This window comes from Brachybacterium saurashtrense (assembly GCF_003355475.1).
Classification (GTDB): domain Bacteria; phylum Actinomycetota; class Actinomycetes; order Actinomycetales; family Dermabacteraceae; genus Brachybacterium; species Brachybacterium saurashtrense.
On sequence record NZ_CP031356.1, the window covers coordinates 2031785 to 2258308 of the forward strand.

The following is a 226524-nucleotide window of genomic DNA, read 5'->3' on the forward strand; positions in this document are numbered from 1 at the left end:
ACTTCGGCTCCCCGGAGGACCCGGGCCCGATGTGGCAGCTGGTCGAGGCGATCGGCGGGCTCGCCGAGGCCTGCGAGACCCTCGAGGTGCCCGTCACCGGCGGCAACGTCTCCCTGTACAACTCCACCGGCGAGCCGGGCCGGATCGACTCCGCGATCCACCCCACCCCCGTGGTGGGCGTGCTGGGCGTGTTCGAGGACGTCTCGCGCCGCGTCCCCTCCGGCTGGCAGGACGAGGGCCAGGCGGTGCTGCTGCTGGGCGCGACCGCCGAGGAGCTCTCCGGCTCCGCCTGGGCCGACGTGATCCACCAGCACCTCGGCGGGCTGCCCCCGCGCGTGGACCTCGAGAAGGAGCGCGCCCTCGCGACCGTGCTGATCGCCTCCTCGCAGCAGGGCCTCGCGAGCGCCGCCCACGACCTCTCCGAGGGCGGCCTCGCCCAGGCGCTGGTGGAGTCGACCACGCGCTTCGGGGTCGGTGCGCACGTGGACCTCGCCGCGCTGCGCGAGCGCGACGGCGTGGACCTCGCCTCCGCGCTGTTCTCCGAGTCGCAGGCGCGTGCGCTGGTCGCCGTGCCCGCCGCGCAGGAGGAGGCGCTGACCGCCCTCGCCGCCGAGCACGGCGTGCCCGTGCTGCGCCTGGGCACCACCGGCGGGGAGGCGCTCACGCTCGCGGGCGTGGGCGAGTTCGCCGTCTCCGAGCTGCGGGAGCTGCGGGAGGGCACCCTGCCGCGGTACTTCGGCTGAGCCGGTGCGGCAGCAGCCGCGCTGACACGACGACGGGGGCGTGCGGGCCGATGGCCTGGACGCCCCCGTTCGTCGTCTCCGGCGGCGCCCGGAGCCCCGGTCACCTCGCCGAGGTCTCCGGGACGGCGCGGTTCAGCCGATCACGCCCTGGAAGCGGGTCAGCAGCGCGGCCAGACGCTCATGGTTCACCGGGTCGCCCGGCTTGAACCAGCGGCCCCAGCCTGCGGAGATCTCCGTGTCCGCCATCCAGGCGATCTCGGTCGCATACGCCGAGCTGCTGGAGACGTCCGCGAACTCGTAGGCCCGCTGCGGAGACCACCGCGGGCTGCCGGCGCCGCGGTAGAGGAAGCGGGAGAGCTCATCGCGCCGCACCGCCCGTGAGGGACGGAACGTGCCGTCGCTGTAGGGCTCGAGGATGCCCTGCGCGTGCGCCCAGGTCACCTCGCGGTACTGGGCATGGCGCGGCGTGATGTCCGTGAACGGGGAGCGGGTGGGCGGCGTGAAGCGCGGCGAGCCCAGGAGCCGGTACAGGAAGGTGATCGCCTGGTTGCGCGTGGTGTCGTCCTTGACCCGGAACTCCCTGCCCGGCCAGCCGGGGATGATCCCCTGCTCGTGCAGGTCGTGGATCTCCAGGAAGTACCGGTGGGTGAGGGGGACGTCCACGAAGTACGGCGTGACGAAGCGGTTGCGGTAGTTCTCCCGCACCGCCATCCCGGCCTCGAAGCGCTGGGTGTAGCGGTCGTCGGCGTGCACCACGTCCTCCAGCGGCCGGCCCCAGTGAGGCCGCCAGCTGCGGCGGATCGAGTCCGTGGTGGTCGCCGCCCGGGCCGGGAGCCCCGGGCCGGAGACGATGAGACCGTCGGAGAGGCGGGTGATGGTGTGATCGCCCTCCTTCTGCGCGGACATCAGCACGCTGCCCAGCGTGGAGGCACCGCCGTGATCCACGAAGGCGCGCAGGTGGTACCGCCATCCGGAGTCGATCCGGGTCTGGATCCCCCAGCGCAGGTCGTCCATCGCGCTGTAGAGCGCATCCCCGGGGCAGGAGGTCCAGTTCACGTCGCGGTGGCCGAAGAACCTCGGCAGCGTCACGCGGGTGCCGCGATCCCAGCGGGTGCCGTTCACACCGACCGTCCAGGAGGAGGTCTCGTGGACGTCGGCGAGGAAGGTGGACAGCAGCTTCCAGGCCGCCACCTGCATCACGGCCTCCCGCGCCTCGGCGCTGGCCTGCAGCGAGGAGTGGTCGCCCATCACGGAGATGCCGAAGCTGCCGGTGTTGAAGCCCAGCGCGTGGGCTCCGTTGATGTTGCGGGTGAGACCGCCGTGCCGCCCCTCGTAGATCTGCCCGTAGCGGTCCACGAGGACGTTGTAGCCGATGTCCGCCCAGCCCAGCACCCGCACGTGGTAGTCGAAGATGCCGCGGATCTGCTGCGCGGCCTGGGACGGCGAGTAGTTGTTCGTCCCCGCGGTGTGGTGGAGCACCACGGACTGCAGGGCGGTCGCGGAGGACGTGGAGCGCACGGCGCCCTCGTCCGCGCCCCACTGCGCGCGGGTGATGAGGGTCGGCGCGCCGGGGATCCCGAGGTCACGCGGCACCAGCGCCGTCGGCGGCACCGGTCCCAGGGCCGGCACCGCCGTGCCCCGGGTGCCCGTGCCGCCCACGCCGCCGCCGTCCGAGGGTCCGGTGGTGCCGCCGCCGTCCGACGGGCCCGTGGCACCGCCGCCGTCGGAGGGCCCAGGGTCCGAGCTCTGCTCCCCGCCCTCCTGCGGCTCGGGGGCCGCGGACTCCTCGGCGACCCGCTCCGGGTTCTCCTGCGACGCCGTCGGGTCCGCTGGGTCCGCCGGCGTGCCGTCCGCGCCACGGCCCTCGCCAGCGCGCTCGCGCGCGACCTCGTCGGCCGGGATCCCACCCTCGTCCAGCGCCATCGGCGCCTGCTTCGGATCGGCGGGGAAGTCGATGAGGTGGGCGTACAGCCCCTCGGTGACGTCCGCGCCGTCGAGCTCGCCGATCACCTCCACCTCGGTGACGTCCGCGAAGAACACCGGCTCGGTGCCGCTGCTGCGCACCCCGGTGTCGAGGTCGACGGCGACCTCGAGCTCGTGCCACGGGCTCCAGGCGCCGTCCACCTGGAGGCCGCGCACGGAGACCGCCGGCTCGACATCGCCCTCGTCCCAGGTGATGCCCACGAGCGCCGCGGGATGCCCCACCACGCGACGCACCGGGTGCCCGTCGCGCTCCACGAGCTCGGCGTCGCGCAGGGCGACGGCGGTGGTGCGCGGCTCGGCGGCGCGCCGACCGGTGCCGCCCTCCGCCGGGGGCCGGTCCTCCTCGGCGCCGCGGGAGTCCTTCTCGCCGTCGGCACGGGCGACGCCCGTGGCCAGCAGCGCGGAGCCGGCGAGGGCCGAGCCGGCGATCAGCGAGCGGCGGCGCACGGCGGCGCGGGCCGGCCCATCGGTCCCGCCTGCCGCGGCGCGGGGCGAGGCCGCGGAGGCGGGAGGGACGAGGGCGGTGCGGCGAGCAGGGGGCGTCGGCGAGGAGGAAGGACGCTGAGACATGGGGGTCACTCCGGGGGAAGACGATCAGGCCGCCGGACATGCGCGCGAAGTGCGGCTCGTGCACAGCCACCCCGCTGCACGACGACCGCACACACCGTACTCCACCGAACGGTCACGATTCTCCCCCGGTGCGGTCATGAGCACACCGCAGCACATAGCGGCGCGCCGCGATGGCGAGGGCTCCGCCCGGCACCGTCACTCCCACGGCGCACGCCGCACCGCACCCCGCGCCCCGGCGCGTCGCCGGCGCGTCGCCGGCGCCACGACCGTCCCTCGACGGGGCCGACCGATCGGTCGGGAGAGGCGGGCCCGTACGGGACGACGAGGGCGGTCCGTCGGGATCTCTCCCGTCGGCCCGCCCTCGTCGTCAGGCAGGATCAGACGCTGCTCAGGCGTCGTCCTCGGCGGCCGTCGCGGCCTCCTCGCGCTGCGGCGCGGTGCTCTCCTCGGAGGTGGTCTCCTCGGCGGCGGCGTCCTCGGCCGGGGCGGCGTTCTTCGCGGCGCCCTCGGCCTCCTTCACCACGGCCTGCTTCGGGGAGTACTCCTCGGTGACCAGCTCGATGACGGCCATCGGGGCGTTGTCGCCCTTGCGGGGGCCGATCTTCGTGATGCGGGTGTAGCCGCCCGGACGCTCCGAGAAGCTCGGGGCGATCTCCTCGAACAGCGCGTGGACGACGCTGCGGTCGCGGATGGTCTCCATCACGCGACGGCGGGAGGCGAGGTCGCCCTTCTTCGCCTGGGTGATGAGACGCTCCGCGTGGGGGCGCAGGCGCTTGGCCTTGGTCTCGGTGGTGGTGATCGCCTTGTGGCGGAACAGCTCGGTCGCGAGGTTCGCGAGGATCATCCGCTCATGCGCGGGGGATCCGCCGAGGCGCGCGCCCTTGGTGGGTGCAGGCATGGTCGTTCTCCTTGGTGAAAATCTGGATCAGTACTGGTCGCCGAAGTCGTCGGAGTAGGAGTCCAGGGCCGACGGGTCGAAGCCGGCCGGGGAGTCCTTCAGCGACAGTCCGAGCTCGGCGAGCTTCGCCTTGACCTCGTCGATGGACTTCTGGCCGAAGTTGCGGATGTCGAGCAGATCGGCCTCGGAACGGGCGGTCAGCTCGCCGACGGTGTGGACACCCTCGCGCATCAGGCAGTTGTACGACCGCACCGTGAGGTTGAGGTCGTTGATCGGCAGCGCCAGATCGGCGGCCAGCGCCTGATCCGTGGGCGAGGGGCCGATCTCGATGCCCTCGGCCTCCTGGTTCAGCTCGTGGGCCAGACCGAACAGCTCCACCAGGGTCTTGCCCGCGGAGGCCATGGCGTCACGCGGGGTGATGGCCGGCTTGGTCTCGACGTCCACGATCAGACGGTCGAAGTCGGTGCGCTGCTCGACACGGGTCGCCTCGACCTTGTAGGTCACCTTCAGCACCGGCGAGTAGATGGAATCGACCGGGACCCGGCCGATCTCGCCGTCCACGCCCTTGTTCTGCGCGGCGGAGACGTAGCCGCGACCGCGCTCGACGATCAGCTCGATCTCCAGGCGGCCCTTCTCGTTGAGGGTCGCGATGTGCAGGTCCGGGTTGTGGATCTCCACGCCGGCCGGCGGGGTGATGTCCGCGGCGGTGACGCGGCCCGCCTCCTCGCGGCGCAGGTACATCACGACGGGCTCGTCGTTCTCCGAGGAGACCACGAGGTTCTTGATGTTGAGGATGACCTCGGTGATGTCCTCCTTGACGCCGGGGACGGTGCTGAACTCGTGCAGCACGCCGTCGATGCGGATCGAGGTGACCGCGGCGCCGGGGATGGAGGACAGCAGCGTACGCCGCAGGGAGTTGCCGAGGGTGTAGCCGAAGCCCGGCTCGAGCGGCTCGATGACGAACCGGGAGCGGTTCTCCGCCACGACCTCTTCGGTCAGCGTGGGGCGCTGTGCAATGAGCACTGTGGATCCTTTCCGCGAGCGTCCGCCATATGACGCTCAGAAGGGGGCGATGGGCCTGATGGGTGACGGGTGTCCGGGGTGCGGGCGCGGGACGGCCGCGCGGCGCACGGGACGGCCGGGGCGGAGCGTGGAGGCTCCGCCCCGGCCGACGGGCTCAGACGCGGCGGCGCTTCGCCGGGCGGGTGCCGTTGTGCGCCTGCGGGGTGACGTCCTGGATGGACCCCACCTCGAGGCCGGTCGCGGTGAGCGAGCGGATAGCGGTCTCGCGGCCCGAACCGGGGCCCTTGACGAACACGTCGACCTTCTTCAGGCCGTGCTCCTGCGCCTGGCGCGCGGCGGCCTCGGCGGCCATCTGCGCGGCGTACGGGGTCGACTTGCGCGAGCCCTTGAAGCCGACCTGGCCGGCGGAGGCCCAGGAGATGACGGCACCGGTCGGGTCCGTGATGGACACGATCGTGTTGTTGAACGTGCTCTTGATGTGGGCCTGGCCGTTGACGATGTTCTTCTTGTCCTTGCGGCGCGGCTTGCGCGCGGCGGCCTGACGGGTCTTGGTTGCCATGCGGCAGAACTCCTCTGGTGGTGTGGGGTGCGCCGGATCCCTCGGCGGCGCGACGTGACTGCGGGCTCCCCCGGCGCAGGGCCGGGCGGCCGATCAGCGCTGAGCGCGGATCAGCGAGCCTTCTTCTTGCCGGCGACCGTGCGCTTGGGGCCCTTGCGGGTGCGCGCGTTGGTCTTGGTGCGCTGACCGCGCACGGGCAGGCCGCGGCGGTGGCGCAGCCCCTGGTAGCTGCCGATCTCCACCTTGCGGCGGATGTCGGCGGCGACCTCACGGCGAAGGTCACCCTCGACCATGTAGTTCGCCTCGATGTGATCGCGGAGCTTGACGAGGTCCTCGTCGCTCACCTCGCGCACTCGCTGGTCGCCGGCGACCCCGGTCGCGGCCAGGGTCTCGAGGGCGCGGGTGCGTCCCATGCCGAAGATGTACGTCAGGGCGACTTCGAGGCGCTTCTCGCGCGGAAGGTCCACTCCCACCAGACGTGCCATGTGCAGATTCTCCTACTGTCTCGGAGGCCTGATCCGATCCCTCGCCCTCGGGTCCGTGCCCGGGACGCCGCAGCCTCCGTACTGCGGGTGGCCGGCTCGCGCCGGTGGGGTCGTCTCTTTCCTTGTGGTGCCCGCGGGGCGGGCGGTGCCCCGTGGGGCGTGCCGCGCTGGGCGGCGGTCACGGCTGGCGCCGGGACGGGCGGATCGCTCCGCTCAGCCCTGGCGCTGCTTGTGACGGGGGTTCGAGCAGATGACCATGACGCGCGAGTGGCGACGGATCACCTTGCAGTTGTCACAGATCGGCTTGACGCTCGGCTTGACCTTCATTGCGTTCCTTCTCCCGGGACGATCACTTGTAGCGGTACACGATGCGGCCCCGGTCGAGGTCGTAGGGGCTCAGCTCGACGACCACGCGGTCCTCGGGAAGGATGCGGATGTAGTGCTGGCGCATCTTCCCGGAGATGTGCGCGAGCACCATGTGCCCGTTGTCGAGCTCGACGCGGAAGCGCGCGTTCGCGAGCGCCTCCGTGACCGTGCCCTCGACCTCGATCACGCCGTCCTTCTTCGCCATGCCTCCCCAATCTCCCGCCTCCGGCGATGCCGGGGCCGAGTTCCGCGTTCCTGACTTCTCAGGCCGTGCTCACCGGCCGTCGGGTGACGGCGCGATGGTCGACGTGGGTGCCGCTCGGCGAGTCGACGGTTTCGCTGCTCGAGCCGGCGGAGCCGGCTCGGGCGTCGGCGCTACGGGACTGCACGACCTGCGAGGAGGTCGACGCACACGGTGCACACCCGATGGACCAGCCTACACGCGAGGTCTGGTTCAGGCGAGGTTCCGGGACGATGACGCCGCTCACGTCACAGCGCCGGTCCGCGCCGCCTCAGCCCGCGTCGTCGGCGAGCGGGTCCGGGGCGGCCCGCACCCCGCGCCGCGCCAGCTCGTCGGCGCCGCCGTCCCCTGCGGTGAGCACGAGGATCCCCTGCTCGGTGACGGCCACCGAGTGCTCCGCGTGCGCGGCCCGTCCGCCGCAGGTGGCGCGCACGGTCCAGTCGTCGTCCAGCAGCTCCCAGTTGCCCTGGCCCTGGATCAGCATCGGCTCGATCGCCAGGCACAGGCCCGGGCGCACCTTGGGGCCGCGGGCCCGGGTGCGGTAGTTCATGACGTCCGGCGCCTGGTGCATCGCGGAGCCGATGCCGTGGCCGCCGAAGCCCTCGAGGTGGGAGAGGGACTCCCCCGCCTCCGCGGTGACGAAGTCCTCGATCGCCGCGCCCACCGCGCCCACGCGCGTGGCGGTGGCCAGCGCCGTGATGCCCGCCCACAGCGCGCCCTCGGTGACCCGCACGAGGTTCTCGTCCGCCACCGAGCGGGGCTCGCCCACGATGTGGGTGCGGGCGGCGTCCGAGTGCCAGCCGTCGATGATCAGGCCGCCGTCGATCGAGACGATGTCCCCCTCCTCGAGCGGCCGCTGATCGGGGATGCCGTGCACCACCACGTCGTTGACGCTGATGCACAGGGTGGCCGGGTACCCCTGGTAGCCCAGGAAGTTCGGCACCGCGCCCTCGTCGCGGATCATGTCGTGGGCGAGGGTGTCGAGCGCGTCGGTGGTGATGCCGGGGCGGATGGCTCCGGCGAGCATCTCGTGGACCCGGTGGAGCAGCGCGCCGCTGCGCCGCATCACCAGGATCTGCTCCGGGGTCTTGAGCTCCACGCGCTCGGGCAGGATGCTCATCGCCCGGCGAGGGCCTCTCGCAGGGCGACGGTGACCTCGTCGATCGAGGCCATGCCGTCGACGCGGCGCACCAGGCCGCGCTTCTCGTAGACGTCGATCAGCGGGGCGGTCTGCTCCGCGTACACCTCGAGGCGACGGCGGATGGTCTCCTCCGTGTCGTCGCTGCGGCCCTGCTCGACGCCGCGCGCCACGAGGCGGCCGACGACCTCCTCGGTCTCCACCACCAGCAGCAGCACCATGTCCAGGGGCGTGCCCAGCGAGGACAGCATGCCGTCCAGCGCCTCGACCTGGTCGAGGGTGCGGGGGTAGCCGTCCAGCAGGAAGCCGCCCTGGGCGTCGGGCTCGGCCAGACGGGAGGCCACCATGTCGTTGGTGACGGAGTCCGGCACGTACTCGCCCTTGTCCATGTAGGACTTCGCGAGCACGCCGAGCTCGGTCTCGCCCGAGACGTTCGCGCGGAAGATGTCGCCGGTGGAGATCGCCGGGATCCCCAGCTGCTCGGCGATCCGCACGGCCTGGGTGCCCTTGCCGGCGCCGGGCGGGCCCACGATGAGCAGGCGGCGGGCCGTGACGGCGGAGGTGTCGGTGGTGGAGGTGGTCACCGGAGGATCCCTTCGTAGTGGTGCTGCTGGAGCTTCGCATCGATCTGCTTCACCGTGTCGAGGCCGACGCCGATGATGATCAGGAGGGACACGCCGCCGAGCGGGAAGTCCTGCGAGGTTCCGAGGTAGACGAGTGCGACCAGCGGGATCAGGCAGATCACCGCGAGGTACACGGCGCCGGCGGACTGGATCCGGTTGATCACGTAGCGGAGGTAGTGCTCGGTGGGGCGGCCGGCGCGCACGTTCGGGATGAAGCCGCCGTACTTCTTCATGTTGTCCGCGATCTCCTCCGCGTTGAAGGTGATCGAGGTGTAGAAGAAGGCGAAGAAGACGATCAGGCCCACGTAGACCACCGCGTAGATCCAGGAGAACGTGGCACCCATGACCAGGTGGGCGTTGACCCACTGCACCCAGGCCGCGGTGGGGTCCCCGAAGGACGTGGCCATCTGCGGCAGCGCGAGGATCGAGGCCGCGAAGATCACCGGGATCACGCCGGCCTGGTTGACCTTCACCGGGATGTAGGTCGAGGTGCCGCCGTACATGCGCCGGCCCACCATCCGCTTGGCGTACTGGACCGGGATGCGGCGCTGGGCCTGCTCCACGAACACCATGCCCGCCATGATCACGAGCGCGACCACGAGGACCAGGGTGAAGGTGACCCATCCCTGCAGCGAGAGGACCTGCCCGAAGGAGGCCGGGAACGAGGCGGCGATGGAGCTGAAGATCATCAGCGACATGCCGTTGCCGATGCCGCGCTCGGTGATCATCTCGCCCATGAACATGATCAGCACGGTGCCCACGGTCATGGTGAGCACCATCGTGAGCAGGGTGGGGATCGACTGGTCGGGCACGAGCTCCAGGTTGCAGCCCACGAAGAAGTTGCCCGAGCGCACCAGCGTGATGATGGTGGTGGACTGCAGCACGCCCAGCCCGATCGTGAGATAGCGGGTGTACTGGGTGAGCTTGGCGGTGCCGGAGGCGCCCTCCTTGTGGAGCGCCTCGAACCGCGGGATCACCACGCGCAGCAGCTGCACGATGATCGAGGCGGTGATGTACGGCATCACGCCCAGCGCGAAGACGGACATCTGCAGCAGGGCGCCGCCCGAGAACATGTTGACCATGCCCAGGACGTTCGACCCGCCGGCCGAGGCCGCCTGGTCCGCGCACATCATCACGTTGGTGGCGTCGAACCCCGGGGTGGGGACGAAGACGCCGAGTCGATAGACGGCGATCAGACCGAGCGTGAAGAAGATCTTCGCCCTCAGCTCGGGGGTGCGCAGTGCGCGCACGAACGAGTTCACGTGTTTCCCTCCTGGAGGCCCGGGGACGTGGCCGACGGTGTCACGGCCCGTCCCGGTGCTGCGCGCTCGGCAGCCATCGGACCGGCCCCGATACGACGACGGGGCGCCGCAGGGCAGAGTATTCTGCCCCACGGCGCCCCGTCAAAAGAGACTCACGCGGTGGTGACGGACCCGCCGGCCGCCGCGATCTTCTGCTCCGCCGAGGCGGAGAACTTCTGAGCGGTGATGTCGAGCTTGACGCTCACCTCGCCGGAACCGAGCACCTTGACGGGCTGGTTCTTGCGGACCGCGCCCTTGGCGACGAGGTCCTCGACCGTGACGGTGCCGCCCTCGGGGAACAGCTCCTGCAGGGTCGAGAGGTTCACGACCTGGTACTCGACGCGGAACGGGTTGGTGAAGCCGCGAAGCTTCGGCAGCCGCATGTGCAGCGGCATCTGCCCGCCCTCGAAGCCGATCGGCACCTGGTAACGGGCTTTCGTGCCCTTGGTGCCGCGACCGGCGGTCTTGCCCTTGGAGGCCTCACCACGGCCCACGCGGGTGCGCGCGGTCTTGGCACCGGGCGCGGGGCGCAGGTCGTGGAGCTTCAGGGGGTTCTGGTTGTCGGTCATGGATCACTCCACCTCTTCGAACGCCACCAGATGGGTGACGGTGCGGATCATGCCGCGGATCTCGGGGCGGTCTTCCTTCACCACGGTGTCACCGATGCGCTTGAGGCCGAGGCCGCGCAGGGTGGCTCGCTGGCTCTTGGTGCCGCCGATCTCGGAACGGGTCTGGGTCACCTTGATCTGCATCACGCACCCACCTTCTCCGCACGCGCCGCGGCGCGGCCCTCGGCCTGGGCCCGCAGGAGCGCCGCCGGGGCGACGTCCTCGACCGCGAGACCGCGACGTGCGGCCACGGCCTCCGGCTCCTCGAGCTGCTTGAGGGCATCGACGGTGGCCCGCACGATGTTGATCTGGTTGGTCGAGCCGAGCGACTTGGAGAGCACGTCGTGCACTCCGGCGCACTCGAGCACGGCGCGGACCGGACCGCCGGCGATCACGCCGGTGCCGGGAGCGGCGGGGCGCAGCAGGACGACGCCCGCCGCATCCTCACCCTGGACCGGGTGCACGACGGTGCCCTGGACGCGCGGGACGCGGAAGAAGTTCTTCTTCGCCTCCTCGACGCCCTTGGAGATCGCCGCGGGCACCTCCTTGGCCTTGCCGTAGCCGACGCCGACGGTGCCGTCGCCGTCACCCACCACCACGAGGGCGGTGAAGGAGAACCGACGGCCGCCCTTGACGACCTTCGACACGCGGTTGATGCTCACGACGCGCTCGAGGAACGCCGACTTCTCGGCGTCCTGCCCGCGGCCGCGACCGCCCTGGCGACCACCGCGGTCGCCGCCCTGGCGGCCGCGATCGTTGCTGTTGTTGGAGTTGTCGTCCCGCCGGCCGGAGGCCGCGGGACCGTTGTTCCGCTGCTGTGCAGCCATATTCAGATCCTCTTCTCGTCCTGTGTCCGGGCGGCGATCACAGCGCCAGGCCGGCCTCGCGGGCACCGTCCGCGACGGCGGCCACGCGACCGTGGTACTTGTTGCCGCCGCGGTCGAACACGACGGAGTCGATCCCGGCGGCCTTGGCACGCTCGGCGACCAGGGCGCCGACGGTGCGGGCCTTGTCCGACTTGGTGCTCTCGGCGGCTCGCAGGTCGGCCTCCATCGTCGAGGCCGACGCGAGGGTCTTGCCCAGGGCGTCGTCGACGACCTGCACGAAGACGTGACGCGCCGAGCGGGTGACGACCAGGCGGGGGCGCTGGGCGGTGCCGACGACGCGACGACGCACGCGCAGGTGGCGACGGCCGCGCGCACGCAGCTTGCTGCCGCGGTTGCCCTTGGTGTGCTTGAGTGCGTACCCCATGATCACTTACCAGCCTTTCCGGCCTTGCGCACCACGTTCTCGTCCGCGTAGCGCACGCCCTTGCCCTTGTAGGGCTCCGGCGGGCGGATCCCACGGATCTTCGCGGCGACCTGGCCCACCCGCTGCTTGTCGATACCGTTGACCGAGAACTTGCTCGGGCTCTCGACGGCGAAGGTGATGCCCTCGGGCGCCTTCACGGTGACGGGGTGGGAGAAGCCGAGCGCGAACTCGAGGTCGGTGCCCTTCGCGGTCACACGGTAGCCCGTGCCCACGATCTCCAGCTTCTTCTCGTAGCCCTCGGTGACGCCGAGGACGATGTTGTTGACGAGCGTGCGGGTGAGGCCGTGCAGCGCACGGTTCTCCTGCTCGTCGTCCGGGCGGCGGACGACGATGGTGCCGTCGTCCTGGCGCTCGATGGTCAGGGGCGCGGGCACCTCGTGCGAGAGCTGGCCCTTGGGCCCGGTCACCGAGATGGTGCGCCCGGTGATGGTGACGTCAGTGACGGCCGCCGGCACGGGGACCGGTCGGAATCCGATGCGGGACATAAGTGTTCTCCTCTCCCGCTCACCAGATGTAGGCGAGGACTTCCCCACCCACACCCTTCTTGGCAGCCTGCTTGTCGGTCAGGAGGCCGGAGGACGTGGACAGGATCGCCACGCCCAGGCCGCCGAGCACCTTGGGCAGGTTGGTGGACTTCGCGTACACGCGCAGGCCCGGCTTCGAGATGCGACGGATGCCGGAGATGGCGCGCTCGCGGCTGTCGGAGTACTTGAGCTCGAGGACGAGCTTGCTGCCCACCTCGGCCTCCTCCTCGCGCCAGCCGAGGATGTAGCCCTCTGCCTTCAGGATGTCCGCGATGCGGGCCTTCAACTTCGAGTACGGCATGGACGCGGTCTCGTGGTACGCCCCGGAGGCGTTCCGGATCCGCGTGAGCATGTCCGCGATCGGGTCGGTCATGGTCATGTCTGTTGCTTCTTCCTCACCTGGTTTCCCACGGTCGCGATGAGTGCGACCCGGGACCTGTGGCGGTAGTCCTTACCAGCTGCTCTTGGTGACGCCGGGGAGCTCTCCGCGATGAGCCATCTCGCGGAGGCAGACGCGGCAGAGACCGAACTTGCGGTACACCGAATGGGGGCGACCGCAGCGCTGGCACCGGGTGTAGGCGCGCACCGCGAACTTGGGCTTGCGCTCCGACTTCTTGATCAGGGCTGTCTTGGCCATATCAGTTCTCCTTGAAGGGGAAGCCGAGCAGCTTGAGCAGCGCGCGTCCCTCGTCGTCGGTCTTCGCGGTGGTGACGACCGTGATGTCCATACCGCGGACGCGGTCGATCTTGTCCTGGTCGATCTCGTGGAACATGACCTGCTCCGTGAGACCGAAGGTGTAGTTGCCGTTGCCGTCGAAGTGCTTCGGGGACAGGCCCCGGAAGTCACGGATGCGCGGCAGGGCGGTGGACAGCAGACGATCCAGGAACTCCCACATGCGAGCGTTGCGCAGCGTGACGTGCGCGCCGATCGGCATGCCCTCGCGCAGCTTGAACTGCGCGATGGACTTGCGGGCCTTGGTGACCTGCGGCTTCTGACCGGTGATCGCGGTGAGATCCTTGATGGCCCCGTCGATGACCTTGGAGTCGCGCGCGGCGTCGCCGACGCCCATGTTCACGACGATCTTGGTCAGCCCCGGGACCAGCATGACGTTCTCGTAGCCGAACTGCTCGGTCAGCTGCGCCTTGATGGTCTCGTTGTACTTGCTCTTCAGGCGCGGGGTGGGCGCCTGGGTGGCGGTCTCGCTCATCTCAGATGTCCTTCCCGGAGCGCTTCGCGAAGCGGACGCGCACCTGCTTGGTGCGGCCGTTCTCGAGCTCGACGGTCTCGACGCGGTAGCCGACCTTGGTCGGCTTGTTGTCCTCCGGGTCGACCAGGGCCACGTTCGAGACGTGGATCGGGGCCTCGCGCTGCTCGATGCCGCCCGCGCCGCCGGCCTGGTTGGGCCGGAGGTGGTGGGTGCGGCGGTTGATCCCCTCGACCAGCACACGCTGGGTGTCGGGGAACACCTGCAGGACGCGGCCCTGCTTGCCCTTGTCGCCGGCCTCGAGGCCGCGCGCGGCGGCCTTGTCGCTGTCGCTGGTGCGACCGGTGATCACCTGGACGAGGTCGCCCTTCTTGATGTTCATCTTTGCCATGTCACACCACCTCCGGTGCCAGCGAGACGATCTTCATGAAGCGCTTGTCACGCAGCTCGCGGCCCACGGGGCCGAAGATGCGGGTGCCGCGCGGCTCGCCGTCGGTCTTGAGGATGACCGCTGCGTTCTCGTCGAAGCGGATGTAGGAGCCGTCCACGCGACGGACCTCCTTGGACGTGCGGACGACGACCGCCTTGACGACGTCGCCCTTCTTGACGTTGCCACCGGGGATGGCGTCCTTGACGGTCGCCACGATGGTGTCGCCGATGCTGGCGTAACGGCGACCGGAGCCACCGAGAACACGGATGCAGAGAATCTCCTTGGCACCCGTGTTGTCGGCGACCTTGAGTCGCGACTCCTGCTGAATCACTCGTTCTCCTATCGTCTCACCGGTTCTCTTCCCACCCGCGGGAGCGGGCAGGCCGAGCCTGGCGGAACGGAATGTGGACCATGCCCAGCATCGCCCCAGGTCAGAGAGTCGACCTCGGGCGCTGCCGGCGACCGGCGCCGGGCACCAAAAAACCCTCAGCCGGACTCAGGCACTGGCGTGGTGAACGCGGGGCGTTCGCCTCTGGTGCGAGGTCTCCGACGAGGAGGGATCGGGCGGTGCCGGATCCTGCCGCGGACCTCCACGCCCCGCGACCCCGAGGGGCACGACGCACAGCTGTCCGGCAACCGTTCAAGACTACGCTCCCGCTCCCCGCCTGTCACCCCTGCGGGACGAGCCGCGCAGTGTGTGCTTGCTCTCCCGCCCGGGGTGCGGAGTAGGTTCTGCTCATGATCGACATCGATGTGGCACGACGGCTGCGCGACGCGGGGCTCGCGTGGGAGCCGGCCGACGGCGACCGCTTCGCGCTCGAGGTCGAGGCGCTGCGGGAGGAGACCTTCATGCTCGCCTCGATGGTGATCGAGCGCGGCGTGGGGCGCACGGGCGTGGAGCTGTTCCGCTTCAACGGCACCACCGAGTGGGCGCTGGACGCCGTGGAGCGCGAGGAGGCGATCTGGGTCCCGCGGGAGGACCAGCTGCGCGAGGCCCTCGGCGCGGCGTTCCGCGCGCTGCGGCGGGAGGAGGACGGCACCTTCGTGGTCACCGTGCTCCCCGCGGGCGGTGCGGAGCGCGAGGTGCGGGCGCCGCACGCCGAGGACGCCCTGGCCGGGGCACTGCTGCTCCACCTCACCGGGTGACGCGCGCTCGGCTGCGCGACGCGCGACGCACCGTGTGCGGCAGGACGCGCCGCGCGACGCGAGAAGGGCCGGCCCTCCCCTGCGGGAGGACCGGCCCTTCTCAGGCGCCGGGGGCGGTCACGCGGACCGCCCGCGGATCACTTGGCGCGCTCGAGGATCTCCACCAGACGCCACCGCTTGGTCGCGGAGGTCGGGCGGGTCTCCATGACGAGCACACGGTCGCCGATGCCGGCGGTGTTCTCCTCGTCATGCGCCTTGAACTTGCTGGTCTTGGTCGTGACCTTGCCGTACCGCGCGTGCTTCACGCGCTCCTCGACCTCGACGACGATGGTCTTGTCCATCTTGTCGGAGACGACGAAGCCGCGAAGGGTCTTGCGGTAGGGACGCTCGTGGGACGACGCGTGCGCGCCCTCCTTGTCGAGCTCCTCGACGGCCGGGGTCTCGGCCTGGGTGTTATCAGTCATCTCTGTTCCTCGCTCCGTGGTCACTCGGCCGCGCCGGGCGCCTGACGGATGCCCAGCTCGCGCTCGCGCAGGATCGTGTAGATCCGTGCGATGTCCTTCTTGACGGACCGCAGACGGCCGGAGCTCTCGAGCTGACCCGTGGCGGACTGGAAACGGAGCTTGAACAGCTCGTCCTTCGCCTTCGCCAGCTCCTCGGCCAGCTTCACGTCGTCCAGCTTGTCGAGTTCATCGGCGGTGAGCTTGGTCGCTGCCATCAGATGTCACCACTCTCTCGGCTCAGGATGCGGCACTTCATGGGGAGCTTGTGCATCGCCAGGCGCAGCGCCTCGCGAGCCACCTCCTCCTCGACACCGGCGACCTCGAACATGACGCGTCCCGGCTTGATGTTGGCGATCCACCACTCGACCGAACCCTTGCCGGAGCCCATGCGGACCTCGGCAGGCTTCTTGGTGAGCGGACGATCGGGGTAGATGTTGATGAACACCTTGCCGCCACGCTTCATGTAGCGGGTCATGGCGATACGAGCCGCCTCGATCTGACGGTTGGTGACGTACGCCGGCGCGAGCGCCTGGATGCCGTACTCACCGAATGCCAGGTCGGTGCCGCCCTTGGCCATGCCGCTGCGGGTCGGGTGGTGCTGCTTGCGGTGCTTGGTCCTGCGGGGGATCAGCATGTCGCTCAGGCCTCCGTTCCGGACTGCTGTGCGGGAGCGGCGGCCTGCTCGGCGGGAGCCGCGGCCGGAGCAGCGGACTGCTCGGCGTTGTCCCCACGACGCGCGGAGGCGTTGCGCTCGTTACGACGGCCGCGCGGGCGCTCGGCACGCGGGCCGCGTCCGCCGGAGCGGGGACCCTGCGAGGCGGCCTGCTGGGCCGCGAGCTCCTTGGCGGTGACGTCGCCCTTGTAGATCCACACCTTCACGCCGATGCGGCCGAAGGCGGTGCGGGCCTCGTAGAAGCCGTAGTCGATGTTCGCGCGGAGGGTGTGCAGCGGCACGCGCCCCTCGCGGTAGAACTCGTTGCGGCTCATCTCGGCGCCGCCGAGACGGCCGGAGACGGCCACTCGGATGCCCTTCGCGCCGGCGCGCTGCGCGGACTGCATGCCCTTGCGCATCGCACGACGGAAGGAGACACGGGCGGCGAGCTGCTCGGCGATGCCCTGCGCGACCAGCTGCGCATCGGCCTCGGGGTTCTTCACCTCGAGGATGTTCAGCTGGATCTGCTTGCCGGTGAGCTTCTCCAGCTCACCGCGCAGACGCTCGGCCTCCGCGCCGCGACGCCCGATGACGATGCCCGGGCGGGCGGTGTGGAGATCGACGCGGACTCGATCACGGGTGCGCTCGATCTCGACCTTGGAGATGCCGGCCCGCTCCATGCCCTTGGACATGAGGTTGCGGATCGCGACGTCTTCCTTCACGTAGTCGCGATACCGCTGACCCTCCTTGGAGGAGTCGGCGAACCACCGGCTGCTGTGCTCCGTGGTGATCCCGAGGCGGAACCCGTTGGGATTGATCTTCTGACCCATACGTTCGGCTCCTTACTTGTTCACGGGAGCGACCACCACGGTGACGTGGCTGGTGCGCTTCTTGATCTGGAAGGCTCGACCCTGTGCACGCGGCTGGAACCGCTTCATGGTCGGGCCCTCGTCGACGAATGCGGCGGAGACGACGAGCTCGCGCTCATCGAAGCGCTCCCCCGCCTGGTCTGCCTTGACCCGCGCGTTGGCGATCGCGGACTCGACGAGCTTGAGGACGGGCTCGCTGGCGGCCTGCGGGGCGAACCGCAGGGTGTCCAGGGCCTCGGCCGTGCTCTTGCCACGAATCAGGTCCACAACGCGGCGAGCCTTCATGGGCGACATGCGGAGGTACCGCACCTGCGCCTTGGCTTCCATTGCTTCCTGCTTTCTCTCGAGTTCGAGAAGTGCAGTCGCTGCTGACGTCATGTCAGCGACGACGGCCCTTCTTGTCGTCCTTCTCGTGGCCCTTGAAAGTCCGCGTGGGAGCGAACTCGCCGAGCTTGTGGCCGACCATCGACTCGGTGACGAACACCGAGACGTGCTTGCGACCGTCGTGCACTGCGAAGGTGTGGCCGAGGAAGTCCGGGGTGATGACCGAACGACGCGACCAGGTCTTGATGAGGTTCTTGGTGCCCTTCTCGTTCTGGGCGTCCACCTTCTTCTGAAGGTGGTCGTCCACGAAGGGGCCCTTGGCGATACTGCGAGGCATGGTCTGTGCTTCTCCCTATCAGCGCTTCTTGCCGGTCCGACGGCGGCGCACGATGAGCTTGTCGCTCTCCTTGCCCGGCCGGCGGGTACGGCCCTCGGGCTGACCCCAGGGCGACACCGGATGACGACCACCGGAGGTGCGGCCCTCGCCGCCGCCGTGCGGGTGATCGATGGGGTTCATGACCACGCCGCGCACGTGGGGGCGCTTGCCCTTCCAGCGCATGCGACCGGCCTTGCCCCAGTTGATGTTGGACTGCTCGGCGTTGCCGACCTCGCCGATGGTGGCGCGGCAGCGGGCGTCGACGTTCCGGATCTCGCCGGAGGGCATGCGCAGCTGCGCGTACGGGCCCTCCTTCGCGACCAGCTGCACGGAGGCGCCGGCCGAGCGGGCGATCTTGGCACCGCCGCCGGGGCGCAGCTCGATCGCGTGGATCACGGTGCCCAGCGGGATGTTCTTCAGCGGCATGTTGTTGCCGGGCTTGATGTCGGAGCCGGGACCGTTCTCGATCCAGTCGCCCTGACGCAGCTTGGCCGGCGCGAGGATGTAGCGCTTCTCGCCGTCCAGGTAGTGCAGCAGCGCGATGCGCGCCGTGCGGTTGGGGTCGTACTCGATGTGCGCGACCTTGGCCTTGACGCCGTCCTTGTCGTGACGACGGAAGTCGATCACGCGGTAGGCCCGCTTGTGGCCGCCGCCCCGGTGACGGGAGGTGATGCGACCGTTGCTGTTGCGGCCGCCGGTCTTGGACAGCGGGCGCACCAGGGACTTCTCCGGCGTGGACCGGGTGACCTCGACGAAGTCGGCGCCACTCGAGCCGCGACGACCGGGGGTGGTCGGCTTGCTCTTACGAATTGCCATGTGGGTTTCCCTCAGACTCTCTGCTCCTCGGAGATCGGACGCCTCAGGCGACCGACCCTCCGAAGATGTCGATGGCTCCGTCGGTCAGGGTCACGATGGCGCGCTTGGTGTCCTTGCGCTTGCCCATCCCGAAGCGCGTGCGACGCGACTTGCCCTGACGGTTGATCGTGTTGACCGAGGAGACCGTGACGTCGAAGATCTTCTCGACGGCGATCTTGATCTCGGTCTTGTTGGCGTCGGCAGCCACCAGGAAGGTGTACTTGCCCTCGTCCATCAGCCCGTAGCTCTTCTCGGAGACGACCGGGGCCAGCAGGACGTCGCGGGGATCCTTGTTCAGCGCGCTCACTTGGCGGCCTCCTCATCCGACGAGGCGGACTCCTTGACCGCGTTCACGAAGCCGGCGGCCTTGGCGGCCTCCTCGCTCGCGAACCAGACCTCGGCCTTGGTGCGGCCGTACCACGGGGAGTCCGGGGTGTGGAACTTCATCGAGTCCTGGTTGCCCTTGATGGTGAAGCCCGCCGGCGCGGAGCCGTCGGCCGCGGGGGTCGCGGAACCCTCACCGAAGGGACCCTCGGCGGCGGCCGGGGCGGCCGCGGCGGCCGGGGCCGTAGCAGCAGCCTTCGCCGCGGCGAAGGTCGAGGTGGGCAGGGCCAGGGTCGCCTGGGCCACGAAGTCCTCGAGCGCACCGGCGGTGAAGACCACGTCGTCGGAGAGCATGACGTCGTAGGTGTTCACCTGGTCCGCGTACAGGACGTGGGTGGTCGGCAGGTTGCGCGTGCTCAGCGCGCCCAGGTCGTCGTCGCGGCGCACGATCACCAGGAGGTGACGACGGTCCGAGATGTTCGACAGGGTCTGGCGCGCGGCCTTCGTCGAGACGGCCTCGCCCGCAAGGAGCGAGGAGACGACGTGGACGCGGCCGTTGCGGGCCCGATCCGAGAGGGCACCGCGCAGGGCGGCGGCCTTCATCTTCTTCGGGGTGCGCTGGCTGTACTCGCGCGGGACGGGGCCGTGGACGGTGCCGCCGCCGGTGAACTGCGGGGCGCGCAGCGAGCCCTGACGGGCACGGCCGGTGCCCTTCTGCTTCCAGGGCTTCTTGCCGCCGCCGCGCACCTCGGCGCGGGTCTTGGCCTTGTGGGTGCCCTGACGGGACGCCGCCTGCTGGGCGACGACCACCTGGTGGATCAGGGCCACGTTGGTCTGCACGTCGAAGATCGACGCGGGCAGCTCGACGGAGCCGGACTTCTTGCCGGCCGGGTCGAGCACGTCGACGGTCAGATTCGCTGCCATCGGGCTCAGGCCTCCTTCGCGGGGCTCTTGACAGCCGAGCGGACGAGCACGAGACCGCCCTTGGCGCCGGGGACGGCACCCTTGACGAGCACGAGGCCCTTCTCGACGTCGACCGCGTGAACGGTCAGGTTCTGGACACTGGTGCGGTCGCCGCCCATGCGGCCAGCCATGCGCTGACCCTTGAACACGCGACCGGGGGTGGAGGCGCCGCCGATGGAGCCGGGCTTGCGGTGGTTGCGGTGCTGGCCGTGAGTGGCGCTGACACCGGCGAACCCGTGGCGCTTCATGACGCCCGCGGTGCCCTTGCCCTTGGAGGTGCCGACGACGTCGACCTTCTGGCCGGCGGTGAAGATCGAGGCGTCGATCTCCTGGCCGAGGGTGTAGTCGGCGGCGTCGACGGTGCGCAGCTCGACGAGGTGGCGACGCGGGGTCACGCCGGCCTTCTCGAAGTGGCCGCGCAGCGGCTGGGACACCTTGCGCGGATCGATCTGCCCGAAGGCGATCTGCACGGCGTCGTAGCCGTCGGTCTCGACGGAGCGGATCTGGGTGACGACGTTCGCACCGGTCTGCACGACGGTCACGGGGACGAGCTTGCCGTTCTCGTCCCAGACCTGGGTCATGCCGAGCTTGGTGCCGAGCACGCCGGACACGGGAGCGGCCTTCTGGCCGGTCAGTTCGTTGCTCATCTCCACCACCCTCAGAGCTTGATCTCGATGTTGACGTCCGCGGGCAGGTCGAGACGCATGAGCGAGTCCACGGCCTTGGGCGTGGGATCGACGATGTCGATCAGTCGCTTGTGCGTGCGCATCTCGAAGTGCTCACGGGAGTCCTTGTACTTGTGGGGAGAACGGATCACGCAGAACACGTTCTTCTCGGTCGGCAGCGGCACCGGGCCCACCACGGTCGCGCCCGCGCTGGTGACCGTCTCGACGATCTTGCGCGCCGAGCTGTCGATCACCTCGTGGTCGTACGACTTGAGCCGGATGCGGATCTTCTGTCCCGCCATGGCGTCCTGTCTCTCTTCTCGTCTGGCATGGAGGCAGCCGCCTCCCGGTACCCGAGGACGGGCGTGTCGGCCTCCGCGGGGCGCATGAGCCCAGCAGGGAGCCGCCGTGAGTCGGCTGCATCTGCGACTGATCCCTGTGACGATGCGCGCTCCGCGCCATGGGGCGCGGTTCGCATCCTCGGGACGGGCCTCATCCGGTGATCATTCGCCGAGGAGATCCTCGGAGAACGGAACCGGGCATGTCGGCCCGCGCAGACAACTCGAACAGTCTGCCAGAGGGCCGAGCGCTCCCACAAGGTGCACCCAGGTGCACCCGGTCACAGATCACGCCCCCGCCCGTCGGGCGGGCCGGCGGGCGGGGGCGTGAGCGAAGGAGCACGAGGCCGACGACGCGCGCCGCCGGGACGGAAGTGCGGGAGCGCGAGCACCGGCGCCGGATCGCGGGGACGGCACCGTCGGTGCGGGACCGTGGGCGCAGAGGCCCCGGCCGCGGGCCCCGGCCGTCACTTGCTGGTGCTGGGCCCCACCCCGCCCTGCAGCTGGCGCTGGAAGACGACGTAGACGATCAGCACCGGGATCACCGTGATCACCACGGAGGCGAACATGCCGCCCCAGTCCACCTGATACCCCTGCTGCGCCTGGAGGTTGACCAGGCCCTGCGCGAGCACGTAGTTGCTGCGCTCGGTGTTCAGCACCAGCGGCAGCAGGTACTGGTTCCACATGCCCAGGAAGTTGAAGATCGCCACGGAGGCCAAGCCCGGCTTCGCCATGGGCAGCATCACCTGGAAGAAGGTGCGGAAGTCCCCCGCGCCGTCGATCGACGCTGCCTCGCCGATCTCGTCCGGCAGGCTGGTGAAGAACGAGTGCAGGAAGAACACCGTGAACGGCAGCGCGAAGGCGACGTAGGCCATGATCACGCCCACCAGTCCAATCCGACCGCCGATCAGCCCCATGTTGTTCAGCACGAAGAACAGCGGGACCACGGCGAGGAAGATCGGGAAGGTGAGACCGGCGACCATCCCGTAGTAGATGATCCGGTTGCCCGGGAAGCGGAAGCGTGCGAGCACGTAGGCGCACATCGCCCCTAGCAGCATCACCACCACCAGTCCGGCGCCCACCACGATCAGCGTGTTGAGGAAGTAGTCGCCGATGCGCGCCTCCTGCCAGGCGCGGGCATAGTTCGACCACTGCAGGTGCTCGGGCAGGCCGAAGGGGTCGGTGAGGATCTCACGGGAGGTCTTCAGCGAGGTGTAGACGGTCCACAGCAGCGGGAGGATCACCAGCAGCGCCCACAGCGACAGCACCACGTGGTGCAGCGCCGAGAAGCCGCGTCCCTCCGCCGGGGTACGGCGACGGGGCGCGCGGCGGCGGGCGGGGTCCGAGGCGGGGTCGGCGGCGGGGTCGGTGGCGGGGGTGGTGCCGCCGGCGAGAGTGGTCTCGGCGCTCATCGCGTCTCCTTCTTCCCGCGGCCGAGACCGATGACCAGCACGGCCACCAGCATCGTCACCACGGCCATGATCACGCCCATGCCGCTGGCCTCGCCGTAGTTCCCCTCGGTGAAGGCCGTCTGGTACAGGTGCAGGGACACCACCTTGGTGCTGTTGGCGGTGCCGCCGTTGGGTGTCATCACCGAGACGAAGGTGAACGCATCCAGGGCGAAGATGCCCATGTACACCAGCGCGGTGGAGATGTTGTCCCGCACCATGGGGGCCGCGATCTGCACCGCGGAGCGCAGGCGCCCGGCGCCGTCCAGGCGGGCCGCCTCCAGCACCTCCTGCGGGATGGACTTGATGCCCGCCACGAACAGCACCATGTAGAAGCCCACGAAGGTCCAGATGATCGCGAACGCCACGGCCGCCAGGGCGAACCGCTGATCGCCCAGCCAGGCGGTGGAGACGTGGTGCACCTCTTCGACGCCCACCAGGGACAGCACGCCGTTGACCGGCACCAGCAGCAGGTTCAGCACACCGTTCAGCAGGCCGCCGTTGGGGTGGTAGATGAAGTTGAACAGGATGCCCGTGATGACCGCCGGGACGGCATAGGGGAAGAAGCTGATCACGCGATAGAAGCCGGCGCCGCGCACGCCGCGCACGCCGCCGTGGGTGCTGCCGCCAATGGTGACCATGACCGCCAGCGCGTAGGCGAGCACGATGGTGACCGTGGGCAGCACCAGCAGCAGCACCAGGTTGTTGCGCAGCGACTTCCAGAACACCGCGTCGTCCAGGATGCGCTGGTAGTTCTCCAGGCCGATGAACGACATGGTGGGACTGATCCCGCTCCAGTCGGTCAGCGAGTAGTAGAACGACTGGGCGAACGGGGAGACGACGAACATCAGGTACACCGCGAGCGGTATGCCCAGGAAGACGAGGAAGAAGAGCATCCGCCCCGGGGTGGGCACGCGCCGACGGCGGCGCACCACCTCGGGGGTGGGCGCCGCCGCGTGCGCTCCGACGTCGACGCCGGAAGCGGTCATGAACCAGCCTCGAACTTGGTGATCGAGTCGTCCTCGCGGACCCGGTCGATCATCGCCTGCTCCTGCTCGCGCAGCGTGGCGGCGTCGATGTCGCCCTTGAGGAAGCTGGTCCAGTTGGTGATGGAGTCTGCGCCCAGGCCGTACCAGTCGGAGAAGTTGTAGGTGAAGGTGTTCTCCCCGGCCGCGGAGATCATCGCGTTGACGGAGGCGAGGGCGGTCGAGCCGAAGCCGTCCTCCGGCACGGTGTCCTTGACGACGCTGGGCGCCTTGGTGAGCTCGGCGAAGTTCTGCGCCTGCTCCTTGGAGAGCATGACCCGCAGGAACTCGGCGCCGCCGGTGGGGTTCTGGCCGCCGGAGGGCACGAAGTACTGCTCCGCGGCGGTGCCGTGGAACGCCTCGTGCGGCATCGCCGCATCGGGGAACGACGGCACCGGGGCGCCGGTCATCTCGTAGCCCTCCGGCGTCACCGAGGCCTGCTCGTTCTCGATCCAGGAGCCCGAGGGGTAGAAGACCGAGGTGCCGGTGACCCAGTTGGTCTGGGCGTCGGTGTGCTTGATGCCCTCGCCGCCCGGCTCGAAGTAGCCGGCCTCGACCGCCTCGGCGATCGCGTCGTAGACGGTGACGATCGCCTCCTGCTCGAAGGCGCCCTCCTCGAGGTTGTCGATCGTGGTGAGCACCTCGGGGCCGCCCAGCTTGGCCGCCATCGACAGCGCCATCTCCTGGTAGTAGTTCGAGGCGTTCTGGCCGCCGAAGGAGAAGAGGTACCGGTCCTCGCCCTTGACCTCCTCGCCCAGCGCCATGAGGTCCTCCCAGGTCTCCGGGACCGTCCAACCCTTCTCCTCGAACTCGCTGGCGGAATACCACAGGGCGAAGACCGTGTAGACGTAGTTCATGCCCAGGAACGTGCCATCGAACATGCCGGGAGAGGTGACGCCGGGCAGCAGGTTCTCCTCGACGGTCCCCTCGGCGTCGAGCATGGGGGCGGCGAGCAGGTCACCGAGGTCCGCGAGCTGCGGGACCAGGCCGTCGATCGCGAGCTTCTGCGCCCCGGAGTTGTCGAAGACGTCCGGCGGGGTGCCGCCGGCGAACTGGGGCTGCAGGTCCTGCTGGATGTTCACCGTGGCCTGGACGTCCACAGTGGAGTCCGGGTACAGCTCCTGGTATTTCTCGCCCGTGGCCTCGGCGTACTCGGTGCCGTAGCCGCCGTCGAAGATCACTGCGGTGACGGGCTGCGTGCCGTCGACGCCCAGCGGGTTCTCGTCGGAGACCTCGCCCTCTCCCGTCACCGAGCCGCCGCCCTCGGAGTCCCCTCCCCCACCGCCCGCACAGGCGGCCAGCAGGGACGCACCAGCTCCCGCGCCGGCGACCGCGAGGAAGGTGCGACGCGAGGCGCCGAGCCGCTCGAGCGGGGTCATGTCCTCGGAGGGAGTGTTCATGGTGTCCTCTTTCGTCATTGAAAGGCCGGGCAGCGCCGTCCGCGCGTGCGCCGCCGACACGTGGTGCGGCCCACAGTAACTGATCGAGTTTGGCCCAATCGGCCCGTGGCCGCTCAGAAATGGTCACGGTTTCATATACAGCCGTCGGTCCCGGCCAGAGTACGGCGGGCGCTCCGGTCGCGCCCAGCGGATTCGCGGATCGCTGGACTACCGTTGTGGTCATGACCCAGCCACCGCAGTCGCCTCGCTCCGCGTCACCGCTGACAGCGCGCCTCTACGACCTCGAGTACCCGCGCTCGCTCGGCGTGTACAGCACCTACCAGGAGGTGCAGTCCGTCGTGGACACGCTGGCGGACGAGCAGTTCCCGGTGCAGTCCACGCTGATCGTGGGCACGGACCTGAAGCTGATGGAGCGCGTGACCGGTCGCAAGACCTGGCCCGGCGTGATCCTGCAGGGTGCGCGCTCGGGCCTCGTGATGGGCCTGTTCATGGGCCTGCTGCTGTGGCTGCTGAACCCGGGCAACCTGATGATCGTCCTGCCCGCGCTCGTGCTCGGAATCGTGTTCTTCACCGTCTCCGCGGTGGTGGGCTACGCCATGACCGGCGGGCGGCGCGACTTCACCTCGATGACCGCCACCATCCCGATGCAGTACGAGCTGCTGGTCGAGCACAAGCATGCCGCTCAGGCCCGACAGATCCTGGCCGCCTCCGGCGCCGCGCCCGCCTCGCTGCGCAGCCCGGCGCCCATGCCCTCCCCGCAGACGGCCCCCACTCCGGTGCACCCCGGGACGGGCGCTCCCGACCACGGCGCCGACGCCGCCGGCGCGCCGGGCGCTGCGCCCGCGCCCCCGCAGCGTGCGCACCGGCCCAGCTTCGGTCGGCCCGCTGCCGCGCCGGAGGCCGGCTCCTCCCCCGCCGAGCCGTCGGCCGCGCGCCCCCGCACCTACGGGCCGCCCGCCCCGCACGACGCCGACTCCCCGTACGGCGCCCCCGGGGAGCAGGCGAACGGACGCCCTGCCTCCGACCCCGCTCCCGAGCCGCCGTCGCAGCAGACGCCCCCGCGCCGCACCGAGGACTGACCGCTCGCGCCGCTCGGCGCACCCTCCAGCCGACCGCGCCGGGCCCCGCGCCCCGGGCACTCGGCACCCGCACGCCGGCATCCGGCACCCGGCACCCGGCACCCGGCACCCGGCACCCGAGCGGAGGGGACACCCGACGACCGGCGCCCGCCGGCGTGCGCGGCACTCCCGTGGACACCGCCCCCGCGCGCCCGACATCCCGCGCGCACCTGCCGTCCTGGCACCTCCCCGCAGCCCGTCACCCCGCGCGAGCGCGGACGGCGAGAAGCCCCGCACCGGAGATCCGGTGCGGGGCTTCCCGTACGTGCTCAGCGCGTGCCGAGCGGCTGCCTCACGGCTGCGGGGTCTCCCCCGCGGCGATCACTTGGTGATCTTGGTGACGCGGCCGGAGCCCACGGTGCGGCCGCCCTCACGGATGGCGAAGCCGAGGCCCTCCTCCATGGCGATCGGCTGGATGAGCTCGACCGACATCTCGGTGTTGTCGCCGGGCATGACCATCTCGGTGCCCTCGGGCAGCGTGATGACGCCGGTGACGTCGGTGGTCCGGAAGTAGAACTGCGGACGGTAGTTCGAGTAGAACGGGTTGTGACGGCCGCCCTCGTCCTTGGACAGGATGTAGACCTGCGCCTCGAACTCGGTGTGCGGGGTGATGGAGCCCGGCTTCACGACGACCTGGCCGCGCTCGACGTCCTCACGCTTGGTGCCACGCAGCAGCAGGCCGCAGTTCTCGCCGGCCCACGCCTCGTCCATCTGCTTGTGGAACATCTCGATGCCGGTGACCGTGGTCTTCTGCGGCTCGCGGATGCCCACGATCTCCACCTCGGAGTTGATGCCGAGCTTGCCGCGGTCCACCTTGCCGGTGACGACGGTGCCACGACCCTGGATCGTGAAGACGTCCTCGATCGGCATGAGGAAGGGCTGGTCGAGATCGCGGACCGGGTCCGGGATGGACTCGTCCACGGCCTCCATGAGGTCCTCGACGGACTTGACCCACTTGGGGTCGCCCTCGAGCGCCTTGAGCGCGGACACCTGGATGACCGGCGCGTCCTCGTCGAAGCCCTGAGCGCCCAGCATCTCGCGGACCTCCATCTCGACGAGCTCGAGGATCTCCTCGTCCTCGACCATGTCGGACTTGTTGAGCGCGGCGAGCAGGTAGGGGACGCCGACCTGCTTCGCGAGCAGCACGTGCTCACGGGTCTGCGCCATCGGGCCGTCGGTGGCGGCGACCACGAGGATCGCGCCGTCCATCTGCGCGGCACCGGTGATCATGTTCTTCACGTAGTCGGCGTGGCCGGGGGCGTCCACGTGCGCGTAGTGACGCTTGTCGGTCTCGTACTCGATGTGCGAGACGTTGATCGTGATGCCGCGCTGCTTCTCCTCGGGCGCGTTGTCGATCTGGTCGAAGTCGCGCTTGATGTTGACCTCGGGGAAGCGGTCGTACAGGACCTTCGAGATCGCCGCGCTCAGCGTGGTCTTGCCGTGGTCGACGTGACCGATGGTGCCGATGTTGACGTGCGGCTTGGTCCGCTCGAACTTGGCCTTCGCCATGATGGTGTCCTCCTAGGACTTCTTCTCGTGGTACTTCTGGATCGGGATCGGGCCCCGCCCCGTGGGGCGGAGGTCCGACGGGAGCGGCGGGGGGAGCAGGAGAAGGAGCCTACCTGCTTCCCCCGTCTCCTCACTCGCCCCGGGTCTTCGCGACGATCTCGTCAGCGATGCTGGACGGGACCTCCGCGTAGCTGTCGAACTGCATCGTGTACATCGCACGACCCTGGGTCCTGGACCGCAGGTCGCCGACGTACCCGAACATCTCCGACAGCGGGACGAGAGCACGGACGATCTTGACCCCGCTCGCGTCCTCCATCGACTGGACCTGACCTCGCCGGGAGTTCAGGTCGCCGATGACATCTCCCATGTACTCCTCCGGAGTACGGACCTCGACGTCCATGAGCGGCTCGAGGAGCACCGGCTGCGCCTTGCGCAGGGCCTCCTTCGCCGCCATGGAGCCGGCGATCTTGAAGGCCATCTCCGAGGAGTCGACGTCGTGGTAGGCGCCGTCGAGCAGGGAGGCCTTCACGTTCACGACCGGGTAGCCGGCCATGATGCCGCCCTCGAGGGCGTCCTGGATGCCCGCGTCCACGCTCGGGATGTACTCGCGCGGGATGCGGCCGCCGGTGACCTTGTTCTCGAACTCGTAGAACACGCCCTCCTCGGCATCGGTCAGCGGGCCGAAGGTGATCTGCACCTTCGCGAACTGGCCGGAGCCGCCGGTCTGCTTCTTGTGGGTGAAGTCGTACTTCTCCACGACCCGCTTGATGGTCTCGCGGTAGGCGACCTGCGGCTTGCCGATGTTCGCCTCGACGTTGAACTCGCGGCGCATGCGGTCCACGAGGACGTCGAGGTGCAGCTCGCCCATGCCGCGGATGACCGTCTGGCCGGTCTCCTCGTCGAGCTCCACCTGGAAGGTGGGATCCTCCTTGGCGAGCTTCTGGATGGCGACGCCGAGCTTCTCCTGGTCGCTCTTGGTCTTCGGCTCGATGGCCACGGAGATCACGGGCTCCGGGAAGCTCATCGACTCCAGCTGGATCGGGTTCGCCGAATCCGTGAGGGTGTCACCGGTGGTGGTGTCCTTCAGGCCGATGAACGCGTAGATGTGGCCGGCGAAGGCCTCCTCGACCGGGTTCTCCTTGTTGGAGTGCATCTGGAAGAGCTTGCCGACGCGCTCCTTCTTGCCGGTGGTGGCGTTGAGGATCTGCTCACCCTGCTTCACCTGGCCGGAGTACACGCGCACGTAGGTGAGCGAGCCGAAGAACGGGTGCGCGGCGACCTTGAACGCGAGGCCCGAGAAGGGCGCGTCCCAGTCCGCGGCGCGGGTGAGCTCGACGGACTCGTCGCCCGGCTTGTGACCGATCATGTCGGGCACGTCCAGCGGCGAGGGCAGGTAGTCGATGACCCCGTTGAGCATGGGCTGGACGCCCTTGTTCTTGAAGGCGGTGCCGCAGAAGACGGGGTACGCCTCGGAGTTGATGGTCAGGTGGCGGATGCCGGCCTTGAGCTCGTCGACGGTGAGGTCGCCCTCCTCGAGGTACTTGTCCATGAGCTCCTCGGAGCTCTCGGCGACGTCCTCGACGAGCTTGGCGCGGTACTCGTCGACCGTGTCCTGGAGGGCCTCCGGGATCGGGATCTCGCGCTGCCACTGGCCGAGCGAGGGGTCACCCTTCTTGGAGTTGATCGCCTTCATGTCCTCCTCGAGGACCTCGGGCCAGTCGTACGCCTTCATCTCGACCAGGTCGACGACACCGGTGAAGTCGTTCTCCGCACCGATCGGAATCTGCATGACCAGGGGCTTCGCACCGAGGCGCTCGACGATGGTCTTCACGGTGAAGAAGAAGTCGGCACCCAGCTTGTCCATCTTGTTGACGAAGCAGATGCGGGGGACATCGTACTTGTCGGCCTGGCGCCACACGGTCTCGGACTGGGGCTCCACGCCCTCCTTGCCGTCGAACACGGCGACCGCACCGTCGAGCACGCGCAGCGAACGCTCCACCTCGACGGTGAAGTCCACGTGGCCGGGCGTGTCGATGATGTTGATCTGGTTGTCGTGCCAGTAGCAGGTGGTCGCGGCGGAGGTGATGGTGATCCCGCGCTCCTTCTCCTGCTCCATCCAGTCCATGGTGCCGGCGCCGTCGTGGGTCTCGCCCATCTTGTAGTTCACGCCGGTGTAGAAGAGGATGCGCTCGGTGGTGGTGGTCTTGCCGGCATCGATGTGAGCCATGATGCCGATGTTGCGGACCTTGTTCAGGTCACTGAGCACTTCGAGTGCCACGGGCTTGTGCCTTTCTGGAGAGCGGAAGCTGGTGGAGCTGTCGGAGGGTGCAGGCGGGGCCCGCCGCGGACGGCGGACCCCGCCGCGCACTCACCAGCGGTAGTGAGCGAAGGCCCGGTTGGACTCGGCCATCTTGTGGGTGTCCTCGCGGCGCTTCACAGCGGCGCCGAGACCGTTGGACGCATCCAGGATCTCGTTCATCAGACGCTCGGTCATGGTGTTCTCGCGACGCGCGCGGGAGTAGCTGACCAGCCAGCGCAGCGCGAGGGTGGTCGCACGGCCGGGCTTGACCTCGATCGGCACCTGGTAGGTGGCGCCGCCGACACGGCGGGAGCGCACCTCGAGCGACGGACGGATGTTGTCCAGCGCCTTCTTCAGGGTGACGACGGGATCCTGGCCGTTCTTCTCCTGGCATCCCTGGAGCGCACCGTAGACGATGCTCTCGGCGACGGTCTTCTTGCCGTCGAGCAGGATCTTGTTGATGAGCTGCGTGACGATCGGCGAGCCGAAGACCGGGTCGACGACCAGCTGGCGCTTGGGAGCGGGGCCCTTACGAGGCATTACTTCTTCTCCTTCTTCGCACCGTAGCGGGAGCGCGCCTGCTGGCGGCCCTTGACGGACTGGGTGTCCAGAGCGCCGCGCACGATCTTGTAGCGCACGCCGGGCAGGTCCTTCACACGACCGCCGCGGACGAGCACGATCGAGTGCTCCTGGAGGTTGTGGCCCTCGCCGGGGATGTAGGCGGTGACCTCGACGCCGGTCGACAGCTTCACACGCGCGATCTTGCGCAGCGCGGAGTTCGGCTTCTTCGGGGTCTGGGTGTACACGCGGGTGCAGACACCGCGGCGCTGGGGCGAACCCTTGAGCGCGGGCGTCTTCGAGGAGGTCGAACGAGCGACCCTCCCCTTGCGCACCAACTGCTGAATAGTGGGCACAGCTTCTCTTCCTGTTCGGCCGCCGGCGCTGTTCACGCCGGAGGATCGACATCTTCGACCGCTCGCGCGGTCGGCGACCCGATGCACCGTTCCCACGGCCCGGGAACAGCGGTGCGTCGACCCGCCCACCAGGTGATGGCACCTGGCGGGCGTCCGGGAGGACCGTGATCGGTGCCCGCGGCGGGGAGGCCGGGCCTGGCCTCCGCTCCGTATTCGGGCACGCCGCGAGGATCCGCTCCTCGCGGGGGACACCCCCCGCCGCCCCGAGGGGCCGCGGGTCAGTCCCGGGTCACGACCAGAGGGCACTCCGGACGCACCTGCAGTCTACTGAGACGCGCGGGAAACGGTCAAAGCCTCCCCCGGGTTCCGACGCAGATCACATGACGGCGCGTGACCGTCGACTTGCGACCGCCCGCTCGGCAGGGTACGGACGCGACGAGCGCGCCGCGGAGTCCGCGGCGCGCTCGTCGTGAGGTGCTGCGGCGCGGGCGACGGGGTCGCCGCCGCACCGGGGCTCCGCAGGGCGGAGCCGGGGCTCAGCGGATGCCGAGCTTGGAGGTGCAGGACGGCCACGCGCCCCAGCCCTGGCCCGCCTGGACCTTCTTGGCGATCTCGATCTGGGCCGAGCGGCTGGCCTGGTGCGCATTGTTCGCGTACTTGCCGCCGCCGAAGGCCTGCCAGGTGGAGTGGGTGAACTGCAGGCCGCCGTAGAAGCCGTTGCCGGTGTTGATCGACCAGTTGCCGCCGGACTCGCACTGCGCGAGACGGTCCCACACGCTGCCGGAGGGCGCCGCCGGCGCCTCGGCGCCGGTGCTGCCGGAGTCCGAGGAGCTCGAGTCGGCGGAGCTCGAGTCCGAGGAGCTGCTCTCCGAGGTGCGCTCGGAGCTGCGGGTGGAGGCGGTGGAGGAGGTGCGGGACTCCTGCACCGGCTTCTCCTTGGTGCCCTCGGCGACCACCTTGGTGGTGGGCTCGGCGACGACCTCCTCGGAGACCACCTCGGACTCGGCCACCTCGCCGTCCACCAGGGTCTCGGCGTAGACGATCTCCTTGGAGCCGGCCTTGCCCTCGGTGGTGGTCTTGGTGGTGCCCTCGTAGAGGGAGTCGTCCTCGACGGTCTTCGTCTCGAAGTCGATGGACTCCGTCTCGGTGCGCTCGCGCTCGCGCACGCGCTGCACGGTGTAGGTGGCGCCGTCCTCGAGCAGGGTGTCGCGGGGGACGTCCGCGGTGTCGGTGTCCTCGATGTTCTGCAGGACCTTCTCCATGGCGTCGCCCACCGTGAGGGCGGTGACCTCGAAGGTGGCCTCGCCGTACTGGCCCGCGAAGGTGACGGTCTTGCGGGTGACCACCTCGACCTCGCCCTCGGCCTCGTCCAGGCTCGTCTCGGGCTCGGGGGTGATCGCCGCGCCCTCGGCCGCGAAGTCTACGTCCTCGAGCGCGTCGGCGACGGTGTCGCCCGTGGTGAGGAGCTCCTCCTCGACGCCGTCCACGGTCACGGTGACCGGGGTGCGCTGGACGACCTGGATGTCCATGCCATCGGTGACCGGCTCGTCGAGGCCCGGCAGCACCAGGTCGGTGTCCTTGACCTCGATGCCCTGGTCGGCCAGGAGGTCCGCGACCGTGGGCTGGGAGAAGACGCGCACGGACGACTCGTCGCCGTACACGGTGATCTGGGCCTCGTTCGACATCGCGAAGGCGGTGCCGCCGCCGCCGATGGCGACCACGCACACGGTCGCCGCGCCGATGATCCACGGGGTCTTCTTCACTGTTCCACCTGTTCCTGCCGCGGGCATGCGGCGCGTCGTGTCGTTCCCTGAGCGTCGGACCCCGCACCGAGCGGGATCTGCAGCTCCGACACGTGCGCTCCGCCCCGGCGGGGCGAGCAGGAAGTGATCACGCGGGAACTGCCGGTGACCATGGTTTCGCGGACCGCCCGCGCGCGATAGGGCAACGCCCAGACTTTGAGCAAGCGCCGAGCAGGGCTTTACCGTCTCGTGAACTTCGCGGTAGGCCAGGTCACGCCCCTCCACTCCCCCGCCACATCATGCGCGATCCACGCCACTCCGCCACCCGCCCGTCGGGCGTCCGTGCCGCACGTCCTCACACCGTCCCGCCGGCGACCTCCGGTGCGCCGCGCGAGGCGCCCTCGACTCCTGCCGCGCGCACGCGACCCTCCAGGGGCGGCAGATGACGACGGGGCCCGATGCGACGGAGGCAGCGGCACCGCATCGCGATCCCCCGGCGAATCCGTCTCCGGACGCGTGAACGCCGCGGGGCGGCCCCACAGACGTGGGACCGCCCCGCGGCGTTCACGGTGACAGGGCGCTCAGCGCCCGCTCACCGGTGCTCCGCTCACCGGAAGTCGGTGCGGAAGGGATCGGCGTAGTCGATGTCGTCGAGGTTGACGGCGCCGGTCTGGCCGAAGCCGGAGAAGTCCAGCTCGTCGTAGCCGGGCACCTGGTACATCTGCGCCTTCGCCTCGTCGGTGGGCTCCACCGCGATGTGGCGGAAGCGCGCCAGGCCGGTGCCGGCCGGGATGAGCTTGCCGATGATGACGTTCTCCTTGAGCCCCATGAGCTGATCGCTCTTGCGGTTCAGGGCGGCCTCGGTGAGCACGCGGGTGGTCTCCTGGAAGGAGGCCGCCGAGAGCCACGACTCGGTCGCCAGCGACGCCTTGGTGATGCCCATCAGCTCCGGACGGCCCGAGGCCGGCTGGCCGCCCTCGGAGAGCACCCGGCGGTTCTCCCGCTCGAAGGTGACGCGCTCGGCGAAGTCGCCGGGCAGCAGGCCGGTATCACCGGACTCGATGACCGTGATCCGGCGCAGCATCTGCCGCACGATGACCTCGATGTGCTTGGCGTGGATGTCCACGCCCTGGCTGATGTACACCTTCTGCACCTCGTCCACCAGGTGCTGCTGCACCGCGCGGGGGCCGAGGATGCGCAGCACCTGCTTCGGATCCACCGAGCCCTGCGTGAGCTGCTGGCCGACCTCGATGTGGTCGCCGTCGCCGATCAGCAGGGTGACGCGCTTGGAGACGGTGTACGAGACCGGGTCCGAGCCGTCGTCCGGGGTGACGGTGATCTTGCGCTGCTTGTCGTTCTCCTCGATCTCGGCACGGCCGGAGAACTCGGAGATCGGCGCGAAGCCGGCCGGGGTGCGGGCCTCGAACAGCTCCTGCACACGGGGCAGACCGTGCGTGATGTCGCCGTCGGCGCTGGCCACACCACCGGAGTGGAAGGTACGCATGGTCAGCTGGGTGCCGGGCTCGCCGATCGACTGGGCAGCGACGATGCCCACGGCCTCGCCGATGTCCACCAGCTGGCCGGTGGCCAGGGACTTGCCGTAGCACTGGGCGCAGGTGCCCACCGCCGAGTCGCAGGTGAGCACGGAGCGGATCTTGACCTGGCGCACGCCGGCCGCGACCAGCTGCTCGATGACCACGTCGCCGAGCTCGGTGCCGGCCGGCGCCGCCTCGGAGCCGTCGGCGCCGATCGCCGCGGTCGCGAGCACACGGCCGTAGACCGTGGACTCCGCGTGCTCGTGCGTGCGCAGCGCGCCCGCCTCCTCGACCGCGATCGGCAGCTGCAGGCCCTTGGTGGTGCCGCAGTCGTCCTCGCGGACGATGACGTCCTGCGAGACGTCCACCAGACGACGGGTCAGGTAGCCCGACTGGGCGGTCTTCAGCGCCGTGTCCGCCAGGCCCTTGCGGGAGCCGTGCGAGGCGATGAAGTACTCCAGGACCGAGAGCCCCTCCTTGTAGTTGGAGAGGATCGGGCGCGCGATGATCTCGCCCTTCGGGTTGGTCACCAGGCCCCGCATGCCCGCGATCTGGCGGATCTGCATCCAGTTGCCTCGGGCGCCGGAGTCCACCATGCGGTAGATCGTGTTGGTGGGCTCGAAGTTCTCCCGCATCGCCTGGTCGACCTCGTTGGTCGCCTCGGTCCAGATGTCGATGAGCTCCGCGTTGCGCTCGGACTCGGAGATGAGTCCCAGATCGCGGTTCTCCTGGACCTGCGCGGCCTTGCCCTCGAAGCGCTCGATGATCTCGGCCTTGCCGGGGGGCGTGACGACGTCGGACAGCGCGAAGGACGCACCGGAACGGGTCGACCACGAGAAGCCGTACGCCTTCAGGGCGTCCAGCGACGCGGCCACCTGGCCCTTGTCGTAGCGCTCCGCGAGGGCGTTGACGATGCCGCCCAGGCGCTTCTTGCCCACTTGGCCCTGCACGAACGGGAAGTCCACCGGCAGCGTCTCGTTGAAGTAGACCGTGCCGAGGGTGGTGGTGAGGATGATCGGGTCACCCTCGGTCCAGCCCTCCGGCGCCTCCCAGTCGCTGGGCGGCGCGATGTCCGTGAAGCGCAGCGAGACCGGCGCGTTCAGGTGCAGCTCCCCACGGTCGAAGGCCATGACCGCCTCGGCCACGGAGGCGAAGGAGCGGCCGCTGCCCGCGGTCTCCTCGCGCACGGTGGTGAGGTGGTACAGGCCGATGATCATGTCCTGTGCGGGCATGGTCACCGGACGGCCGTCCGACGGCTTGAGGATGTTGTTGCTGGACAGCATCAGGATGCGGGCCTCGGCCTGCGCCTCCGCGCTCAGCGGCAGGTGCACTGCCATCTGGTCGCCGTCGAAGTCCGCGTTGAACGCCGCGCACACCAGCGGGTGCAGGTGGATGGCCTTGCCCTCCACCAGCTGCGGCTCGAACGCCTGGATGCCCAGACGGTGCAGGGTGGGCGCACGGTTCAGCAGCACCGGGTGCTCGGTGATGACCTCCTCGAGCACGTCCCACACCTCGGGGCGGGCGCGCTCCACCATGCGCTTGGCGGCCTTGACGTTCTGGGCATGGCTGAGCTCCACCAGGCGCTTCATGACGAAGGGCTTGAACAGCTCCAGCGCCATGCCCTTGGGCAGGCCGCACTGGTGCAGGCTCAGCTGCGGGCCGTTGACGATCACGGAGCGGGCGGAGTAATCCACACGCTTGCCCAGCAGGTTCTGACGGAAGCGGCCCTGCTTGCCCTTGAGCATGTCGGAGAGCGACTTCAGCGGGCGGTTGCCCGGGCCGGTGACGGGACGGCCGCGACGGCCGTTGTCGAACAGCGAGTCCACCGACTCCTGCAGCATGCGCTTCTCGTTGTTCACGATGATCTCGGGCGCGCCGAGATCCAGCAGCCGCTTGAGGCGGTTGTTGCGGTTGATCACGCGGCGGTACAGGTCGTTGAGATCGGAGGTCGCGAAGCGGCCGCCGTCCAGCTGCACCATCGGGCGCAGATCCGGCGGGATCACCGGGACCGCGTCCAGCACCATGCCGACGGGGGAGTTGGTGGTGCTCAGGAACGCGGAGACCACCTTGAGGCGCTTCAGCGCCCGGGCCTTCTTCTGCCCCTTGCCGGTGGCGATGACCTCGCGCAGCGAGGCCGCCTCGGCCTCGAGGTCGAAGTCCGCCAGACGACGCTGGAGCGCCTCGGCGCCCATGCCGCCCTCGAAGTAGGTGCCGTAGCGCAGCTTCATCGCGCGGTAGAGCTGCTCATCGCCCTCGAGGTCCGCGACCTTGAGGGTCTTGAAGCGCTCCCAGATGCGGGTGATGCGCTCGATCTCGGCGTCGTACTTCTTGCGGATCTGCGCCTGCTCGCGCTCGCCGGAGTCGCGGACCTTGCGCTTCGCATCGGCCTTCGCACCCTCCTCCTCGAGCTGGGCGAGGTCCTTCTCCGCGGAGAGGGCGCGGTCGTTGATCGCGGCGTCGCGCTCGTTCTCCAGCTCCTTGACCTCGAGGTCGAAGCGGGCCTGGAGATCGGGCATGTCGTCGTGACGCGCCTGCTCGTCCACGTAGGTGACCATGTAGGCGGCGAAGTAGATGATCTTCTCGAGATCCTTCGGCGCCAGGTCCAGCAGGTACCCGAGGCGGCTGGGCACGCCCTTGAAGTACCAGATGTGGGTGACGGGGGCGGCGAGCTCCACGTGCCCCATGCGCTCACGGCGCACGGAGGACTTGGTGACCTCCACGCCGCAACGCTCGCAGATGATGCCCTTGAAGCGCACGCGCTTGTACTTGCCGCAGTAGCACTCCCAGTCCCGGGTGGGGCCGAAGATGCGCTCGCAGAACAGGCCGTCCATCTCGGGCTTCAGGGTGCGGTAGTTGATGGTCTCCGGCTTCTTGACCTCGCCGTGGGACCAGCCGCGGATGTCATCGGCGGTGGCCAGGCCGATGCGCAGCTCGTCGAAGGTGTTGACGTCGATCACAGGTGTCCTTCTCTCGATCGGAAGTCGTGGTGTCTGAGGGAACGGGGGTCGAGGGCGGGGACGGGAGGGGGCTCCTGCACGGGGCAGGGACCGGACCTCCCGCTCCCCCGTCCGTCAGACCTCTTCGATGGAGCCGACGCCCTCGTGGGGCCGGCGGGACAGGTCGATGCCGAGCTCCTCCGCGGCACGGAAGACCTCCTCGTCGCTCTCCTGGACCTCCTGCGCGGTGCCGTCGCTGGACAGCACCTCGACGTTCAGGCACAGGGACTGCATCTCCTTGAGCAGCACGCGGAAGGATTCCGGGATGCCGGGCTCGGGGATGTTCTCGCCCTTGACGATCGCCTCGTACACCTTGACGCGGCCGGCGATGTCATCGGACTTGATGGTCAGCAGCTCCTGCAGGGCGTAGGCGGCGCCGTAGGCCTCCAGGGCCCACACCTCCATCTCGCCGAAGCGCTGGCCGCCGAACTGGGCCTTACCGCCCAGCGGCTGCTGCGTGATCATCGAGTAGGGGCCGGTGGAGCGGGCGTGCAGCTTGTCGTCCACCAGGTGGTGGAGCTTCAGCATGTACATGTAGCCCACGGAGATCGGATCCGGGATCGGCTCGCCGGAGCGGCCGTCGAACAGGCGCGCCTTGCCGTCCTGCTTAATCATCCGCTCGCCGTCCCGGTTGGGGCGGTGGTTGGCGATCAGGCCGGTGACCTCGTCCGCGGTGAGACCGTCGAACACGGGCACCGCCACCGGGGTGCCGGGCTCGCCGTGCAGCGCCGAGGCCGGGAGGTCCGCGGCGGTCGGGTCCGACGGGTCCAGGTCCCAGCCGGCCTTGGCGACCCAGCCCAGGTGGGTCTCCATGACCTGGCCGATGTTCATACGGCCGGGCACGCCCATCGGGTTGAGGATGATGTCGATCGGGGTGCCGTCCTCCAGGAACGGCATGTCCTCGACCGGCAGGATCTTCGCGATGACGCCCTTGTTGCCGTGACGGCCGGCGAGCTTGTCGCCGTCGGTGATCTTGCGCTTCTGCGCCACGTACACGCGCACCATCTCATTGACGCCGGTGGGCAGGATGTCCCCGTCCTCGTCGTCGTTGAAGACCTGCACGCCGATCACGGTGCCGGACTCGCCGTGGGGGACGCGCAGCGAGGTGTCGCGCACCTCGCGGGCCTTCTCGCCGAAGATCGCGCGCAGCAGGCGCTCCTCCGGGGTCAGCTCGGTCTCGCCCTTCGGGGTGACCTTGCCCACCAGGATGTCGCCCGGCTCCACCTCGGCGCCGATGCGGATGATGCCGCGCTCGTCGAGATCGGCCAGCACGTCGTCGCCGACGTTCGGGATGTCCCGGGTGATCTCCTCCTTGCCGAGCTTGGTGTCGCGCGCATCGACCTCGTGCTCCTCGATGTGGATCGAGGTGAGGACGTCGTCCTGGACCATCCGCGAGGACAGGATGATGCCGTCCTCGTAGTTGTGGCCCTCCCAGGACATGAACGCGACCAGCAGGTTCTTGCCGATGGCGAGCTCACCCTGATCGGTGGAGGGGCCGTCGGCGAGGATCGAGCCGGCCTCGACGCGGTCGCCCTCGTCGAACAGCACGCGCTGGTTGTAGGAGTTGCCGGCGTTGGAGCGCTGGAACTTCCCGATCGGGTAGGTCTGGCGGGTGCCGTCGTCGGCCATCACCATGATGAGATCCGCGGAGAGCTCCTCGATCACACCGCCCTTGGACGCGACGACCACGTCGCCGGCGTCCACCGCGGCGCGACGCTCCATGCCGGTGCCGACCAGCGGCATCTCGGCACGCAGCAGCGGCACGGCCTGGCGCTGCATGTTCGAGCCCATCAGCGCACGGTTGGCGTCGTCGTGCTCGAGGAAGGGGATCATCGCGGTGGCGACGGAGACCATCTGCCGGGCGGAGACGTCCATGTAGTCGACGTCCGCGATCGGGACCAGGTCCGGCTCGCCGCCGGTCAGACGCACCAGCACCTCCTCGTCGAGGAAGCGCCCCTCCTCGTCGATCTTGGCGTTGGCCTGGGCGATGACGTGACGGTCCTCGTCGTCCGCGGTGAGGTAGACGACCTCATCCGTGACCTGACCGTCGACGACCTTCCGGTACGGCGTCTCGACGAAGCCGAAGGGGTTGATGCGCGCGAACGTGGCCAGCGAGCCGATCAGGCCGATGTTCGGGCCCTCCGGGGTCTCGATCGGGCACATGCGGCCGTAGTGCGACGGGTGGACGTCGCGGACCTCCATGCCGGCGCGGTCGCGGGAGAGGCCGCCCGGGCCCAGCGCCGAGAGGCGACGCTTGTGCGTCAGGCCCGACAGCGGGTTGTTCTGGTCCATGAACTGCGAGAGCTGGGAGGTTCCGAAGAACTCCTTGATCGCCGCGGTGACCGGACGGATGTTGATCAGGGTCAGCGGCGTGATCGCCTCGACGTCCTGGGTGGTCATGCGCTCGCGGACCACGCGCTCCATGCGGGACAGGCCCGTGCGCACCTGGTTCTGGATCAGCTCGCCCACGGCGCGGATGCGACGGTTGCCGAAGTGGTCGATGTCATCGGTCTCGACGCGCACCTCGCGGCCGTCCGCGCTGGTGTACTCGCCGACGGCGTCGTGCAGCGCGACGATGTACTTGATGGTGGAGACGATGTCCTGCAGGCGCAGGGTCGACTCCGAGAGGCTGCCCTCCAGGCCCAGCTTCTTGCCGATCTTGTAGCGCCCCACCTTCGCCAGGTCGTAGCGCTTGGCGTTGAAGTAGAGGTTGTTGAGCATCGCCTCGCCCGCATCGCGCGTGGGCGGCTCGCCCGGACGCTGCTTGCGGTAGATGTCGATGAGCGCCTCGTCCTGCGAGGTGATGCGGTCCTTCTCGAGGGTGGAGCGCATCGACTCGAACTCGCCGAACTCCTCGAGGATGTCGCTGTGGGACATGCCGAGGGCCTGCAGCAGGGTGGTGACGGACTGCTTGCGCTTGCGATCGATGCGCACGCCCACCTGGTCGCGCTTGTCGACCTCGAACTCCAGCCAGGCACCGCGCGAAGGGATCACCTTCGCGGAGAAGATGTGCTTGTCGCTGGTCTTGTCGATGGACTCCTCGAAGTACACGCCCGGGGAGCGGACCAGCTGGGAGACGACGACACGCTCGGTGCCGTTGATGATGAAGGTGCCCTTGTCGGTCATGAGCGGGAACTCGCCCATGAAGACCGTCTGGGTCTTGATCTCACCGGTCTCGTTGTTCATGAACTCCGCGATGACGTACAGCGGAGCGGCGTAGGTGAGGTCCTTCTCCTTGCACTCGTCGACCGTGTACTTCGGGTCGTCGAAGGTGTGGTCGCGGAACGACAGCGACATGTTGCCGGCGAAGTCCTCGATCGGGGAGATCTCCTCGAGGATGTCCGCGAGACCCGAGGTCTGCGGGACGTCCTCGCGACCGGCGGCGGCGGCCTCGGCGGCGCGCTCCTGCCAGCGCTCGTTGCCGAGCAGCCAGTCGAACGAGGTGGTCTGCAGACTCAGCAGGTCCGGGACCTCGATGGGGTCGCCGAGCTTCGCGAAGGTGACGCGAGGCGAAGCGGTGCGAAGTGCGATGTCAGTGGTGCGATCGGTGCTCGAGGCAGCCAAGGGGGGTCCTTCCACAGGCCGATGACGGAATCCCAGGCGCGGTGGACGACCCATCAGGACGATGGAGCAGGCAACGTGAGGTACAGAACGGCCGATCCGACGGGAGGCACACAGCGCAAGGGATGACCATACACGAGATCGCGGATGGACACAAGGGTCGCGAACGCGCCCGGTCCATCCGCGTCGGCCGCTATATGCCTGGCGCGGGTGTTCTCCCGGTGCCTCCTGCCCGTCTGGCTCGACCGGCCCGGCGGTGACATCACACCGGGCGCTCTCGGCAGGAACAGCTCCGTACGGGGAAAAGAATGGAGGGAAATCGCAGCGGAGTCAAGCAGGCGGGGCCCGCAGCGCCGTGTCGCTGCTCGACGGTGGAGGTCAGGGCATGCAGAACGGTGCTGGTCAGGGCATGCAGAAGGGCCGCCCCGCAGATGCGGGACGGCCCTTCAGGAGCAGTGCGACTGCCGTCGGATCAGGCGTGCGCTGGGCGCACGCCACGGATCACTTGACGGAGACGGTCGCGCCGGCCTCCTCGAGCTTCGCCTTGGCGGCCTCGGCGTCGTCCTTCTTGACGCCCTCGAGGACCGGCTTGGGGGCCTCGTCGACGAGCGCCTTGGCCTCCTTCAGGCCGAGCGAGGTCAGAGCGCGCACCTCCTTGATGACGCCGATCTTGGCGGAACCGGCGGACTCGAGGATGACGTCGAACTCGTCCTTCTCCTCCTCGGCCGGGGCGTCGCCACCGGCAGCGGCGCCACCGGCGGCGGCGACGGCCACGGGGGCGGCGGCGGTGACGTCGAAGACGTCCTCGAACTGCTTCACGAACTCGGAGAGCTCGATGAGGGACATCTCCTTGAAAGCCTCGATGAGCTCGTCGTTGCTGAGCTTCGCCATGGTGGCGTTCCTTCCTGTTGGCGGGACCTGCGTCCCTGCGGTGTCATACGGCGCGTACGCGCCAGGTCATGCGGTCCGGTCGCTCCACGGGAAGCGGCCGGGGGACAGCGCTGAGGCTGTGGTGGCGGCGGCCGTGAGCCCGAGGGCTCAGGCAGCCTCCTGCTTGGCCCGCAGCGCGTCCACGGTGCGCGCCGTCTTCGACAGCGGTGCAGCGAACACTGCGGCGGCCTTGGACATCGACGCCTTCATGGCGCCGGCGGCCTTGGCCAGCATGACCTCGCGGGACTCGAGGTCCGCGAGGCTCTGGACGTCCTCCTTCGAGAGCAGCGCGCCCTCGAAGTAGCCGGACTTGACCACGAGGTTCTCGTGGGTCTTGGCGAAGTCACGCAGAGCCTTCGCAGGCTCCACCGGCTCGCCCTTGATGAAGGCGATGGCGGTCGGCCCGCTGAGCGTGCCGTCGAACACGTCGATGCCGGCCTCGCGGGCGGCGATCTCCGTGAGCGTGTTCTTCACCACGGCGTAGGTCGTCTCGGAACCCAGCGCGCGACGGAGCTCCTTGAGCTCCCCCACGCTGAGCCCGCGATACTCGGTGACGACGGCGGCGTCGGAGGCGCGGAACAGCTCCGCGATCTCGGCGACGGCGTCCGCCTTCTCGGGGTTCGCCATGGCCCTCCTTCCAGAGGTCTCTCGCCACCGGGTGAAGGAGCCCTGGTACGGAAAAAGGCCTCGACACGCAGGTGTCGAGGCCAGCACGCACGATCCGGCTCCCCGGGAGCTGCTGCCCCGCGGAGGGCGCGACCGTGCGGGTCGCGTTCGTTCACCTGCGCAGGCCGTCCCCGTGGGGACTGCTTCGGCCGCACTCCGGGTGGAGGGCGACGACCGGCGGTCTTCGGTAGCTCCACAGTAGTGCAGACCGGGGCCTGCGCGCCACGGTGGGAGCGGCGGTCTCCGTCACAGTTCGGTGCCGCCGCTCCGCGCCGCACCCCACGCCGCGACGAGCTCGGCGACGTCCGCGAAGCGCTCCTCCCGGTCCGTCCGGGTCGCCCGCTCGACCACGGCCGCCGTGGCGTCGCCACCGCAGAAGCGCGCGAGGTCCTCGCAGAGCCCGGTCCCGAAGTGACGCAGCAGCCTGCCCAGGGAGAACACCGTCGTGGGGGCGTCCAGCGGGGCCCCGAGAGCACACTCCTCGGGGGCCATGAAGCGGCTCGAGCCGAACATCCGGCCCATGTCGTTGAGGGACGGGCCCCGACGGTAGGTGTCGAGATCGATCAGGGTGAGCCGGCCGGTCGTGAGATCCACCATGAGGCAGCCGTCGTAGAGGTCGCAGGCCACCCATCCCTCTGATTCCAGGGCGCGGTGCGCGTCGAGCAGCTGGTCGAAGACGGCGAGACGGAGCCGCGGGGACGAGGCGGCGAAGCGACGGTAGGCGGAATCCGGGTCTTCGCGATGCTCCGCAGGGACCCCGACGAGCTCGCCCGGGGCGCTGTCGTAGACCAAGACCGGCCCCTGAGGGGTCTCGATGACGTTGCGCAGCCGTGCGAGTGCGGGATGGACGACGGAACGGGCGATCGCCGTCGCGGAGCGCAGCAGCTCGACACGCGCCGCTCGGTCCAGGTATGGCAGCGAGGCCCCGGGCGGCGGCCCCTCCTCCCCCGCGCTCTTGGCGAAGAGGTCGCCGGTCGGCGTCGACACCAGCCAGGAGACGTTGCCGGAGTCCTGCGTTCGGTGGTCGAAGCGGGCGAGCACCTCCCCCGAGGCGTGCACGAGCTCCTCCGGGGTCAGGTCGCTGGCCGAGAGCGAGAGCAGTGCGGTCACCCGCCCACGGTACGGGCAGGCCCTCGGCATAGGGGTCCGCTTCCCCGCTCAGCGGCCACCCCGTGGCCCCGCCCCGGAACGGTTCCTCGACGAGAAGTACCAGTTCCGCAGAGTTCGTGGACGATACGTACCACGAAAGCGGTACGTATCGTCCACGAACTCCCGGGCACCCGCGACTCACAGGCAGTGGGAGCCGCATCGACCTGCACAGCACGGCGCCCCGCCCACCGCAACGGTGGACGGGGCGCCGAATGCTCGTGCGTCGCTCAGGCTCTACATCCTGCCCGAGCTCCGGCCGCTCGTGCCTCGCAGCACGTCGCTCAGGCCTCGTCAGTCCTGCCCGAGCTCCTGCCGCTCGTGCCTCGCAGCACGTCGCTCAGGCTCTACATCCTGCCCGAGCTCCTGCCGCTCGTGCCTCGCAGCACGTCGCTCAGGCCTCGTCAGTGTCCTCGAGGAGGTTGCGGGTGCGGTTCACGTCGACCGGGATGCCGGGGCCCATGGTGGTGGACACGGTGATCCGGGTGATGTAGCGACCCTTCGCCGCGGACGGCTTGAGACGCAGGATCTCGTCCAGCGCCGCGACGTAGTTCTCGACGAGCTGCTGGTCGGTGAAGGAGACCTTGCCGACGATGTAGTGCAGGTTCGCCGCACGGTCGGTGCGGAACTCGATCTTGCCGCCCTTGATGTCACCCACGGCCTTGGTGACGTCCATGGTCACGGTGCCGGTCTTGGGGTTCGGCATGAGGCCGCGGGGGCCGAGCACGCGGCCCAGCTTGCCGACCTTGCCCATCAGGTTCGGGGTGGCCACGGCTGCGTCGAAGTCGGTCCAGCCGCCGGCGACCTTCTCGATGAGGTCGTCGTCGCCGACCTCGTCGGCGCCCGCCGCGAGAGCGGCCTCGGCCTGCGCACCGGTCGCGAAGACGATGACGCGGGCGGTCTTGCCGGTGCCGTTGGGCAGGTTGACGGTGCCGCGCACCATCTGGTCCGCCTTGCGGGGATCCACGCCCAGGCGCATCGAGACCTCGACCGAGGCGTCGAACTTCGCCGGGGAGGACTTCTGCGCGAGGCGCAGCGCGTCCAGCGGGGAGTAGGTGCGGCCCTCTTCGATCAGAGCGGCGCCGTTCTTGTAAGCCTTGCTACGGAATGCCATCTGGATCAGCCCTCCACCGTGATGCCCATGGAACGAGCGGTGCCCTCGACGATCTTCGCCGCGGCCTCCATGTCGTTCGCGTTCAGATCAGGCATCTTGGTCTCCGCGATCTCGCGGACCTGCGCCTGGGTGATCGTGCCGACCTTGTCCGTGTGCGGGGTCGGCGAGCCCTTCTGGAGGCCGGCGGCCTTCTTGATGAGCTCAGCGGCCGGCGGGGTCTTCGTGATGAAGGTGAACGAGCGATCCTCGTAGACCGTGATCTCGACCGGGATGATGTTGCCACGCTGATCGGCGGTGCGATCGTTGTAGGCCTTCACGAACTCCATCATGTTCACGCCGGCAGCGCCGAGCGCGGGACCCACGGGCGGCGCAGGCGTGGCCTGGCCGGCCTGGATCTGGAGCTTGATGACGCTCGCGATCTTCTTCTTGGGAGCCATTGCTCTTCCTTACTGTGGTGTGGTCCGGGCGGAGCTCATCATGCGCTCCTCCCACGGAAGGACCCGTGCCCGCGCGGCGGGCACCGGTCCGATGCGACGCTACCTGCACGTCGCGCGCGGCGTCGACCGGTATCAGGGGTGATCTCGGTCGTATCGGCGCGGCACGGCGGCCGCGCCGGCCGCTCAGATCTTGGCGACCTGGTCGAACGCCAGCTCGACCGGGGTCTCGCGCCCGAAGATGGACACCAGGACCTGCAGCTTGCGGGTCTCCGAGTGGATCTCGGAGATGGTGGCCGGCATGGTCTCGAAGGGGCCGTCCATGACGGTGACGGACTCGCCCACCTGGAAATCGGGGACCTTCTGCGCGGCGGCGGCCTTGGCCGCTCCCCCACCGCTGGAGGAGCGCTTCTTCTCCGGCAGGCCCACCGACGGCGCCAGCAGCGAGTAGATCTCGTCGAAGCTCAGCGGGGTGGGGTCGGTCGCATTGCCCACGAACCCGGTCACGCCGGGGGTGTCGCGCACCACGCGCCAGGACTCGGTGGTGAGGTCCATGCGCACCAGCACGTAGCCGGGCACGCGCACGCGGCGCACCATCTTCTTCTGGCCGTTCTTGACCTCGGTCGCGTCCTCCATCGGGACCTGGACCTCGAAGATGTACTCCTCCATGTCCTGGGTCTCGGTGCGCGTGGCCAGCTGGGTCTTCACGCGGTTCTCGTGACCGGAGTAGGAGTGGATCACGTACCACTCGCCGAGCGCGGAGCGCAGGTGGCGCTTGAGCTGCACCAGCGGGTCCTCGCCCTCGGGCTCCTCGGCGGCGGCCTCGTCCGAGTCCTGCGCGTCGCCGGTCTCCTCGTCGTCGTCGGCGGCGGAGTCCTCCGCGGTCGCGGCGTCCTCGTCGGTCGCGGCGTCCTCACCGGCCTGCTCGGCGGCGGGCTCGTCGTCGGCGATGTCCGCACCGGCGGCGATGTCCGCGGCGGCATCGGCCTGCGGGGCGCTGTCGGAGGGCACCTCGGAGGAGGAGAAGGAGAGGGAGTCGTCGAGGTCCTCGTAGGACTCCTCGGGGGTGGAGCTCTGATCGCTCATCGGCGGGAACCTGCCTTCCTGGCGGCGTGGAACTGGTCGGTCACGGTGCGGTGCGCAATGCGGGCCGGGCGAGGGCTCACACGTCGGGGACCGTGAAGGCGATCCTGGACAGCCAGCTGAACGCGGCGTCGAGACCGAAGATCAGCAGGATCATGAACGCGACGAACAGCAGAACGGTGAGCGAGTACAGGAAGAGCTCCCGACGCGTCGGGACGACCACCTTCCTCAGCTCCGCGATGACCTGCCGGATGAACAGGCCGATCGCCAGGAACGGGTTCTGCGACCCGGAGCCCGGGACGTCAGCGCCGCGGGGCGTCGACGGGGCGTTCTGGCTGGAGTTCACTCTGGGCTGTCCGATCTCGTCGAGGTCATCCGCATCCAGCCGGGACCCCGGCCGGACCGGCAGGGCAGACAGGACTCGAACCTGCAACCTGCGGTTTTGGAGACCGCTGCGCTACCAATTGCGCCACTGCCCTTCACGGAGGAGACGCCCCCGTGCGGCCCTGCGCCGTGCCCCCGGAAGGGCGCCACGTCTCGGGCCAGCGACCAGCATACAAGTCCCGCCGGGCTGGTGCGAATCCGCCCGCGGCAGATCACACCGGGAGAGACGCAGGCCACTCCGGCGGCGGGCGCTCCGGGCATGCCGCGGGGCGCGAAGCGGCGGGCGGTCCTGGCAACGCGGGGCGAGCTCTGCCACGATAGGCGGGTGACCACCGACGATGCACGCACCTCCGTGACCAGCCCGCAAACCCCCGCGCACGCCCGCATCTCGCAGCGGGTAGGGGCGATCCAGCCCTCGGCCACCCTCGCGGTCGACTCCACCGCCAAGGCGCTCAAGGCCGCCGGCCGGCCGGTGATCGGCTTCGGCGCCGGGGAGCCCGACTTCCCCACGCCGCAGCACATCGTCGACGCCGCGGTGGAGGCGGCGCAGGATCCCCGCAACCACCGCTACTCCGCCACCGGCGGGCTCCCCGAGCTGAAGCAGGCCCTGGCCGAGTCCTTCACCGCCAGCACCGGCCTGGAGGTCGAGCCCGCGCAGGTGCTCGTCACCAACGGCGGCAAGCAGGCCGTGTTCCAGGCGTTCGCGACGCTGCTGGACCCGGGCGACGAGGTGATCCTGCCGGCGCCGTACTGGACCACCTACCCGGAGGCGATCCGTCAGGCGGGCGCCACCGAGGTGCCGGTGCTCGCCGGTGTGGATCAGGGCTATGTGCCCACGGTCGCCCAGCTCGAGGCGGCCCGCACCGAGAACACCCGCGCCCTGCTGCTGTGCTCCCCCTCGAACCCCACCGGCGTGGTGCTCACCCCCGAGCAGGTCGAGGAGATCGGGCGCTGGGCGCTGGAGCACGGCATCTGGGTGGTGACCGACGAGATCTACCAGGCGCTCACCTATGACGGCATGCCCTTCACCTCAGTGCTGAAGGCGGTGCCGGAGCTCGCCGAGACCACGGTGCTGCTCGGCGGCGTGGCGAAGTCCTTCGCGATGACGGGGTGGCGCGTGGGCTGGATGGTGGGCCCGGCCGACGTCATCAAGGCGGCCACCAATCTCCAGTCCCACCTCACCTCGCACGTGAACAACATCGCCCAGCAAGCGGCGCTGGCGGCTCTCACCGGGTCCACCGCGCCGGTCGAGGAGATGCGCGAGGCCTTCGACCGGCGCCGACGCCTCATCGTGGAGAAGCTCTCCGAGGTGCCCGGCTTCACGGTGCCCACCCCCACCGGCGCGTTCTACGCCTTCCCGGACGTCTCCGGCGTGCTGGGCCGCACGATCCGCGGCCGCGAGATCACCTCCTCCACGGAGCTGGCCACCGTGATCCTCGAGGAGGCGGAGGTCGCCGCCGTGCCCGGCGAGGCCTTCGGGGCGCCGGGCCACCTGCGCTTCTCCTACGCCCTGAACGACGACGACATCGTCGAGGGCATCGGCCGGGTGGCCGCGCTGCTGTCCGAGTGACCGCCGCCGATGAGTGACCGCCGCCCATGAGCGGGCAGGATGGGCGGCGCCGCGATCTCGCGGCGCTGCCCAAGGCGCACCTCCACCTGCACTTCACGGGCTCGATGCGCCCCTCCACGCTGGTGGAGCTGGCCGACGAGCGCGGGATCCGCCTGCCCCGCTCCCTCACCGACGACGTGGCCCTGCAGGTGGAGCCCACCCGGCGCGGCTGGTTTCGGTTCCAGCGGCAGTACGACGCTGCCCGCGCGGTGGTGGACTCCGAGGCGGCGATGCGGCGGATCCTCCACGAGGCCGCGGAGGACGACGCCGCCGAGGGCTCGGGCCGCCTCGAGCTGCAGGTGGACCCCACCAGCTACGCCCCCTTCGCGGGCGGCCTCACCCCGGCGATCGAGATCGTGCTCGACCAGGCCGCGATCTCGGAGCGGGAGACGGGCGTGAGCATCGGGATCGTCCTCGCCGCCTCCCGCACCCGCCACCCGCTCGACGCCCGCACCCTCGCCCGGCTCGCGGCCCGCCACGCCGGGCCCGTGGTCGGGTTCGGGCTCTCCAACGACGAACGACGCGGCACCACCGCCGAGTTCGGGCCCGCGTTCCGGATCGCCCGGGAGGCGGGGCTGCTGTCGGTGCCGCACGGCGGGGAGCTTCTGGGCCCCGCGCACGTGCAGGACGTGCTCGCGCATCTCCATCCGCACCGGTTGGGTCACGGGGTGCGCGCCGCGGAGGATCCCCACCTGCTGGAGCGGGTGGTGGCGGCTGGCGTGGGCCTGGAGGTGTGCCCCGCCTCGAACGCCTCCCTCGGCGTGGTGAGGGATCCCGGCGAGGTGCCGCTGCGGCGCCTGCTGGACGCGGGCGCGCAGATCGCGCTGGGGGCCGACGATCCGCTGCTGTTCGGCTCGCGCCTGCTGGACCAGTACGCCACCGCGCGGGCGATGGGGCTGGACGACGAGGAGCTCGCAGGACTGGCCGCGAGCTCGATCCGGATCTCCGCGGCGCCACCCGCGGTGGCGCGGAGGCTGCTGGCCGGGGTGCGTGACTGGCTGGGGACTCCCCCGTCGGCCGACGGGGCGGACGACGCCTCCGCTCCCGCCGGGCGGGCCGGAGGGCGCTGAGCGCCGGGGCTCAGCGGTCCTGGCCGGCGCCCTCCGAGGGAAGCGCGAGGAAGAACTCCGGCGCGTCGAAGCCCTGCTCGGCGAAGGCGGCCGCGATCGCCGCGGCGACGTCTTGGGCGGCCTGGGCCTCGACCAGGGCGATGGTGGAGCCGCCGAAGCCGCCGCCGGTCATCCGGGCGCCGTGCGCCCCGGCCGCGCGCGCCGCCTCCACGGCCACGTCGAGCTGCGGCACCGTGACCTGGTAGTCCACGCGCAGGGAGTCGTGGGAGGCGTTCAGCAGGGCGCCCAGCTCCGTGACGTGCTCGCGCACGGTGCCGGCCGCCAGCAGCGCGTCCACCTCGCGCACCCGCTGGATCTCGGTGATCACGTGGTGGGCGCGGCGGCGCACCACCTCGTCCTCGATGCCGGCCAGCAGCGTCTCCAGCCCGGCGGGATCCGCCTCGCGCAGGGTGGACAGGCCCAGGGCCTGCGCGGCGCGCTCGCTGTCGGCGCGGCGGGCGGTGTACTCGCCGTCCACGTGGGAGTGCTCGGCGCGGGTGTTCGTGATCAGCAGCGCCAGCCCCTGGGAGGCGAGGTCCCAGGGCACCGGGCGGGTGGTCATGTCGCGGCAGTCCAGCAGCAGCGCATGCCCCTCGCGGGCGAGCACCGCGGCGGACTGGTCGAGCCCGCCGGTGGAGGCGCCGGCGAACTCGGTCTCCGCGGTGATCGCGGCGCGCACCCGGTCCAGCGGCTCGGTGCCGAGCGTGAGCAGCGCCTCGATCGCCTCGGCGACCGCGCACTCCAGCGCGGCGGAGCTCGAGAGCCCCGCGCCCAGCGGAACCTGCCCGTCGATCATGATGTCCATGCCGCGCGTGGCCGCTCCCGAGATCCGCGAGCGCAGCGCCCACAGCACCCCGGCGACGTAGGCGGGCCAGCCGGTGACGACGCCGGGCGCGAGCTCGCGTGCGTCGATGTCGAGCACGGTCTCGTTCTGCGCGGAGCGCACGCGGAGCCGGTCGGTGGGGGTGCGGGCGGCCGCGGCGAAGCAGCGGTGCGAGATCGCCATGGGCAGGCACAGGCCGTCCTGGTAGTCCACGTGCTCGCCGATGATGTTCACCCGGCCGGGCGCGGACCAGACGCCGTCGGGCTCGTACCCGAAGGACTCCTCGAACCTGGCCGCGGCGCGCTCGGCGGCCTCGGCGCGGTCCGGCGCCGAGGAGAGCGCCGCACCGGCGCTGCCGGGATCGTCGGCAGAGGAGCGTGCGGGAGTGGCGACGTCGGCGCGGGTCATGGCGTTCCTTCCAGAGCTGTCAGAGGCCGGTGCGCGTGGGAGTGCGCTTCCCGCCCGGTACGACCGACCGAGAGTCTAACCATCACGCCGACAAAAGCACATCAGTCGACCTCAGGGGCGGACGGCCAGGCACGCGACGGACGGCATCGTCACGGGGTCCGCGGCGGGCTCGAGCTGCTCCCCGCGGCGGCGCAGCACGTCGATCCTGTCCCCTTCCTGCGCAGCGACCAGCACCAGATCCCCCACCTGCGTGAAGTGGCGTGGATGGGCGCCCACCTCCACCTCCGCGACCAGTTGCGGGCGCATCCCGTCCAGGGAGAGCACGGAGAGGGTGTCCGGGCCGCGGTTGGCCACCAGCAGCGCGGACTCGTCCGCGGTGAGCTCGAGGTGGGAGACGGCGTTGGCCCCGGGACGTGCGCTGGCCGGGATCATCGAGCGCACGCCCCAGCGGCGCGAGGGGCCGCGCAGCGCGGAGGGCAGGGAGCGCGGCGGCGTGGACGCGGAGCGGACGGCGGTCGCGACCATCCCCGAGAGCTCGCAGGAGAGATGGAGCTGCTCGGACTCGTGATCGGCGGCGAGGTGGCGCGGCCCGCTGCCGCGCCCCACGGGGATCTCCCCGGCGAGGTCGATGGTCCCGTCGAGCTGCTGGCCGTACAGCAGCACCCGGTCCAGGCCCAGGTCCGGCACGGCCAGCAGCGCCGTGCCGGGCAGGCGCACCACCTGGTGGGGGTGGGCGCGCACCTCCGCGCCGTGCCCGCCGCGGTCCTCGTGCTCGCCGTGGTCGTCCACGTCGATGGTCTCGCGCGGCACGCCCTCGGCATCCAGGCGCACGGTCTCCACGGTGCCGGCGCCGTACTGGGCGACCAGCAGCGTGGAGGGGTCCGTGCCGCGGGCGAGGTGGCAGGCGCCGCCGCCGCGGAGGGCGAGATCGCCGAGGATCTCCATCCCGTCGCCGTCGGGCGCGACGCGCAGGGCCACCACCCGGCTGGGGTCCGTCTCGAGCACCGCGTGCAGCACCGTGCCGTCCTCGCTCCAGAGCAGGAAGGAGGGATCGGGGAGGTCCACCGTCGCCCGCGGCCGGAGGGCGGGGACGCTCCCCGGCCCGTCGTCGCTCAGCGCCAGCAGCGTGATCCCGGGGCCGCGCCCCGAGCCGCTGCGGGAGTACCCGCCGGCGGCGAGCAGTGCGGTGGTGGTCATGGGGACTCCTCCCGGTCGCGGGGCTGTCCCGAGCGCTCCTCGAGATCCGAGGGCGGTTCGAGGTCCTCGAGAACCGAGGGGTCGTCGAACATGGTCGAGGACAGCGCTGTCATCTCACCGGTCATCGTAGACGGCTCGATCACCGGGGCGCCGTGACGGCGCCGGATCCGCCGCGATCCGAGCGTGACGCGGCGGCGTCGCAGGGTGGTGAACGGCGAGGAGATCGCCGGGGTGTAGGCGATCCCGCTGCGGCGGAAGTAGGGCATGATCCGCGAGGCGAGCAGCTGCCCCAGCACCACCGCGGAGGCGATCGCGACGGCGATCTCCGCGGCGCCGAGCAGCTCTCCCACGCCCACGGAGAGGTCGTCCCCGAGGCCCAGCAGGCCCCGGTAGATGCGGCTGCCGGGCACCAGCGGGATCACCCCGGCCATCACGAAGGCGAGGGCCGGGGCGCGCAGACGGTCCGCGAGCGCGGTGGCGACGATGCCGGTGGCGAAGGCGGCCACGCCCACCGCGACCGTGCGGTCCAGCAGGGCGGAGATCAGGTGCGCGATGATCCCGGAGCCGGCCGCGACCACGGCGGCGGTGAGCAGCAGCCGTGCCGGCACCTGGGTGCCCACCCCGTAGCCGAGCCCCATCCCGAGGCCGGAGATCACCACCACCAGCACGGTGGCGAGGTTCAGCGGGATGGAGGCGCTGACGGAGATGTCCGCGCCGATCACGTCCGCCAGCAGCAGGCCGCCCCGCACCCCGGCCACCAGGCCCACGGTGAGCATCAGCGCCTCGAGGATGCGCCCGGCGGCGGTGACGTACCAGCCGGTGACGGCGTCCTGCACGGCGCTGATCGAGGACAGCCCCGCCAGCTGGACGATGATGCAGGAGATCACCACGATCGAGGGGCTCACGGTGGAGTCGATGAGCGCCACCGCGACCGCGCCGCCCACCGCGACGAAGCCGCCCAGCACCTGGCTGTAGAACGGCGGGATGTTCCAGCGGGCCAGCAGCTCGCCGATGGCGATGAGGAGCCCGGCGGCGAGGGTCGCGGCGATCACCACCAGGCTGCCCGCGCCGAAGAACAGCGCCGCGGCCCCGCCCATCACGGCGAAGCCGGAGACCACCAGCGGGATCCGGTACTGGGGCTGACGCTGCGGGATCGCGGAGGCGAGCCGGCGCGCCTCGTCCAGCGAGAGGTCGCCGGCGAGATAGCCGTGGGAGATGTCCTCGAAGGCGGCGAGCCGTGCGAAGTCCTGCACCCTGGCGCTCGCCGAGCGCACACGGGTGAACGGGGTCGCGGACTCGTCCGCGAGATAGGAGATCGTCACCTCGTTGAACGTGACCTGCACGGAGACGTTGCGCAGACCGGAGGAGCTGGTGACCCGCAGCACCGTGGCCGTCACCTCGGAGGCGGCGGCGCCGTTGGTGAGCAGGCCCTCGCCGATCCTCATGGCGAGGTCGAACACGGCATGGAGCCGGGCGGAATCGGTGGGCACGGACCGATCGTGCCACACGGTGCGGGCCGCGGAACACTCGGGTCCCGCGGGTGTTCCCGCGGGGCCGAGTCAGAGGTTCGGGGAGGAGGCCAGCACCACGAGCGGGAGCGCCAGCAGCACCAGCACCGTCACGTCGAGGCCGCGGGAGCGCACCGCCATCGCCCCCACCGCACGCGCCGGGAGCACGGCGCGCAGCAGCGCGAGGAGTCCCAGCAGCGCGCCCAGCAGCCGCCCGGCCAGCGGCGCGGAGCCCAGCACCCCCACCGTCACGATCGCCGCGAGCGCGGCCAGGGCGCACAGCAGCACCGCCTGGCGGCGCACGGCCGACGCCGGTCCGGTGCCCGCGGGCGGGGGCGGGGACGCGGGGCGAGAGGTCTGCGGCACAGTCCCATCGTACGGTCCGTCCCGGGCCGACTGCCCGGCTACCCTGGCGGTGGCCGGCAGCGCCGTCGGCCTACCCCGATCTGGAGGACATCCCGATGACCACCCCCGGTTCGACGACCGGTTCCACGCGACGCGAGCACGATCTGCTCGGCGACCGCGACGTCCCTGCGGAGGCCTACTACGGCGTCCAGACCCTGCGTGCACAGGAGAACTTCCACATCACGGGAGTCCCGCTGCACCACTTCCCCCGCATGATCGAGGCGCTCGCCCAGGTCAAGCGCGCCGCGGCGCGGGCGAACCATCGCCTGGGCGCGCTGGACGCGGAGCGCTTCGCCGCGATCGACCAGGCCTGCGAGGAGATCCTCGGCGGTGCCCTGCACGAGCACTTCGTGGTGGACATGATCCAGGGCGGTGCCGGCACCAGCACCAACATGAACGCCAACGAGGTGATCGCCAACCGTGCGCTGGAGATCATGGGGCACGAGCGCGGGCAGTACGACCACCTGCACCCCAACAACCACGTGAACCTCGGCCAGTCCACCAACGACGTGTACCCCACCGCGGTGCGGCTGACGATCATGCTCTCCTTCCCGGCGCTGGCCGAGGCGATGGACCATCTCATCACCACGCTGCGGGCCAAGGGCGAGGAGTTCTCCTCGGTGCTGAAGATGGGCCGCACCCAGATGCAGGACGCGGTGCCGATGACGGTGGGCCAGGAGTTCCACGGCTGGGCCACCACCATCGAGGAGGACGTGCAGCGTCTCACCCGCACCGCGGAGCTGTTCCAGGAGATCAACCTGGGCGCCACCGCGATCGGCACCGGCATCACCTCGGACCCGCGCTACGCGAGCATGGCGACGGCCGATCTCGCCGAGCTCACCGGGATCCCCTTCGTGGTCTCCGCCGACCTCGTCGAGGCCACCAGCGACACCGGCGCCTTCGTCACCTTCTCCGGGATCCTCAAGCGCATCGCGGTGAAGATCTCGAAGATCTGCAACGACCTGCGCCTGCTCTCCTCGGGCCCGCGCGCCGGGTTCCACGAGATCAACCTCCCCGCCGTGCAGCCCGGCAGCTCGATCATGCCCGGCAAGGTGAACCCGGTGATCCCGGAGGTGGTGAACCAGGTGGCCTACGAGGTGATCGGCAACGACCTCTCGGTGACCTTCGCGGCGGAGGGCGGGCAGCTGCAGCTGAACGCCTTCGAGCCTGTGATCGCGTTCAACATCCTCGAGTCCACGCGGATCATGACCCGGGCGATGAACACCCTCGCCGATCGCTGCGTCGCGGGGATCACGCTGAACGAGGACGTGCTCGAGGACTACCTGCGCCGCTCCATCGGGATCGTCACGGCGCTGGTCCCGGTGATCGGCTACTCCGCCTCCACCGAGGTGGCCGAGGAGGCGCTGCGCTCCGGGCGACCGGTCGCGGAGCTGGTGCTGGAGCGGGGGTTGCTCGACGAGGACCGCCTGGCGGCGCTCCTCTCCCCCGCCTCGATGACCGCGCCGCATCGCGCGACCCTCACCGGCACCATCCCGGCGCTCGACGAGTCCGAGGGCGTCCAGCCCGACTCCGGCGAGGTGGCGGTGCCGCTCACCGAACGCACCGACGCCTGAGCACACCGCCGTCTGAGCACACCGCCTGAGCGCCGACGCGACGGAGACCGGGCCGGTCACCCCGCAGGAGGGGTGACCGGCCCGGTCTCATCGGCCCGTTCCGGTGGGCGCAGGCTCGTCGGCCGGAGCTCCGCATCGCCGCGGGCTCAGCGGCGCAGCGGGCTCACTCGTCGGCCTCCTCCATCTTCCCGCGCATCACGAGCTTGGGATCCGGGGTGCCCACCACCTCGTGGTTCTTGTCCTCGTACTCGAACTGGGAGAGGAAGTAGCGCATCGCGTTGAGGCGGGCGCGCTTCTTGTCGTTGGAGCGGATGATCGTCCACGGCGCGTACTTCTTATCCGTGCGGCGGAACATCTCCTCCTTGGCCTGGGTGTACGCCTCCCAGCGATCCAGGGACTCGAGGTCCATCGGGGAGAGCTTCCAGCGCCGCACCGGGTCCAGCTGCCGGATCGCGAAGCGGGTGCGCTGCTCCTTCTGGGAGACGGAGAACCAGAACTTGGTGACGTGGATGCCGGAGTCCACCAGCATCCGCTCGAAGTGCGGCACCTGGTTCATGAAGGTCTCGTACTGCTCCGGGGTGGCGAAGCCCATCACCCGCTCCACCCCGGCGCGGTTGTACCAGGAGCGGTCGAACAGCACCATCTCGCCCTCGGTGGGCAGGTGCTGCACGTAGCGCTGGAAGTACCACTGGCCGCGCTCGCGGTCGCTGGGCTTGTTCAGGGCCACCACGCGGGCGGTGCGCGGGTTCAGGTGCTCGGTGAAGCGCTTGATGGTGCCGCCCTTGCCGGCCGCGTCCCGCCCCTCGAAGATGATGATGGACTTCTGGTCGTTGTCCTCGAGCCAGTACTGGTACTTCAGCAGCTCCACCTGGAGCTTGTACTTCTCGAGCTCGTACTCGTCCCGGTCCATGCGGGTCTCGTACGGGTAGCCCTCCTGCCAGGTGTACACCGGATTGCCCTGGGGGTCGATGAGGTCCGGGTCAGGGGTGTGACCGTCCTGGACCGAGTACCCCTCCTCGCGCAGGTGCTCGATGTACTCGCGCAGGCTCTGGTTGTCGGGGATCTTCACGGCCGCTCCTTCACACGCTGGGGAATGGGCCCCACTCTAGAGGTCCCGCATGACTTCTCGATGAACAGCCGGCCACCGACACGGTCGGACCGGCGCTCCCCTCCCTCGCGGGACGGGGCACCGGCCCGACGGGCGGTGAGGCTCCGGCCTGACGGACGGCCGCGGCTCCGGCCCGACGGGCGGTGGCGGCGCCGCGGCAGCGGCGCCGGCGCCGGCTCAGTGCGAGAAGTGGCGCGTCCCGGTGAGGTACAGGCTCACACCCGCCTCCTGGCAGGCGGCGATCACCTCGTCGTCGCGGATGGAGCCGCCGGGCTGCACGACCGCGCGCACCCCCGCCTCCAGCAGGATCTGCACGCCGTCGGCGAAGGGGAAGAACGCGTCGGAGGCGGCGACCGCGCCGCGGGCCCGCTCGGGCGCCTGCTCCCCCTCGGCGTGCTCGCCGAGGGTGTTGGCGCGCGCCACGGCGAGGCGGCACGAGTCCAGGCGGTTGACCTGGCCCATCCCGATGCCCACGGCCGCGCCGCCGGCCGCGAGCAGGATCGCGTTGGACTTCACCGCCCGCACCGAGCGCCAGGCGAAGGCGAGGTCGGCGAGGGTGGCCTCGTCGGCGGCGTCGCCGGCGGCGAGGGTCCAGCTCGCGGGGTCGTCGCCCTCGGCGTCCAGGGCGTCGGCGTCCTGGAGCAGCATGCCGCCCCAGATCTCCCGCATCTCCACCGGGTGGTGGTACTCGCCGTGCAGGCGCAGGATGCGCAGGTTCTTCTTGGTGCGCAGCAGCTCGAGCGCCTCGTCCTCGTAGTCCGGCGCCAGGATCACCTCGGTGAAGATCGGCTTGACCTGCTGCGCCATCGCGAGGGTGACGGGACGGTTCGCGGCGATCACGCCGCCGTAGGCGGAGAGCGGATCGGTGCCGTGGGCGCGCCGGTGCGCGCCGGCGATGTCCTCGCCCTCGGCGGCCACGGCGATCCCGCAGGGGTTGTTGTGCTTGACCACGGCGACCGCCGGCAGCGGGTGGTCGAAGGCGGCGCGCACGGCGGCGTCGGCGTCGACGTAGTTGTTGTAGCTCATCTCCTTGCCGCCGAGCTGCTCGGCGCCGGCGAGGCCGGGACGCTCCTCGTCGGTGACGGCCAGGCGGGCCCGCTGGTGGGGGTTCTCGCCGTAGCGGAGGGTCGCGGTGATGCCCAGCTCGGCGGCGTCCGCCTCGGAGAGGTCGAGGATCGAGATCTCCTCGTCGTCCTCGCCGAGCACGGGCTCCTCGACCGCCTCCTCGTCGCCGGAGAGCTGCGCGAGCATCCAGTCGCTGATCGCGTCGTCGTACTCGGCCGTGCGGGTGAAGGCCACGGCGGAGAGCTCCTGGCGCTCGGCGAGGGTGAAGCCGCCGGCGCGGGCGGCCTCGGCGGCGGTGGCGTAGTCCTGGGGATCCACCACCACGGCGAGGGAGGCGAAGTTCTTCGCGGCGGCGCGCACCATGGTGGGGCCGCCCACGTCGATCTTCTCGATGATCTCGTCGAAGGTGCCCCCGGCGGCGACCGTGTCGCTGAAGGGGTAGAGGTTCACCACCACCAGGTCGAAGGGGGCGATGTCATGGGTGCCGAGCTGCTCGCGGTGGGACTCCAGGCGCTGATCGGCGAGGATGCCGCCGTGGATGCGGGGGTGGAGGGTCTTGACCCGGCCGTCCAGCATCTCGGGGAAGCCGGTGACCTCGGCGACGTCGGTGACCGGGATGCCGGCCTCGCGGATGGTGGCGCCGGTGGAGCCGGTGGAGACGATCTCCACGCCGGTCTCGGCGAGGGCGGCGGCAAGCTCCACGATGCCCGTCTTGTCGAAGACGGAGACGAGGGCTCGGCGGAGGGGGCGGCGTTCTGCGGTGGTCACGTGGCGTGCTCCTGTTCGGATCGGCTGATGCGGCACCCAGGCGGTCGATGCGCGCTCTCGTCACTCCCCGGTGGTCGCCCACCTTCGCCAGTCGTGTGCCCTCACTCTATCGGGGCGGGGCGGGCCGAGGGAGGCTCAGCCGGCGGAGGTGAGACGGCGCACCACGTCCACCAGCAGCGGCTGCTCGACGGCCTTGATCCGCTCGTGGAGGGCGGCCTCGGTGTCGTCCTCGTGCACCTCCACGGCGGCCTGGGCGAGGATCCGCCCGGTGTCCACGCCGGCGTCCACCTCGATCACGCTGCAGCCGGTGATCCTCACCCCGTGGGCGAGGGCGTCGCGCACCCCGTGCGCGCCGGGGAAGGAGGGCAGCAGTGCGGGGTGGGTGTTCACGATCCGCCCCCCGAACGCCTCCAGCAGCGGCGGCCCCACCAGCTTCATGAAGCCGGCCAGCACCACCAGGTCGGGCCCGTGGGCGGCGACGGCGTCGGCGAGCGCCTGGTCCCAGGCGGCGCGGTCCGGATGATCGCCCAGGCGCACGATCTGCGCGGGGATGCCGGCGGTGCGGGCGTGCTCGAGTCCGGCGGCGTCGCGATCGGCGATCACGGCGACCACCCGGAAGGGGCAGTCCTCGGCGCGGGCGGCCTCCAGCAGGGCGGCGAGGTTCGAGCCGGTGCCGGAGATGAGGACGACGACGGGGAGGCGGGTCACCGCACCAGCGTAGTCGTCGCGCGGCGGGGCCGCGTGCGGCGTCCGGCGGTGCGGCGGTGCGCCGGCGGGACGGCGGGACGTCGACGGTGCGGCGGCGCCGCGCGCGCTCTGCCGGTGCGCGGCGGCCTCCGCGGCGAGCGGGCACAATGGAGGGTGTGAACCGCACTTCCTCCTCCGACCCGGGCCCGCGCACCGCTCGGCAACGCCGGCTGACGGGCGCCCTGACCCTGACGATGCTCGCCTCGTGCCTGCTGATGCTCTCGCCTCTGCCGTACTCCCTGTTCTCGGGGCTCACCGGGGCGGTGGCGCTGGTGCTGCTGGTGCCGCTGATCGTGCGGGCCGCGCGGGAGCGCCGCTACTCGCTCGCGGTGGTGGGGGCGCTGCTCGGGGTGCCGGCCACGCTGATGCTGATCGGGGCGGCGGTGCTCAGCGCCGTGTTCTACGGGCCGATGGTGGAGCAGCAGGAGTGCCAGGCCACGGCGCTCACCGAGCAGGCGCGCACCCGTTGCGCCGCCGAGGCGGAGGACTCGATGGTCCAGTGGGTCGGGGACCTGTTCGGGGGCTGATCCCGCTCAGCGCGAGGCGTCCTCGTCGGTGAGGGTCCAGGCATCGGCCTCCGGGGCGTCGTCCGTCGGTGCCTCGGTCTCGGTCGCGTCGGTCTCGGCGGTGTCGGTCGCAGGCGCGCCGGGCGCCGCGTCCCCGCCCGAGGCGTCCTCCGGCGCCGACGTGCCGGGCAGGTCGCGGGCCGGCCCCTCGTCGGCCGGGTCTCCGGCGGCCGGGCCCTCGGCGGCGGACGCGGCGGACGCGGCGGACGCGGCGGACGGAGCCGACACGGCCGACGGGCCGGACACAGCCGACGGAGCCGACGGGGTGGACGCTGCAGACGGGCCTGACACGACCGAGGGCGCAGACCCCGCGGACCAGTCGGTGCCGGCCGACGCGGCCGACCCTGCCGACACGGCCGACGGGCCGGACGCCGCCGACGTCGCACTCTGCTCCGTGCGCTCGCCGCGCTCGGTGCGCTCGAACGCCTCGACCCTGCTGCGGAGGCCGCCGACCGTGCGGCGGATCCACGGCACGAGGCCGGTGGCGAGCACCACGAACACCGCGCCGCAGCTCACGGCGACCACCGCGCTGAGCGGCAGCGCGAGCGTGCTCATCCGCGGGCCCAGGTGCACCAGGCGGCCGTCGCCGAGGCCTCCGGTGGAGAGGCCCGCCAGCACCAGGCACAGCACGATCACGGCCAGCGGGTAGGCGATCCAGGCGGTGAGGCGCTCCCGCCGCGGCAGTTCCGCCACGTCCCGCACCAGGCGCACCGCGCCGAGGGCGACAGGGGCCGCGGGCAGCAGCATCAGCGTCCAGGCCAGGGCCGGGAAGTCGCCGGGGGCCGGGAGCGCGCCGAGCATCGGCAGGGCGGGCAGCACCCCGGTCTCGGCACCGTCCAGGGAGATGCCGGTGGAGGTGCCCACGCCCAGGGTGCCGCCGAGGAGCACCGTGAGCGCCCACACCGCCACCAGCGGCAGCAGCGCGAGCTGGAGCAGGGTGAGCACCAGGCCGCCCACGATCCCGGGCGAGAGCTGCTCGAACAGCGCGGCCTGGGCCGGCACGGCGGCGAGCATCAGCACCACCACCACGGCCATGCCCACGCCGAACAGCCCGATGAGCGCGATCAGCACCGCGCGGGCCACCTGCCCGTAGGGGGCGGGCAGCAGCTCGAGCACGCGCACCCCGGGCACGGCCTCGGTGGGCTCACGGCGCAGGGACCATAGCAGGCCCAGCAGGCCGCCGAGCACCGCGACCATCAGCCCGGAGACCACCGCGGAGGTGACCACCGGGGCGGACTCGGCGCTGCGGCCGATGCCGGCCAGCAGGGCGAGCCCCAGCGCGTAGACCGCGGCGTAGGCGCCCAACGCCGCCCCGGAGTCGCGCAGCGCCGCCTCCCGCAGCACGCCGTCGGCGCGCACGGGCCGCAGCGCCCGGCCCACGCGCCGCATCGCCAGGGCGGAGAGGAGCACGAACACGGCCAGCAGGCCGAAGGGGGTGAGGGTGACGGCGCCGTCGATCACGCCGGTGGCGAGCATGAGACCGCCGCCGTGGCCCAGCACCAGCACGCCCAGGCCGATGAGGATCGCGTCCAGCGCGGTCGCGGTCGAGGCGGTCCCGGCGACCTGCGCGGCGAGCGCCGGCACCACCACCACGGCCAGGGCGACGCCCAGCGAGGACAGCGCCGCGAGCACTCCCCGTACCAGGGGCGTGGCGATGCGGTCGACGGGACTGCTCACGCGCGGGCTCCTCGGGTGGTCGGCGGCGGGTGCGGGGCCGGTGCGGCCCCGCGTCCCCGCGGGGTCACCGGGCCATCGTCGCACCTCCTCACGGCGCTGCCGCGCATCTGGCAGGGGGACGCGGGTCACGGCGCCGACGGCCCGGGGTGACGCATAATGGCACGGATGTCTGCCCCCCACCTGACCCCCGACGCCGCCCCTGTGCCGGCCGCGCTGCACGTCCGCACCGTGCGCCTCGAGGAGGAGGTGGACCTGCTGGGCCACGTGCCCGCCGAGGTGAGCGGCGCCTGGCTGCGGCACGGCCAGGGCATGGTGGCGCTGGGCACCGCCTGGTCGGTGCAGACCGCCGGCCCGCACCGCTTCACCGCCGCCGCCGCGGCGTTCCGGCAGGTGGCCGAGCATGCCCGGGTCGACGACGAGGTGCGGGTGCGTCCCAGCGGCCTGATCGCGCTGGGCAGCTTCTCCTACGCCGACTCCTCGCCGCGGCCCTCCACGCTGATGGTGCCGCGCGCCGTGCTGGGCGTGCACGACGGCGAGTCCTTCCTCACCGTGGTGGGGGTGGACGAGGAGCCGCAGCTGCCCGCCTCGTGGCGCGACCTGTTCCCCTCCACCCCGCGGGACCCCGCGTCCGCGCCGCTCGAGGTGGAGCCGGACCACACCCCCGACGAGTACCAGGCGCTGGTGCAGGAGGCGGTGGCCGGGATCCGCGCGGGCCGGGCCGAGAAGGTGGTGCTCTCCGAGCGCACCACGGTGCGCTCCCCCGCCCCGCTCAGCCGCGCCGTGCTGCTGGCCCGCCTGGCCCGCGCCTACCCGAGCACCTGGGTGTACCACCTCGACGACGTGATCGGCGCGAGCCCGGAGATGCTCGCCCAGACCGAGGACGGGCGCGTGTTCTCCCGCGTGCTGGCCGGCTCCCGCCCGGTGGCCGACGGCGGCGAGCTCGACGAGCAGGACCGCCGCGCCTTCCGCGCCGATGCGAAGGAGCGCAGCGAGCACGCGTTCGCGGTGGACTCCGTGGTGGAGCGCCTGGAGGGCCTGGCCGAGCACCTGGAGGTCTCCCCCGAGCCGTTCGTGCTGCGCCTGCCGGGGCTGGAGCACCTCGCCTCGGACGTCTCCGCCGCGCTGCGCGCAGGGACCACGAGCCTGGACGTCGCCGCCCGGCTCCACCCCTCCGCCGCGGTCTCGGGCACACCCCGTGCGGAGGCCGATGGGATCATCGCCCGCCTGGAACCGCACGACCGCGGCGGCTACGCCTCCCCCGTGGGGTGGATGGACGCCGACGGGGACGGGCAGTGGGCGATCGCGCTGCGGATGGCGCACCTGCGCGACGAGCGCACCGCCGTGCTGCAGGCCGGCGGTGGGCTGGTCGCGGCCTCGGACCCCGTCTCCGAGCATGCCGAGGCGCTCGCGAAGTGCCGGCCGATGCTGCGGGCGCTGCGCGGCGAGGAGACCGGCTGAGGCCCGTGCCCCAGGGCGCCGCGGCCCGGCGGGACGCGCCGCACCCGGACCTGCTCAGGAGGGACTGACCCCGAGGGCCACCTCGATCGTCTCCACCGCGCCGTCGCGCACGATCTCGAGGGTGTGGGTGGAGCCCACCTCGAGGCCCCGCACCACGCCGGTGAGCGCGGCGGCGCCGCCGACGGGGGTGTCGTCCACGCCGATGATCAGATCCCCCTCGCGCAGTCCGGAGCCGCTGGCCGGGGAGTCCGGCTCCACCCGCACCACCTCGGCGCCGTGGTAGGTGGCCCGCTGCTGCGTGGCGGAGCCGTCGGTGCTGGTCACTCCCAGGAAGGCGTGCTCGGCGGTGCCGTCCTCGAGCAGCTGCTCGGCGATCATGCGCGCGGTGTTCGCGGGGATCGCGAAGCCCAGCCCGATGCTGCCGGCGGTGCCGGACTCGTTGGGGATCCCGGCGATCGCGGTGTTGATGCCGATCACCTGCCCGGCGGCGTCCACCAGCGGGCCGCCGGAGTTGCCGGGGTTGATGGCGGCGTCGGTCTGGAGCGCGGAGGTGTAGGTGGCGTCCGAGCCGTCGGACTCCTCGCCGGTGGCGGTCACGGGCCGGTCCACTGCGGAGACGATGCCGGTGGTCACGGTGTTCTCCAGCCCCAGCGGGGTGCCGAGCGCCATCACCGGCTGGCCCACCGCCACGGTGGAGGAGTCCGCGAAGGTGGCGGCCTGGAGGCCGTCCGGCGGGGAGTCGATGCGCAGCACGGCGAGATCGGTGGTGGCGTCGGCGCCCACCACCGAGGCGGAGTAGCTGCGCCCCTCGGCCGTGGTCACCTGGATCGCCTGCCCGCCGTCGATCACGTGGTTGTTGGTGAGGATCGAGCCGTCGGCGTCGAGGACCACGCCGGTGCCCTCGCTGGTGCCGCCGGCGGTGCTCACCTGGATCGCCACCGCGCTCGACGAGACGGTCTCGGCCACGGCGGCCCAGTCCGGGGTCTCGTCGGAGGTCATCGCGGCCGGTCGGGCGTCGGCCCCCGTGGTGGAGGGGGACTGCGCGGCGACCTCGGAGTCCGGCGAGAGCAGCTGGTCGTAGGCGACCACTCCGCCGAGCGTGGCTCCGCTGGAGAGCAGCATGCCGGCCACCACCAGGGCGCTCACGCCGCCCCAGCCGGGGCCGCGGCGACGGGGCGCGGCGGGGGTGGCGTGCACGGCGGTCTCCTGCGGGGAGGAGGGGGCCGACGGCGGCTGCATGGCGGGCAACGGCGAGGTGCTCGCGGACCGGTCCGCGGCGCCGCGGGCGGGCCCGCCGTACCAGGCGCTGTCCTCGGGCGAGTGCGCTGCGCCGTACCAGGCCGGATCGCCCGAGGCGGCGGTCCCGCCGGCCGGGGCGGCGGGGGCGGCGCCGGCCGGCTGGGCCGGAGCGTCGCCGCTCGGGGCGGCGGCATCGGGCGCGGCGTCCCGGGCGGACGCGGCCCAGGGGAACGCGTCGAGCTGCTCGGTGCGCTCCTCCGCGGGGTGCGCGCCGGGGCCGGCCTCGGGCGGGCGGCTGCGGTCCGGGGTCCCCTGGGGTGCGTTCTGCTCGGTCATGGGCTCCATGTGATCACCGGAAGTCAAGAGTTGTTCGACACCTCCCTGGGCGTCTCCTGGACGACGAGGACCCGCAGGCCCTCCCCCGCCGCGGAGAGGGCCGCGGGCAGGGCGCTGGGTGGGAGCAGCTGCGCGGGCGCACCCAGGGCCGTGGCCGCGGCGGCGATGTCGGCGCCGTGCGGGGTGGTGAAGAAGCGGCGCAGCAGCGCAGGCGGGGCGGCGGCGTGCTCGAGCCCGGAGAAGATCCGGCCCCCGCCGTCGTCCACCACGATCACGTCCAGGGCGGGCCGCGGCTCCTCCGGGCCCACCAGCAGACCGGTGAGGTCGTGCAGGGCGGTGAGGTCGCCCACCAGCAGGCGCACCCGGCCGGGCGCTCCGGTGGCGGCCCGCTCCTGGGCGAGGGCGATACCGCCCGCCATCGCGGTGGTGCCGTCGATCCCGGCGAGTCCGCGATTGGCGATCACGCGCGCCCGGGTGGTGCCGGCGTGCTGCTCGAGGTCGCGGACCAGGCTCGAGGAGCCCAGCACCAGCACGTCCTGCGCGGTGGAGGCCTCCCACACGGCGAGCGCGGCGCGGCGCTGCCAGCTGTCCGGGAGGGCGGCGGCGGCCGCGGTCGCCGCCGTGCGCCAGGCGGCCAGGTGCCGCTGCCGTGCCGGGAGGTCGACGGGGCCGGTCTCCTCGCCGACGGCGGCGGGCACCACCCGCTGGGCGCGGCGGGCGACGTCCGGCCAGTCCGGCCCGGGGTCGACCACGATCACCTCGACGTCCTCGGCGCCCAGCAGGGCGCCCACCACGGAGCGGGACAGGGTGGGGCGGCCCAGCACCAGGGCGCGGGAGGGGCGCAGCGGATGGCGGTCGTCGGCCATCACCTCGCGCAGCAGGGCCGGGTGGCCGGGCACCAGGGTGGTGCCGTGGCGGGCGCCGGACATGGGCTCGGCCAGCAGCGGCAGGTGGTGGCGCTCGGCGAGCTCCGCGGCGGCGGCACCGGCGCCGTCCCCGGCCACCACCACGGTGCGGGCGTCCACGGGCACCGGCTCGGGCGTGGGCGGCGCCGGGCGGGTGCGGCGGGTGAGGACGATCCGCGCCGGGGCGGGCCCAGGCTCGGCGGGGAGCGGCCGCGGGACCAGCGGGTCGCGGAAGGAGAGGTTCAGGTGCACGGGGCCGGGATGCTCCCCGGTCGCGACGGCGAGCGCCCGGGCGGCGGTGGAGACGGCGGTGCGCAGCTCGGTCGCGCTCGCCGCCTCGGCGGCGGGGGCGGGCAGGTCCACCGCGAGGCGCACCAGGGAGCCGAACAGGCCCGCCTGCCGGGTGGTCTGGTTCGCGCCCACCTCGCGCAGCTCGGCGGGACGATCTGCGGTGAGCACCAGCAGCGGGATCCGGGAGTGGTGGGCCTCCATCACGGCGGCGTGCAGGTGCGCGGTGGCGGTGCCGGAGGTGGTCACCACCGCCGCGGGGCGGGCGGGGTCGTGCCGGCCGATGCCCAGCGCGGTGTATGCGGCAGCCCGTTCGTCGATCCGCACGTGGGCACGGATCCGGCCGTCGACCTCCCCGGCGGCGAGCGCGTACACCAGGGGCGCCGAGCGGGAGCCGGGGGCGAGCACCGCCTCGCGCAGCCCGAGACCGGCCAGGGCGCTCCACAGCGCGACGGACTGGTCCACCGCGCCGGAGCCCGTGGGCCGGGGGGCGGGGATCCAGGGCGGGACCGGGGCAGTCGTCTCAGGCACCCCGCCAGGGTAGTCCCGGGGCGCGGGCGCGACGGCGCCGGGCCCTTCGGAGGGGCGCGGCGCGGACGGGCGCCTCAGAGCTGTGCGGCGCAGGCGGCGAGGCGCTCCTCCCAGCGGGCGGTGAGCTCCGCGCCTGCGGCGTGCCGCTCCAGCAGCTCCGGGGCGGGCTCCTGCCGCGTCACGGGCAGCACCCCGTGCTCCGGGTGCAGGGGGGCCTCCACCAGGTCGCCGGTGAGCAGGTTCGCGGTGCCGAGGCCGCAGGCGTGGGTGAGCGTGGGCAGCGCGGCGGCGAGCGCGAGCCCGGCGCTGAGCCCCACGCTGCTCTCCAGCGCGGAGGAGACCACCACCGGCAGGCCCGCCTGCTCGGCGAGCTCCACGCAGCGCCGGACCCCGCCGAGCGGCTGCACCTTCATCACCAGCACGTCGGCGGCTTCGGCCCGCGCCACGCGCAGCGGGTCCTCCGCGCGGCGCACCGACTCGTCGGCGGCGATCGGCACCTCCACGCGGCGGCGCAGCACGGAGAGATCCTCCAGGGAGGCGCAGGGCTGCTCGGCGTACTCGAGCCCGCCGGCGGCGCGCTCCAGCACGGGCAGCGCCGCGAGCGCCTCCTCGAGGGACCAGGCGCCGTTGGCGTCGATCCGCAGCTGTGCGGCAGGGCCCAGGGCATCGCGCACCGCCTCGAGCCGCTCGGCGTCCTCGGCGAGGCTGGAGCCGGGATCGGCCACCTTCACCTTGGCGGTGCGGGCGCCGCCCACCCGGGCGATGCGGTGGGCGAGCACCGGCGGCAGCACCGGGATGGTCGCGTTGATCTCGATCTCGGTGCGCTGCGGGGCGGGGCGGGCGACGGTCGCGTCCTCGAGCGCCGCGGCCAGCCAAGCGGCGGACTCCGCCGCGTCGTAGTCCCAGAACGGGGAGAACTCCGCCCAGCCCTCGGGCCCGTGCAGCAGCACGCCGTCACGCTCGGTGATCCTGCGGAAGCGGGTGGTCATGGGGATGGACCAGGCGAGCGCACGGTCGATGCCGCGCTCGGCCAGTGCGGTGGGGATGCGCATGGGCTCGAGGGTAGTGAGCTGGCCGCTCGGAGGTGAAGCGGCGAGGATGGGGCGATGCTCACCTACGGGCGGCTGCGCACGGATCCGGCGCCCGCCACCCCCGGACTACCCTGGCAGGCATGACCACCGCCCCTGCCCCGCTCCCCCGTCGGGTCTCCGACACCTTCGATCCCCGCCGCTGGCGGGAGGTGCCAGCGCACGAGCACGGCGGCCCCGCGCTCGTCGACATCACGTACCACCGTGCGGTGGAGCGGATCGAATCGCCGGACGGGGAGATGACCGTGCGGGACCTGCCCACGGTGCGAATCGCCTTCGACCGGCCCGAGGTGCGCAACGCCTTCCGGCCCGGCACGGTCGACGAGCTGTACCGGGCGCTGGACCACGCGCGCCTGGACACCTCGGTGGGCGTGGTGCTGCTCACCGGCAACGGCCCCTCGCCCAAGGACGGCGGGCACTCGTTCTGCTCCGGCGGGGATCAGCGGATCCGCGGCCGCTCCGGCTACGAGTACGCCGAGGAGGAGGCGCTGGAGGAGACGGGGTCCGTGCGGGCCCGTTCCGGTGGGCGCCTGCACATCCTGGAGGTGCAGCGGCTGATGCGCACCATGGGCAAGGTGGTGATCGCGGTGGTGAACGGCTGGGCCGCCGGCGGCGGGCACTCCCTGCACGTGGTCGCCGATCTCACCGTCGCCTCGCGCCAGCACGCCCGCTTCATGCAGACCGATGCGAACGTGGGCTCCTTCGACGGCGGCTACGGCTCCGCCTATCTCGCCAAGCAGGTGGGGCAGAAGCGGGCGCGGGAGATCTTCTTCCTCGCCGAGGAGTACTCGGCCCAGGACGCCTACGACTGGGGCGCGGTGAACCGGGTGGTGGACCACGAGGGGCTCGAGGAGGAGGCGCTGGCGATGGCCGCGACCATCGCCACCAAGTCCCCGCAGGCGATCCGGATGCTGAAGTTCGCCTTCAACCTCGCCGACGACGGGCTGATGGGCCAGCAGGTCTTCGCCGGGGAGGCCACCCGCCTGGCGTACATGACCGACGAGGCCGCCGAGGGCCGCGACGCCTTCCTCGACAAGCGCGCGCCCGACTGGTCGGCCTTCCCGCACCCGCAGGGCTGAGGGATGCGCGCCACCGCCCCGGGCGCCGACGGCGCGGCACGGCCCGGGCGCGACGCCGACGGGCCCGCCGCCGACGGCTCCGCCCACGACGGCCCTCTCCCCTGGCTGGTCCCGCCGCCGTACGACGCCTCCGCGGCCTCGCTCGCCGCGCACTCGGAGGCGATCGGGCAGGTGATGGTGGGCAAGGCGCGGCTGTGGCTGGGCCCCTTCCCCGCCCCCGCGACGCTGCCCGCGGGATTCGAGGAGACCGCGCTGGTGGTCCCCACCTCCGGCTCCACGGGGAGGGCGAAGGCGGTCGCGCTGAGCCTCGCCGCGCTGCGCGCCTCCCAGGACGCGACCGCGCAGCTCTTCGCCGCCGACGGCACCGCCGCCGGCTCCCGCGGGCACGGGTTCTGGCTGCCGCTGCTGCCGCCCACGCACATCGCCGGGGTGCAGGTCCTCGCCCGCGCCCACCGCACCGGCCAGGTGCTGGGCCTGCCGGGGCCCGCGCTGCCGGATCCGCTGCCGGACCTGCGCGGCCACTTCGACGCCGCCGCCTTCGTGGAGCTCGCCGGCCCCGCCCTCGAACAGGCCGAGCGGGCGGGCCTGCCGGCGCTGACCTCCCTCGTCCCCACCCAGCTCACCCGCCTCGTCACCGGTGCGACCGGGGACGACGCCCGCGCCCGCGGCCTGCTGAAGCGCTTCGCGGCCGTGCTGGTGGGCGGCGCGGCGACGAGCCCGGACGTGCTCGCCCGCGCCCGCGGCCAGCGGATCGCGGTGCGCACCACCTACGGCTCCTCGGAGACCGCGGGCGGCTGCGTGTACGACCGCCTCCCGCTGCCGGGCGTGCGCCTGTCGGTGCTCGACCCCGACGAGGCCGGGGCGGGCCGGCTGCGGATCGCCTCCCCCACCCTCGCGCTCGGCTACCTCACTGAGGGCGGTGCCACCGACGGCGGCGTGTTCGCCGAGACGGGACCCGAGGGCACGGACCGCGACGGAGCGGACCGGGCCTTCCTCACCTCGGACCTCGCCGAGCTGGGAGAGGGCGGGGAGCTCACCGTGCTGGGCCGCGCCGACGACGTGATCATCACCGGCGGCCGCAAGGTGCTCCCCCAGGACGTGGAGCGCGCCATCGACCGCTCCCTCATGCTGCGCGGCCTGGTGCGCGGCGCGGTCGTGGTGGGAGTGCCGGATCCGGAGTGGGGGCAGCGCGTCGAGGCACTGGTGACCCTCGAGGGCGGGGCCGACCCCGCCGAGGCGACCGCGCTGGTGCGCTCCGCCCTGCGCACCTCCGAGGTGCCTGCGCACATGCTCCCCAAGCGGGTCCACGTCGTCGCGGAGCTGCCGCTGCTGGGCATCGGGAAGGTGGACCGCGCCGCCGCCCGCCGCCTCGCCGGCGCCTGAGCGGCCGCCCCGCGCCCGGCGCCGCAGGGCCGCGGGACGTCGCGACACGGCGGCGCCGCACCCGACCCGGCCTGTCACGGCTCACAGGTCCGGGAGCGTTCCGGGACCGCGGTGCGGCGTAAGCTCGTCGGGGCCGTCGACCGCCGGCCCGTGAACGCGTGAGGAGCACGATGGCCAGCCTGTCGCAGTGGGTGCAGGGCGCCCGCCCCAAGACCCTCCCGGCGGCGCTCGCCCCGGTCGCCGCCGGCACCGGCGCCGCGGTGTGGCAGCTCGAGGGGACGACCGACGGCGCGGACTGGACGGTGGTGGTCCCCCGCGCGCTGCTCGCCCTCGCGGTCTCCTTCGCGCTGCAGATCGGCGTGAACTACGCCAACGACTACTCCGACGGGATCCGCGGCACCGACGACGACCGGGTGGGCCCCTTCCGCCTCACCGGCTCCGGCGCCGCCCGGCCCGCCACGGTCAAGCGCGCCGCCGTGGGGTCCCTCGCGCTCGGCGGCCTGTGCGGGCTGGTGCTGATCGCCGTGGCCCAGATCTGGTGGACGCTCGTGGTGGGCGCCGCCGCGATCGCCGCGGCCTGGTTCTACACCGGCGGGAAGAAGCCCTACGGCTATCTGGGGCTGGGCGAGCTGTTCGTGTTCGTGTTCTTCGGCCTGGTGGCGGTCAACGGCACCGCCTACGCGATCACCGGCACCGCGAGCTGGGTGGCGGTGCTGGCCTCGGTGGCGATCGGGCTGCTCGCGGTCGCGCTGATGCTCACCAACAACCTGCGTGACATCCCCACCGACGCCCTGGCCGGCAAGCGCACCCTCGCGGTGCGGCTGGGCGAGCGCGGCACGCGCGCGCTCTACACGGCGTGCGTGCTGGCGCCCTTCGTGCTGCTGGTGCCGGTGATGATCGTGCACTGGCCCGCGGCGCTGGTGCTGCTGGCGCTGCCGCTGGCGCTCGGCCCGGTGCGGGCGGTCCGCGGCGGTGCCGCGGGGCGGGACCTGATCCCGGTGCTCGGCGCGACCGGCCGGCTCGAGCTTGTGCTCTCCCTGCTGCTGCTCAGCGGTCTTCTTCTCTGATCTCTCCGTCGCGCTCGGCGTCGTCGAGCACGGAGTCCTCGTACTCGGCGTCCTGGTCCACCTCGGGTCCGCGGCGCGCGGCGCGGCGCTCGTCGGCCGCCTTCCAGCGCAGCGCGGCGGCGTTGCGCAGCCGGTCCAGGAACAGGATCGACAGCAGCATCGCGATCAGCGCGGCGAGCACCCCGGCGAGCATGATCCCCACGCCGGCGAGGGCGAGCACCCACCACAGCAGGAGCCACAGGCCCAGGCGGATCACGGCGTAGACGAGGAAGTGGCGCATGGACCCAGCGTATTCCCCCTGCCCGGGACCTCCCTCCATGCGGACGTCCACCGGACGATCAGGCCCCGCACCTAGACTTCTGTCATGCTTCGCGGTCTGCTCGCTGTCCTCTCCATCGCCCTGACCGTCTACGCGCTGGCCGACTGCGTGCAGACGGAGGACGACAAGGTCAAGGGCCTGCCCAAATGGGCCTGGATCGTGCTGATCGTGCTGATCCCCTGGGTGGGCCCCATCACGTGGCTGTTCGTGGGCAAGGAGCGCAGCCCGGGCGGCGGCGGTCCCGGCCCGCGCCGGGGACCTGTCGCGCCCGACGAGGACCCCGACTTCCTGCGCCGGCTCGACGAGGACATCCGCCGCGAGCGCCGCGAGAAGCGGCAGCGGGACCAGGGCGACGACTCCGAGGCCTGAGACGCCTCGTTAGCCCGCAGGGAACTCGGCCCCGCGGTGAGCAGGGGCCCGCGGCATGCAGGGCCCCGCGGTGAGCAGGGCCCCGCGGCATGCAGGGCACCGGCCGCTCAGATGCCGCGGGGGCATGGTGCGCGCCGCCCGCGCGGGCCGCTCAGAGCCCCGAGTACGAGTGCAGGCCGTTGATCACCGTGTTGACGATGGTGTAGTTGAACACCACCGCGACGAATCCGGCCAGGGCCAGGCCGGCCGCGCGGGAGCCGCGGAACCCGCCGGTCGCGCGCGCGTGGAGGTACGCGGCGTAGATCACCCAGATGATGAAGGTCCACACCTCCTTGGGATCCCAGCCCCAGAAGCGGCCCCACGCCTCGCGCGCCCAGATCGCGCCGAAGATGAGCGTGAAGGTCCAGCACACGAAGGCGACCGAGTGGATGCGGAAGCTCAGCGCCTCCAGCACCGTGGAGGAGGGCAGCCGGTCCAGCACGTGCCCGGCGCGGCCCCAGTGCTCGGGATGCTCCTCGCCCGCCGCGACCCGGGCCACCAGCGCCTGCTCGTGCCGAGCCTGCAGCAGCTGCAGACCGGCCACCACGGCACCCAGGATCGACAGGGCGGTGGCGATCACGGCCACGCCGATGTGGATGTAGATCCAGTGGGAGTTCTGGAGGCTGGGGGTGAGCTCCGCGGCCGGGACGATCCAGAAGGTCTGCGCCAGCAGCAGCACCAGCAGCACCGGGCCCACCACGAAGGTGCCCAGCGCGCGCAGCTCCACGCGCCGGATGCTGAACACCAGGAACGCGAGCATCACCACGGCGGTGCTGGTGGTGGCGAACTCGTACATGTTCGCCCACGGCACCCGCTGGGTGGCCAGGGCCCGCGTGGTCACCCCGAGCACGTGCAGCACGGTCGCCGCACCCGCGAGCAGGAAGGCGAACCGCTGCGCGGACATCGCCCCGGTGCGCGATCCGTCCGGGATCGGCCCGGGGGCCGGGGCCTCCCCGGTGACCGCGCCTCCGGAGGCTCCTCCCGGGCCGGCATCGGCCCCCACGGCGGCGGCCTGCAGCGCCGGGGCATCCTTCCGGTCGAGAGCGCCCAGGCGCGCATCGCTGCGCCGCTGCGTGGTGGAGGCCAGATCGGCGCCGAAGCCGATCAGGGCGAGCACGTAGAGGACGATCGTCACCACGAGGGCGAGGTTCGAGATCTCCGCCAGCTGCTCATTGATCACTGTGCACTTCCTTCTGAGGAGTCGTCCGCGGCCCGTGCGGGTCGCCGGGGATCGAGGTCATGGGGCGTGCCGCCGGTCCCATCCTGCGCCGTCGCGAGCGAGGAGGCCAGGGCCTTGACGTCGTCCTCGAGCGCGGGGTCGTCGCTGCGGGCCAGACCCGCCACCTCGAGCTCGGCGCCGTGCGGCGTCTCCCGCACCCGCACCCACACGCGCCGGCGGGGCACGAACAGGGAGAGGATCAGCCCGGCCACGGCGGTCAGGGCGAACACCAGGATCCAGCGCTCGAAGGGATTGTGCGCGATGTCGAAGGCGGCGTAGCGGCGCAGTCCGTCGAAGCTGACGGTGGTGCCGTCGGGCAGCTCGTACTCCTGGCCCGAGTAGAGCCGGATCAGCACCGGGCTGCCGTCCTCCTCGGCGACCGGGGTGAGGGTGGTGAGATCCACCTCGTAGGCGTTCTGGGGGATGCCGGTGTCCAGGCCCAGGTCCCCCTGGTGCACGGTGAGGGCGAGCTGCGGGTCCAGGGCGTCCGGGTAGAGCGACCGGGGGCCCTGGTCGTCGATGGTGCCGGTGGGCAGGAAGTAGCCCACCACGGCCGTCTGCTCGGGGCGCGCGTCCGGTGCCTTGATCACCAGCTGCGAGGTGTAGCCGAGATCGCCCAGCGGCACCGTGATCACCGGACCCTCGGCCACCACGCTCCCCTCCGGATCGGTGACCGTCACCTCGGGGGCGTAGCCGTTGCCGAGCAGGTACATCGAGGCGCCGTCCACGTGCAGCGGCTTGTTCACCTGGACCGTCTGCGCCACCTGCTCCTCGCCGGGGGTGGTGACCTGGACGTCCGCCTCGAAGGAGCGCGGCTCGCCCACGGTGCCGGCCTCGCCGGGCTGCACGTAGGTGGCGCGGAAGTCCTCGAGGGTGAAGCGGAAGTCCGGCATGTCGCTCTCGTCGAACCAGGCCCCGGACTCGAAGGAGTCGTACTGGGTGAGCGAGTTCGAGAAGCCGTCCCCTTCGATCACCGTGATCTGGCCGCGGTAGGTGGTGAGCTGACCGCCCGCGATGCAGACCAGCACGCCCACCAGCGCGACGTGGAACAGCAGGTTGCCGCTCTCGCGCAGCAGGCCCCGCTCGGCGCTCACGGAACGGGAGCGCTTCTCCTCCCGCACCTCGGTGCGGTACCGGGAGCGGCGCAGCGCGGTGCGGGCGCTCTCGAGCAGAGCCTCAGCGTTTGCGCCCGGCACCTCCAGGCGGGTGTGGCCGGTGAAGCGGGTGAGCCGGGCGGGGGTGCGCGGCGGGCGGGCCCGCAGCTGCTTCAGGTGCACGCCCACGCGCGGGACGATGCAGCCGATCAGGGAGATGAACAGCAGCAGGTAGATCGCGGAGAACCACGGCGAGGAGAACACCTCGAAGGCGCCGAGCGCATCGAGGACCTCGCCCCAGCGGCCGTTCTCCTCGAGGAACTGCTCGGTGAGCGCCGGGTTCACGCTGCGCTGCGGGTACAGCGATCCGGGCACCGCCGCGATCGCCAGCAGCATCAGCAGGATCAGCGCCGTCTGCATGCTGGTGAGCTGGCGCCACAGGAACAGCAGCGTGCCGCGCAGGCCGAGCGAGGGCGCGACCGGACGCGCCCCGTCCACCTCCGGCTTGCTGCTCCATCGGCCGCTCTCGCCCGTCGGGCGCGCCGGCGCTCCGCCCGCGCTCCCGGGCGCCGCGCCGTCGGGCGCCGGGCCCTCGGCCCCCGAGCCCGCGTTCGTGCTCACGCCCGCGCTCGTGCCCGTGGCGTCCTGCGACGTCGGGCCGTTCGTCTCCTGCGTCATCACACCACCGGCTCGAAGGTCGAGATCATGCCCTGCAGGCGGCTCATCCAGTCCGCCCACACGCCAGTCATCAGCAGCACGCCGATCGCGATCAGCAGCGCCCCGGAGAGCAGGCCGATGGTGCGGCGGTGCGCGGCGAGCTTCCTGCTCACGCCCAGCGCGCGGTCGAACAGCAGCGCGAACAGCACGAAGGGGATGCCCAGGCCCAGCGAGTAGGCGAGGGAGAGCAGGGCGCCGCGCAGCACCGCCCCGTCGCCGCCGTCCAGGGACAGCGCGACGATCGCCGCATACGTGGGGCCGATGCACGGGGTCCAGCTGAGACCGAAGATCAGCCCCATCACCGGGGCGCCCAGCAGTCCGGCGTCCGGCCGCTTCGTGGAGACGCGGCGGGTGCCGGACAGTCCGGGGATCACCCCCATGAACACCAGGCCCATGAGGATCACGATCGCTCCGGCCACCCGGTCGATCCACAGCGCGTACTCCTGCAGCAGATAACCCAGCGCCCCCGCGAAACCGCCCAGGATCAGGAACACCACGGTGAACCCGGCCACGAACAGAGCGCTGCCGGCGAGCATGCGCCCGGTGGCGGGGCGGGTGCGGGCAGAAGCCCCGGAGGTGCCCTGCCCGGCGAGACCGGAGACGTAGCCCAGGTAGCCGGGCACCACGGGCAGCACGCACGGCGAGAGGAACGCGACCAGGCCCGCCGCGGCGGCGACCGCGAGGGCGGGCAGGATCGCCCCGGAGAGCGCCGTGGCCTGGAAGGCACTCCCGATCTCGGCGAGGGTCATTCCTCGATCACCGCATCGATCATCGCGCGCAGCACGGAGGGGTCCGCCGCGCCGGAGATGCGGGCGGCGACCCGGCCCTCGCGGTCCAGCACCAGGGTGGAGGGCACGGCGTTGGGGGCCACCTGGCCGCGCAGCGCGTACATGATCTCCGCGTCCGCATCGGGCATGGACGGGTAGGTGATGCCGTAGGTCTCCTCGAAGGCGCGGGCAGGGCCCTCGGCGTCGCGCACGTTGACACCCACGAACTGCACGCCCTGGTCCTGGTAGTCCTCGTGGATGGCCTGGAGGTCCGGGGCCTCCTTGCGGCAGGGCGGGCAGGAGGCGTACCAGACGTTCACCACCAGCACGTCCCCGCGGTGGGAGGCGGAGGTGAACTCCTCGTCGTCGTAGGTGGTGCCCACGATCTCGAGCGGCTCGGCGCGGTCCGCGGCGGCGATCTCCACGGCCACGCCGGTGCCGGAGACGTAGCCGGCCTCGCCGGAGGAGTAGCGGTCGGAGGTGTCAGTCCCGCAGGCGGCCAGCAGGAGCGCGCCCGTGAGGGAGCCGGCGGCGCCCAGCAGGCGGCGCCGGGTGGGATGCGTGGTCACGTGAGCCGGCCTCCTGTGGCGTCGACGGCCCCGTCGTAGAGGGCGGCGGCGGGCTCGGCGTAGTCCACGCCCGCCAGGTGCGGGCCCACGAAGCGCAGGCTGGTCACCGAGCACAGCCCGCACTGGCGCCGACGGGGATCGTGCCAGAGCGGCTTGCCCTCCGCGCTGCGGCGGGTGACCCAGATCGGCAGCTGGTGCAGCACCAGCACCGCCTCCCGGCCCTCGGCCTGCTCGCGGGCGTCCTGCACGGCGGAGACCACGCGGGCCACCTGCTCGCGATAGGGCTCGCCCCAGGAGGGGCGGAAGGGGTCGAGGAACCAGCGCCAGTTCCGCGGATCGGAGAGCCGGGCGTCGCCGTGGCCCATCCGCTGCCCCTCGAAGCGGTTCCCGGACTCGATCAGCCGCTGGTCGGCGGTGACCTCCAGGCCGTGCGGGGCCGCGATCGGGGCGGCGGTCTGCTGGGCGCGCAGCAGCGGGGAGGAGCGCACCAGGGCGACATCGGCGGCGGCGAGGTGATCGCCCACCAGCGCGGCCATCTGCTCGCCGCGCTCGGTGAGCCGGTACCCCGGCAGGCGCCCGTACAGGATGCGTTCGGGGTTGCGCACCTCGCCGTGGCGGACCAGGTGGACCGTGGTCGTGCTCATGGGGCGGATCCTCTTTCGCTCTCGCGCTGCGGGCTGGGGCCCGAGCCGCCTCACGGTACCAACCGAACCTCCGCGTCAGCGGGGAGCGGCCTCACCACCGTGACCAGCAGGACATCCGATCGCGATCGGGGCGTCCTCGTCGAGGGTGCGGCCCAGGATCCGGCCCAGCTCGAGCAGGTCGTCGTGCCCGATCACGTCCAGCAGGTGCGTGCGCACGGAGCGCACGTGCACGGGGGCGGCGCGCTCGAGCATCTCCCGCCCCTCCCGGGTGAGCTGGGCCTGCCGGCCGCGCCCGTCGGCCGCACAGCGCACCCGCTCCACCAGTCCGCGCTTCTCCATGCGGCTCACGGTGTGGGTGAGGCGGGAGCGGGAATGGACCACCTTGTCCGCGAGCTCGGACATGCGCAGGAACTGGTCCTCCGCCTCGGAGAGCCGCACCAGGATCTCGTACTCGCCCAGGGTGAGCGCGATCTCCGGGTCCGACTGCAGCGCCTCACTGAAGCGGTCCGCCAGCAGCGTTGTCGCGTACAGGTAGGTGCGCCAGGCCTCCTGCTCGTCGCCGCTGAGCCAGAGCCCGTCCGCGGTGGAGGGCGCCCCCGCGCCGCCTGCCTTCATGGTGTGCATCACATCGTCCTCTTTTCGGTGGGGCGGATGCTTGCCATCATCCCCCAGTTTAGTTTAGATTTCAAGCAGAACCCGGGGCGGAGACGCCGCCCGGCACCCCGATCATCTCAAGGAGATCCCCATGAACGACCTCACCCCCGGCACCTGGACCCTCGATCCCACCCACACCGCCGCCTCCTTCACCGTGCGCCACGCCGGCATCTCCAAGGTGCGCGGCCAGTTCACCGAGCTCGAGGGCGCCCTGCAGGTGGCCGAGGGCGGCCAGGACCTCGCCTTCTCCGCCACCCTGAAGACCGAGTCGGTCAGCACCTCCAACGCCGATCGCGACGGCCACCTGCGCAGCGGCGACTTCTTCGACGCGGAGACCTTCCCGGAGATCCGCTTCACCTCCACCGGGGTCGAGGGCGAGACCCTCACCGGCGAGCTCACCATCCGCGACATCACCAAGCCGGTCAGCCTGGACTTCGCCTACGAGGGCGCGGCCACCGATCCCTTCGGCACCTACCGCGCCGGCTTCACCGGTGAGACCACGATCTCCCGCAAGGAGTTCGGCCTCACCTGGAACGCCGCCCTCGAGGCCGGCGGCGTGCTGGTGGCCGACGAGGTCAAGATCTCCATCGAGGCCGAGTTCACGGCGCCCACCGCCGCCTGAACCGCCCCGCGGCCCCCGGCGCATCCCTGACGGGCCGTCCGCCGCGCGCGGGCGGCCCGTCTGTCGTGTACGGGCAGGACGCTCGCCGCGCGGGCGGGCCGATCGCGCACCGGGGCGGAGGCGGCGCCGGGTCGGAGGGGGCGCCGGGTCGGAGGGGATCGGGACGGCCGCGGCGCCGGGACGGATAGGGTGCGCTCCATGACCGCGCCCCGCATCCCCTCCCCCGCCGATCCCGACGCCCGCGTCCTGTACCTCACGCGCGCCGGCTGCCACCTGTGCGAGGAGGCGCTGCCGGTGGTGCGCGCCGAAGCGGATCGGGCCGGCACCGCGGTGGAGGTGCGGGACATCGACGAGGACCCGGCGCTGCAGGCCGACTGGGACCACGACGTCCCGGTGATCATCGTGGACGGGCGTGTGCACGCCCGCTACCGGGTGGAGGCGCCCGCCCTGCGCACCGCCCTGTCGCGCCGGCCCTGGTGGCGCCGCCTCACCGGCCGCGCCTGAGCGCGCGACGCCCGGACCTCCGGCCCCTGAACGCAGTGCGGCCCCCGCCATCGGGCGGGGGCCGCACTGCGTCAGCGAGCGCTCACTTCTTGTTGCGGCGCTGGTGACGGGTCTTGCGAAGCAGCTTGCGGTGCTTCTTCTTGGACATGCGCTTGCGTCGCTTCTTGACGACTGAACCCATAGGAAGCCTCAGTTCTGCAGGACGATGCCTGCGATGGTGCAGCGGATCAGGTATGCGCGGCCCGCGGAGACTGCACGGAGGGGCGCTGCGAGGCACTCGATGGGTGCTTCCAGCCGCCCCGTCAGCTCCATGCGGGCCCGACGCCACGGTCGACCAGCCATTCTACACGGCGCCCGCACCCTCGCCGCCGCGCGCCAGTGCGAGATCCCTCGCAGTCGCGCCCGCCCGCTCCAGCTCCTCCTCGACCTCGGCCACCACCAGCTCGTGCGCGACCTCGCGCACCCGGGCCACCAGCACCCGCCGGGCGCGCCGGCGGTGCCAGGAGCCGGTCAGCGCCGCCACCGCCCCGGCCGCGACGCCCACCAGGATCCCGGCGGCGATCCCGAGCACCACCAGCACCGTGGGCAGCGGGATCGGGATCCACAGCTCCTCGACCATCGGCATCGGCGGCGGCGGGACGCCGAGGAACACCAGCAGCATGTTCAGCGCCAGCCAGCCCAGGCCCACCACCCAGGTGAGCAGCGCCAGCCACTGCACCACGTCCAGCACCGGCCACCACCACGAGGTGGTGCCGGCGCGGAGGTCCGCCTCGGCGACGGCCTGGTCGAGCGCGTCGGGCAGCTCCTCCTCGTGGGAGCGGGCGGCGCGGCGCACCGCGGCGCGCCAGGCGTCGCCGCCCCCGTCGGAGGCGTGGTCGGCGAAGCGGCGCAGGCCGTCCGCGGCGCGGGCCCGGGAGCCGGCGTCCGCCTCGGGCAGCGAGGTGCGCTCCAGGCCCTCGCCGTCCCGCTGCTGGCCGATGCCGAGCCGTCGCAGCGGATCCGGCCGCACCCGTCGCAGCCAGCGCAGCGGCGGCCAGCCGGTGCGGCCGGCGGCGCGGAAGCGGTAGGAGGCGCCCACGGCGCGGGCCACCGGCTCCACGCGCGCGGCCGTGGAGAGATCCTCCACCAGCGCGTCGACCGTGGCGGGGGCGACCTCCTCGGGCAGGCCGCGCGGGTCGGCGGCGGCGAGCAGCTCCTCGGCCGCCCCGCGCACGTCGGCGCGGTGCCGCTCCGCGGTCGCCTCCCGGCTGCGTGCCACCGAGAGCAGCTTCTCCCGCAGCTCCTCGACCCCCTCCCCGGTGCTCGCGGAGACGCCCAGCACCGGGGCGCCCTCCAGGCCGTCGCCCCGGGCGAGCTCCTCGAGGGAGGCGAGCACGGGGCCGCGCTCCGCCTCCCGCAGCCGGTCGATCTGGTTGAGGACCAGCAGGGTCACGGCGTCGTGCCCGGCGAAGCGCTGCACGAACTCCTGGTGCAGCACCGCGTCGGCGTACTTCTGCGGATCCGTGACCCACACCAGCACGTCCACCAGGCCCGTCATCCGCTCGGCGATCTCACGGTTCGTGCGGGTGACGGAGTCGAGGTCCGGCAGGTCCAGCAGCACCAGCGCGGGCGGCGCCTGCGCCCCGCGGCGGGCGCGGCGTCCCTTCGGCGGCTGCCCGGCGGCGACGGCGAGTGCGGTGTCGGTGCCGTCGAGGTGGTGGCGCTGCTCCACCTCGAGCCAGTCCAGCAGGGCGTCGGCGCCGTCCTCCCCGAGCACCGCGGCGACGGGCGCGCCGGTGGTGGGGCGGCGCACCGCCGCGCGGGAGATCTCCGTGCCCACCAGGGCGTTGACCAGGGAGGACTTCCCGGAGCCGGTGGCGCCGAAGAGGCCCACCACGGTGTGCTCGGCGGTGAGGGCGCGGCGGTCGCCGATGCGCTCGAGCAGCGAGCGTGCGGAGTCCACCGGCGCGGCGGGGGCGCGGGGACCGAGCACGTCGACGGCCCGGTCCAGGGCCTCGATCCGCTCGGCCAGCGGCGCCGGTCGTGCCGCGGCGCGGCGCAGCAGGGGGCTCATCCGTCCTCCCGGATGTCGTGGGCGAGGCGGGACAGGGCGGCGGCGTCGGCCTCGAGCTCCGCCCCGGCGCCCGTGGGTCCCAGCGCGTCCAGCCGCTCCAGGAAGGGGGCGGAGCGCTCGGCGACCAGGGCGTCCAGCCGGTCGGTGAGGCGCTCCCGCGCCTCGGCGGCCATGCGGCGCACGGCCTCGTCGCCGAAGATCGTCTCCAGCAGCTTCTGCCCCACCACGGCGGTGGCGGCGCCCGCTCCCACCTCGAGGCCGGTGGGGACGAAGGCGGTGGAGGCGAACACCACCACCATCAGCGCCACTCCCACGGCGTTCACGCCCAGGGAGAGCAGGCGCGCCTTCGTGCGGCGGTCCGCACCCTCGGCGCGCACCAGCTCCAGCACGTCCCCCTGCCAGGCGCGGATCGCGGCGGCGACCCGCTCCTCGCTGCTGTCGGGCACGCGGGCGAGGTCCTGCCCCTCGGCGAGGTGGCGACCGGCGGGGCCGGCGCGCCAGGCGGTGTCCGCCCGCTCGGCGCCGCGGGCGATCTCGTCGAGCACCACGTGCACCAGGCTGCTGCCCAGCGCCTGCTCCGCGGCGACGGCGGGCGCGGGCCGGCCGGTGAGCATCTGGCCCAGGCGGTCGCGGGCCCGGCCCGCCACGGCCTCGAGACCGCGGATCAGCTCCCCCGTGCCCACCACGTCCTGCCAGCGGGAGAGCACCTCGCCGCGCAGCAGGGAGCCGTCGCCGAGCGCGGCGTCGATCCGCTCGCGCGCCCCGGAGAACGCGCTCTCGGCCTCCGTGCGCAGCTGCGCGCGGGCGTCGTCCTGGGCGGTGGCGTGCGCGGCGACGTCCCGGGCGGAGCCGGCCAGGCCGTCCAGCGCGCCGGCGAGGGTGCGGCGGGCGATCCGGGCGCGGGCCTCCGCGTCCGCGGCGAGCGCGGCGAGGTGCTCCTGCAGCTCGGCGATCACGGCCGGGGGGAGCATGCCCTCGGCGTCGATCGCGGTCTCGTGCACCAGGAACAGGCGCTCCACCTCGATGCCCTGCCGTTCCAGCATGCCGCGGAGGTCCTCGGCGAGCTCCTGGGCCACGCCCTCCCGGTCGGGGATCCGGTTCATCACCACGTCCACGGTCACCTCGCGCGCGGCGGCGGTGCCCAGCACCTCCCACGGCACCGCATCGGCGTAGCGGTTGGCGGTGGTGACGAACAGCCACAGATCGGCGGCGCGCAGCAGCTGCCGGGCCAGCTCCCGGTTGCCGGCGGCGACGGAGTCGATGTCCGGGGCGTCCAGCAGCGCGAGCCCCTGCGGGATCCTGCCCTGGGCGTGGAGCGCGAGCGTGGTGGCCGGGTCGAGGTCCCCGACCGCCGACGGGGACTCGACCGCCGACGGGGACTCGACCGCCGACGGGGACTCCGGCGTCGGCGGGGCGTCCACTCCCGCGCGGGGCCCGGCGTGCACGCGGGCGAGGCCCGGCAGGATCCGGGGGCCGGTGAACCAGGGCTCGTCCGCGGGGTGGTGCAGCAGCACGGGCCGGCGCGTCGTGGGCCGGAGCGCACCGGAGAGGCTCACGGGCGCGCCCACCAGGGCGTTGACGAGGGTGGACTTGCCGGCGCCGGTCGAGCCGCCCACCACCACCAGCAGCGGGGCGTCGAGCGACTCCAGGCGCGGCATCACGTGGTCGCCGAGCTGGGACAGCGCCGCGGCGGCCTCGCCGCGGGCCTGCTCCGCCCCGGGAAGGGGCAGCGGCAGCTCGAGCGCCCGCAGGTGCGCGGCGAAGTCGTCGAGCACCTGGCTGGTCGTGGTGGTCATGACTCCCCCCGCCTCCTGGCTCCGGGGCCCGGGTCGCGGGCCCTCGGATCGCCATTGTGGCAGGACATGGCTCAGTCGAGGAACGGATCCAGTCCCCACTCGGGGAACGCGGAGCGACGCGCAGCCTGCACCGCACGGTCCAGCTCGTCCTCCGGGTCGAAGCCGTCCCGCCAGTCGCGGGCGGCGACCGGCCGCCCCTCGCCGACGGTGAGGATGCCCGGCTCCGGGGAGAGGCCGTGCGCCTCGCGCTCCGCGGCGGCCGCGGCCAGGAACGACTCCGGCAGCGGCGCATCCGGGGCCAGCGGCTCCCCGGTCGCCACCGCGATCAGCTGCGCCCAGGAGCGCGGGACCACGTCGATCACGGCGTACCCGCCGCCGCCGAGGGCGAGCCAGCGGCCGTCGCACACCTCGTCGGCCAGCTCGCGCATCAGCAGCATGGCCTCGCACTGCGCCTCGAGGGTGACCGAGAGATCGGCCAGCGGGTCCAGGCGGTGGGTGTCCGCACCGTGCTGGGTGACCAGGAGGGTGGGACGCACCGCCCGCACCAGGGCGGGGATCGTGGCGCGCAGCGCCCGCACCCAGCCGTCGGCCGTGGTGCGCCGCGGCAGGGGCACGTTGATCGCGGTGCCCTCGGCGCCCGGCCCACCGCGGTCCTGCACGAAGCCGGTGCCGGGGAACAGCCGCTCCCCCGTCTCGTGGACGGAGAGGGTGATCGCGCGCGGCTCGTCCCACAGGATCCGCTCCACGCCGTCGCCGTGGTGGACGTCCACGTCGAGGTACATCACCCGCTCCTCGCCGGCGTCGAGGGCGTGGCGGATCGCGAGCGCGGCGTCGTTGTACACGCAGAAGCCGGAGGCGCTCGCGGCCTTGGCGTGGTGGAGCCCGCCGGCGAAGTGCACGGCCCGGCGCACGCGGCCGGCACGGATCGCGTCCACCGCGGCGATCGCCCCGCCGGCGATCCGGGCGGAGGCGGTGTGCATGCCGGGGAAGAGGGGCACGTCGTCCCCGCCGATGCCGAAGCGGAGCAGGTGGTCGAGGTCGTGGACGTCCAGCTCCTCCCGGGGCCGGGAGGCGCGCTGGACCGCGCCGAGGTACTCCGCGGTGTGCACGCGCTCGAGCTGCGCCGTGCTCGCCACCGGTGCCTCGAGCTGCTCCACGCCGGGCCGGGCGAGCAGCCCCGCGCCCTCGGCGAGCGCCCGGGTGAGGGAGAGCCGGATCGGTGCCATCGGGTGGAAGGGACCGAAGTCGTACTCGCACAGCGCCTCGTCCCACACGATCCCGGTGGCCCCGGGCGCGGACTCGGCGCCCGCCGGGCGGTGGACGGGTGGGGGCGGCGCGGCATCGGGCATGGCCCGAAGCGTACCCAGCCCACGCCCTCGCGTGTCGCGCCGACCGCCGCGCGCCGCCGGGGCGTGCGCCGTAGACTGCCGCGGACCATGAGCGCCGGGCGAGCACCGGGGGACGAGGAGCGGCATGAGCACACCGGGCAGACGCGCCGATCAGCGTCGGCGACCGCTCGGACGGCGCGTGCCCGAGCGCCCGCCCCAGTGGCGCGTGCTGCTGCACTCGCTCACCCGGGCCACGCCGGCGCGGATCGCGCTGGGCGTGTTCACGCTGCTGATCGGGGCGTTCACCGCGCTGCTGATGCTCCCGGCGGCCACCGCCCCCGGTGAGACCACCACCCTCACCGATGCGCTGTTCACGGCGGTCTCGGCGATCTGCGTGACCGGGCTGGTCACGGTGGAGACCGGGGTGCACTGGAGCACCTTCGGCCTGGTGGTGATCCTGGTGGCGATCAAGCTCGGCGGCCTGGGCCTGATGACGGTCGCCTCGCTGCTGAGCCTGTCGGTGATGCACCGGCTGGGGCTCGCGCAGCGGGTGATCACCGCGCAGGAGACGCGCGCGGAGCGCCTCGCCGAGGTGGGCGGCGTGCTGCGGGTCATCCTCATCACCTCCACCGTGTTCGAGCTCATGACCTTCGTGGCGCTGACGCCGTACATGGTGGTCACCGAGCACGGGATGCTCGAATCGCTGTTCCTGGGCCTGTTCTACGCGGTGAGCGCCTTCAACAACGCCGGCTTCGTGCCCGAGGCCGCCGGCACGGTGCAGTACGTGGCCGATCCGTTCTTCACCATCCCGATCGGTCTCGCGGTGCTGGTGGGCTCCCTGGGCTTCCCGGTGATCCTGGTGGTGGTCAAGAGGCTGCGCACGCCGCGGAAGTGGAGCGTGCACGCGAAGCTCACGCTGAGCACCACGGCCGGGCTGTTCCTGGTGGGCTTCCTCGGGTTCCTCGCGCTGGAGTGGGCCAACCCCGCCACCTTCGGGGACCGCACCTGGCCCACCAAGGTGCTCGGCGCCGCGTTCGCGGCCGTGATGCCCCGCTCCGGCGGCTTCTCCACGATCGACGTGGGGCAGATGACGGCCGAATCGCGACTGCTCACCGATCTGCTGATGTTCATCGGCGGCGGCTCCGGCTCCACCGCCGGCGGCATCCGGGTGACCACCTTCGCGCTGCTGATGCTCGCGATCTGGGCGGAGATCCGCGGCAACCCCGACGTGGAGGTGTTCGGGCGCCGCATCCCGCACGAGACCATCCGCCAGGCGATCGGCGTGCTGGTGATGAGCGTGTCCGTGGTGTTCCTGGCGACCTTCCTGATGCTGCGCCTCACCCCGTACACGCTGGACCAGACCCTGTTCGAGGTGCTCTCCGCCTACGGCACGGTGGGGCTCTCCACCGGCATCACCACGGCACTGCCCACGGAGGCGAAGTGGGTGCTGATCGTGTGCATGTACGTGGGGCGCCTGGGCCCGATGACCCTGGGCGCGGCGCTCGCGGTGCGCACGCGGGTGCGGATGATCCAGCTGCCCTACGAACGGCCGATCGTCGGCTGAGCGACCACCCCGGGGGCGCGCTTAGACTGTGCCCGCCCCGTTCGCGGCGCCCCGCGAGAGACCTCACCGAGGAGCAGACATGCCACGCAGCACGCGCGACGAGGGAGTGCTGATGATCGGGCTGGGCCGCTTCGGCGCCTCCATCGCCCTCACGCTCGAGAAGCTGGGCACCCAGGTGCTCGCGATCGACACCAGCGAGGAGCTGGTGCAGAAGTACTCCGGCCAGCTCACCCACGTGGTGCGCGCCGACGCCACCCAGCCCGAGGTGCTCGACCAGGTGGGGGCCTCGGACTTCTCGATCGCGGTGGTGGGCGTGGGCACCTCCATCGAGTCCAGCGTGCTGATCGCGGCGAACCTGGTGGATCTGGGCAAGCCGGTGATCTGGGCGAAGGCGATCTCCTCGGCGCACGGCCGGATCCTGCAGCGCATCGGCTGCCACCACGTGGTGTATCCGGAGGCCGATGCCGGCAAGCGGGTGGCGCACCTGGTCAACGGCCGCCTGATGGACTTCATCGAGTTCGACGACGACTTCGCGATCGTGAAGATGCGCCCGCCGAGGGAGGTGCAGGGCATGACCCTCGCCGAGTCGGACATCCGCCGCGCCCACGGGGTGACGGTGGTGGGCGTGAAGTCGCCGGGCAAGGACTTCACCTATGCGGTGCCCGAGACGATGGTGGCCGCGCACGACCTGCTCATCGTCTCGGGGCGCACCGAGCTGATCGAGAAGTTCTCGCACCGCCCCTGAGGGAGGCCGACGGGCTCACCGGGAGGCCGCCGGCCCCCGGGCGGCCCGGCGACCGGGACGGCCCGGCCCTCGGGCGGCTCAGCGGCCGGCCCTGCGGCGGCCGGGGCGGGGGCCGGCCCTCCGTCGGTCGGCGGCGGCTCAGTCCCCGCTCATGGCCCGGGAGGTCTCCGCCGCGGCGGCCATCGCGGCCGCGACCCCGGCCCGCACGCCCTCGCGCTCGAGCGCCGCGAGACCCTGCACCGTGGTGCCGCCGGGGCTGGAGACGGCGTTCTTCGCGACCGCGGGATGGGTGCCGCTCTCGCTGAGCATCGTGGCGGCGCCGCGCACGGTCTGCTGCACCAGGGTGGCGGCGAGGTCGCGCTTCAGGCCCAGGCGCACGGCCTCGTCGGTCATCGCCTCGATGAGCGTGAACACGAAGGCGGGCAGGGAGCCGGCCGCGCCGATGAAGGCGTGGACCTGCTGCTCGATGATGTCCACGACCGCGCCGGCGCGGGCGAAGAGGGCGTGGAGCAGGGCGTGCTGGGCGTCGGTGACGGCGCTGCCGCGCATCAGGCCCACGGCCCCCTCCCCCACCGCGATGGGGGTGTTGGGCATCGCGCGGGCGGCGGCGCAGTCGCCGCCGAGGGCCTCCTCGATCCGGGCCAGGGTGGTGCCGGCGGCGAGGGAGAGCACCAGCGTGCCGGCGGGCAGCTCGTCGCGCAGCTCCGCGACCAGGTCGAGGATCTGGTACGGCTTCACGCCCAGCACCACCACGTCGGCCTCCGCGACGGCCTCCGCGCGGGAGGCGGCGGCGGTGGCGCCGAGCTCGGCGGCGGCCCGCTCGCTGCTGGCGGGGGTGGAGTTGGCGATGCGCAGGTGCGCGGGGCGCACCCCGGCGGCGAGCATCGCGCGACCCACGGGGCCGCCCATGTTGCCCGCCCCGATCAGGGCGACGCGCACGGCGGCGAGGTCCGGCGCCGAGGCGGCGGTGCTGTCAGCGGTGGTGGCGGTGTCGTTCATGCCCGCCAGCCTACGCGGGGCCGACGGACCTCGCGCCGCGGTCGGCGGGCGGCGGTCAGCGAGCGGCGGAGCGGGCGGCGAGGCGGGACTCGAGCAGCACCAGCAGCTGCACGCACGCCACTCCGGCGACGGCGAGCACCAGCATCAGCGGCCAGTCCGCGCCGGGGCCCTGCAGCGCGCCGGACTCGCTCTGCCACGGCCAGAGGCTGCGCAGCGCGCCGATCATGATCCCGGCAAGGACCACCATGGTGCCGCGGTGGTGGTGGGTGAGCAGGTGGCGCATCAGCCGCACGATCACCACCAGGCCCACCACCGCCCACAGGCCGAACCAGGCGAGGTATCCCACGTCCCGGGTGTCCACCGCGTGCAGGGTGGGCTCGTACAGTCCCACGCTCAGCAGCAGGAACGAGCCGGAGACGCCCGGCAGCACCAGCGCGCACACGGCCACGGCGGCGGCGGGCGCGACGATCCACGGGCTGGGCTCCAGCGCGGTGGCGGGCAGCGAGGTCAGGGCGAGGCCGGCGAGCGTGCCGACGACGAACAGGCCGATCTCCGGGCCGCGCCAGCGCCCGCCGGAGAGCCGCACCGGCACCAGCACGGAGCCCGCGACCAGGCCCAGGAAGAGGGCGCGCATGGTGCGCGGATGGTCTTCCACCAGCGAGGCGACGGGCCCGGCGACGGTGAGCACCGCGGCGGCCATCCCGATCAGCAGCGGGATCAGCAGCAGCCAGGGCACCGCGCGCAGCCGTTCCCGCGTGCCGGCGAGCCGGTCCGGGCCGGAGAGCAGGTGGCGGCCGGCATCGGTGAGGCGGTGGCCGGCGTCGATGAGCTCGTCGTAGATCCCGGTGACCAGCGCGACCGTGCCGCCGCTCACGCCGGGGACGGTCTCGACCAGGCCGATCAGGGCACCGCGCAGCGCGTTCCCGAGCGGGTTGCGGTGACGCGGGGTCGCCGGCTCGGGCGTCGCGGGGGCGGGGGCGGGGGCGTCCGTCATGGGCACAGACTACGGAGCATCCTGCCCCGTGCCGCCGCAGGCCGCGCCGTGAGTGACCCCCGGCACGCCGCAGGCGCCGCGCGGACCCCGCTGCCTCGGGCCCTACCGCCTCGGGCCCTGCCGCCTGGGCCCCGCCGCCTCAGGCCCCGCCGCCCCAGTGCGGCGGCACGTCCTCGGTGAGGCGGGCGTCGTTGGACTCGTCGGCGCCGGGCTCCGGGGCCTCGGCCTCCACCCTGTCCGGCAGCACCGGGCGGGACGGGGCTGAGCGCTCCGGCTCCTCGGCGCCGTCCCAGTCCAGCGGCTTCCCGGTGAGGGAGGAGATGACCACCCGTCGGGCGGGACGCGCCCCTCCCACGCCGGAGGGGGAGGCGGAGGAGCCGTTCACTGCCGTTCCTGGTAGCGGCGGATCGCGCTGGAGACGGAGACGTCCAGCAGCACGGAGCGCTGCTCGAAGCCCAGGAAGCTGCGCACCTCGGTGGCGAGGTGCTCCTCGAGCCGGGCCCGGCCGTCGGAGCAGATGTACTCGACCACCGCGTCGAAGTCGTCGCTGGAGTAGAAGGACAGCGGGTGCCCGGCAGGGATCTGGGGCCGCGGCAGGCGGTGGCGGATGGTGCCCACGCCCGAGGGCGAGGCGGAGCTCTCCTCCGCCTGCACCAGGCGCAGCGCCCGGTCCACGGCGCGGCGGATCCGCTCGGCCTCGCCGTCCGGATCGATGAACAGCGCCCACGACCACACCCGCTCGGTCGCCCAGCCGGCCGCCTCGAGCCGCTCGGCCCGCAGCCGGTCGCGCTCGCGCTGGCTGGGGGTGTCCACGTAGTGGGAGCCGTCGGTGTCCACCGCGAGCAACATCCGCCCGGGCATGTCCGGGTGGCCGAGAGCCAGCTCGATCCTGTCGGCGGAGAGCCCGAAGTCGCGCTCCACCAGCAGGCCCAGGCGGTGCAGGCGATCCGCGAGGTCCTGCACCAGGGCGTCGGTCTCCAGGGCGCGGGGGGCGCGCGGCGCCGGGGCGGGCTCCTGGGCGACCGCGGGCTCGGACGGGGCCGCGGTCCCGTCGGCGCCGGCTCCTGCCTCCGCGGGCTCCTCGGCGGCCGACGGCGACGCCGCACCGTCCTCCTGCGCCGCGGACTCTGCATCCTGCGATCCCGGCTCTGCGTCCAGCGCGGCGGGCACGGCGTCCTGCGCCGCGCTGGCGGCGTGCTGCGCCGCCGGCTCGTCGGCGGAGTCGCCGGCGCGGCGGGACATCGCGGCCTCGATCGCGGCGTCGAGGTCCTCGTCGGAGAGCTCCGTCGCGGAGCCGGCCTCGGCGGACACTCCGTCGCCGCCCGCGCCGTCGGCCGCGGCGCGGGGGTCGGGCGTGTGAGCGGGCGCGGTCGCGGAACGTGCGGCGCCGGGGGCGGGCGCGGTGCCGGAGGCGGCCTCCCCCGCGGGGACGGGGACGGCGGGCCGGGGCGCGGGCTGCGGCGGGGCGATCTCCTCCTCGCTGCCGGTGAGCGCCGCGACGTGCGGGAGCACCGGCACGTCCGGGCCGCCCTGCAGCACCCACAGCATGGCGCGCAGGTCCCGGGCGCCGTCGGAGCGGAGCCGGGCGTGGTCGAGATCCTGCACCCCGATCGAGGAGACCACCGTGGTGCGGCCCCGGGCCCGGGTGATCACGGTGGCCAGGGCCTTGCGGCCGCCCGCCTCGGAGAGCGGGCCGAAGCGGTGCAGGAGGCGGCCGTGCGGGGTCATCCCGAAGCCCACCGAGACGAGGATGTCGTCCCGCACCACGGCGGTGGCCTGATCCGCCGGCAGCACCGTGAACACCTCCTTGGCGCCCGGGTCGAAGTACTCCCGCAGCGCCGGGATCACCGAGACGGTGTTCATGATGCGCTCCATGAGGCGCCGGGCGTGCTCCGCGGTGAAGGTGAGCACCGCCAGCGAGCGCTCGGGCCGGGTCCGGGCGTGCTCGATCACCAGATCGGTGACCCGGCGCAGCTCCGCCTCGGTGCTCTCCACGTACTCCATGCCCTCGGTGACCGGGCCGCGACCGTTCTCCACGGTGACCAGGCGGTCCCGCTCCGGGGCGATCGGGCTGGGCACCGCGACCACCTCGCCGGCGAGGGCGCGGCGCTGCGCGAAGCCGCGCAGCCCCTCGGTGGCGGGGTGCGGGTCGCGCAGGACCTCCACATGCGGGGCGATCCGCAGCATGTCGTCCAGCAGGCTGGGGGCGGAGTCGCCGCCGTACTCGAGCGGGTCCCCCACCACCACCGTCTGCGCGGCGCGCACGATCGAGGGCAGCGCGGCGGCGGTGGGCAGGCGCCCGCCGTCGGCCACGATCACCACGTCGAAGTGGCTGCCGCGCGGGATCACCTGCGGCACCAGGTACGGGGAGGCGAGCCAGGCGGGACGCGCCGCGAACAGGATGTCCTCGTACTTCGCGGCGAGGTCCCGGATGGAGACGGTGGAGGAGCGGGCCAGCTCCGCGATCGCGGAGCGGGAGGTGTCCGGGTAGGTCTTCATGGTCTCCACCCGGGTCTCGTCGGCCGCGGCGTGCACGCGGGCGGAGGCCCCGGCGAGATGCTCGGCGTCCAGGCGGCGGAACCGCTCGGCGACCTGGGAGAGGGAGGTGCCGTCGTACTGCGAGATGGTGGGCTCCGCGCCGGCGATCAGCTCCAGCACGCTGCCCCACCAGGCCAGCTCCAGCTCCGCGGCCACCTGGTCCTGGGGGACCCGCCGGGTGCGGAGATCCTCCACCAGTTCGCCGAGGCCGTCGAAGCCCAGGCGGCGCAGCAGCTCGGTGCGGCGCGGGAGGGTCTCGAGGTCCTCGCGGTCCCGGTGGAGGGCGTCGATGCGGCCTGCGAGCTCGCCCAGGTCCGTGCGGGCGAGGTCCGCACCGGTGGCGGTGCCGTCCAGCAGCACCGCGAGCTCGTCGAGCACCTTCTCGGCCCGTGCGGCGGCGCGGCGGATCGACTCGAGCTCCTCCGGCACGGAGGGCCTCGTCGTGCCGGACGCCCCGGAGGAGGCGGTGCCGCCGGGGCCGGCGTCCTCGCCCTCGGGCTCGGCCGTTCCGTCGGCGACGGCGGCGCGCCGCCACCGGTCGGCGACCGCGCGCGCCTCCACCAGGTCCTGGTGCAGATCCGGGGAGAGCGCGGCGGGGCGCTGCAGCGCGGCGGCCTCCTTGCGCAGGCGGCGGCGCAGCCCGAAGCCCATCGTCACGCCGCGCTCCTCGCGCCAGCGCTTGTCCGCCGTGGCGGCCACGAGATCGGCCAGCGGCGCCGCGAAGACGGCGCCCTGGAAGGTGGACAGCAGGGTGCGCACCCGGTCCAGCAGCGCGATCCGCTCCTGCAGCTGCTCCAGGGTGGCGGGCTCGGTGAGGCCCAGCTCGCCGCCGCTGCGCTCCCCGGCGCGCACCAGCTGCGGCAGCACCTCGTCGCGCAGCTCGTCCACCAGCTCGGCGGCGCGGGCGGCCTGGGTGTCGGAGCTGATCGGCGCCCCGTACCAGGCGGTGGTCTCCGGGCCGGTGGTGAGCACGCCCACCTCGGCCGCCTCGCGCAGCGCGTCGGCGAAGCGGTCGCGGTCCTCGCCGATCATCTGCGCGGCGACGTCCGCCCGCAGCCGCACCTGGGTGCGCGGCGCCGGCTGCAGGCGGGTGAGGGCGGCGAGCGCGGAGATCGCGTCGTGCGCGGAGGCGTCCCACGGCTCCTGCACGCGGTGCATCGCCTCGACGTGCCCCACCAGGATGTCGCGGCTGGCGCCGAGCTCCTCCGGGGCGGCGTGGTCCGGGCCCAGGCCGTGGGAGCCGGCACGGCGCAGACTGCGCAGCAGGGCCGCGGAGGCGTTGCGCTGCAGCGACGGATCCGGGGAGAGGTCGAACACCAGCTCCTCGAGACCGCGCGAGCCCGCGATCCGCACCAGCTGGGACAGGTTGCGCCGGCGCTGGGAGACGATCAGCACGGAGCGGCCGCGGGCGTTGAGCTCCTCGGCGAGGTCGATCACGAGGTCGAGGCTGGTGGTGCCCGGCGGGGTGGCGACGGCGAGGTCCTGACCCGCCAGCACCCGGGCCAGCACCGCCCGGTGGCCGGGATCGACGGCGGCGGCCAGCTCCTCCTCGGGCACCTCGGGCACCTCGCCCTCGGCCGCGGTGCCGCGCACCGCGGTGCACGCCTCCTCGTCGCCGGCGAGCGCGGCGACCAGCGGGGAGGCGGCCCAGTCGGTGCGGTCGGCGTGGAGGTCCTCGGCGACGGAGCCGGCGGCGTCCATCAGGTTGCCCACCACCAGGGCGTGCACCACCCGGAAGCCGGGCAGCGGCTGCCCCAGCGAGCGGAAGGCGTCCAGCACAGGGTTCGGGTCGAAGCCGTGGGAGCCGTCGGTGGTGGCCAGCAGGGCGCGGGCGTCCACCGCGACGCCGGCCTCGCGCAGGGCGCGCAGCAGCACCGGGTTCAGATCCGCGGTGGCATCGACCTCGAGGTCCACGTCCTCGCGGGCGTTGCCGCGCAGGCGCAGGGTGATCGGCCGCACCAGCACGGGGGCGTGGACGGGGGCGGAGCCGTCCTCCGGGTACCAGATCGCCTCGCCGATGCCGAGGTGGCAGGTGGTCAGGCCCACCTCCTCCGCGTGCCGCTCGGCGATCTCGCGGATGGAGCGGGCATGGGCGCGGGCGTCGGCGAGCGCGCCCACCTCCCGCACCAGGGACGACAGGCGCGTGGGGCCGCGCCCCGCCAGCAGCTGGGCGAGGCCGGAGGGGTGGGAGTGGGTGAGGTCCAGCACCACGCCGCCGGCGCGGATCTGGGTGAGGAACGACGGGGCGTGGACGCCGCCGGTGATCTGCTGGGACCAGCGGTCCAGGGCGTCGGCCACGCGGTCCTCGCGGCTGAGCGGGCGGTGCTCGCGCGGGGTGGCGGGGAGGTCGTCCTCCCCCTGCTCGGGGGCGATGCCGGCGCCCACCTCCTCGCTGTGCGGCTCCAGCACCACCTCGTAGCCGCCGCTGCGTGCGGCGGCCCCCGCGGCGGTCTCGCCCTCGGTGCTCCCCTGCGCCGCGGGCTCAGCGAACGAGGCCTGCTGCCCGGTCCCGGCCCGGTGGTCGGTCCGGGCGGCGGCCTGCTCCTCGGCGGCGCGACGCGCCGCCTCGCTCCGTGCCTGCCGGCGCTCGTCCGCCAGGGCCGACAGGGCGTCGTCGCGGGGCGGGACGTCCTCGCCCGAGGACTCCGACCGCTTCTTCCCACGCAGGAAACTCCACATGGACCCCAACGCTACCGGCGCGGGGACCCGCTCCCGCGCAGGCGTGCCGCGCCGCGGTGCTCACACCTCGTGCAGCCGCACCGAGGCCTCCTGCAGATGGGCGCGCAGATCCTCGGGGACGTCCCCGGCGATGACGAGGTCGGTGAGCACGGAGACCGGGCAGATCCCGGCCAGGGCCCGATGACCGATCTTGTCCGCCGTGGCCAGGCCCACCACGCGCCGGGAGTGCCCGATCATGATCCGGGTGACCCCCGCCTCGGCATCGGAGTTGCAGGTGAGCCCCGCCCCCAGGTCCAGGCCCACGGTGCCCACGAACATCGTGTCCAGCCACAGGTCGCGCATGGTGGCGGTGGCGAGAGGGCCGGTCAGCTCGAAGGAGTACGGCTCGGCGACGCCGCCGAGCACCACGGTGCGCACCGAGGGGCGCAGCACGGCTTCGGTGGCGATGTTCAGCGCCGCGCACACCACGGTGAGGCCCGGCATCCCGTCGCGGGCGTCGATGTCCGGGCGGGCCACGGCCCGACGGGCGGTGGCGGTGGTGGTGCGCCCGCCGTTGAAGCCGATGATCTGCCCCGGCTCCACCATCGCCGCGGCGGCGTCCGCCACGCGCTCGCGCTGCACGGAGTCCACGTCGGCCCGGCGCGGCACGGTCGCCAGCGAGTAGGCGACGTCCACCGCGACGATCCCGCCGTGGGTGCGGCGGGCCAGCTGGGCCCGCTCCATCTCCACGAAGTCGCGGCGCACGGTGGACTCGCTCACGCCCAGCTCCGCGGCCACCTCGGAGACGCTGAGCCGCTTGGTGGAGGCGAGCAGGGTGAGCACGTGGTCCCAGCGCGCGGTGCGGTCGTTGGGCGGGGACGACGGGGTCGAGTCGTGAGCTGCGGTGCGCGGTGTCACGCGGTCAGTATTGCGCGTTCTCCGCGTGCTCGGTGCGCGATCGTGCAGAGATCACCACGTGGGGCGAGGAGCGGACGTCACGTTTGAGTCACGGCCGCTGGTGTGCATAGGTCGGCACCGTCGCCCCGGACAGCGTCGACGATCAGGTCGACTCCGGTCTGGACGCGGCGCGCGATCAGATCGGCCTGGGCGGTGACGAGAAGCAGGAGGACTGAGTCCCCCTCCCGGTCGCACCGACTCCCGGTCGCACAGACCGCAGCAGCCCCCGACGACTCGGCGTCGGGGGCTGCTCGCTGTCCGGGCGCGGTCGCGCCCGGGTCGGGGCCGTCAGTCGCGGCGGCGCAGGATCGCGAAGGCCGCGCCGCCCGCGCCGAGCACCACCACGGCGAGGACGATCACGAGCGTGCCGACCCCCAGGCCGGTCTGCCCCGCGGAGGACTCCGAGTCCTCCTCCGCGGTGGCCCCGTCCGCGGTGGTCTCGGCGGGCTCGTCGGAGCTCTGCGCGGAGGGCTCGGAGCTCGCCTCGTCCTCCGACGCGGCGCTGCTGTCGTCGCCGCCGGGCTCGGCGCTCTGCGCGCCCTGCTCGACGGTGAGGGTGACGGTGCCCTCGATGGGGTGGCCGTCCCCGGAGACCACGCGCCACTGCACGGTGTGGGTGCCGGCCGGCAGCGGCTCGGGCAGGGCGGCGGTGGCGACGGCGCCGTCGATCGTGGGGGTGATCTCGGCGAGCTCCTCGCCGGACTCGTCCGTGATCCGCACCAGCGGGCTCACGTCCAGCAGCTCGCCGGAGAAGGTGAAGGTGAGCTCCTCCGGGGAGGTCTCCAGGGTGGCACCGTCCTCCGGGTCGGTGCTCAGCAGGCTGTCGTGCGCCTGCGCGGGGGCGGGCAACGCGAGGGCGAGGGCGAGCAGCAGCGCGCCGCACAGGGCGAGCAGCGCGGCGGGGCGGAGGGCGGGGCGATCGAACATGGTGGTCACCCCACGAGGTTACGCCCGCCACCTGCGCGAAGGCTGGTGGCGCCGCTCACCCTCCGTCCGGCAGCGGCACGTGGTGGCGCAGCACGGGCAGCGCGGCCCGGGCCGCCTCCACCTCGGCGAGGTCCAGATCCACCAGCAGCAGCCCGGGCTCCCGCCCCAGCTCCTCGCGGAGCGCGCCGAGCGGGCCGACGGCGGCGCTGCGGCCGATGCCGCGAGGGTCCGGGCCGGTGTACCCCGGCGGCGGCGCCTGATCGGCGGCGAGCACCACCGCGGTGGCGTCCAGGGCGCGGGCGCGCAGCAGCAGCTGCAGCTGCGCGTGCTTGCCCGGGCCGTCCTTCCAGGCCAGCGGCACCAGGATCGCCTGCGCCCCGCGCCGGGCGAGGGCGGTGAACTGCTCGGGGAAGCGCACGTCGTAGCAGGTGGCGATCCCGAATCGGGTGCCGGCGAGGTCGAAGGTGACCAGCTCGTCGCCGGGGGCGACGGTGCGGGACTCGTCGGTGCCGAAGGCGTCGAACAGATGGATCTTGCGGTACTCGAGGTGGGGGTCCCAGCCCGGGCCGCGCACCAGCACCGTGTTGTTAACCCGGCCGTCCTCGGTGGGGGCGAAGGAGCCGGCGACCACCACCAGCCCGTGCTGCTCGGCGAGCTCCTGGAGCAGGTGGGCGAACTGCTCGTGATGCGCCTCGGCGGCGCGGCGCAGCGAGGTGCCGAAGGGGGTGAGGGTCGCCTCGGGCAGCAGCACCAGGTGCGCGCCCTCCTCCGCGGCCTCGGCGACGGCGCCGCGCACCACCTCCACCATCTCCTCGTGATCGGTGGGCACCTCGATCTGGGCGAGGGCGATGCGGGGGCCGGCGGCGCGGCGCACCTGGTCCAGTGCGTCGGGGGTGTCGATGTCCGCGGCCTCCGCCCCGGTCTCGGGCACGCTCAGCAGCTCGTCGCCGGCCAGCTCGCCGTAGAGGCGGCGCAGCGGGAGGTCCGCCCAGCCGCCGTCGGGGTGCTCGATCGCGGCGAGCGCGGCGCGCAGCCGGCCCAGCGGCCAGGCGGCGCCGAGGAACTGGAGGTGGCCGTCGGCCGCTTCGAGGGCGACCACGCGCGAGGCCTCGGCGCTGCGGGCGGCGAGGCCGCGCAGCGTCTCGGGGCGCAGCAGGGGCATGTCCCCGCCCAGCACCAGCACGGTGGTCTCGTCCGGCGCCTCGGAGACCTCGGCGACGCCGCGGGCGAGCGCGGCCAGCGGCCCGGAGCGCGGCGGGTCCTCGAGCACGAAGCGGGCGCCGTGGCGCTCGGCGAGGTCCGCGCCGTCGGCCCCGCCGGGGCCCACCACGATGCGCCGGCCGACGGGCGCGGCCCGCAGCACGCGTTCCAGCACGCTCGCGCCGGCGATCGGCAGGCGGGTCTTGTCGGTGCCGCCCAGCCGCGAGGCCGCGCCCCCGGCCAGGATCACGGCGGCGACGGTGGCTGTTCTCTCCTGCGGATGCGGGGACATGGAGCGATCCTGCCACGGGGCGCTACGATGTCCCAGGCCTTCGGTCACGGACAGACACCCGTGACGGGACCGAGCGCCTCCGTAGCTCAGGGGATAGAGCACCGCTCTCCTAAAGCGGGTGTCGGCAGTTCGAATCTGCCCGGGGGCACTGATCTGACCTGCATCTCCGCACGTCATCTTGCATCTTCTTCCGACGGCGTGGGCTCCCGTGACCCCCGCGTGACACCCGCCCGGCCGTTCACCAGCTCCAGCGCCGCCGCATCTTCGCTTCCGGCCACGTGGGTGTAGCGCGATGTGACCGCGAGCGAGGAGTGCCCGGCCCAGGTCCTCACGGTGGCGAGCGGCACTCCGGCGCGCACCCATTCGGACACGGCCACGTGGCGCAGATCGTACAGCCGCAGCTCCGGTGCGATCTTCGACCAGTGCACATCACGGCGCAGGTTCCGGGAGGCGATCAGCCCTCCCCCGGGCGCGGTGAACACCCGGTCACGGGGTGGACGATTCTCGATATGCCGTTCGAGGTCTGCGCGGACGGCACCTGCCACGGGCACGAATCGTGCCTGGTGGTTCTTGACGTCCTTCTCCACATGCCCCTCGGGATGGGAGCGCAGCACGCGCAGCCGGCCCCCGGAGATGTCACCGACTCGCAGGGCGCGCATCTCTCCTGGCCGCAGTCCGGTGTACGCCATGAGCCGCACATAGAGCTGGTATCCCGGGTTCGTGATCTTCCCGGTGATCTGCTCCACTTCATCCCAGGTAGCCATCGTCGCGGCATGCAGAGGGACCTCTCCGGCCACCTGGACGCCCCGTGCGGGATTGTCGATCCGGTACCCGCGCTTGACCGCCCACCCGAAGAAGGCGGACAGCGAGATGACCGCGCGCTTCTTCGTTCCTGCCGAGACGCGCAGCCGATGGGCGTACCGCTCGATCTCCGCATGGGTCAGCTCCCCGACCGGGGATCGCTCGATGCTCACCGGCAAGGCCAGGAGGAAGCGGCGATCCGTCGCTACCGTCGAAGCCGCGACCCGCCCCTCTCTGTCGGCCAAGAACTCGGTGACCGCCGCCGCGACCGTGGTCGTCTTCCCGAGCCGTGGGTCGAAGCCGCCTGCAAGGCGCACTCGTTCAGCAGCCTCCCACGCCAGGGCATCCTTCTTCCGGTCGAAGGATTTCGTGGAAACGACCTCGCGACCGCGCTTCACCCGGGCGCGGAACCGGCCCGAGGGGAGTTTGTCGACGCTCACGCCGCCACCCCGCGCAGCCATTCCTCGACATCGCGACGGGCGTAGCGAGGGAGAGAGGGGGAAAGCCAGGTCACCCGAGGGCCTGTCCCTGCCAGCCTCCACCGGCACACCGTCGACTTGTCCACCCGCAGCAGACGAGCAACCTCAGCGCTCGTCATGTACTCGTTCATCACCGCTCCCACCATCCGCTCTGCACTCTGCTCAGGTTCTCGATGTCGTCATCGATCACGTCACCGAGCATCGCCTTCACGATCAGCGTCCGCTCCAGATGCTCCACGTCGTCCCTGTCCTGCCTCACCATGCTGTTCTCCACCTTTCAGCGATCCTCGTTGACCTCTCGTGCGACGTATTGGGCGTACTCCCGAGCTCGCGCGGCAGCAGCATCGGCGAGCTCCTTCTCGCCCTCACTCCCCCAGCCGCTCCCGACGAACTCCCAGGAAGACGACACCACCAACGTCGTGTCGTCGTCGGCCAGCAGTCGTGCTTCCAGGTTCGCCACGTCGAGCGGTTCGCCGGTCCGCTCCGATTCCGCCTTGAGTCGCGCGAACCGTCGTCTGGCCGCTCGCAACCGACCGAGGGTCACCGAGTAGGCGCGAGACTTCGTGGAGAAATGTCCCCGGAACCCGAGCATCCGCGCCCACTTCCCCAGCAGGAAGTACGGAGACTCCGGGTTGGAGGTCATCGCGCGCTTCGAAAGGTCGATGCACTCGTGTGCCATCCGCTGGTGGTGCGGGCGAGGGACACCGCTCTCGCTGGTGGATTTCGTCGCGTACTTCGCCAGGTATCCGGCCACCTGCCCGGCGTGGAGTTCGTCGCTGCACCGCACGTCGTCAAGGAGGTCCCCCGGTCGTCCAGTGCGCACGGTCCGCGCATCGAGCTGCACACCGAAGCGCAGCACGCGCGGCACGTCCGTACCATCGACCGGAGATGCCTCTACCTGCACGCCTCGCGCTGCCTGCTCCACCAGTCTTGCCAGCGTCAGGCCGTCGGCGGGGGCCGGGGAGCCGGGCCCATCGGGGCCGTCCAGCCGGATGAGCGCGTGGAAGTGCACGAGTCCGCGTGCCTGGAACTCCGCCACCTTCGCGTACTGCACCGTGGCGATCTTCCGCAGTCCCGTGCCGGTCACGCCGAGATGCCCGGCAAGCGCACGCCGGAGGGCGATCGTGGCGCGCCGCCACAGCTCCGGCGCGTGCCACTGCCACACCACAGCCGAGGCCCAGTCGTAGCACTCCCAGCAGAGGGGAGAACCCACCTGGTCGTCGCCGTCGTGATGGATCTTGTGGCAGCTGAGCACCTGACCGTGAGGGCAGGTCTCCGTATCCTGCCGAGGTCGGCACTGACCACCGTTGCGCACCCCGTGGACGTGCCCGAACGAGGGCGCCGTGAGCGTCGCGAACACCAGGGGGTTATCGGCCACGGCTTCCGGTACTTGCTTCCCACCGAGCAGGCCGGTGCGGATCAGCTCGAAGGTGTCGCGGGCATAGACGCGCGAGCAGGCTGGGCACCGATCTGCCCGCCGATTCCCGCAGGGAACGCGCACGTCGCCGCCCGAGTTCGAGGACGAGAAGTTCTCGACCGCTCCGGTGGCCGTATCCACCGTGACCGATGAACCCCGCAGCCGCACCGGGTGAGAGCACCACTGCACGCGCCGCGCGGCATCGGTCCACGCTGACCACGACCCCGCGCCGATCCGAGACTGCGCCGCCTCCTGGGCCGCATCAGTCAGTGTCGAGAGGTCGAGGTCCGGCAGGACTCCCGCTCCCGGCAACCGTGCGGAGACGTATCCGGCGACCAGCTCCTCACGCCCCGCCTCCGAGCGGACGCGGGCAGGATCAGCCACCCGCGCCCGCAGTGCCGACGCGATCACGCCGCCTCCGACCGAGACTTCCGAGGGGCCCGCTTCCGCCGAGGCCGGGGGCTCTGCTCGTCCGACGAGTTGTCCGCCGCCGTGTTGTTCCCCGATTCACCGCCGGAGTTCGCTCCCTCGGCAGATGCCGTCGGCCGGGTGATGGGGCCGATCACTGATCGCCTCAGGCTCGAGGCCTCCTTCGCGGAACGCGCGGCAGCGTCCACGGGCAGATAGCCGAACCGGACCACCTCACGGTCTCCGCTCTCCGATGAGACGACCGCATAGCCCGGGATCGCAGGCAGCGAGGTGGCGGTCGGATCGTTCGGGCCCGGGGCGGTGCCCATGATCGCCCTCTCCGCTTCGTGGGTCTTCACGCGGAAGGCGATGGCACTCGCAGCGTTCGACCCGATGGTCGTCGGGAGCGAATCTCTCGTCGGCTTCTGCGTCGTCGGGATCACCCACACACCCACCGAACGGCCCTTACGAACGAGGACGGAGATTGCCGCCTCAGTCCGCTGGCGATACCGGAGCGATTCCTTGTCGTCCCTCGGAATCAGCTCCTTGTCGAGTATCGCCTGGCACTCATCGATGACCAGCACCAGCAATGGCATATCCACCGAGGGACCGCCCGTGTCCCAGATGGATGGGCCGCCTCGCAGGTCGACCATCCGATCCAGTCGCTCACGCATCACCCCGACGACAGCTTCCAGCTCCAGGGCGATCCGTTCGCGGTCCTCGTCGTCCCGATTGAACAGCGCAGCCCGCGAGGCCAGCCATCCCCAGTCATGACCGCCCTTGCCGTCCCAGACGAGGAACTGCACAGCGGGGCACGGCACGAGGACGCTAAGCAATGCCGTCAGACCGCCCGTCTTGCCACCGCCCGGGAGTCCGCCGACCACGGTCCCGCTGCACTCCCGAATGCGATGGGTCGCCAGGCTCCCGTCGGCGCGCAACCCGTAAGGCACGGCATCCCAATCGCCGCTCCACTGCAACGGCTGCTCCAGGGGCGTCATCTCTGCCCGGGGGTCCCTGCGGACATCGCTCAAGAACGTGATCCGGTAGTGCCCACCGACGCCTGTCTGCTCGATCAAGGCGTCCTGGGCGCCATCGATGACAGCGAGGCGGTCACGCACCACGTTCTCGACCCAGAGCGGATCCGTCAGCGTGGCGAGCGGGGCATCGATCGTCCACACCCCGCGAGAGAACTCCGTCCGATACGAGGTGGCGTCGTTAGTGGCGATGAACCCGAAGTCCCGCAGCAGCCGGTTGCCGACTCTGCGCCTCTTCTGGCCACGTGCACGCTCCACCTCGGCCACCACCGGCAGCACCTTGCGCAGCCCTCGGAAGCGCCGCGACAGCACGAGCAGAATCACCAGGAGGATGGCGACGCCGAGAGCTCGATACGGTGCCGAGCTCAGAGACTCGACGTCCTTCGACAGAGCGAACGCGAACATCACGACCCAACCGAGCGTCACCCAGAAACGCCGCAGCACCCATGCCGTGGCGATGAACAGCCCACCGAGTACAGCGCCGAGAAGGACGCCCAGCCAGTCCTCGTCCTTCCTGGACGCCATCAGGCCGCGCTCTTCTTCGCCTCGTCAGCCCCGGCGATGGACTCGGCCGACCACGAGCAGGACACCGAGTTCGTCCTACGATCCACTCGGACCGACACCACGAGGCCCTCGAAGGTGACCGGACGGAACGGCTGAACCGTCGGCTGACTCATCGCACCCACGCTGACCTTCTCGGAGACCGTCGAGGCACGACCCCACTCCTCCGAGCGGTACACGCACTCGACCGCCCACAGCGGCATGCCCGTATCCGCGTGACGCGCCTGGTTGTCGCCGGGCCGGCGCTTCCCATCGACCTCGACCCACTCCATCACCGGCTCGACCACACCAGTGCCGATCATCTGCTGCTTGCTGCTGTCCACGGCGAACGTTGCCATCCGACTCAACTCCTCTTCGTAGATGCACCCACTCCAATAGGGGTGGCTCTATCCGAACGGTAGCAGCCGGAGGACCTTATTGCTAGCTCTATCACTCTGAGGACCCTTGTTTAGGGCCCTTAGAGGTACCCTTAGAGGCCAACCAGAGGAGGTGCCGTGTCATACGGATACAAGGAGCTTGCGGCGGAACTAAGGACACTGATCGCTCAGGGCACGCCCGCGCCCGGCGACACGCTGCCCCGACAGGCAGACCTCGCAGAGGAGTACGGCGTCAACGTAAAGACAGTACGTGCTGCCGTAGCGCTCCTGGAGGCCGAGGGACTCGTGACGCCCGTACGTCGGCGAGGGACAGTGGTCCGGGAGCAGCCCACGATGAAGCGACTCGGCGCAGAGCGGTACTCCAAGAGCAGATGGAAGTACGGCGACACAGTCGCATTCGCAGTCGACCGTGAGGCCAGCGACCAGCCTTGGGAGCCTTCGGACCAGACGCAGACTGTCGAGCTCATCGACGCTCCCCCGCGCGCCGCAGCAGCGCTCAACCTCAACACCGATGATCAGGTTTACGTGCGCAGCCGATTGGTCAAGCGAGAAGGACGTCCGACGCACTCACTGACTAGCTACTACCGGGAAGGCGACGTGGCCGGAACTCCGCTGGTCGATCCGACCCCCGGCCCAGCTGGGCGAGGCGGCGGATTCGCGGTACTCACACTCCAAGGCCTCGAACCACACGAGGTCACGGAGGCTTTCAACTCCCGCATGCCGACGCCTGACGAAATCTCACTGCTCGAGGTCCCTGCCGGTGAGCCAGTGATGATCATGGAGCGCACCGTCCGCACGGCGACAGGCCAACCCGTCGAGTTCGCCATCGGAGTCCACCGGGCGTCCCTGTTCTCCTGGCAGTACACATTCGAGATGCCAGACTGACGCCATGACCAACGAGCAGATCATGGCTGACGCTCAGACACTGTGGGACTACCACCAGCTCGACCACGAGCTGCGGCCCACGGACATCGCAATCGGTCTCGGCAGCCACGACATCGGCGTCGCTGAACATGCCGCCGACCTCTACCACCGAGGGCTGTTCCCGCTGATCGTCTTCACCGGCGCAAACGCTCCCACAACGGTAGACATTTTTCCACGCGGTGAGGCAACCCATTTCACCGAACGCGCCATCGAACTCGGCGTACCACTCAAGGCGATCCTGCAAGAGGCCGAGGCGAAGAATACAGGCGAGAACTTCACCCTGGTCAGAAGCCTCCTCGACCGCCAAGGTTTACGCCCGAAATCCGCCACACTTATAAGCCGCCCCTACCAGCAGCGTCGCGCATACGCAACCGTGAGAAAACTCTGGCCCGAACTCGGTGTTTCCTGCTCGTCCCGCCCTCAAAGCCTAGAATGCTACATAGAAAGCATCGGCGATTCGCACAAAGTTCTCAACATGCTCGTCGGCGACACCCAAAGAATTTGGAAGTATGCCGACGCAGGATTCGCAATAGCGCAACCCATTGATTGCGGCACCCTCCAAGCATATGAACACCTTGTCTCCCATGGGTTTACCAAAAGACTATTGCCGTAAACTCCTCGCCGCAAAGACGACTCCACGGCGTACGACTTGTAACCACCGGGATCGACAACGACCTCGAGTACTCCCACTGCCTAGCCGACGAGTCCCCTCTCGGTGGCAATCTCCGCGAGAGCTTCTCGCAATTCGCGCCGAGCAGTTTTAGTCAATCCGCGAAAATCGATGTAGCAGTGGCCGGGAGGGAGTTCATGGTTAGGGTCGGTCGAGTCATCTACGCATCTGCTCAACTCCTCCTCGACTTCTCCCACAGTCAATTCAGCGACACCAATAGAAGCCAGATTAAGCACATCCGTATAGTGCCGTCGTGCGCACTCAGCGGACACCTCGCCGTTCCGCGTGGAAGACAGCTTTCGCTGCTCATCTTCTCTCGCCACAAAGGCTTCGTCCGAAATGATCCCTTGATCATAAAATCGAGGATGGACCTGACGGTGTACCGCCTCGTCCTTATCGGTCATCAGCTCTTCCCAATGTTCTAGCATTGGAAACTTGTCGGCATCGGATGATGATTGGCGATCAGGCACCGAAAACACCCCCGATCTCTGCCTTAAGTGACCCCAGGTCCGTCCACTCCCAGTAACGCGTCGCAGAACGGTCAAACCTATTGAACCTTCGGGCGGATATCGAATCAACGTCAGTGATCGTCACAGTCGTACGCACTCCGGAGCCGCGCCAAACAAGCTGCACCCCACCGTCCTCGACCGGGAATATCGCGGGCCCTTCCGGAACGTTGTCTTCCGCCAAGACTTCACATGCAACTTCAGCGAGCTCAGGCGTAACAGTGTCACACTCACCATCTAGGTCGTCGGTCATCAACTCCAAAAGTCGATTTCCGGCACCACCAGAAGGCAGTTGCACTGCACTAATCTCATCCACTGACACCAGCTCAGAAATCCTGTTATCCTTGACCAGATACGAACCACTTAAGACTACATGTGTATCATGTCCCGGCATCGCCAATGCTTCACGAAAATCTTCGAACAGGTCTGGAAGATATCTAGCACTAACAACGCTCCCGTCCGCCATTCTTAAATGTCCAATTCGGCCGTCGGCGTCAACACCAGACAACCTCCCAGCAACTTGGCCGGTGCCCATCCGCGACCCTGGGGCCAGGGAATCAACGAAGGTGGATCTGATCGGAAACGTGTAATCATACTCTTCGCCATCGTGGCCCCAAAAGACTGGGTACTCCGAGGGGTCGAGCGAAGAGAAGAGGTGAGACACCTCCCTCTTGGCCTTCTCAGGAAAACCGTCCGGGAGTGCGCCGTTCCTCACGATCGAGATAAATGCATCGGAGACCGCGGAAGCAGCGGCCGCAGCCAACTCTCGATCAGAACGCGGTGTACCATCGATATCCAAATGCCCAACAGGCCCCTCAATCAGGGCAGCTGAGCCTAGTACTGGAATCGCACTACCAGGAGCGACATCCGAGAGGAATAGCTCGAAACGCTTGCCGAACCCCTTCGGAACCCTAACGCGATCCGGGTGATCCGCGCGCCACAGGTCCTCCGCAAGCGCAACGAAGAGACGACTTAGGCGAGACACCTCCGCAAGTGCACTGGCGGGGAAAGCGTTCCGCTCAAACCGACCACCATCAAACTTCATCTGCAACAGACTCTTTGCAGCTCCATCAGTGGGGTCATGTGTCATGCGCGCTAGCTTACCAGACAGGCCCGTCAGACCACGGAAGCATGCGACCCCCAAAGAACGCATTCCTGCAGGTCATCTAGCTATCTGGCCTTCTGGGTGCCAGCGGTCCACATCTGCTGGGCCTGGCTCCACTCTTGACGTGGCGAGGAACAGTTGCATCGGAGCGCAAGCCCAAGCTGTGTCGACCGTAACTGCGGGCAAGTGCCCGGCCAATCAGCAGAGCGTGATGGAACCTCTCGACCTTTCGGTCAGTATGTGGCCGGCAGGGGAGCTGATGCACTGGATGGCAGGTCAGATCAATTTCCGCCTCCCAGGCTGAGCTTGGGACCGAATGCAGTGCATCAGCATCGTCACGGTGGGTCTAATGGACGTAGCGCTGCCCGGATCCTGCTGAGAACCACGGGTTAGACAAGTCGCACTGCGGCAAGAACTATCGAACTGGCGTACCCTCTCGCGCGAAAAGAAATACGGCTCTGTCAAGAAAGAGTATTTTCTTCTCATTCATGATGGCACTTGGTGGGCACGTCTGCGGCCCGCTTTGCTCTGCTCGCATTTAGTCGGACATGCTCGTGAATCTCACTGCCGACCACCTAGGACTGCCTTCTGAAGACTTTCTGGAGGGAAGTCCGGCCAAATTCCATAAAGTGTGCCTAGCGACTCCTGAACATACTTGTCCATATCGAACCTAGGACGCAGGTCCATATCTGCGAGGCGCTTATTGATGTAGGACAAAAGGAACAGCAATACCGAGCCGGATGTTGACGTGTATGCCATCAGCTGTGAGTTTGGCCCTCTCTTCCCGATGTTGCCCGTGACCAAGTCCCCCCAAGTAAAGAACCCTCTATCCAAGATGCACAGCGAATCTAGTCCAGCCGTGTAATCCCCTTCGGATGAGAGCCGACTCGCCGCTGCACCAAGTGTGTCCATAGATGCACTCTCGTACGCAAAGACGTGCACCTGCGGAGGCATCGCATCCGACGTATACAGACTTTTGCTCGGGAGGTATGCCGTGCGCGGGAGGCTCTTCAGGCGGGTAGCGGCAGCCCAAGACTTTTCTAGTTCCGCAACGGTCAAATTGGACTTAACCTCAATCACTACCTCGCAGCACTCGATCGGCACTATTCGATAGCTATCTCCCTTCCACAACGGTGGAGTAATCGCATCAATGATCATCACATCGCACTGACCGGAGCGTTGGCCCGAACTAGAAATTAGTTCACCGCTCCCCGAGACTGCGGCGGACCGAAGCACATAGTCTTCCAAGAAGTTTCTCAGTAGATCCTCGCGGAGGGTGCCTTTGGAGCCTCTATGCTCCACGATTCCGCTACCCCGAAAGTCACTCTCCATCTTGTTAGCGATTTCTTCTAGAATCCGGTGTAAACCGTTGTCAGTGGCCATGAGCCCATCTTGCCATGTCTCTCATCCTGAGAGCACTGCGCTATGGATGCTGAGAGCTCCCCACGACCCATACTCGAGCAGAGCGCCTGCGCTGCTTGTGTGTCGTCGATCCAGACGTGAGGACTTTCCTTACTGACTCAAGGCGGCGGCTCCGCCGCCGCGCGGTGGCGCGGCGCCGTGCGCCCGCGTGTCCTCGCTGCGCTGCGGGCCGCGGTGCTCCGACGCCGCGTCACCGCATGGCAAAGCCGGTCCCCTCCAGCAAGAAGGAACCGGCCTCAGAAGAGCATCTCAGTCAGAGTCCAAAGAGCTCCTTGATCAGCGTTGCCTCGACCTCCGAAGATGCGACCAGGCGAAGCACCACCTGGATTCCCTCGGCTTCGATGCCCCACTGTCGCGCGGCGAACGCACGAACCTGCTCTTCCAGCTCTATGGGGTCACTAGCCGACAGGGCACCCACGGGCGTCAGCACCACGCCGAGGAACTCCCCGTCACGTTCACATGCGACGACGGCCGCTTCCCGTACTGCACGGCCGTAGAGCTGCGGAGCGGTCCGCTCGCCCCTGAAGTGTCTCCAGAGCGCAGTGTGATACCCGAACAGCTCGCGCGGCAGACGGACCACCGACGTGCCCTCAACCTCGTACTGTCCGGGCTCGAACCTCTCCACGAACTCTGCATACCGAGCGTTGTCCTCCGCCTCGATGTCTCGCTCTGTGTTGCCCATGTCGTTCTCCTTCTCTAGCGCTACTCGCTAACCGTTCTCCCTTGCAGGTGTCGGACCGGGGGGGGCACGCGCCAGCCGTGAGACAAGACGCTTCATTCGCAGGTTGGAATCGACCAGACCGCTTCTCGGCTCGTCGGACTGCCGCGAACGCTCCGCGTCCTTGCCCTCGGGGGCTTGCTGGGCACTTCGGTACGTGACCCCCTGGTGACCCCCGACGACGCAATCGGCACCGATCAACTCCCTTCGGACACCCCGTGCACCACCTGCAACGGCACGGGTGACAGCCCGCCCAGGACTCCTAAAGCGGGTGTCGCAGGTTCGAATCCTGCCGGGGGCACCATCGAACCCTCCCCGCGGGGCAGGGGCACAGCAGGGGCGTCGGTCCGCTCAGCGTCGGGCGCCGGTCTCCGCGCGATGATGCTCCCGCGCGACGCCGATCCACGCCTCCAGCCCCTCGTCCTCGGCGAGCGCTTCGGCGGCGACCTCGATCCACCCCGGCCCCATGCTCCGGCCCGCACCCATCTGCGCCTGCGCGGCACCGGGACGGGTCAGGAGCTCGTCATGCCGCTCGGCGTCGACCCTGGCCAGCAACGTGCCGTCCTTCTGGACGCTGACCAGCATCCGCTCGTCCACCATCACGGCCCGGCCGCCGAACATGGAGACCTCGCGCACCGTCCCCTCATCCGCGATCAGCGCGCGGACCTGCGCGAGGAGCTCTGCCTGCTCCGGTGTCATCGCCATCACCGCCTCACTCCCCCGCCGGCGCGTAGGAGAGACGGTCGAAGATCAGCACGCTCTCGGCGATCCTCGCGTCCCGGACGGTGAACAGCTCGGCGGCCGGGGTCGTGGTGGTCGCGGCCGTCTGCGGGTAGTAGAAGAGGGTGACCTGCTCGCCTCCTGCGAACTCGGCGATGTCGCCGATGCCGGTGAGCATCGGGGCGAAGCCGCCGAGGAACTGCGCGTAGGCCCCCTCGCCGTGCAGGTCGACGCCGGGGGCTCGGCACACGATGTCGTCGTCGACGAGGCGCATCGCCGCCTCGATGTCACCGCTCGTCCAGGCGAGATGGTAGGCCGTCACGAGGTCGAGTGTCGGGGACTGGGACATGGTTTCGTCCTTCGGTGGGGCCGCCCGGCGGCGGCGTTCTCGGTCAGTCGGGCAGCGGCCGCCAGAGGTCGGGACCCGGGTCTCCTCCGGCGCCGACGATCGCGAGGCGCGGCAGGAAGTTCGCCCATCCGTCGGCGTGGCCGCGCACCTCGGGCTCGGGCAGGTCGGAGTGGCAGAGGTCGACCCGGGTGCCGCCCTCGGTGGCGGTGAGCCGGAACTCGACGGTGGAGGCGCCTGCGGGGAGGTCCTCGCTGCCGGCGAATCCCCAGCTGACCACCACGCGGTGCGGGGGGTCGAGGTGCAGGAACTCGCCGCGGACGGGGTGGCCGGCGATGTCGACGGCGAAGCGGCCGCCGGGGGTCGGGTCGAGGTCGGCGCGGTGTCCCATCCAGGCCGTCAGGCCGTCCTCGGTGACGAGGTGCGCATAGACCGCCTCCGGCGGCGCCTCGATCTCGATGTGGTCTCGGAACTCAGCCACGGGGCGCCTGCTGCCGGGACTCGACGGCGGCCTTGAGGTCCGCGAGCGTGGCGGGCCAGAAGTCGTCCAGGTAGGAGCGCACGGCGGCGAGACCGTCGGTGTCGACCACGAAGAGGTGGCGGGTGCCGTCGCGACTGCTGGCGGCGAGGCCCGCCCGGCGGAGCACCCCGAGGTGGTGGGAGGTGGTCTGCTGGGAGAGTCCGAGCTCGTCCGCGATCTCCCCGACCGGCTGGGGCGAGGAGCGGATCACCCCCAGTATCGCCCGGCGGTTGCCGTCCGCGAGCGCGCGCAGGGCGAGATCGAGCGCGGGATCGGGAGCGGGAAAGGTCTGTGCCGCCACGGCCTGGCTCCTTCGTCGTCGTGACGGCACCGTAGCACAAACATACATTTGTACTCATGATGACTGGTGGCTCGGCGGACCCCGGGAGCGGCCCCGAGGCGCCGCCCTTGACCCCCGCCCGGAAGGAGCGAATCATCCGGGGCATGAGCACTGCCTTCGTCACCACCGCCTACGGCGGGCCCGAGCACCAGGAGCTGATCGCCCGGGAGGCGCCCGCGCCGCGCTCCGGGGAGATCGCGATCGAGGTGCGCGTGGCCGGGGTGAACCCGGCCGATGCGAAGCGGCGCGAGGGCCTGTTCGGCCGCTCCGGTGCGCTGCCGATGGTGCTGGGCCTGGAGGCGGCGGGCGTGGTCACCGCGCTCGGCGAGGGGGTGGAGGGCTTCGCGGTCGGGGACGACGTGCTGGGCCCGCCCGCCCGGGGGCTCGGCGCCTTCGCCGCGCACACCGTCCTGCGCGCGGCCGATGCCGTGCACCGCCCCGCCGAGGTCGCCTGCGAGCAGGCGGCGACGCTCCCGGTCGCGGGCACCACCGCCTGGGATCTCGCCTCCTCCGCCGCGCCGGGCGAGACCGTGCTGGTCCTCGGCGCGGGCGGGGGCGTGGGCCGGATGGCGGTGCAGGTCGCCGTCGCGGCCGGGGCGCGGGTGCTCGGCATCGCCTCGGCGCGGAAGAAGGGGCTGGTCGAGTCCGCCGGCGCCGTGCACGTGCCCTCCGGCGACGGCGCCTCGGACGCCGCCCGGGCGCTCGCGCCCGAGGGGGCCGATCTGCTGCTCGACCTCGTGGGCGGGCGGCCGCTGCGGGACCTCGCCCCGCTCGTGAAGGACCCCTCGCGGATCCTCTCCGCCGCGGACCAGCCCACTGCCGAGGAGCTCGGCGGGGCGGGCCGCCCCTCCTCCCGCGACGCGCTCGCCCGGATCACGCAGCTGGTCGCGGAGGGCGCTGTGGACCCGCACGTCACCGCCCGGTTCCCGCTGGTCTCCGCGGCGGAGGCGATGGCCGCGGTCGAATCCGGGCACAGCGGCGGGAAGATCGTGCTCATCCCCTGAGCTCCTCCGCACCCCGCCCGCCGGCGCTGACCCGGCGGTAGCGTGGAGAGGGTGACCACCACCGACGCCGCCTCCACCACCCCCACCGACTCCCACGGCTCCGACGACTCTGCGCCGTCGGCCGCTTCCACGGACCTCTTCACGGGCTTCTCGGACCCCGAGGCGCTGCTGCGCCTGCCGCGCCTCGCCGCCGTGACCGCCCTGCCCGGCGGGCGCGTGCTCGCCGCGATCCAGGAGGCGGACGAGCACGGCGCGAGGACCCCGTCGGCCCTGTGGGAGCTGGATCCCGCGGGCGCGGCGCCCGCGCGCCGGCTCACCCGCTCGGAGAAGGGCGAGTCCTCGCCGAAGCCCGGCCCGGACGGCGCGGTGCTGTTCGCCTCCGCCCGCCCCGATCCCGCGGGCGGCGGGTTCGAGGACCGGTCCGGCATCTGGCGCCTGCCCGCAAGCGGGGAGCCGGAGCTGGTCGCCGCGGCGCCCGGCGGGCTCGAGCTGCTCGCCGTCGCGGACGACGGCACGATGCTCGCGGCGACCTCGGTGCTGCCCGGCGGAACCCTCGAGGACGACGCCGAGCGCCGCCGGGCCCGCACGGACGCGAAGCGCACCACCATCTGGCACACCGGCATGCCGATCCGGCAGTGGGACCACGAGATCGGCGACCAGGAGCGCCACCTCGTGCTCGTCTCCCCGGCCGGGGAGCTCACCGATCTCACCCCGGGCGTCGGCACAGTGGCGCTGACCTCCGCCTCGGCGGACCTCTCCCCCGATGCGCGCACGGTGGCGACGTCGTGGACCCGCCGGGTCCCCGGCGGCGAGACCCGCAGCGACCTGGTGCTGCTGGACGTCGCCTCCGGCGAGCGGACCGCCCTGCTCACCGCGGACGACGAGGCCCAGTTCTCCTCCCCCTCCTTCTCGCCGGACGGGGCGCACCTGGCCCTGCTGCGCTCGACCCTGTCCACGCCGAGCGACACCAGCTACACCCGCCTGGAGATCCGCGCCCTCGACGGCGGCGCGACGGTCACCGCCGAGCTCGGCGACCTCACCCCGGGCGCTCTGGAGTGGGCGGACGCGACGACCCTGCTGGTGGCCGGGGACCTGCACTCCTCCGGCGCGGTCCTCGCCATCGACGCGACCACCGGCGCCTCCCGCACCCTCGCGGGGGACGGGGTGTTCTCCTCGCTCTCCGCCGCCGAGGACGGGACGGTCCTCGCGCTGCGCAGCGATGTGGGCACCCCGCCGCGGCCCGTGCGGATCGCGGCCGACGGGTCGGCCTCGGAGCTGCTCGCGCCGGGCGCCGTCGGCGCGCTGCCGGGCACCCTCGAGTGGGTGAGCACGGACGTGGACGGCATCGAGGTGGGCGGCTGGCTGTGCGTCCCGGCGAGCGCGAGCGCCGCCGCGCCGGCGCCGGTGATGCTGTGGATCCACGGCGGCCCGCATGGCTCCTACAACGCGTGGAGCTGGCGCTGGTGCCCGTGGCTGGCCGTGGAGCGAGGCTACGCGGTGCTGATGCCGGATCCGGCGATGTCCACCGGGTACGGGGACGCGGGGCTGAACCGCGGCTGGCCGCGCCGGCCCGACGTGGTGTTCCGCGAGTGCGAGACCCTGTTCGACCAGGTGCTGGAGCGTGCGGAGCTGGACGGCACGCGCACCGCGCTGCTGGGTGCCTCCTTCGGCGGGTTCATGACGAACTGGATCGCGGGGCGCAGCGACCGCTTCGACGCGATCGTCACCCATGCGGGGCTGTGGGCGCTGCCGCAGCAGCACCGCACCACGGACGCCGCCGCGGGGAAGATGCGCGTGCACGGCCACGAGGACGAGCACCCGGACTGGTACCGCGCCTTCTCCCCGCACCACGAGGTGGACGCGATCTCCACCCCGATGCTCCTCACGCACGGCAATCGCGACTACCGGGTGCCGATCTCCGAGGCGCTGCGGCTGTGGTGGGACCTGGTCTCCGCCTGGGACGGGGCGCCGGAGGACATGCCGCACCGCTTCCTACAGCTGACCAGCGAGAACCACTGGGTGCTCACGCCCTCGAACGCGGTGACCTGGAACCGGGCGGTGCTGGCTTTCTGCGATCAGCACGTGCGCGGCGGTGAGGCGGTGCCGGACGTGCTGCCGTGGTGACCGGGCACGGATAGGCTGGCGGCGGCCGCCCGGGCACCCCCGGGGGTCGCCAGCCCGCCGGACGGAGTCCCCATGTCCCACCCCTCTCGTCGTCGCTTCGACGCCACCTGGCTGCCCTTCGGGATGATGATCGGCTTCGTGGTGGGCATCGGGACGGGCCTGGCGGTGATCGAGAACCTCCTCGTGGGCGCGGTGATCGGCGTGCTCGTGGGGGCGGCGCTGGGAGCGGTGCTGGGGCTGCGCGGCGGCGACCGCACGGTCGACGACGAGGATGAGCTGGACGAGCGCTACCGCCGCGAGCACGGCGATCCCCGCCCGCGCGGCCCCGAGCAGTGAGACACCCCATTTCCTGCACATGGCGTCAGCTTGACCGTTTCTTGACCTTCTGACACGGTGTGACGCGGGCCGCAGGGGCCCGGAGGGGGTGCCGCGAGGCCGCGGCACGGGACCGGCCAGGAGAGGATCTGCCATGAGCACCACCATCAGGAGTCACCGCACCCGGGCCGCGCTCGCGCTGACCACCGTCGCACTGCTGGGCCTCGGCGCCTGCAGCGGCACCGACGGCGCGGACGGCGGCGGCGACGGGACCACGCCCGAGGCGAGCACCACGAGCACCGAGGCGGCCTCCGACGGCGGCGCCGACGGGAGCGGCGACGACGCCGACGCCACGGACGACACGAACGACTCCGACGACTCGGAGGGTGCGGGCGAGGACGAGGGCACGATGGGGGCGTCCGAGCGCACCCGGATCGCGCTGCGGATCGACCTGGGGGTCGACGGCGGCAGCGGGGAGGGCGCGCTCCGCCTCGGCGCGGACGAGCTCGCGGCGCTGCTCGCGGATCCGCTGGGCGGCGCCGCCGAGTGCGACGGGGAGCTGGTGCTGGAGCCGGGCGCCGAGACCGTGGGCTGCACGGGGCCGGCCGGCATGGAGAGCGCCGACTCCGCCCAGGACTGGGTGGCCTCCACGGTGCTCGTCCCCGGGCAGGAGGACCCTCGCGCCGGCGCGCAGGTCGCGGTGCTGTTCACCACCGGCACCGAGTTCCCCGACGACGCCGAGGAGCTGCGGGAGGAGTCCGTCTCGGTGACCGGCCTGGGGTTCGGCTCGATGTTCGGCGCGGAGCCGCTGGACGCGGAGCAGCTCGCCGAGTCCACCCTGCAGACCCTCACCTCCGAGCACGCCTACGTGCCGGCGGCCGGGATGGCGGGCTGGGAGGAGGTCACCTGCGAGGACGGGCTGGACTTCACGGAGTTCGAGACGGTGGACTGCACGGCGAGCACCGGGGAGGGCGAGGACTGGCCGCTGCACGTGGCGCCGGGCAGCTTCGTGGACAACGACCAGGGGCTGCTGGTCGGGATCGAGGACCCGGCCCGCGACTGACCCCGTCGGCCCGGGCGCGCTCGCCCCGGCCGGCCCCGTCGCCCGGGACCCGCGGACGAGCGGTCCCCGTCGCCGGGCCCGTACACTGGGGGTGCGCCGCGCACATCGCGCAGGCGTCGCGGCCGGGACGACCCGGCCGGCGAGCGCGCAGGAGGACGGCCTCACCGGAGGCTCCTGATGCCGATGCTCCGCCCCTACCGCCCCCACCGTCCTGACCGCCCCGCCGCCGCGGGCCCCGCCGCCCCTCGCGGCGCCGGCACAGGTCCCACCGCTCCTCGCGGCGCCGGCATGGTGCGCGCCGTCCTCACCCGCGACGCCGTGCTGCGCCTGTTGCTCGGCGCCGTCGCCGTCGGCGCGCTCGCCCTGGCCGATCCCGCACCCGCCGCCCTGCCCTCCCCCGCCCTGGGCCTCCTGCTGGCCGGGATCGTCGCGGTGATCGTGGTGGCCGCCGGCGGGGTGGTGCGGCAGGCGGAGGCCCTCGCGCACCGTCTCGGCGACCCCTACGGCACGCTCGTGCTCACGCTGTCGATCGTGGTGATCGAGGTGGTGCTGATCGCGGCGGTGATGCTCGGCCCCGGTGCCAGCACCACCATCGCCCGCGACTCGGTGACGGCGGTGTCGATGATCATCATCAACCTGGTGCTGGGCCTGTGCCTGCTGGTGGGCGGGCTGCGCCACGGCGGGCTCGTCGTGCAGCGCACGGGCACCTCCGCGTACCTCGCGATGCTGGTGGTGCTGGGGGTGATCGCGCTCGCGCTGCCGGCGGTGCTGGGCCCGACGGGTGGCTACTCCCCCGCCCGGTCGGTGGTGGTCGCCGCGGCGACGGTGCTGGTCTACGGCGTGTTCCTGTGGCGGCAGACGGGTGCGCAGGCCACGGACTTCCAGGAGGTCACCGCGCCGGGCGGCGCCGCCGGCCCCACCGCCGACCCCGCCGTCGGTGCCGCGCACGCCGGCGCTGCGCGGACGAGCGACATCGCCGTGCCCGGCCCCGAGGTCGCCGCACGGGAGGGCGAGCACGCGCCCGCCCTGCGGGGCGAGACCCTGCGCGTCCACCGCGTCGAGCTGCTGCTGCGCACCGGGCTGCTGATCGCGACGGTGCTGCCGGTGGTGCTGCTCTCGCACGACATGGCCGGTCTGCTCGACGAGGGCCTGGCCCGGCTGGGTGCCCCGGCCGCGCTGGGCGGGATGCTGATCGCGCTGATCGTGTTCACCCCGGAGTCGCTCACCGCGGTGCGGGCCGCGCTGGCCGGCGAGGGGCAGCGCGTGGTGAACCTGTGCCACGGTGCGCTCGTCTCCACCTTCGCGCTCACCGTCCCCGCCGTGCTGCTGCTGGGCTTGGCCACCGGCACCGAGGTGGTGCTCGCGGAGTCGGGGGCGAACCTGCTGCTGCTGGGCGCCACCCTGGCCCTCGCCGCGCTCTCCACGGCCGCGCCCCGAGTCACCGCGCTGCACGGTGCGGTGCATCTGCTGCTGTTCGTCGCGTACCTGCTGGTCCTGCTGCAGTGACCCGGTACGGCCCTGCCCCTCGGCCCGGCGCTCCCGGGCCCGTCGGCCGATTCCCGGCCGCCCGCACCCGGCGCGGGGTAGGGTCGCGGCGTGACCGCGACGACGCTGCCGATCCCGACCGACGCCGGGAACCTCCCGGGCCTGCTGTGGTTGCCCGAGGAGCTCGACGCCCCGGTGCCCGGGCTGGTGGTGCTGCAGGAGATCTTCGGCCTCTCCCCCTACATCCTGCGGCGCTGCGAGGACCTCGCGGCGCTGGGCTACGCGGTGCTCGCCCCGCAGCTGTACGCCCGTTTGGACCCGCCGGTCGCGGGGATCGCGGACGGCGAGGACGCCGATGCCTGGCTCGAGGAGGGCATGGCGCTGGCCGCACGGCTGCCGTGGGAGCGGGCGGAGGCCGACGCGATCGCCGCGCTGGGCGCGCTGCGGGCGCACGGCGGCGTGGACTCGGAACGGGTGGGCCTGGTGGGGTTCTGCTACGGCGGCGGCCTGGCCGTGGCCGCGACCGCCTCCGCCGCCGAGGAGCAACGCCCGCCCTCGATGCTGATCAGCTACTACGGCTCCGCACTGCCCACGATGATGGAGCGCGCCGCCCAGGTGGAGGTGCCCAGCCTGCACCACTTCGGCACCGCGGACTCCTTCCTCCCGCTCGCACAGGTGGAGGCGATTCGGGAGGCCGTCACCGCCGGCGGCACCCGCCCGCAGGTGCGCGTGGACCTCCACGACGGCGCCGGCCACGCCTTCGACAACCCGCACCCCGCGCTGCACCACGCCGCGGCCGCCGAAGCGGCCTGGCGCAGCACCGTCGACACCCTCGCCGCGCACCTGCCCACCGGGCGCTGACTGCGCGCTCGAGGTCTCGCAGGTCACGGAAACGCGCACGTGATCGAATAGTTATCTCCGGATTGTCGGACATCCGGCAACTCCCGCGCGGAGGCCCCCGTCACACGCCGTCACTCCAGGCCACGGCGTCGCGGCGCCGCCGACGGACGGGGGGCGGCACCCCCGGAGCACGGCATCAGCCGAGGTCAGAACCACCTGTTCCGGGGGTCGGACCGTTTGCCGGGCCCTTCCCGCGGGGCGAAGATAGGGAATCGGGCCGAGGTCGCAGCGCGCTCCGCGCCGGCTGCGCCCGGCCTGCACGCCCGCCCGACCCCGACGACGAAGGAGCCCCCGTGCCACCAGTCATCACCGCCGACGGCCTGTACAAGGTCTTCGGCCGACGGCCCCAGCGGGGCGTCGACGCGCTCCGGAACGGCCGCTCCCGCGCCGAGCTGCGCGAGGAAGGCCTCACCGCCGCCGTGATCGACGCCAGCTTCAGCGTGGAGCCCGGCGAGAACTTCGTGGTGATGGGACTGTCCGGCTCCGGGAAGTCCACCCTGATCCGCATGGTCAACGGCCTGCTGCCCGCGACCGCCGGCGAGCTGCGCATCGGCGACGACGTGCTCTCGGCGATGTCCCCGGCGAAGGTGCGCGAGGTGCGCCGCCGCCGCGTGTCGATGGTGTTCCAGCACTTCGCGCTGCTCCCCCACCGCACCGTGGGCGAGAACGCCGCCTACGGCCTCGAGATCAGCGGCCTGAACCGCACCGAGCGCCAGCAGCGCGCGAACGAGGCGCTGGAGATGGTGGGCCTGAAGGGCTGGGGCGGGTACAGCCCCTCCGCCCTCTCCGGCGGCATGCAGCAGCGCGTGGGCCTGGCCCGCGCCCTCGCCGCCGGCACCGACGTCATGCTGATGGACGAGGCGTTCTCCGCCCTCGACCCGCTGATCCGCCGCGACATGCAGGACCAGCTGCTGGACCTCCAGCGCAAGCTCGACAAGACGATCCTGTTCATCACCCACGACCTCAACGAGGCGATGCGCATCGGCGACCGCATCGCGATGATGCGCGACGGCCGCATCGAGCAGATCGGCACCTCGGACGAGATCCTCAACGACCCGGCCAACGATTACGTTGCCCGCTTCATCCAGGACGTGGACCGCTCCCGCGTGATGACCGCGGAGAGCATCGTGGAGCGCCCCGAGGACACCCTCGGGGAAGACCAGGGCCCGCGCACGGCCCACCGGATGCTGCGCGAGTCGCAGACCCCGTGGCTGATCGCCCTGCACCGCGACCGCACCCCGCGCGGCATCCTCTGGGAGGAGGACATCGCCGAGGCGGTGCGCACCGGCCAGGAGCAGCTGCCCTGGCCCGCGGAGCACGAGATGCCGGTGGTCGCCCACGACACCCCCATCGCCGATCTGTTCGGCCCCTCGGCCCAGCACCGCAGCCCGCTCGTGGTGGTGGACGACGAGGGCCGCTTCCTGGGCGTGATCCCCCGCGTGACGCTGCTGACCGCCGCCGGCACCGGCCACGGCGAGAACGACGCGGTGCGGACAGTCACCACCCCGAGCCCCGCCGGGAGCACCGCCCCGCCCACGGGAGACGCGCCCCCGCCCGACGCGCCCGCGACCCCGCCCGCCCACGAGACCACCGGAGGTGACCGATGAACCCGGACGACGGTCTCATCCCCCGCATCCCCGTCGGCGAATGGGCCGAGAGCGGCATCGACTGGCTGAAGGACAACGTCTCCTGGCTGTTCGACGCCTTCAGCTGGGTGATGCGCCTGCTGGTGGAGAACCTCACCGACGCGCTCCTGTGGCCGCCGGCGCTGGTGCTGATCCCGCTGTTCGCCCTGCTCGCCTGGGTGGTGCGCTCCTGGAAGCTCGCCATCGGCACGCTGGTGATGATGCTCGCCGTGGTGGCGATGGATCAGTGGGAGCCGATGCTGCAGACCATGGCGCTGGTGATCGTGGCGACCGCCTGCGCGGTCGTGGTCGCGGTGCCGCTGGGCATCCTCGCCGCGATGAGCTCCACGGTGAGCGCGATCGTCAAGCCCGTCATGGACTTCATGCAGACGATGCCCGCCTTCGTGTACCTCATCCCGGCGGTGACGTTCTTCTCCATCGGCCTGGTGCCGGGCATCTTCTCCACCATCGTCTTCGCGCTGCCGCCCGGCGTGCGCATGACCGAGCTGGGCATCCGCCAGGTGGACCACGAGACGGTCGAGGCCGGCGAGTCCTTCGGCGCGAGCCGCTGGCAGATCCTGCGCGGCATCCAGCTGCCCCTGGCGGTCCCCACCATCATGGCCGGGGTCAACCAGGTGATCATGCTCGCGCTGTCGATGGCCGTGATCGCCGGCATGACCGGCGTGGACGGCTCCGGAAAGCTCGTGGTCCAGGCGATCTCCACCCTGGACCTGCCCCTCGGCGTCGAAGCCGGTCTCGGCGTCGTCGCCCTGGCGGTCTTCCTCGACCGCCTCACCGCAGCCCTCGGCAACCCCGGGGACTACAGGACCTCGCTGATCGCCCTGGTGAAGCGCCGCCGGGCCGCGGCGAGGTCCTGACACCTCAGGCGGCGCCGGCGCTCATCCGCCGGCCCCGCCCGGGCCCACGCACTGCACGGAACCGACCCCTCGAAAGGTTGACTGCCATGACCAAGCGAACCCCGCTCTGGACCCCGAACTCCTTCTCCCGCCGTGCCGCCCTGATGGGCGGCGGCGCCGGCCTGCTGGGCCTCGGCCTGGCCGCCTGCGGCAGCGACGACAGCGGCTCCGGTGGCGGCTCCGGCGACGGCTCCGGCGGCGGTGCCTCGGGCACCATCACCCTCGGCTACATCGCCTCCTGGACCGACGGCCTGTCCACCGCCTACCTGCTGGACAACCGCCTTACCGCGATGGGCTACACGGTGGAGCACCAGACGATCTCCGAGGCGGCGCTGCTGTACGCGGGCCTCGCCCAGGGCGACGTCGACATGTACCCCTCGGCCTGGCCGGAGGTCACCCACGCCGACTACATGGAGGAGTACGGCGCGGACATCGAGGACCTGGTCGCCTACTACGAGGGCGCGAAGCTGAACTTCTCGGTGCCGGAGTACATGGACGACATCACCTCCATCGCGGACCTGCAGGGCCAGGCCGACCGCTTCGACGGGAAGATCTACGGCATCGAGCCGGGCGCCGGCCTCACCGCCGCCACCCAGGACGACATCATCCCGGGCTACGGGCTGGACGACTACGAGCTGGTCACCTCCTCCACCCCGGCGATGCTCACCGAGCTCCAGAACGCGATCGACAACGAGGAGGACATCGTCGTCACGCTGTGGAGCCCGTTCTGGGCGATGACGAGCTTCCCGGTGAAGGCGCTGGAGGATCCGGACGGCCTGTTCGGCGAGCCGGAGGCGCTGCACCACCTGGGCCGCAGCGGCTTCGCCGAGGAGTTCCCGGAGGCCGCCGAGTGGATCGGCGGCGCCACCATGACCGCCGAGCAGTTCGGCTCGCTCGAGGACATGGTCGTCAACCAGTTCGACGAGGGCCAGGAGGCCGAGGCCGTGGAGGCGTGGCTCGAGGAGAACCCCGACGCCCTGCCTGCGCTGCCGGGCGAGTGATCCGGAGGCGCTGAGCGCCTCCCGAGACAACGCACAGCGGGCCGGTCGCGACGAGAGTCGCGGCCGGCCCGCTGTGCTGCGTGGCGGCGGTGAGGCCTGCAGTGCACGGCGCGGCGCACGCACGGCCCCGCGCCCAGCCCCGTCGTGCGCGGGACCAGCGCGCGGCGCGGTGCGCGGGACCCAGTGCGCGGCGCGCGGCCCCGTCGTGCGCGGGGACTACTGCGCGACGGCGACCTCGGCACCGGCCTCGGCGGAGGCGTAGCAGGCGTCGATGACGCGGGCGCGGCGCAGGGCCTGGGAGCCGTCGTGGGCGGCGACGTCGCCGGAGCGCACCTTCTGCAGGAAGTCCGCCACCGCGGCGGCGTGGTTCCCGTCGGCGCCCACGGCGGGCCGCAGCTCGGCGGGGATCCCCGCGACCTCGGTCCACACGGTGATGGTGGGGCCGTCGGGGCCGCCCCACTCGATGGTGGCGCCGCCCTCGGCGCCGTAGAGGGCGACGTAGCAGAGGTCGTGCGGGATCCACTGCGCCCAGCTGGACTCGAGCAGCATGGTGGCCCCGCCGTCGAGGCGGAGGAAGGCGGTGGCGAGGTCCTCCACCTCGAAGGGGGTGCCCTCCTCCACCTGGGAGATGCCGAAGCCGGAGCCGCCGCGGCCGCGCGGCCCGAACTCGGCGTGGGTGCTGGCGGAGACGGCCGTGACGGCGGGCTCGCCCATGAGGTGGAGGGTCATGTCGAGCATGTGGATGCCGATGTCCATCATGGCGCCGCCGCCGGCGCTGCCCGCCTTCGTGAACCAGGTGCCCAGGCCCGGGATGCCCTGGCGGCGCACCCAGCCGGTCTTGGCGTAGTACAGCGGACCGAGCACGCCGGAGTCGACCACGTCCTTGAGCGCGGTGACGTCCCCGCGGCGGCGGTGGTTGAAGGACACGTCCAGCACCCGGCCGGCGCCCCGCGCGGCCTCGACCATGCGGGCGGCGGCCTCACCGGACTGCGCCATCGGCTTCTCGGTGATGACGTTGACCCCGGCCTCGAGGGCGTGGATCGCCATCGGCTCGTGGAGGAACGTGGGGGTGGCGATGGAGACGACGTCCAGCTCGGCCTCGGCGAGCATCTGCTTCCAGTCCTGGTAGCGGCCGGGGACCTGGTGCTCCTCGCCGAACTGCTCCAGCAGGTGCTCCTCCATCGCGGAGAGGGCCACCAGCTCGACGGTGGGATCGGCGGCGTAGGCGGCCACGTGCTGCTGGCCGGCCCAGCCCAGTCCGATCACGCCGGCGCGGAGGCGGCGCGGAGCGCCCTCGGGTGCTGCTGAGGTCATGGTGGGTGGTTCCCTTCGGTTGGAGGCGGGTCGGGTCCCGGTCGCCGGGCGGCGGCCGGTGGGCGGTGGCGGAGGTGAGGGTGGGCGCGGCGCGGCGTGCCCGGGGGGAACTCTCACACGTCTGGCGCGAGCAGGTCCAGCGGGTCGGCGTGCAGGCGGGCGAGGGCCAGCTCGATCGCGCCGCGCACCACCACCTCGCGCCCCAGCGTGCTCGCCTCGAGCCGCGGGTGCGGCGGGGTGGCCAGGCGCGGCAGAGCGGAGCGGGCGTGGATCAGGACCGGCTCGATGGCCTCGGCGATCGCACCGGCCACCAGCACCAGCTCCACCCCGAGCAGGCTCGCGAGGATCGAGGCGATGCGGGCCAGACGCTCGCCGATGCGCTCGAGCACGGCCTCGGCGAGGGGGTCACCGTCCCGCGCGGCGGCGAAGACGTCGACGGCGCTGAGCCGGTCCGGGGGCACCGCGCCGAGCACGGGCGAGGTCTCCCCCGCGGCGAGGGCGTCGAGGGTCCAGCGTCGTGCGAGGGCGGCGACGCCGTCGGCCCCGCGCTCGTCGCCGAGCACGTCGTCGAGGAAGCGCATCTCCCCGGCACCGCCGTCGGCCCCGCGCAGCAGCCGTCCGTCGACCACGAGACCGGTGCCGAAGCGCTCCCCCATGAGCAGGGCGGCCAGGTGCGGGCTGTCGGCGGCGGCCCGCTCGGCGAGGACGGCGAGGTTCGCGTCGTTCTCGACCACGACGGTGCCCTCGAGCGCCTCCACGAAGCCGGGGTTCATCGCGGGCCAGTAGCTGAGGTCGCCGACCGGCGAGCGACCGTCGGCGTCGACCGGGGCGGGGACGCCGACGACGGTGAGCAGGCGCGGGCGGTCCCCGGCGCCGGCCCGCTCGACGACCTGGTCGAGCAGCGCGCGCACAGCCTCGACGCGGAGCTCCGCCGCTGCCGCGCCGCTCTCCGCGTCGGAGCCGTCCAGCGCGCCGTCGAGCGCGGTGCGGACGGTGGCGAGCTCACGGCCGCGCAGATCCGCGGCGCGGGCGGTGAGGGTGTGCTGGCCGGCATCGACCGCGAGCAGGACGGCGGCGTCCTCGCTGAGCGCGAAGTGTCGGGCGGGGCGGCCGCGCTGGGCGGCCCCTGCGGTCGGCGCACCGGAGACCTCGTGGAGCAGCCCGGCCTCCTCGAGATCGGCGCAGACGCCGAGCACGGTGGCGCGGGTCAGCCCCGTCGCGGCCATCGCGTCGGTGGCGGTGAAGGCCTCCCCGCGCAGCGCATGCTGCATCAGCGCCTGCCGGTTGGCCCGCCGCATCAGCTGCGGGGAGCTGGCCCCTCGATCCTGCGCTGTTGACATGGCTCACCCTCCGCCCCATACTTCCGATAGACCGTAAATATAACGTCTTGCGTATACATGATCGCACTGATCACGCGTGTCCGCACCCCAGTCGCGAAGGAGACGATGGTGTCCCCCTCTCCCGAAGCTCCCGTCCCGTTCACCCGCCGCAGCCTGCTGGCCGGGGTCGGCGGCGCAGTCGCCGCCACTGCCCTGTCCGCCTGCGCCGGGGCGAGCGGCACGTCCCAGCTGACGCTCTACCAGTCCAAGCCCGAGGCGATCCCCTACTTCTCCCGGCTCGCCGCCGATTTCACCGAGTCGCAGGGGCGCTTCGCCGTCCAGCACGACATCGCCACCAACCTCTCGGCCAGCTTCGTGCGCAACAGTCCCCCCGATCTCGGCTGCCTCAACTACAACCTCGAGATGGGCCGGTTCATGGAGCGCGGCGCGCTCTCGGACCTCTCCGACCTGCCCGAGGCGGGGCGCATCCGCGAGGACGTCGCCGAGCTGGCCGAGTGGTACCCGACCTTCGAGGGCCGCACCAGCGTGCTGCCGTACTCGGTGACCGCGGCCTCGGTGATCTACAACCGTCGGATCTTCGCCGAGCACGGCCTCGAGGTGCCCACCACCTGGGAGGAGTTCCTGGCCGTCTGCGAGACGCTGCAGGGCGCGGACGTCACACCGATCTACGCGACCTTCCTGGACGCCTGGACCGTGGCCCAGGGGCTCTTCGACTACACCGTCGGCGGCCTGGTGGACGTGCGCTCCTTCTACGCGTCGATGCACGAGATCGGCGAGGACGTCGGCCCGGACTCCGAGGTCTCCTTCCAGCGCACGATGCTCGAGCCCGTCCAGCGCATGGTCGAGCTGGTCGAGTACACCAACAGCGACGCGGGCAACCGGGGCTACGGCGACGGCAACACCGCGATGGCCCAGGGCCGCGCCGCGATGTACTTCCAGGGCCCGTGGGCCTTCGGCGAGATCGCGAAGGCCGGCACCGACGTCGACCTGGGCACCTTCCCGCTTCCGATGACCGACGACCCCGCCGATCTGAAGGTCCGCGTGAACATCGACCTCTCCCTGTGGGTCCCGGAGGCGGCGAACGAGAAGGAGGGGGCGCGGGCGCTCGCGCAGTTCCTGATGCGCCCGGAGGTGCAGAACCCCTACAACGAGGAGTTCCTCGCCTTCGGCACCACGAAGGACGCCCCGCCGGTGACCGACGAGCGCATCGCCGAGATGCAGCAGTACTACGACGAGGGCCGCTTCTACATGGGCGCCTCGCAGTTCATCCCGAACTCGATCCCCGCCCAGAACTACATCCAATCGATCGTCGGCGGCGCCGACCCCGAACCGGTCCTGGCGCGCATGGACGCCGACTGGGCCCGGCTCGCCTTCCGGGAGTGATCTCGCCATGACCCAGCAGCAAGGAGCGTCGATGACGACCGCACCGCACCGCACCGCGCCCGAGGACGGCCCCGAGGCGAGCGCACCGGTGCGCTCGCGCCGCCGTCGGACCGATCCCCTCTACCACCTGTTCCTCTTCCCCGCCCTGGCGCTGTTCACCGCTGCGGTGACCGTCCCGGCGGTGCTCGGCTTCGCCTTCAGCTTCACCAACTCGATCGGCTTCGGGACCTGGGACGTCATCGGCCTGCGCAACTACATCGCGATGTTCCGCGATCAGGGGATCCTGGGCTCCTACGCCTTCACCCTCGGCTTCGCGCTGGTGACCGTGATCCTGGTGAACGTCTTGGCCTTCATGCTCGCGGTGGGCCTGACCTCGCGGATCCGCTTCGTCACGGCGCTGCGCACGATCTACGTGATCCCGATGGTCATCTCCGGCATCGTCATCGCCTTCGTGTTCCAGTACCTGTTCGCCAACACCGTGCCGGGCATGGGCCAGGCGATCGGCTCGGACGCGCTGTCCGTCTCGATCCTGGCGAGCCCGGACTGGGCCTGGCTGTCGATCGTGATCGTCACCGCCTGGCAGTCGATCCCGGGCACGATGCTGATCTACATCGCGGGCCTGGTCACCATCCCCGGCGAGGTGTACGAGGCCGCCTCCATCGACGGCGCCACCGGCTGGCAGAGCCTGCGGCGGATCACGCTGCCGCTGGTGTCCGGGTTCATCGTCATCAACACGATCCTGGGCTTCAAGAACTACCTCAACGCCTACGACATCATCGTCGGCCTCACCGACGGCGGGCCCGGCATCGCCACCCGCTCGGTGGCGATGACCATCTTCCGAGGGTTCGAGGGCGGCGACTACGCCTATCAGATGGCCAACGCGATGGTGTTCTTCCTGATCTCCATCGCCCTCGCCCTGCTCCAGCTGCGCGTCACCCGAGGAAGGACGGCGTTCTGATCATGTCCTCTGCCACTCCTGCCGCCACCACGGCCACCCCCTCCGCGACCGCCCCCACCGCGCCCCGCCGCAGCGCGCGGCGGAAGGTGGGACGGGACCGCGTCAACCGCACGGCGACCGTCCTGCTGATGCTGGGCTCGCTGACCGTGCTGGTGCCGCTGTTCGTCACCGTGAACATGGCGCTGAAGACCACCGAGCAGGCGGCCGACGGGAATGCGTTCAGCCTGCCGGATCCGCTGACCCTCTCGAGCTTCGTCGAGGCCTGGAACCTGACGAACTTCCCGCGCGGCTTCGCGATCTCGATCTTCATCACGGTCGTCGCGGTGGTGGGCGAGATCGTGATCTCCGCCCTCGCCGCCTACGCGATCGTGCGCAACTGGGACCGTCGCCTGTTCCGCTGGTCGTTCTTCTACCTGCTGGCGGCGATGTTCATCCCGTTCCCGGTGGTGGCCCTGCCGCAGATCCAGCTGACCGGCATGCTGGGGCTCGACAACCCGCTGGGGGTCGCGATCCTGCACATCGCCTTCGCGCTGGCGTTCAACACCCTGCTGTTCACCGCGTTCCTGCGGACGATCCCGCTGGAGCTGGAGGAGTCGATGCGGATGGACGGCGCCGGCACCTGGAAGGTGTTCTGGCGGCTGATCCTGCCGCTGCTGGGGCCGATGTGCGCGACCGTGGGGATCTTCGCCTTCATCCAGTCCTGGAACGACTTCATGATGCCCTCGCTGATCATCTCGGATCCGACGCTGCAGACCATCCCGGTGCTGCAGAACATGTTCCAGACCCAGTTCAGCAACAACTACAACGTGGCCTTCTCGTCCTACCTGATGGCCATGGCGCCGGCGATCATCGTCTACCTCGTCGCGCAGCGCTGGGTGATGTCCGGCCTCACCCAGGGCGCGATCAAGTGACGCGCTGACGCTCCCGCGCACTGCCCGGCGGGCGCCGGGCGCCCGCCGGCCGGGTCCCGGCGCCCGTCGGCCAGCGCCCGGCATCCGGGTTCCGACGCCTGCCGTTCGGCGGGTGCCGGCCGGGTTCCGGCGCCCGTCGGCCGGTGCGTCCCGTCGGGCGGCGCGTCCCGCCGCCCTCGCTCGACTCCCCCTCACGACTCCCACCCACGACCCGGAGGTTCTCCCACCGTGACCACTGCTCCCACCACCGCTCCCTCCGCCCTGCAGGCCGATCCCGACTGGTGGCGCCAGGCGGCCGTCTACCAGATCTACCCGCGCTCCTTCGCGGACGGCAACGGCGACGGGATCGGCGATCTCCGCGGGATCATCTCGCGGGTGCCGTACCTGCGCAGCCTCGGGATCGACGCCGTGTGGCTGAGCCCGTTCTACCCCTCGGCCCTCGCCGACGGCGGCTACGACGTGGACGACTACCGCGACGTGGACCCGCGGATCGGCACCCTCGAGGAGTTCGACGAGATGGTCGCCGCCCTGCACGCCGCCGGGATCCGGCTGATCGTGGACGTGGTGCCGAACCACTCCTCGGACCGGCACGAGTGGTTCCAGGAGGCGCTGGCCTCGCCGAAGGGCTCCGACGCCCGCGCGCGGTACATCTTCCGCGACGGCCGGGGCGAGAACGGGCAGGAGCCGCCGGCGGACTGGACCTCGATCTTCTCCGGCCCGGCCTGGACGCAGGTCCCGGACGGGCAGTGGTACCTGCACTCCTTCGCCACCGAGCAGCCGGACTTCAACTGGAAGCATCCCGAGGTCCGCGAGGACTTCCTGCGCACCGTGGCGTTCTGGTCGGATCGCGGCGTGGACGGCTTCCGCATCGACGTGGCGCACGGCCTGGCGAAGGACCTGCCGGAGGAGCTGCCCTCGGCGGCGGAGCTCTCGGCGATGCCGAAGGACGGCACCCATCCGCTGTGGGACCGCGACGACGTGCACGAGATCTACGCCGAGTGGCGCGAGCTGTTCGATCGCTACGATCCGCCGCGCATCGCCGTGGCGGAGGCCTGGGTGGACTCCCCGGAGCGCCGTGCGCGCTATGCGAGCCCCGAGGGGCTCGGGCAGGCGTTCAACTTCGACCTCATGGAGGCGGACTTCGACGCGGCGCACTTCCGGGAGATCGTCACCGACAACCTGGCCCAGTCCGCGCTCACGGGCTCATCCACGACCTGGGTGTTCTCGAACCACGACGGCGTGCGCCATGCGACGCGGTACGGATTGCCGCCTCGGGCCGGCCGCCCCGTGAAGCAGGGCGCCGAGTGGGTGCTCGCCGGCGGGCCGGAGAGCGGCATCGACCGGGAGCTGGGACTGCGCCGGGCGCGTGCGGCCACGCTTTTCGAGCTGGCGCTGCCGGGCAGTGCGTACCTGTACCAGGGCGAGGAGCTGGGCCTGCACGAGGTGGCGGAGATCCCGGACGCGCAGCGGCAGGATCCCGCGTTCTGGCGCACCACGACCGAGGACCGCGGCTTCGACGGCCTGGGCCGCGACGGCTGCCGGGTGCCGCTGCCCTGGACCCGCACCGGCCCCTCGTTCGGGTTCGGCGCCGCGGGTGCCCACCTTCCGCAGCCGGCATGGTTCGCGGAGGTCTCCGTCGAGGCGGAGGACGGCGCGGCGGGCTCGACCCTGGAGATGTATCGGGCCGCGCTGCGGCTGCGCGCGGAGCTGCAGGGCGAGGAGGTGCTGGAGTGGGACGAGCAGATCTCTACCGGCGACACGCTGGGGTTCGTGCGGCCCGACGGCTGGGTGAGCGTCACCAACTTCGGCCTGGCGGCGACGGCCCTCCCGGAGGGCGAGGTGCTGCTGTCCAGCAGCCCCTTGGAGACGACGGCCGACGGCGACGCCGTTCTGCCGGGGTCGACCACGGTGTGGCTGCGCCGGTCGGTGTGATCGGTCCTGCCCCCTGCGAGGCGGGACGGCGGGTGCTCGCGAGCTGAGCGCCTCGCGGTCCCGGGGCAGTCGTGGGGCGGTCGCGGTCGCGTCGCGGTCCCCGGGGTGGTCGCGTCGGGGTCCCGAGGTGGTCGCGTCGCGGGCCCGGGGCGGCCCCGGGGCGGGATCCGCCGGGTGAGCAAGGGAGCCGCCGTGCTCGCGTGCCAGGAGTCGGTCTCGCTCCTGCCGATGATGCCCGGCGGTGCGCCGGGCGGCTCGTCGCCGGGCAGTTCCTCGGCGTGCAGTTCCTCGCCGGGCAGCTCCTCACCGGGCGACTCCCCGGCGGGCGGTGGCGGTGGCGGCACCAACGGGCCGAGGCGCGCCGGGGAGGTCGCCGCCGTGGTGCCGCCGAGGCCGGTCCAGGCCACCCGGTGCCCGGGATGCTCGGGATCCTCGACCCGCTCGATCCGCGCGCTGTCGGTCTCCTTGAGGGCGTTGCAGCGGGCGCACAGCCCCTGCCCGTTGTCGATGCTGGTGGCACCGCCCTGCGCGAACGGCACGATGTGGTCGTGCTGTCGCACCGGCGCGCCGCAGAACGGGGCGCGGCAGGTGCCGTCGCGCCAGGAGAGGAACCGCCGCATGGCGGGCGGGAACTCGCGCGAGCGGGAGTCGAGCGCGACCAGTTCTCCGCAGGTGGGATGCGTGTAGAGGCGGCGCAGCGTGGCGCGCACCTGGGGGCCGTCGGGCCCGCACCTGTCCACCTCCGGGGTCTCGGGCTCGGCGAGCGCCTCGCGCAGCTGCTCGCGCACGGCCTCCGCCGGCACAGGGCCGTAGCCCTCGATCCCGGCCGGGTCGCCGTCGCCGGGCGCGAGCAGGGCCCGATCGGTGATCATCACCCCCACCTCGAGGGTCACCGGCTCCATCGCGTCCTCGCGGCGCAGCAGCGTGTCGGTGAAGGCATCGGCCATCAGCGCGCCATGCCCCTCGCGCGAGCCCTCGGCCCGGCGCCGCTCCGCCTCCAGGCTCAGGCGCTTGTGGACGAGCTTCGCGTCGAGCGCGGGCAGGTGGGCGCTCACGGTCGCCATGCCGTGCTCGCCGGGAGTGAGCGTGACGTGGCGGTCCGCGCGGGCCACCTGGTGGCGGCGGGCGGCGCCGGCGGGGTCCAGCTCGCCGACGGCGGCGGCCACCGCGGCCCGCCACCGCCGCACCCCGGCACCGTCCATCCGCGGGAGATGCGCGTGCAGCGCCTCGTCCACCGCGCGGCGCTGGGTCTCGTCGAGCGGGGCCGTGGAGGAGGCGGTGGCGTGGGCGACCGTGCCGGTCACCTTCCCGCTCGCGAGCGCGGTGAGCATGCGCGGCATCGAGCCGACGAGACGCCGGGCCGTGGCAAGGCTGCTGCGGGCGGCGGCGGGCGAGCGCCGTGTCACCAGCGAGACGTCCCGAGCGCTCTGCGCATCCGCCTGGCGGATCAGGCGCTCGAGCGGGGGCAGCGCCGCGTCCTCGTGGGCGGCGTCGGTGCGGGCGGCGTGGACGTGGTCGCGCTGGGTGGCCTCCGCGAGGGCCACCACGGTGCGGGTCTCGAGCGCGTCGAGCGCGCTGCGCACGTCGTGGAGCGTGTCGAGCAGGTTCTTGTACTCGCCGCGGGGGCGGCGCCCCACCTCGAACATCGCCCTCGGCGCGGTGGCGACGGCGGTGAGCAGGAAGTCGGCATCGCCCAGCAGCTCCGCGAGGGCCGACGGGCCCGCCTCGTGGAGCGCGGCGAGGGCCTCGTCGGGCCCGGTGCGCGATGACCTGTCCATGCTGCGATCCTTCCACGGCACTGCCCATTTCGAAAGCCTGTTCCTCCATTGTGGATAACATCGGGATCCCCCACTCTCCCTCCACAGTGCCCCTCGACCAGCATTCTCTCCACATTCTTTCTCTCACCTGGAAAAACAGGACCCTCCACACAGCACCCTCTCCACAATGCCCCTCCACGGCTTTTCTCTCGTTCTCCGCACGCCGATGGAGAAGCGGCTGCATCGACCGTCGGCCGCGGTCGCACCGCCTGCCCGCCGAGGCTGCACCACCTGCCCGCCGAGGCCGCACCACCTGCCCTCTCCACCCGTCACCCAGAGTTCACCTCCCCGTGGCCGATACGTCCATCACTGCCGCCTACTGTGGCCGCATCGTCCACAGCGGCCCTCGACGGGCCCGCACCGAGAGGCTCTCCGTGACCGTTCGCCCCACCCTCGTGCTCGACTTCGACGGGACCCTCGCCCTCGGGCGGGGCCCGCTGCAGGCCTACGTCGGCGCCCTCGCGGCGCAGCTCGAGGATCCCGCCCGGCGCGATCGGGTCTCGTCGGCCTGCCTCGCCGCCGTCGCGGCGTTCGACGCCGGCACCACCTCGCATCGCGACGCCTACGACGCGGTGCGCACCGCCGCTCTCGCCGAGGGCGTCGCCGACGACCAGCTGGGCCGCGCCTACCTGGCCAGCCGCGAGCTGCTGGGCACTCCGGAGGCGCCGGTCCTCGCGCCGGACGGCCTCGCCGCGTTCCTCGCCGAGATCTCCCTGTCGGCCACCTGCGTGCTCGCCACGAACGCCCCGGAGATCGGCGTGGACCGGGCGCTGCGCTCCCTCGGGATCGCGGAGACGCTCACCGCCCGGCACCACGACCTCGGCAAGCCGTCGGGCCTGGAGCCCCTGGTCGCCGGCCTCCTCTCCCACGGCCCCGTCCTCGCCGTCGGGGACATCTGGGAGTTCGATCTGGCGCCCGCCCACCGCCTCGGCGCGGACACCGCCCTGGTGGGCGTGCGCGAGACCCCCGAAGCCCGCCCCACGATGCGGGGCGCGTCCCTGTCCGCTCTCTTCGACCCGATCCGCGACTGGGTCTCCGCCCAGCGCCTCCGCACCCCCGCCTGATCCCGCCCGGCCCGATCCGCCCGCACCCCGCCACGCCCACACCCTGACCCGCCCACCTGCCTGTTCCTCCCCTCCCGAAAGGTCTGCCCGCCATGCGCAAGAACCTCCTGACCACCTCCGCCGCCGCGCTCGCGCTGCTGAGCATCGTCGGCTGCTCCTCCGGCTCCGCGGACGGCGCCGACGGTGCCTCCGGCGCAGAGGAGTGGCCCGAGGAGATCACCATCTCCCTGGTCCCCTCCGTGGAGGGCGAGGACCTCGCCGAGGCCCTCGACCCGCTCACCGCCTACCTCTCCGACGGCCTCGGCATCGAGGTCAACGGGGTGGTCGCCACCGACTACGCCGCCACCGTGGAGGCGCTCGGCGCGGACCAGGCGCAGGTGATCATCACCGACGCCGGCTCGCTCTACCAGGCCACCGAGCAGCACGGCGCGGAGCTCGTGCTGCGCGACGTGCGCTTCGGCGCCACCTCCTACGCCTCGATCGCGATGACGAACAACCCCGAGAAGTACTGCGAGGACGAGGTGGTCACCGCCACCTACGGCGCCACCGGCGACGAGCTGGCCTACTGCAACGGCACCGAGACCGGCCCCGAGGCCGCCGGCGAGGGACCCGCCGGGCTCGAGGCGCTCGCCGCGATCGACGGCACCGTCCCCGTCGCGCTCCAGGCGGCCACCTCCCCGGCCGGGTACCAGTACCCGATCGTGGCGATGCGCGAGCAGGGCGTGGACACCGACGCCCTGCAGCAGGTGCCCGTCGAGGGGAACAACAACGCCGTGCTCGCGGTGCAGAACGGCGACGCGGAGGTGGGCTTCGCCTACTGGGACGCCCGCCCGACGGTCATGGAGGAGGCGCCGACGGTGGGCGAGGACACCGTGGTGTTCGCGTACACCGAGCCGATCCCCAACGGCGGCGTGGCCGTCTCCTCCTCGCTGCCCGATGATCTCGCCGCGGAGCTCACCACGTTGATGGACGACTACGCGGACTCCTCCGACGAGGCCTCCGAGGTCATGTTCGACCTGGTGGGCCTCTCGGACTGGACGGCGGACACGCAGCCGGAGCAGATCGCCCGCTACGGCGAGATCCTGGAGCAGTTCGCGCAGTGACCTCCACCCAGTCCGCGGCGGCCGGGGCGAGCGCCCCGGCCGCCGCCCGGCCGATCGTCCTGCGAGACGTCACTGTCACCTACCCCAGCGGCACCCGGGCCCTGCGCGGCGTGTCCCTGCGCCTCGAGCCCGGCGAGATGGTCTCGGTGGTGGGGCTGTCCGGCTCGGGCAAGTCCACCCTGATCCGCACCCTGAACGGCCTGGCCCCGCTCACCGGCGGCTCGGTGCGCCTCGGCGAGCAGGAGGTGGGCGGGCTGTCCGGTCGCCGGCTGCGCGAGCTGCGCGGCGGCATCGGCATGATCTTTCAGGGCTTCAACCTCGCCGAGCGCACCACCGTGCTGCACAACGCCCTGGTGGGCCGCTTCGCCCACTCCCCCACGTGGCGCACCCTGCTGGGCACGCCCAGCCGTGAGGACCTCCGGATCGTCACCGAGGCGCTGGACTCCGTCGGCATGCTCGAGCGCGCCTGGTCCCGGGCGGGAGCCCTCTCCGGCGGGCAGAAGCAGAGGGTCGCGATCGCGCGCGCCCTCTCCCAGCAGCCGTCGGTGATGCTGGCCGACGAGCCGGTGGCGAGCCTGGACCCGCCCACGGCGCACTCGGTGATGGGGGACCTGCGCCGCATCAACCGCGAGCGCGGCCTCACCGTGCTGGTGAACCTGCACCTGATGGATCTCGCCCGGCAGTACACCACGCGGATGATCGGTCTGCGCGAGGGCGAGGTGGTGTTCGACGGGCCGGCGGCCACGGCGACCGACGCCGACTTCGAGACGATCTACGGCCGGCCGGTGCAGGGCCGGGACCAGCTGGGGGAGCCGACATGAGCGCCCCCGTGCTGCCCCCGCGCCCCACGCACCGGCTGCGCACCGCGCTGATCCTCGCCGCGCTGGCCGCGATGACCGCCGCGACCTGCCTGCCGGCGATCGGCGGGGTGGAGATCGACCTCGCCGCGCTCGCCCGCAACTGGCGCCACGGCGCCGAGAAGCTCCTGCAGCTCGCCCGGCCGAATCTCGCCTTCGCACCCCGCACCGTCGGGCCGATGCTGGAGACGCTCGCGATGGCCCTGGTCGGCGCGGTCACGGCGGCGCTGCTGTCGATCCCGGTCACGCTGTGGGCGGCGCGCCCCTCGAACCCGAGCACGCCGGTGCGCCAGGGGGTGCGCGCCCTCGTGAACCTGGTGCGCGCCGTGCCGGACCTGGTCTACGCGACGATCCTGGTGGCGATGATCGGCGTGGGCACCCTCCCGGGCGTGGTGACGCTGGTCCTGTTCGACCTCGGGGTGGTGGTGAAGCTCGTCTCCGAGGCGATCGACGCGACCGAGCACCCGTACCTCGAGGCGGGGCGTGCCGCCGGCGGCCGGCAGCTCCAGCTCAACCGGGCCACGGTGCTGCCGCAGTCCTGGCCGCTGTTCGCCAACCAGTGGCTGTACTCGCTCGAGCTCAACGTGCGCATCTCCGCGATCCTGGGGATCGTGGGGGCGGGCGGCATCGGGCGCCTGCTCGACGAGCGGCGCGCGTTCTACGCCTACGAGGACGTCTCGCTGATCATCCTCGAGATCCTGGTCGTGGTGGTGCTGATCGAGCTGCTCTCGAACGTGCTGCGCAGGAGGCTGCGATGAGCGCCGTGCCCGCCTCGCCCACCTCGTCGGCCGGCCGACCGCCCTCCGGCGGTCCCTCGAGGGGCCGCCCGTCGGGAGCGCCGACGGGTGCCCGCCCGGCTCCTGCTCTCCCGCCCCGGCCCTCCCGCATCGGCCCCACCCTGGCGGCGCTGGCCGCGGGGGCGGTGGTGCTGCTGGCGGTGGCGGATCTCGACATCGCCTGGGGCTCCCTCGGCGAGATCCCCGGACGCGTCGCGACCTACCTGGGGCTCCTGTTCGCCGAGCCGAACTGGGAGAAGCTGCCGCGGGCCCTGTTCGAGACCTGGCGCTCGGTGTCGATGGCGTGGCTGGGGGCGCTGGGCTGCGTGGCGCTGTCGATCCCGCTGGGGATCCTCGCCGCCCACGGGGTGGGGCCCGCCTGGGTGCGGTACCCGCTGCGGGGACTGTTCGCCGTGATCCGGGCGGTGCCCGAGGTGGTGATCGCGCTGATCCTGCTCACGGTGACGGGGCTGACGCCGTTCACCGGGGCGCTGGCGCTGGCGATCGCGGGCATCGGCACCCAGGGCAAGTGGGTGTACGAGACGGTGGAGTCGGTGCAGGAGGGGGCCTCGGAGGCGGTGCGCGCCGCGGGCGGCTCCACGGCCGAGGTGGCGCGCTGGGCGCTGTGGCCGGCGGCGGCGCCGTCGCTGCTGTCCTTCGCGCTGTACCGCTTCGAGATCAACATCCGCACCTCGGCGGTGCTGGGCCTTATCGGGGCCGGCGGCATCGGCACTATGCTCTCGAACTACACCAACTACCGCGAGTGGGACACGGTGGGGATGCTGCTGATCGTGGTCGTCGCGATCACGATGCTCATCGACCTCGTCTCCGGCGACCTGCGCCGACGGATCATGGAGGGAGCGAGGCCCCGTGCCGTGGACCGGACCCCCTGAGGCGCCCCTGAGCACCCGCGTCGCCGCGCTCGCCCCGGCGATGCAGCGCAGCGAGCGCCTGGTGGCGGAGGCGATCACCGCGGATCTCCCGGCCGCCGTGGAGTGCACCGCCCAGCAGCTCGCGGAGCGGATCGGGGTGGGGCGCGCCTCCGTGGTGCGCACCGCGCGGACCCTCGGCTACGAGGGGTACCCGCAGATGCGGGTGGCGCTGGCCCGCGAGCTCTCCTTCGACGAGGGCGCGGAGGCGGAGCCGGCCGGGGAGGCGGGCTCGGCCGATGCGGTGCGCGCCGCGGTGCTGCGCTTCTCCCGCACTCTGCCCCGCGTCGCCTCCGCGCTCTCCCCCGACGCGGTGGACACGGTGGTCGCCGCGCTGGACGAGGCGCCCCGGGTGGTGATCGCGGCCTCCGGGCTGTCCGTGCCGCTGGCCCTCGGCGCGGCGATGCGGCTCAGCGCCGCGGACCGTCCGGCGGAGTTCCTGCCGGATGCGCTCTCGCAGCAGATCGCGGCCCGTCACCTGGACTCCCGCTCGGTGTGCCTGGTGATCTCCGGCTCCGGCGCCAACCCCGCCTCCCTCGACGTGGCCGGCGAGGCCCGCCGCGCCGGGGCGCGGGTGCTGGCGCTGACCTCCTTCGCCCATGCGCCGCTGGTGGAGGTGGCCGAGGCGGCGCTGGTGGTGCCGACGATGCACGACTCGTTCTCCGACGAGCTGCGGCTCACCTCCCGCACCGCGATGACCCTGGTGCTGGAGGCGGTGGTGGAGCTGCTGATCGTGCGCCGCGGGGAGCGGGGTGCCCGCGCCCGCGACTCCGTGCTCTCCCTGCTGGGCGAGCGCCTCACCGAGTAGCGGCGCCTCTCCCCGACCGTCCGGTCCAGCACTGTGACCTGCACCGACAGGCGGGAACGCGGTGAGTCCACCCCGTGCGGGGGCCGGGCGCCTACCGTGAACGACCACGTCCCACAGCCTGGTGGGACGCCCGACGGAAGGAGCCCCTCATGCGACGGGTCGTTCTCCCCATCAGTCTCACGACCGTGCTGCTGATCATCATCATCCTGCTGCTCGTGCTCTGACGCGCCGGTCGACCGGGCCCGAGCGCGGTGCCCGAACTCGCGGGATCCTCGAGGCGCGATGGCGCCGGGGATCCCGCGAGCACGAGGTGGGACGGGAGGAGTGCCGCGGCCTCAGGGGTAGGCGACGAAGTCGAGCTCCTCGAAGGCGGCGCTCTTGACGGACAGGACCTGTCCGCCAGGCGGGGGATGATGTCCCCAACCCGGTGCCGGGATCCCGGTGCCGCGGCCCTGCCCACCGCCCAGCCCACGAAGGAGTGGCCTCATGAGCGCCACCGTCCAGATCACGATCGACGCCCACGACCCTCGCGCCCTCTCGCTGTTCTGGAGGGAGGTGCTGGGCTACGTGCACCCCGCCCCGCCGGGCGTCGAGCTCGCCGCGGGCGAGGATCCGCTGGCGGCATGGGACGCGTTCCTGGAGCGCAGCGGGGTGCCCGAGGAGCAGCGCAACAGCGCCTCCGCCCTCGAGGACCCGGACGGCACCGGCCCGCGGCTGTTCTTCCAGAGGGTGCCGGAGGGCAAGGTCGCGAAGAACCGCATGCACCTGGACGTGCGCACCGCGACCGCGCTGCGGGGCGAGGAGCGGATGGCCGCGCTCGAGGCGCGTTGCGCCGAGCTGGTCGCGCTGGGCGCCACGCGGCGGGAGCGGCACGAGCCGGAGGCGCCGACGAGCATCGGCTTCCTGGTGATGCAGGATCCGGAGGGCAACGAGTTCTGCCTGGACTGAGCGGTGCTGGCGTGGGCTCCGGCGAGGAGCCAGGCACTGTCAGGGACTCCCTCACGCCCGCGCCGTTGCCTACGGTGGCGCCATGCAGAGCACCCCCGAGACCGCGCGGACGGCGGATCCGCCCCGGCCCGCCCCCGGCGCGATGACCTCTGCGCAGCGCACCACCCTGGTCCTGGCGTCGCTGGGCTTCTTCCTCATCACCCTCGACGTGCTGATCGTCAACCTCGCCCTGCCCAGCATCGAGCAGGACCTGGGCGGCGGCACCAGCGCCCAGCAGTGGATCCTCGACGGTTACACGCTGCTGTTCGCGGCGCTGCTGCTGTGCGCGGGGAACCTCTCCGACCGGCTCGGGGCGCGGCGGGCGTATCTGCTGGGGCTGGCCGCCTTCGGCGTCGCCTCGCTGCTGTGTGCGCTGGCGCCGTCGGCGGCGCTGCTGATCGCGGCGCGCTGCGTGCAGGGCGCGACGGCGGCGCTCATGCTGCCGGCGTCGATGGCGCTGGTGCGGGAGGCGTTCGAGGATCCGGCCGCGCGCTCGCGGGCGCTGGGGATCTGGGCCTCCGGAGGGGCGGTGGCCTCCGCGGCGGGGCCGCTGCTGGGAGGGTTCCTCTCCGCGCTCGACTGGAGGCTGATCTTCGCCGTCAACGTGCCGGTGATCCTCGGGATGCTGCTGCTGGCCGGGCGCATCGCCTCGTCGCCTCGCCGCCCCGCACCGTTCGACCTGCTCGGTCAGGTGCTCGCGGTGGTGGGGCTCGGCGCGCTGGTGATCGGGCTGATCGAGGGCGGTGAGAGCGGGTTCGGCTCCGCCCCGATCCTGGGCTGCTTCGTGCTGGCCGCGGTGGCGCTGGGCGGCTTCGTGCTCGCGCAGGCGCGGGTGGCGCACCCGATGATGCCGCTCACGCTGTTCCGCACCGCCCCGATGCGGATCGCGATGTTCGGCGGGTTCGTCTTCATCCTCACCTGGTTCGGCACCGTGTTCCTCACCAGCCTGTTCCTGCAGCAGCAGCTGGGGCTCGACTCGGGCCTGGCCGGGCTGTGCTTCCTGCCCTCGGCGGTGATGGCGTTCGTGGGCAACGTGGCCAGCGGTCACCTCGCCAACCGCTTCGGCACCCGGGTGCCGACGGTGCTGGGGCTCACCTCGATGACGGTGGGCGTGCTGGGCCTCGCCGTCGCCGCGGGCGGCGAGTCGGTGCTGGCGATCACGCTGCTGATCGTGCTGGTGGGCACGGGCGGATCGCTGGCCACTCCCCCGTTCGCGGGCGTGGTGCTGGCCCAGGCGGCTCCGGGCCAGGCCGGGATCGCCAGTGCCACGGCGAACATGTTCCGGCAGGTGGGCGGCGCACTGGCGATCGCCGTCTGCGGGGTGCTGATCGCGCACTCCGGCGGCTTCGTGAGCGGGATGCAGACGGCGCTGGTGGGGATGGCCGTGCTGGGCGCGCTCGGCGCCGGGCTGAGCCTGCGGCTCGGCCGCGCGGCGAGCACTCCCGCCTGATCAGGCCCCGGGAGGAGCAGGCGGGCCCGAGGGCGCCGACGGGTGGGCCGGCGGCGCCGGCGGGTAGCCCGACGCACGGGGCGGATACCCGGCCGAGTTCGACTCCCCGTCGCCGGCGGCCTGTGCCGCGCTGGCGCGGCGGGCACGGGCCGAGCGTCGGAACCAGTTCACCAGCAGGCCGGGCACGAAGCGGTCCACGAACGGCGCCCCGAAGCGGGCGAGCACTTCCACCCACAGGCCCAGGAAGAACGCGACCAGCGGCGTCCAGGCCGCCAGGCCCGCGTTCAGCACGAGGCTCCCCGTCATCGGCACGACGGCCCGCATGCCGCTCCACACCAGTGCCAGTAGCACCAGGGCGCCCACGAAGTACGCCACCGGAAGCGCCGCCCAGGAGACCACCTGCGCGAGGACGTTCCCCCGCTCGATCTCGCGGTCCCGGTGCCACAGCAGCGCCACCAGCAGCGGCACCAGCAGGGAGAGCAGCACCATCGGCAGCCACGCGTACCAGGGCAGGTCGATGAACCAGAAGAACTCGTCCATCCGCTCCACGCCGAACTCCTCGACGCGGCCCTGGGCGTTCACGTGCACGGGAGTGACCAGCATCCCCATCCCGGCGAGCATGCCCAGGGCCGTCAGCCCCCAGATCGGCAGCGCGAGCAGCAGGGCCAGCACCTCGCGGCCGTTCCCCTCGAGGAGCATCCCGATCGCGCCGCCCAGCAGGAGCAGCGCTCCGGCGGGGAGCGCATAGGTGAGGGCGTGCACGAGGGCGAGCCGGGGTGCGGCGGCGAGGTCCGCCACCAGCGGCCACCAGGAGGGCTTCTCCATCCCGGCGAGGTGCCCCAGCAGCAGCGGGATCCCGATCAGGGCCCAGGTGCCGAAGAACATGTCCGCCCCGGCGGAGTGCATCGAGAGCGAGAGCCCCATCGACTCCTCCTCGAGGGAGAACGCGGTGAGGCGCGTGACGATCACGGCGAAGAGCGCCGCCCCGAACCCGGACAGCCCCGACCACAGCACCGCGCCCAGCACCCGGCTGGAGCCCCAGCGGCGCTGCGCGAGCCGTGCGCCGAGGAAGGCGGTGAGCACCATCGCGGCCGTGATCAGCAGCGGCATGGAGCGCGCACTCATCTGCATCGAGCCGAGGAAGCCCAGATCGACCTCCATCTCGTAGGAGCCGAAGGAGGCGAGCGAGACCAGCTGGGCGGGGATGCCCAGCAGGCCCAGCACACCCCGCCACCCCAAGCCGTCAGACGGCGCCGCGCCGCCAGTCGGGTCGGCGCCGCCGGTGACGTCCCCGGTACCGGCCGCGAACACGGCCAGCAGCGCCGAGACGATGACGACGAGGGCGGCCCCGAGCGCCACCACGTACGCGAGCGCGCCCACCACCAGCGTGGGCAGGGGGTTCCCGATGCCCAGCCGTCCCAGCGTGGCTCCGGCCCGCGCCGGGGAGAGCTGCGACGCGCCGGCCCCGGGAGCCGGCGCCGCCGACGAAGCGGCACCGGGCGCGGAGCCGACGGACGCCGGGGGCGCGGGAGGAGCGGACGGAGCGGAGTACCCCGGGGCGGCGGGCGGGGTGGGCACGCTGCTCGGCACGCCGTGCGCCGGCCGGCCCGGACCTCCCCCTGCGGCGTACGGATCCTGCGGCTGCGACATGCGGTCCCCTCTCGACGGCCCGGCCTCCCCGAGCGCGGTGTGATTCCCCGCCGGAGAGCCTATCGGGACGCGGGAGGCGGCGGACGCGGGGTCTCGGGAGCGCGGTGGGCCCGGAGGGGATCGAACCCTCGACCCGCGGATTAAAAGTCCGATGCTCTGCCGACTGAGCTACAGGCCCGTGCCCGCTGAGCGGGCCACAACATCCTACCGGCGTGCGCGGGCCGCCGCGGCCTCGCGTCCGGCCACCGGCTCGGCGTGCTCCGTCGGCCGCGCACGGCCTGCCGCGCCCGGTCGCTCGGTCCGCCCCGCGGGCTCTGCGGGCCCCGCACGCCCCGTCGGCCCCGCACGCCCCGTCAGCCCCGTGCGCTCCGGCGCACCGGCTCGCGCCGCCTGCTCGCCGCGCTCCCCCGCCGGGCCGCGGCGCCGCGTGGGGAAGGCGTACAAGAACCCGGTGGCGGGTCGCAGCAGCACCGCCACCACGCAGAGGCCGAGGGTGGCCAGGTAGTACAGCGCGAACACGGCGGGGCTCGGCGGCAGGTCGAGGCCCCGCACCAGCACCTCGATGACGGGCAGGTGCACCAGGTACGGGACCACGGAGTTCCGGCCCAGCCACTCCACCGGCCGCAGCACCCGCAGTCTCGGCAAGCGCTGGGCCACGCCCACCGCGCCGAGCACGGCGAGCAGCACCACGGCCTGGGCGAGCACGGGCACCGACGGGTCGTGGTCGATCATCGCGGCGTACAGCGCCCAGGCGGTCGCGAGGCCGAGGGCGCCCGCCGTCACCGGCCAGGGCACGGGCCCGCGCTCGAGCAGGGGGCGCAGGGCGGCGCCGGCGAAGAAGAACACCGCGTAGTACAGGAACTTGTCCGGTCGCGGGCCGGCCATGTCGTGCGCGATGCCCAGCAGCGGCATGGCGGTCCACACCGCCACCGAGGCCAGCGCGATCCAGCCGGGAGGCACCCGCCGGGTGAGCAGCCCGATCACGTAGTACACGAACAGCGCCGCGAGGAACCAGGTGTACATCCCGTTCAGCCACCACAACGGTTCGACGGCGTGCCCCCAGCCCAGCAACGGCAGCATCACCGCGGACCACAGCAGCCACGGCCACAGCAGTGCGCGTGCCTTCCCGGCGAGGTAGCGCCGCGGCGGGCGGCGCAGGGAGCGGGCCAGCAGCATCCCGGAGGCGAACAGCAGCGCCGGCATGCGGAAGGGCGAGAGCGCCTCGGAGAGCTCCACCATCGCCCACGGCGCCGCGCCGTCCCAGAACTGCTGGACCAGGCGCAGATGGTTGATGATCACGAGCAGGATCGCGGTGCCGCGCAGCTGATCCATCCAGTACTGCCGCGCGGGCGCGGGCTGCGCCTCGGGGGCGGTCGTCGTGGTGCTCATCGCGTGGGAGCGTAGGCCCCTCCCGCGCCGCAGGCGTGCACGAGGCAGGCACGGAGCGTGCAGATCCTGTGCACGACGGCGCCGGGGCGGGACCCGTGGGAACGGGGCCCGCCCCGGCGCCGTGCGCCGCGCCGTCAGAAGCCGGCGGTCAGGCCCAGGCGGTCAGGCACTGGCGGTCAGGAGCCGGTGGAGACGGCCTCGCGCTCGTCGTGGTAGTCGCAGACGTCCTCGTCCTCCCACACCTCCACGTTCTTGATCTCCGGGAGATCGGAGGCGAGGAAGATCGGGTCCAGGCCCTGGGCGCGCTGGGCGTTGTAGTGCCGCAGGAGCTTCAGTGCCGTCGGGGTGAGGATCGCGATCACCACCAGGTTGATCAGGGCGATGAACACCATCGACACCCCGGCGATGGTCCAGGCGAGGTCCACCGCGATCACGGAGCCCAGGAACACCAGCGCCACCACCGCCGCGCCGAAGGCGAGATGCCAGCCGCGCTTCGAGGTCAGGAAGTGCATGTTCGCCTCGCCGTAGGAGAAGTTCCCCAGCACCGAGGTGAACGCGAGCAGGAACATGATCACGCCCAGCAGCACCGCGGCCCAGGGGCCCAGGGTGGAGGCCAGCGACTCCTGCACCATCACCAGGCCCTCCCCGCCCACGGAGACGTCCGGGAAGGAGACCAGCACGATGAACGCGGTGATCGAGCAGATCAGCAGGGTGTCGAAGTAGACGCCGAAGGTCTGCACCAGGCCCTGCTTGACCGGGTGGCTCACCGAGGCGGTGGCGGCGACGTTGGGCACCGAGCCCATGCCCGCCTCGTTCGAGAGCATGCCGCGCTGCACGCCGTTGACGATCACGGCGCCGAAGCCGCCGCCGATCGCGGCCTGCGGGGTGAAGGCCTCGCCCACGATCTGGCCCACCACGCGGGGCAGCTCGCCGAGGTTCAGGCCCACGATGACGATGCCGAGCACCAGGTACACCAGCGCCATCACCGGCACCATGTTCTGCGCCACCACGGCCACGCGGCGCATGCCGCCGAAGATGATCGCGGCGGTGAGCACGGCGAGCAGCAGGCCCAGCACCACCGGCAGCCAGGCGAGGCCCTCCGGGTCGGCGTAGACGGCGACCGCGCCGGTGACGGCGTCGACGATCGTGTTGGCCTGCAGCGAGGTGAACGCGAAGGCGAAGCAGAAGATGAACAGCACGGCGAAGAAGGCGCCGAAGCCGCGCGAGCCGAGGCCGCGGTGGATGTAGAAGGCGGGCCCGCCCTTGTAGGTGTCGTCCGCGCGGGACTTCCACAGCTGGGCGAGGGTGGACTCGATGAAGCTCGCCGCGCCGGCGAACAGGCACATCACCCACATCCACAGCACCGCGCCCGGGCCGCCCAGGAAGATCGCGCCGGCCACGCCGGAGATGTTGCCGGTGCCCACGCGCGCGGCGGCGGAGACGGAGAACGCCTGGAAGGCGCTGAGCGACTTGGCGCGCTCGGTGCGGTCACGGCCCCTGCCCACCTGCTCGCGCTGGGGCTTCTGGAGGATCGCGCCGAGCATCGCGGGGATCATCCGCAGCTGCACCGCGCCGGTGCGGATCGTGAAGTACAGGCCCAGCACCACGACCACGGGCATCCCTGCCCAGGTCCAGAGCCAGCCCTCGGCGGCGCCGAGGAACTCTTGCAGCGAATCGAGGGGGTTCATGGCCTCGACCGTAGCGGGCGCCTCGGCGCACCTCCCGGCGCCGAGCCGCTCCGAGGGCGCCGCCCGCACCTCTGGTCCAACGCGCGCGCGAGAGTGTGTCCCGCATCGCGAGCGGGTGACGCACAACACAGCGCCTCGCCGCATCCCCCGCCACGGGCGTCGCCGGCACCTGCATCGCCGCAGGTCGGCTCGAATGAACCGGGGTTGTCGGACAATCCGGTGCGCGGATGCCGGACAGTCACATTTGCGTCACGACACTCCGAGGAGCCCCCCGTCGGCCCACCCCCGGGGCTCCACAAGCGTCGCCACTCTCGATAGCGTGGATCCCGATATGGGCCCGTTGACGACGCACAGCGCAGACCACCCGTCCACTTCTGACCAGACCACCGGACGCCGTTCCGACCTGGAGATCCGCCCTCCGGCCCTGGAGGACGGCGCCGCCATGTGGCGGATCGCCCGCGACACCGGGACGCTCGACCTGAACACCTCCTACGCCTACCTGCTGATGGCGCACGACTTCGGCGCCACCTCCCGCCTCGCCCTGAGCGACGGCGCACCGGTGGGCTTCGTGCTCGGGTACCGCAGGCCCTCCGCGCCGGAGACCCTGTTCGTCTGGCAGATCGGCGTGGACTCCTCCCAGCGCGGGAAGGGCGTCGCCGGGCAGCTGCTCGACGACCTCCTCGCCGGCCTCCCCGAGGTCACCGCGCTGGAGACCACCATCACCGAGGACAACACCGCCTCGCAGCGCCTGTTCGCCTCCTTCGCCCAGCGCCACGGCGCCCGCGAGGACGTGCGAGAGCTGATCACCGAGGGGCACTTCCCCGATCCCGGGCACGGCGCCGAGCTGCTGCACGTGATCGGCCCGCTGCGCCGCGAGACCTGATCCCGCCGCGCCCCTCACCCCGACCCCGTCGGCGTCCGCGCCCCCGCGCGCCCGGCGCCGGCCCCCACACCACCGATTCACCACCCAGGGAGATGTCATGACCACGACCGCACCGCACGAGACCACCGAGAAGCCCGAGCTGGCCGCCGAGGCCAGCGCCCCGACCGTCGACCCGACGGAGCTCGAGTCCGGCGTCCGCTCCTACTCCCGCGGCTGGCCCACCGTGTTCACCCACGCCAAGGGCTCGGTGCTCACCGCCGAGGACGGCCGCGAGTACATCGACTTCTTCGCCGGTGCCGGCACCCTGAACTACGGCCACAACCACCCCGAGCTGAAGAAGGTCGTGATCGACCACTACCTCGAGGACAAGGTGGTGCACGGCCTGGACATGTTCACCGACGTGCGCCGCACCTTCCTGCAGACCTTCGACGAGAAGATCCTCAAGCCCCGCGGCCTGGACTACAAGGTCTCCTTCCCCGGCCCCGGCGGCGCCAACGCCGTCGAGGCGGCGCTGAAGCTGGCCCGCAAGGTCACCGGCCGCGAGTCCGTCGTGAACTTCACCAACGGGTTCCACGGCATGACCCTGGGCGCCCTGTCGGTCACCGGCAACTCCATGAAGCGCGGCGGCGCCGGCATCCCCCTGGTGCACGCCACCCCGATGCCGTTCGACGACTACTTCGGCCAGGTGGTCCCGGACTTCATGTACCTCGAGCGCCTGCTCACCGACGACGGCTCCGGGCTGAACAAGCCCGCCGCCGTGATCGTGGAGACGGTGCAGGGCGAGGGCGGCATCAACGCGGCCCGCGCCGAATGGCTGCGCGGCCTCGCGGCGCTGTGCAAGGAGCACGCGATCCTGCTCATCGTGGACGACATCCAGATGGGCTGCGGCCGTACCGGCGGGTTCTTCAGCTTCGAGGAGGCGGGGATCCAGCCGGACATCGTCACCCTCTCCAAGTCGATCAGCGGCTACGGCCACCCCCTCGCGCTCACGCTCATCAAGCCGGAGCTGGACGTGTGGGAGCCGGGCGAGCACAACGGCACCTTCCGCGGCTTCGGCCCGGCCTTCGCCACCGCCACCAAGGCGATCGAGCTGTTCTGGAGCGACGACGAGTTCGAGAAGGCCACCATCGCCAAGGGCGCCTACGTGGAGAGCCGCTTCAACTCCATCGCCGCCAAGCACTCCCGGCACGAGCTGGTGGTCAAGGGCCGCGGCCTCGCCCGCGGCCTGCAGATGCCCAGCGGCGAGATCGCCGGCGCGATCGCCGCGCGCGCCTTCGAGGAGGGCCTGCTGGTGGAGACCTCCGGCCCGTCCGACGAGGTCGTCAAGCTGCTGCCGGCGCTGACGATCCCCGAGGACCTCCTCGCCAAGGGCCTCGACATCATCGAGGCGGCCGTCGACGAGGCGCTCGCCGCCTGAGACCCCCTCCCGTCGGCCCGCACTCCCGGGTGCGGGCCGACGCCGTGCGCCCCGGCGCGCCCCGAGACCTGCGCCCCGGCGCATCCCGACCTCCCGCACGCACTCCGAAAGGACTCCCCCATGCTGGTCCGCTCCCTCGCCGAGATCGAGAACACCGACGCCGACATCCAGTCCGAGAACTGGCGCTCCAAGCGCATCATCCTCGCGAAGGAGGGCGTGGGCTTCTCCGTCCACGAGACCACCCTGTACGAGGGCACCGAGAGCTACTTCTGGTACGCCAACCACATCGAGGCCGTGTTCGTCACCCACGGCGAGGGCGAGATCGAGGACCTCGCCACCGGTGAGGTGCACCAGCTCGCCCCGGGCACGCTGTACCTGCTCAACGACCACGACAAGCACAAGGTGCGCGTGCGCAAGGAGATCCGCTGCGTGTGCGTGTTCAACCCGCCGGTCACCGGCCGTGAGGTGCACGACGAGAACGGCGTGTACCCGCTGATCACCGAGGACGCCTGAGCGCTCCTCCCCAGCGACGGGCCCGGCAGGAGCGATGCTCCTGCCGGGCCCGTTCTGCGTCGGCCGCGGACCGTGCGCCCGCGCAGGCGGCAGCAGCGCCCGCGCCGGTGGCGGCGGTGGCGGTGGCCGCCGTCCGGTCCGGTTCAGCCGCGCCGGCGCCGCAGGAGCAGCAGGACCACCCCGATCGCCAGCAGCAGCAGGCCCAGCGCCCCGCCGCCGATCGCGAGGAAGATCCCGCCGAGGCCGGCGAAGATGCCGCCGAGCGAGACGGGCGGGCCCACCATCACCGGGGTGTCGCCGCAGTCGATCGTGTAGTCGCCGGCCTCCTCCGCGGTGAAGGAGTCGAAGGACGCCCACTGCCCCTCCCCGTCGCCGAAGGTGCTGGACTGCATGGTGCCCTGCTCGTTCACGGAGGGGCCGTCCACCTGGCACTGCGGGGCGGGCGTGCCCTCCTCGGCGTACAGCTGCACCACCTCGCCCTCCTCCGCGGTGTAGGTGCCGCTGCCGCTCGCGAACACCTCGAACTTCGCGGCCCCGCTGGCCACCCCGCCGAAGCCGATCACCGCCACCACGATCCCGATGACGACGCTGAGGGCGAGGATCGCGCCGCCGAGGATGAGCAGCACCGTCGGCGCCTTCGACGGCTTCGTCGCCGGCGCGTGCGGGCCGCCGCCGGGCGGCGGGGCGGACCGGCTCCAGCCGCCGTGGGGTTGCGGGGTGAGCGGGCCGGAGGAGGAGGGCGGCTGGGTCACGGGAGGCTCCTGGAGGATCGCGGGGCGGGAAGTCGAGGAGGGGCGGAGGCCGACCCCCGACGGCAGGAACAGGCTAGCGGGCGCCCCGGGGACCCGCACCCCTACACTCGTGCCATGTCCGACCCTCTCGTGCTCGCCGCCGACGTCGAGACCGAGCTGGTGGAGAAGCGTTCGCGGTTCCTCACCCGGCTGCACCGGGTGGAGGAGGTCGAGCAGGCGGAGGCGCTGGTGCGCGCGGCCCGCGCGGAGCATCCTGATGCCCGCCACCACTGCACGGCGATGGTGCTCGCCGAGACGCCCGAGCGGGCGGTGCTGCACCGCTCCAGCGATGACGGCGAACCGGCGGGCACCGCGGGGATGCCGATGCTGCAGTCCCTGCTGCATGCGCAGCTGGTGGACACCCTCGCGATCGTGATCCGCTACTTCGGCGGGGTGAAGCTGGGGGCGGGCGGCCTGGTGCGCGCCTACACCGCCGGGGTGGAGCAGGCGGTGGCGGCCGCGTCGCTGCGGCGTCGCACCGCGCTGGCGGTGGCCCGGATCGAGGTGCCCCCGGCGGAGGTGGGGGTCGCGGAGAACGCGGTGCGGCTGTGGGCCGCCGCGCACGGGGCGGAGGTCGAGCCCACGCAGTACACCGCCCGCTCCGCGCTGCTGACGGTGCTGGTGCCGCCCGCGCTGCTGGAGGACCTCGCCGCCGACACCGCCCGGTGGTCCTCCGGGCGGCGCGGCGTCGAGGATCTGGGGCGGCGCGAGGCGGACGTCCCCCTGTGAGGGGCGCGGCCGCCGCGCGTCACCGGGAGGTCAGGCGCGGCCGCGGGTGGCCAGGCCGTACACGACCATGACGATGATGGCGCCGAGGATGCCCAGCAGCACGGTGCCCAGGCTCCACGGGTTGCTCATGATGCCGCTGACGCCGTCACCGCCCAGCAGCGCGCCGATGAGTCCGCCGACGATCGCGCCGACCACGCCGAGCACGATCGACATGCCCAGGCCCATCGCCTGCTTGCCGGGCATGATCGCCCGAGCCAGGAGGCCGATGACGGCGCCGATGATGAGCCAGGAGATGAGGAGTCCGATGAGTCCCATGGGAGAGTTCCTTCGCTGAGGGGGAAAGGGGGAACCTGCGGGCTCATTGTGCGCCCGCACCTCTCCGCAGACCCGCATTCCCACGAGGACCGCAGTTCACAGCGGCGACCGGGCGGTTCGTGAGGTGCGCCACACCGGTGTGCGAGGGGCGAGACGTCGACGACATCGACGGTCTCGTTCCTCGTCGGGACTGCCCTCGAGGGGCCTCCGTCCCGCATGATCATGTCGTGACAGACAGCCCCGCCCTGCTGCCCGCCCTCCTCGCCGGCGATCGCGCCCCCGCTCCCCGCACTCTCGTGGAGATCTTCCGCGGCGTCGTCGCCGCCTCCGGGGACGCCCCCGCCGTGGACAGCGGCGCGGAGACCCTCACCTACCGGGAGCTGGAGGAGGCCGCGGCCGAGGTGGCCGCGCGGCTCGCCGCCGCGGGCGTGGCCCCCGGCGACCGGGTGGGGATCCGGGTGGTCTCCGGCACCACCGACCTGTACGTGGCGATCCTCGGCACGCTGCTGGCGGGCGCCGCCTACGTGCCGGTGGACGCCGAGGACCCCGACGAGCGGGCACGGGTGGTGTTCGAGGAGTCCGCGGTCGCGGCCGTGATCTCCACCGGCGGCGTCATCACGCCCACCGCCGCGGCCTCCGGGCGGGAACCCGCCGCGCCGCGCGACCCCGACCCCTCCGAGGACGCCTGGATCATCTTCACCTCCGGCTCCACCGGGAAGCCCAAGGGCGTGGCCGTCTCCCACCGCAGCGCCGCCGCGTTCGTGGACGCCGAGGCGAGGATGTTCCTCCAGGACGCCCCGCTCGGCCCCGGGGACCGGGTGATGGCCGGGCTCTCCGTCGCCTTCGACGCCAGCTGCGAGGAGATGTGGCTGGCCTGGGGGCACGGCGCCTGCCTGGTGCCGGCGCCCCGCTCCCTGATGCGCTCCGGCGTGGACGTGGGCCCCTGGCTCGAGGCGAACCGGATCACGATCGTCTCCACCGTGCCCACCCTGGTCTCGCTGTGGCCGGATTCCGCGCTGGAGCGGGTGCGGCTGCTGATCATGGGCGGCGAGGCGTGCCCGCCCGAGCTCGCGGCCCGCCTGCAGGCGCCCGGCCGCGAGGTGTGGAACACCTACGGCCCCACCGAGGCGACCGTGGTGGCCTGCGGCGCCATCCTCGACGGCACAGACCCAGTACGCATCGGGTTGCCGCTGGACGGCTGGGATCTCGCCGTGGTGGACGAGGAGGGGCTGCCCGTGCCGGTGGGCGGCACCGGCGAGCTGATCATCGGCGGCGTGGGCCTGGCCCGCTACCTCGACCCCGCCAAGGACGCGGAGAAGTACGCCCCGATGCCCACCCTGGGCTGGGAGCGCGCCTACCGCTCCGGCGACCGGGTGGTCAACGATCCCGACGGGCTGCTGTTCGCCGGCCGCGCCGACGACCAGATCAAGCTGGGCGGGCGCCGCATCGAGCTCGGCGAGATCGACGACCAGCTGCTGCGGGTGCCGGGCGTGGTGGGCGCCGCCGCGGCGGTGCGCTCCACGAAGACCGGCAACCAGCTGCTGGTGGGGTACCTGACGGTCGACGCCGGCTACGACGCGGACCTCGCCAAGGACCTGCTGCGCCGGCGGATGCCGGCCGCGCTGGTGCCCCGCCTCGCCGTGGTGGACGAGCTGCCCGTGCGCACCTCGGGGAAGATCGACCGCGACGCCCTGCCGTGGCCGCTCCCCCGCCGCGGCACCCCGGCCGCCGCGCTGTCCGGCACCTCCGCGTGGATCGCGGAGATCTGGGGCGATGTGCTCGGCGCGGAGGTCACCTCCGGCGCCGAGGACTTCTTCGACCTCGGCGGCGGCTCCCTCACCGCCGCGCAGGTGGTGAGCCGGCTGCGCACCCGCCACCCCGAGCTCACCGTCGCCGACGTCTACGAGCACTCCGCCCTCGCCGATCTCGCCGCGACGCTGGACGCGATGGGCTCCACCGTGGTGCGCAGCGACCGGGAGGTCGACCCGGTGCGCCGCGGCACCCAGCTCGCCCAGCTGCTCGCCCTGGTGCCGCTGCGAGGCCTCGCCGCGCTGCGCGGCCTCAGCTGGCTGATGCTCGCCTCCACCGTGCTCGCCGCGTTCACGGACGTGCCCTGGATCCCCGCCTTCCCGCTGTGGCTGGTGGTCCCGATGGCGCTGGTGTTCGTGCTGCCCGTGGGGCGGATGACCCTCGCCGCGCTGCTGGCCCGGCTGCTCCTGGCCGGGGTCTCCCCCGGGGCGCACCCCCGCGGCGGGTGGGTGCACCTGCGGCTGTGGCTGGCCGAGCACGTCCAGGACGAGCTGGGCGCGACCTCGCTCTCCGGCGCGATGGCCTTCCCCTACTATGCGCGCCTGCTCGGGGCGCGGATCGGCAGGGACGCGGATCTGCATTCCCTGCCCCCGGTGACCGGGATGCTCGAGGTGGGCGCCGGCGCCTCGATCGAGCCGGAGGTGGACCTGGCCGGGTACTGGATCGACGGGGACGTGCTGCGCATCGGCCCGGTGCGGATCGGGAAGCGGGCCCGGATCGGCGCCCGCAGCACCCTGGGCCCCGGTGCCTGGATCGGGAAGGGTGCCGAGGTGGGGCCCGGCTCCGCCGTGCTCGGGACGGTGCCGGCCGGCGAGTACTGGTCCGGGTCGCCGGCCGCGTACCGCGCCGAGGCCCGCGGGCCGTGGTCCGAGGACGCCCCGCCGCGCCGCCCGCTGTGGGAGCTCGCCTACGGGGCGCTGTCGATGCTGATCGCCGCCCAGCCCGTGCTCGGCGTGCTGGTGGGCGGCGCGGTGGTGCTCCCCGCCGTGCGCGGAACGGACTCCTTCGGCGAGGCGGCCCTCGCGGCCCTGCCCTGGCTGCCGCTCGCGGCGCTGGCCGGCTTCGCGGCCGTGGCGCTGGGGGTGCTGGTGCTGACCCGCCTGCTCGCGCTGTGGATCGTGCCCGACCACCATCCGATGCGCTCGGCCACAGGGGTCGCGATCTGGGGCACCCTGCGCCTGCTGGACGAGGCGCGCACCTGGCTCTTCCCGCTCTACGCGGGCGGGCTCACCCCGCTGTGGATGCGCCTGCTGGGCGCGAAGGTGGGCAAGGGCGCGGAGATCTCCACGGCCCTGCTCATCCCGAGCCTGGTGCAGGTGGGCGAGAACTCCTTCCTCGCCGACGACACGCTGGTGGGGCCCTACGAGCTCGGCGGCGGCTGGATCCGGGTGGAGCGGGTGAAGGTGGGCAAGCGCGCCTTCGTCGGCAACTCGGGGATGCTCGCCGCCGGCCGCAAGGTGCCCAAGAAGTCCCTGGTCGCGGTGCTCTCCGCCGCGCCGCGGCGGAAGTCCGCGAAGGCGGGCACCTCCTATCTCGGCTCGCCGCCGAGGAGGCTGCGCCGCGCTCAGGAGGAGCACGACTCCTCCCTCACCTACGAGCCGCCCACCCACCTGCTGATCCAGCGCGGCCTGGTGGAGACGGCGCGCCTGGTGCCGCTGCTGGCGTCGCTGCTGCTGCCGGTGGCGGTGTGGGGCGGGGTGTACGCCCTGCTGCTGCACGGCACGGCCGGGATCGTGCTCGCGATCGTGCTGGGCGGGCTGGTGCTGCTGGCGGCCGGGGTGGTCGCCGCGGCGCTCACCGTGGCCGCGAAGTGGCTGATCATCGGCAGGCATCGCCCGGGCGAGCACCCGCTGTTCACCGCGTACGTGTGGCGGTCCGAGCTGGCCGACACCTTCACCGAGGTGCTCGCCGCGCCCTGGTTCGCGACCGTCACCGCCGGCACCTGGGCGCTGAACGCGTGGCTGCGCGCGCTGGGGGCGAGGATCGGGAAGGGCGTGTGGATCGACTCGTACTGGCTGCCCGAGACGGACCTCGTCTCCCTCGGGGACGGTGCGACCGTGAACCGCGGCTGCGTGGTGCAGACCCACCTCTTCCAGGACCGGGTGCTGAGCATGGACACCGTGGAGCTGGGCGCGGGTGCGACGCTGGGTCCGGGCAGCGTGGTGCTGCCCGCCGCCGCGATCGACCGCCACGCCACCGTGGGTCCCGTGTCCCTGGTGATGCGCGGCGAGCGCGTGCCGCCCGGCACTCGCTGGACGGGCAACCCCATCGGCCCCTGGGCGGATGAGCACGCCCCGGCGGAGGCGGCGGCCGACGAGCCCGCGCACGAGCACGACGACATCGATGACGAGCACGACGAGAAGGAGCGCGCATGAGCGGCGCCCACCCCGGCAGCGACCCCTACCTCCCCGGCCACGGCGACGCCCGCTACTCGGTGGCCCGCTACGAGCTCGACCTCGCCTACAAGGTGGAGACGAACCGGCTGGACGGCACCGCGACCCTCACCTGCCACGTGCACGAGGACCTCGACGCCCTGCACCTGGACCTCCACGGCCTCCAGGTCTCCTCCACCCGGATCGACGGCAGCCCGATCAAGCACGCCCACCACGGCGGCGACCTCGTCCTGAAGCAGAGGCTCGCGGCCGGGCAGGAGATCGCCGTGGAGGTGCGCTACGGCGGCAAGCCCCGCGCGGTGCGCTCCCGCCTGCACGGCGCGACCGGCTGGGAGGAGCTGGAGGACGGCGTGATCGTCGCCGCCCAGCCCCACGGCGCCCCCTCCTGGTTCCCCTGCAACGACCGGCCGGACGACAAGGCGCTCTACGAGATCCGCCTGGCCGTGAACCCCGCCTACCACGTGGCCGTCTCCGGCGAGCTGCAGGGCACACGCCGCAAGGGCAACGCCACCACCTGGACCTACCTCCAGCAGACGCCCATGCCCACGTACCTCGCGACCGTGCAGATCGGCCGCTACACCGCGGTGGAGCACGCGGGCGCCCCGGTGCCGGTGCGGTCCCTGGTCCCCGCCGGGGTGGGCGCGCGCGACCTCGCGCACGGCTTCGCGACGCAGCCGGAGATGCTGGTGCTGTTCTCGCGCCTGTTCGGCCCCTACCCCTTCCCCTCGTACACCGCGGTGATCACCGAGGACGAGCTGGAGATCCCGCTGGAGTCCCAGGCGCTGTCCACCTTCGGCCGCAACCATCTCGCAGATGACTGGGAGGCGGAGCGGCTGATCGCCCACGAGCTCAGCCACCAGTGGTTCGGCAACGCCGTCACGCTGAAGCGGTGGCAGGACATCTGGCTGCACGAGGGCTTCGCCTGCTACTGCGAGTGGCTGTGGGCGGAGGAGACCGGCCGCTCCACCGTCGACGAGGAGGCGCACCGCCACCATGCCGCCCTCGCCGCGCTGCCCGAGGACCTGCTGATCGCCGATCCGGGCCCGGAGCTCATGTTCGACGACCGCCTGTACAAGCGCGGCGCCCTCACCGTCCACGCCCTGCGCCGCCGCCTGGGCGACGAGGTGTTCTTCCCGCTGATCCAGTCGTGGCTCGCCGCGCATGCCGGCGGCTCGGTCACCACCGAGCTGTTCGAGGAGCACGTGGCCCGCGAGAGCGGCGAGGACTGCGCGGACCTGTTCGCCGCGTGGATCCACGACGAGGAGCTGCCGGCTCTGCCCGCGCAGCCCGAGACGCGCGAGCCCACCCACCGCGGAGGCCTGCGGGCGCTGTTCTCCCGCGGCTGAGGGGCCGGACGCCGGCGGAGCGACGGGCCCCGACGGCGCCGCTCGGAGACTCGCCGGGCGCGGTGAGCGTCGTTCCGCCGGCGGCTCAGCCGCGCGCGAGCGCGGCGACGTGCCCGGGCGGGGCGGGCACGTCGAGGACGTCGACGTCGGCGAGGCGCACCGCGCTCATGGGGGTGGCCAGTCCCGTGCCGAGCATCTTCAGCACCGCCTCCTTCCGCGCCCACACCGCGGCCCGTCCGGCGTCGGTGCGCGGGGCGCGCCGGCCTCGCTCGCGGGGGTGCAGCACCAGCTCCTCGTCCCAGCCGCGGGCCACGGCGGCGATCAACTCGAGGTCCACGCCGACGGCGCCCGTCGGCGCGAGCGCCGTCATGAGGTGCTCGCCGCAACGGGAGAGGCTCACCGGCACCTCGCGGGAGCCCGCACGGGCCCAGGGCCGTCCGTGGTCGTCGGCCCCGCAGCGGGGGCAGGCGCGGCCCACGCGCACCTCGTGCGCCGCGACACCGAGCAGCGCGGCGACGCGCTCGCGCAGCACCTGATCGACGTCCTCCTCGGCCCGGTGCAGACGGACGAGGCCCGGGCTCGGGCTCGGGCTCACGGCGCGCACTCGGCGGGCGGCTCGGCCTCCTCGGCCAGGAGGCGCGCGCGGTAGTCGGGGCTCGCCGCCCCGAGGAGTGCGGAGTGCACCAGGGCGTCGGCGACGCCGACGTCGAGCCCCGACTCCAGCGTGAGGAGGCGGTGGTAACAGGCACCCCAGAGCTGGTCCACCAGCAGATCCGCGTCGACATCCGCGCGCAGCTGCCCGCGGCGGCGCGCTCGCTCGAAGCTCTCCCGCGCCAGGGCCCGGCGGGGCTGGGTGTACAGCGCAGAGAGGGCGGCGAACAGCTCCGGGTCCTGCTGGGCGGCGCCGATCAGCTCGGCGATGATCCGCCCCGCCGGGCCACCGGTGAGCAGGCCCACGAAGGCGCGCAACTGGGCGCGGGTGTCGGCGAGCAGGTCGCCGGTGTCCGGGAACTCGAGAGTCTCCTCGCTCGAGGCGAAGTACGCCTCGGCGGCGAGAGCCCCCGGACTCGGCCACCACTTGTACAGAGTGGTCCTGCTCGCTCCGGAGAGGGTCGAGACCCGGTCGAAGGTGACGGCGCCCAGTCCCTCCGCGAGCAGCACGCGCCCGGTCGCCTCGAGCACGCGGGCTCGCACTTCGCCGGCCGGTCGTCGGCCTCGTCCGCGCCGTGGTGGGGTCTCGCTCCGTGTGTCCACGTCACTCCTTCTCTGCGTTGCCGACCACCTTAGTGGACGCTGTGCACATTTCGGCGCTACACTATAAGTACGCTCTGTTCATTTCTTTGACGGGAGGACCCATGTCCCACACCACGATCCCCGCGCGCGTCGCGCTCGTCACCGGGGCCTCCGGCGGGATCGGCGGCGCCATCGCCGAGCGCCTGGCGGCCGACGGAATGGCCGTCGTCGCCCACTACAGCTCCCGCGCCGCCGGCGCCGAGGAGGTCGTCGACCGCATCACCGCCCAGGGCGGCCGCGCACTCGCCCTCGGCGGCGACGTCGCCGACGAGGACGCGATGACCTCCCTGTTCCAGACCGCGATCGACACCTTCGGCGGGGTCGACGTGGTGATCAACGCGGCCGGCATCATGCCGCTGGCCCCCGTCGCCGAGACCGATCTCGAGGTGCTCGACCGGGTGTTGCGCACCAATGTGCGCGGCACCTTCGTGATCGACCAGCTCGCGGCCCGCCACCTGCGCCGAGGCGGGGCACTCGTGAACGTCTCCACCTCGATCACCCGTCTGCAGACGCCGACCTACGGGGCGTACGCCGCCTCGAAGGGCGCCGTGGAAGCCCTGACCCTGGTGCTGGCGCGCGAGCTCCGGGGCCGCGACATCACCGTGAACACCGTGGCCCCCGGCCCCACGGCGACGCCGCTGTTCTTCGAGGGCAAGACGAAGCAGATGGTCGAGGGCATCACGGCGCTCAGCCCCATGGAGCGCCTCGGTCGCCCCGAGGACATCGCCGAGGTGGCCGCGTTCCTCGCGGGCCCAGGACGCTGGGTCAACGGCCAGACCATCCATGCCAACGGCGGCGCCGCCTGAGGCCACCGTCGATGCACTCCCGACGAGACGAGGCCCGGACCTGCACGCAGGTGCAGATCCGGGCCTCGTGCCGGGCGAGGGCTCAGAAGTCCCAGTCGTCGTCCTCGGTCTCGACGGCCTTGCCCATCACGTAGCTCGAGCCGGAGCCGGAGAAGAAGTCGTGGTTCTCATCGGCGTTCGGGGAGAGCGAGGCGAGGATCGCGGGGTTCACCTCGGTGGACTCCTGCGGGAACAGCGACTCGTAGCCGAGGTTCATCAGCGCCTTGTTGGCGTTGTAGCGCAGGAAGGTCTTGACCTCCTCGGTCCAGCCCACCGGGTCGTAGAGATCCTCGGTGTACTCCTCCTCGTTCTCGTACAGCTCCATGAGCAGCGAGAAGGTGTACTCCTTGAGCTCGTCGCGGCGGGCCGGGGTGGCCTTCTCGACGGCCTTCTGGAACTTGTAGCCGATGTAGTAGCCGTGCACGGCCTCGTCGCGGATGATCAGACGGATGATGTCCGCCGTGTTGGTGAGCTCGCCGCGGCTGGAGTAGTGCATGGGCAGGTAGAAGCCGGAGTAGAACAGGAAGGACTCCAGCAGCGTGGAGGCCACCTTGCGCTTCTCCGCATCGTCGCCCTGGTAGTAGCTCATCACGATGTTCGCCTTCTTCTGCAGCGACTCGTTGTGCTCGCTCCAGCGGAAGGCCTCGTCGATCTGCTTCGTGTTCGACAGGGTCGAGAAGATCTGCGAGTAGGACTTCGCGTGCACCGACTCCATGAACGCGATGTTGGTGTACACCGCCTCCTCGTGCGGGGTGAGCGCATCGGGGATCAGGGAGACCGCGCCCACGGTGCCCTGCACCGTGTCCAGCAGGGTCAGGCCCGTGAACACGCGCATCACCAGCTGCTGCTCGGACTCCGGCAGCCGGTTCCAGGACTGCACGTCGTTGGACAGCGGCACCTTCTCCGGGAGCCAGAAGTTGCCGGTCAGGCGGTCCCAGACCTCCTGGTCCTTCGGGTCCGGGATCCGGTTCCAGTTGATCGCCTGGACCGTCGTCTTCAGGTGGTCGTTCACCGCAGCCTCACTTGCTCCTCGGGGTCGTCGTCGGGTGCTCACCAGTCTAGGCATCCGGGGTGACCGCCGCGCCGAGGGCCCGCCGCGGAGGGCGGTGGGACAGCCCACCGATCGGCGGGGAATACGGGGGCGGATCCATGACTTTCGTCGTGGGGCGGGCGGCGCGCACCGCACTACTGTGACCGGGACGATCACCGCCCCTCCGGAAGGCCCCTCCGTGACCTCCGCGTCCACTCCCGTCCCCGCCGACGCCACCCCCTCCTCCGACGGCACCGCCGACACCGCCGACACCGCCGACACCGCCGACACCGCCACCGTGGGCGCCGCCGCGCCGGCGGCGGCCCTCGCGCCGCCCCGCTCCCTCGCCCCGGACATCGCCCGCGGCCTGATGCTCGCGCTCATCGCGGTCGCGAACGTCGCCTGGTACCTGTGGCGCTCCGCGGAGTCCGTCGGCGGCACCCCGCACATCCCCGCCGACGGCCCGCTGGACACGATCGCGCAGGCCGTGATGACGGTCGCGGTGGACCATCGGGCGATGCCGCTGTTCGCGTTCCTGTTCGGCTACGGGATGGTGCAGTTCTACCGCTCCCGGATCGATCGCGGCCTCGCCCCGGGCGCCGTGCGCGCGATGATGCGCAGGCGCCACTGGGCGATGCTGCTGCTGGGCGCCCTGCACGCCGCGCTGCTGTTCTTCGGGGACATCCTCGGCGTGTACGCGGTGAGCGCGCTGGTGCTGGTGTGGTGGTTCTTCGGCCGGCGCTCCCGCACCCTGCGGATCTGGGCGATCGTGCTCGCCGTCGCGATGGCGGTGTTCGCGCTGTTCAGCATCCTCAGCGGCGTGGCGCTGGCGCTGTTCGTCCCGGCCGAGGTGACCGCGGAGATGGCGGCGGTGGACACGGGCACGGGCTTCACCCGCGCCCTCGCCTACGACACCGCCTACCTGCCCTCGATGCTGTACCGGCTGGGGCTGTGGCTGGTGACCCTGCCCTTCGCGGCGCTGCTGGGCGCGCCGCTGCCGATCCTGCTGGGCTGGCTCGCGGCGCGGCGTCGGATCCTCGACGAGCCGTGGCGGCACGTGCCCCTGCTGCGCCGCACCGCCGTGATCGGGATCGGGATCGGCTGGCTGGGCGGGCTGCCGGAGGCGCTCGCGATCCTCGGGGTGTACGCGCTGCCGGCCTCGGCGCCGTGGATGCTGACGGGGCTGAGCTCCCTCACCGGCGTCGCCTGCGGTCTCGGCTACGCGGCCCTGTTCGGACTGCTCGCCGTGCACTGGGAGGGCCGCTCGGCGGCGACCGGCGCCGGGGCGGCCGGGCCGCTCGAGCGGACGCCGCCGGCCCGGATCGACGACGCCGCGCTCTCCCCCGCCGAGCGCGCCTACGGCGTGCCCCGTGCGGACACCGCCCCGGAGCGCACCCGCGAGCCCGGGCCGCTCGAGCGGACCCTCGCCGCGGTGGGGCAGCGCTCGCTCACCTTCTACCTGTTCCAGTCGCTGCTGCTCGCGCCGCTGATGGCCGCCTGGGGCCTGGGGCTCGGCGGGACCCTCTCCACCGCGGCGTCGCTCGCGGTCGCGTTCGGGGTGTGGCTGGCCTCCCTGCCGATCGCGGCGTGGATGGGCGCCCGCGGGATCCGCGGCCCGGCCGAGCGCCTGCTGCGACGGATGACCTACGGGAGGATCGATCCGACGCCCCGGCGCTGACCTGCACGCTCCGAGGCCGACGGGCCCGGCCGCGCACCGGGGGCGCGTACGCCTCAGGCGAGGACGGAGGCGGCGGCGTACAGCAGCACGGACAGCACGAAGCCGACGATCGCCATGGCGCCCTGGATCACGGTCCAGGTGGACAGCGTCTGCTTCATGTCCATCCCGAAGAAGCGGCTGACCAGCCAGAATCCGGAGTCGTTGACGTGGGAGAAGCCCACCGACCCCGCGGACATCGCCATCACGATCGCGACGATCTGGAGCTGGGTGAAGTCGCCCGCGGCGATCACCCCCACCATCAGCGAGGCCGCGGTGGTCAGGGCCACGGTGGCCGAGCCCTGGGCGATGCGCACGATCTGGGCGATCAGGAACGCCGCGACGATCACCGGCATGCCCACCTCATTGAGGGATCCGGCGACCGCGTCGCCGATGCCGGTCACGCGCAGCACGCCGCCGAACATGCCGCCCGCGCCGGTGACCAGCACGACCGAGCAGATCGGACCGAGCGCGGAATCGGTGATCTTCTCGATCAGGGTGCCCTTCTTGCCGGCTCCCCAGCCGAGCACGACCATCGAGACCGCCACGGTGATCAGCAGCGCGATCGGCGTCTCGCCCAGCAGCCGCAGCCCCGAGACCAGCGGATCGGAGAGGAACGCCTCCGTGTCCTCGCGCGCGCTGCCGAGCGTGTTCAGGCCGGTGTTGAGCAGGATCAGCACCAGGGGCAGGGCCAGCAGGCCGAGGATGGTGCCGAGCCGCGGGGAGGACTCGAAGCCGGTCTTCTCCGAGGTGCTGTCCAGGAGGGTGGGGATCGGGACATCGAAGCGCATGCCCAGGCGCGGCGCCAGCAGCACGCCCACCAGGTACCAGATGACCACCGCGAAGACGAGGCCCACGAGCATCACCAGGCCGATGTCGGCGCCGACGATGCTGGAGGCCGCGACCGGCCCGGGATGGGGCGGGGCGAAGATGTGCATGGCGCTGAACGCCACCGCCGAGGGCAGGGCGATCGACAGGAACGACCCGCCCACGCGCCGGGCCACGGCGTAGATGATCGGCAGCATCACCACGAGGCCGGCGTCGAAGAAGATGGGGAAGCCCATCAGCAGGCTGGCCAGGGACAGGCCGAGACCGGCCCGCTTCTCCCCGACCACCTCGATCATGCGGTCCGCGAGCAGCTGCGCGCCCCCGGAGGTCTCGATCATCCGTCCCAGCATCGCGCCGAGCGCCACCAGCAGCATCACGTTGCCGAGCGTCGAGTCGAAGCCGAACCGCAGGGCGTCCATGAGGCTGGCCGGGGCGATGCCCGCGGCGAGGGCGGTGCCGATCGAGGTGATCATCAGGGCGATGAAGGCGTGCACCCGCAGCGCCATGATCATGACCAGCAGCACGGCGACGGCAGAGGCGGCCAGGACCAGTAGGCCTCCGGTGCCGAGCTCCCAGTTCATGACGAGGTCCAGCTCATCCATGAGGACTCCTTGGGGAAGGGAAGGACAGGAAAGCACGGGGGCCGAGCCCCGCGGGCGGACGGGCGGCGCGGGCGCCGCGCGTCCCTGCATCGTAGGGGCAGCGTGCACCGCCGCGCAGGACCCGGTGGGCACCTGCACGGCGGAGGTCAGCGGCGGGAGCTGACCCGCACTCCCACACTCTCGCCCCGCCGCACGGCGGCGTCGGCGGTCTGCGCGAAGCGCTCCTCCCAGTCGCCGACGCGGCCGAGCTGCGCGGCGAAGGCCGCGTCCGCGCCGTCGGCCCGTGCCCGCTGGAGCACCAGCGACCCGCCCCCGACCCGCGCCACGGCCTCCACCACCCGCGACACCTCGGAGAGCAGCGCCGGGGTGACGGTCATGCGCAGCTCGTGGTCGATGCCGGAGTGGAGCAGCATGCCCAACGACCGCTCGGCCTTCGCGGCGGAGCCTGGCCGGTCCACGAGCGCCGCGTACCCGGACCAGGACGCCTTGACGTCGAAGCCGATCCAGTCCACGAGCGGCGCCTCGCGCCGGGCCCCCTCGCGCCCCACGCCCAGCAGGGTCGCGAGCCGGCCGGGATAGGCGCCGCCGGTGTGCAGGCCGACGGCGAAGCCGGCCTCGCGCACGCGCCGGACCGCCGGGACCAGGGCGTGCTGCATGGTGGCCTCTCCCCCGCTGAACACCACGGCGTCCAGCAGGCCGTGCCGCCGCTCGAGCAGCTGCTCGAGCCGGGACCAGGCCACCGCGCCGGGCACCCGGGGGTCCAGGATCGCGGTGTTGTGACAGTAGGAGCAGGCCCAGGGGCACCCCTGGCAGAACACGGTCGCGGCGAGGCGGCCGGGCCAGTCGACGGTGGACAGCGGCACCAGCCCCGCGATCTGCAGGTCCGGTGCCGCGACCCGGTCGAGGCTCATGCCGTCGGCGCTCCCGTGGCCGAGCCGCCGGCTCCGAGGCCCGCGGCCTGCTCGGTGAAGAAGGTGCGCTCGGCGTGCTCGCCCTTCTTGCCGATGTTGAAGGAGGCGACGGGCCGGAAGTAGCCCATCACGCGGGTCCACACCTCGCAGGCCTGCCCGCAGCGCCCGCACTCGAGGTGCTCGCCCGAGAGGTAGCCGTGCGTGGGGCAGATCGAGAAGGTCGGGGTGACCGTCAGATAGGGCAGGTGGAAGCGGGTCAGGGCCCGGCGCACCAGCTCCCTGCAGGTGCTCGCCGAGCTCATGGCCTCGTTCATGTACAGGTGCAGCACGGTCCCGCCGGTGTACTTGGTCTGCAGCTCGTCCTGCCGCTCGAGCGCCTCGAAGGGATCCTCGGTGGCGCCGACGGGGATCTGGGAGGAGTTCGTGTAGTACGGGTTCTGCGCCGTCCCGGCGGTGAGGATCCCCGGGAACCGCGCACGGTCCTCCTTCGCGAAGCGGTAGGTGGCGCCCTCGGCGGGGGTGGCCTCGAGGTTGTAGAGGGTGCCGGTGGCCTCCTGGAACTCGACCATCCGCCCTCGGATGTGGTCGAGCACGCGCACGCACATCGCCAGCCCCTCCTCGTCCATCAGGTCGTGGCGGTCGCCGGTGACGTTGCGGACCATCTCGTTCATGCCGTTCACGCCGAGGGTGGAGAAGTGGTTGCCGAGGTGGCCCAGGTAGCGCCTCGTGTACGGGTACAGCCCCGCGTCCATCAGCTCCTGCACCGTGGCGCGGCGCCGCTCGAGGGTGTCCCGCCCGAGGTCCAGCAGACGATCCAGCGCCTCGAGGAGGGCCTGTTCGTCCCCGGCGTGGAGGTGGCCCAGCCGTGCCATGTTCACGGTGACCACGCCGAGCGAGCCGGTGAGCTCCGCGGAGCCGAACAGGCCGTTGCCGCGCGTGAGCAGCTCGCGCATGTCCAGCTGCAGGCGACAGCACATCGAGCGGATCATCCCCGGATCCAGGTCCGAGTTCAGGAAGTTCTGGAAGTAGGGCAGCCCGTACTTCGCGGTCATCGCGAACAGGCGCTCGGCGTTCTCGCTGTCCCAGTCGAAGTCGTGGGTGATGTTGTAGGTGGGGATCGGGAAGGTGAAGGCCCGGCCGTCGGCATCCCCCTCGGTCATCACCTCGAGGTAGGCGCGGTTGATCAGGTCCCTCTCGGCGCCGAGCTCGCCGTAGGTGAACTCCTGCACCTCCCCGCCGATCACCGGGTGCTGCGCGCGCAGGTCCTCGGGGCAGGTCCAGTCGAAGGTGAGGTTGGTGAAGGGGCACTGGGAGCCCCAGCGGCTGGGGACGTTGAGGTTGTGGATCAGCTCCTGCATGTGCTGGAGCACCTGCGGGTAGCTCATCGCATCGCGGCGCACGAAGGGCGCCATGTAGGTGTCGAAGGAGCTGAAGGCCTGGGCGCCGGCCCATTCGTTCTGCAGGGTGCCCAGGAAGTTCACGATCTGCCCGCAGGCCGAGGAGAAGTGCCGCGGCGGGCGGGAGCCGATCGCCCCGGCCACCCCGTTGAAGCCCTCCTCGAGGAGAGCGCGCAGGGACCAGCCGGCGCAGTAGCCGGTGAGCATGTCGAGGTCGTGGATGTGGATGTCCCCGTCTCGGTGGGCCCGGCCCGCCTCGGGGCTGAACACCTCGTCCAGCCAGTGGTTCGCGATCATCTTGCCGGCGGCGTTGAGGATCAGCCCTCCCACCGAGTAGCCCTGGTTGGCGTTGGCGTTCACGCGCCAGTCCGAGCGCTCCACGTACTCGGTGACGGTCGCGACAGGGTCCACCTGGCGCCGCACCGCCCCCGCCGCCGGGGGCGTGGGGGCGGGGAGGTCGGAGCGGACGGTGGACGGGGCGGTGGTGGTCATGGGTGCTCTCCTGAGAGGTGATAGGCGGGCGGGGAGAGCCTGGGGACAGAGGGTCCCGAGGCGGGTGCCGTGATCGGCGATGTGGCTCACGCTAGGCACGCACCACTACATGTGGTGGTCGCGACGCGCCGCCGACACGAGATGTAGTGGCACCTGCGCCTTCGGGCGCGGCGCGACGGGACCGAGGTCCCGCCGCGGACCGAACACCCCTCTTGCCGTACTACGCGTGCAGTAGTACGTTGTGCGGTGCACCCGGTACCGGGCGCACCCATCCCCCCAGACCGGACGACAGGAGCCGCTGTGATCGGAGCCGACGCCATCCGCGGGCACATCGACCTGATCCTGCTGGCGATCCTCGAGACCGGCCCCTCCTACGCCTACGAGATCTCCAAGACGATCACGGACCGCTCCCGGGGCGAGTACGTGATCAAGCAGACCACCCTCTACACCGCCGTGAAGCGCCTGCAGGCGCAGGGCCTGCTGGCCGGCCACGAGGACATCTCCCCCTCGGGTAAGCCGCGCACCTACTACGCGCTCACCGCGGACGGCCTCGAGCAGCTCGAGCTCAAACGTGCCGAGTGGCGCAGCACCCGCGCCCTCGTGGACCACTTCGCCGCCGGAAAGGACATCCCGTGACCGTCATCGACTCCTACCTCGACACCCTCTTCGCCCCCTACCCCACCACGCCGCGGCTGCGGGAGGCCCGCCGCGAGCTGCGCGCGATGATGGAGGACAAGCAGCAGGACCTCATGGCCGACGGACTCAGCGAGTCACAGGCCGTCGGCCAGGTGATCGCCGAGTTCGGCACCCTCGAGGAGGCCGCCCCGGTGCTCGGGATCGATGCCGAGCTGAGCCAGGCCGCCGCCGCACCCACCGCACCCGTGCTCGACATCGACCGCGCCCGGCGCTACGTCGAGGCCATGCAGCGCACCCGGTGGATGCCCGCGACCGGGCTGGCGCTGTTCGTGCTCTGCGCGGCACCGCTGCTGCTGCTCCTCGCGATGAGCTCCGGCCTCTCCGGCGAGCCCGCCACCTGGGCCGTCGCGGTGGGCATCACCGCCGTGCTGGTCCTGGTCGCGCTCGGCCTGCTGCTGATGACGCTGCAGGACCTGCAGCTGAAGGACTTCGAGGACATCGGCGAGGGCGAGTTCACCCCCGGCCCGCAGGTGCGCCCCTTCGCCGAGGACCTCCGGCGCCGACGCCGCCGCCCGGTGGCGCTGGCCGGCGGTGCGGCGATCGGGCTGTGGATCCTCTGCGCGCTGCCCGTCATCCTCAGCGGCCTGCTCGCCCCGCAGGGCTCCCCCGCCCCGCTGTACGGCGTGAGCGGAACCCTCGCGATGGTGGCCGCGGGCCTGGCGCTCTGGACGAGCGCGGGCTGGTCCGACACCGCGGTGAGCGCGCTGCTGCAGGAGGAGGGCGAGGAGGACGACAGCCCCGAGCGCAGCGACAGCGCGGCGGTGCGCGTGATCGCCGCGATCTACTGGCCCCTCGCCACGGCGGTCTACCTGGCATGGAGCTTCGCCAGCAACGACTGGGGGATCACCTGGCTGGTGTGGCCCGTGGCCGGGGTGCTCTATGCGGGCCTCTCCGGGCTCGGCGTCGCGCTGCGCCGCGACGAGGGGGCCGCGAAGGCGCGGGCACACTGAGAAGCCCCTCGAGGCCCACGACGCCGAGGGCGGGTCTCCCCTGCTGGGGAGACCCGCCCTCGGCGTGTGCGGCCCGCAGGCCGCTCGGAGGTCAGTCCGTCACAGCATGCAGCTGACGCAGCCCTCGACCTCGGTGCCCTCGATCGCCATCTGCCGCAGGCGGATGTAGTAGAGGGTCTTGATGCCCTTGCGCCAGGCGTAGATCTGGGCCCTGTTGACGTCGCGCGTGGTGGCGGTGTCCTTGAAGAACAGCGTCAGCGACAGCCCCTGGTCCACGTGCTGCGTGGCCTCGGCGTAGGTGTCGATGATCTTCTCGTAGCCGATCTCGTACGCGTCCTCGTAGTACTCGAGGTTGTCGTTGTCCATGTAGGGCGCCGGGTAGTAGACGCGCCCGATCTTGCCCTCCTTGCGGATCTCGATCTTGGAGACGATCGGGTGGATCGAGGAGGTGGAGTGGTTGATGTACGAGATGGAGCCGGTGGGCGGCACCGCCTGCAGGTAGGCGTTGTACATGCCGTGCTCGGCGACCTCGTCGCGCAGCTGCTTCCAGTCCTCGACCGTGGGCAGGTGGGCGTTCGACTCCGCGAACAGCGCACGCACCTTCTCCGTGCGCGGCTCCCACACGCCCGAGATGTACTTGTCGAAGTACTCGCCGGTGGCGTACTTCGAGTTCTCGAAGTCGTGGAACCGCTCGCCGCGCTCCTTCGCGATCTGCACCGACGCCTTGATGGCGTGGTACGTGACCGAGTAGAAGTACATGTTCGTGAAGTCCAGGCCCTCCTCGGAGCCGTAGCGGACCCGCTCGCGCGCCAGGAACCCGTGCAGGTTCATCTGGCCCAGGCCGATCGCGTGGGACTTCCGGTTGCCCTCGGCGATCGTGGGCACGGACTCGATGTCCGAGGTGTCCGAGACGGCGGTGAGGCCGCGGATCGCGGTCTCGATGGTGCGGGCGAAGTCCGGGGAGTCCATCGCCTTGGCGATGTTCATGGAGCCCAGGTTGCAGGAGATGTCCCGGCCCATCTCGTCGTAGGTGAGGTCGACGTTCATGGTGGACGGGGTGGAGACCTGCAGGATCTCCGAGCACAGGTTGGAGTGCGTGACCTTGCCGGCGATGGGGTTCGCCCGGTTCACGGTGTCCTCGAACATGATGTACGGGTAGCCGGACTCGAACTGGATCTCGGCGAGGACCTGGAAGAAGTCGCGGGCCTTGATCTTCTTCTTCGAGATGCGGGGGTTGTCCACCATCTCGTGGTAGACCTCCGAGACGTTCACGTCCGCGAAGGGCTTGCCGTACTCGCGCTCCACGTCGTACGGGGAGAACAGGTACATCGGCTCGTTCTTCTTCGCGAGCTCGAAGGTGATGTCGGGGATCACGACGCCCAGGGAGAGGGTCTTGATGCGGATCTTCTCGTCCGCGTTCTCGCGCTTGGTGTCCAGGAAGCGCAGGATGTCGGGGTGGTGGGCGTTGAGGTACACCGCCCCGGCACCCTGGCGGGCCCCGAGCTGGTTGGCGTAGGAGAAGGAGTCCTCGAGCAGCTTCATCACGGGGATCACGCCGCTGGACTGGTTCTCGATGTGCTTGATCGGCGCCCCGTACTCGCGCAGGTTGCTCAGCAGCAGCGCCACGCCGCCGCCGCGCTTGGACAGCTGCAGCGCGGAGTTGATGGAGCGGCCGATGGACTCCATGTTGTCCTCGATGCGCAGCAGGAAGCAGCTCACGAGCTCGCCGCGCTGGGCCTTGCCGGCGTTGAGGAAGGTGGGGGTGGCGGGCTGGAATCGCCCGTCGAGGATCTCCTCGACCAGGTTGCGGGCCAGCTGCTCGTCGCCGCGGGCGAGGGTGAGGGCCACCATCACCACGCGGTCCTCGAAGCGCTCGAGGTACCGCTTGCCGTCGAAGGTCTTCAGCGTGTACGAGGTGTAGTACTTGAAGGCGCCCAGGAACGTGGGGAAGCGGAACTTCTTGGCGTAGGCCTGCTCGGAGAGCGACTCGATGAACGAGAACTCGTACTGCGCGAGCACCTCGGGCTCGTAGTAGTCGTTCTCGACCAGGTAGTCCATCTTCTCGCGCAGCGAGTGGAAGAACACCGTGTTGGGGTTGACGTGCTGGAGGAAGTACTCCCGCGCGGCCTCGCGGTCCTTCTCGAACTGGATGGTCCCGTCGGGCCCGTACAGGTTCAGCATCGCGTTGAGCGCGTGGTAGTCGAGCTGCCTGTTGTGCTCGACCGGGGGCATCTCGGTCAGTGTCGCCAAAACTCTTCCAATCCGTCGTGGACCCGCGTCACATCGCGCTGGGTGCCGAACAGTTCGAACTTGTACATGTGGGGCACCTGGCACTTGGCGGAGATGATGTCCCCGGCCAGGCAGTAGGCGTCCCCGAAGTTGGTGTTCCCCGCGCTGATCACGCCTCGGAGCAGGCTCCGGTTGCGTTCATCGTTGAGGAACGTGATGACCTGCTTGGGGACGGCACCGCGGCCGTTGCCCCCACCGTAGGTCGGGACCACCAGGACGAACTCCTCGTCGGCGACGAGGGGCTCCTCCTTGGCGTAGAGGGGGATGCGCTCGGCGGGCATCCCGAGCTTCTCGATGAAGCGCTTGGTGTTGCCGGACACCGAGGAGAAGTAGACGAGGTTGGTCACGCCGACACCTCCCGGGCCCTGCTCAGATCGCGGTGGCCCGGCGCTGCTCGGCGCCGGCGCCCGCGAGCGCCTTGATCTTGTCGGGGCGGAAACCGGACCAGTGATCCTCGGCGGTGATCACCACGGGCGCCTGGACGTAGCCGAGGGACTTGACCTTCGCCAGGGCGTCGGCGTCCTCGGTGATGTCGACGACGTCGTAGGCGACGCCCGCCTTGTTCAGCGCGCGCTTGGTGGCATCGCACTGCACGCAGAGGGGCTTCGAGTACACGGTGATGTCCAAGGGAAGGGCCTTTCACGAGCGCTGCGCCGAGGCGCGGGAACGGGGATGACGAGTGCTGTCCGGGGAGGCCGGAGGGGCCTCGTCGCGACCTCTCCGGGCTGTGGAACCCCGGAACGCCGCGACCTGACCAACACTACACCTAGTGGTGCCCCGGCGCGACGACCACTAGATGTACTGAACTACAACACTGTCATCCACAATGCGCTGTTGACGGGCTGTGGATGGACGGGGAGCACTGGGGATGGCGAGCCCCCGCCACGCCTGGAAACGCTCCGGGCGTGCACACACCAGTGTGGACGGCGCCCCTGACAGCTGCCGCGCGCGGTGGACGACGCACCGCCGGGGCCGTCCCCGAGCCCCGCCGGACCGGCGAAGGTGACATGTGCTACCGGCGTGTCCCGGCCCCGTTCCGGGCGTGTCGTCGGCGTGTCGCCGCCGCTGCGGGCCCGGGCGCCGAAGAGGCGAGGACCCCCGCGGCCCGGGCGGGCGGCGGGGGTCCTCGGCGGGAGGGGCGGCGGCGCCGCGCAGGGTCAGTCGCGGGGGCGCTCCGCGGCGCTCTCGGCCCAGGCATCGGAGACCTCGTCGGCCGCGGGATCGCCCTCCCCCGCGGGGGCAGACGCCTCGGCGGCGGGGGCGGGGTCCGCTGCGGGGCCGTCCTCCGCCGCGGGGGCTGCGAGATCGGCATCCTCCACGGGCACCGGCTGCTCGAGCGTCTCGGGAGCGGGCTCGACCGGCTGCTCGAGGGTCTCGGCGGCCGGCTCCACGGGCTGCTCGCCGGCGGCCTCCGCCACGCCGTCCGCCCCCGCCGCGTCGTCCGTGCCCGCCGCGTCGTCCGTGCCCGCCGCATCCTCCGCGTCCGCCGCGTCGGCGGTGCTCGCCGCGCCGTCGGCGCCGGCGTCGTCCCCGGGCTCCTCGTCGGCCTCGAGGCTGCGACCGTCGGCCTCGACGATGTCGGCCAGCACCTCGCGCAGGAGCTCCACCTGCGCGAGCGCCTGGGCGGCGCCGGCCACCGGGGCGGTGCCCTTGTCCACGAAGGCGTGGAACGCCTCCCACATCAGCTCCGCCGAACCCTTCGGGGCGGTGGTCGAGGTCTCCTGCACCACCCCGGACTTCTTCTCCCGCAGGCCGAGGGTGGAGCGGCTGTCGCCGTGGGAGGGCGCGGGCAGCTCCAGGCGCATCCGGCGCCGGGCGGAGAGCACCTGCACGGTCTCCGAGTACTCGGGCGCGAAGGGGAGGTAGTGCCACACCAGGCGCACCTGCGCCCCGGTCTCGAGCTCCCCCAGCAGCTCGATCGATCCCGGGATCACGCCCTTGGGCCAGTGCCGCACCGCCACCAGGCGCGCGATCGGGCCGTAGGCGGCCTCGGTGACGGCCATCTGATGGGCCACGCCCGTGAGCAGACCCTTGACGTAGAGGTCGCGGTCGCGCTGGGTGGCGCCGTCGCCGGAGCCCGCGACCACCGCCGCCTGCAGGTCCTTGCGGCGCTGCGAGCGCACCTCGGTGGGGAGGTCGTAGGAGGAGGTGGTGACGTGCGCCTGGCCGAACAGCGGCTGGCTCGCGGGCATCAGCACCTCGTGGTCCACCATCCGCAGATCCTTCACCGCGATGTGCTCGGCCATCCGGGCGACGGAGTCGTCGTACTGCTGCGGGTAGGCCAGCATCACCAGCGGCCGGCCCGTCATCCGCTCGAAGTCCGCGACCTTGGCGACCTCCTCGGCGGAGTATCCCAGCGGGGGCTCCACCAGCACCGGGATGCCTCGGCGCATCAGCGCGAGGAGGTCGTCGACGTGCAGCCCGTCGGTGGAGAGCACGGCGGCGTCCACCGTGAGGGTCTTCGCCCGGATCGCGGCGATGAGATCGGCGACGGTCTCGTAGCGCGACTCCTCCTCGATGCCCCACACCTCCGAGGCCTCGCGGCGGCGGCGCGGCGAGTGGTCCACCAGCGCGGCGATCGTGAAGCGGTCCCAGCGGCGGCGCAGCACCGGCAGGTGCACCGCCTGCGCCATGGTTCCGGCGCCGATCACGGCGATGTTCACGGTCTTGGGCATCGAACGGCTCCTCGGGCTCGGGGCGGGGACGGCGGCAGCTCCGCGCACTCCCGGCGGGCGCCGTGCCGTCTCCGGCATCGCATCCCGGCTCCGTGCGGGACGCACGCTCGTTTCTACCACACCCGTCCGCGCCCGGGCCGGGCGCTTCCCCGCCCCCACCTGCACCGCCGCGCGCCGACCCTCCCGGCCGCACGAGGCCGCCGCTCGCACCGCACCGCCCCGCGCGGGCAGGAGGGCGCCCGGGGCGCGCCCCCGCCCGCGATGCAGGGAGCATCACGGCGAACGCACCGGTGGCGCGGCGCCGCGCCGCACTATCGTGGTCCCGCATCATCTCGACCCAGGAGGACCACGTGGCCAGACGCTTCTATTTCGGTGCCCGCGGCATCTCGCGGCCGTTCCTGCGGCTGCTGTGGAACCCGCGGGTGTCCGGGCTGGAGAACGTGCCGCGCGAGGGCGGCTTCGTGATCGCCTCGAACCATCTGGCCAACATCGACAGCTTCGTGCTGCCGGTGGTGCTCCCCCGCCAGATCCGCTTCGTCGCCAAGGACACGCTGTGGACACACAAGGGGCTGCGGGGCTGGATCCTGCGCTGGTTCTTCAACGCCGTGGAGTCGGTGCCCGTGGACCGCGAGGCGCTCTCCTCCGGGAAGGGCGCGCTCCAGGCGGGGCTCACGATCCTGCGGGACGGGGACGGCTTCGCGATCTATCCCGAGGGCACGCGCTCCAAGGACGGCCTGCTGCATCCGGGCAAGCAGGGCGCGGCCTGGCTGGCGCTGGAATCCGGGTGCCCGGTGGTGCCCGTGGGCCTCAAGGGCACCCAGCACATGTTCTCCCACCTCATCCCGCGCCGCGGCACCATGACGGTGCGCATCGGCACGCCGATCGCGGTGGAGGAGATCGACCCCACGGCCTCCAAGGGAGTGCGCCGCCGGCTGCTGAACGAGCGCGTCATGGAGGAGATCCAGAAGCTCTCGGGGCAGCGGCGCGCCTGACGCCGCGCCCGCCGCGGCGCCGTATGTGACGGGGTCCCCCCGCCGCCCCTCCCCGGGCCAGTAGGATCTGGCCAGGCCGCTCGCCCCTGCGCGACGGCCGTCGCCCGGACCCGCATCCCAGGAGACCAGATGGCCGTCGTCGTCGGATTCATCCCCACCGAGGTGGGCTTCAAGGCGCTGGCCGCGGCCCGCGAGGAGGCGCAGCAGCGCGGCGGCCCCCTGATCGTGCTCAACGTGCGGCGCGAGGGCGTGCAGAAGGATCCCCGTCACGCCGACGAACAGCAGTGGGAGATCGCGCGCGATCAGCTGCGCGGCACCTCCGTGCGGGTGGAGTTCCGCGAGGAGACCACCGACGAGGACATCGCCGATGTGCTGCTGGACGTGATGGAGACGGAGCGGGCCGAGCTGCTCGTGCTGGGCGTGCGCCGCCAGCAGGACCTGGCGCGCCACCTGCTGGGCCTCACTGTGCAGAAGCTCCTGCTCGCCGCCGACGGCGAGGTGCTCGTGGTCTGACCTGCGCGAGGAACGAGCGGCGGCCCGCCCCCTCGGGGACGGGCCGCCGTCGTGCTGCGGGGGTCAGGCGCTCAGGCGCCCTTCACCCTCGCCTCGATCTTCTCGCCGACCTCCTGGTCGATGTTCTTCCAGTACTGGAAGGCGTTCGAGAGCACCGGCTCGATGACGCCGTCGAGCGCACCGGCGACGGTCTCGACCAGGCGCTCGCGGGCCGCCTCGTCCATGACCTCGCGCACCAGGGTGTGCGCCTGGCCGAAATCGTCGTCCTCGGCGTGCAGGGAGTAGGCGGAGCGGACCATGGCGCCGTCGGCCTCCCAGCCGTTGTCGACCGGGCCCTGCGCGTCCTGGTAGCCGCGCCCGAAGGAGTTCGGCGCGTACACCGGCGCGTCGCCGCTGTGGAAGAACTGCATCGCACCCTCCTTGTCGTAGGAGTTCGTGGGCACGACGGGGCGGTTCACGGGCAGCTGGTTGAAGTTGGTGCCCAGGCGGTTGCGGTGCGCGTCCGGGTAGGAGAACACGCGGCCCAGCAGCATCTTGTCCGGGGAGACGCCGGTGCCCGGCACGGTGTTCGAGGGGCTGAAGGCGGCTTGCTCGATCTGCGCGAAGTGGTTCACCGGGTTCTGGTTCAGCGTGAACCGGCCCACGGGGATGCGCGGGTAGTCCTTCTTCGACCACGTCTTGGTGAGGTCGAAGGGGTTGAAGCGGTAGGTCTTCGCGTCCTCGTAGGGCATGACCTGCACCTCGAGCCGCCAGGACGGGAACTCGCCGCCCTTGATGGACTCGAACAGATCGCGGCGGTGGTAGTCCGCGTCCGAGCCGGCGATCTCGTCGGCCTCCTCATTGGAGAGGAACTCCATGCCCTGCTCGGTGAGGAAGTGGTACTTGACCCAGAACTTCTCGCCGGCCTCGTTCACCCACAGGTAGGTGTGCGAGGAGTAGCCGTTCATATGGCGCCAGGTCTTGGGCAGGCCGCGATCGCCCATGAGGTAGGTGACCTGGTGGGCGCTCTCCGGGGAGAGGGTCCAGAAGTCCCACTGCATGGTGGCGTCGCGCAGGCCCGAGTCCGGGGTGCGCTTCTGGGAGTGGATGAAGTCGGGGAACTTCATGGGATCGCGGAGGAAGAACACCGGGGTGTTGTTCCCGACGATGTCGAAGTTGCCCTCCTCAGTGTAGAACTTCAGCGCGAAGCCGCGCACATCCCGCCAGGTGTCGGGCGAGCCCAGCTCGCCGGCGACGGTGGAGAAGCGGGCCAGCATCGGGGTCTTGGCGCCCTTCTGGAACAGCCCGGCCTTGGTGTACTGCGAGACGTCCTCGGTGATCTCGAGCTCGCCGAAGGCGCCCGAGCCCTTCGCGTGGGGGCTGCGCTCCGGGATGCGCTCACGGTCGAAGCGGGCGAGCTTCTCGACCAGGGCGACGTCGTGGAGCATGAGCGGGCCGTCGGCGCCGACGCTCAGCGAGTGCGCATCGGACTCGCGGCGGGCGCCGGACTCGGTGGTCGACGCGAGCGTCGAGTCGTGGTGGGCCGTGGGATCCAGGTGGGTCATGGAGCTCTCCTCGGTGGTGGGTTTCTGACAGGTCGTGATGAACATCGACGACACGGGTCCTGCGACCCCGGGGGACGGCGAGGCCGTCCCTCAGGGAGTACTGGGGGTGGGGGCGGCCTCGGCGGCGCGGCAGTCCGCGCAGAGGCCTCGGTAGACGACGTCCGCGATCTCGACGTCGAAGCCGAGGGCGTCGTGCGGGATCAGGCAGGGGGCCTCCCCGACCGCGCAGGCGACATCCTCGAGCCGGCCGCACCGGCGGCAGACGAGATGGTGGTGGTTGTCGTGGCGGTGCAGCTCGTACCTCATGCTGCGCCCTCCCACCGACACGCGACGCAGCAGCTCCACGTCGGAGAGGGCGTTGAGGACGTCGTAGACCGCCTGGCGGGAGACGGTGCCGAGGTCCTCGCGGACGATCCGCGCGATCGTCTCCGCATCGGAGTGGGGGTGCGCGCCCACCGCGGCGAGCGTCGCTAGCCGCGGAGCGGTCACACGCAGGCCTGCGCCCCGGAGGGCGGCGGCGGGATCAGCGATCGACATGCCCCCACCGTAGCGCGCTATCTGGACAATCTCAAGAAAGCGACACGAGGGGTTCTGGGCGGGCGCCCTCGCGCGGCGGCGAAGCGGCGCGAACGGGAAGGGCCCGCCCCCGCGCGGTGCGCGAGGACGGGCCCTTCCTGATCCGAGCCGCCTGCCAGAATCGAACCGGCCAGGAGACGGGCGGACGCTTCGAAGCAATCCCCACGCCAACCCATGAACGGGCACCGACGACCTCAAGATCTCGACCGCGGGAGGCACCTGATGGCCCGACCACCCCCGACTCCATGCAGAGATCGACGTGATCCGCTCTGCGCGCTCCCGGTTTTGACCATCAGCACCATCCAGCCCCGTCGGCCGCCGACCCGACACCTGCAACCCACTGACAGTCCCGAGGAGATTCACCACCGGGACAACGATCGAGCCCAGGACTACCGAACCAAGGTCAGAACACCACAGCGTTACTCGTCGTCGCTGTCGCGACCTGCAGCTGGCTGCGACACTCCGGTATCCTCCTGGTCCTGCCACCTCACGTAACCTTCCCCCGACACGTGGGCTGAACGACCCGGGCACGCCGCAGGACGTCGATTACGGGTTGGAACGCCGCGCGCACCACCATACGGAGTTCCCTTGACTGAACGAAAGTCCCTTCCGTCCCGGCGCGCAGTCGTCCGCGGCGCTGCCTGGGCCACCCCAGCGCTCGCCGCCGCGACCGCTGCGCCCGCTCTCGCCGCTTCTTTCGAATGCCCGTCCCGCTCCTACTCACCGGACCGGCCTGGAACCACCGCCTCTACGGCCAGCGACACGACATGGACTGTGCCGGCTGGCGTGAACAGGATCTGTGTCGAAGTCATCGGCGGCGGTGGCGGCGGCTCAAGTGCCGCCTCTCGGGGTGGGGCAGGGGCCGCGGTCACAGGCTACTTCGGCGTCACCCCAGGGACGGTGCTCCGTCTGATCGTTGGCGCCGGTGGCTCCCGGGAGCCGACGGCGGCGACTGCCGTCGTCGGTGGCGGCGGCTACGGCAAGGGAGGGGACAGTGTTGCGTTCCCCAGCAACAATACTGCGGAGGCTCGCAACCGCAGCGGCTCCGGAGGTGGGGCCTCAGCGATACTGATCGACGGGACACCCGTCATCGTCGCCGGAGGCGGCGGCGGGGGCGCTGGAGCACAAGCGAATAACACCCAAGGCGGAGCAGCGTTCGCGATCGCGGGCATCCCCGGGGGCAACGCGACTGCGGCCGGGAGCGGAGCCAGCGTCACTCTCTCCGGGTCAGCAGGAACCAGTTTGACGGTGAACGGCGGCCGCGCAGTCACTATGAACGGCAACGGAGGTGCTGCAGCGCCCGCCGGTGCTACAGCGATTGGCTCCGGATATGTACTTGTAGGACAGCAGGCCACCGCGGGCAACGCGGGCGCGAACCTGTTCAACGCCTCAGGCGGGAACGGCGTACTGGCTTCGACGGCGCGCGCAGCCCACATCTCCGCCGGCGGGGGCGGCGGATACGGCGGCGGTGCCGGTGGCGGCTGCACAGCCCTCTCGGTCCGACCGAACAGCGGCACAGCGTTCGCGGCCGCCGCGCAGGGAGGCAGCGGCGCGGGCGGAGGAAGCTACGTCCGCAGCGATGTCGCCGACGCCGTCATCGTCGCTGGCACGAACGGCTCAGCAACTGCAGCATCCCGCAACGCTGGCTCGATCACGATTTTCTACTGAGCAGCGACGAAACGTCCCCGATGCTCTCCGGGAGGTTGGGGCGCTTGATGAGTCTTTCCGGGTTCTCTGCCGCTACTTTGTGGGCGCGGGCTCTCGGGTGAGGGCCTCGTTGTGCAGCGTCTCGAACTCTGTCGGGGTGAGCATGTCGCGCGTCAGACTTAGTGGCAGGACCTGTTGTATGCGGGTCTGACCTGAGGGAGTCTGATCAACATGGCAAGACCACCTGTCGTTCCGGCCGAGGAGAAGGTCCGGATCGTGCTGTCCGTGTTGGCTGGTGAGGTCACCGTCGCCGGGGCCGCCAGGCGAGCGGAGGTCTCCGGGCAGCAAGTGGGGAACTGGAAGCGCCAGTTCCTCGAGGGCGGCCGCTCGGGCATAGCGACCGGGAAGTCCACGCCCTCCAGCCGGGAACAGCAGCTCGAGGCCGAGGTCGCCGACCTCTCCCAGGCCCTCGGTGAGGCTCACCTCGAAGCCCGGGTCTGGAAGAAGAGCGCGGAGGTGCATCTGGACCCTTCGAGGACCTCGAGGTGTGGCGTGCTGCGCGACGAGGGGCTGACCCTTCCCGCCGCCTACCAGCGCGAATGCCGCCAGCTCGCCTAGAGACGCACGGCCGCAGTCGCGGAGGAACCCACAGGGGCGAACCAGGTATGGCAGCTGGACTTCTCCGAGTTCGAGACCACTACCGGCGGGACCTGGAGGATCACCGGATGCCGGGACTACTGGAGCAAGTACGAGTACCCCTGGCACGTCTCTCCCACCGCGAACCAGCACGACGCGATCACCGCGATCGAGACCGCCCTGGACCACTACGACGCCCTGTTCCGCCACCCGCTAATCGAGACCTGCCTGCCCGACGAAAACGGCGAGGTCAGCCCAGCCGAAAGGGGTGCGGACCCGTCAAGGGACGGAAATGCTCACCATCGGCGCCGTGAGTTGTCGGCCTTCACGGTGTGCTTCTCTTCGAACTCCTCGATCGCCTGAAGGCTGTATCGGACGCTGTTCCCGACCTTCAGGCAGGGCGGGCCCTCGTTCAGGTATCTCCAGTTCCCCAGTGTGGCGACAGGCGTCTGCCACCGCTCGCTGAGCTGCTTGGTCGTCAGGAACCGGTTCTCGCGAGTGCACATAGCCCGAGTCTCGAGGCAGGGTCAGACAACCGTGACTCCTCGCCGACCGCACCTAAGAGCAGAACCTCGAAAGCGGGCCGGGACCCGAAGCGGACACGTGCTCCATACGAGGCGTCGACGTGCTCGAGGCGCCTACAACCGGAGCCACCGTCCTTCACCCGAGGGCGGTACCCACGTGGCGGTGGATGTCCCGCTCGATGCCCGAGGCCGACTGCTGCATCTGCATGGAGAGAGCGTGGCGCACCACCCCGACAGCCGCTCGGCGCTTGCCCGAAGGCAATCTCGTTCACATCTCGTATCACACCTGGCTCCAGGCCCGTCCGCCGGCATGACGAAGCCCCCTCCGGTCACCGCGTCGTGGATGACCCGAGGGGGCTTCCGCTCTCGGAGCCGCCTGCCGGAATCGAACCGGCGACCTATTCATTACGAGTGAATCGCTCTACCGACTGAGCTAAGGCGGCGTCGCCGCGTAGCGGCGGACCGGTTCACTGTACGCGACCGCGCGCGCGGGGCGCAAAACGCCGCGGCGCGATCCGCGTCACTCTCAGCAGGTCAGTCCGTCCTCCGGGACGGTGCCCTCGAGGAGGTAGGCGTCCACCTGCTCCTCGATGCAGCCGCCGGAGCGCCCGTAGGCGGTGTGACCGTTGCCGTCGAAGGTGAGCAGGACGGCGTCGTCGAGCTGCTCGGCGAGGCTCTGCGACCAGCGGTACGGGGTGGCGGGGTCGCCGGTGGTGCCGATCACCACGATCGGTCCCGCACCCTCCGCCGCGATCGGGGCGGGATCGCGCAGCGGCTCCACCGGCCAGTGGGCGCAGCCGTCACCGCCCAGCAGCGGGCCGACGGTGGGGTACTCCTGCGCGAGCCGCTCCGTCTCCTGCTCCACCCAGGCCTCGTCCGCCACCCCGGGATGATCCAGGCAGTTGACGGCGGTGATCGCGAAGGTCGAGTTGGTGCGATAGCTGCCGTCGGAGCGCCGCTCGGAGGAGAGATCCGCGATGTACTGCAGCTGGGTGCCGGAGCCTTCCATCCCGTCGGCGAGCGCCTGCCGGCCGAACTCCCACAGCCCGTCCTCGTACAGCAGGGTGATCACGGCGGAGCGGGCCATCGCGCCGGTGAGCGGACGGTCCGGGTCGCCGGTCCCCAGCGGCTGCTCGTCCACGGAGGCGAAGAAGGAGAGCAGCTGCTGCTTCGCCTCCTCCTCGCTGCCCTTGAAGGGGCAGCCGGAGGGCGCCTCGAGGCAGTCGGCGAGGAACGCCTCGATCGCGCGCTCGAAGCCCTCCGCCTGCCCGGCGGAGAACTCGTTCATCGAGATCGAGGGGTCCAGCGCGCCGTCGAGCACGAAGCTGCCCACCCGCTGCGGGTGCAGCTCCGCGTAGCTCGCCCCCAGGTAGGTGCCGTAGGAGTAGCCCAGGTAGTCCAGCTGGTCCTCGCCGAGCGCGGCGCGCAGCACGTCCATGTCCCGGGCCGCGGAGTAGGTGTCGAGGTAGGGCAGCACGTCCCCGGAGTGCGCCTCGCAGGCCTCGGCCACCCTCACCGCCCACTCCTCGGAGAGCTGGTCCGCCTCGGCGGAGCCGGGCTCGGCGGTGGCGGCGAGGTACTCGTCGGTCTCCTCGTCGCTGAGGCACTCGATGCCGGCGGAGCGGTTCACCCCGCGCGGGTCGAAGCCGATCACGTCGTAGGCGGCGCGGACGTCGTCCGAGATCAGCGTCGGCACGCTCTCGAGGAAGTTCACGCCCGAGCCGCCGGGCCCGCCCGGGTTCGTCACCAGGGAGCCGGTGGCCTCGCCGCCGGCGGGCAGGCGGCCCACCGCGATCTCGATGTCCCCCGCGGCGGGATCGTTCCACGCCAGCGGGACGGTGATCGTGCCGCACTCGGCGCCGTCGGCATCGAGGTCCTCGCAGGGCCCCCACACGATGCTCTGCTCGTAGTACTGCGCGTACGCCGGATCCTCGGCGGGATCCCCGGGGAGGTCCACCGCGGCGGAGGTGCCGGTCTCCTCGAGGGCCGGGGTCCCCTCCTGGGTGGCGGCGGCGCCGGATCCCTCGGCGCCGCCCCTCTCCTCCTCGGTACCGGGCTCGCCTCCGGTGCATCCCGCCACCAGCAGGAGCGCGGCGGCGGCGCCGGCGGCGAGGCGGGCGAGGGGCGTGGGGAGGCGATGGGCTCGGGCGGGGTGGGTCATGCAGGATTCCTTGTCCGGGCGGGCGGGCCGAGCCGGGAGGGCGTGGCGCGGGCTCGCTCATCGTAGGCCCCGCCGCGCTGGTGACGGCGCAGCGGGAGGGGCGGGCGCGGCGGCGGCGCGGCCGCATGGAGCAGGGACGCGGACCGGCCGGGCGGGGGCGCGACGGCGCGCCCGCCCGGCCGGGCGGGCCTCAGCCCACCTCGCGCCGGTTCCAGCGCCGCACCCCGAGGGCGGCGGGCAGGAGCACCATCAGCAGCAGCGGCAGCAGCTCGAAGGCCGTGGCCTGCCCGGAGCCGAGCGCCGTGGCGGCGGCGGTGAGGTCCACCGCACGGATGACGTCGCTGACCGTCTCGGAGCCGAACACCATCGCCAGCCCGCTCGCGGTGCTGATCACGAAGGGAAGGCCGATGGCCGCGATCAGTCCCAGCACCGTGGACTGCAGCAGGATCCCCATCGCGAGCCCGAACAGCACCGCGGAGCCCACCACGGCGAGCTGCGTGGTGAGCAGGGAGTCGAAGGAGGAGAAGACGGCGCCGTCGCCCACCAGCTCGCCGCCGATCCAGGTCGCCGCGGCGGCGAGGCCGATGGCCAGCGCCACCAGCACCACCGTGACCGCGAGGGCGGCGAGCACCTTCGAGCCGAGCACGCCGAGCCGGCCGGGGCGCTGCAGGAAGGTGTTCTGGATCGAGGAGTCGGACCACTCCCCCGCGGTCATCAGCACCGCGATGACGGGGAGGATCAGGCTCAGGGGCAGGGTGAGGACGATGAACGTGAACTCCACGTCGGAGGTGCCCTGCGGCATCACCGCGGGCTGGATCAGTCCGCCCAGGGCCGCGAAGGCCGCGATCGCCAGGACGGAGAGGGTGAGCACGATGGTGGCGCCGCGGGTGTCGAGATAGCCGCGGAGGTCGATGTCGGGTCGCATGGAGGGCCTCGCTCGGGTCGGTGGTGGTCGGGTCAGGCCGCGGTGGCGGCGGTGGCGGCGTCGGGAGCGGGGGCGCCGTCGCCCGGCGCGCCGGGCTGCTCCTCCTGGCCGGTGAGGGTGAAGAACACGTCCTCCAGGCCGCCGCCCCCGGAGGCGCCGAGCGCGGTGAGCACGATCTGCTCGCGCAGGGCGAGGCGGCCCATGTCCTCCGGGGCGAGGCTCACCTCGAGCTCCTCGCCGGCGCGTGGCTCGTAGGCGATGCCGTGACGGTCCAGCGCCTTCCGCAGCGCGGCCGGCTCCAGGGCGGTGACGCGGGTGCCGCTGCCGGCCGTCAGCTCCTCGAGGGTGCCCTCGCGCACGAGGCGCCCCCGGCTGATCACGACCAGGCGGTCCACGGTCGCTTCCACCTCGCGCAGCTGGTGGCTGGACAGCAGCACCGTGCCGCCGGCGTCGGCGAAGGAGCGCAGCAGCGAGCGCATCCAGCGGATCCCCTCGGGGTCCAGGCCGTTCGCGGGCTCGTCGAGCACGAGCACGGAGGGGTCGCCGATCAGCGCCACGCCGATCCCGAGCCGCTGGCGCATCCCGTAGGAGTAGCCGCCCACGCGCTTGCCGCCGGCGCCCTCCAGCCCCACCATCGCGAGCACCTCGTCGGCGCGCGCGGCGGGCATGCCGAGCGTGCGGGCGGTCAGCCGGAGGGTCTCCAGGCCGGTGCGGCCGCTGTGGAGGGCGCGGGCGTCGAGCATCACCCCGATCGTGCGGGCGGGACGGACGAGGCTGCGGAAGGGGCGCCCGCCCACCAGCGCCTCGCCCTCGTCGGCCCGGGCGAGCCCGGTGAGGATGCGCAGGGTGGTGGACTTGCCGGCGCCGTTGGGGCCGAGGAAGCCGGTGACGGTGCCGGGGGTGCAGGCGAAGGTGAGGTCGTCGACGGCGGCGCGGGTGCCGTACACCTTGCGCAGGCCGCGCACCTCGAGGCCGACGGCCGGGGCGGTGGGGGGAGTCGTGGAGGTCATGGCACGAGCCTCCTCCGCGGGCCGGGCCCCTGCCAGCGACCGGCGGCCAGGCGGGACCTGACGAAGGTCTGCCCGCCGCGCCGACGACGGGCCCGCACCCCCGACCTCCGTCGGCGCCGTGTGCGACCTGCGGCGGGCAGGGGCGCGGGCCGCGCCGTCGCGCCGCGTCCGCGCCGATAGGCTGACGCCCGTGGACGCACCAGGAGCACCCCGCAGACACCTCTGGCAGGAGGTGCTCGTGCTGGTCCTGATCGCCGCCGAGGCCGTGCTCCAGCTCGTGCTCGCCGAATCCTCGCTGGATCTGTGGCGGGCCGGCGCCATGGTGGTGCTGGGTGTCGCGCTGCTGCTGCGGCACCGCCACTGGCGGTGGCTGCTGCCGGTGCTGCTGACGGCGAACGCGCTGCCGCTCTCGCTCACCGTGCTGATCGTGGTCACCTACAGCTACGCGACCCGCAGCCAGCACCGGGTCCTCACTGCCCTGATGGTGCTGCTCGCGATCGCGACCGGGGCGGTGCCGACCATGCTGCTGGTGGGGGACGAGCCGTTCCTCGGGGTGACCGGGCTGGCGCTGGTGACCCTGGTGACCGTGGCCTCCGCCGCCACCGGGATGTACACCTCGGCCCGGCGGGCGCTGCTGGCCGAGCTGCAGGAGCGCGCCGAGCAGGCCGAGTCCGGCCGCGCGGCCGCCGAGGAGCAGGCGCGGCGCGCCGAGCGCACCCGGATCGCCCGCGAGATGCACGACATCGTGGCGCACAAGATCTCGCTGGTCGCGATGCACGCGGGCGCCCTCGAGGTGAACCCCTCCCTGGACCGGGCCCAGGTGCAGGACTCCGCCGGCCTGATCCGCCAGACCGCCACCACCGCGCTCTCCGAGCTGCGGGAGGTGCTGGGCGTGCTGCGCGGGGACGAGGAGGAGGCGCCGCTGGCCCCGCAGCCCACCTGGGAGGACGTGCGCCGCCTGGTGACCACCTCCCAGCAGGCCGGGATCACCGTGGACCTGTTCGACTTCATCGACGACGAGGTGCCCGACCCCCTCGCCCGCACCGCCTACCGGGTGGTGCAGGAGGGGCTGACGAACATCCACAAGCACGCCCTGCACACCAAAGCGCGGGTGGCGCTGATCGGCGAGCCCGGGACGGAGCTGGTGATCGAGGTCAGTAATGTGCTCCCCAAGGGGTTCACGACGGATCTGCCCGGAGCCCGGATGGGGCTCTCGGGCATCGAGACCCGTGTGACGCATGCGGGGGGCACGATCACGTCGGGCCCCACCGACGACGGACGATTCGAAGTGAGGGCGGTGATCCCGTGGCCGACGGCGACGTGACGCGCGTGGGACTGATCGACGACGACTCGCTGGTGCGCGCCGGGCTCGCCATGATCCTGGGGGCCGATCCCGGGATCGAGGTGGTGGCGCAGGGCGGGGACGGCGCCGAGGCCGTGACGCTGGTGCAGAAGCATCGACCGGACGTGCTGCTGATGGACGTGCGGATGCCGCGGCTGGACGGGATCGCCGCGACCCGGGCGGTGAGCGCGCTGGGCCATCCGCCCAAGATCATCATGCTCACCACGTTCGACATGGACGAGTACGTGTTCCAGGCCCTCGAGGCCGGGGCGAGCGGCTTCCTGCTCAAGGACACCCCGCCCCAGGACCTCGCCCGCGCCGTGCACGTGGTCGCCGGCGGCGACGCGATGCTCTCCCCCACCGTCACTCGGCGGATGCTCTCCCACTTCTCGGAGGCGAATCCCGGGTCCCGGCAGGAGCGCCACCCCGGCCTGCACCAGCTCACCGAGCGCGAGACCGAGGTGCTCGGCGCCGTGGGCGCCGGCCTCTCCAACGCCCAGATCGGCATGCGCCTGTTCATGAGCGAGGCGACCGTGAAGGCGCACGTCTCCAAGATCTTCGCCAAGCTCGACTGCACCAACCGGGTGCAGATCGCGATCATCGCCCATGAGGCAGGGCTCAGCGACCTCGACGACCCGATCTGATCCGCAGGGCGGCGCCCCTAGCCCCGCCCGACCGGCTGATCTCCTACCGCTCGTCCCTCGCAGTACGTCGATCAGCCCCAGCCGAGGTCGTGGAGGCGGGCGTCGCTGATGCCGAACAGGTGCCCCAGCTCGTGCAGCACGGTCACCGCGATCTGCTCCACCAGGTGCGCGCGCGAGCGGGCGTGGCGCTGCAGCGGGCCGCGGAACACGAAGATCCGATCCGGCATCGCGTAGCCCTGGAACACCGAGCGCTGATCCAGCGGGATCCCCTCGTACAGGCCCAGCAGCTCGCGCCCGTCGGCCTGCTCCGGCGTGGGCTCCTCCTCCACCAGGATCACCACGTTCGCCTCCGCGATCGCGCGGGCGATCTCCTCCGGCAGGGAGTCCAGGGCGTCGTCCACCGCCTCCTCGAAGTCCTCACGGCTGATGGTGATCATGGAGCCATCGAATCACGGCGCGCCGGGCGGGAGCGTGTCGGATACGCCGCATCCACGCGGAATCGCAGCGCGCGAGCAGCCGCACGATGGGTATGCTCGTGCGCGGGCAGTGCGCTGCCCGGGCCCCCATCGTCTAGAGGCCCAGGACACCGGCCTTTCACGCCGGCGACACGGGTTCGAATCCCGTTGGGGGTACTTCTGACCTGCAGAAACACTCGATTGGCGCACCTCCGGACCGCAGTCCGGGCACCATTCGAGTCCCGGGACCGGGAACAGCAACCCGACACCGCGCCGTACAGGCCTCTCGAACGGGTCGGCCTCACAGCGAGAACCCCGAGCCGCCCCTTTCCGCGCACGATGATCGGATCAGGTAGGCGAGAACACCGCCGGCCAGCACATCAGCGGGCAGATCCCTGGTCACCGCGCTTCCCGCCGCCACCACGGTGCCCGCGCCGATCGTGGCCCCCGGCACGACGATGACTCCGGCACCCCACCACGCACCATCCTCGATGCGGATCTCTCCACAGCGGAGGGGCCGGCGCGCTGCGCACCCCTTCCACGTCACGGCCCTCCACGACCAGGTGGAACCCAAGTGCGAGGCGGCTCACAGCCGAAGTGGTGCAGAGCCCCGGAAACGTCCGGTAGAGTTATCCAGGTCGAAGCGAGCAGGAGAAGCGCGGAGACAACGCAAGGCCCTGTAGCTCAGTTGGTTAGAGTGCCGCCCTGTCACGGCGGAGGTCGCCGGTTCAAGCCCGGTCAGGGTCGCCCTCACGAAGGCCCCGGAACATCGTTCCGGGGCCTTCGTCGTGCTCCCTGCGAGTGTTCATCGTCCGGTCCTACGCTCGAGGGATGAGCACCGACCTGCTGAACCGTCGCCTCCGTCTCGCCTCCCGCCCGCACGGCGAGCCCGCACCCACCGACTTCGTCCACGACGAGGTCCCGGTCCCCTCCCCCGGCCCCGGCCAGGTGCTGCTGCGCACCCTCCACCTCTCCCTGGACCCCTACGTCCGGGGCCGGATGAGCGCGGCGAAGTCCTACGCCGCACCGATGGAGCTGGGGGACGTGATCGTCGGCGGCACCGTCTCCGAGGTGGTGGAGTCCACCGTCGAGGACCTCTCCCCCGGTGACGTGGTGCTCGGCTACGGCGGGTGGCAGGAGTACAGCGTCGAGGACGCGGCCGGGCTGCGCCGGCTCGACCCCGCCGTCGCTCCGGTCAGCACCGCGCTCGGCGTGCTCGGGATGCCCGGATTCACCGCCTACGCGGGCCTGCTCGCCATCGGCCGGCCCGCCCCCGGGGAGACCGTCGCCGTCGCCGCCGCGACCGGCCCCGTCGGCTCGGCCGTCGCCCAGATCGCGCAGCTGCGCGGCGCCCGCGCGATCGGGATCGCCGGCGGGGAGCGCAAGGTGGCGCATCTGCGCGAGCTCGGCGTGGACGCCGCCCTCGACCACCGCGCCCCCGACCTGCCCGGCCGCCTCGCCGACGCCGCACCCGACGGGATCGACGTGTACTTCGAGAACGTGGGCGGCGCGGTCTGGGACGCGGTGCTGCCGCAGCTGAACGAGTTCGCACGGGTGCCGGTGTGCGGGCTCGCCGCGAGCTACAACGCGACCGCGCTGCCCGAGGGCCCGGACCGCAGCGGGCAGCTGATGGGCGCCGTCCTCACCCGGAGCCTCACGCTGCGCGGCTTCATCCAGCGCGAGTTCGTCCCCACCATGTTCGAGGACTTCCTGCGCGACATGGGCGGCTGGGTCGCCTCCGGCCAGGTGCGGTACACCGAGGACGTCACCGAGGGGCTGGACCGCGCCCCCGAGGCGTTCGTGGGGATGCTGCGCGGGGACAACCTCGGCAAGACCCTCGTGCGCGTGGCCTGACCCCCGCCACGTGGTGTGCCTCTCACCGGGGCGACCCGAGTGGGAGGCACCCCGCGGGGGCTGTTACTCTGGTCCCCGGTCGCCCGTGCGGCCACGGCTCTGTAGCTCAGTTGGTAGAGCGTTCGACTGAAAATCGAAAGGTCACCGGATCGACGCCGGTCGGAGCCACGAAACCCCCGCTCAGGCGGGGGTTTTCTGTTTCTAACAGTCGGCCACCCCGCAAAAACCCCGCACTTTCAGATCAGGCCGGACAGCTGCGCCTGCATGACCGAGCCGGCCCTGGTGTCGCCCTTGAGGGTGTTCATGTAGACGTCCTGGGTCATCGACGGGTTGGCGTGTCCGAGGTAGGCGGCGATCTCCGCAGCGCTCATGCCAGCCCGGTCCAGCATCGTCGCCGCGGTCTTGCGGAACGTGTGAGTGGACAGCTGCGGATAGCCGAGGCCCTCGCGGATGTCGCGCAGCTCGCGCTGCGTGTTCGACGGGTCGCGCAGGCGCATGAGCACGGTCGGGAACAGCAGGGTCGTATCGTCCTTCAACCTCTCGTGACGACGACGCAGCAGATCCATCGTCGGCCGAGGAAGCGGAGTGACCCGCCAGGCCGATTCGGTCTTCGGCACCGCTTGCCGGACGATCCCCCGGCCCGTCACGCGGACGTTCGTCGCCTCGACCTCGGCGGTCTCGGCGTCGAAATCGATGGAGCCGACGTCGAGCGCGCAGGCCTCGCCGACCCGCCAGCCGGAGGCCAGCATGAACTCGAACAGCTCGACGGTGTCCTGCTCGATGAGCGATGGCGCGGCGCGCAGCTTCTTCATGAGGTCGGGCAGATCCTGCGGCTCGATCGCGGACGAGCCCCTCTTGCCCTTGGGCTGACTGATCCGCTCGATGTCGCGGACCGGGTTGCGCGGAGCCGCGCCGTTGCTCACGGCCAGCGCCATCATCCCGCTCAGCGTCGACCGGCAGTTCTTCGCCGCCCCTGGACCTGATTCCTTGTGGACGGTGTTGAGGAACTTTTGCAGGCGGTCCGGCTTCGCCTCGGCGACGGTGAGGTCCCCCAGTCGCGGGGTGATGTGCGCGGTCACGGCGTACCCGTAGGTCTCGATGGTGCCGTCGGAGCGCTCGAGATCGCGCTTGTGGGCGAGGAACCGCTGACCGAGCTGCCGCAGCGTCGTCGAGGGCGTCAGCTCACCTCCTTGGCTGTCCTCGATGGTCAACAGCGCCTTCTTCAACGCCGTCTCGGCCTTCGCCCGGCTCGTGCCGGAGCGTTCGACCTGACGGGACTTGCCGTCGGCGAATCGGTACCGCGTGCGTGCCCGCCAGCTCCCCGCGGTCGTCTGCGCGACATGGATCGTGCCGTAGGTGCCGATCTCGAGCCTCGGCCGCCCCATCAGGTCCCCTCCTCGATCGCTTCACGAAGCTCGTCGACGAGGACCCGGGTCACGCGCCCCCGCGCCTGCGGCGTGCTCCCCTCCCCCGCCCGTTCGGCGGCCTCCGCCTCGAGGCACTGCGCCCACAGGGAGCGCGCGAGGCGCTGCAGCTCCTCCGGCGCGATCTCGAGCTTCTTCGCCGCGCGCGCCTCCGCAAGGCTCGGCGGAAGCGAAGGCGCTTCGACGCGGTCGTCGGGCTCCGGCGGCTGCTGGCTCTGCTCAACCAGCTCGTCGAGCGTGTCGGACACCTCCTCGTCAGTCATCGGAGCTCCCCCGCGGTCGTGGACTGCGGACTCGATCGACGGGTCGACCCGGGAGAGCCGCTGGGCGCTCGAGCCTCCATCAGGGCCGTCGGGCGGGCCGAACGGCTCGCCGCCGTGGATGCGGGCGTCAAGCACGGGCGCTCGGTCCTCGTCCGCGATCTCGACGGGCCCTCCGCGCAGAGCGCGCTCGACCACGGTCCGCGGGATCGGCACGCCCGGGTCTCCGACAGCCGGCTTCTCGAACGCCTCTGCGGGCCCGAGGAGATCGACGAGCGCGAGCGGCCTGCCGCTCAGCTCCCCGAGGACGAGCGCCAGCGTGAGCAGGGTCGGCAGCGTCGGTGCTGCGCGCCCCTCCTCAATGGCCTGGACGCTCGACACGCTCCACGTCGCTCCGTACCGGCGGCCGCACAGTGCGATGGACTCGAGCGTGAGCCTGTGCTCGCGCCGGAACGCTCGGGCAGAGGCCCCGACGGACTGCGCAATAGATCTCGTCTCCATGGAAGACAGCCTACCAGTTGTGTGTAACTTGTGATAGCGTGAGGCACACGTTACAAGATTCTGAAAGAAGGAGGATGGACGATGAGCGAGAACTCGCGGGGCGCGCTGCTCGACGTGAAGGAGCTGTCGGCGCTCACGGGGATGTCGGTGTCGACGATCTACCGCAAGCGCTCCCTCGGCGAGCCCCTGCCGCGCGCGCTGAAGATCGGCACTGCTGTCCGCTGGAGGCGAGCGGACGTCGACTCATGGCTCGAGGCGCAGCTCGAGCCAGCGGCTGCGGGTGACTGAAGGAGCCCAAGGCGGCGCGACAACGGTGCCCACGACCCAGCCACGGGGTCCGCGCTGACCCCGCCCGGAGAGGCGAGGGGTCGGTCGAGCCTGCCGAGCACCGTGTCACAATCAACGATGAGCAGGTTCTCCACGACCCCATCCTGACTCAGTAGTGGTAGCGGGCCTGCAGGCTCACGAGGAGTGCTCTCTCACGTAGGCTAGTGCTCATGACGACAGCGACCGCTGAGACGACGGCGACAGGAGGCCAGAGGCCATCCGTCGCTTCAGTCGTCGATGTGGCAGCAGACGAAACGGACGTCTTGGCCGCGCTGAAGGAAGCAGGCAAGGAGCTCGCCAAAGACGCGCCTCCGCTGACCAGTGAGCAGGTCGATCGAGTCGTCGCGATCCTCCGACTGAGCGACGAAGTCGATGCGTAGTCGGAGCGCGGCGAGCCGGGACTGCTCGCCTCGCTCCCAGAGACACAAGAACCCCGCACCTGATGGCGCGGGGTTCTCCATGTTCTGGCTCTGGCCAAACGGGGCTGAGGCTTCGAGCGCAGACGTGCGCTGCTTGCTAGCACGAGTCGCCGGCGCTAGACTATTCGAAGCAAACGCAAGCTACTTGCGCCTACTGCAGACAAGGACCCCGTCATGTCCGCGAACGAGACCCTCGCCCCGTCGACGCATGCCGCCGGCGACGAGCAGCAGCTCGGCCGCGTCTACGACATGCTCACCGCCGAGGAGGCTCTGGACCCGCGGCCGAGGCACTACCTGGTCGGCGGCGGCGATCGCGATCCCGTCGAGCTCCCCGAAGAGGTCTACGAGGTGCTGCTGCGCGTCGTGGACGCGATGCGCAAGGGCCTGTCCGTGACGGTCTCGCCGACCTCGCAGGTGCTGACCACCCAGCAGGCCGCCGATCTCCTGGGCATCAGCCGGCCCACGCTTATCAAGGCCCTCGACGAGGGGCAGCTGCCCTACACGCGCTCGGGCACGCACCGCAGGATCGCCCTGACCGACGTGCTCGACTACCGCGAGAGGCGGCGACGGGCGCAGTACGCGGCCATCGACGCACTGTCCGCCGACGTCGACGAGGCCAGCGACATCGACCAGGCCCTGGCCGACATGCGCCGATCCCGCAAGACGGTGGCCGCGAAGCGCCGGGCCGCGAAGGCCGGCTGAAACAGACTGGGGCGGTGTTCTCCGCCGTGATCAGGACCGTCAAGCTGCTGTCCGCAGCGCCGGGGCTGCGTGAACACCTGGGCTGAGCCCACACCGTGGAACCTCTGGTCTAGACACTGCACCCCGTGCCGGCGTCGATCACGCCCGCGACCTCAGGTCCTCCAGCCGGCGCTCCGCCAGCGCCAGGCCCAGCTCGGCCTGGGTGAGCTCGTGCTCGCCCTCTCTGATGCGGTCGTGGAGGTCGACCACCTGCGGGGCGTCGGCCTCGCGGTCGGCGAGCTCGCCGAGCTCGTGCAGCTCCTCCCGTGCGGCTCTGAGCTGGTCCTCGAAGTGCCCGCTGCGGATCTGCAGGCGGGAGACCTGGTCGATCGCCCAGCGCAGCCGAGCGCGGTGGTCGAGGGTGGTCTTGCCCTCCAGCCAGGCGCGCAGCTCCGGCTGCTCGAGGTCTGCCGGCAGGCCCGTGGCCAGCGGCGTGTCCGGGACGGGCATGTCGATCGGGATATGGCTGAGCAGGATCGCCGGCCGCGCGCCCAGCGCCGCCGCGATGGCGATGAGGTCGTCGACGGTGGCGGCCTGCTCGCCGTGCTCGATGCGGCGGAGGTCCTCGGTCGTCAGCCCGTGGCCGAGCTGGGCGAGGACGTAGGCCAGCTCGTCGAGGCTGAGGTCTCGCAGCTGGCGGTAGTGGTGGACGGCGTCGGCGAAGGCGCGGGACGTGGGCGGGAGATCGGGCATGGGATCCAGGCTACGGCTGGGCGCGGACACGGGATCGGCTGAAAGACGAGGTCGCGCCGAGAGGACTGCCGTGGGCATGGGGATAGGGCGGGAGATTCGTGGACCGCCCTGCGGGCGGCGGCTCGCCGCCAGGCCCGGCTTGGCTCTTGACGCTCGCGGGCTCCGCCCGCTCGGCCGGGACATGCGGGAGGGGCTTTGCTTGCCGATAGCAAGTGTCACTGACCGGGGTTCGAAACAGGGTTTGACCTGGGCATAGTGACGTTTAGTGCCGTTACTGCAATGAAGTTTCCACACGTAGGGGTATGGAGAGAACGTTGTTCGGTCGGCACCAAACGTCACTGGCTGCCTCGATCCAGCACGAGCCCGCCTACCGCCTGTCCCCACCCGGCGCGCAGCGCCGGCCGCGAGGAGCATGGCCTGCGGGCCGGGCCGTCAGGCCCCGGCACGCCGACTTGGGCTACGACGGTCAGTCACCCATCGGCCACTGCTCGGCGCGCAGATCCTCGGCGAGCTCGCGGTTCTCGACCTCCGCCAGTCGGGCACGCGCTTCCTCGACCTGAACCCCGCGCCGTTCGACCTCTTCAGTGGCGGCGCGAAGAAGCACCTCGGCGTTCTCAAGCCCGTGCAGTGCCCGACGGACTCGAGCGCTAGGCCCGCTACCGCTCTCCCCGACCAGCCGGAGCAACGTCACCTGGAGGACCTCTGCGAGGGCCACTGCTTCGTTGAGCCGGATGCTCCGTTCTCCTCGCTCCATGCGCGCCAACGCCGACTTATCGATCGTCACCTCGAGCCTGGCAGAGAGGCGCTCGGCGACTTCTGCCTGGGATAGCCCCATGCGACGCCGCTCCTCCCGGAGTCGAGCTGCGAATGATTCTTCCGGAGAGCGTTCCACGGCGATTCCTCTCGTACACGAGCACCTCTAGGCGATTATCACCTATTCTACACACATAGTTGTGCATATCGCCTCACCTGAGGTAGAGTGGAGGCAAGCCGGACGCAGATCGTCCGTCAGACCAGCTCCCGCGATCGCGGTGAGCAGACCGTTGAGCCGATAAGGCTCTCGGGGCGGGACCACGGGACCCGACGGAGCTCGACCTCGGAGTAGTCGAGACGCAGACGTCGAGACTCAGGAGGTGTCCCGTTGAACACGACCACGGTGCTCGAGCGCCTTTATTCGCTCCGCGCGCTCGAAGAGGCCGGCTACAGCGGCCGCGCGACGCTCACCAAGCTCATCAAGACCGGGGCAATCCCCGCGGTGCTCACCCCCGCGGGCTACAAGATCCGCGAGAGCGACCTTCACCTGATCGCCGTGCCGGTGGTGCCGGAGGGCGGTGATGCCGCGTGAGCGCCACGACCGTTGATGAGCCACGTACGAGGTCGGTCACGGAAGTGGAGCTCGACCTTGACGCTCTGGCGGTTCAGCAAGCATCGACCTGGCCTGGCCTCGACGAAGGCGGCAAGCGAGAGCTCGGCCGTCTCCTCTCCTCCGCCGCCTGACTGCACGAAAAAGCCCCGGCGTGCAACCGGGGCCATTTCGACTTTCAAGTCCATCCGCCTGACGAGCTACCAACTCATGAGTCAGGCGTGTTCCGAAAGGATCGACATGACCATTGTATCCGACCAGGACGACCTCGAACAGCCCGTCATCGACGAAGACCTCCTCGCGTTCGACGGCGACTCCGACGACGGCATCGACGCGGAGGCCGAGCGCGAGTTCCTGCTGCAGGACGCCGAGACCCTCCGTTCCCACGCGCGCATCGCCAGCCTCGTCGCCGCGGAGTGCATCGACCGCTTCATCCACGTGGCCGGCCTCGGTTGGCATCGCTATGACGGCAAGCGGTTCCGCCTCGACCTCGAAGACAAGGCGATCACCCGTGCGGTCACGCGCGCGATCGGACGGCTCGCGCCGGAGGCGCTGGGCGACAAGGACCTCCTCGCCGACCTCGTGAAGTCTCAGACGTCGAGCGGCCTCGCCGGCGTCGTGCGGCTCATGTCCACGATCGAGGGCCTGTCCGCCGACGCCGAAGAGCTCGACGCCGACCCGTGGCTGCTCAACACCCCCACCGGCGTCCTCGACCTCCGTGAGCTCGAGCGGGGCGTCGACTGGCGCTGCCTCACCGTCCACCCGCACGATCCCAAGTATCGGATGACCCGGATCACCCGCGGTGGATACGACCCGGCTGCCCGTTCCGAGGTCTTCGAGCGCTTCATCTCACGGAGCCTTCCCGACGAGGGAGTCTGCCGCTACCTGCAGCAGACGGCAGGCGGACTCGGCCTCATCGGCGAGCAGCTGGAGCATCTGCTCCCGATCCTGACCGGCGAGGGCCGTAACGGCAAGGGCGTCCTCTACGGCGCGGTCCTGTACGCCGTGGGCGACTACGGCGCGGTGGCCAACCCGGCCCTGTTCAACGTCGACCGCAACGCGACCGCGGACAAGCCGAACCCGGCCCTCCTGGGGCTCCGGGCCGTTCGGTTGGTGTTCATGTCCGAGACCGCGAAGACGGCCGAGCTCGACTCCGCGAAGGTCAAGTCGCTCACCGGCGGCGACCCGATCAAGGCTCGCGGTGTCCACAGCAAGATCACGGTCGAGTTCGAGCCCTCGCATCAGCTCGTCCTCATCACGAACCACGCTCCGCAGCTGCCGGCCGACGACCCCGCGGTGTGGGAGCGCGTGACCAACGTGCCGTGGGACGTGGTCGTGCCGCCCGAGGAGCGCGACCCGCGCCTGGGCCGCAAGCTCAGGACCAGGCAGGCCGCAGACGCGATCCTGGCCTGGGCTCTCCAGGGCCTCCAGGACTACGTCCGCAACGGCATCGTCGTGCCCGAGCGCGTCGCCGCGGCGACCGACGAGTACAAGGCCGACCAGGACACCGTCAGCAACTTCATCGAGGAGCGTTGCGAGGACGGCTGCTCCGACCGGGACAGCGACGGCACGAAGACGCTGCACGCCGACTACCAGAAGTACTGCCGGGCGAACGGGGTGATGCGGGAGCACATCCTGGGTGAGAAGGACTTCGGGACCCGTCTGGACGCGCTCGGCTACAAGGTGAAGCGGGCAAACGGCCGGCGCTTCCGCCAGGGGCTGCGGCTGCTCCCCGACGATGACGAAGCCCGTGCCGAGCAGATCGTGTCGGAGAGCAGGGAGCGCATCGCCCAGCGGTATCCGCTCAACTCGCCGGCCGATGCCGAGCGCCGACGCGAGAGCGAGGACCGCCGCGAGCTGGCGGCGATCGAGCAGGCTAACCGCGAGGCCGAGATCTGCAGCTGCCCGCCCCCGGACGCTCACACGCGGTCGATCGTGTACGAGGGCGTGTGGACCTCTGCCCATCGCCCCGGCTGCCCCGTCCTGCTCGAGCGCGAGAAGAGCCTGCGCGCAGAGTTGGACGGTACCGGACCCTCCCGTAAGGACCCGGCGGAGGTGGCAGCGGCCGAAGCGGCGATCCTCGCCGACCTCCCTGGTGCCAAGAAGACGCTCGCCGACCTCCAGGCCCGCGACGGCGTTCAGGAGTCGGCAGAAGCGAAGCTGCTGCGACTCCAGATCGAGAATGCCCACCTCAAGATCGCCGGGGAGTCTGCCACGCCGATCGGCCTCGGCACCGCCGACTCCAGCCCCGAGCAGGACACCGATGACCAGAAGGAGGCAGAGTAATGTCCAAGAAGCGCAAGCGTAATCAGAAGTTCCAGCGCACGGTGCCGACCACCAAAAGGAACTCCCTCTCGCGGGCCGAGTTCGAGCGCGAGCTCACGAAGGTCGTCGAGGGCGATCCCACCGCTGATCCCGACGTCCGGGCGTTCTTCGGCGATCTATCGACGGCATTCGGTATCAGGGCCGCGGTGGTGCATCCCCACGGCATCGAGATGATCCGCGATCCTGGGAGCAGCGAAACGCCGTGATCCGAACACATATCGGACACCGAGGTGCCCTTGCCGTGACCGTCTCGGTCACCGATCAGGCACGCATCAGCCCGGTCACCGCAGCGACTCCATCGGAGCATCGCACGGCCCTGAATCGTGCCCGATCCGGTCACCGGAGTGCTCGTCTCGGGGCACGGCACTGCAGGGACGTCGCGATGCCCTCTCGGTGCCCGACCGGTGCACCGCTGGTGCCTGCGCCGGACACCAGCGAGACCGAGGAGGTGACGTCGTGAGCCCCGACGTTGACCGTCTCGAGGCACTCCGTTCCTGGGCGCGCGGTCTGCTGGCGCTGGAGGCCGCCGTCGAGCTGCTCGTCACCGCCCTCGACGGACGGCTGCTGAGCGGGCCGTGGGTCCGACAGGACGAGGCTGGCCGCCTCTGGTTCGACCCAGCCGTTGCCGAAGCGGAGCAGGGCCACCTCAGCGGCGGAGAGCGCCGTGTGCTCGAGATCGCCACGAGCCTCACCAGCAGCGAGCACCCGGTCGACCTCGGCGACTCAATCACCGGCCTCGACCCGGATGCGCTCGACGCCGTGCTCGAGGCGCTGGCCCTGGCGGGAGGACAGGGCCGATGACGGAACACCAGACCGGAGCCCGCTCCCCTCCCCCGACCAGCCGAGCGGCCGCCAGGCCGCGGACGACAAGGACGAGACCGCCCGAAGGGCGCACAACGACAGTGAAGGAGCAGTGATCACCATGAAGAAGATCGACGCCGAGATCGAGCAGCTGCAACGCCAGCTCGAGGCCGCTCAGAAGGCTAAGGCGGACGAGGAGAAGAAGGAGAAGGCGCGCATCGCGCAGGCAAAGAAGCACGCTGGCGAGAGCCACACCCGCGTCGCGCTCGAGCTCTACGACCTGCTCGACGTGCAGCCCGAAGCGAAGGTCACGCGCACCGTCCGCGACCGCGACGAGACCGTCCGCACCCAGCGCCTGTTGGACATGGTCACCGAGATCGTCGGCGCGGCCGATCCGGCGCTGCTGGACCGACTCAAGCACGACGACCGAAGTGGCGTCGACGCCCGCGCGCCGAAGCCTCGGAAGAGCTCGACCTCCGCTTCCGCTCCCCTCGATGACGGCGAGGGCAGTGGCCGCGCCGCCGAACGTCAAGAGTCGTGGCCGACGCCGTACCAATCGGCCGCGTAGGGCCGCCGCGACGACACCGCCGGCGGAGAGCAAGAGCCCCGATCACCACCGCTTGGTCGGGGCTCTCTCATGCCCAGAGCACGCCCGATCCGCGCTGCCGCCGCGACCTGGACGCGGCACGTCTGCGCCGGACTCGTCGCAGTGGTCGCCGATACCTCATCGGCCCGAGCGCGCAGCGCGAGGGATGCGCATCAGCGGGGGTGGCGAGCGGCAGCGAGCAAGGGGGCGGCAGCCCCCTTTCCACACCCAAGTCAAGCACCTGACCAGTCGCGCGCAGCGCGGCCGAGCGCAGCGAGGGAACATATGTGGTCAGGATGCTTGCCCGATCCCCGTACCCCCTTCACTATTCGGGGGTACGGGTGGAACAATGGAGATGCATAACGACGACAGGGCTACACCCCTATGGTGCTGGTCCGCCGGACAGGCTTGACGACCTGTCAGAGCGTTTAAGGACGTAATGGTCTGCGCGGCTGGGATGCAAGGGCCCGGATTCGAAGAAGCAATTCGAGTCCGAGGAGGTCCGCATCGTGAACGCCGCGAAGCCCGCGACGAGACGCTCCAGCGCCGGACGGAATCTCTCGCCGCACGCCAAGGGCGTGTTCGTTCCAATGACGCCCCAGCGACTCGAGAACGTCGACGCCGACCGGGCGCATCTCGGACTCTCTCGCGGCGGCGCGATCGCCGCCGTCTACGACAACTTCCGTGCCGCAGCCATTACTGCTGCGCAGCAGCGCGCAGCCGAAGCGGACGCGAAGGCTGCAGTCCTCGAATCCCTCGCCGCGCCGCTCATCGACGGCCTCCGAGAACTCACCGACGCGATCAATGAGCGGGCGCACCAGCGCCGGGCCGTCGGGGTCCACTCGAACCAGGTCGCGAAGCTCGCGAACGTCATGCGGATGGCGATCGAGCGCGGCGATCTGACGGGAGCCACGAGCACGCGGGTGGATGAGGTGGTGCTCGCTCTGCAGGGCATCGAGCGCCGGCTCGGAGAGCTGGCCGAGGCCGAGCGCGCAGACGACGCGCTGGCCACCGAGGTACGCGCGCTGCTCACCTCCTCGGAACCTATCCGTGAGGCCGATGCGGCATGAGCGGACCGAAGCGGGGCGGTGTCGCGGTCAAGGTCCTCAGCGGCCGGACCGCGGCGAGCCTGCAGCGCTACCGCGACTCGAAGGAGGACAAGGAACCGCCGCTGTTCATGGCGACGCGGCACTGCTCGTTGGACGCCGAGACGCAGATCGCCGAGTGGAAGGCCGTGCGCGTCGAGCACGGCACCCAGGGAGCGACGCGGTCGCCGAGGGCAAAGTACGAGACCGTCGATCCCGACACCGGCATTCACGCGAGCGGCCAGCGCGGGACGCACATCAAGCACTGGGACGGCAAGCGCCACCGGAAGCGGCTGGCCGGTCCGGGCGAGACTCCCACCCACCTGCGCATCGAGCCGGAGGACGCGCTGCCGGAGAAGGAGTCCGAGGCGACGCACAGCATCTATGCGTTCGGCGCGGACCTGGTGAACCCCGAGAACCCGGAGGACGTCGAACGCGCCTTCCTCGCCGTCAAGGCCGAGCGCGACGAGCACTACCCGGGGCTGCAGGAATCGATATGGGGAGAGCGCAACGGCGAGAGCGGGCTCTTTCACATCCACGTTGCGTCGAACGCCACCGTCTACCACGGTTTCACGCTCGACGGAGTTGAGTACAAGGCCGGCCAGAAGATGGGCGGGGACATGCGCGACGTGCACAGCGTCCGCGCCCGGTTCGAGCAGTGGCTCGACGCCCACCCTGAGTACGGCTTCACGCAGTCGCTCGCCCGCGTGGGGACGAAGGAGTACGAAGCGGCCCAGCGCCGCGACGGGCAGCACGCGTACTGGGAAGCGGAGCGGGCGAAGCGAGAGGGACGCGCGCCGAAGGAGACGAACCAGGACCACATCCGGCGCGAGGCCTACGAGGCCCTCCAGGAGCCGGGTGTCGTCGACCGCGACTCGTTCGTCACCGAGATGAAGAACCGCGGCGTCGAGGTGGAAGAGATTCTGCGCCGCGGCAAGCGCGGCAAGGGCTATGACCTGCGGTACAAGGTCGACGGCGCGAAGCAGGGCGTGAAGGGCGCGACGCTCGGTCCCGAGTACGCCCACGACGCCATCGACGCACAGCTCGCTCGCAAGACTCGGGGGCTGGAGGTCGAGGTGCCGGCGGGTCAGCAGCGGGTCGGCGAAGCGGCGCAGATCCCGCTGACCTCGACGTCGCTCAGCGCCGAGGAGCAGGCCGAGCTCGAGCAGCTGAAGTCTGCGGTTGCTCGAATGGCCGAGGAAGAACGCGCTCGTCAGCAGGCAGACCGGCGGGAGGCCGAACGAGACCGGCTTGCCCAGCAGATCGCCGATTACGAACGCGAGCAGCAGCGCCTCGTCGATAACCCGCCCGAGCGGTTCGCTGACCTCTCTGAGGACGAGCTCGCGCGGCTCGTCGACGAGACGGTCGTCGTGCATCCGGGCAGGAGCTCGGTCGACGACAGCCCCGTGCGCCGCGCAGGCGTCGGCAGCCTGAGCTGCGAGATGGACACGGGCGAGCAGCGCTATGTCGTCGCGAAGTGGTCGGCGCTGGGCGAGCCGGTGACGGCAGCCGAGCGCAACGAGGCCGTCGAGGACGGCGTGTGGAGCAGGGTCCGGTCGCCCCAGGCGATAGACACGCCGGAGCCGGACACGCCGCGGGACATCGACCCTATACCGTCGACGCCGAGTGAACCCGAGACCGAGCCGTTCCGCTCCGGCCTGCGCGGCGTGAAGGCCAAGGGCGGCTCGGAGGCGATCCAGCAACGCATCGACGGCGTCGCCGATCTCGAGGAGGACTACCGCGGCGCTCTGCCGGACGCCGAGTACGAACGGCGGGCCAAGGATCTTGGCATCGGCCCGCAGTTCCTCCGCGATTACGGCGAGCACCTCGAGCCGGAGACGCGCCGCCAACTGGAGTTTCGTGCCCGGGCACGCGCCGCGGGCACGACATCACACGATGCCGGCGTCGAGGAGCGCGGGCGCGGCACGCAGCTGCGCGAGGAGCACGACCGGGTGCAGAAGGCCGCTGAGCGGAACGATCCGACCGGCTGGATGCACGACGCGGAGGTCAAGCGGCTGGCGAGCGAGATCCGGTCGTCGGACCGTCGAGTCGACAAGACGAGCGAGCGCACGGTCGAGATCCGCGATCTCGTCAAGGAGGGCCGGTACGAGGACGCAGCCCAGGCCGCCGAGCGGCACCAGGAGCAAGACCGGAAGAGTCGCGAGGCGATGGAGAGCTACAGCTCCGGAATCGACAGCGACGACGACGTGCCAAGCGCGGCGGACATGTTCGCCAGGGCGGAAGCCGCCGAGCAGGAAGACCGCGATCCGTCCCCCGGGCGCTGATCGGAACAGAGGAAAAGAGAGGAAAGATGATGGCCACGAACAAGAACATCGATCAGGAGCGGGTGCAGCAGCTGCGCCGCGTGCAGCGCGAGCAGGGTCAGGAGAAGGCGCAGTCGTTCGCCGGCGACGCCCATCAGGCGGAGCTGCAGGAGGCCGAGCGGCAGACCCAGCTGGAGCGCCGCCGCCGCGCCCAGGACTGGCAGCGCGAGAACGAGGCCGCCGTCGCTCAGGAGCAGCAGGAGGCCGCCGATCGCCAGCAGCAGGAGGTCGCCGAGCAGGAGGCCGAGGCGCAGCGCCAGCAGGAGCAGGAGAGGCAGCGACAGGTCGAACTCGAAGCGCAGCGCGAGGAAGAGCTTCAGCAGGAGCGGGAGGCGCAGGAGCAGAACGAGGTCGAGGATCGTCAGCGCGAGGCCGCGTCTCAGGAGAAGGACGCGGACCGCTCCGACGACACCGAGCTCAGCTCGACGGAGCAGATGTTCCGCGCTGCCCAGGAGGCCGAGGAGCGCGACCGCCAGGCCGAGCGCGAGGGCATCGGGAGGTGACGCCATGGTCGTGTTCGGCCCCGGCGGGAGGTACTACGAGTGCGAGGACTGCCACGAGCTGGTGACGGTCGGCTACCGCGACTCCCACTCGAACAGGTGCGGTCTCTTCGGCGGCCACAGCGAGGAGCTGTGCCGCGGGTGCCGGTCGTTCTACCGTCCGCCCAAGGGGTGGAGCCACGACCAGTGCCCGCAGTGCGCGGCGATGTGATCGGAACATGCAGAGAGATGGCCCGGACGAAGCGTCCGGGCCATCTCCGCGCGTGCGCTCAGCCGATCAGCCGAAGTCCCAGATCCCCGGCAGGTCGACCATCACGCCCTTCTGCCCATACATGAGCAGGCGCGCCTCCTCGAGGCTCCTCGGCAGGAGGTTCTGCGGGCTGGTGCGCTGGACGCGCTGGGCCGAGAGCGTCTTCTCGCTCCGGGCGTCGATCGACTCCGTCCACGCGTCCTCCTCTCCGTCCCACCACGCAGCGTTCTCGACGAGCTCCCTCGAGCCCGGCTCGCCCTGCAGGATGAGGACCGCCGGAGCCACCTCGCGGATCGTGTTCGCGCGCGCCTCGCCGTAGGCCTCGTCGAGCTGGGACCCGAGGCTCTGCGTCGCGAGCACGCAGGCGACGCCGAGCCCCCTGGCCTCGGACAGGTAGGTCGAGATGCGCGGCAGCGGGCACGTGTTCGCGAACTCGTCGATGCTCAGCAGGACGCGGTCGAGACCGCGTTCCACGCCGCGCCTCCAGTGGCGGATGATCGTCTCGACGACCGCGGCCGCGGCACCCGCCGCGACGCCGGTGCCCGGAGACACGATGGCCAGCGTCGGTTCGTTCGGCCCCTCGAGCATCGACGGCGCGAACGGCCTGCCGCCATTGCCGCCGCCGAAGACGGTCGTGAGCAGCCACGGCGAGAGGCCCGACTTCATGGTGGCCGTGATCGAGTCGCGCAGCTTCGCCTCCATGTTCGCCTTGGCGAACAGGTCCTCCGCGTGACGCGACGTCTTCTTGATGAGCTCGTACGCACGCACCCAGCTCGGCGCGGGATCGTCGGGAGTCTTGCCCTTGGTCCGCCCGGCGGCGCGCTGAGTCCATTCGATCCCGCCGCCGGAAGCCTTTCCCGCGAGCAGAAGAGCGGCCAGGGGCTGGGCGGAGATCGTCTGCCAGAACGCGTCGTTCGAGCCTCCGCCGCCGTTCGCGCCGCCCGCACCGATGGAGCCGACCTGCATGAGCATCGACGCCATCTCGAGGGCGTCATCGTCGGACTCGATGAGGGCGGTCGGGTCGCTGGTCACGCGTGTGTAGTCGACGCCCTCCAGCCACGGCAGGTCGGCGTCGAGCTCACCCGAGAGGTCCATGATGAACAGCGGTCCGCGCTTGTGGACGTCGCGCTTGACGACCTCCCGGCAGAAATCGGTCTTCGACGAGATGATCACCCGCGGACCGCGCCAGAGGATCGCGCCGGGCACGAGAGCCCTGAGGGACTTCCCCCGGCCAGTCGGCCCGCTCACCAGCAGATGGGGCGCGGTCTCGACGGGAACGCCATCAATGCAGCCACCGTAGGGCGTCTGCTGCTTCTGGAAGCCGTCCTTGCTCTCGACCGTCTGGGGGATCTTGTTCTTGCTGCGCAGCATGAGACTGCTCCTTGTTGTTCTCCAATCCGCACGGTAAGTCCGGGGTCCCGGGGCCGCGTTGAATCGTCGTGTCGTGACGCCTGACGCCCCTACTGGGGATCGGCGGCGCTGCCGCCTTCGGGTGGTGCCTCGCTCATCGCGTCTCGGTTTCCTGCGACGACTCGGCACCGTGCCAGCGGGCCTTCATCGCCGCCTGGCCGGCCGCCGACTGGCGAGCCTGTTCGGCCTCGATCTCCTCGGTGAGCCGTGCCTGGACCCGCGGGTCATCAAGCATGTCGATCCCGGCCTTGATCAACGCACGGCCGAGCAGGCCGGGTCCTACACCGTTCTCGGCGGCGAGCACGCGTAGCCGCTGACGGTCCTCCGGGCGCATCGGAACCGACTGCGAGACCGAAAGTTCTTTGCCTGCTACCACGACGTTTTCTCCTCGTACACGAGCGTTCCTATGATCCTCGCCCATCGTATCGACCCTCCCCTCACCCGAGAACTGTCGCGGCATGGTTCCCTAGAGCAACACTCCTACGGTACCATAGGACCGTAAGGCGAACACGGGCTCACACCGCAGGAGGACAGCCGCATGAACTTCGGACTCATCTTTAGAGCGATCGCGTTCCTCGTCATCGTCGGTTCGATCTTCGGCCTCGGCGTCATCGTCGGAGGCAGCTTCGCGACTGGGATGACCCAGGACGCGGTGCTCCGGTACATGGACAACTGCCTGCCCGCCGAGACGGCCGAGCAGCTCGAGCCGTGCCTGGCCACCGACGGCGGTGAGCAGCCGTGACGAAGACCGTCGAGCGCTACGAGAAGGTCAGGGCCGACTGGCTCCTGGCCCACGAGGCGTCGTGGCACCTCTCCGACCGCCGGATGGCGAACGAGCTCAAGCGACGGGCGGCGAACAAGGACCGGGCCGCGGCCGGTGCCGCAGAGAGCTCGCACCACGAGGGCAAGATCAAGCCCGTCGCCTCCCGGTTCGTCGCCGGCGGCGAGGACAGCAAGGAGCGCGGCCTGCGCGCCTTGTTCCTCGTCCTCTTCATCCTCCCGACGCTGGTCGTCTGGATCGGACCGGCGCTGGCGATCTCGAACGCGGCCTACGCCGTCGACACCGAGCGGCGACTCAAGCAGGGACGGGTGCCTGAGCGGAGGCAGTGGTGCCTCGCGGCGGCCGCCGTCGCCGGTGCGGGCGCGCTCTTCGCCGTCGTCGCGCGGTTCGTCGCCCTGCGCCTGATCACCGTCGCGACGGTGACCTACTGGCCCTCGCTGACTCTCGACGTCCACTGGACGACGGTCGGGCTCATCTACCTCTGGAGCCAGGTCGTCCTCGGGCTGATGCTCGCGGCCTGGCAGGTCCGCCGCCACGGGTGGCCCGGCGTCGTGATCAAGACGGGTGCGAAGACGCCGGAGGTCCCGGCGACTCCTCGAGCGCCCGTCGCACCGGCCGTGCCCACGGCACCGAAGAACGCCGGTGCCGACGAGATCGCCGACGAGGAACAGGACGTCGAGCCGACGACTCCGAAAGCACCTGCGGTGCCGATGGTGCCGGCGATACCCGAACCGCCCGTCGTCGCCGAGTTCGACGACGAACCGGTCTTCGATGACGACGAGCCGGTGTTCGACGACGGGCTCGAAGCAGCAACGACAACTTTGTCCCGCGCAGAGCTGGGCACCGACTCGAAGGAGGACTGACCATGAACAGGTTCCTCGACCTCAGCACTCTGATGGCGCGCCTGTTGCTCGCCGTCCTCGCCGCCGCGACCTTCGCCCTGCTCGGGCTGTGGCTGAGGGAGGGCAATGCGCTCGGCTTCGCGGCCACGCTGGTCTCGGTGAGCGTGACCTGGTTCTGCATGAGCGCGCTCCGTGGACGCCGGGTCGGCCCGCCGACCGCGGCCGCCGCCCGGCTCCAGCCGGTCGTCGACGCGCTGGCCGAGTACCCCGGCGGCAGGATCGTCGCCGAGCCGGGGTTCAAGCGGGGCGTGACCGCCCTCTGCATCGGCATCGCTGTCGCCAGCGCCGAGCACCTGCTCGGCACGTGGCTGCTCAGCGGCACGGGCCTCCCACCACTGTGGCGCGGACTGATCGCCCTGGCGATCATCCTGGTGCCGGTCTACGTCCTGATGGAGTGGCTCGTCTCGAAGCAGACCTACACCGGGACGCGCTTCGCCTCCAAGATGCTCGACGCCGTCTGGAAGGTCATCCACCCGGACTCGACCACGACCCCGTGGGCTGATACTTCCGTCCGCGCGCGGGTCATCGGCTTCGGACTCGCCCGGACCGTGTTCACCCTGGGCGCGCGCATCGTCGCGCAGGTCCTCATCCCCATGGCCTTCACGAGCTGGGTCTCCATCGGCTTCGTCGTCGCCCTGATCGTCACCAGCATCGCCGGCTGGCCCCTCATCGCCGCCGCCGCGCGCGCTCTGCGCAAGACCGCGCCCGCCACGGCCGAGAAGGCCTCCAATGAGGGAGGCGAGACCGCGTGAGCACTCACATGGCCGACACCACTGCAGGAACGGAGAAGACCATGACCACGAAAATCACCGCCGCTGCCGCAGTCCTCGCGCTGTCGGCCCTCGCCCTGACAGGCTGCGTCGTCGAGAACGTCCCGGCCGGTGCTCAGGACCCGAAGCCCCCGGCGACCTCGACACCATCGGCCGCGCCGACCAAGTCGGAGACCCCGGCCGAGGAGGATACGTCCGAGAGCATCGAGGACGGCGGCCAGGACGAGTCGAAGGGCGAGACGGTCGACATGGGCGTCGAGGCCGGGCAGGTCCAGTACGTCAGGGCGATCCAGAACTTCTCCCCCACTCTCGAGCGTTGGCTCCTGGACGAGGAGGCGGGCGAGGTGACGTACTCGATCATCAACTGCCTGGGACAGCCCGAGGCGGAAGGCGTCGCGACCCTCGAGCCGGCCGAAGGCGGCGAGGGGACCGCTTACGACGCGACGTGGATCGGCAAGTCGCCGATCGAGAGCGTCGCGGCGAAGTCGGTCCGGCTCGAGATCACCGACGACACTCTGACGAACTTCTCGGACGTCGCCACCTCCCGCACGGAGATCGAGGTAGGGAACTTCTCGCGGATGTGCGTCGACGCCGGCGAGACCGCCGCCGACATCGTCTTCTGAGTCCCCATGGCGATGATCACCACGCTGTCTCAGGTTCACGAAACCGAACGAACGGCGGCTCCCGGTGCTTGAGCGCGAGGTCGAATCCCATTTGCTGGCCAGGTGCCGGCAGATCGGATTCCTCTGCATGAAGTTCACCAGCCCCGGGCGGTCCGGTGTCCCCGACCGCGTCGTCGTCACGCCGATGGGCACCGTGTTCGTGGAGACGAAGCGGCCCGGCGGGAAGCTAAGCCTGCTGCAGGAAGTGGTCACCGAGAAGATGCGCAGAGCCGGTGCCGAGGTCCACGTCGTCGACGAGCTGGTCGAGCACCTTGCCACGAGGTAGCTCAGTGCGATGCCCATCCGGGGTCTACTACATCAGCCATGCAGGCACGCCCGAGCTAGTACCCGGAGCCCGAATCCCAATGGTCAAGGGACGCTCGAAGTACCATGTACTCCATGGACAAGCGGTATCAGGTATTCATCAGTTCGACCTTCGTCGACCTCATCGACGAACGTCGAGAGGTGATGCAGGCACTGCTTGAGATGGACTGCATGCCTGCGGGGATGGAGCTGTTTCCCGCAGGGAACGATGATCAGTGGACGTTGATCAAGGGCGTTATCGAGCAGAGCGATTATTACCTTGTGGTCCTCGGTGGTCGCTACGGCTCGGTCACGGCAGAGGGTGTCAGCTACACCGAGAAGGAGTACGACTACGCAATCGAGCTCGGGATACCTGTGATGGGCTTCGTGCCTGCCGACATGGACGGGATTCCCGTCGGCAAGACCGACAAGAGCGACGGGGCGGCGCAGAAGCTCGATGAGTTCCGCGCCAAGGTCCAGAATCGCATGACCAAGGAGTGGAAGAACGCTGAGGACCTCGGGTCGAAGGTGACTCGCGGCCTGTTGCACCTGATCAAGAACAATCCGCGGCCCGGCTGGGTGCGAGGCGATCAGGCGATGACCTCGGAGACGAAGGTTCAGATCGCAGAGTTCGAAGCGAAGATCGCCAAGCTAGAGAAGCAGGAGATCGAGACTGGCAAAAGCGCAGCGTCGGAGATCGACAGCAGCTTTGCCCACGGCCAGGAAGAGGTCGAGGTTGCCCTGGTCCACAAGGGCTACAGCAACCGGGGTTACGGACGAGTCGAAGAGCTCGGTGATCTCAAGTACACGTGGGACGAGATCATGGAGGTTCTTGGGCCGTTCATGATCGACGAGGCACCTGAACCCTCCCTGCGGCGCACCTTCAATAGTCACATGCTCAGCGAGATCCAGGCTGACCCTGAAGGATGGACAGACGCCATGTCTAACGAGTCTGCGGAGATCTCGGACAAGTCATGGGGTTCAATCATCGTCCAGCTACGGGCACTGCGCCTCATCACGACCGGCACGAAGAAGCGGACGGTGAGTGACAAGGCGGTGTATTGGAAGCTGACGCAGGCGGGTGACGATTACCTGGTCGCGCTCCGGGCCGTGCCGAGCAGTGCTCCCGCTCACGGCTGAGACGCTTCGTCTACTTGCGGGCTCGTTCAACAAACGGTCGTTGACGTGAACGGGGAGCCCGGTGACCCAACAACGAACTTCTCGCCGCATGGATGTTCACAAACCCGTTCAACTACTTCTAGACTCGACAGAGCAAGTTGAACAGGTTAAATGAACGCGAGGAGGCTTCATGGCCCTGGTGGGACTCGTACGGGTGAGCACCGCGAATCAGGAGACGCAGAGGCAGCACGATGCCCTCGATCCGATCTGCGTGCGCGTCTTCGAGGAGAAGGTCAGCGGCAAGCTGGCGGTCGACGACCGACCAGGGCTCAAGACGGCGATCGACTTCATGCGCGACGGGGACATGCTCGCCGTACAGGAGGTCGACCGGCTCGGCCGCAATCTCCTGGAAGGACTGGTAGTGCTCAACGACCTCTTCCAGCGCGGATGCACGGTCAAGGTTCTCGACGGAATCGCCGCCGGCGAGCACACTGAGCGCAGCTTCCTCCTCGACATGGCGCTCGCGCTGGCCGAGGACCGTCGCCGGGACATCTCGCGCAAGACGAAGAACGGCCTCGACGCGGCCCGCCGGCGCGGCAGGGTCGGCGGGCGGCCGCGCGTCATCGACGACGACAAGCGCGCGATCATCCTCGCCCGCCGTGAGAGGGGAGAGTCGATCCGCGTGATCGCACGCGTCCTCGGCGTATCGGTCGGAACGGTGCACCGGGTGCTGGCCGAAGAGACGGCCGGAGCGAACGCATGAGCGGGCTGGAGGTCGCAGGGCATGGCCATTGAGGTGCTGATCGGCCGCGATGCCGTCCCGATCGATGACACGGTGTTCACCACCCTCCTCGACAGCTCCGTGGCGGGCACGTACAAGGGGTACGAGCGCGCGCTGGAATCCGGCCGCATCAAGTACGCCGAACTGGTCGAGCTCGCACGAAAGGGCGAGATCCCCCATTCTCTGTTCTTCGCGCCGCTGTCCCTGGTGCAGAGGCAGGTGAAGACGAAGACAGAGAAGCTCCTCGCCGGCGTCAGCCGGGACACGTTCTCGATCGGTTCCCGCTCCAAGGTGGATCTCCGGGACGTCGAGCTGATCGTCAAGGACCTGATCCGCAAGCAGCAGCTGGTCAGGAAGCACGACCCGTCGCTGCAGCGGAACTCAATCATCGGCCTTCTCCGTGATGACACGTCGGCCGTCGAGGCCGACGCTGCTCGCCTCATGTCAGCGATCGGACTCTCGAACGAGCAGCTCCGCTCGTGCAGGACCAAGACGAAGGCTCTGGACCTCATCATCGACCGCCTCGAAGCCAATCAGGTGCTCGTGTCGCGAAGCGTCCAGCACTACATGCCGCAGCGGCTCACGCACGTGGAGTTCAGCGGGATGACGATCCGGGACAACAAGGTCCCGTACATCTTCCTGGCCGGAGGCGACCACGGGGACGACCAGGAGCCGGTCGGGCGCACGATCTTCACCCTCGCACTCATGACCGTTCTGGTGGCTCGGCGGATCTTCGCACCGATGACCTGGGACGGCGGCAGCGCAGAGACCGACCCGGGCCGCGAGTACGACATCGCGGGCGCGATGCTCATGCCCACGAACCGGATGAAGGAACTCCGCCCGGCATCGATCGACGACATGAAGGCTGCCTCGGACGAGTTCAAGGTCACCGCAAGTGCGGTCACAGTGCGGGCGATGAGGCTGGGCATCATCAACCGCGAAACCGCGAGCAACCACCTCGACCATCTACGCGGCGAGTTCCGGAGTCTCCCCAAGGGCGGGCCGCGCAGCCCCATCCATCCCGAGAACGCCGTCCGCAAATACAACGGGCGCGAACTCACCGTCCGCATGCTGCACGCACTCGACGACGGCAGCATCTCGCCGGGCGAGTTCTGCCGTTCGATCTGCCTGAACAATCTCAAGCCGTCGCGGATCGACGATCTCAAGCGGGCGGTCGAATGAACGGTTTCGGACAGCGGTACGTGATCGACACGAACGCTCTCAGCCAGCTCGGCAAGGCCCGCCGGGCCAGCAGCTTCTTCCTGCAGCACGCCGTGATACCCGAAGAAGTGATGCACGAGGCCGTCGGTTTGCCGGACATCGCTTCGCTGCGGGATAACGTCCACCCGACGACGACACGCGTGCTCTACTGGCTCGCCGAGGTTCTGTCCACCGTGCCCGACGACGACACGCGGCTGATCGACCTCTACGCGAACCTGGGGAGTGCGGACCCTCTTGTGGTCGCGTGCGCTCTCGAAGGGCAGGAATACGACAGCCAGTTCCTTCTCGCTCCTGAATGGATCATCGTCACCGGCGACGAGGCTGTGCGCGCCAAGGCGGAGGAGTTCGGCCTGCGGGTGCTCAGCAACTCCCAGTTCGCGACCCTCGTCGATGAATCCGGTCATGAGCAGGACGTTCACGACGACGGTACGATCAAGCGCCTCGAGTAGATCGTTTATCGGGAAGATGGCTCCCGAACCGAGTTCCGAGACCCGATCACTGATGCAGAGCCACTGGGCGGGTCCCGTCTCGTCAAGGTGATGTCTGCGAGACGGTGCATGAGAGTTCCGCAGAGCTACGCGCGCTCACCACTCGGGCAACGCATTTCGCCAAGGATGTCCCCCCGGGAGGCCCACGCGTGCCTCCTGCGCATAGTCACGGAACTCTGGCGGCAGGAGCACTGGGGCATCCGACTCGTCGATGTGCAGCAGGTCCCAACGCCCTTCGTACGCTTCGAAGACCCAGAGGTACACGCGAGCTCGTTCGACCGGTGCATTGCGTTGCCCCGCGGCGACACCCGGCTCAGTGAGCCAGTCCATGTGGCTGATCCATGCTGCAGCTGCAACATGGGACCTCGGAACCACGAAATCACGAAGCGGCGCGCTCTCGTCCTCAGGAATCGCGACGAACACGAAGTACTCACGACTATGGGAACTCGGCTTCTGGGTCTTCGCCCCGAGCGGCCAGTTGAGGCGGTTTTTGTGGGACCCGCGGGCGGCCTTGACTTGGACCTCGATCTGCCGGCGGTTGGCCCCCGCAGCGTCGACCGCAAGGATGTCCGTCCGTTCGAGACCATCCCTCGTCAACGCCGGTGCCCACCCCCTTCTGGCCAATTCCGACGCGACATGATGCTCCCCCACAGTCTTGGTCTGCTTGGTGTCCACCATGAGGCTCACCCTATGGGGCCGACCGGCAGCAGAGATCTTTCAGCCGACCGGGATGTCCTCGTAGACCCCTGTCGCGTGGTCGTACCTCAGGACGTTGAGTTTGCCGACCTCTTCGACCGCACCGTCGAGGTAGTAGTGGCTCTCGCCGTCGTGGAAGACGCCGTTCGAGCCGTCCGGATGGAGCGATCGCGTCTGCACGTGCCCCGCGATGATCGTCTTCAAGAACGGTCCAGTCGTCGCGGGGAACTTCTCGGTGAACACGTAGTCGGGCGTCGCGGCGCGCCACATCTCCCCCGCATCCTCGTCGACGCCGGCGTGCACGAAGATCTGCTCGTCAGTCTCGTGGACGCGCGGCAGCCTGCGCAGCCAACCGACGAGCTCTGAGTGCTTCGTCGGGATTGCGTTCTTGATGTTGTGGTTCATCGTCGGCCCGTCGAGGGCGGACGCGTCGCTGCTGGGATCGTCGTGCCCGAGCGCATGAGCGAGCTCAAGAGGGTCGAGGAACGATTTCACGGTGCCGAGGTCAGCATCGCCCAACAGCCAGGAGGAGTCCTCGTCGTCGGCACCCAGCCAGTCGAGAAACCAGTCGTCGTGGTTCCCGAGCAGCGCGGTCACTCGTTCCGGGAACCGCTGCTGCAGGTCCCTGACCGTCTCGAGCACCTCTCGGCTGGCTGGGCCGCGGTCGACGTAGTCGCCGAGGAGGACCAGCTCGGCAGCGGGGTCGCGGTCCAGGTCAACGAGCTGAAGGGCCGCGCGGAAGGGGTCGATGTGGCCATGGATGTCAGACAGGGCGTAGGTGCGTTCGATGGTCATCGACTCCAGCGTATTCGTGCAGTGGGGCACCGCGAAGGGACCCGGCCACCTGCATGAAGCCGATGGCCGAGTCCCGTGTCGGTCAGCGTTCGCGAGCGGCTCTTTCCGACTCGAGTCGGGCAGCGAAGCCCGCGTCGGTTTCCCGGATCGCGACGTCGATGAGCAGGCCAGTGTCCTCGACGTCGCCGATGTCGTAGTCAGTCACTTCGATCTCGCGGACACGCTGGGCGGACGCGAACCGCCAGTCGAAGACGGTCCACGGACCCCCAGCGAACGCGTCATCGAGATTCTCAGGCTCCTCGGCCCAGTCCCTGATGCGTTCGATGATCTCGTCCTCGCTCAGTCCGGACAGGTCTTCGCCGACAAGGATGTCCTCGGTGAAGATCCGGAACTGGTAGCCGTCGTTCCCGTACAGCGTTGCTTCGAACGGCCCCTCGGCTTCGATCTGTGCAATTTCCTTGGTCAGGTGTGCAAGTGCGTTGTCCATGTGTGTCATCCCGTTCCTGAGCACTGAAGGCTCGGCTGTTGTTCGCATCTTTCCTCGTTGAGGTCGGTCCCGATCAGGTCCGACAGGCTGAGTCACTCCGACGAGGTCACCGTCGCCGCTTCTCCCCCGCCGCGTGTGCAGCCTTCCGCGACATCTCTGCCGCGATGGCAGCGCGCTCCTTGAACCGGCCGGTCGCTTCGATCGCCTCGACCCTCCTCGCGACGAACGAGTGCCGCCGCCTGTTCGGCCCGAGCGATTCCACGACATCGGGCTCCGGGAGGAACTCGGCGACCATGGTCACGCTCCAGTGGCGATCGGCGAGCAGCTCCTGGCGGCGGTAGAGCAGCGGCAGTCCGGCATCCGCGCGCGCTCGGTCGTCCTGCCAGTCGGGCGTTCCTTCGAGGGCCTGCGCGCTGGCCAGGGGCCATCCCTGGTCGGAGCCGTCGAGTCGGTGGATCTTGAGCATCTCCTGCGTCCATCCGCGCTCCGCGAGCACGGAGAACGGGACGAGCTCGTTCGTCTTCTCGTCGATGGCCATGAGGTGGTCCTCTCGTCGTGGGTTCCTGTCACCCACCCGCCCGGGGCCGGCTCCGCCGGCCCGAATGACCACCGAGCGCGACCACGCCGCAGGCGGAGGTCGCCATTCAGCCGCATGGACTGACCAAGCGACGCGAAGGGGTCATGCTGTGGCCGGCGGAGCCGGCCCGGGTGGAGGGCGAGAAGATCACTGCGGCAAGCGGTGGACGTCATCGATGTACTGCCGGATCGCCGTCCGCGCCTTCGCTTCGTCCGCCGGCGCGCCGAGAGTCCTCTCGAACGTCGCCATGGACTCGTCGATGACGGTCTCGACGAGGACGTCGGGGTCGAACTGCTCTCTGCCGCCGCCGAGGATGAGGCGTTCGGCGACCTCGAGGAAGATGCCGCTGATCGTCTCGGCCATGTAGTCCTCCTGGCCCATCGTGAACGGCTTCGTCAACTCTGCGTAGCGCGCCTGAGCTCGTTGCGTCAGGTCGTCACCGCTGACGCTCGCGTCGCCGACCTCCTCGACGGTCTCCAGGATCGCGCGCTCCACCGGCGTCGCGATGAGGTCTGCGTCATCGACTCGATTTGGAACCATGTGATACCCTCTTCTTCTACAGGTCGTACTTGTATCAACACTCCTCCCGGACGGGCTCCGCCCGTCCACCACCACGCTCCAAGTCGACGCCTTCTTCAGTCACTTAACGACTTCTCATTCAAATGCGTTGCCGTCGCATCCCTACGGCTCGGTAGCCGCAGATCCGGCTTCGCGATTGCCCTGGCTCGTCGACCTGCGCCGATCTCCTGAGTGGTCACCTGATCTGAGTCCCTTCGGGTCGACAATGGAGGCATGGGAGCAGGACGACGAGGACGGTTCAGTGTCGACGGCCACGAGTTCACTGGCTGGGAGCCCGCGAACGAGCTGAGCGACGAAGCTCAGGAGGAGATCGACCTCATCGAGTCCCTGGCGAAGAGGCGCGCGCACGACATCGAGACCCGGGATTCGCTCGATGAGAAGCGCAGGCGCATCGAGGGCTCCCTCGTCCCGACCTGCGAATGCGGTTGGCGCGGACTGCCCAGCGCCTGGGCTCCGCCGCGCTCCCGGAGCCGGCGCGGCGGCCAACAGCACATCGAGCACAGGTACGCCCAGGAGACGAAGCGCAGCCGAGGAGAGCTCGGCGCGGAGATGGCCGCTGCAGCGCTCGACCACGCCGCCGACGCCTGGGTGGGGGACGCGACGGTCGAGCAGTGGCTGCGTGCCCGCGCCGACCACATCATCGAGCTCGGCTACTACGACGGAGAGGAGTGGCCGTCCGAGCCGACAGTCAACGACGCTTGAAGACCTCGCCCATGCCGGAGAACAGCCCGTCGAACCATTCGCCGCTGTCGGCTCCAGACGCCTCCTCTGGCGGCACCTCCGACTTCAGCGTGAGTTTCACGTAACCCTTCGTCGGCCGCGACTCGACGACGTAGACGATCTCGTGCCGGATGACCGCCTCGCCGTGGTTCGAGTCGGTGGCCGTGTCATGGGTGAGGACGCGGAAGCCGCGCTTGTACCCGATGTAGTCGAAGAACTTCTGCCTCGCCTGCTCGTCGAGCTGACGGATCTGCGTGGACGGACCGCGGACCGTGATCCGCTGCAGGTGCGTGCAGTCGACGTCCTCGGTGGGGCGATCGCCGTCACCGAAGTCGAGGTCGAGGTTGGCCTTCGCCTGGTCCAGCTGCTGCCGGCTCGGATAGGCCACGCGCCCCTGGTAGTACCGGATCGGCGCGATGACGGTCATGCGCGCGCGGCCTGATATGCCCGGTAGATCGAGTTCGGGATCTTGCCGTAGTCGGCGAGCTCGTAGCCGTTCTCCCGCGCCCAGGCGCGGATCTCCTCGCGCTCTTCGACCGTCGTGTCGGGCACGAAGCGGTTCGACGGCTTCGATTGCGCCTTACGGCCGGCCGCGATGTACGGGGCGAGCATCTCGTCGAGCTCGGCGCGCTCCGAGGCCGTCAGCTCCGTCTCGTACCAGGCGGACTTCCAGCCGATCGTCACCGTCTCCGCATCGGGCTCGCCGCTCAGGTCGGAGACCAGAACCGTCTTCGTCGCCATGATCTTCTCCTCTCGTGGTCGTCTCTCGCTGGCTCCGCCGCTTCAGTCCTCGTCCGGCGCAGTCCACTCCCCCGCGGGTGTCACGTCGGCCTCGGTGTCGCCGGTGAGGAACAGCGTCGTTCCCCCGCTTCCGCTCTGGGTGCCCCCGACGACCGCGATGTCGACGTCGGCGAAGGTCTCCAGCTCGCCGTCCTCGCCCGGGTAGAGGAAGTCCAGCGGCAGGAAGCGGTCGTCCGCGTCCTCGCTGCACTGGTCGACGAACGTCATCTTCGAGAAGTCCTCGGTGATGTACTCCCCGTCGTCCTCGAGGTCCTCGTCGCTCGGCAGCTCGTCGACCACGGTGGCGTCCGAGTACCTCCGATCCTTGGTCAGGGCGGACATCACGTATTCGTGTGGGTTGCCTCCGCCCCGCTCACGGGGCGCGGACAGCGTGTCCTGGCCGCCATTGGCGAACACGGTCTCGACGTCGAGACGGCACATGCCGGTCTCGAAAGCCTTCGCACTGATCGTGTACTGACCGACCGTCAGCTGAGCCCCGGCCGGCAGGGCGCTCTCCAGCTCGCCGGAGAGCTCCACGGTCACGGGCGAGTCGGAGACGGCGAATGGGGTGTCGTCAGCAGTCTTCGCTTCGTCGAACTGATAGATGGTCGACTCCCGAGCACCATCTCCCGCGCCGCCGTCGTTGCCCCGACCCGCTCCAGAAGCTTCGTCGCTGCCCGAGCCGCAGCCGGCGAGCACAAGCGCGGCCGCCAGGCCCGCGGCGGTCGCGGTGATCCTCGTGCGAATGGTCGTGGTGGCGGGGGTCCGGGTCATGCGTTCGCATCGTCCATTCGTCGTCGGTGCACGTCCTCCAGGTCGGCCATGAGCCTGGTCAACAGCTTACAGGAACTCATAAGTTCCTGGTCAGACTGGTACCGATGAATTCCTGTTGAGAGGTGACGAAAGAACGATCCGACTCATCTCTGAACACATCGCTCGGCGAGCAGCTGCGCGCCATTCGACTCGCCCGAGGACTCACCCAGGAGCAGCTCGCCGAGGAGCTGGAGGTCTCCCCGAGGTACCTCGCCGGCGTCGAGCGCGCCGAGCGTAATATGTCGCTGGCGACCGTGGAGTCCCTGGCAGAGCAGCTCGGACTGACACCGCGGATCGTCCTCGACAGCGGGGCCGACTCGGCCGGTTGATCCGAGCGTCCGCCATATCCTGGAGACATGTCCGATCCGCTTTCGCCCGGCGACGAGTCCTACCGCACCTGCCCGGAGTGCGGCGGCGACTGCGTGCCCGAGCCGGTGCCGACGGGCGAGGGCATGAGGATCGCGTTCACCTGCCCCGAGCACGGAGTGCACAGCGTGGTCGACCCGTTCAGGGACCAGCGGTGACCGTCGAGTCGCGAGAGGTCGCCCTCTCCGCCACGCGATGGATCAGTTGCGATTCAGCCCGTGCCCGCGCGTATCCAGCGCGCGCTTGAAGTGGCTCTCGGCCTCGGAGCCTGGCACACCTGATCCGCCTACTGCATCCGATCCCCACAACCTCGGTCGAGTCGGCCCTTGCAAGAGGTCGCTCCATTCTCCGCACGGGTCGGCCATTCGCCGCCTATCACTTAAGCGTCTTGAGCCAATCGTACATCTCGGTGTTCACCACGTTGCCGGTGTAAACGGTGCCGAGGTCCGTGATGTAGCGCGAGGAGAGGAGGCCTTGGTTGTGGTCGTTGAGGTTCTGTTGGAACACCCCTCCGACAAAGAACGGGTCATTCGATCCCCTCCCGGCCTCGTGCGCGAGATGAGCTGCGCGGTTGACGACGTCCCCCATGTAGATGACGTCGTTGATCCCGCTGCCACTGAACCCGGCCTTGATCATGAGCACGCGCCCGTAGTCGATGCCGATGCCGATCGCGAGCGGGTCGATGCCCTTCTTCGCGTAGCGGTGGTTGAGTAGCTCCAGGACTGTGTTCGCCTTGGACGCGACTCCGAAGACGGCATCGATGTTCGGCTTCCTCGGAGTGTTGTAGACCGCCCACACGCAGTCGCCGACGATGCTGACCTCCCGGACGTTGGCGTCGGAGTTGAGCACCGCCACCATTTCGGAGATGAATGCCCGATAGATCTTCGCCAGCGTGGGGCGCTTGTATTTGCTCGTGAGCCCCGACGAGTCGCGGATATCGATGAAGACCGCTGAGCACATGCCGTAGAAGCCGTTGGAGTACGTCAGTCGATCCCGATCCGGAAGATTGTCGACCTCCTCGAAGACTCCCGCGGGCTGGTTCAGAATGTCCGCGATACGGTCGGAGCTGTTCGTGTAGCTGTACGCCTTGAAGTTGCCGTCCATGTCGTCCCTATGTGTTCGTGCTTCCGATGACGATCGCGAGTGCAGCGACCGTCGCGCCCGCCGCGAAAGCCGAGCGCATGGCCCATTTCGCGAACTTCGCCTTGGTGGTCGCGATCCTGGCGTTGGCATGGATCTGGTCCGCGAGGTCCCTCGTCAGCTGAAGCGGATCGGCGGTGAGTGTGTGGAGCACGTCCGCGTACTCTTCGCGCTTGCCTTTGAAGTTCCGCGAGATGCTCGCGAAGAACAGACGGTTGATCGCATCGCGGTCCGCGTCCTTGTCGTTGACTCGGGGCGTCAGCGTCCATCCGCAGAGCCCTCCCGTCAGCACCAGCAGCGCGCACGCGACGACAACCAAGGCGTCGAATATCGGCGATCGAGACTCGAAGTCTCTCGCGAGGTTGAACGTCATGGTGCCCAGCACGCCCGTGAACGCGAGAGTAACGCCTGCCTTGGCGTCAGAGTGACGTATCCACTCGTTGACCAGGGCGAGCACCTTCCACGCATGGTCGGGGTTCGGCCCAGCCGTAGCACGGTCGTCCGCCAGCGGTCCGAGTTGTGCGCGAGGCCCGCGCAAGAAGCGCCATCGCATAACCTCAGTCGCCGCCCTTCAGCTCGAGCCTCAGGCCCAGCACCTGCGCGATCTTGGCGATGGTGGCGGTAGTGACGTCGTTGTTGGCCTCGATCCTCGCGATGGTCGGGCGTGATAGGCCGGCTCTCTCCCCGAGCTCCGCCTGCGACCATCCCTGCTTCTTCCGGGCCTCGCGGATGACGTCACCGAGGCCGACCTCCTCCGTCTCGCCCATGATCACGCACCTTCCATATCGGTGCCCGCATCTGCGTCGGATCGGTGCTGGGCATGGAGCGCGTCCGCTGCGATGTCGGCGATCTGATCGATGAAGCCGGGGTCGGTCATGTAGGACTGGATCTCCTTCGACTCGTTCACCGTCTTCAGGACCGCGAGGCCCACTGCACCGCTGAAGCCCTCGGACGCCTTGAGCTGGGCGACGGTGTTGTTCTTCGCCATCGCCACGGCCTCCTCGTTGTCGTCGAGGAACCCCCAAAAGGTCGTGATGAAGCCTGAGACGCTCTCGGGGCTCACGTCCACGCCCTTGGCCCTGAACATCTCGTTGACCTTGTCGATGGCCTCGTCGAGCGGCCCACGCTTCGGAGCGGCGCTGCCGCCGTGCTCGCCGTCGAAGACCGGCAGCCTGATCGCTTCGGAGCTGCCCTCGCTTAGCGAGTGGTCCTCCTCGATGGCGGACGGGACGAGCTTCACGCCCGAGAGCTGTACGCCCTCGAGGAAGCTGTCGTCACGATCGTCGCCGTCGGCGTGCAGGTTCCGGCCCAAAAGGGTCGCGAGGATGGCGCGCCGGTGCAGCTCCGGGTCCTGGTAGTCGACGATCTGGCTGAGGAACTGCCAGGCGTTGCGGTACCCGAGCACGTCGGCGCGGAATGCCTCGAGCTCTTCCTTCCGTTTCTTGTCCTTCGACAGCACGGCCCGCCTCCACTGGCCGTTCCACCGGTTCTTGATCGGTGACAGTGCCTTGGCGATCACCTCGCCGCCCAGCACCGAGAGGAAGGCGTCGGCGACCGCCTCCATCTCCTCGTGCGTATAGAGCCCTGCGGTGTCCAAACGTTCGCCCACCGTGATCAGCGCGTTCGGGTCGACGTCTCCGGCGACGTGGGCGTCCGAATAGTAGAGCTTGAAATCGTCCTGAACACTGGCCGGCGTGTTGCGGAAGTCGACAACGATCGGCGCGGTCTTGCCCGGGTAGATGCGGTTCAGACGGGACAGCGTCTGCACAGTGGCGACGCCGGAGAGCTTCTTGTCGACGTACATCGCCATCAGGCGCGGCTCGTCGAAGCCCGTCTGGAACTTGTTCGCGACGATGAGGACGCGGTAGACGCCCTGCTCCCGGAAAGCCCTGCCCACATCGCCCACGCCATTTACCGACACCTCGGTGACGCTCTCCCCGTCATCGTCCGTGAGCGAGCCCGAGAACGCTGCGAGTGTGTGCAGGTCATAGCCCTTCTCGGCGATGTACGCATCCATCTTCCGCGACCAGCTCAGCGCTTCCATCCGCGAGCTCGTCACGACCATGGCCCGGGCCTGCCCATCGAGGAGCGGCTGCACATTTCTCCGGAAGTGCTCGACGACGACCCGCACCTTCTGCGCGATCGCGGTCGGGTGGAGCCGGGCGTACCGGACGATGCTCGAGACCGCCTCGCCGGTGTTGACCTGGATCTCGCTCTCCGATTCCTCTTCCTCCAGCGTGTTCTTCACCCGGAGGAACATGTCGTAGGTCGAGTAGTTGGTGAGGACGTCGAGAATGAAGCCCTCCTCGATCGCCTGCGCCATCGTGTAGGTGTCGAAGGCTTCCCAGCGGTTGTCGCGCTGAGTACCGAACAGTCGCAAGGTCTTCGCCTTCGGGGTCGCGGTGAGGGCGACGAAGGTGATGTTGGCCGATGCCGCGATGGCAGAGTCTTTGGCCGCCATGAGGTCGTCCGCGCTGATCTCCTCGTCAGGGGCAACCTCGACGTCGACTAGCAGCTCCTTGAGCTGCTTGGCAGCGGACCCCGACTGCGAGGAGTGGGCCTCGTCAGCAACGACGGCCCAGCGCCGGCCGCGCAGCTCCTCGGCGTCCTCGATGAGCTCCATGACCTCGGGGAAGGTCTGCAGCGTGCAGGTGATGATGTGGTCACCCTCGATGAGTGCCTTCTTCAGCTGCGGGGACTTCGCGCCGGACTTCTCGCCCACAGCCACGACGAGGCCCTTGCTCGACTGCACAAGGTTCATGTCGTCGCGGATGTTCTCGTCAAGAACCGTGCGGTCGGTGACGACGATGACCGAGTCGAACGTCGACTTCGAGTCGGCGCTCATATGGCGGATAAGGCGGTGGCTGAGCCAAGCGATGGTCTTCGTCTTGCCCGAGCCCGCCGAGTGCCAGATCAAATAGCGCTTACCGGGGCCGTTCGCCTCAACGTCGGCGACAACGCGCTCGACGGCCCGCAACTGGTGGAAGCGCGGGAAGACGAGCCGACCGTCATCCTTCTTCCCGGATTTGCCGGGCTCGAAGAGGGCGAAGTCCTTGAGAATACGCATGAAGGTCGGTCGCGCGAGGATCTCGCGCCAGAGGTAGCTCGTCGACGAGCCGGTCGCAGACGGCGGGTTGCCCTCGTGTCCGTCGTTCCCCTGGTTGAAGGGCAGGAACGCCGTGTCCCCGCCCTGCAGCTTGGTCGTCATGTAGACGAGGTCGTTGGATACCGCGAAGTGGACGAGCGCCCGGCCCGGGGCAAGGAGGGGCCTGCTCCTGCCCGGCTTGCGGTCCTCCTTGTACTGGCGGATCGCGTGGTTGACGGTCTGCGTGTTGTCCGTCTTGAGCTCGAGCGTCACGATCGGCAGGCCGTTGGCCAGGAGCACCACGTCGATGCTCTCGTTGGTCTTCGTGTCGAAGCGCACCTGGCGCAGGACCCGCAGCCTCACGGCGTCGGCCGCCTCGACGACCTCGGTCAGGTTCGGGTTCGCCGGCGGGAAGGCCATCATCGGGCCGAACTTCGCCGTCGGACGGCCCATCTGGGCGTAGGAGAAGCCCTTGCGCAGCACGCCGAGGAGACCTCCGACGGGGTGCCCGGTCGTCGGGTCCATCCGCGTCGCCTTGGCGAGCTCCTTAATGATGTGGTCGAGGAGCTTCCTCTCGGCACCGGCCTTCTGCTCGCCGACGAGGTCCTCGGGGACGGCTTTCTCGTACTCGTCCGGGTACTGCGTGGCCAGCCAGTGCAGCGCGTCGGCAGGCATCATCGCAAGCCCGACGTCCCAGCCGGTCGGCTTGCCGTCGCCCTCGTACAGCCAGCCGCGCTCGGCGAGCTCTGCGCAGAGGTTCTCCTCGAACTCTCGTTCCATCAACTGCGCGTGGCTCATGCGACTTCCTTCCGTCCGGTCACGACATCGGTGATGAGCGCGGCGCGGCGCTCGAGGAGCAGGGACTTGAGATCGGCGACCTTCGCCAGCATGGCATCGACACGCGTGGCCGCCTCGTCGAGCTCGTCGGCGATCCTGATCTGCTCGTCCAGGGGCGGCAGCGGGACCGGGGTCGCGTCCAGGACCGTCTTCGTCACGCGCTGGGCGTTAGGGCGCACACCGGTCGCGATCGCGGCGAAGTAGTCGATGTACCGCGAGCTCCGAAAGAGGTGATGGACGTAGCGAGGCTCGAAGCGGTCCGAGATCCAGAACGCCTTGTAGTCCGGGCTGATGTACCCAGTCAGCGGCGACACTCCGAGGCCACCGTGGTTCAGCCACATCATGTTGGCGGCGAGCTGACCCGGTCGCACGACCCGATACTTCGAGACGTCGAGCGAGGCCTGCTGGCCCTCGGTGCGGGTGTTCAGCTCTACGCCCCGATACTCGGAGATCGAGAGCAGCGGGCCCGGCGGATTTTCACCGTTGCGCTCGGCACTCTCGGTGAAGTCGTAGCCGAACTTGGTGCGATCCCAGTGCTCGGGAATGCCCGAAAGTGGCGAGTGAACATCCACTGCAATCGCGTCTTGAGCAGGGCTCAGACCAAGGACAGACAACGTGCCCAGTTCGCGGAGACGCGCCTGCAAGAGACTACTAAGATCGCCCAGCTTGTCGACAAGCGAAAGAATCTTCGCGCTCTCAGAATCAAGGTGTTCAGCAATCTTCTTCTGCGACTCTAGATCATGGTTAACATAGGGAATTTCACCGATGTGCCAGGCAGTAATTGCCTTGAATGTACTCCCAGTTGACTCGGCCTGGAGGAATCGTTCCGCGTCCTCGAGGACCCATCGAAGAAATCCAGGATGCACATCGATGGCACGAATAGCTGCCAAACCCCGCCCCATCCCGTATACCTGATCCGCAACGTTGACACTACCCACGGGAGCTCGAACCGAGATAAGAGTGTCGCCAGGGGCGCAAACTTTTGTAGCTACCGAACACTCGTATCGCGGCTCCGGATGAGTGGCCCCAAACTCCGCCTTGCCCTGAAGGAAAGGTTGCCCTTCAGCTAGATCCTGAACATCGCTCGAGGCCGGCGACTGCCCTGCAATGACTGCGACCGTAAACTTCAACCTCGCCGAGGTCATTCTTCACTCACACCCTTGAACGCAGTTGCGAGATCAGCCATGAGTCTCTCTACATCAGCGTCGATTGACGCGAGGGGCCGTGGCTCTTCGGGAACGTAGAAGATCCGGGTGAACGGGATGTCGGTGCCGTGCTTAGCTTTATTCTCGTCCCACTGCGCACCAGGCGCGTACGGCAGAACCTCGCGCTCCATGTGGTCGTTCAGGTCCTCGCTGAGCGGCACGCGCTCCGTGATTTTCCAGCCCGGGACGATCACTGACTTGCCCTTCCGGTCCACGGCCAGAGGTGCTGAATCATCCGGCACCGCCATCGCCTTCATGACCGCATCGATCAGGCCTACCGGGGCCTTCAGCCCGGCAGCCTTCGCAGCGAGAAGGAACGCCTTCGGCAAGTCGTTCCAAGCGGTGCCGTCGAGGGAGCGCATGATCGCCTCGTGCCCTTCGGCGAAGTCCCGGCGACCGCCGACGGCTTCGACAGCTTCCTCGCTGAAGCGCGTCGCGAACCGTGCCTGCTTGTACACGGGCACGTCGCGGAACATGAAGTCCTCGGGCGTCATCACGCGCGAGATCGTCGGATCCGCGTACTCAAACGCCTTGTAGGCCTCCAGCAGTTTGGCCCGATGGTCCTTGCCTACCTCGCGGCGCTTGTCGCCCATGGGCTTTCGGAGCGAATCCCACTGTCCGGAGCCATCGATGAGCTGGATCTTCCCCTTGCGCTCCGAGTCCTTGTTCGCGTCGAGGATCCAGACGTAGGTCGCGATGCCGGTGCCGTAGAACATGCTCGTGGGCAGGGCGATGATCGCATCGATGAGGTCCTCCTCGAGCAGCCACTGGCGGATCGAGTTCGGCCCGTTATCGCTGTTGAACAGCGGCGACTGGTTCGAGACCACAGCGGCCCGCCCGCCCTGGCCGTTCTTGCCTGCTGGGCTGAGCTTCGACGCGCAGTGCGCCAGAAACAGCATCTGACCGTCGGAGGTGCCAGGCAAGCCATGGCTGAATCGCGAGCCCGGGATCTTCGCCTGTTCGCGCACCGACTCCTCCTCGACCTCCCAGTCGATCCCGAACGGCGGATTCGAGAGCACGTAGTCGAACGTCTGATCCGCGTAGAGGTCCTCGACGAGGGTGTTGCCCTTCTTGATCGCGTCGGGGCGACCGCCCTGGATCAGCAGGTCGGCTTTGCCTAGCGCGAACGCAGACGGCATGAGCTCCTGACCGTAGAGCGTGACGTCGACCTTGCCATTGGTTCCCTTCAGCGCTTCCTGGGCGATCAGCAGCATCCCGCCCGAGCCGGCCGTTGGATCGTAGACCGAGCGTGCGGCGTGGTCGGCGGCGATCGTGTCGTCGTCATTGCTGATGAGCACGTCGACCATGAGGCGGATCGCGTCGCGCGGGGTGTAGAAGTTGCCCGCCGCCTTCCCCTTCTTGTTGAAGGCCCGGTACATGACGTCCTCGAACACGTCGCCCATGCTCGTGTCGCTGAGGCTGTTCGGACTGAGGTCGAGCGTGGAGAAGTGCTTGACGACGGCGTGCAGACGGTTGGCATCGGCAAGCACCTTCGCGCGCCGGTTGAAGTCGAACGAGACCCAGATGTCGGCGATGTTGTTCGAGAACCCGTCGATGTAGCTCTTGAGCGACTTGTCCACGTTGTCGTCGACCGAGGCGATGGTCGCGAGATCGAGCGGCGAGACGTTGTAGAAGCCCAGACCGAACCGGTCCTTGACTGCGATGTCGATGAGGTGCTGGGGCATGCCGGCGAAGGCGTCGACGTACTTGATGACGTCGTCCTTGCTGTCGGCGAGCATGCATTCCAGGCGACGGAGCACGGTGAACGGCAGGATGTAGTCGCCGTAGTCCTCTTCATCGACGATGTTGCGCAGGTACTTGTCCGCGGTGTCCCAGACGATCCTCGCCGTGGTCTTCCTGGATGCCTCTGCCGACTCGGCCATGTGTGCTCGTTCCTGCTCGTCGCGATAGTCTCCTGTATCAGGGACTTTACACCTATTGCTGTATCAGGAACGTGACATTCCGCCTCGTGTCCGAGGCGACCTCGACGGTCCCCAAGGGGTACTTGTGACGTGACATCCCGGGGCTCAGACCACGCAGAGAGTGTGGATGAAGCCGATCGCCGACTCGACCCGGATGCGCAGGGCGCTCAGCTGCGTGATCGTGAACCGGCCGGCGTGCCCGTGGGTGCCGTTGTTGAACTCGCGGAAGAGCCCCAGGACGTTGTTCATGTCCTCCTCGACGAGATCCTCGATGGACCCCTCATCGATGCCCTTGCGCCGCAGGAGGTAGCTGACCTTGGCCCGACGGGTCGGCACCCCCTTGTCGGTCCGGTCGCAGGAAGGGTCGGCCTCGGCAACGCTTGAGTCCGGTGCCGCACCGTCGATCATCGCGATGAGCACCTCGCGTGCACTGGTGCAGAAGTGGCGTGCGGCGTCGGGGTTGCTGGGGCTGAGGGAGAAGAGCGCACCCGTCCATCGGTCGACGAGGTCGTGGCCGAATGCGCCGAGCTCTTCCTGCATGCTCGGTCCGCGCAGCTCGTCTTCGGTGGGGTCGTCCTCGGGCGCGCCGTCGCCGTCCATGGCGTTGAGCAGGTAGGTGCTGTTGGCGGCCTCCTCGCTGCCGCGGTCGACGAGCTCGCGGCTTGCCGGCGTGACCGTCCGCCCGGCCAGTCGTTCCTCGGTCGCCGTGTACGTCCGAGTCAGCGTCTCGACGGAGGAGCGGTAGGTGACGAAGGTCGTCGCCGCCGGACGGGAGTTGAGCCGCCGAACCTCCTGGTCGAGCCTGCGCCGCTGGTTCTCCACCTTGGCGTTGTGGGCGCGGGCCTTGGAGTTGTACGCCCGTACTTCGCGGTTGTAGTCGTTCACCGCCTTCTTGGCCGCCGCGTTGTAGCGCCGAGCCTCGCGGTTGTACTTGTCGATCGCCTGCTTCTGCTGGCGCTGCGCCTTGTTCACCGCGGCTCTGAGCTGCGCGGGAGTAACCTTCTTGACCATGTGCTCAGTATGCGATGCGGCACTGACACGGCAGGACCTGCCGCCGGGACGAGCGGCCCGGCTGAGACTGCTCCAGGATCCCGCATCTACTCCGCAGATTCAGCGACAGAGCGCAGAAGAGCCTGACATTGGGTTCGACCTCTGACCAGCAGTGATCGAAGATCATGGCATCCCGCAGAAACCCCCGAAAGCGGCGATCTCTAAATCGAAAGGTCACCGGATCGACGCCGGTCGGAGCCACCACAGCGAGAACCCCCGCCGCGGCGGGGGTTCTCGTGCGTTCGGGCACTGCTGCGCGCAGGCCCGGCCCGCGGCAAGAGCTCCTCAGGACCCCTCGAGCAGCTCCACCACCGACTCCTCCCGGAACGGATCGCCCTCGTACAGCGACCCCGTCTCCCGTGCGTCCAGGCGCTCCCGCACCGTCGTGTACGACTCCTCCGGCAGGCGGTAGAAGAACACCCGCGGCATGACCTCGTACGCGGAGTCGACGTAGGCCTCCGCGAACTCGCGCAGGGTGTCACTCTCCTCGAGCCTGTCCGCGTTGACGTACAGGAACAACGGCCTGGTCAGCGGCGCGTACTCGCCGCTCTGCGCCGCCTCCAGCGAGGGCTCGACCCCGTCCACGGAGACGGTGGAGAGCTGCGCGAGGGCTTCGTCGTCCGCCCCCAGATAGTTCCCCACGCCCATGAACCCGATCCCGTACGGCTCCTCGGCGAGCAGCTCGGCCATCTCGTCGAGATCGTCGGTGGCGCGGTAGTCCTCGCGGATCTGCCCGGCCTTCCCGGTGACGTGATGGGTGAAGAACTCGAAGGTGCCGGAGCCCTCCCCGCGGCCGTGCAGGACGATCTCCTCGTCCGGCAGGTCCTCGCGCAGATCCGACCAGCGGGTGACGGTGGATCCCGGCTCCCACAGCCGCTGCAGCTCCTCGAGGCTCACATCGCGCAGCTGGTCGTTGTCGCGGTGGCGCACGAGCGAGATCGCGTCCAGGCCGAGGGGCAGCTCGACGAACTCGATGCCGTTCTCGGCGCACAGGTCCAGGTACTCCTGCGGGATCGCCTCGGAGGCGTTGTTCGCGTCGGTCTCCCCGGTGCAGAAGCGCTCGAAGCCGTCGAGGGTGCCCTCGGCCGCGACGTCCACGGCGATGCCGGCCTCCCGGCCGACGAGCTCGGTGATCGGCTGCACGGTGGAGGAGCCGCCGATGGTGAGGGTCTCCTCCCCCTGCGCGGCGCAGGCCGCGAGGGAGAGGGCCAGGCCGGCGGTGAGCAGGGCGGCGGGCGCCCGGCGCAGATCACGCATCCTCGTCCCTCCTGCCGGCGGCGTCCTCACCGGGCTCCGCGCCGCGCAGGCGGCGGAAGTCCGCCACCAGCTCGTCGAGGAAGACGCGGATCCCGGCCCATTTGCTGCTGGTTCTGGCCAGGTGCTCGGGCAGCCTCTCGATCTCCTGGTGCTGGCGGAGGTGGGTGCGCTGCGCGGCGAGCTCCTCGTGGAGCGCCCGCAGCGACTCCTCGGCCTCGAGGAGGAGGCGCTCGAGGCGCTGTTCGACGGGGAGGTCCGGCTCGGTCGGGTCGGGACGGTCGGGGTCCGGGACGGTGGTCATGAGCAGCTCCCTGGGGTGGGGTCGGTCGGCGGGGTCACAGCACGACGGTGGCGAGGATCAGCAGGGCCGGCAGCACCACGAACACCCCGAGCACCCAGGCGAGGACGTACAGCTTGTTCCTCGCGCCGAGCTCTCCGAGCAGCACCGCGCCGGAGAGCGGGAGACGGCGCAGGAACGGCACGCCGTAGATCAGCGCGGTGGCCACGATGTTGAAGCTCAGGTGCACGATCGCGGCCTGCAGGGCGAAGGACGCCTCCACGCCGGTGAACGCGAACGCGGCGATGAGAGCGGTGATGGTGGTGCCGATGTTGGCGCCGAGGGTGAAGGGGTAGATCTGCTTGAGCGAGAAGGTGCCCGAGCCCGCCAGCGGCACCATCAGCGAGGTGGTGGTCGAGGAGGACTGCACCATGACGGTCACCAGCATTCCCGAGAAGATGCCGGAGAGCGGGCCGCGGCCGATGGCCCCGTGCAGCACCTGCTTCGCCCGCCCCACCATCACCACCTTCAGCAGGGCGCCGATGGCGTTGATGACCAGCAGGATCAGGGCGATGCCGATCGCGATCAGCAGGATCCCGGACCACGGCTGCGGGATCCAGCCCACGAGCACGCCGATGAATGTCGCCAGCGGTTCGGTGATCGCGGAGACGACGGCCCCGAGGCCGCCGAAGACCACCGCGACCACGCCGCCGTCGGAGCCGACCATCTGGGCCGACAGCCAGGCGGAGCTGCGCTCGAGGAACCCGGTGAGCAGCTCGAGCGGGAGCAGGAGCACCACGGCCAGCAGGTTGAACATGTCGTGCACGCTCGCGGCGGCGAAGCCGCGCCGGAAGGACTCCGGATCGCGGGCCATGCCGAGCGAGACGATGGTCGAGGTGAGCGTGGTGCCGATGTTCGCGCCCATCAACATCGGGATGCAGATGCTCATGGGCAGGCCGCCGGCGGCGAGGCCCACGACGATCGAGGTGGTGGTGGAGGAGGACTGGATCAGACCGGTGGCCAGCACCCCGATCATCAGGGCGACGATCGGGTTCTCGGCGAAGGCGAAGAGCTCCTCGGCCTGACCGCCGGTGGCGGCCTTGAAGCCGTCGCCGATGACGTTCACCGCGGTGATCAGGAGGTAGATGCCGAGGGCGACGGCGATCCAGTTGCCAGCCTTGAGCGCCCGTCCCCGCAGCCCGAGCGACTCCAGCGGGCTGCGCGGGGCCGCCTGCGTGGTGGACGGTGCGGTGAGGGCGGGATCCTGGACGGTCTCACTGGTCATGGCTGCTCCCGGGGCCGGGTCGGCGCTGCCGACCGCTGTGGCGAACACGCGGATGCCCGCACCGTAGAGCGGCCGTGCGAGCGCCCGGGGACCTCCCGCCGACGAACGGGTGACGAGCCGCCGAACGCGAGGAACGTACCCCGGGTGCTCGCTCGACATGATTTCCCCCTCCCACCAGCCGCTGCCCCCGTAGGCTGGGAGACGACCCCGCCCGGGTGACCCCCGGGCGCTCGAGAACCGTGGAGGACGATGATGTCTGCCGAGAACCCGGACCTCGCGATCGCCCAGGCGGCGACGCTGAAGCCCATCACCGAGATCGCCGAGCGGGCCGGGGTGCCGGCCGAGGCGCTGGTGCCCTACGGCACCCACAAGGCCAAGGTGGACGTGCGCCGGATGACCCCGACGGGGCGCACCGGCCGCCTGGTGCTGGTCTCCGCGATGAGCCCCACCCCGGCCGGCGAGGGAAAGTCCACCACCACCGTGGGCCTGGCGGACGCCTTCTCGCTGCAGGGGCACCGCACGATGGTGGCGCTGCGCGAACCGGCGCTGGGCCCGATCATGGGCATCAAGGGCGGCGCCACCGGGGGCGGGCACGCCCAGGTCGTGCCGATGGAGGACATCAACCTCCACTTCACCGGCGACTTCCACGCCATCCAGATCGCGAACAACACCCTCGCAGCGCTGGTGGACAACCACCTCCACCAGGGCAACGCCCTGAACATCGACCCCCGCCGCATCCAGTGGAAGCGCGTGGTGGACGTCAACGACCGCGCCCTGCGGAAGATCACCATCGGCCTGGGCGGCCCCGCCCAGGGCGTGCCCCGCGAGGACGGCTTCGACATCGTGGTCGCCTCCGAGATCATGGCCGTGCTGTGCCTGGCCACCGACCTGGAGGACCTGCAGGCCCGGATCGACCGGATCGTGGTGGGCTTCACCTACGACCGCGACCCGGTCTCGGTCGCGGATCTGGGGGTGGGCGGCGCGATCACGATGCTGCTCAAGGACGCCCTGCTGCCCAACCTGGTGCAGACCCTCGGCGGCACGCCCGCGCTGGTGCACGGCGGGCCGTTCGCGAACATCGCCCACGGCTGCAACTCCCTGGCCGCCACCCGGCTCGCGCTCTCCCTCGCGGACATCACGGTCACCGAGGCCGGCTTCGGCTCGGACCTGGGCGCGGAGAAGTTCCTGGACATCAAGTCGCGCCTGGGCGGCCTCTCGCCGGACGCCGCCGTGGTGGTCGCCACCGTGCGCGCCCTGAAGATGCACGGCGGGGTGGCCAAGGCCGATCTCGCCGCCGAGAACATCGACGCGGCGCTGGCCGGCACCGCGAATCTGGCCCGCCACGTGCAGAACATGCGCCGCTTCGGGATCGAGCCGGTGATCGCCCTGAACCGCTTCCCCACCGACACGGACACGGAGCTGGAGGCCGTGCTCGGCTGGGCGCGGGAGCAGGGCTTCCGGGCGGCGCTGTCCGAGGTGTGGGCGCACGGCGGCGAGGGCGGGCTGGCCGTCGCCGAGCAGGTGCTCGCCGCCATCGAGCACGACCGCCCCGACTTCCACCACCTCTACGACCCGGCCGCCGGGGTCGAGGAGACGCTGCGCACCCTGGCCCGGGAGATCTACGGCGCCGACGACGTGGTGTTCGAGGACCGCGCCCCGGCGCAGCTGCGGATGCTGAAGCGCAACGGCTGGGACACGCTGCCGGTGTGCGTGGCGAAGACCCAGTACTCCTTCTCCGACGATCCGACGGCGCTGGGCGCCCCCACCGGGCACGTGCTGCACGTGCGGGACCTGGTCCCGAAGATCGGGGCGGGCTTCGTGGTCGCGCTGACGGGTGCGGTGATGACGATGCCGGGCCTGCCCCGGGAGCCCGCCGCGCTGCGCATGGGCCTCACCGAGTCCGGGGAGTCCGTGGGACTGTTCTGAGCGGGCCTGCTCAGGGCCGGGCGTCGCGCTCGGCGACCTCCTCGGCCTCGCGCTCGGTCTCGTCGTACAGGTCGATGTCGATGACGTCCTCGTCCTCGACCCGGTCCGCGCCGCCCTCGGGCTCCTCCCAGTTCGGATCGGTGAGGGGCTCCGAGGTCACGGTGACCACGTTCTCCGGGAAGCGGTCCTGGGCGCCGTCGATCATGCCGCGATGGTCGTCGCCCTCCTCGTCGAGGAAGCCGTCCTCGTCGTCGTCCTCGTCCCCCGCATCGGCCAGCCGGGGGCTGAGCTCGTCGATCGCGTAGTCGCCGCCGCGCACGAAGCCGCGCCGGAAGGCGGCGCGGCCCACCATCACGCTCGAGACGGGCACCGTGAGCATCTGGGCGAGCAGCACCACCAGCAGCAGCCCGGCCAGGGTCCAGGAGCGCGCCGCCAGCGCCGCCCCGGAGAACACCAGGATCAGGCCCAGCACCTGCGGCTTCGAGGCGGCGTGGATCCGCATCAGCACCCCGTCGAAGCGGTTCAGCCCCACCGCGGAGACCACGCCCAGCAGCAGCCCGGCGCCGATCAGCACGCCGGAGACGATCTCGACCGGTGTCATCGCGCTCCCCCCGTCGGCCCCTCGGGCTCCTCGTCCCGGCCCCCTCGCGCGGGTGCCTCCTCGTCCTCGCTCCCGGGGGAGGACGTCTCCGTCTCCTCGCCCCACCGCGCGGAGCCCTCCTCGCCCCAGGGCGAGGCGTGCGCGGCGTCCGCCGCCCACGCGGCCCCCAGGCCGGAGAGGTCGCCCGCCCGGTTCACCGGGCCGTCGGCCCCCGCGACCGGGCCGTCGGCGGCGTCGGCGTGCTCCGGTCCGGCGGGCTCCTGCGCGAAGGGCCCGAAGTGGACCGCCTCGTGCGCGGCGGTCTCGGTGGCGGGCTCCTCCACGTGGGGGCGCTGCACGCCCCGGTGCAGGTCCTCGCGGGCCACGAAGCGCGCGAAGGTGACGGTGCCGATGAAGGCCAGCCCCGTCAGCGCCAGCATCACCGGCCCCGCCCAGGTGGTGCGGGTCCCCGCCGCGTACAGCGCCATCCCCATCACCACCAGGGTGACCAGCGAGTCGCTCGCGATCGCACGGTCCAGGATGGTGGGGCCCACGATCATGCGAAAGGTCACCGCGAGCGCCGCCGCGGCGAGCACCGCCGCGCACACCAGCAGCAGGATTTCGAAGGCGCTCATCGCAGCCCCGCTTCCTCGAGCACCTCGCGGCGCGCCACCGCCCAGAGCAGGCGCTCCTCCTGCGCGAGCACGTCGCGCCGCGCCCGCTCCACCGCCTCGGGCGTGCCCGCGTTGAAGGTGTGCAGGAAGAGCATGCCGGTGGAGCGCTGCGCCTCCACCACCACCGAGCCGGGGATCAGCGTGCACAGCACCCCGGTGAAGGTGAGGAAGAAGTCCGAGCGGGAGGCCGTGCGCACGGCGATCACGGAGCTGGGCGGCTGCGGGCCGGGCCGCAGCGCGAAGTACCCCACCTGCACCGCCGAGATCGCGCAGTCCACCAGGAAGCGCAGCACGAACAGGGTGAACCGCAGCGGGCGCAGCGTGAGCTCGTGCCCGGTGGGCGGCATCGGGAACAGCGCGAACACCAGCACCGCCACCATGGCCCCGCCCAGCACGGTGCGCAGGTCCACCGCGCCCCAGAGCAGGCACCACAGCGCCACCGAGAGCAGCATCCACAGCCAGGAGCGGCGCAGGTCGGTCAGTCGCCGGGCGATCATTCGTCCACCTCCCGGCCCTCGCCGTCGAGCCGCTGGCCCGCGTCGTCGATCCGGTACTCGAGCTGCTCGGCCGCCGGCTCGCCCAGCACCGCGCTCACGTACGGGGCCCGCTCCAGCACCGAGCTCGCCGCCTCGTCCGCGTACGTCATCAGCGGGCCCGCCAGCACCGACAGCCCCAGTGAGAACACGATCATCGCGGCGGTGGCCCCGCCCATCACGCGCGGCAGCGGCGCCTGGCGGGCGATTATCTCCTCGCTGGGCTCCTGCCAGAAGGCGCGGTTCCAGATCTTCGCGATCGCATACAGGGTGAGCAGGCTGGTGAGCACGCTGATGCCGATGAGGATCCAGCCGGAGGTGCGGTCGTAGGCGATGCCCGCCTCGATCAGCCCCACCTTGCCGATGAACCCGGAGAACGGCGGGATCCCGGCGAGGTTCATGGCGGGCACGAAGAACAGCACCGCGAGCACCGGGGCGAGCTTCTGCAGCCCGCCCAGCCGGATCAGGTTCGTGGTGCCGCCGCGGTGCTCGATCAGACCGGCCACCAGGAACAGCGTGGACTGCACGGTGATGTGGTGGGCGACGTAGAAGATCGTCGCGGCCATCCCCATCTGGGTGGTCATCCCGATCCCGAACAGCATGTAGCCCATGTGGGAGACCAGCGTGAAGGAGAGCACGCGCTTGAGGTCCGTCTGCGCGACGGCGCCGAAGATCCCGATCACCAGGCTCAGCGCCGCGGCCACGAGCAGCAGGGTGGAGGTCTGCGAGGCGGGGAACAGCAGGGTCTCCAGGCGCAGGATCGCGTAGATGCCCACCTTCGTGAGCAGTCCCGCGAACACGGCCGTGACCGGGGCGGGCGCCGTGGGGTACGAGTCCGGCAGCCAGGCGCTGAGCGGGAACAGCGCGGCCTTGATGCCGAAGGCCACCAGCAGCGTGAGCTCCAGGATCATGCGGGTGCCGGGCGGGAGCGCATCCAGCCGGACCGCCATCTCGGCGAGGTTCACGGTGCCCACGGCGGAGTACACCCCGGCCACCGCGGCCAGGAAGATCACCGAGCTCAGCAGCGAGACGATCACGTAGGTGGTCGCCGCCCGCACCCGGGAGGCGGAGCCGCCCAGGGTGAGCAGCACGTAGCTCGCCGCCAGCAGCACCTCGAAGCCCACGTAGAGGTTGAACAGGTCCCCGGCGAGGAACGCCATCGACACCCCGGCCACGAGCGCCAGGTAGGTGG

The 226524-nt window shown here is 71.1% G+C and carries 224 protein-coding genes, 7 tRNA genes, 1 pseudogene and 1 riboswitch (2 of these 233 only partly in view); of the genes and pseudogenes, 85 read left to right on the forward strand and 147 right to left on the reverse strand.

What is annotated here, in order from left to right:
• Positions 1-743, forward strand: the 3' portion of a protein-coding gene (gene purL / locus DWV08_RS09240) for a phosphoribosylformylglycinamidine synthase subunit PurL (protein ID WP_115413520.1). 1585 nt of this gene lie to the left of the window's left edge; the window shows 743 of its 2328 coding nt (coding positions 1586-2328); the start codon falls outside the window, past its left edge; its stop codon occupies positions 741-743.
• 132 nt (positions 744-875) lie between these two features.
• Here purL and DWV08_RS09245 read toward each other — a convergent pair whose 3' ends face one another.
• The 20 genes from DWV08_RS09245 to rplN all read right to left on the reverse strand — a co-directional run bounded on the left by DWV08_RS09245 (position 876) and on the right by rplN (position 14339).
• Positions 876-3296 (reverse strand): S-layer homology domain-containing protein, encoded by a 2421-nt coding sequence (locus DWV08_RS09245; protein WP_127097455.1) that lies wholly within the window; start codon positions 3294-3296, stop codon positions 876-878.
• A gap of 388 nt (positions 3297-3684) precedes the next feature.
• Positions 3685-4194: a 50S ribosomal protein L17 gene (gene rplQ, locus DWV08_RS09250; RefSeq protein ID WP_115413522.1), complete on the reverse strand. Its 510-nt coding sequence runs from the start codon at positions 4192-4194 to the stop codon at positions 3685-3687.
• Positions 4195-4221: 27 nt separating this feature from the next.
• Entirely contained in the window at positions 4222-5217 is a 996-nt protein-coding gene (locus DWV08_RS09255; RefSeq protein ID WP_115413523.1) for a DNA-directed RNA polymerase subunit alpha, read from the reverse strand.
• A 154-nt stretch (positions 5218-5371) separates the two neighbouring features.
• Complete coding sequence (rpsK, locus tag DWV08_RS09260; protein ID WP_115413524.1) at positions 5372-5776, reverse strand: 30S ribosomal protein S11; 405 nt, start codon at positions 5774-5776, stop codon at positions 5372-5374.
• Positions 5777-5886: 110 nt separating this feature from the next.
• The gene (rpsM, locus tag DWV08_RS09265; protein ID WP_115413525.1) at positions 5887-6261 is read right to left on the reverse strand and encodes a 30S ribosomal protein S13; all 375 of its coding nucleotides are present in this window, start codon (positions 6259-6261) and stop codon (positions 5887-5889) included.
• Between the two features lie 213 nt (positions 6262-6474).
• The gene (gene rpmJ / locus DWV08_RS09270) at positions 6475-6588 is read right to left on the reverse strand and encodes a 50S ribosomal protein L36 (RefSeq protein WP_010532506.1); all 114 of its coding nucleotides are present in this window, start codon (positions 6586-6588) and stop codon (positions 6475-6477) included.
• Between the two features lie 22 nt (positions 6589-6610).
• Positions 6611-6832, reverse strand: a complete 222-nt coding sequence (infA, locus tag DWV08_RS09275; protein ID WP_010550308.1) for a translation initiation factor IF-1 — start codon at positions 6830-6832, stop codon at positions 6611-6613.
• Between the two features lie 307 nt (positions 6833-7139).
• Entirely contained in the window at positions 7140-7988 is an 849-nt protein-coding gene (map, locus tag DWV08_RS09280; protein ID WP_115413526.1) for a type I methionyl aminopeptidase, read from the reverse strand.
• Positions 7985-8590, reverse strand: a complete 606-nt coding sequence (locus DWV08_RS09285; protein WP_115413527.1) for an adenylate kinase — start codon at positions 8588-8590, stop codon at positions 7985-7987. The genes map and DWV08_RS09285 overlap by 4 nt, the downstream gene beginning before the upstream one ends.
• Positions 8587-9891 (reverse strand): preprotein translocase subunit SecY, encoded by a 1305-nt coding sequence (secY, locus tag DWV08_RS09290; protein ID WP_115413528.1) that lies wholly within the window; start codon positions 9889-9891, stop codon positions 8587-8589. The genes DWV08_RS09285 and secY overlap by 4 nt, the downstream gene beginning before the upstream one ends.
• A 152-nt stretch (positions 9892-10043) precedes the next feature.
• On the reverse strand, positions 10044-10499 hold the full coding sequence (gene rplO / locus DWV08_RS09295) for a 50S ribosomal protein L15 (RefSeq protein ID WP_115413529.1): 456 nt from the start codon (positions 10497-10499) through the stop codon (positions 10044-10046).
• Positions 10500-10502: 3 nt separating this feature from the next.
• Positions 10503-10682 carry a 50S ribosomal protein L30 gene (rpmD, locus tag DWV08_RS09300; protein ID WP_115413530.1) on the reverse strand — a complete coding sequence of 60 codons (180 nt, stop codon included), beginning with the start codon at positions 10680-10682 and terminating at the stop codon, positions 10503-10505.
• A complete protein-coding gene (rpsE, locus tag DWV08_RS09305; RefSeq protein WP_115413531.1) occupies positions 10682-11365 on the reverse strand; it encodes a 30S ribosomal protein S5 in 684 nt (227 codons plus the stop codon). The genes rpmD and rpsE overlap by 1 nt, the downstream gene beginning before the upstream one ends.
• 37 nt (positions 11366-11402) lie before the next feature.
• Positions 11403-11789, reverse strand: a complete 387-nt coding sequence (gene rplR / locus DWV08_RS09310; RefSeq protein ID WP_115414975.1) for a 50S ribosomal protein L18 — start codon at positions 11787-11789, stop codon at positions 11403-11405.
• Positions 11790-11791: 2 nt separating this feature from the next.
• Positions 11792-12334 (reverse strand): 50S ribosomal protein L6, encoded by a 543-nt coding sequence (rplF, locus tag DWV08_RS09315; RefSeq protein ID WP_115413532.1) that lies wholly within the window; start codon positions 12332-12334, stop codon positions 11792-11794.
• Between the two features lie 19 nt (positions 12335-12353).
• Positions 12354-12752, reverse strand: coding sequence for a 30S ribosomal protein S8 (gene rpsH, locus DWV08_RS09320; protein ID WP_115413533.1), 399 nt, complete (start codon positions 12750-12752; stop codon positions 12354-12356).
• 72 nt (positions 12753-12824) lie between these two features.
• Positions 12825-13010, reverse strand: a complete 186-nt coding sequence (locus tag DWV08_RS09325) for a type Z 30S ribosomal protein S14 (protein ID WP_010550318.1) — start codon at positions 13008-13010, stop codon at positions 12825-12827.
• A gap of 1 nt (position 13011) precedes the next feature.
• Positions 13012-13581, reverse strand: coding sequence for a 50S ribosomal protein L5 (rplE, locus tag DWV08_RS09330; RefSeq protein ID WP_115413534.1), 570 nt, complete (start codon positions 13579-13581; stop codon positions 13012-13014).
• Position 13582: 1 nt separating this feature from the next.
• Positions 13583-13969, reverse strand: coding sequence for a 50S ribosomal protein L24 (gene rplX, locus DWV08_RS09335; protein ID WP_115413535.1), 387 nt, complete (start codon positions 13967-13969; stop codon positions 13583-13585).
• Between the two features lies 1 nt (position 13970).
• On the reverse strand, positions 13971-14339 hold the full coding sequence (gene rplN / locus DWV08_RS09340; protein WP_096802419.1) for a 50S ribosomal protein L14: 369 nt from the start codon (positions 14337-14339) through the stop codon (positions 13971-13973).
• 407 nt (positions 14340-14746) lie between these two features.
• Here rplN and DWV08_RS09345 point away from each other — a divergent pair, with 407 nt between their 5' ends.
• Entirely contained in the window at positions 14747-15154 is a 408-nt protein-coding gene (locus tag DWV08_RS09345; RefSeq protein WP_115413536.1) for a hypothetical protein, read from the forward strand.
• A gap of 137 nt (positions 15155-15291) precedes the next feature.
• Here the strand turns inward: DWV08_RS09345 and rpsQ are convergent, their stop codons facing one another.
• The 14 genes from rpsQ to ngcE all read right to left on the reverse strand — a co-directional run bounded on the left by rpsQ (position 15292) and on the right by ngcE (position 24896).
• Positions 15292-15618 (reverse strand): 30S ribosomal protein S17, encoded by a 327-nt coding sequence (rpsQ, locus tag DWV08_RS09350; protein ID WP_115413537.1) that lies wholly within the window; start codon positions 15616-15618, stop codon positions 15292-15294.
• Positions 15619-15638: 20 nt separating this feature from the next.
• The gene (gene rpmC / locus DWV08_RS09355; RefSeq protein ID WP_115413538.1) at positions 15639-15872 is read right to left on the reverse strand and encodes a 50S ribosomal protein L29; all 234 of its coding nucleotides are present in this window, start codon (positions 15870-15872) and stop codon (positions 15639-15641) included.
• Positions 15872-16291, reverse strand: coding sequence for a 50S ribosomal protein L16 (gene rplP / locus DWV08_RS09360; RefSeq protein WP_115413539.1), 420 nt, complete (start codon positions 16289-16291; stop codon positions 15872-15874). The genes rpmC and rplP overlap by 1 nt, the downstream gene beginning before the upstream one ends.
• A 5-nt stretch (positions 16292-16296) precedes the next feature.
• On the reverse strand, positions 16297-17139 hold the full coding sequence (gene rpsC / locus DWV08_RS09365) for a 30S ribosomal protein S3 (protein ID WP_115413540.1): 843 nt from the start codon (positions 17137-17139) through the stop codon (positions 16297-16299).
• Between the two features lie 12 nt (positions 17140-17151).
• A complete protein-coding gene (gene rplV / locus DWV08_RS09370) occupies positions 17152-17505 on the reverse strand; it encodes a 50S ribosomal protein L22 (protein WP_010550328.1) in 354 nt (117 codons plus the stop codon).
• Positions 17506-17557: 52 nt separating this feature from the next.
• Positions 17558-17839 carry a 30S ribosomal protein S19 gene (rpsS, locus tag DWV08_RS09375; RefSeq protein ID WP_115413541.1) on the reverse strand — a complete coding sequence of 94 codons (282 nt, stop codon included), beginning with the start codon at positions 17837-17839 and terminating at the stop codon, positions 17558-17560.
• Positions 17840-17857: 18 nt separating this feature from the next.
• Positions 17858-18694 (reverse strand): 50S ribosomal protein L2, encoded by an 837-nt coding sequence (rplB, locus tag DWV08_RS09380; protein WP_115413542.1) that lies wholly within the window; start codon positions 18692-18694, stop codon positions 17858-17860.
• A gap of 43 nt (positions 18695-18737) precedes the next feature.
• Complete coding sequence (gene rplW, locus DWV08_RS09385; RefSeq protein ID WP_115413543.1) at positions 18738-19040, reverse strand: 50S ribosomal protein L23; 303 nt, start codon at positions 19038-19040, stop codon at positions 18738-18740.
• On the reverse strand, positions 19037-19981 hold the full coding sequence (gene rplD, locus DWV08_RS09390; protein ID WP_115413544.1) for a 50S ribosomal protein L4, sunset domain variant: 945 nt from the start codon (positions 19979-19981) through the stop codon (positions 19037-19039). Before rplD ends, rplW begins: the two co-directional genes overlap by 4 nt.
• Before the next feature lie 5 nt (positions 19982-19986).
• Entirely contained in the window at positions 19987-20667 is a 681-nt protein-coding gene (gene rplC, locus DWV08_RS09395; RefSeq protein ID WP_115414976.1) for a 50S ribosomal protein L3, read from the reverse strand.
• An 11-nt stretch (positions 20668-20678) separates the two neighbouring features.
• Positions 20679-20987 (reverse strand): 30S ribosomal protein S10, encoded by a 309-nt coding sequence (gene rpsJ / locus DWV08_RS09400; protein ID WP_089064423.1) that lies wholly within the window; start codon positions 20985-20987, stop codon positions 20679-20681.
• Between the two features lie 503 nt (positions 20988-21490).
• The gene (locus DWV08_RS09405; protein ID WP_115413545.1) at positions 21491-22435 is read right to left on the reverse strand and encodes a carbohydrate ABC transporter permease; all 945 of its coding nucleotides are present in this window, start codon (positions 22433-22435) and stop codon (positions 21491-21493) included.
• The gene (locus tag DWV08_RS09410; protein ID WP_241237204.1) at positions 22432-23460 is read right to left on the reverse strand and encodes a carbohydrate ABC transporter permease; all 1029 of its coding nucleotides are present in this window, start codon (positions 23458-23460) and stop codon (positions 22432-22434) included. The genes DWV08_RS09405 and DWV08_RS09410 overlap by 4 nt, the downstream gene beginning before the upstream one ends.
• Positions 23457-24896 carry an N-acetylglucosamine/diacetylchitobiose ABC transporter substrate-binding protein gene (ngcE, locus tag DWV08_RS09415; RefSeq protein WP_115413546.1) on the reverse strand — a complete coding sequence of 480 codons (1440 nt, stop codon included), beginning with the start codon at positions 24894-24896 and terminating at the stop codon, positions 23457-23459. The genes DWV08_RS09410 and ngcE overlap by 4 nt, the downstream gene beginning before the upstream one ends.
• A 221-nt stretch (positions 24897-25117) precedes the next feature.
• On the opposite strand from ngcE, the gene DWV08_RS09420 reads away from it, so the two are divergent.
• Positions 25118-25975: a YflT domain-containing protein gene (locus tag DWV08_RS09420; RefSeq protein WP_115414978.1), complete on the forward strand. Its 858-nt coding sequence runs from the start codon at positions 25118-25120 to the stop codon at positions 25973-25975.
• A 360-nt stretch (positions 25976-26335) separates the two neighbouring features.
• On the opposite strand, the gene tuf is transcribed toward DWV08_RS09420, so the two are convergent.
• From tuf to DWV08_RS09495, 15 genes are all read right to left on the reverse strand, one after another.
• On the reverse strand, positions 26336-27523 hold the full coding sequence (gene tuf, locus DWV08_RS09425) for an elongation factor Tu (RefSeq protein ID WP_115413547.1): 1188 nt from the start codon (positions 27521-27523) through the stop codon (positions 26336-26338).
• 130 nt (positions 27524-27653) lie between these two features.
• Positions 27654-29801: an elongation factor G gene (gene fusA / locus DWV08_RS09430; RefSeq protein WP_115413548.1), complete on the reverse strand. Its 2148-nt coding sequence runs from the start codon at positions 29799-29801 to the stop codon at positions 27654-27656.
• A 90-nt stretch (positions 29802-29891) separates the two neighbouring features.
• Positions 29892-30362, reverse strand: coding sequence for a 30S ribosomal protein S7 (rpsG, locus tag DWV08_RS09435; protein ID WP_115413549.1), 471 nt, complete (start codon positions 30360-30362; stop codon positions 29892-29894).
• Positions 30362-30736 carry a 30S ribosomal protein S12 gene (rpsL, locus tag DWV08_RS09440; RefSeq protein ID WP_115413550.1) on the reverse strand — a complete coding sequence of 125 codons (375 nt, stop codon included), beginning with the start codon at positions 30734-30736 and terminating at the stop codon, positions 30362-30364. The genes rpsG and rpsL overlap by 1 nt, the downstream gene beginning before the upstream one ends.
• A 536-nt stretch (positions 30737-31272) precedes the next feature.
• The gene (locus tag DWV08_RS17290) at positions 31273-32499 is read right to left on the reverse strand and encodes a resuscitation-promoting factor (RefSeq protein ID WP_115413551.1); all 1227 of its coding nucleotides are present in this window, start codon (positions 32497-32499) and stop codon (positions 31273-31275) included.
• A 586-nt stretch (positions 32500-33085) separates the two neighbouring features.
• Positions 33086-36970, reverse strand: coding sequence for a DNA-directed RNA polymerase subunit beta' (locus DWV08_RS09450; RefSeq protein WP_115413552.1), 3885 nt, complete (start codon positions 36968-36970; stop codon positions 33086-33088).
• 114 nt (positions 36971-37084) lie between these two features.
• Positions 37085-40573, reverse strand: coding sequence for a DNA-directed RNA polymerase subunit beta (gene rpoB, locus DWV08_RS09455; RefSeq protein ID WP_115413553.1), 3489 nt, complete (start codon positions 40571-40573; stop codon positions 37085-37087).
• Between the two features lie 498 nt (positions 40574-41071).
• Positions 41072-41461 (reverse strand): 50S ribosomal protein L7/L12, encoded by a 390-nt coding sequence (rplL, locus tag DWV08_RS09460; RefSeq protein ID WP_115413554.1) that lies wholly within the window; start codon positions 41459-41461, stop codon positions 41072-41074.
• Positions 41462-41608: 147 nt separating this feature from the next.
• A complete protein-coding gene (gene rplJ, locus DWV08_RS09465; RefSeq protein ID WP_115413555.1) occupies positions 41609-42127 on the reverse strand; it encodes a 50S ribosomal protein L10 in 519 nt (172 codons plus the stop codon).
• Between the two features lie 285 nt (positions 42128-42412).
• Complete coding sequence (locus DWV08_RS09470) at positions 42413-43276, reverse strand: serine/threonine-protein kinase (protein WP_115413556.1); 864 nt, start codon at positions 43274-43276, stop codon at positions 42413-42415.
• A gap of 430 nt (positions 43277-43706) precedes the next feature.
• Positions 43707-44426 (reverse strand): 50S ribosomal protein L1, encoded by a 720-nt coding sequence (gene rplA / locus DWV08_RS09475; RefSeq protein WP_115413557.1) that lies wholly within the window; start codon positions 44424-44426, stop codon positions 43707-43709.
• Between the two features lie 5 nt (positions 44427-44431).
• On the reverse strand, positions 44432-44863 hold the full coding sequence (rplK, locus tag DWV08_RS09480) for a 50S ribosomal protein L11 (RefSeq protein WP_115413558.1): 432 nt from the start codon (positions 44861-44863) through the stop codon (positions 44432-44434).
• Between the two features lie 183 nt (positions 44864-45046).
• Entirely contained in the window at positions 45047-45946 is a 900-nt protein-coding gene (nusG, locus tag DWV08_RS09485) for a transcription termination/antitermination protein NusG (RefSeq protein ID WP_115413559.1), read from the reverse strand.
• Between the two features lie 76 nt (positions 45947-46022).
• A complete protein-coding gene (secE, locus tag DWV08_RS09490) occupies positions 46023-46289 on the reverse strand; it encodes a preprotein translocase subunit SecE (protein WP_115413560.1) in 267 nt (88 codons plus the stop codon).
• Positions 46290-46349: 60 nt separating this feature from the next.
• Positions 46350-46422, reverse strand: a tRNA-Trp gene (locus DWV08_RS09495).
• A gap of 230 nt (positions 46423-46652) precedes the next feature.
• Here DWV08_RS09495 and DWV08_RS09500 point away from each other — a divergent pair.
• Positions 46653-47897, forward strand: a complete 1245-nt coding sequence (locus DWV08_RS09500; protein WP_115413561.1) for a pyridoxal phosphate-dependent aminotransferase — start codon at positions 46653-46655, stop codon at positions 47895-47897.
• 26 nt (positions 47898-47923) lie between these two features.
• A complete protein-coding gene (locus DWV08_RS09505; protein WP_115413562.1) occupies positions 47924-49006 on the forward strand; it encodes an adenosine deaminase in 1083 nt (360 codons plus the stop codon).
• Between the two features lie 10 nt (positions 49007-49016).
• On the opposite strand, the gene galK is transcribed toward DWV08_RS09505, so the two are convergent.
• The 4 genes from galK to DWV08_RS09525 all read right to left on the reverse strand — a co-directional run bounded on the left by galK (position 49017) and on the right by DWV08_RS09525 (position 53347).
• Positions 49017-50276 (reverse strand): galactokinase, encoded by a 1260-nt coding sequence (gene galK, locus DWV08_RS09510; protein ID WP_115413563.1) that lies wholly within the window; start codon positions 50274-50276, stop codon positions 49017-49019.
• Between the two features lie 111 nt (positions 50277-50387).
• Positions 50388-51473 (reverse strand): lactonase family protein, encoded by a 1086-nt coding sequence (locus tag DWV08_RS09515; RefSeq protein WP_115413564.1) that lies wholly within the window; start codon positions 51471-51473, stop codon positions 50388-50390.
• Complete coding sequence (locus DWV08_RS09520) at positions 51470-52963, reverse strand: threonine/serine exporter family protein (protein ID WP_115413565.1); 1494 nt, start codon at positions 52961-52963, stop codon at positions 51470-51472. The genes DWV08_RS09515 and DWV08_RS09520 overlap by 4 nt, the downstream gene beginning before the upstream one ends.
• A gap of 69 nt (positions 52964-53032) precedes the next feature.
• A complete protein-coding gene (locus tag DWV08_RS09525; protein WP_115413566.1) occupies positions 53033-53347 on the reverse strand; it encodes a DUF3017 domain-containing protein in 315 nt (104 codons plus the stop codon).
• Positions 53348-53442: 95 nt separating this feature from the next.
• Between DWV08_RS09525 and DWV08_RS09530 the strand changes: the two genes are divergently transcribed.
• Positions 53443-54960, forward strand: a complete 1518-nt coding sequence (locus DWV08_RS09530; protein WP_115413567.1) for an aspartate ammonia-lyase — start codon at positions 53443-53445, stop codon at positions 54958-54960.
• Positions 54961-55123: 163 nt separating this feature from the next.
• On the opposite strand, the gene ppk2 is transcribed toward DWV08_RS09530, so the two are convergent.
• The 3 genes from ppk2 to purN form a co-directional block, all read right to left on the reverse strand.
• Positions 55124-56029: a polyphosphate kinase 2 gene (gene ppk2 / locus DWV08_RS09535; protein ID WP_115413568.1), complete on the reverse strand. Its 906-nt coding sequence runs from the start codon at positions 56027-56029 to the stop codon at positions 55124-55126.
• Positions 56030-56245: 216 nt separating this feature from the next.
• A complete protein-coding gene (gene purH / locus DWV08_RS09540) occupies positions 56246-57901 on the reverse strand; it encodes a bifunctional phosphoribosylaminoimidazolecarboxamide formyltransferase/IMP cyclohydrolase (RefSeq protein ID WP_115413569.1) in 1656 nt (551 codons plus the stop codon).
• 27 nt (positions 57902-57928) lie between these two features.
• A riboswitch (ZMP/ZTP riboswitch) is annotated at positions 57929-57999 on the reverse strand.
• A gap of 37 nt (positions 58000-58036) precedes the next feature.
• On the reverse strand, positions 58037-58609 hold the full coding sequence (gene purN / locus DWV08_RS09545) for a phosphoribosylglycinamide formyltransferase (RefSeq protein WP_115414979.1): 573 nt from the start codon (positions 58607-58609) through the stop codon (positions 58037-58039).
• 146 nt (positions 58610-58755) lie between these two features.
• Between purN and DWV08_RS09550 the strand changes: the two genes are divergently transcribed.
• The gene (locus tag DWV08_RS09550) at positions 58756-59175 is read left to right on the forward strand and encodes a hypothetical protein (RefSeq protein ID WP_115413570.1); all 420 of its coding nucleotides are present in this window, start codon (positions 58756-58758) and stop codon (positions 59173-59175) included.
• A 6-nt stretch (positions 59176-59181) separates the two neighbouring features.
• Here DWV08_RS09550 and DWV08_RS09555 read toward each other — a convergent pair whose 3' ends face one another.
• A complete protein-coding gene (locus DWV08_RS09555) occupies positions 59182-60891 on the reverse strand; it encodes a cell division protein PerM (protein ID WP_206516702.1) in 1710 nt (569 codons plus the stop codon).
• A gap of 165 nt (positions 60892-61056) precedes the next feature.
• Here DWV08_RS09555 and DWV08_RS09560 point away from each other — a divergent pair, with 165 nt between their 5' ends.
• Positions 61057-62349, forward strand: a complete 1293-nt coding sequence (locus DWV08_RS09560) for an isochorismate synthase (protein WP_241237205.1) — start codon at positions 61057-61059, stop codon at positions 62347-62349.
• Between the two features lie 54 nt (positions 62350-62403).
• On the opposite strand, the gene DWV08_RS09565 is transcribed toward DWV08_RS09560, so the two are convergent.
• From DWV08_RS09565 to DWV08_RS09575, 3 genes are all read right to left on the reverse strand, one after another.
• On the reverse strand, positions 62404-63924 hold the full coding sequence (locus DWV08_RS09565) for a S1C family serine protease (RefSeq protein ID WP_241237206.1): 1521 nt from the start codon (positions 63922-63924) through the stop codon (positions 62404-62406).
• Between the two features lie 23 nt (positions 63925-63947).
• Positions 63948-65648, reverse strand: a complete 1701-nt coding sequence (gene menD, locus DWV08_RS09570; protein ID WP_115413573.1) for a 2-succinyl-5-enolpyruvyl-6-hydroxy-3-cyclohexene-1-carboxylic-acid synthase — start codon at positions 65646-65648, stop codon at positions 63948-63950.
• A 74-nt stretch (positions 65649-65722) separates the two neighbouring features.
• Positions 65723-66700: an o-succinylbenzoate synthase gene (locus tag DWV08_RS09575; protein ID WP_115413574.1), complete on the reverse strand. Its 978-nt coding sequence runs from the start codon at positions 66698-66700 to the stop codon at positions 65723-65725.
• Between the two features lie 119 nt (positions 66701-66819).
• On the opposite strand from DWV08_RS09575, the gene DWV08_RS09580 reads away from it, so the two are divergent.
• The 3 genes from DWV08_RS09580 (at position 66820) to DWV08_RS09590 (ending at position 70265) form a co-directional block, all read left to right on the forward strand.
• Entirely contained in the window at positions 66820-67815 is a 996-nt protein-coding gene (locus DWV08_RS09580; RefSeq protein ID WP_115413575.1) for a 1,4-dihydroxy-2-naphthoyl-CoA synthase, read from the forward strand.
• A 3-nt stretch (positions 67816-67818) separates the two neighbouring features.
• Positions 67819-69198: an AMP-binding protein gene (locus DWV08_RS09585; RefSeq protein WP_115413576.1), complete on the forward strand. Its 1380-nt coding sequence runs from the start codon at positions 67819-67821 to the stop codon at positions 69196-69198.
• Between the two features lie 170 nt (positions 69199-69368).
• Positions 69369-70265 carry a 1,4-dihydroxy-2-naphthoate polyprenyltransferase gene (locus DWV08_RS09590; RefSeq protein WP_115413577.1) on the forward strand — a complete coding sequence of 299 codons (897 nt, stop codon included), beginning with the start codon at positions 69369-69371 and terminating at the stop codon, positions 70263-70265.
• Here the strand turns inward: DWV08_RS09590 and DWV08_RS09595 are convergent.
• Entirely contained in the window at positions 70246-70545 is a 300-nt protein-coding gene (locus tag DWV08_RS09595; protein ID WP_115413578.1) for a DUF4229 domain-containing protein, read from the reverse strand. The genes DWV08_RS09590 and DWV08_RS09595 overlap by 20 nt on opposite strands.
• 84 nt (positions 70546-70629) lie before the next feature.
• On the opposite strand from DWV08_RS09595, the gene DWV08_RS09600 reads away from it, so the two are divergent.
• On the forward strand, positions 70630-70953 hold the full coding sequence (locus DWV08_RS09600; protein WP_115413579.1) for a PLD nuclease N-terminal domain-containing protein: 324 nt from the start codon (positions 70630-70632) through the stop codon (positions 70951-70953).
• A gap of 151 nt (positions 70954-71104) precedes the next feature.
• Here the strand turns inward: DWV08_RS09600 and ccsB are convergent, their stop codons facing one another.
• From ccsB to DWV08_RS09630, 6 genes are all read right to left on the reverse strand, one after another.
• Positions 71105-72172, reverse strand: a complete 1068-nt coding sequence (gene ccsB / locus DWV08_RS09605) for a c-type cytochrome biogenesis protein CcsB (protein WP_115413580.1) — start codon at positions 72170-72172, stop codon at positions 71105-71107.
• A complete protein-coding gene (resB, locus tag DWV08_RS09610) occupies positions 72169-73926 on the reverse strand; it encodes a cytochrome c biogenesis protein ResB (RefSeq protein ID WP_241237207.1) in 1758 nt (585 codons plus the stop codon). Before resB ends, ccsB begins: the two co-directional genes overlap by 4 nt.
• Positions 73927-73982: 56 nt before the next feature.
• On the reverse strand, positions 73983-74771 hold the full coding sequence (locus DWV08_RS09615; protein WP_115413582.1) for a cytochrome c biogenesis CcdA family protein: 789 nt from the start codon (positions 74769-74771) through the stop codon (positions 73983-73985).
• Complete coding sequence (locus DWV08_RS09620) at positions 74768-75358, reverse strand: TlpA family protein disulfide reductase (protein ID WP_115413583.1); 591 nt, start codon at positions 75356-75358, stop codon at positions 74768-74770. The genes DWV08_RS09615 and DWV08_RS09620 overlap by 4 nt, the downstream gene beginning before the upstream one ends.
• Positions 75355-76002: a histidine phosphatase family protein gene (locus DWV08_RS09625; protein ID WP_115413584.1), complete on the reverse strand. Its 648-nt coding sequence runs from the start codon at positions 76000-76002 to the stop codon at positions 75355-75357. Before DWV08_RS09625 ends, DWV08_RS09620 begins: the two co-directional genes overlap by 4 nt.
• Positions 76003-76077: 75 nt before the next feature.
• Positions 76078-76626, reverse strand: a complete 549-nt coding sequence (locus DWV08_RS09630; RefSeq protein WP_115413585.1) for a MarR family winged helix-turn-helix transcriptional regulator — start codon at positions 76624-76626, stop codon at positions 76078-76080.
• Positions 76627-76747: 121 nt separating this feature from the next.
• Here DWV08_RS09630 and DWV08_RS09635 point away from each other — a divergent pair, with 121 nt between their 5' ends.
• Both DWV08_RS09635 and DWV08_RS09640 read left to right on the forward strand, forming a co-directional pair.
• On the forward strand, positions 76748-77278 hold the full coding sequence (locus DWV08_RS09635; RefSeq protein ID WP_115413586.1) for a YceI family protein: 531 nt from the start codon (positions 76748-76750) through the stop codon (positions 77276-77278).
• 198 nt (positions 77279-77476) lie between these two features.
• Positions 77477-77782, forward strand: a complete 306-nt coding sequence (locus tag DWV08_RS09640; RefSeq protein ID WP_115413587.1) for a glutaredoxin family protein — start codon at positions 77477-77479, stop codon at positions 77780-77782.
• A gap of 82 nt (positions 77783-77864) precedes the next feature.
• Here the strand turns inward: DWV08_RS09640 and DWV08_RS09645 are convergent, their stop codons facing one another.
• The 4 genes from DWV08_RS09645 to DWV08_RS09660 all read right to left on the reverse strand — a co-directional run bounded on the left by DWV08_RS09645 (position 77865) and on the right by DWV08_RS09660 (position 82980).
• Positions 77865-77963 (reverse strand): 30S ribosomal protein bS22, encoded by a 99-nt coding sequence (locus DWV08_RS09645; RefSeq protein ID WP_019174583.1) that lies wholly within the window; start codon positions 77961-77963, stop codon positions 77865-77867.
• Between the two features lie 162 nt (positions 77964-78125).
• A complete protein-coding gene (locus DWV08_RS09650) occupies positions 78126-79835 on the reverse strand; it encodes a dynamin family protein (protein WP_115413588.1) in 1710 nt (569 codons plus the stop codon).
• Positions 79832-81631 (reverse strand): dynamin family protein, encoded by a 1800-nt coding sequence (locus DWV08_RS09655; protein WP_115413589.1) that lies wholly within the window; start codon positions 81629-81631, stop codon positions 79832-79834. The genes DWV08_RS09650 and DWV08_RS09655 overlap by 4 nt, the downstream gene beginning before the upstream one ends.
• A gap of 71 nt (positions 81632-81702) precedes the next feature.
• Entirely contained in the window at positions 81703-82980 is a 1278-nt protein-coding gene (locus DWV08_RS09660; RefSeq protein WP_115413590.1) for an acetoin utilization protein AcuC, read from the reverse strand.
• Positions 82981-83104: 124 nt separating this feature from the next.
• Here DWV08_RS09660 and DWV08_RS09665 point away from each other — a divergent pair, with 124 nt between their 5' ends.
• The gene (locus DWV08_RS09665) at positions 83105-84523 is read left to right on the forward strand and encodes a TrkH family potassium uptake protein (protein WP_115413591.1); all 1419 of its coding nucleotides are present in this window, start codon (positions 83105-83107) and stop codon (positions 84521-84523) included.
• A 79-nt stretch (positions 84524-84602) separates the two neighbouring features.
• Entirely contained in the window at positions 84603-85268 is a 666-nt protein-coding gene (locus DWV08_RS09670) for a potassium channel family protein (protein ID WP_115413592.1), read from the forward strand.
• Positions 85269-85406: 138 nt separating this feature from the next.
• On the opposite strand, the gene proC is transcribed toward DWV08_RS09670, so the two are convergent.
• The 7 genes from proC to DWV08_RS09705 form a co-directional block, all read right to left on the reverse strand.
• The gene (gene proC / locus DWV08_RS09675; protein WP_115413593.1) at positions 85407-86267 is read right to left on the reverse strand and encodes a pyrroline-5-carboxylate reductase; all 861 of its coding nucleotides are present in this window, start codon (positions 86265-86267) and stop codon (positions 85407-85409) included.
• Between the two features lie 55 nt (positions 86268-86322).
• Complete coding sequence (locus DWV08_RS09680; RefSeq protein WP_115413594.1) at positions 86323-87261, reverse strand: DUF368 domain-containing protein; 939 nt, start codon at positions 87259-87261, stop codon at positions 86323-86325.
• A 139-nt stretch (positions 87262-87400) separates the two neighbouring features.
• On the reverse strand, positions 87401-87646 hold the full coding sequence (locus DWV08_RS09685) for a hypothetical protein (RefSeq protein ID WP_115413595.1): 246 nt from the start codon (positions 87644-87646) through the stop codon (positions 87401-87403).
• A complete protein-coding gene (locus DWV08_RS09690; RefSeq protein ID WP_115413596.1) occupies positions 87643-92478 on the reverse strand; it encodes a DUF4011 domain-containing protein in 4836 nt (1611 codons plus the stop codon). Before DWV08_RS09690 ends, DWV08_RS09685 begins: the two co-directional genes overlap by 4 nt.
• 60 nt (positions 92479-92538) lie before the next feature.
• A complete protein-coding gene (locus tag DWV08_RS09695; RefSeq protein WP_115413597.1) occupies positions 92539-93375 on the reverse strand; it encodes a DeoR/GlpR family DNA-binding transcription regulator in 837 nt (278 codons plus the stop codon).
• Between the two features lie 327 nt (positions 93376-93702).
• Positions 93703-94341 (reverse strand): copper resistance CopC family protein, encoded by a 639-nt coding sequence (locus DWV08_RS09700; RefSeq protein WP_115413598.1) that lies wholly within the window; start codon positions 94339-94341, stop codon positions 93703-93705.
• Positions 94342-94396: 55 nt separating this feature from the next.
• A complete protein-coding gene (locus DWV08_RS09705) occupies positions 94397-95833 on the reverse strand; it encodes a nitrilase-related carbon-nitrogen hydrolase (protein ID WP_115413599.1) in 1437 nt (478 codons plus the stop codon).
• A 75-nt stretch (positions 95834-95908) separates the two neighbouring features.
• Between DWV08_RS09705 and DWV08_RS09710 the strand changes: the two genes are divergently transcribed.
• Positions 95909-95981 (forward strand) — tRNA-Arg (locus tag DWV08_RS09710).
• A gap of 25 nt (positions 95982-96006) precedes the next feature.
• On the opposite strand, the gene DWV08_RS09715 is transcribed toward DWV08_RS09710, so the two are convergent.
• From DWV08_RS09715 to DWV08_RS09735, 6 genes are read right to left on the reverse strand one after another with little or no spacing between them, the layout of a single operon-like run.
• Positions 96007-97074, reverse strand: a complete 1068-nt coding sequence (locus DWV08_RS09715) for a tyrosine-type recombinase/integrase (RefSeq protein ID WP_162801538.1) — start codon at positions 97072-97074, stop codon at positions 96007-96009.
• Positions 97071-97259 carry a helix-turn-helix transcriptional regulator gene (locus tag DWV08_RS17430; RefSeq protein WP_115413601.1) on the reverse strand — a complete coding sequence of 63 codons (189 nt, stop codon included), beginning with the start codon at positions 97257-97259 and terminating at the stop codon, positions 97071-97073. Before DWV08_RS17430 ends, DWV08_RS09715 begins: the two co-directional genes overlap by 4 nt.
• Positions 97244-97375 (reverse strand): hypothetical protein, encoded by a 132-nt coding sequence (locus DWV08_RS17295; protein ID WP_277601756.1) that lies wholly within the window; start codon positions 97373-97375, stop codon positions 97244-97246. Before DWV08_RS17295 ends, DWV08_RS17430 begins: the two co-directional genes overlap by 16 nt.
• 15 nt (positions 97376-97390) lie before the next feature.
• A complete protein-coding gene (locus tag DWV08_RS09725) occupies positions 97391-98941 on the reverse strand; it encodes a replication initiator (RefSeq protein ID WP_115413602.1) in 1551 nt (516 codons plus the stop codon).
• Positions 98938-100497, reverse strand: coding sequence for a hypothetical protein (locus tag DWV08_RS09730; RefSeq protein ID WP_115413603.1), 1560 nt, complete (start codon positions 100495-100497; stop codon positions 98938-98940). Before DWV08_RS09730 ends, DWV08_RS09725 begins: the two co-directional genes overlap by 4 nt.
• Positions 100497-100871 carry a hypothetical protein gene (locus DWV08_RS09735; RefSeq protein WP_115413604.1) on the reverse strand — a complete coding sequence of 125 codons (375 nt, stop codon included), beginning with the start codon at positions 100869-100871 and terminating at the stop codon, positions 100497-100499. Before DWV08_RS09735 ends, DWV08_RS09730 begins: the two co-directional genes overlap by 1 nt.
• A 156-nt stretch (positions 100872-101027) precedes the next feature.
• On the opposite strand from DWV08_RS09735, the gene DWV08_RS09740 reads away from it, so the two are divergent.
• Both DWV08_RS09740 and DWV08_RS09745 read left to right on the forward strand, forming a co-directional pair.
• The gene (locus DWV08_RS09740) at positions 101028-101795 is read left to right on the forward strand and encodes a GntR family transcriptional regulator (protein WP_115413605.1); all 768 of its coding nucleotides are present in this window, start codon (positions 101028-101030) and stop codon (positions 101793-101795) included.
• 4 nt (positions 101796-101799) lie between these two features.
• Positions 101800-102447, forward strand: coding sequence for a YdcF family protein (locus DWV08_RS09745; protein WP_115413606.1), 648 nt, complete (start codon positions 101800-101802; stop codon positions 102445-102447).
• Positions 102448-102527: 80 nt separating this feature from the next.
• Here the strand turns inward: DWV08_RS09745 and DWV08_RS16745 are convergent, their stop codons facing one another.
• The 8 genes from DWV08_RS16745 to DWV08_RS09775 all read right to left on the reverse strand — a co-directional run bounded on the left by DWV08_RS16745 (position 102528) and on the right by DWV08_RS09775 (position 108142).
• The gene (locus DWV08_RS16745) at positions 102528-102974 is read right to left on the reverse strand and encodes a hypothetical protein (protein WP_127097457.1); all 447 of its coding nucleotides are present in this window, start codon (positions 102972-102974) and stop codon (positions 102528-102530) included.
• The gene (locus tag DWV08_RS16750; protein WP_127097458.1) at positions 102967-104100 is read right to left on the reverse strand and encodes a hypothetical protein; all 1134 of its coding nucleotides are present in this window, start codon (positions 104098-104100) and stop codon (positions 102967-102969) included. The genes DWV08_RS16745 and DWV08_RS16750 overlap by 8 nt, the downstream gene beginning before the upstream one ends.
• Positions 104101-104676: 576 nt before the next feature.
• On the reverse strand, positions 104677-105498 hold the full coding sequence (locus DWV08_RS16755) for a DUF6602 domain-containing protein (protein WP_127097459.1): 822 nt from the start codon (positions 105496-105498) through the stop codon (positions 104677-104679).
• 292 nt (positions 105499-105790) lie between these two features.
• Positions 105791-106219, reverse strand: a complete 429-nt coding sequence (locus DWV08_RS09755; protein WP_115413608.1) for a hypothetical protein — start codon at positions 106217-106219, stop codon at positions 105791-105793.
• 387 nt (positions 106220-106606) lie between these two features.
• Entirely contained in the window at positions 106607-106960 is a 354-nt protein-coding gene (locus DWV08_RS09760; RefSeq protein ID WP_241237208.1) for a TfoX/Sxy family protein, read from the reverse strand.
• 7 nt (positions 106961-106967) lie between these two features.
• Positions 106968-107324 carry a nuclear transport factor 2 family protein gene (locus DWV08_RS09765; RefSeq protein ID WP_115413610.1) on the reverse strand — a complete coding sequence of 119 codons (357 nt, stop codon included), beginning with the start codon at positions 107322-107324 and terminating at the stop codon, positions 106968-106970.
• Between the two features lie 43 nt (positions 107325-107367).
• Positions 107368-107802, reverse strand: a complete 435-nt coding sequence (locus DWV08_RS09770) for an SRPBCC family protein (RefSeq protein WP_115413611.1) — start codon at positions 107800-107802, stop codon at positions 107368-107370.
• A complete protein-coding gene (locus tag DWV08_RS09775) occupies positions 107795-108142 on the reverse strand; it encodes an ArsR/SmtB family transcription factor (RefSeq protein WP_241237209.1) in 348 nt (115 codons plus the stop codon). Before DWV08_RS09775 ends, DWV08_RS09770 begins: the two co-directional genes overlap by 8 nt.
• A 143-nt stretch (positions 108143-108285) precedes the next feature.
• Between DWV08_RS09775 and DWV08_RS09780 the strand changes: the two genes are divergently transcribed.
• From DWV08_RS09780 to DWV08_RS09820, 9 genes are all read left to right on the forward strand, one after another.
• Complete coding sequence (locus DWV08_RS09780) at positions 108286-109185, forward strand: NADP-dependent oxidoreductase (RefSeq protein WP_115413613.1); 900 nt, start codon at positions 108286-108288, stop codon at positions 109183-109185.
• A gap of 51 nt (positions 109186-109236) precedes the next feature.
• Positions 109237-111309, forward strand: a complete 2073-nt coding sequence (locus DWV08_RS09785; protein ID WP_115413614.1) for a S9 family peptidase — start codon at positions 109237-109239, stop codon at positions 111307-111309.
• 72 nt (positions 111310-111381) lie between these two features.
• Entirely contained in the window at positions 111382-111645 is a 264-nt protein-coding gene (locus DWV08_RS09790; RefSeq protein WP_115413615.1) for a hypothetical protein, read from the forward strand.
• 133 nt (positions 111646-111778) lie between these two features.
• The gene (locus DWV08_RS16760) at positions 111779-112687 is read left to right on the forward strand and encodes a hypothetical protein (RefSeq protein WP_162801539.1); all 909 of its coding nucleotides are present in this window, start codon (positions 111779-111781) and stop codon (positions 112685-112687) included.
• Between the two features lie 177 nt (positions 112688-112864).
• The gene (locus DWV08_RS09800) at positions 112865-114193 is read left to right on the forward strand and encodes a calcium:cation antiporter (RefSeq protein WP_115413616.1); all 1329 of its coding nucleotides are present in this window, start codon (positions 112865-112867) and stop codon (positions 114191-114193) included.
• A 90-nt stretch (positions 114194-114283) separates the two neighbouring features.
• Positions 114284-115033: a dienelactone hydrolase family protein gene (locus DWV08_RS09805; RefSeq protein WP_115413617.1), complete on the forward strand. Its 750-nt coding sequence runs from the start codon at positions 114284-114286 to the stop codon at positions 115031-115033.
• A gap of 332 nt (positions 115034-115365) precedes the next feature.
• Entirely contained in the window at positions 115366-116679 is a 1314-nt protein-coding gene (locus tag DWV08_RS09810; RefSeq protein WP_115413618.1) for a quaternary amine ABC transporter ATP-binding protein, read from the forward strand.
• Positions 116676-117575, forward strand: coding sequence for an ABC transporter permease (locus tag DWV08_RS09815; RefSeq protein WP_115413619.1), 900 nt, complete (start codon positions 116676-116678; stop codon positions 117573-117575). The genes DWV08_RS09810 and DWV08_RS09815 overlap by 4 nt, the downstream gene beginning before the upstream one ends.
• 143 nt (positions 117576-117718) lie before the next feature.
• Positions 117719-118615 carry a glycine betaine ABC transporter substrate-binding protein gene (locus DWV08_RS09820; protein WP_206516733.1) on the forward strand — a complete coding sequence of 299 codons (897 nt, stop codon included), beginning with the start codon at positions 117719-117721 and terminating at the stop codon, positions 118613-118615.
• 216 nt (positions 118616-118831) lie between these two features.
• On the opposite strand, the gene DWV08_RS09825 is transcribed toward DWV08_RS09820, so the two are convergent.
• Both DWV08_RS09825 and DWV08_RS09830 read right to left on the reverse strand, forming a co-directional pair.
• Positions 118832-119929 (reverse strand): Gfo/Idh/MocA family protein, encoded by a 1098-nt coding sequence (locus DWV08_RS09825; RefSeq protein ID WP_115413621.1) that lies wholly within the window; start codon positions 119927-119929, stop codon positions 118832-118834.
• 113 nt (positions 119930-120042) lie between these two features.
• The gene (locus tag DWV08_RS09830) at positions 120043-121269 is read right to left on the reverse strand and encodes an ROK family transcriptional regulator (protein WP_241237210.1); all 1227 of its coding nucleotides are present in this window, start codon (positions 121267-121269) and stop codon (positions 120043-120045) included.
• A 105-nt stretch (positions 121270-121374) separates the two neighbouring features.
• Between DWV08_RS09830 and DWV08_RS09835 the strand changes: the two genes are divergently transcribed.
• From DWV08_RS09835 to DWV08_RS09855, 4 genes are all read left to right on the forward strand, one after another.
• Complete coding sequence (locus tag DWV08_RS09835) at positions 121375-122652, forward strand: ABC transporter substrate-binding protein (protein ID WP_162801540.1); 1278 nt, start codon at positions 121375-121377, stop codon at positions 122650-122652.
• Positions 122653-122683: 31 nt separating this feature from the next.
• Positions 122684-123610: a carbohydrate ABC transporter permease gene (locus DWV08_RS09840; protein WP_115413623.1), complete on the forward strand. Its 927-nt coding sequence runs from the start codon at positions 122684-122686 to the stop codon at positions 123608-123610.
• Between the two features lie 2 nt (positions 123611-123612).
• A complete protein-coding gene (locus tag DWV08_RS09845; RefSeq protein WP_115413624.1) occupies positions 123613-124521 on the forward strand; it encodes a carbohydrate ABC transporter permease in 909 nt (302 codons plus the stop codon).
• A 228-nt stretch (positions 124522-124749) separates the two neighbouring features.
• On the forward strand, positions 124750-126453 hold the full coding sequence (locus DWV08_RS09855; protein WP_115413625.1) for a glycoside hydrolase family 13 protein: 1704 nt from the start codon (positions 124750-124752) through the stop codon (positions 126451-126453).
• Positions 126454-126965: 512 nt separating this feature from the next.
• Here DWV08_RS09855 and DWV08_RS17435 read toward each other — a convergent pair.
• Positions 126966-128231 (reverse strand): annotated as a pseudogene (locus DWV08_RS17435) (HNH endonuclease); the annotation flags it as partial.
• Between the two features lie 413 nt (positions 128232-128644).
• Between DWV08_RS17435 and DWV08_RS09870 the strand changes: the two are divergent.
• From DWV08_RS09870 to DWV08_RS09905, 8 genes are all read left to right on the forward strand, one after another.
• A complete protein-coding gene (locus DWV08_RS09870; protein ID WP_115413626.1) occupies positions 128645-129334 on the forward strand; it encodes an HAD family hydrolase in 690 nt (229 codons plus the stop codon).
• A gap of 92 nt (positions 129335-129426) precedes the next feature.
• Complete coding sequence (locus DWV08_RS09875) at positions 129427-130437, forward strand: PhnD/SsuA/transferrin family substrate-binding protein (protein ID WP_115413627.1); 1011 nt, start codon at positions 129427-129429, stop codon at positions 130435-130437.
• The gene (gene phnC / locus DWV08_RS09880; protein WP_115413628.1) at positions 130434-131258 is read left to right on the forward strand and encodes a phosphonate ABC transporter ATP-binding protein; all 825 of its coding nucleotides are present in this window, start codon (positions 130434-130436) and stop codon (positions 131256-131258) included. Before DWV08_RS09875 ends, phnC begins: the two co-directional genes overlap by 4 nt.
• Complete coding sequence (phnE, locus tag DWV08_RS09885) at positions 131255-132052, forward strand: phosphonate ABC transporter, permease protein PhnE (RefSeq protein ID WP_115413629.1); 798 nt, start codon at positions 131255-131257, stop codon at positions 132050-132052. Before phnC ends, phnE (DWV08_RS09885) begins: the two co-directional genes overlap by 4 nt.
• The gene (phnE, locus tag DWV08_RS09890) at positions 132049-132963 is read left to right on the forward strand and encodes a phosphonate ABC transporter, permease protein PhnE (RefSeq protein WP_115413630.1); all 915 of its coding nucleotides are present in this window, start codon (positions 132049-132051) and stop codon (positions 132961-132963) included. Before phnE (DWV08_RS09885) ends, phnE (DWV08_RS09890) begins: the two co-directional genes overlap by 4 nt.
• Positions 132941-133807 carry a MurR/RpiR family transcriptional regulator gene (locus DWV08_RS09895; protein WP_115413631.1) on the forward strand — a complete coding sequence of 289 codons (867 nt, stop codon included), beginning with the start codon at positions 132941-132943 and terminating at the stop codon, positions 133805-133807. The genes phnE (DWV08_RS09890) and DWV08_RS09895 overlap by 23 nt, the downstream gene beginning before the upstream one ends.
• Positions 133808-134293: 486 nt before the next feature.
• On the forward strand, positions 134294-134755 hold the full coding sequence (locus DWV08_RS09900; RefSeq protein WP_115413632.1) for a VOC family protein: 462 nt from the start codon (positions 134294-134296) through the stop codon (positions 134753-134755).
• 82 nt (positions 134756-134837) lie between these two features.
• Positions 134838-136244, forward strand: a complete 1407-nt coding sequence (locus DWV08_RS09905) for an MFS transporter (protein ID WP_115413633.1) — start codon at positions 134838-134840, stop codon at positions 136242-136244.
• Here DWV08_RS09905 and DWV08_RS09910 read toward each other — a convergent pair whose 3' ends face one another.
• From DWV08_RS09910 to DWV08_RS09925, 4 genes are all read right to left on the reverse strand, one after another.
• The gene (locus DWV08_RS09910) at positions 136245-137894 is read right to left on the reverse strand and encodes a hypothetical protein (RefSeq protein ID WP_115413634.1); all 1650 of its coding nucleotides are present in this window, start codon (positions 137892-137894) and stop codon (positions 136245-136247) included. It lies immediately after the preceding gene.
• 105 nt (positions 137895-137999) lie between these two features.
• Positions 138000-138072, reverse strand: a tRNA-Lys gene (locus DWV08_RS09915).
• A 26-nt stretch (positions 138073-138098) separates the two neighbouring features.
• Positions 138099-139283: an acyltransferase family protein gene (locus tag DWV08_RS09920; protein WP_115413635.1), complete on the reverse strand. Its 1185-nt coding sequence runs from the start codon at positions 139281-139283 to the stop codon at positions 138099-138101.
• 176 nt (positions 139284-139459) lie between these two features.
• Positions 139460-140971 (reverse strand): alanine/glycine:cation symporter family protein, encoded by a 1512-nt coding sequence (locus tag DWV08_RS09925; protein ID WP_115413636.1) that lies wholly within the window; start codon positions 140969-140971, stop codon positions 139460-139462.
• Between the two features lie 319 nt (positions 140972-141290).
• On the opposite strand from DWV08_RS09925, the gene ectA reads away from it, so the two are divergent.
• From ectA to DWV08_RS09940, 3 genes are all read left to right on the forward strand, one after another.
• Complete coding sequence (ectA, locus tag DWV08_RS09930) at positions 141291-141854, forward strand: diaminobutyrate acetyltransferase (RefSeq protein WP_241237212.1); 564 nt, start codon at positions 141291-141293, stop codon at positions 141852-141854.
• A 97-nt stretch (positions 141855-141951) separates the two neighbouring features.
• Positions 141952-143271, forward strand: a complete 1320-nt coding sequence (gene ectB / locus DWV08_RS09935) for a diaminobutyrate--2-oxoglutarate transaminase (RefSeq protein ID WP_115413638.1) — start codon at positions 141952-141954, stop codon at positions 143269-143271.
• A gap of 120 nt (positions 143272-143391) precedes the next feature.
• The gene (locus DWV08_RS09940) at positions 143392-143784 is read left to right on the forward strand and encodes an ectoine synthase (RefSeq protein ID WP_115413639.1); all 393 of its coding nucleotides are present in this window, start codon (positions 143392-143394) and stop codon (positions 143782-143784) included.
• Positions 143785-143927: 143 nt separating this feature from the next.
• Here DWV08_RS09940 and DWV08_RS09945 read toward each other — a convergent pair whose 3' ends face one another.
• Entirely contained in the window at positions 143928-144536 is a 609-nt protein-coding gene (locus DWV08_RS09945; protein ID WP_115413640.1) for a hypothetical protein, read from the reverse strand.
• A gap of 114 nt (positions 144537-144650) precedes the next feature.
• Here DWV08_RS09945 and DWV08_RS09950 point away from each other — a divergent pair, with 114 nt between their 5' ends.
• Positions 144651-145304, forward strand: coding sequence for an IMPACT family protein (locus tag DWV08_RS09950; protein WP_115413641.1), 654 nt, complete (start codon positions 144651-144653; stop codon positions 145302-145304).
• 30 nt (positions 145305-145334) lie between these two features.
• Here DWV08_RS09950 and DWV08_RS09955 read toward each other — a convergent pair whose 3' ends face one another.
• Positions 145335-145619, reverse strand: a complete 285-nt coding sequence (locus tag DWV08_RS09955) for a GlsB/YeaQ/YmgE family stress response membrane protein (protein ID WP_115413642.1) — start codon at positions 145617-145619, stop codon at positions 145335-145337.
• Between the two features lie 227 nt (positions 145620-145846).
• On the opposite strand from DWV08_RS09955, the gene DWV08_RS09960 reads away from it, so the two are divergent.
• Positions 145847-149803 (forward strand): Pls/PosA family non-ribosomal peptide synthetase, encoded by a 3957-nt coding sequence (locus DWV08_RS09960; protein ID WP_241237213.1) that lies wholly within the window; start codon positions 145847-145849, stop codon positions 149801-149803.
• On the forward strand, positions 149800-151167 hold the full coding sequence (locus DWV08_RS09965) for a M1 family metallopeptidase (RefSeq protein WP_115413643.1): 1368 nt from the start codon (positions 149800-149802) through the stop codon (positions 151165-151167). The genes DWV08_RS09960 and DWV08_RS09965 overlap by 4 nt, the downstream gene beginning before the upstream one ends.
• 85 nt (positions 151168-151252) lie before the next feature.
• On the opposite strand, the gene DWV08_RS09970 is transcribed toward DWV08_RS09965, so the two are convergent.
• Positions 151253-151762, reverse strand: a complete 510-nt coding sequence (locus DWV08_RS09970; protein ID WP_127097460.1) for a 4'-phosphopantetheinyl transferase family protein — start codon at positions 151760-151762, stop codon at positions 151253-151255.
• Positions 151759-152349, reverse strand: coding sequence for a TetR-like C-terminal domain-containing protein (locus DWV08_RS09975; protein WP_241237214.1), 591 nt, complete (start codon positions 152347-152349; stop codon positions 151759-151761). Before DWV08_RS09975 ends, DWV08_RS09970 begins: the two co-directional genes overlap by 4 nt.
• Before the next feature lie 173 nt (positions 152350-152522).
• Between DWV08_RS09975 and DWV08_RS09980 the strand changes: the two genes are divergently transcribed.
• On the forward strand, positions 152523-153266 hold the full coding sequence (locus DWV08_RS09980) for an SDR family oxidoreductase (RefSeq protein ID WP_115413646.1): 744 nt from the start codon (positions 152523-152525) through the stop codon (positions 153264-153266).
• Positions 153267-153348: 82 nt separating this feature from the next.
• Here DWV08_RS09980 and nrdF read toward each other — a convergent pair whose 3' ends face one another.
• Positions 153349-154317 carry a class 1b ribonucleoside-diphosphate reductase subunit beta gene (gene nrdF / locus DWV08_RS09985; RefSeq protein ID WP_115413647.1) on the reverse strand — a complete coding sequence of 323 codons (969 nt, stop codon included), beginning with the start codon at positions 154315-154317 and terminating at the stop codon, positions 153349-153351.
• A 217-nt stretch (positions 154318-154534) separates the two neighbouring features.
• Here nrdF and DWV08_RS09990 point away from each other — a divergent pair, with 217 nt between their 5' ends.
• The gene (locus DWV08_RS09990; protein ID WP_241237215.1) at positions 154535-156013 is read left to right on the forward strand and encodes a DUF418 domain-containing protein; all 1479 of its coding nucleotides are present in this window, start codon (positions 154535-154537) and stop codon (positions 156011-156013) included.
• A gap of 53 nt (positions 156014-156066) precedes the next feature.
• Here the strand turns inward: DWV08_RS09990 and DWV08_RS09995 are convergent, their stop codons facing one another.
• From DWV08_RS09995 to DWV08_RS10005, 3 genes are all read right to left on the reverse strand, one after another.
• A complete protein-coding gene (locus DWV08_RS09995; protein ID WP_115413648.1) occupies positions 156067-157479 on the reverse strand; it encodes a GntP family permease in 1413 nt (470 codons plus the stop codon).
• A gap of 146 nt (positions 157480-157625) precedes the next feature.
• The gene (locus DWV08_RS10000) at positions 157626-158390 is read right to left on the reverse strand and encodes an anaerobic ribonucleoside-triphosphate reductase activating protein (protein WP_115413649.1); all 765 of its coding nucleotides are present in this window, start codon (positions 158388-158390) and stop codon (positions 157626-157628) included.
• Entirely contained in the window at positions 158387-160279 is a 1893-nt protein-coding gene (locus tag DWV08_RS10005; RefSeq protein WP_115413650.1) for a ribonucleoside triphosphate reductase, read from the reverse strand. The genes DWV08_RS10000 and DWV08_RS10005 overlap by 4 nt, the downstream gene beginning before the upstream one ends.
• A 300-nt stretch (positions 160280-160579) precedes the next feature.
• Here DWV08_RS10005 and DWV08_RS10010 point away from each other — a divergent pair, with 300 nt between their 5' ends.
• Positions 160580-160915 carry a PadR family transcriptional regulator gene (locus DWV08_RS10010; protein ID WP_115413651.1) on the forward strand — a complete coding sequence of 112 codons (336 nt, stop codon included), beginning with the start codon at positions 160580-160582 and terminating at the stop codon, positions 160913-160915.
• Complete coding sequence (locus DWV08_RS10015; RefSeq protein WP_115413652.1) at positions 160912-161925, forward strand: permease prefix domain 1-containing protein; 1014 nt, start codon at positions 160912-160914, stop codon at positions 161923-161925. Before DWV08_RS10010 ends, DWV08_RS10015 begins: the two co-directional genes overlap by 4 nt.
• 99 nt (positions 161926-162024) lie before the next feature.
• Here the strand turns inward: DWV08_RS10015 and nrdE are convergent, their stop codons facing one another.
• From nrdE to DWV08_RS10035, 4 genes are all read right to left on the reverse strand, one after another.
• On the reverse strand, positions 162025-164157 hold the full coding sequence (gene nrdE, locus DWV08_RS10020; RefSeq protein WP_115413653.1) for a class 1b ribonucleoside-diphosphate reductase subunit alpha: 2133 nt from the start codon (positions 164155-164157) through the stop codon (positions 162025-162027).
• 5 nt (positions 164158-164162) lie between these two features.
• Complete coding sequence (gene nrdI / locus DWV08_RS10025) at positions 164163-164561, reverse strand: class Ib ribonucleoside-diphosphate reductase assembly flavoprotein NrdI (protein ID WP_115413654.1); 399 nt, start codon at positions 164559-164561, stop codon at positions 164163-164165.
• A 22-nt stretch (positions 164562-164583) separates the two neighbouring features.
• Positions 164584-164841: a glutaredoxin-like protein NrdH gene (gene nrdH, locus DWV08_RS10030; protein WP_162801541.1), complete on the reverse strand. Its 258-nt coding sequence runs from the start codon at positions 164839-164841 to the stop codon at positions 164584-164586.
• A gap of 530 nt (positions 164842-165371) precedes the next feature.
• Positions 165372-166889, reverse strand: a complete 1518-nt coding sequence (locus DWV08_RS10035; protein WP_115413655.1) for a Gfo/Idh/MocA family protein — start codon at positions 166887-166889, stop codon at positions 165372-165374.
• Positions 166890-167239: 350 nt separating this feature from the next.
• On the opposite strand from DWV08_RS10035, the gene DWV08_RS10040 reads away from it, so the two are divergent.
• Positions 167240-167881, forward strand: a complete 642-nt coding sequence (locus tag DWV08_RS10040) for a lysophospholipid acyltransferase family protein (RefSeq protein ID WP_115413656.1) — start codon at positions 167240-167242, stop codon at positions 167879-167881.
• Between the two features lie 129 nt (positions 167882-168010).
• Positions 168011-168394, forward strand: coding sequence for a universal stress protein (locus tag DWV08_RS10045; protein WP_115413657.1), 384 nt, complete (start codon positions 168011-168013; stop codon positions 168392-168394).
• Positions 168395-168465: 71 nt separating this feature from the next.
• On the opposite strand, the gene DWV08_RS10050 is transcribed toward DWV08_RS10045, so the two are convergent.
• Positions 168466-169938: a catalase gene (locus DWV08_RS10050; protein ID WP_115413658.1), complete on the reverse strand. Its 1473-nt coding sequence runs from the start codon at positions 169936-169938 to the stop codon at positions 168466-168468.
• Positions 169939-170028: 90 nt separating this feature from the next.
• Complete coding sequence (locus DWV08_RS10055; RefSeq protein WP_115413659.1) at positions 170029-170475, reverse strand: Fur family transcriptional regulator; 447 nt, start codon at positions 170473-170475, stop codon at positions 170029-170031.
• Positions 170476-171300: 825 nt separating this feature from the next.
• Here DWV08_RS10055 and DWV08_RS16765 point away from each other — a divergent pair.
• Together DWV08_RS16765 and DWV08_RS10060 are read left to right on the forward strand one after the other, a co-directional pair.
• Positions 171301-172182 carry a hypothetical protein gene (locus tag DWV08_RS16765; protein ID WP_127097462.1) on the forward strand — a complete coding sequence of 294 codons (882 nt, stop codon included), beginning with the start codon at positions 171301-171303 and terminating at the stop codon, positions 172180-172182.
• A gap of 210 nt (positions 172183-172392) precedes the next feature.
• Positions 172393-172779, forward strand: a complete 387-nt coding sequence (locus DWV08_RS10060) for a transposase (protein ID WP_206516704.1) — start codon at positions 172393-172395, stop codon at positions 172777-172779.
• A 912-nt stretch (positions 172780-173691) separates the two neighbouring features.
• Here the strand turns inward: DWV08_RS10060 and DWV08_RS10070 are convergent.
• The 4 genes from DWV08_RS10070 to DWV08_RS10085 form a co-directional block, all read right to left on the reverse strand.
• Positions 173692-173764 (reverse strand) — tRNA-Thr (locus DWV08_RS10070).
• Positions 173765-173847: 83 nt separating this feature from the next.
• On the reverse strand, positions 173848-175482 hold the full coding sequence (locus DWV08_RS10075; protein ID WP_115413660.1) for an alpha/beta hydrolase: 1635 nt from the start codon (positions 175480-175482) through the stop codon (positions 173848-173850).
• Between the two features lie 190 nt (positions 175483-175672).
• Positions 175673-176407, reverse strand: a complete 735-nt coding sequence (locus DWV08_RS10080) for an ABC transporter permease (RefSeq protein WP_115413661.1) — start codon at positions 176405-176407, stop codon at positions 175673-175675.
• Between the two features lie 32 nt (positions 176408-176439).
• Positions 176440-177417: an ABC transporter ATP-binding protein gene (locus tag DWV08_RS10085; RefSeq protein ID WP_115413662.1), complete on the reverse strand. Its 978-nt coding sequence runs from the start codon at positions 177415-177417 to the stop codon at positions 176440-176442.
• Positions 177418-177607: 190 nt separating this feature from the next.
• Between DWV08_RS10085 and DWV08_RS10090 the strand changes: the two genes are divergently transcribed.
• Both DWV08_RS10090 and DWV08_RS10095 read left to right on the forward strand, forming a co-directional pair.
• Positions 177608-178741, forward strand: a complete 1134-nt coding sequence (locus tag DWV08_RS10090; RefSeq protein WP_162801542.1) for a sensor histidine kinase — start codon at positions 177608-177610, stop codon at positions 178739-178741.
• Positions 178723-179403, forward strand: coding sequence for a response regulator (locus tag DWV08_RS10095; protein ID WP_277601757.1), 681 nt, complete (start codon positions 178723-178725; stop codon positions 179401-179403). The genes DWV08_RS10090 and DWV08_RS10095 overlap by 19 nt, the downstream gene beginning before the upstream one ends.
• A 71-nt stretch (positions 179404-179474) precedes the next feature.
• Here DWV08_RS10095 and DWV08_RS10100 read toward each other — a convergent pair whose 3' ends face one another.
• Entirely contained in the window at positions 179475-179840 is a 366-nt protein-coding gene (locus DWV08_RS10100; protein ID WP_115413663.1) for a metallopeptidase family protein, read from the reverse strand.
• Between the two features lie 122 nt (positions 179841-179962).
• On the opposite strand from DWV08_RS10100, the gene DWV08_RS10105 reads away from it, so the two are divergent.
• A tRNA-Glu gene (locus tag DWV08_RS10105) sits at positions 179963-180035 on the forward strand.
• Between the two features lie 124 nt (positions 180036-180159).
• Here DWV08_RS10105 and DWV08_RS17105 read toward each other — a convergent pair.
• A complete protein-coding gene (locus tag DWV08_RS17105) occupies positions 180160-180405 on the reverse strand; it encodes an acyltransferase (protein ID WP_277601758.1) in 246 nt (81 codons plus the stop codon).
• Between the two features lie 126 nt (positions 180406-180531).
• Here DWV08_RS17105 and DWV08_RS10115 point away from each other — a divergent pair.
• From DWV08_RS10115 to DWV08_RS10125, 3 genes are all read left to right on the forward strand, one after another.
• Positions 180532-180605 (forward strand) — tRNA-Asp (locus tag DWV08_RS10115).
• Between the two features lie 84 nt (positions 180606-180689).
• Positions 180690-181712: an NADP-dependent oxidoreductase gene (locus DWV08_RS10120; protein ID WP_115413665.1), complete on the forward strand. Its 1023-nt coding sequence runs from the start codon at positions 180690-180692 to the stop codon at positions 181710-181712.
• A 95-nt stretch (positions 181713-181807) separates the two neighbouring features.
• A tRNA-Phe gene (locus tag DWV08_RS10125) sits at positions 181808-181880 on the forward strand.
• Between the two features lie 68 nt (positions 181881-181948).
• Here DWV08_RS10125 and DWV08_RS10130 read toward each other — a convergent pair.
• Both DWV08_RS10130 and DWV08_RS10135 read right to left on the reverse strand, forming a co-directional pair.
• Positions 181949-183097 carry a tyrosine-type recombinase/integrase gene (locus tag DWV08_RS10130; RefSeq protein ID WP_115413666.1) on the reverse strand — a complete coding sequence of 383 codons (1149 nt, stop codon included), beginning with the start codon at positions 183095-183097 and terminating at the stop codon, positions 181949-181951.
• Positions 183097-183897, reverse strand: a complete 801-nt coding sequence (locus DWV08_RS10135) for a hypothetical protein (RefSeq protein ID WP_115413667.1) — start codon at positions 183895-183897, stop codon at positions 183097-183099. The genes DWV08_RS10130 and DWV08_RS10135 overlap by 1 nt, the downstream gene beginning before the upstream one ends.
• A gap of 81 nt (positions 183898-183978) precedes the next feature.
• Between DWV08_RS10135 and DWV08_RS10140 the strand changes: the two genes are divergently transcribed.
• The 3 genes from DWV08_RS10140 to DWV08_RS10150 all read left to right on the forward strand — a co-directional run bounded on the left by DWV08_RS10140 (position 183979) and on the right by DWV08_RS10150 (position 185345).
• Complete coding sequence (locus DWV08_RS10140; protein ID WP_101596844.1) at positions 183979-184185, forward strand: helix-turn-helix transcriptional regulator; 207 nt, start codon at positions 183979-183981, stop codon at positions 184183-184185.
• A gap of 209 nt (positions 184186-184394) precedes the next feature.
• Complete coding sequence (locus tag DWV08_RS16770) at positions 184395-184604, forward strand: hypothetical protein (RefSeq protein ID WP_127097463.1); 210 nt, start codon at positions 184395-184397, stop codon at positions 184602-184604.
• Between the two features lie 213 nt (positions 184605-184817).
• Positions 184818-185345, forward strand: a complete 528-nt coding sequence (locus tag DWV08_RS10150; protein ID WP_115413669.1) for a helix-turn-helix domain-containing protein — start codon at positions 184818-184820, stop codon at positions 185343-185345.
• A 138-nt stretch (positions 185346-185483) separates the two neighbouring features.
• Here DWV08_RS10150 and DWV08_RS10155 read toward each other — a convergent pair whose 3' ends face one another.
• A complete protein-coding gene (locus DWV08_RS10155; RefSeq protein ID WP_115413670.1) occupies positions 185484-186077 on the reverse strand; it encodes a DNA-binding protein in 594 nt (197 codons plus the stop codon).
• Positions 186078-186543: 466 nt separating this feature from the next.
• Positions 186544-186969 carry a helix-turn-helix domain-containing protein gene (locus DWV08_RS10160; RefSeq protein WP_277601759.1) on the reverse strand — a complete coding sequence of 142 codons (426 nt, stop codon included), beginning with the start codon at positions 186967-186969 and terminating at the stop codon, positions 186544-186546.
• Between the two features lie 249 nt (positions 186970-187218).
• Between DWV08_RS10160 and DWV08_RS10165 the strand changes: the two genes are divergently transcribed.
• From DWV08_RS10165 to DWV08_RS10205, 9 genes are all read left to right on the forward strand, one after another.
• On the forward strand, positions 187219-187422 hold the full coding sequence (locus DWV08_RS10165) for a hypothetical protein (protein WP_101596815.1): 204 nt from the start codon (positions 187219-187221) through the stop codon (positions 187420-187422).
• Between the two features lie 258 nt (positions 187423-187680).
• Positions 187681-189726, forward strand: coding sequence for a DNA primase family protein (locus tag DWV08_RS10170; RefSeq protein ID WP_162801543.1), 2046 nt, complete (start codon positions 187681-187683; stop codon positions 189724-189726).
• Positions 189726-189971 (forward strand): hypothetical protein, encoded by a 246-nt coding sequence (locus tag DWV08_RS10175; protein ID WP_115413673.1) that lies wholly within the window; start codon positions 189726-189728, stop codon positions 189969-189971. Before DWV08_RS10170 ends, DWV08_RS10175 begins: the two co-directional genes overlap by 1 nt.
• Positions 189972-190221: 250 nt before the next feature.
• Positions 190222-190566 (forward strand): hypothetical protein, encoded by a 345-nt coding sequence (locus DWV08_RS10180; protein ID WP_115413674.1) that lies wholly within the window; start codon positions 190222-190224, stop codon positions 190564-190566.
• Positions 190567-190687: 121 nt separating this feature from the next.
• Positions 190688-191134: a hypothetical protein gene (locus DWV08_RS10185; protein ID WP_127097464.1), complete on the forward strand. Its 447-nt coding sequence runs from the start codon at positions 190688-190690 to the stop codon at positions 191132-191134.
• Positions 191135-191661: 527 nt separating this feature from the next.
• The gene (locus DWV08_RS10190) at positions 191662-192222 is read left to right on the forward strand and encodes a hypothetical protein (RefSeq protein ID WP_127097465.1); all 561 of its coding nucleotides are present in this window, start codon (positions 191662-191664) and stop codon (positions 192220-192222) included.
• Positions 192219-194522, forward strand: a complete 2304-nt coding sequence (locus DWV08_RS10195) for a hypothetical protein (protein ID WP_115413677.1) — start codon at positions 192219-192221, stop codon at positions 194520-194522. The genes DWV08_RS10190 and DWV08_RS10195 overlap by 4 nt, the downstream gene beginning before the upstream one ends.
• A gap of 26 nt (positions 194523-194548) precedes the next feature.
• Positions 194549-195064: a hypothetical protein gene (locus DWV08_RS10200; protein WP_162801544.1), complete on the forward strand. Its 516-nt coding sequence runs from the start codon at positions 194549-194551 to the stop codon at positions 195062-195064.
• Between the two features lie 4 nt (positions 195065-195068).
• Entirely contained in the window at positions 195069-195272 is a 204-nt protein-coding gene (locus DWV08_RS10205) for a hypothetical protein (RefSeq protein WP_115413679.1), read from the forward strand.
• A 66-nt stretch (positions 195273-195338) separates the two neighbouring features.
• On the opposite strand, the gene DWV08_RS10210 is transcribed toward DWV08_RS10205, so the two are convergent.
• Complete coding sequence (locus tag DWV08_RS10210) at positions 195339-196682, reverse strand: type IV secretory system conjugative DNA transfer family protein (RefSeq protein WP_115413680.1); 1344 nt, start codon at positions 196680-196682, stop codon at positions 195339-195341.
• A gap of 133 nt (positions 196683-196815) precedes the next feature.
• Positions 196816-197025: a hypothetical protein gene (locus DWV08_RS10215; RefSeq protein WP_162801545.1), complete on the reverse strand. Its 210-nt coding sequence runs from the start codon at positions 197023-197025 to the stop codon at positions 196816-196818.
• A 234-nt stretch (positions 197026-197259) separates the two neighbouring features.
• Here DWV08_RS10215 and DWV08_RS10220 point away from each other — a divergent pair, with 234 nt between their 5' ends.
• The 9 genes from DWV08_RS10220 to DWV08_RS10260 all read left to right on the forward strand — a co-directional run bounded on the left by DWV08_RS10220 (position 197260) and on the right by DWV08_RS10260 (position 203709).
• Positions 197260-197463: a hypothetical protein gene (locus tag DWV08_RS10220; protein ID WP_115413682.1), complete on the forward strand. Its 204-nt coding sequence runs from the start codon at positions 197260-197262 to the stop codon at positions 197461-197463.
• Positions 197460-198365: a hypothetical protein gene (locus DWV08_RS10225; protein WP_115413683.1), complete on the forward strand. Its 906-nt coding sequence runs from the start codon at positions 197460-197462 to the stop codon at positions 198363-198365. Before DWV08_RS10220 ends, DWV08_RS10225 begins: the two co-directional genes overlap by 4 nt.
• Before the next feature lie 2 nt (positions 198366-198367).
• On the forward strand, positions 198368-199156 hold the full coding sequence (locus tag DWV08_RS10230) for a hypothetical protein (RefSeq protein WP_115413684.1): 789 nt from the start codon (positions 198368-198370) through the stop codon (positions 199154-199156).
• A complete protein-coding gene (locus tag DWV08_RS10235) occupies positions 199153-199797 on the forward strand; it encodes a hypothetical protein (RefSeq protein ID WP_127097466.1) in 645 nt (214 codons plus the stop codon). Before DWV08_RS10230 ends, DWV08_RS10235 begins: the two co-directional genes overlap by 4 nt.
• A 64-nt stretch (positions 199798-199861) precedes the next feature.
• Positions 199862-200122: a VRR-NUC domain-containing protein gene (locus tag DWV08_RS10240; protein ID WP_115413686.1), complete on the forward strand. Its 261-nt coding sequence runs from the start codon at positions 199862-199864 to the stop codon at positions 200120-200122.
• Between the two features lie 113 nt (positions 200123-200235).
• The gene (locus DWV08_RS10245; RefSeq protein WP_162801546.1) at positions 200236-201279 is read left to right on the forward strand and encodes a DUF4062 domain-containing protein; all 1044 of its coding nucleotides are present in this window, start codon (positions 200236-200238) and stop codon (positions 201277-201279) included.
• Between the two features lie 169 nt (positions 201280-201448).
• Positions 201449-202021 (forward strand): recombinase family protein, encoded by a 573-nt coding sequence (locus DWV08_RS10250; protein WP_115413688.1) that lies wholly within the window; start codon positions 201449-201451, stop codon positions 202019-202021.
• 21 nt (positions 202022-202042) lie between these two features.
• Complete coding sequence (locus DWV08_RS10255) at positions 202043-203221, forward strand: hypothetical protein (RefSeq protein ID WP_115413689.1); 1179 nt, start codon at positions 202043-202045, stop codon at positions 203219-203221.
• A gap of 20 nt (positions 203222-203241) precedes the next feature.
• A complete protein-coding gene (locus DWV08_RS10260) occupies positions 203242-203709 on the forward strand; it encodes a hypothetical protein (protein ID WP_127097467.1) in 468 nt (155 codons plus the stop codon).
• 135 nt (positions 203710-203844) lie between these two features.
• Here the strand turns inward: DWV08_RS10260 and DWV08_RS10265 are convergent, their stop codons facing one another.
• The 5 genes from DWV08_RS10265 to DWV08_RS10285 all read right to left on the reverse strand — a co-directional run bounded on the left by DWV08_RS10265 (position 203845) and on the right by DWV08_RS10285 (position 206798).
• Complete coding sequence (locus tag DWV08_RS10265; RefSeq protein WP_115413691.1) at positions 203845-204426, reverse strand: hypothetical protein; 582 nt, start codon at positions 204424-204426, stop codon at positions 203845-203847.
• 39 nt (positions 204427-204465) lie between these two features.
• Entirely contained in the window at positions 204466-205239 is a 774-nt protein-coding gene (locus tag DWV08_RS10270) for a metallophosphoesterase (RefSeq protein ID WP_115413692.1), read from the reverse strand.
• Between the two features lie 82 nt (positions 205240-205321).
• The gene (locus DWV08_RS10275; RefSeq protein WP_127097468.1) at positions 205322-205726 is read right to left on the reverse strand and encodes a hypothetical protein; all 405 of its coding nucleotides are present in this window, start codon (positions 205724-205726) and stop codon (positions 205322-205324) included.
• A gap of 106 nt (positions 205727-205832) precedes the next feature.
• The gene (locus DWV08_RS10280; protein ID WP_115413694.1) at positions 205833-206264 is read right to left on the reverse strand and encodes a hypothetical protein; all 432 of its coding nucleotides are present in this window, start codon (positions 206262-206264) and stop codon (positions 205833-205835) included.
• Between the two features lie 186 nt (positions 206265-206450).
• Positions 206451-206798 carry a hypothetical protein gene (locus tag DWV08_RS10285; protein ID WP_127097469.1) on the reverse strand — a complete coding sequence of 116 codons (348 nt, stop codon included), beginning with the start codon at positions 206796-206798 and terminating at the stop codon, positions 206451-206453.
• A 297-nt stretch (positions 206799-207095) separates the two neighbouring features.
• On the opposite strand from DWV08_RS10285, the gene DWV08_RS10290 reads away from it, so the two are divergent.
• On the forward strand, positions 207096-207584 hold the full coding sequence (locus DWV08_RS10290; protein ID WP_115413696.1) for a hypothetical protein: 489 nt from the start codon (positions 207096-207098) through the stop codon (positions 207582-207584).
• On the opposite strand, the gene DWV08_RS10295 is transcribed toward DWV08_RS10290, so the two are convergent.
• From DWV08_RS10295 to DWV08_RS10305, 3 genes are read right to left on the reverse strand one after another with little or no spacing between them, the layout of a single operon-like run.
• Complete coding sequence (locus DWV08_RS10295; protein ID WP_115413697.1) at positions 207571-208029, reverse strand: hypothetical protein; 459 nt, start codon at positions 208027-208029, stop codon at positions 207571-207573. The two genes, DWV08_RS10290 and DWV08_RS10295, sit on opposite strands and share 14 nt — an antisense overlap.
• A complete protein-coding gene (locus DWV08_RS10300) occupies positions 208026-208343 on the reverse strand; it encodes a histone-like nucleoid-structuring protein Lsr2 (RefSeq protein WP_115413698.1) in 318 nt (105 codons plus the stop codon). The genes DWV08_RS10295 and DWV08_RS10300 overlap by 4 nt, the downstream gene beginning before the upstream one ends.
• A 42-nt stretch (positions 208344-208385) precedes the next feature.
• Positions 208386-209156, reverse strand: coding sequence for a hypothetical protein (locus DWV08_RS10305; RefSeq protein WP_115413699.1), 771 nt, complete (start codon positions 209154-209156; stop codon positions 208386-208388).
• Between the two features lie 122 nt (positions 209157-209278).
• On the opposite strand from DWV08_RS10305, the gene DWV08_RS10310 reads away from it, so the two are divergent.
• Both DWV08_RS10310 and DWV08_RS16775 read left to right on the forward strand, forming a co-directional pair.
• Positions 209279-209524, forward strand: coding sequence for a helix-turn-helix domain-containing protein (locus tag DWV08_RS10310; RefSeq protein ID WP_206516705.1), 246 nt, complete (start codon positions 209279-209281; stop codon positions 209522-209524).
• Between the two features lie 27 nt (positions 209525-209551).
• Entirely contained in the window at positions 209552-209719 is a 168-nt protein-coding gene (locus DWV08_RS16775; RefSeq protein WP_162801547.1) for a hypothetical protein, read from the forward strand.
• A gap of 217 nt (positions 209720-209936) precedes the next feature.
• Here the strand turns inward: DWV08_RS16775 and DWV08_RS10315 are convergent, their stop codons facing one another.
• The 10 genes from DWV08_RS10315 to DWV08_RS10360 all read right to left on the reverse strand — a co-directional run bounded on the left by DWV08_RS10315 (position 209937) and on the right by DWV08_RS10360 (position 221619).
• Positions 209937-210665 carry an adenylate/guanylate cyclase domain-containing protein gene (locus DWV08_RS10315; protein WP_115413700.1) on the reverse strand — a complete coding sequence of 243 codons (729 nt, stop codon included), beginning with the start codon at positions 210663-210665 and terminating at the stop codon, positions 209937-209939.
• A gap of 7 nt (positions 210666-210672) precedes the next feature.
• Positions 210673-211158 (reverse strand): Pycsar system effector family protein, encoded by a 486-nt coding sequence (locus tag DWV08_RS10320; RefSeq protein ID WP_115413701.1) that lies wholly within the window; start codon positions 211156-211158, stop codon positions 210673-210675.
• 100 nt (positions 211159-211258) lie between these two features.
• On the reverse strand, positions 211259-211468 hold the full coding sequence (locus DWV08_RS10325) for a helix-turn-helix domain-containing protein (protein WP_115414987.1): 210 nt from the start codon (positions 211466-211468) through the stop codon (positions 211259-211261).
• Positions 211469-211470: 2 nt separating this feature from the next.
• Complete coding sequence (locus DWV08_RS10330; RefSeq protein WP_115413702.1) at positions 211471-214584, reverse strand: type I restriction endonuclease subunit R; 3114 nt, start codon at positions 214582-214584, stop codon at positions 211471-211473.
• Positions 214581-215561 (reverse strand): restriction endonuclease subunit S domain-containing protein, encoded by a 981-nt coding sequence (locus tag DWV08_RS10335; RefSeq protein ID WP_206516706.1) that lies wholly within the window; start codon positions 215559-215561, stop codon positions 214581-214583. The genes DWV08_RS10330 and DWV08_RS10335 overlap by 4 nt, the downstream gene beginning before the upstream one ends.
• Positions 215562-215764: 203 nt before the next feature.
• Positions 215765-217711 (reverse strand): type I restriction-modification system subunit M, encoded by a 1947-nt coding sequence (locus DWV08_RS10340; RefSeq protein ID WP_115413703.1) that lies wholly within the window; start codon positions 217709-217711, stop codon positions 215765-215767.
• Positions 217712-217855: 144 nt separating this feature from the next.
• Entirely contained in the window at positions 217856-218761 is a 906-nt protein-coding gene (locus tag DWV08_RS10345; protein ID WP_115413704.1) for a pPIWI-associating nuclease domain-containing protein, read from the reverse strand.
• 324 nt (positions 218762-219085) lie between these two features.
• On the reverse strand, positions 219086-220057 hold the full coding sequence (locus tag DWV08_RS10350; protein WP_115413705.1) for a substrate-binding domain-containing protein: 972 nt from the start codon (positions 220055-220057) through the stop codon (positions 219086-219088).
• Positions 220050-220358, reverse strand: a complete 309-nt coding sequence (locus DWV08_RS10355) for a hypothetical protein (RefSeq protein WP_115413706.1) — start codon at positions 220356-220358, stop codon at positions 220050-220052. Before DWV08_RS10355 ends, DWV08_RS10350 begins: the two co-directional genes overlap by 8 nt.
• A 34-nt stretch (positions 220359-220392) precedes the next feature.
• On the reverse strand, positions 220393-221619 hold the full coding sequence (locus DWV08_RS10360) for a Na/Pi cotransporter family protein (RefSeq protein WP_115413707.1): 1227 nt from the start codon (positions 221617-221619) through the stop codon (positions 220393-220395).
• A gap of 252 nt (positions 221620-221871) precedes the next feature.
• On the opposite strand from DWV08_RS10360, the gene DWV08_RS10365 reads away from it, so the two are divergent.
• The gene (locus DWV08_RS10365) at positions 221872-223545 is read left to right on the forward strand and encodes a formate--tetrahydrofolate ligase (RefSeq protein ID WP_115413708.1); all 1674 of its coding nucleotides are present in this window, start codon (positions 221872-221874) and stop codon (positions 223543-223545) included.
• A gap of 10 nt (positions 223546-223555) precedes the next feature.
• Here DWV08_RS10365 and DWV08_RS10370 read toward each other — a convergent pair whose 3' ends face one another.
• The 4 genes in view from DWV08_RS10370 to DWV08_RS10385 are tightly spaced (each overlapping or abutting the next) and all read right to left on the reverse strand, a layout consistent with a single transcriptional unit that may run on beyond the window.
• Positions 223556-224146, reverse strand: a complete 591-nt coding sequence (locus DWV08_RS10370; protein ID WP_115413709.1) for a cation:proton antiporter — start codon at positions 224144-224146, stop codon at positions 223556-223558.
• Positions 224143-224760, reverse strand: coding sequence for an MrpF/PhaF family protein (locus tag DWV08_RS10375; protein WP_115413710.1), 618 nt, complete (start codon positions 224758-224760; stop codon positions 224143-224145). The genes DWV08_RS10370 and DWV08_RS10375 overlap by 4 nt, the downstream gene beginning before the upstream one ends.
• A complete protein-coding gene (locus tag DWV08_RS10380) occupies positions 224757-225296 on the reverse strand; it encodes a Na+/H+ antiporter subunit E (protein ID WP_115413711.1) in 540 nt (179 codons plus the stop codon). Before DWV08_RS10380 ends, DWV08_RS10375 begins: the two co-directional genes overlap by 4 nt.
• Positions 225293-226524 carry the 3' portion of a Na+/H+ antiporter subunit D gene (locus DWV08_RS10385; RefSeq protein WP_115413712.1) on the reverse strand. 349 nt of this gene lie beyond the right edge of the window, so only the last 1232 of its 1581 coding nucleotides appear in the window; the start codon falls outside the window, past its right edge; the stop codon is at positions 225293-225295. Before DWV08_RS10385 ends, DWV08_RS10380 begins: the two co-directional genes overlap by 4 nt.

Coding starts and splice junctions, on each gene's coding strand:
- DWV08_RS10000 (WP_115413649.1), bottom strand. CDS start 158,390: ATGAGCCTCGACCGGGTCGCGGCACCGGACCTGCAGATCGCGGGGCTG.
- DWV08_RS09745 (WP_115413606.1), top strand. CDS start 101,800: ATGACCAACGAGCAGATCATGGCTGACGCTCAGACACTGTGGGACTAC.
- DWV08_RS10265 (WP_115413691.1), bottom strand. CDS start 204,426: ATGGTGGACACCAAGCAGACCAAGACTGTGGGGGAGCATCATGTCGCG.
- DWV08_RS09680 (WP_115413594.1), bottom strand. CDS start 87,261: ATGACGGACGCCCCCGCCCCCGCCCCCGCGACGCCCGAGCCGGCGACC.
- DWV08_RS09595 (WP_115413578.1), bottom strand. CDS start 70,545: ATGCGCCACTTCCTCGTCTACGCCGTGATCCGCCTGGGCCTGTGGCTC.
- DWV08_RS09920 (WP_115413635.1), bottom strand. CDS start 139,283: ATGAGCACCACGACGACCGCCCCCGAGGCGCAGCCCGCGCCCGCGCGG.
- DWV08_RS10210 (WP_115413680.1), bottom strand. CDS start 196,682: ATGCTGCGCAGCAAGAACAAGATCCCCCAGACGGTCGAGAGCAAGGAC.
- DWV08_RS10195 (WP_115413677.1), top strand. CDS start 192,219: ATGAGCGGACCGAAGCGGGGCGGTGTCGCGGTCAAGGTCCTCAGCGGC.
- DWV08_RS09830 (WP_241237210.1), bottom strand. CDS start 121,269: ATGTCAACAGCGCAGGATCGAGGGGCCAGCTCCCCGCAGCTGATGCGG.
- DWV08_RS10375 (WP_115413710.1), bottom strand. CDS start 224,760: ATGAGCGCCTTCGAAATCCTGCTGCTGGTGTGCGCGGCGGTGCTCGCC.
- rplV (WP_010550328.1), bottom strand. CDS start 17,505: ATGGAAGCCAAGGCGCAGGTGCGGTACCTCCGCATGTCGCCCATGAAG.
- DWV08_RS10350 (WP_115413705.1), bottom strand. CDS start 220,057: ATGCGTGATCTGCGCCGGGCGCCCGCCGCCCTGCTCACCGCCGGCCTG.
- DWV08_RS16775 (WP_162801547.1), top strand. CDS start 209,552: ATGTCCGATCCGCTTTCGCCCGGCGACGAGTCCTACCGCACCTGCCCG.
- DWV08_RS10255 (WP_115413689.1), top strand. CDS start 202,043: ATGGCCATTGAGGTGCTGATCGGCCGCGATGCCGTCCCGATCGATGAC.
- DWV08_RS10055 (WP_115413659.1), bottom strand. CDS start 170,475: ATGTCGATCGCTGATCCCGCCGCCGCCCTCCGGGGCGCAGGCCTGCGT.
- ectB (WP_115413638.1), top strand. CDS start 141,952: ATGACCACGACCGCACCGCACGAGACCACCGAGAAGCCCGAGCTGGCC.
- rpmC (WP_115413538.1), bottom strand. CDS start 15,872: ATGGCAGCGACCAAGCTCACCGCCGATGAACTCGACAAGCTGGACGAC.
- rpmJ (WP_010532506.1), bottom strand. CDS start 6,588: ATGAAGGTCAAGCCGAGCGTCAAGCCGATCTGTGACAACTGCAAGGTG.
- DWV08_RS09245 (WP_127097455.1), bottom strand. CDS start 3,296: ATGTCTCAGCGTCCTTCCTCCTCGCCGACGCCCCCTGCTCGCCGCACC.
- nusG (WP_115413559.1), bottom strand. CDS start 45,946: ATGAGCGATCAGAGCTCCACCCCCGAGGAGTCCTACGAGGACCTCGAC.
- rplQ (WP_115413522.1), bottom strand. CDS start 4,194: ATGCCTGCACCCACCAAGGGCGCGCGCCTCGGCGGATCCCCCGCGCAT.
- DWV08_RS09405 (WP_115413545.1), bottom strand. CDS start 22,435: ATGAGCGCCGAGACCACTCTCGCCGGCGGCACCACCCCCGCCACCGAC.
- rpsE (WP_115413531.1), bottom strand. CDS start 11,365: ATGGCTGCACAGCAGCGGAACAACGGTCCCGCGGCCTCCGGCCGGCGG.
- rplL (WP_115413554.1), bottom strand. CDS start 41,461: ATGGCGAAGCTCAGCAACGACGAGCTCATCGAGGCTTTCAAGGAGATG.
- DWV08_RS10050 (WP_115413658.1), bottom strand. CDS start 169,938: ATGACCCACCTGGATCCCACGGCCCACCACGACTCGACGCTCGCGTCG.
- DWV08_RS09505 (WP_115413562.1), top strand. CDS start 47,924: ATGAGCGGGCAGGATGGGCGGCGCCGCGATCTCGCGGCGCTGCCCAAG.
- DWV08_RS09815 (WP_115413619.1), top strand. CDS start 116,676: ATGAACCCGGACGACGGTCTCATCCCCCGCATCCCCGTCGGCGAATGG.
- DWV08_RS09325 (WP_010550318.1), bottom strand. CDS start 13,010: ATGGCCAAGACAGCCCTGATCAAGAAGTCGGAGCGCAAGCCCAAGTTC.
- rplR (WP_115414975.1), bottom strand. CDS start 11,789: ATGGGGTACGCACTCAAGCACACCAAGGGCAACCGCGGCAGCAAGCTG.
- DWV08_RS09625 (WP_115413584.1), bottom strand. CDS start 76,002: ATGAGCACGACCACGGTCCACCTGGTCCGCCACGGCGAGGTGCGCAAC.
- DWV08_RS09515 (WP_115413564.1), bottom strand. CDS start 51,473: ATGACCACCACCGCACTGCTCGCCGCCGGCGGGTACTCCCGCAGCGGC.
- DWV08_RS10175 (WP_115413673.1), top strand. CDS start 189,726: ATGTCCAAGAAGCGCAAGCGTAATCAGAAGTTCCAGCGCACGGTGCCG.
- DWV08_RS09995 (WP_115413648.1), bottom strand. CDS start 157,479: ATGGATGAGCTGGACCTCGTCATGAACTGGGAGCTCGGCACCGGAGGC.
- DWV08_RS10290 (WP_115413696.1), top strand. CDS start 207,096: ATGGGAGCAGGACGACGAGGACGGTTCAGTGTCGACGGCCACGAGTTC.
- rpsG (WP_115413549.1), bottom strand. CDS start 30,362: ATGCCTCGTAAGGGCCCCGCTCCCAAGCGCCAGCTGGTCGTCGACCCG.
- DWV08_RS10380 (WP_115413711.1), bottom strand. CDS start 225,296: ATGATCGCCCGGCGACTGACCGACCTGCGCCGCTCCTGGCTGTGGATG.
- galK (WP_115413563.1), bottom strand. CDS start 50,276: ATGACCCGCGCCGACGTCGCCACTCCCGCACGCTCCTCTGCCGACGAT.
- DWV08_RS09790 (WP_115413615.1), top strand. CDS start 111,382: ATGTCCCACCCCTCTCGTCGTCGCTTCGACGCCACCTGGCTGCCCTTC.
- rpsH (WP_115413533.1), bottom strand. CDS start 12,752: ATGACCATGACCGACCCGATCGCGGACATGCTCACGCGGATCCGGAAC.
- rpsK (WP_115413524.1), bottom strand. CDS start 5,776: ATGGCAACCAAGACCCGTCAGGCCGCCGCGCGCAAGCCGCGCCGCAAG.
- DWV08_RS09590 (WP_115413577.1), top strand. CDS start 69,369: ATGGCCAGCCTGTCGCAGTGGGTGCAGGGCGCCCGCCCCAAGACCCTC.
- DWV08_RS10200 (WP_162801544.1), top strand. CDS start 194,549: ATGATGGCCACGAACAAGAACATCGATCAGGAGCGGGTGCAGCAGCTG.
- DWV08_RS10275 (WP_127097468.1), bottom strand. CDS start 205,726: ATGGACAACGCACTTGCACACCTGACCAAGGAAATTGCACAGATCGAA.
- DWV08_RS09905 (WP_115413633.1), top strand. CDS start 134,838: ATGCAGAGCACCCCCGAGACCGCGCGGACGGCGGATCCGCCCCGGCCC.
- DWV08_RS10120 (WP_115413665.1), top strand. CDS start 180,690: ATGAGCACCGACCTGCTGAACCGTCGCCTCCGTCTCGCCTCCCGCCCG.
- map (WP_115413526.1), bottom strand. CDS start 7,988: ATGAGCATCCTGCCCGAGCGCGTGGAGCTCAAGACCCCGGAGCAGATC.
- rplK (WP_115413558.1), bottom strand. CDS start 44,863: ATGGCTCCCAAGAAGAAGATCGCGAGCGTCATCAAGCTCCAGATCCAG.
- DWV08_RS09665 (WP_115413591.1), top strand. CDS start 83,105: ATGAGCACACCGGGCAGACGCGCCGATCAGCGTCGGCGACCGCTCGGA.
- DWV08_RS10080 (WP_115413661.1), bottom strand. CDS start 176,407: ATGCGACCCGACATCGACCTCCGCGGCTATCTCGACACCCGCGGCGCC.
- DWV08_RS09580 (WP_115413575.1), top strand. CDS start 66,820: ATGACCACCGCCCCTGCCCCGCTCCCCCGTCGGGTCTCCGACACCTTC.
- DWV08_RS09575 (WP_115413574.1), bottom strand. CDS start 66,700: ATGCGCATCCCCACCGCACTGGCCGAGCGCGGCATCGACCGTGCGCTC.
- DWV08_RS10230 (WP_115413684.1), top strand. CDS start 198,368: ATGAACAGGTTCCTCGACCTCAGCACTCTGATGGCGCGCCTGTTGCTC.
- DWV08_RS09600 (WP_115413579.1), top strand. CDS start 70,630: ATGCTTCGCGGTCTGCTCGCTGTCCTCTCCATCGCCCTGACCGTCTAC.
- rplX (WP_115413535.1), bottom strand. CDS start 13,969: ATGGCAAAGATGAACATCAAGAAGGGCGACCTCGTCCAGGTGATCACC.
- DWV08_RS09875 (WP_115413627.1), top strand. CDS start 129,427: ATGCGCAAGAACCTCCTGACCACCTCCGCCGCCGCGCTCGCGCTGCTG.
- DWV08_RS09645 (WP_019174583.1), bottom strand. CDS start 77,963: ATGGGTTCAGTCGTCAAGAAGCGACGCAAGCGCATGTCCAAGAAGAAG.
- DWV08_RS09950 (WP_115413641.1), top strand. CDS start 144,651: ATGTCCGACCCTCTCGTGCTCGCCGCCGACGTCGAGACCGAGCTGGTG.
- rplC (WP_115414976.1), bottom strand. CDS start 20,667: ATGAGCAACGAACTGACCGGCCAGAAGGCCGCTCCCGTGTCCGGCGTG.
- DWV08_RS09420 (WP_115414978.1), top strand. CDS start 25,118: ATGACCCAGCCACCGCAGTCGCCTCGCTCCGCGTCACCGCTGACAGCG.
- rpsQ (WP_115413537.1), bottom strand. CDS start 15,618: ATGACTGATAACACCCAGGCCGAGACCCCGGCCGTCGAGGAGCTCGAC.
- DWV08_RS09760 (WP_241237208.1), bottom strand. CDS start 106,960: ATGGCGATGACACCGGAGCAGGCAGAGCTCCTCGCGCAGGTCCGCGCG.
- DWV08_RS09655 (WP_115413589.1), bottom strand. CDS start 81,631: ATGACCACCACGACCAGCCAGGTGCTCGACGACTTCGCCGCGCACCTG.
- nrdE (WP_115413653.1), bottom strand. CDS start 164,157: ATGCCCCCGGTCGAGCACAACAGGCAGCTCGACTACCACGCGCTCAAC.
- phnE (WP_115413629.1), top strand. CDS start 131,255: ATGAGCGCCCCCGTGCTGCCCCCGCGCCCCACGCACCGGCTGCGCACC.
- DWV08_RS16770 (WP_127097463.1), top strand. CDS start 184,395: ATGACGACAGCGACCGCTGAGACGACGGCGACAGGAGGCCAGAGGCCA.
- DWV08_RS09940 (WP_115413639.1), top strand. CDS start 143,392: ATGCTGGTCCGCTCCCTCGCCGAGATCGAGAACACCGACGCCGACATC.
- DWV08_RS09635 (WP_115413586.1), top strand. CDS start 76,748: ATGAACGACCTCACCCCCGGCACCTGGACCCTCGATCCCACCCACACC.
- DWV08_RS09755 (WP_115413608.1), bottom strand. CDS start 106,219: ATGGGCAACACAGAGCGAGACATCGAGGCGGAGGACAACGCTCGGTAT.
- rplO (WP_115413529.1), bottom strand. CDS start 10,499: ATGACCGACAACCAGAACCCCCTGAAGCTCCACGACCTGCGCCCCGCG.
- rpsS (WP_115413541.1), bottom strand. CDS start 17,839: ATGCCTCGCAGTATCGCCAAGGGCCCCTTCGTGGACGACCACCTTCAG.
- rplJ (WP_115413555.1), bottom strand. CDS start 42,127: ATGGCGAACCCCGAGAAGGCGGACGCCGTCGCCGAGATCGCGGAGCTG.
- DWV08_RS09730 (WP_115413603.1), bottom strand. CDS start 100,497: ATGGCGTCCAGGAAGGACGAGGACTGGCTGGGCGTCCTTCTCGGCGCT.
- DWV08_RS09705 (WP_115413599.1), bottom strand. CDS start 95,833: ATGTCCCCGCATCCGCAGGAGAGAACAGCCACCGTCGCCGCCGTGATC.
- DWV08_RS10045 (WP_115413657.1), top strand. CDS start 168,011: ATGGCCGTCGTCGTCGGATTCATCCCCACCGAGGTGGGCTTCAAGGCG.
- DWV08_RS10085 (WP_115413662.1), bottom strand. CDS start 177,417: ATGACCTCCACGACTCCCCCCACCGCCCCGGCCGTCGGCCTCGAGGTG.
- rplB (WP_115413542.1), bottom strand. CDS start 18,694: ATGGCAATTCGTAAGAGCAAGCCGACCACCCCCGGTCGTCGCGGCTCG.
- DWV08_RS09630 (WP_115413585.1), bottom strand. CDS start 76,626: ATGCACACCATGAAGGCAGGCGGCGCGGGGGCGCCCTCCACCGCGGAC.
- DWV08_RS10220 (WP_115413682.1), top strand. CDS start 197,260: ATGAACTTCGGACTCATCTTTAGAGCGATCGCGTTCCTCGTCATCGTC.
- DWV08_RS10345 (WP_115413704.1), bottom strand. CDS start 218,761: ATGGTCAAGAAGGTTACTCCCGCGCAGCTCAGAGCCGCGGTGAACAAG.
- DWV08_RS10295 (WP_115413697.1), bottom strand. CDS start 208,029: ATGACCGTCATCGCGCCGATCCGGTACTACCAGGGGCGCGTGGCCTAT.
- DWV08_RS10170 (WP_162801543.1), top strand. CDS start 187,681: ATGACCATTGTATCCGACCAGGACGACCTCGAACAGCCCGTCATCGAC.
- DWV08_RS09910 (WP_115413634.1), bottom strand. CDS start 137,894: ATGTCGCAGCCGCAGGATCCGTACGCCGCAGGGGGAGGTCCGGGCCGG.
- DWV08_RS09780 (WP_115413613.1), top strand. CDS start 108,286: ATGAGCACTGCCTTCGTCACCACCGCCTACGGCGGGCCCGAGCACCAG.
- DWV08_RS10325 (WP_115414987.1), bottom strand. CDS start 211,468: ATGGGCGAGACGGAGGAGGTCGGCCTCGGTGACGTCATCCGCGAGGCC.
- DWV08_RS10370 (WP_115413709.1), bottom strand. CDS start 224,146: ATGACACCGGTCGAGATCGTCTCCGGCGTGCTGATCGGCGCCGGGCTG.
- DWV08_RS09530 (WP_115413567.1), top strand. CDS start 53,443: ATGACCACCCCCGGTTCGACGACCGGTTCCACGCGACGCGAGCACGAT.
- DWV08_RS10245 (WP_162801546.1), top strand. CDS start 200,236: ATGGACAAGCGGTATCAGGTATTCATCAGTTCGACCTTCGTCGACCTC.
- ngcE (WP_115413546.1), bottom strand. CDS start 24,896: ATGAACACTCCCTCCGAGGACATGACCCCGCTCGAGCGGCTCGGCGCC.
- DWV08_RS09670 (WP_115413592.1), top strand. CDS start 84,603: ATGCCACGCAGCACGCGCGACGAGGGAGTGCTGATGATCGGGCTGGGC.
- DWV08_RS17295 (WP_277601756.1), bottom strand. CDS start 97,375: ATGGTGAGGCAGGACAGGGACGACGTGGAGCATCTGGAGCGGACGCTG.
- DWV08_RS09900 (WP_115413632.1), top strand. CDS start 134,294: ATGAGCGCCACCGTCCAGATCACGATCGACGCCCACGACCCTCGCGCC.
- DWV08_RS10150 (WP_115413669.1), top strand. CDS start 184,818: ATGTCCGCGAACGAGACCCTCGCCCCGTCGACGCATGCCGCCGGCGAC.
- DWV08_RS09965 (WP_115413643.1), top strand. CDS start 149,800: ATGAGCGGCGCCCACCCCGGCAGCGACCCCTACCTCCCCGGCCACGGC.
- DWV08_RS09690 (WP_115413596.1), bottom strand. CDS start 92,478: ATGTGGAGTTTCCTGCGTGGGAAGAAGCGGTCGGAGTCCTCGGGCGAG.
- DWV08_RS09835 (WP_162801540.1), top strand. CDS start 121,375: ATGGTGTCCCCCTCTCCCGAAGCTCCCGTCCCGTTCACCCGCCGCAGC.
- DWV08_RS09840 (WP_115413623.1), top strand. CDS start 122,684: ATGACGACCGCACCGCACCGCACCGCGCCCGAGGACGGCCCCGAGGCG.
- DWV08_RS10205 (WP_115413679.1), top strand. CDS start 195,069: ATGGTCGTGTTCGGCCCCGGCGGGAGGTACTACGAGTGCGAGGACTGC.
- rplF (WP_115413532.1), bottom strand. CDS start 12,334: ATGTCCCGCATCGGATTCCGACCGGTCCCCGTGCCGGCGGCCGTCACT.
- infA (WP_010550308.1), bottom strand. CDS start 6,832: ATGGCGAAGAAGGACGGCGTGATCGAGGTCGAGGGCACGGTCACGGAG.
- DWV08_RS09955 (WP_115413642.1), bottom strand. CDS start 145,619: ATGGGACTCATCGGACTCCTCATCTCCTGGCTCATCATCGGCGCCGTC.
- DWV08_RS09565 (WP_241237206.1), bottom strand. CDS start 63,924: ATGACCGAGCAGAACGCACCCCAGGGGACCCCGGACCGCAGCCGCCCG.
- DWV08_RS16755 (WP_127097459.1), bottom strand. CDS start 105,498: ATGGCCACTGACAACGGTTTACACCGGATTCTAGAAGAAATCGCTAAC.
- DWV08_RS10135 (WP_115413667.1), bottom strand. CDS start 183,897: ATGGAGACGAGATCTATTGCGCAGTCCGTCGGGGCCTCTGCCCGAGCG.
- DWV08_RS10355 (WP_115413706.1), bottom strand. CDS start 220,358: ATGACCACCGTCCCGGACCCCGACCGTCCCGACCCGACCGAGCCGGAC.
- tuf (WP_115413547.1), bottom strand. CDS start 27,523: ATGGCGAAGGCCAAGTTCGAGCGGACCAAGCCGCACGTCAACATCGGC.
- DWV08_RS10365 (WP_115413708.1), top strand. CDS start 221,872: ATGTCTGCCGAGAACCCGGACCTCGCGATCGCCCAGGCGGCGACGCTG.
- DWV08_RS16750 (WP_127097458.1), bottom strand. CDS start 104,100: ATGACACATGACCCCACTGATGGAGCTGCAAAGAGTCTGTTGCAGATG.
- rplP (WP_115413539.1), bottom strand. CDS start 16,291: ATGCTGATCCCCCGCAGGACCAAGCACCGCAAGCAGCACCACCCGACC.
- DWV08_RS10340 (WP_115413703.1), bottom strand. CDS start 217,711: ATGGCCGAGTCGGCAGAGGCATCCAGGAAGACCACGGCGAGGATCGTC.
- DWV08_RS10100 (WP_115413663.1), bottom strand. CDS start 179,840: ATGATCACCATCAGCCGTGAGGACTTCGAGGAGGCGGTGGACGACGCC.
- DWV08_RS09410 (WP_241237204.1), bottom strand. CDS start 23,460: ATGACCGCTTCCGGCGTCGACGTCGGAGCGCACGCGGCGGCGCCCACC.
- DWV08_RS09925 (WP_115413636.1), bottom strand. CDS start 140,971: ATGAACCCCCTCGATTCGCTGCAAGAGTTCCTCGGCGCCGCCGAGGGC.
- DWV08_RS10250 (WP_115413688.1), top strand. CDS start 201,449: ATGGCCCTGGTGGGACTCGTACGGGTGAGCACCGCGAATCAGGAGACG.
- rplD (WP_115413544.1), bottom strand. CDS start 19,981: ATGGCAGCGAATCTGACCGTCGACGTGCTCGACCCGGCCGGCAAGAAG.
- DWV08_RS10140 (WP_101596844.1), top strand. CDS start 183,979: ATGAGCGAGAACTCGCGGGGCGCGCTGCTCGACGTGAAGGAGCTGTCG.
- rpmD (WP_115413530.1), bottom strand. CDS start 10,682: ATGCAGATCAAGGTGACCCAGACCCGTTCCGAGATCGGCGGCACCAAG.
- DWV08_RS09825 (WP_115413621.1), bottom strand. CDS start 119,929: ATGACCTCAGCAGCACCCGAGGGCGCTCCGCGCCGCCTCCGCGCCGGC.
- rpsC (WP_115413540.1), bottom strand. CDS start 17,139: ATGGGTCAGAAGATCAATCCCAACGGGTTCCGCCTCGGGATCACCACG.
- DWV08_RS17430 (WP_115413601.1), bottom strand. CDS start 97,259: ATGGTGGGAGCGGTGATGAACGAGTACATGACGAGCGCTGAGGTTGCT.
- DWV08_RS09560 (WP_241237205.1), top strand. CDS start 61,057: ATGTCTGCCCCCCACCTGACCCCCGACGCCGCCCCTGTGCCGGCCGCG.
- DWV08_RS09660 (WP_115413590.1), bottom strand. CDS start 82,980: ATGCCCGATGCCGCGCCGCCCCCACCCGTCCACCGCCCGGCGGGCGCC.
- DWV08_RS10315 (WP_115413700.1), bottom strand. CDS start 210,665: ATGGACGGCAACTTCAAGGCGTACAGCTACACGAACAGCTCCGACCGT.
- DWV08_RS09765 (WP_115413610.1), bottom strand. CDS start 107,324: ATGTCCCAGTCCCCGACACTCGACCTCGTGACGGCCTACCATCTCGCC.
- DWV08_RS10300 (WP_115413698.1), bottom strand. CDS start 208,343: ATGGCGACGAAGACGGTTCTGGTCTCCGACCTGAGCGGCGAGCCCGAT.
- DWV08_RS10360 (WP_115413707.1), bottom strand. CDS start 221,619: ATGACCAGTGAGACCGTCCAGGATCCCGCCCTCACCGCACCGTCCACC.
- DWV08_RS09615 (WP_115413582.1), bottom strand. CDS start 74,771: ATGACCCTCGCCGAGATCGGGAGTGCCTTCCAGGCCACGGCGCTCTCC.
- DWV08_RS10060 (WP_206516704.1), top strand. CDS start 172,393: ATGGCAAGACCACCTGTCGTTCCGGCCGAGGAGAAGGTCCGGATCGTG.
- DWV08_RS09820 (WP_206516733.1), top strand. CDS start 117,719: ATGGGCGGCGGCGCCGGCCTGCTGGGCCTCGGCCTGGCCGCCTGCGGC.
- DWV08_RS16760 (WP_162801539.1), top strand. CDS start 111,779: ATGAGCACCACCATCAGGAGTCACCGCACCCGGGCCGCGCTCGCGCTG.
- DWV08_RS10330 (WP_115413702.1), bottom strand. CDS start 214,584: ATGAGCCACGCGCAGTTGATGGAACGAGAGTTCGAGGAGAACCTCTGC.
- DWV08_RS10305 (WP_115413699.1), bottom strand. CDS start 209,156: ATGACCCGGACCCCCGCCACCACGACCATTCGCACGAGGATCACCGCG.
- rpsJ (WP_089064423.1), bottom strand. CDS start 20,987: ATGGCGGGACAGAAGATCCGCATCCGGCTCAAGTCGTACGACCACGAG.
- DWV08_RS10270 (WP_115413692.1), bottom strand. CDS start 205,239: ATGACCATCGAACGCACCTACGCCCTGTCTGACATCCATGGCCACATC.
- proC (WP_115413593.1), bottom strand. CDS start 86,267: ATGAACGACACCGCCACCACCGCTGACAGCACCGCCGCCTCGGCGCCG.
- rplE (WP_115413534.1), bottom strand. CDS start 13,581: ATGAGCGAGACCGCCACCCAGGCGCCCACCCCGCGCCTGAAGAGCAAG.
- DWV08_RS09640 (WP_115413587.1), top strand. CDS start 77,477: ATGACCGCGCCCCGCATCCCCTCCCCCGCCGATCCCGACGCCCGCGTC.
- DWV08_RS09980 (WP_115413646.1), top strand. CDS start 152,523: ATGTCCCACACCACGATCCCCGCGCGCGTCGCGCTCGTCACCGGGGCC.
- DWV08_RS10185 (WP_127097464.1), top strand. CDS start 190,688: ATGAAGAAGATCGACGCCGAGATCGAGCAGCTGCAACGCCAGCTCGAG.
- DWV08_RS10075 (WP_115413660.1), bottom strand. CDS start 175,482: ATGACCCACCCCGCCCGAGCCCATCGCCTCCCCACGCCCCTCGCCCGC.
- DWV08_RS09700 (WP_115413598.1), bottom strand. CDS start 94,341: ATGTTCGATCGCCCCGCCCTCCGCCCCGCCGCGCTGCTCGCCCTGTGC.
- DWV08_RS09345 (WP_115413536.1), top strand. CDS start 14,747: ATGATCGACATCGATGTGGCACGACGGCTGCGCGACGCGGGGCTCGCG.
- DWV08_RS10280 (WP_115413694.1), bottom strand. CDS start 206,264: ATGGCCATCGACGAGAAGACGAACGAGCTCGTCCCGTTCTCCGTGCTC.
- DWV08_RS09845 (WP_115413624.1), top strand. CDS start 123,613: ATGTCCTCTGCCACTCCTGCCGCCACCACGGCCACCCCCTCCGCGACC.
- rplA (WP_115413557.1), bottom strand. CDS start 44,426: ATGGCATTCCGTAGCAAGGCTTACAAGAACGGCGCCGCTCTGATCGAA.
- DWV08_RS10130 (WP_115413666.1), bottom strand. CDS start 183,097: ATGGGGCGGCCGAGGCTCGAGATCGGCACCTACGGCACGATCCATGTC.
- DWV08_RS09585 (WP_115413576.1), top strand. CDS start 67,819: ATGCGCGCCACCGCCCCGGGCGCCGACGGCGCGGCACGGCCCGGGCGC.
- DWV08_RS09650 (WP_115413588.1), bottom strand. CDS start 79,835: ATGAGCCCCCTGCTGCGCCGCGCCGCGGCACGACCGGCGCCGCTGGCC.
- DWV08_RS10155 (WP_115413670.1), bottom strand. CDS start 186,077: ATGCCCGATCTCCCGCCCACGTCCCGCGCCTTCGCCGACGCCGTCCAC.
- DWV08_RS10035 (WP_115413655.1), bottom strand. CDS start 166,889: ATGCCCAAGACCGTGAACATCGCCGTGATCGGCGCCGGAACCATGGCG.
- phnE (WP_115413630.1), top strand. CDS start 132,049: ATGAGCGCCGTGCCCGCCTCGCCCACCTCGTCGGCCGGCCGACCGCCC.
- DWV08_RS09800 (WP_115413616.1), top strand. CDS start 112,865: ATGCCGATGCTCCGCCCCTACCGCCCCCACCGTCCTGACCGCCCCGCC.
- DWV08_RS09735 (WP_115413604.1), bottom strand. CDS start 100,871: ATGGCAACGTTCGCCGTGGACAGCAGCAAGCAGCAGATGATCGGCACT.
- rpsM (WP_115413525.1), bottom strand. CDS start 6,261: ATGGCACGTCTGGTGGGAGTGGACCTTCCGCGCGAGAAGCGCCTCGAA.
- DWV08_RS09550 (WP_115413570.1), top strand. CDS start 58,756: ATGGAGGGTGTGAACCGCACTTCCTCCTCCGACCCGGGCCCGCGCACC.
- DWV08_RS10005 (WP_115413650.1), bottom strand. CDS start 160,279: ATGACCACCACCGCCCCGTCCACCGTCCGCTCCGACCTCCCCGCCCCC.